Raw genomic sequence first — 230,686 nt, forward strand, 5'->3', positions numbered from 1 at the left:
GGTACTGCTTTAGAGTAACCAAAAAACGAGGTTCCCGTGTCCCGTACAATTATGTTAATTCCTACAGGCACCAGCGTTGGTTTAACCAGCGTCAGCTTGGGTGTCGTCCGCTCGATGGAACAAAAAGGTGTCCAACTGAGCGTGTTTAAACCAATCGCACAACCACGCGTTTCTGGTAATAAAGATCAAACTACTGAAGTTTTACGCTCTCATTCAAGCATTACGACCATTGTTGAGCCATTAACAATGGAGTATGTAGAATCCCTGCTAACCTCTTCTAAAAAAGACGTTCTGATGGAAGAGATTGTGGCTCGTTACCATGAGCACACTAAAAATGCAGAAGTTATTCTAATTGAAGGCTTAGTTCCAACTCGCAAACACTCTTTTGCTCAATCACTCAACTATGAAATTGCCAAGACTCTTGGCGCTGAAATTGTCTTTGTTACCGCACCAGGTAATAGTTCAATTCAGCAAATGCAAGAGCGTTTGGAATTGGTTCGTAATGAGTTCGGTGGACAGCGCAACGAAAGCATCATTGGGGTTATCGTTAATAAAGTTAACGCGCCTGTTGATGATCAAGGCCGTACTCGCCCTGACCTATCTGAAATCTTTGATGATTCAACCAAAGCGTCTATCGCGAATATCGATACGAATGCGCTCAATGGATTAAATCTGCCTGTATTAGCAGCCATCCCTTGGAACTTTGACCTGATTGCTACTCGAGCAATCGATATGGCAAAACACTTAAATGCAGAAGTGATTAACGAAGGTGAAATCAATACTCGCCGCGTTAAATCCGTCACTTTCTGTGCGCGCAGTATTCCACATATGCTGGAACATTTCCGTCCAGGTTCATTGTTAGTGACTTCAGCTGACCGCCCGGATGTCTTAGTTTCTGCATCACTTGCAGCCATGAATGGCGTAGAAATTGGTGCCATCTTATTAACTGGCGGCTACCACATTGATGCTCCGATTCATAAACTGTGTGAACAAGCATTCGAAACTGGCTTGCCAGTATTTATGGTTAAAAGCAACACATGGCAGACTTCCCTGAATCTGCAAAGTTTCAGCCTTGAAGTGCCAGCTGATGACCATGAGCGTATTGAAAAAATTCAAAACTATGTGGCTCGCCATATTAGCAGCGATTGGATTGAATCTCTGGTTGCGGATTCTGAGCGTCCAAACCGTCTGTCACCACCAGCATTCCGTTATCAGTTAACAGAACTGGCACGTAAAGCAGGCAAGCGTATTGTTCTGCCAGAAGGTGATGAGCCACGTACTGTTAAAGCAGCATCAATCTGTGCTGAACGTGGTATCGCGACTTGTGTTCTTTTAGGTAATCCTGAAGATATCCGTCGTGTTGCTGAGTCTCAAGGTGTCGAATTGGGTGCTGGTATTGAAATTGTTGACCCAATTAAAGTTCGTGAAGAGTATGTTGCTCGTTTAGTTGAACTGCGTAAAAGCAAAGGTATGACCGAAGTGGTTGCTCGCGAACAACTAGAAGATAACGTGGTTCTCGGCACGCTGATGCTAGAGAAAGGTGAAGTTGACGGCTTGGTTTCTGGGGCGGTTCACACCACAGCAAATACTATTCGTCCACCGCTACAGTTAATTAAAACTGCACCGGGTAGCTCATTAGTATCTTCTGTGTTCTTTATGCTGCTACCAGAACAAGTATTTGTTTATGGTGACTGCGCAATCAACCCAGACCCGACAGCAGAGCAACTATCTGAAATCGCTATTCAATCTGCAGATTCAGCAAAAGCTTTCGGTATTGAGCCTCGCGTTGCAATGATCTCTTACTCTACAGGTAACTCCGGTGCGGGTAGTGATGTTGAAAAAGTGCGTGAAGCGACTCGCTTAGCACAAGAAAAACGCCCAGACTTGATGATCGACGGTCCATTACAGTACGATGCTGCAGTAATGGCTGATGTGGCTAAATCTAAAGCACCAAATTCACCTGTTGCAGGTAAAGCTACGGTATTCATCTTCCCAGACTTGAATACCGGTAACACCACTTATAAAGCGGTACAACGTTCTGCGGACTTGGTCTCTATCGGTCCAATGCTACAAGGTATGCGTAAACCCGTTAACGACTTATCCCGTGGCGCACTGGTAGACGATATTGTTTATACTGTTGCGTTAACTGCTATCCAAGCGGCACAAAACGAAAACGCTTAATTTTTGTTATTAAGCATTACGCTAAAAGGTCAATCAGGAAACTGGTTGACCTTTATTTTTCATCGCTATATGAAAGCGTATTTTCTATCATTGAATATCATTACCCTCATATAATTATCTATTAATATAAGAGCCTGTATGTTTAATTCGATAAAAGTGAATGAAAAATTCGATCAATATAAAATTATTAAACACTATAAAAATACAATAAAAAATGAATTTTCAAGAAAAGTAATTGGTATTGATAATATGAAAAAACTTGAGGGTGGGCTTTGCTATGGACTAACTCATCTATTCTTGCGTTATGCTCACGCTAATTATGAAAGAACCTTCGTCACCGAATTTTATCGTGAAGTCAAACTAGCTAAAAATAAAAAAAACCTTACAAACAAAAATAATTCATTTATAAACAAATTATTTCATTCCGCATCAAAAATACAATTACTCAGTGATAAAATTATCAATATCCATAACACAAGATGTGACTTTAGCTATCCGCTACAAACTCATAATGAAACTATTGAAAATTATTTAATACGTATACTTAAAATAAATATAATTCAATCTTCATCTCATAAACTGTCTAACACAGATTCATTAAGGTTTTGCGAATTAACAATGCAACTCTACTTTTACACTTATTTTCCAAACCTTAGAAAAAATTTATTGAAAGATAAAATGCCGTTTGAAATTGAGTGTATTAAGGAACACTCAAAACAAGTTAAACAAAAGTGTTCTAATCACTATCAAAATAATTTATCAGCTAATAGCATTGAATCCTTTTTTAAATTATCCGAATGTTTTCAAACTAGTTTACTAAAAAAAAATTTAGAGAATAAAAATAAAAAATATGGAATTTTTTATGAACCATACCGATCCGCAAAAAAAACATCAGAATATAGTTACAATGAAAAAATGACACTAACGCAATTCAAACAAAAAATTGACTTACGTTTAAAAAGGAAACAGGACACCATCAGTGATTTTTCGTCACAATTCCATGCGATGGGAATTGCTATCAAACATCTAGATGGTATTCCCATATTTGAATTTTTTGAACCCAATAAAGGGTTAGTCATTACAACTGAAAAAGAAAAATTTTTCCGAGTATTAGATAAAGTGTCTAATACTTATACTTTTTTAAAAAATAAATCTGGAGAAAAGGTTATTGATGCCAATATATCTTACGCCGACAAGCTCCATCAATACCCTCTATCCGATAAGATCAAAGAACCCAAGCTCACTAATCACAAAAACACAAAAGGACTACTTTAGTAGCCCTTCTTGGGTATTAATAGTTATAACTTACTCTGGGCTTGAGCAACTGATCGTTTTATTTGACTCATTATTGCGTGTTAACCAAAGAGATAGCGCTTTTAATGAGTCCGGCGTGAACTCATCACAACGTGCAGTGATCTCTTTGGGAGTCAACCAACTCACTTCAACCACTTCACTTTCTTGTAAGGCAAAAGGGCCATGGCTAACACAGCTAAATAGCCCACCCCATACTCGACAATTTTCATTCTCAAAATAGAATGTGCCATGTTCTGCAAAAGGAACACCCGCAACACCAAGTTCTTCTTCTGCTTCACGCTTAGCTGATTCTAGGATATTCTCATCTCGCATAACCACTCCACCGGCAGTGGCATCTAATAACCCCGGGTAGAAATCTTTAATGTCCGTTCTTCGCTGCACTAAAATTTTCCCCATACCATCATGCACGACGATGTAAGTAGCACGATGTCGCAAGTTTTCAGCGCGCATTTGACTACGTGTAGATTGTGCTATCACATTATTGTCTTCATCAACAATATCTACCCACTCCACGAATTCGGTCTGTTGTTCCATCCTGAAAACCTTATTTAGCCTATTCACCAGAAATACTTCGCTACAAAGTATTCTTTTCATCAATATGATGCAAGGGATCCTAACCAAATTTGCCGCTGGACTCCATTACAAAAATCAACACATCCCTTTAAGATATAATACAAAATTCTTTTTTTCGAACCGTTAACTGAAACCCAACAATTCCTAATTCCTAATGCTATAGTTATCTATAATAGAACGATAAATATTAGATTATTTAGGTATCGTGAGTAACCTAAAAATCGAATGAGGGTGGAATATGAGAATTTTAATTACCGGCGGTACTGGGCTAATTGGCACACAACTCGTTCAAGAGCTAGTTATGCATTCCCACCAAGTCACCGTATTAAGTCGTTCCCCACAAAAAGTATATAGCTTATTTTGTAAAGCGGTAGAATGTTGGACGACCTTAAATGATAAAACCAACCTCAATGATTTTGATGTAGTCATTAACCTTGCTGGCGAACCTATCGCAGAAAAACGCTGGACAGCGGATCAGAAAAAAATCCTATGTGATAGCCGCTGGAAAATCACACAAAAAATCACAGACTTGATTAAAGCCAGCTCAAATCCACCCAGTGTATTTTTATCTGGCTCTGCTGTCGGCTATTACGGGGATCAAGGTCAATCCGTGATCACCGAAGTGGATCAACCTCATGACGAATTTACTCATGACCTAGCTGCCCGCTGGGAAGCTATCGCCCAAGAAGCAGAATCACCAAAAACTCGCGTATGTCTACTGCGAACAGGGTTAGTATTGTCCCCAAATGGTGGATTATTGGCAAAAATTCTGCCGATATTCAAAATGGGTGCAGGCGGGCCTATCGGCCATGGCAAACAATATATGCCATGGATTCATATTAAGGATATGGTAAAAGCGATTTGCTTTTTAATGGAAACTCCAGGGTTATCAGGTCCCTTTAATATGACCTCTCCTTACCCTGTTCATAATGACCAATTTGCAGCCATGATGGGGGATGTCACTAACCGCCCTTCTTTTATACGTACGCCAGCATTTGCGGTCAGAGCCGTATTGGGTGAATCAGCAACATTATTGTTAGGGGGGCAACAAGCCATTCCTAAACGGCTAGAAGAAGCAGGATTCGAATTCGAATTTATTGAGTTAAGAATTGCTTTAGAGGATTTATTAACGCCTGAGCAATAATTATTTTGCACCTTGCCAACGAGTGAATAGATCTTGCTCTAGTTGAATATCAAACTGATCGAGTACTCTATTCACCGTTTGGTCAACGATATCTTGAATTGCTTGAGGTCGATGATAAAACGCTGGCATAGGTGGCATAATCACGGCGCCCATTTCTGCGGCTTGGACAAGTAAGCGCAAGTGACCTAAATGTAATGGTGTTTCACGAACTCCCAGTACCAATTTTTTCCCTTCTTTCAATACCACATCTGCGGCACGGGTGACTAAGGTATCAGTATAGCTATGTACGATGCCAGATAGGGTTTTCATGGTGCACGGCATAATTACCATACCTGCGGTACGAAAAGAGCCTGAAGAGATTGCAGCCGCGATATCTCGGCTATCATAAACATGGTCAGCGAATTGTTGAACATCTTTGACACTGTAGTCGGTTTCCAACGCCAATGTCTGACGCGCTGCCGCACTCATCACTAGATGGGTTTCTACATCTTGTACCGGTTTGAGTACCTCTAGCAATCGAATACCGTAGATTGCCCCACTCGCCCCAGTTAACCCAATGATAAGTTTTTTCATGTCAGCCCCAATTTCACGCAATTTCTTGCATTATATACCAAATGTCATGAAGTTGTAGGGCGCGAATTTAATGATAGAAAGGATATCAGGGGGGATTGGAACGTTGATTACATATAGTGTGATATTCAAACAAATTTTCTAAATAATTAGTTTCATAACTAGGCAGCAAACGAATGAGCGCTAGGAGCATACAAAAGTATGTGACTAGCGCTCACGAGTGCAGTTAACAACGTTGTGGAACTAATTATGAAGAAAATTTAGCCTTCGTTATAAATCTCAAGATCCTCAACATCACTCTGATCTTTCAATTTCAACTCATCATCTTTACGTAAATTTTCCAGATAATCTAAATAGGTTTGGTCAATATCTTTCGTCACATAGATGCCGTCAAATACTGAGCACTCAAATTCGTTGATTTCAGGATTTTCTTCACGAACCGCATCCACTAAGTCGGAAAGGTCTTGGAAGATCAAACCATCTGCACCAATCAATTTACGAATTTCATCCACTTCACGACCATGAGCAATTAACTCATTAGCGTTTGGCATATCAATACCGTAAACGTTAGGGAAGCGAACTTCAGGAGCGGCTGAGGCAAAATAGACATTTTTAGCTCCTGCTTCACGAGCTAATTCAACGATTTGTTCAGACGTCGTTCCACGCACAATCGAGTCATCAACCAGTAAAACATTTTTATCACGGAACTCTGCTCGGTTAGCATTTAATTTACGACGTACAGACTTGCGGCGTTCTTGCTGCCCCGGCATGATAAAAGTACGACCTACGTAGCGGTTTTTTACAAAACCTTGACGGTAAGGTTTATCGAGGATATGAGCAATTTCTAACGCAATATCGCAAGAAGTTTCAGGGATTGGTATGACAACATCGATATCCAAATCTTCCCACTCGCGCGCAATTTTAGCCCCCAGTTTTTGCCCCATACGTAATCTTGCGTTATATACCGAGATTTTATCGATGAATGAATCTTGGCGTGCAAAATAGACATATTCAAAAATGCAGGGGGTCAGTTGCGGATTTTCAGAACATTGACGAGTAAAAAGTTTACCGTCTTCAGTCACATAAACTGCTTCACCCGGTGCAACATCGCGTAAAAACTCAAAACCAAGGGTATCAAGCGCGACACTTTCTGATGCCACCATATACTCATGTTCACCCGTTTCCAGTACCCGGCGTCCTAGTACTAATGGACGAATACCGTGGGGATCGCGGAATGCCAACATACCGTGTCCAATAATTAGGGCAACACACGCATATGCACCACGAAGTTTTTTGTGCATAGAAGCAACTGCACTAAAAACGTTGTCTGGTTCAAGAGGAAAATGGTCAAATTTATCTAATTCGTAAGCTAATACGTTGAGTAAGATTTCAGAATCTGACGTGGTATTAACATGGCGACGCGCTGTTTCAAATAGGCTACGAGCCAATTCGTGCGCGTTTGTCAGGTTACCATTATGAGCGAGCGTAATACCAAAAGGGGAGTTCACGTAAAAAGGCTGAGCTTCAGATGCACTTGAACTACCCGCTGTTGGGTAACGCACGTGTCCTATGCCCATAGAACCTTGAAGCCGCAACATATGGCGAGTTTCAAAGACATCTTTCACTAAACCATTAGCTTTACGCAAACGGATATTATTTGTGCTATCAATCGTAGCAATACCCGCTGCATCTTGCCCACGGTGCTGAAGCACCGTTAGCGCATCATAAATTGATTGGTTTACCGGTGAAACACCGGCGATACCGACAATACCGCACATTTAGTCTTTCCTCATCAGCCAGACGGAGAAATATTCTCCGGTAGGAAACTTGACGCATTTTGCAGGTAGTCAAAAAACCACCTAATAATATGACTGAACTGCGGAATAAGCTCTGAACGCTGCCAATCCTCACTTTGAGGAAGTGGTGTGAAGGTATCGAGAAAGAATAATAGCGCCGATACAATCAATACCCCACGTAACGCACCGAAGCAGATCCCCAGTACACGATCTGTACCTGATAGTCCGGTTTTTTGGACTAATGAGCTAATCACATAGTTCACTACTGCGCCGACAATTAAGGTCGCAATAAAGAGAGCTGCAATCGCAATTCCGTTACGGATAAGTACATCCTCAAAGTTCGTAAAATAACTGGCTAAATAAGGATAAAAGGTACTCGCAACAAAAAATGCACAACCCCAAGTGATCAAGGATAATGCTTCACGAACAAATCCACGGATCAGGCTTACCAGTGCCGAGAAGCCAATAATGGCGATAATTGTATAATCAATCCAGACCATATCTCATTCCAAAATTTGCATTCACGACAACGGCGAATGCATTCTAACAGAAAACGAAAACGTTTGCGTAACCATTTTTTACTGAATTTAAAAAAACCAGCGGCGAAAAGAAAAAATCATAATCGCCGCAGTAAGTTACTAAATACCTTTATCTTTTAAGGATAATCACAGTGGAATTTAAGGTTTAAATGACTGTATTATTCCTTTAGTGCCGGTAATCGCATTTAATTCCGGTAGTGCAGACTCAAGCTTCTGCCTTGAAGCATCCGGTCCAACATAAATACGCGTTAACTTATTATTCACGGGTTGTGCCGGTACAGTATAAACCTGATACCCAGATAACCTCAGTTTAGCTACGATCTCTTCAACCTTGTTGGCATTATTCAGTGCAATCACCTGCACCACATAGGCTTTACCTTGTGGCTCTGATTTTTGCTCTACTTTCGGTTCAGGTTTAGGCTCTGGCTTAGGTTCTGGTTTTGGTACGGGCTTAGGCTCCGGTTTAGGTTCCGGTTTTGGCTCAACACGTGGTTTCTCTGGTGCGACATTTACAGGAATAGTCGCACCATTTTGGTTTGTGCTATTTGCTGCTACCGGCGGTTTTTCACTCTGTTGCTGTTCAGTGATAGCTTCCGATAACATTGCCTCGGAGGTTCCTTCTGAAGAAGCGGTTGATGCACTATGGGTAATCGGTGCAATTGCTTCAATATCTTCTTCATCACCCGGTTTAGGAATAATAGGAATGGCTGCAAATTCGTTCTCATTGTATTTCTTATCGCCATCCAGTAATGCAGGAAGCACAATAACCCCCACAGCTACTAAGACAATGGCGCCAGCAAGACGATTTTGAAATTGACTAGCCACTGGCTCTATCCTTTTATTTTCTCTAATAACATCATGACATGCGCGACAGTATGGAATGAACCACACACCACAATCACATCTTGCGGCTGAGCATCATTACACGCCTGTTGCCATGCAGCTTCCACAGAATCAAATTCATTTGCATCATCAAGGTGTTGACTCAGTTGGGTCACATCCGCGCCTCGAAATTCTTTGAGAGGTGCTAAATACCAGTCAGTCACTTGCTTGGATAAACACTGCAATGTGCCTTGAATATCTTTATCTCCCAACATACCGACAACCGCGCGAATACGTCGACCATCAACAATGGGCAATTGCGCCAATTTTGTCACCAAGTACCCTGCGGCATGTGGATTATGAGCGACATCCAAAATCTTTAGCGGATTTTCGCCAATAACCTGGAAACGCCCCGGCAGTTGAGCCGTTTGTAAACCATGATAGATTGCTTGATCCGTTATTTTTGGTGTTAATTCAGGCGCTATCTCCATTAAGCAGCTAATCACACCCATGGCTGTTGCCGCATTCGCTAATGGAACATTGGGTAATGGCAAATCTTGCCATGATCGTTGCTCACTTTCCCACGACCAATGATTACCATGCTCTTGGTAATTCCAATCTTTTCCACGACGAAATAAGCGTGTTCCAATCTTATCGGCATATTCTCCGATTGAGGCTGGCATATCCGGCTCACCTACGACACCATAATGGTCTTGACGGAAAATACCGGCTTTTTCATAACCGATATGTTCACGGTCAGAACCCAGCCAATCAGTATGATCAAGGGCAATACTGGTGATTGCTGCAATATCAGCGTCCACAACATTGGTCGCATCCAAACGGCCCCCTAGCCCAACTTCAAGGATCACAATATCTAATGCTGCCTGCTTAAATAATTGTAGTGCAGCTAAGGTGCCATATTCAAAGTAGGTTAAAGAAATATTTCCACGTTGAGCTTCTATTGCCGCAAATGCCTGACAAAACTCACTTTCAGCAAGTTCTTGTCCTTGAATACGTACGCGCTCAGTATAGCGGATCAGATGTGGCGAACTGTATACCCCAACTTTCAATCCCGCAGCCATCAATATGCTTTCAAGGGTATGACAGGTTGTCCCTTTACCATTCGTGCCAGTCACCGTAATTACACGAGGTGCGGGTTGGGTTAAATTCATTTGGCGGGCGGCCTGCCCTACACGCTCCAACCCCATATCAATATTTTGGCTATGCAGGTCAGTAAGGTAAGAGAGCCAAGCCTCCAATGGAGACTTGGCAGTAGGAATGATTTGCTTACTCATCATCTTTTTTATGCTTAGCAGAACCTTTCACTTTTTCTGTATTATCAATAGCATCTGCCAGATCAATTTCGACATCTACCACTTCAACAACCAGTGTTGGCTCAGGATTTAAGCTTGGCTTGTTAGTTAACATGGCCAAAATATCTGCTAGACGATCACGCATTTCAGGACGACGAATAATCATGTCAATCGCACCTTTTTCCAGCAGGAATTCACTGCGTTGGAAACCTGGTGGTAACTTTTCACGTACGGTTTGTTCGATAACACGAGGGCCGGCGAAACCGATCAGCGCTTTTGGCTCAGCGACGTTGATATCACCAAGCATTGCAAGGCTCGCAGATACCCCCCCCATGGTTGGGTCAGTTAACACAGAAATATAAGGCAGACCGCGCTCTTGCATTTTGGCTAGTGCCGCACTAGTTTTCGCCATTTGCATTAATGATAACAAGGCTTCTTGCATACGCGCACCGCCACTTGCTGAGAAGCAGACTAATGGGCAATTATCTTCAAGTGCTTGCTCAACTGCACGAACAAAACGCGCACCAACCACAGATGCCATTGAACCGCCCATAAAGGCAAATTCAAATGCAGCAGCAACGACAGGCATACCTTTTAAGGTCCCTTTCATTACAACCATTGCATCTTTCTCACCGGTTTCTTTTTGAGCGGCGCTAATTCTATCTTTATACTTTTTAGAGTCGCGGAATTTGAGGATATCTTTTGGCTCTAATTCGCTACCTAATTCCGTTGTTGAGTTTTCATCAAGGAAGGATTCAAGGCGTTGACGGGCGTGAATACGCATGTGATGGTCACATTTCGGACACACATGAAGATTACGCTCAAGCTCAGCGCCATATAGGACTTGTCCACAACTATCACATTTGCGCCAAACACCTTCTGGGATATTGGCTTTATGGGATGGGGTCGAAGTACCTTTTTTTAAAATTTTCTCAATCCAGCTCATTAATGGACCTTTTTGTCTGATTGCACTCTGATCATACCCAAAATTATGTTAGTGGCTGCATATCGTCAGTACTTCATATAATGGGTATAAATCAGTATGTTATTTTTTGCCATTAAACCACAATGATATCTCACTGTAGATAAAAACTTTTTAAACCTGTTATTGGTTATCGATTTTCTGCGTCGCCGCACTTTTGGCTCTCGCTGCTGCACGGCGATGTCGAATAATTTCAATAACACCCGGCAGAATTGAGATAAAGATAATCGCGACTATCAGTAATTTCAAATTCTTTTGTACTATCGGCAAGTCACCGAATAGGTAGCCTGCATAAGTAAACAATAGCACCCATAATAACGCACCCGCCACATTATAAAAGGCAAAATGACGATAAGACATTTTACCCATCCCTGCGACGAAAGGCGCAAAGGTTCTCACGATAGGAACAAAACGCGCTAAGATAATCGCTTTTCCACCATGCTTTTCATAAAATTCATGGGTTTTGTCTAAATATGAGCGACGGAAAATCTTTGAGTCTGGATTCTTAAATAATCGCTCACCAAAAATACGACCAATGGTATAGTTCACGGCATCACCAATAATTGCTGCAATAATCATCAGTAACACCATCAGATGAACATTCAAATCATTGCTTGGTAATGCAGCAAGTGCCCCTGCAACAAATAATAACGAATCCCCAGGCAGGAACGGCGTAACCACTAAACCCGTTTCACAGAATAGGATTAAAAATAAAATACCGTATACCCAAGTACCATATTGGGCGACTAATTCTGCAAGATGCACATCAATATGCAAAATAAAATCAATAATGAAACTGATAAACTCCATGGGGTTCCTCATGTGGAGATTTATATTAAGGTCATTTAGATCAGATTATCTGCTAAAAATAGAGGCCCCATCACGTTTTGTGGTAGGTCAAATTTATCAGGGTAATCTACACTCACTAAATACAGCCCTTCAGCTTTCGCTGTTGCAGCGGCTTTAGTACGGTCTTTTAATTCTAATAACTGATGCATCCAATCAATATCTTGGTTACCACAGCCAATTTCCAACAGACTGCCTACAATATTCCTCACCATATGATGTACAAAGGCATTCGCCTTAATATCGACCACCACATAGTTTCCGTGACGGGTCACATTCACATGCATCACATTGCGCCAAGGCGTTCTTGACTGACATTGAACGGCTCGGAATGAAGTAAAATCATTTTCACCTAATAGCGCCTGAGCCGCTTGATGCATTCTCTTTTCATCCAGAGGATAGTGAAAGTGCGTCACGCCATTTGATAAAATTGCAGGCCGATAGCGATGATTAAAAATCACATAACGATATCGACGTGCTGTTGCACTAAATCGAGCATGAAACTCTTCATCAACAGGCTTACACCAACGTACCGCGATGTCGGGGGGCAGATGTGTATTTGCCCCCATGGTCCACGCAGCTTCTTTACGAATGGCAGTAGTTTCAAAGTGCACCACTTGCCCTGTCGCATGGACTCCCGCATCAGTACGCCCTGCACAGTTTACACTGATGGGTTCTGCCGCAATTTTGGACAGCGCTTCTTCAAGACAGCCCTGAACACTTTTAACTTCTTGCTGACGCTGCCAACCATAATAACGACTGCCGTTGTATTCAATTCCAAGCGCGATTCGATACAACTTAGTTGATTCTGACATTAGTAAAACTGCTCCTGAACCAGTTTTTCTGCGGTTTCAACAGCCATTAATGCACCACCAAAGCGGACATTATCGGCAACTGACCAAAACTGGAGTACTTCAGGGATACCATAGTCATTACGAATACAACCGATACTTAAAGCGTCATTACCCGATGCCTCAGTCACCTGAGTTGGATAATCCCCCTCTTCTGAGACTTGAATATCAGAAAAACGTTCAAATTCTTCGCTTGCTTCTTCTGCACTCACAGGACGTAAGGTTTCTAAATGAACAACTTGCGCATTACCATAGAATACTGGCGCTTGAATAAAGCTGACAGCAACTGGCAACCCGTCATCCTGTAAGACTTTACGCACCTGTTCAACTAAACGGCGTTCGTGTACTACGCTACCTTCTCTATCCGCCATTAATGGCAGCATATTGAAGGCTAATTGTTTACTAAAATAACCTTCTTCCGCCGGAATACCATTTAATAAACGTGCACTCTGTCCCGCCAAATCATCTACCGCAGCTTTGCCGTGAGCAGAAACCGATAACATGTTCGTCAGCGTAATTCGACCTAATCCAGCAGCATCGATCAATGGTTTGATCGCAGTTAATAGCTGACTAACATAACTATCCGCAACTGAAACAATATTGCGGTTACGATAATCGGCTAAGACTTGAGGGTTAACACCGGGAACCACTAGCGGCACGTCTGGATCTAAAGCAAATACCCCACTGCTATCAATCACAATACAGCCTTCTTGTGCTGCTAAATCAGCATATTGAGCGCTCGCTTCTTCACCTGCGGTGAAAAAAGCAATTTGTGCCTGTGACCAATCAAAATCTTCTACATTTTTGACTTGGTAACTTTTCCCGTTAAAACGAATGCTCTCCCCTGCACTGCGTTCACTCGCGAGTAAATAAAGCTCACCAACAGGAAACTCTCGCTCTTGGAGTAGTGATATGATAGCGTCGCCGACCGCACCGGTTGCCCCGAGCAATGCAATATTCCAACCTTCAGTCATGGTTTTTCCTCTAAAAATCAAAATGAAATGAGTCGTTATTCACACCCTCATTTCATTGAAAAATAATTTGCTATTAAATTTTAACGCTGAAACCTAACTCATTGAGTAATTTGGCGGTTTGCTCATCGTCACATTGAACCGTCAACGATGACCACTCCCGACGTTCTTGGTAGTTTTTACGTAACTTATCAAACTCACCGGAAATCCCCGCAACCGCTCGTAACGCAGCATCATCACGGCGAACATCATACACTAGATGAATTAATCTTTTGAGTTGGCTTTGCGTTAATTTACCGTTAAATGTAATTTCACTGATATCAGGTTTAGGTAATAAAGAAGCCAGTGAGACATGCGCCGTTTTGCCTAAAAATTGACAATACGCTTCATACACTTGAGTTGTTCCCCGAGCCTTACCCTCTAAGGTGTAACCCGCGATATGTGGCGTTCCAATATCTACGTATGCGAGTAATTCTGTATCTAAGTTTGGCTCTGGTTCCCAAACATCTAGCACCACACTCAAATACTTACCTTGTTGCAGTATGCTCAACAACGCTTGGTTATCAACCACTTCACCACGGCTTGCATTCACTAAAATCGTACCATCTCGTAAATTAGCAAGGCGCTGAGCGTCCATTAAATGGAATGTTGAATAGATGCCATCCATATTTAATGGAGTATGGAAAGTTAAAATATCCGCTTGCTCTAATACGGTATCTAAAGAGACAAATGTGTCTTGATCTCCACGGTCAGCACGCGGAGGGTCACATAATAAAGTTTTCACTCCCCATGCCTGTAAGCGCTTGAGAAGGCGACCGCCCACATTACCCACGCCCACAATACCGACAGTTTTATCTCGTAGATCAAAATTATCACGTTCAGCAAGCAGCAATAAAGAAGAGAAAACATACTCTACGACCGCAATAGCATTACAACCGGGTGCAGAAGAGAAGCCAATATTAGCCTCAGATAACCATTGGATATCCACATGGTCAAAGCCTGCTGTTGCAGTACCGACGAATTTTACTGGCGTATTATCCAGTAGAGATTTATTCACTTTGGTAATCGAGCGCACCATTAATGCATCTGCATCAATAAGTTCTTGTTCTGGTACTGGGCGCCCTGGCACAGCTTTCACTTCACCTAGCTGACTAAAAAGTGTTTCAGCATACGGCATGTTTTCATCGACCAAAATTTTCACTTAATTCGTCCCAATAGAATTGTTAATAATACCCATTGATGCCCTATTCGGCTGCCACACTATACTCCAAATCGTAGGTATGCAGAATCTTTTACCCTCGTAATAATGACTCATCTTGGGTAATAAATTCTTTGAAACGAAACCTATCTGGCGTTACACCAGAAATTTGCTGGAACATGGCAATAAATGCAGAAGCAGAGCTATAACCTACATCCAACGCCACCTCATGAACACTTTTGCCTTTTTCGAGTCCAGAGACTGCATGTAAATAACGCAAACGTTGCCGCCATTCGCTGAATGACATTCCCAATTCCTGTTGGCAGCGGCGAGATAACGTTCGTTCTGAGGTGTAAAAGCGCTTAGCCCATTGAGCTAACGTTGTATTATCCGCAGGTTCTTTCTGTAATTCTTGTAAAATCGGTGCCAAAAATTTGTCTTTACTGGTGGGCAAATAGGTATCTTGGCAGGGGGAAATCGCAAATTGATCAATCAGTACGTCCCCGAGTCGCTTATCTTGCTCAGTTTCTGGCTGGACAATACCTCGCTGATACATATCAGCCATAATGGTTTGGAAAATAGTGCTTAGCCTTACCACACAGGCTCTATCGGCAAGTCTATGGCTATATTTCTGAGAAAAATCGATAATCCGAAATTTTACACTCTGCTTGTTAAAGCTCGCATGTTGTGTGTTTGCAGGGATCCAAATACAAAATTCAGGAGGTGCCATATAGTGCTTACCTTCAACCTCCATCTCCATAATTCCACACACCACATACAGCAGTTGACCAAAAGGATGAGAGTGAGATTTATATTCTGTTTGTTGGTTAATCTGTTCATGGCGTAGTGCAATAAAATCTGGTTCGATAATGTTGCATTCATTTATTTGCCACACATCATTTTGTGAATTATTCATCAGCCTGTCTGAAAAACGTTATCGATTGTCTGAATATCAGTATATATAATTTTTCAGACAGATGTATACTCCTGTGACTGATTAGGGAGAACCTTGTTAATGAAATATTTCCTGTTTCCGCTGATTGCGGTTTTACTGTGGTCGATGAATGCCATCGTCAATAAAGCAGCTGCGACTGCTATTGACCCTGCGGCAATCTCGTTCTATCGCTGGGCTCTAGCATTTTTGGTTATGACCCCATTTGTTTTACGCTCTGTATTACGTCATGCCAAAATCATCAAACAACATTGGTGGCAACTCGCTATTTTAGGCGCTTTGGGCATGATGCTATACCAAAGCCTAGCTTATTATGCGGCTCATACGGTTAGTGCCACATTTATGGGCGTCATGAATTCATTTATTCCACTGTTGACGGTGGTGATCAGCATTTTCGTCCTACGCGTTATTCCAACTGTTGGGATTGTTATCGGTTCACTACTCTCACTATTTGGTCTGGCTTGGTTAGTCAGCCAAGGGAATCCAAGTGCGTTACTCGATAATGGTCTTGGTCAAGGTGAATTGCTGATGATTGTCGCCTCTGCAGCCTATGCGCTGTATGGTGTTCTCACCAAGCGCTGGGCGATTCAATTATCAAGTTGGGATTCTTTATATGTGCAAATTTTCTTTGGGGTTTTATTATTAATTCCTAATTTCTTACTCGCTGATGACGTTTCACTGAATCGAGATAATGTGGGGTTAGTTTTCTTTGCCGGGATTGCCGCGTCAATCATTGCCCCTGCATTATGGATCAAAGGCGTTATTCATTTAGGTGCAAACACCGCTTCAATCTTTATGAATCTCGCCCCCGTATTCACAGCCATTATTGCTGTTTTCACTCTGGGAGAAGAGCTGAAAAGTTACCATTTAATTGGTGGTGGTGTCGTGTTACTTGGTGTGATGCTCGCTCAGCAATTACGCACTCCACTCACTCAAGTGTTTGCACGTAAAAGTAAAAGTGCACAAGAAGATATTTGTCCATAATTGACCTACTGTTATTTATCACTAAAAAAATCAATGCAATGTCGTGAACTCATATGCCCCACTTTGTGGGGCTTTCCTTTATCCACATTAATTCCTATCACTAACCTCTCATATCTAAACTATAAATCGGTATTGGCGCTCTTAAACTGAATAATCAGGCAAAATCTGATTGTATCTTATTTATATCCCCCTAGACTTAAGCCAAATAGCCCTCTATTAATTAAGGGTATTCATATTGCCATGAAATATTGATTCGATATGCCTATAAGGATTATGGAATATCGAAAAATACATGCCCATTGAGATAAAATAACGATGACTAGACAACTTAAAATAGGTCTTTTTATATTTATAATAATTGCCATTTCAGCTGGTCTTTATCTTATAAATGCCTCCAGCCAGTCCAATTCAGCACAAGCAGGTTACGATTTATATCAACAAGGCGAAACTGAAGCCGCTTTTGCTCTATTTCAAAAGAATGCAGAGAGCGACTCTCAATCCGCTTACGCATTAGCCATGATGTATAAAGAAGGAATTGGGACACCGCCAGACGAGAGTAAAGCCCAATATTGGTTGGAGAAATCCGCATCACAAAACAATAAAAGTGCACTCTATAACCTTGGTTTTTACCGCTACAATCAAGAAATAGAGGGAACACCAGACGACTTGTATGGCTTAGTATCGTTAACAAAGTCTGCGGATTTTGGCGTACAAGAAGCTCAAATTATGGTCGGCAGTATTTATATTGCAGACAAAACTGAAAAAATCCCACAAGACATTGAACTAGCCCGCCAATATTTTACACTTGCGGCAAAACAAGATTCTCAATTTGCTAAATTTGCCCTTGGCTATATTGCTCATGATTTTGATAAAGACAATAAAAAAGCAGTAGAAATCTTAACCCCACTGGTTAGTAAAAACTTTCCATTACCTGCCATGTTACTTGCAACAATCTATACGGAAGGTGGAAATGGAGTCACACCTAATAAATTTTTTGCCGAAAAATATGAGCGAATATCGATGGCGTCTGCCTTAGAGTTTGTTTCAGATACAAATGAATTTGAACCAGCCCCACTCTCTATTTATGGTTCTCAGACACCAGAAGAAAAACAAAAAATTATTGAAAATTTAGAAGAAAGAGCTCGCCAAGGGGATGAACTAGCCATTTATATTTTATATCAGAAATACATGTTCGGTGATGGAGTTAAAAAGGATAAAAATATTGCATTAGCGTATTTACGTCCTTTAATACAACAACGTTCACCAAAAGCTTTGTACTTAAATTACCTTACGGATAAAAATAATCTCGATGATTTAATCGAAGCAGCTGATCTCCAATATCCTGATGCGATGTATCAAGCATACCAAGTTTATTCAGGTAATACGTTTAATTTCAATATCGAACGCAATGACACACTCGCCAATAAATACCTCATGGGCGCAGCAGATTTAGGTCATCATGATGCTCTCGTTGAGATCGTTGAAAAATCAATTACCAGCTACCAATTTCCAAATCGTCAGTTAATTGATTTGATAACAAAATATACACCCATATTAATGGAGAGATACCCTAATTCACCGGAGGCTTTAGTCGTTACAAGCCAAGTATACGGTAAAGAAGATAGCCCACTATATTCTCCAGAAAAATCTTTTTCTGCTCTAGAAAAAGCCAATAAAATTGCCCCTGACTATAATTCTCAAGTACAACTAGCTCGTTATTATATTCGTGGTTTTGGTACAAAAACAGATTTAGAAAAAGCGGTTAATATACTCAAATCTAATTTAGATGACCGAGGTATCCCCTCCACTGCCGATCGATTGTTAGTTCAACTTTATTATCATAGTGACATTCAGGCTTACATAGATGAAAGAACGATCATTGATATTTTAAAGAATGATGTTATAGAAAGAGAGAATTATGAATTAGCACATTTCTATGCCAATTATTTATTACAAGAGAACCCTGAAAAAAATAGCAAACTTGCTTTTGATTTATTTGAAAAATCGAGTGAATATAGCCAAAGTGCTCATATTCACTATGCCGCAGCATTATTAAAATACAAACCGGAGCAAACCGATTTTGCCTCTAAACTTATTGTCAATCTGCTATCTTCGGAAAGTAATAAGGCAGAAATCACACCAGATGAAAAAGATGCAGCCACCGATATTCTCTTAAAAATAGGCTTCCAAGCACCAGAGACTAAAAGTTTACTGATAAATTTAGCGCTATATGACAAAAATTCAAAAGCTATCGCACTTGTAGAGCCACAAGTTGGTATTGACGCGGATATCACCTATTTATATGGCATTACAAAACTGACCCAATTAACCGAGGTCGACAGTTTAAGCAACGATGAACTAAAACCCTATTATGATACTATTCTCAACGCAGCTGAATTAGGTAGCTCATCCGCTTATTTGTATATAGCTCAAAACCTTGATAGTGTTAATTATTATAATAGAACACCCTATTATAAAGCCCGATTCCAACAGATCACCGGACTCACGCCAAATGATCTAATCCCCAAATATAAAAAATGTGCAGAATTAGGCAATAATCGCTGCCTATATGAATTGGGTGAGATTTATCAAGAGGGAAAATATGGGGAAGATCCTAACTATGACATTGCATTGGAATATTATGAAAAAATATCAGATCCCGACTTTAGCTTTTTAAAATCACGTAAAAGTGAAATTGCAAAATCAAAAGCTAATTTCATTCAGATTCAAAATGATGCTAAGAACAACAATCCTGAAGCATTACGAACATTAGCTAATGCCTATAAATTTGGAAATTATGGACAAAAAATTGATGAAAAAAAATGGCTTGAATATTTAACTATTAGTGCAAAGTTCAATAACCAGCAAGCCTTAAATGATTTAGTCGATTATTACAGCCAAGACCAATTTATTGATGCTAATAAGGCTAAAATATTAGCTTATTATGACCAATTAGCTGAATTAGGTGACCAACATTATACCCGAGAGTTGGCTCATCAGTATTTAAATGGTAGCCGCCTTGTTGAGCCTGACCGCCAAAAAGCTCGCGAGTACTATATTAAATCTGGGAGTTGGGGAGATCAGTATATTCAATATATGAACAAGTATGATCTTGGCATGAAAATGTTGAATGAAAGTCCATCTGCAAAATTCAATGTCGGGGATGCTTATTTATATGGTAATGGCGTAAAACAAGACACCAATGAAGCTATTAAATATTTAAAACAAGCCAGTGATGAAGGAAATAATTTAGCCATACGGCGTTACACCGAACTACTCTACATGGGTATTTACGATAAAGAGAAACACCAATGGCTCGCTGAACCAGATTGGGATAATGCCATATTTTATTTAAGAAAACACACGGAGCCTGAGCGTGTAAAAACCTATATTGATGTATATGAGACCCTCGTAGAGCCTGCACAAAAAGGGGATGCTGCTGCTTATGCTAAATTAGGTGACTGGTATTATTCTTGGGGAAATAACGCGGCAGCACAACTGTACTATATAAAAAGCATTGACGCAGGTAACATTGCAGCTTATCGACCCTTAGACAGTGTTACTGAAGATCCTTTAGTAAAACGCCAAAATTATTTGGATGGAACAGCAAAAAATGACCTGTACTCCAAAGTTCAGCTTGCTCAAGTTTATCTGCATGACGCCAATATAGATAATAACTCTCCAGACTATAATCTTGCTCTGCAATACCTGGATGTCGGGATGAAATCTACTGATGCCTTTATTTCAGATAGTGCATTTGAATCATTAGCAAATTTATATAAAAACGGCATCTTGCTGGAAAATGATCAGATTCTACGTCCTATCAATAGTGAAAATTACCTTGAATTAATTCAAAATCAAGCTGAAAAACGCCCTGATGCATTAATTCGTTTATATAACTATTACGCTAGCATCGATAAGCCAAAGGCTCTCGATTATTTATATCGTGCTCATCAGCAAGGGGACTTAAATGCCACCTTCAATCTATATGAAATCAATAATCCAGGGGAATACTGTACCAACAGTCGTAATGCAGATATCGATAAATCTAGTATTTACTTAAAAGAATGGCTCGACAAAAAACAATTTGGAAAAAATACAGATAGAAGCTATATCCAAGAACCTGAAAATTTAAGTAAAAAAATGGGAGATGTGTACTTAGATGGAAGCTGTGATATGCCCAAAAATATCGATAAAGCTATTGAATGGTATCAAATTTCTTTAAATTATCATGATACTCATGCACTAAATAACCTGTATCAAGCCTATATAGAAAAGAAGGATGCTAAACAGGCTTACTACATTGCATTACGTTTAGAGAAAGACCCTGAAAATATTGAGTTATTGGATACGTTATTACCGCAAGAACGACAAGAAATAGATCAACGAGTTGCCGATGAGCAAGCATTCCAAAAATATGGACGTTTTGCTCAGCAAATTGAAGAAAAGCGCCTTAAAGCTGAAGCCGGAGATCGTATCGAAGCATTTTCATTAGGTATTAGTTATGCTCGCGGAGAAATGGTGCCAGAAGATACGCAAAAGATGATCTACTATTATGAATTAGCTGGAAAAAATGGTTACTCACGCGCCTACAATATATTAGGAAACCTTTATCGTAAGGATAATGAACGCGACATTGAAAAAGACTTTCCTAAAGCCCTTTATTACTTTGATTTAGGTGCACAACAGAATGACAGTAATACCGCACATTTAGCCGGAGATATGCACTATTTCGGTCAAGGAATACCGAAGGATTATATCCAGGCTGCAAAATACTATGAGATTACCGACTTAGAACAAGGTACCCATCATGCAATGGCAAAATATAAACTTGCCTACATGTATTACAACGGTTTAGTTGGCACTAAGAGTAAAGATGATATTCAAAAAGCCCATGATTATCTTGAGATGGGTGCAAAATATTTAGATAAAGACTCGATGGTGGCATTAAAGGAATGGGACTTTAGTATTTTAAATCAATAGGTTATTAACTCACACCAATAAAAGTATCTCATTCGCCCTCGCCTACTTGGTGAGGGCTTTAATTTTGAGTCTTCGGCGGTCGACTTGTTTTCAGTGTAATCCGCACCAGTAATCCACCCAACTGTTCACTTTTGAGTAGCTGCAATTCAGAACCATGGTAATTGGCAATATCTTTCACTAAGGCTAAGCCCAGCCCTGAACCCTCCAAGCCTTTAGCATTATTTAATCGCATAAATGCTTTGACTGATCGGTGAATATGTTTATTTGCAATACCCGGCCCAGAGTCTTCAATTTCCAATTTCACCATCGATTTATGCAATTCATCAGCGACCACACGCACAGTCACAATGCCATTTTCAGGGGTATATTTGATTGCATTATCAATCAGATTGGCGCACATTTCAGCCAGCAAAATAGACTCGCCTTTGACCCAACAGATATCCAGCCCCTCATACCCTAAATCAATCTGTTTACTTTCAGATTGCCCCAAACGGGTAAAACAAACTTGCTGAACAATCTCGACTAGATTCACTGCGCGATAGAGTTTAATCGCCGATTTTTCATGCTCTTTTAACCGAGCGAGTTGCAATAATCTGTCGGTGAGAATAATCGTATCATCTAAGGTTTTATTGATGGCGTGTAAACTTTGCTGTTTTTGCTGTTCGTCATCACTGTTTAGCGCAACAGAAACTTGCGTTTTCAACACGGTAAGCGGGGTTTTTAATTGATGGGAAGCATCTGCACTAAAACGCTCTTGACGCTTTACCATGCGCTTAAGCCGTTCAACATAGCGATTCAATGCCTCAACTAATGGTGTTAATTCAGACCACGGTAACACATCAGGTATCGGCGTTAAGTCATTTGCAGCACGTCCGAGCATTAAATTAGACAATTTTTTCAGTGGCTTGAGCAATTTTCGCAGCAATAAATACGCTAACACTAGCGTCATAACCACCACGGTTCCTTGGCTCATAAGCGCAGAAATTAATAATTGATTCGCAAAATCTTGGCGAGAATAGACTGTTTCAGCGACTCGAATCTCCACCATTCCTTGAATTCCGCCTTCATTGATAGGCTGAAAAAAGGTTGCGACTCGGATAGGTAAGCCTCGATACTCCGCATCATAGAAATAAACTAATGCCGTGTAATGTTGAGAACGTAGCCAATAAGGGGGAATACCGGGCAGATCATCGTAGCCGGAGATAGTTTCCCCTTGTGGCGAAATGACTTGGTAAAATAATCGGTCATTATTATTCAATTCGAAACTATCTAGCACGACATAAGGCACATCCACCGATAAATGCCCTTCGACCACTTGGAGACGCTCAGCCACTGTTCTCGCTGATGCCAGTAACGTACGATCATACGCTAAGTTAGCTGCATTTTTAGCGCTGTAATAGTGGGTATAGACAGAGAAACTGCCTAATAAAATGAGGGGGATACCGAAAAAAAGCAGTAACTGATGAAAGAGAGAGCGTGGATGAGAGACAAATTTCATACACTACACTGCTCTAATCGGTATCCTAATCCGCGTAACGTATTGATATTCACATCCGAGCCTGCCAATTTTTTTCTCACTCGGTGAACATACAGTTCAATACTTTGTAAGTTAGCCTCATCCGACAATGAAAAAACCTGCTCAAACAGCTGAGTTTTGGAAACTGGCCTTCCCCTTCGATGAAAAAGTGTATTTAATACAGCGTATTCTCTAGGTGTTAATCCAAGCGGTTCCGCGCGCAATAAAAAATAACCATCATCATGAAAACACAAGTCTCCATAACACTGAGATTCATTGATATTGCCATGACTGCGTCTTAGTAAAGCACGAATTCTGGCTTCTAATTCTGCAATATCAAAAGGTTTAGTGAGATAGTCATCCGCGCCTGCATTCAGCCCTTTCACTCTGTCTGATACATCCGAATTTGCCGTCAGCAGCAAGACTGGAGTTTCTTGCTGGCGCTTTCTCATCGAAGCCAAAACCTCCAAGCCATTCATGCGTGGCAACGAAACATCCAACACCACCAATGAATAATCTTCTGTTTGTAATAGCTGGTCAGCAATATAACCATCATCGGCAATGTCGACTGCAAATCCCGATGCGGTTAATGCTTTCTGTAACCACAATGACAACTCTTCATGATCCTCAACCAATAGCATTCTCATTAGTCGCACACTCATTATGATTATTTATGCGTACACGTTGGCATCCAATTGATTGGAATAAAAGTGTTAAACGTCATTTTTACCGCGCCTATCACAACTATCCTGTCTTATTCCTCATCTTTAGATTGGATTTAACATTAAATCAACATATCAGAGTAGTAGAAAGATAAAACAATCTGATATGTATCACATAAAAATAATTTTATTTGTTAATGAAAGGTAAATGAAAGGTTCCAAGACCAATGATGGATGGCGAACACAAAATATCCATAACGATTCGCAGACCACAACATAGCAACAACAACTAAATCATTTAATTATTGTCTAGTGAGGAATGAAGCATGAAGAAGTTCACAATCAATACCTTAGCTGCAGCAATTTTTTTAGTTGGCGTTAACCAAGCCGTGGCATTACCAGAAAGAACAGAATGTATCGCCCCTGCAAAACCCGGTGGTGGTTTTGATTTAACCTGTAAACTTGTTCAAGTTTCCTTGCTGGAAACTAAAGAAATTGAAAAACCAATGCGCGTCTCCTATATGCCAGGTGGTATCGGTGCCGTTGCTTACAATGCAATTGTTGCACAGCGCCCAGCAGAACCGGGCACTATTGTTGCCTTCTCTGGCGGTTCTTTACTCAACCTCGCACAAGGCAAATTTGGGCGTTATAACGAAAATGACGTGCGCTGGCTGGCTAGCGTGGGCAGCGATTATGGCATGATTGCCGTACGAGCTGACTCCCCCTACAAAACCCTTGCTGAGTTAATGGATACCTTCAAAAAAGATCCAAATAGCATCGTCTTCGGTGCTGGTGGCTCCATCGGTAGTCAAGATTGGATGAAAACGGCATTGTTAGCCAAAGCCATCAATCTTGACCCTCGCAAAATGCGCTATGTCGCATTTGAAGGGGGTGGTGAAACCTTAACGGCGCTGCTCGGTAACCATGTCCAAGTACTTTCAGGGGATATTAGTGAAATGACCCCATACATCAATGATGGGAAAATTCGTATTCTTGCGGTCTATGCTGACAAACGTCTACCCGATGGACTCGCCAATATTCCAACCGCTAAAGAACAAGGCTACGACATTGTTTGGCCAATTATTCGTGGTTTTTATATGGGACCAAAAGTCTCTGACGCAGACTATAACCAATGGGTTGAAGCCTTCCAAAAACTACAACAAACCGATGAATTTAAAAAGCAACGCGAGTTACGTGGGCTCTTTGAATATAACTTAACCGGCGCTGAATTAGATTCTTACGTTAAGAAAGAAGTTGAAAACTATCGTGAGCAAGCTCGTTCCTTTGGATTAGCAAAATAACGGAGTCATACCATGAGCCAACGCATATTCGCCATAGTCTGGCTAATATTGTGTGGCATCGGGCTTTATATCGGCTGGGGCATACAAAGTGAGTTTTCATACGAACCTTTGGGCCCCCGCCCCTTCCCGATAGCCATACTTTCTTTAATGACTTTATGTGCTTTAGCACTACTTTTTGGCAAGCAAGAAGCTATTGAATGGCCAAAATCCTACGTTCTACGCCGTTTAGTGATCCTAATTATCTCGTTAGTGGTCTACGCATGGGCGTTTGAATGGTTAGGTTTCCCGTTAGCTACTGCACTACTGACGGTCAGCGTTGCATTGCTATTCGGAGCAACGCCATTAGCCGCAATCATTTCGGGGCCAGTTCTTGGGATCTTTTTATTCTATGCCTTCGACAAATTACTCGACGTGACGTTGCCAATCGGCGAACTTTTTAGCTAAGGGGATCAGTATGGAAACTTGGATGTATCTATCTCAAGGCTTTGAGGTTGCGCTGGTACCTCAAAATATTATGATTGGGTTAATCGGCTGCTTTATCGGTACGATTGTCGGTATGCTACCCGGCTTAGGTCCAATCAATGGCGTCGCAATTTTATTGCCCCTCGCCTTTGCACTAAAATTACCGGCAGAATCTGCACTGATTTTACTCGCCACCGTCTATTTAGGCTGTGAGTATGGCGGTCGAATTTCGTCTATTCTCCTGAATGTCCCGGGAGATGCGGCAGCCATCATGACCACGTTAGATGGTTACCCAATGGCAAAACAAGGAAAGGCGGGTGTTGCACTTTCCATTTCAGCTGTTAGCTCATTTATTGGTTCAACGATTGCAATCGTTGGTATCATTTTGTTCGCACCGTTATTAGCAGAATGGTCACTCGCCTTCGGTCCCGCCGAATACTTTGCACTGATGGTCTTCGCGATCGCCTGTTTAGGCAGCATGATGAGCCAAAATCCGGTGAAGTCATTACTTGCTGCCTTGATAGGGCTGGCCTTTGCAACCGTCGGGGTCGATGCCAACTCTGGGGAATACCGCTTTACGTTTGATAGTGTGAATTTATCTGATGGCGTGCAGTTTATTGTCGTAGTTATCGGGCTGTTCTCTGTCAGTGAAATTCTCTTGATGCTGGAAAGCACCGCCGCTGGGCAAGGCTTGATCCGCAAAACAGGTAGAATGTTGTTCAATCGTAATGAAGCCAAAGAGTGTGTTGGCCCTACATTACGCTCCTCTTTTATCGGCTTTTTTGTTGGTGTTTTACCGGGTGCCGGCGCAACAATCGCCAGCGCCATTACCTACATGACTGAGAAAAAAATTGCGGGAGAAAAAGGTACCTTTGGTGATGGTGATGTGCGTGGTGTTGCTGCACCTGAAGCCGCAAATAATGCCTCCGCGTGTGGATCGTTTATCCCCATGTTAACCCTTGGTATTCCGGGTTCGGGCACCACGGCGGTAATGATGGGCGCCTTAACACTGTACAATATTACTCCAGGTCCGGGCATGTTTACTGAGCAGCCGGATATAGTCTGGGGACTCATTGCCGCACTATTAATTGCAAACGTCGTTTTGCTGGTAATGAACATTCCCATGATTGGTGTATTTACCCGCATGTTAACTGTTCCATTGTGGTTCTTAGTTCCAGCAATAGCCAGTGTCTCCGCTGTCGGAGTTTACGCAGTTCATAGCACCACATTTGACTTACTGCTTATGATGGGGCTTGGGGTCTTCGGTTTTATATTACGAAAAATGAATTTCCCCCTTTCCCCATTGATTCTTGGCTTTGTATTAGGTGAGATGCTGGAGCAAAATTTACGTCGCTCTCTTTCAATCAGCAATGGGGATTTCAATATTCTGTGGAGCAGCCCAATTTCGAAGAGCTTATTGATTTTGGCGATATTCGTGCTGGTGTTACCACCTATCGTAAAAATTATCCGCAAGCGTAAACACAAAACAGCGCAAGCTTAATTCCTTACTGCACTTTATCTCAATGAGAGTTCGCCCCAATTAACCATTGGGGCTTTTTTTCGCCAAACTAATTTTCTTGCTTCGGATAGCCCTGCTCGCGCAGCCATTCACGCCCGAGATCAATAGTGGGTGTTTGCACAATAAACACAAACATCAACCCGATCAGACCACCGATGATCGCGCCGCCGAGAAAACCGCCAGAAAAGAAATTTAATTGATACAGCACAAATGCAAGTACGCAAGAAAGTAATAGTACCAATCCATTCAATTTCCAGTATTTTGCGCCCATACGTTTCTTGCCTTCTTTCAGGCATTGTCTAAAAAGTTGTCCTTGCGTCTTTCTATCTAGACCCTTTAATTCAGGAACGCTACCCGCAGTCCAATATGCCATCTTTCTTTCCTTATTTTATTCATATTATAGTGCGGGATATTTATACAGATTTATATCGAAATAAGCTCACAGATAAGTCCGATAAGTCACGGTAGGAAAGCACTTGGCCCACGATCTGAAGCATATAACTCGATTCACTTTTCAAACTAAAATCGATTATTTTCGTGAGAACTGTACACATAAAACACCTAAAATGACCAAACCAATGCCCACGATTTTTTCAATGGGAATGGAATTTCGATTCATACCAAACCAGCCAAATTGCTCGATAAGCGCAGAAATAATTAATTGGCCTGCAATCACTAAAACAAAGAATGTTGTACTGCCAATTTTAGGAACCAAAATTAGAGCCGACGTGAGATACAGCATTCCAGCAATACCACCAAACCAAATCCAGATGGGTTGATTAAACAACTCAGTACTAAAATGGGGTTTTGGCACTTTAAAAATAATTAAAAGTGGAATCAACACAATTAGGCTGATCACTAAGGATGTGGCGCTCGCCCATAATGGATGACCTAGCTGCCGTGCTAATATGGCATTACTCGCCGCTTGGATAGGAACAACCGCGCCGGCAAATAGTGCAACAAAAGCCAGTAAAATTCCTGTAATTGACATTGCTGACATCGAAACCTCGACATTAATATTGACTAAAATTGAATAGTTGCCATGTTAAAGAGAGATAACGAGATTGGGAAATGAACAGTTTTATAAGGTACTATTCATAAGATGAATAACTTAAGAAAGTTAGATTTGAATCAATTGGTGACGTTATCGGTATTATTGCGAGAGCGTCATGTAAGTCGAGCGGCTGAAGCTTTGTATAAGAGCCAGCCTGCGGTCAGCCATGCTTTAAATCAATTGAGAGAATTATTTCAGGACCCCTTGCTGGTTCGTCGCGATGGCCAGTATCAATTGACCAGCAAAGCAGAATCTCTTTGCATCCCATTAAATGAAGCATTAAATCAGCTAGATGATTTGATTGCCCAAAAAAAATTCAATCCACTGAGTTGCCAAAGACACTTTAATATTGCGATGTCAGACTATGGGGCGGCTTTAATCGCTGTAAAACTCGTTCCCTATTTACGCAAGTATGCACCGGATATTGACCTTAAAATATGGCATTGCAGTCGGGAGGAAATGCAAAATAAATTGCATGAAGGCAGTTTAGATTTAGCCTTTGGGGTATTCAATACGCTGGATTACTCACTACGGAATCAAATTGTTTTTACGGATAAGTTGGTCAGCATCGTTGACCCTCAGGTTTGTTCGCAGGGGAAGATGGATTTAGTTGATTGGATATCATACCCCCATATTTTAGTGAGTATGAAACCTTTCGATGCTAATGAAATTGATCATCAATTACAATTAATAAATCAACAACGCCGTATTGCAGTAACAGTGCCTTATTGGCAAATTGCGCCCCAATTATTAATGGGAACTAATTTGATTTTAACCGTAGCCCAAAAAGCCATTCCGCTGTCCATGTCAGACAAATTTACGCTATTTACGCCCCCATTATCTCTCCCTGATTTGGATTTCCAAATGATATGGCACCAACGCAGTGATGCAGATAAGGCCGTATATTGGCTGAGAGAAACAATCGTTGAACTCTTAAAAGAGGAAGGTGAGTTTTATTATGAATAGACTATTTAGTGAGATATTTGACGTTTTCATCCGTTATCGGGAAAGCATCAAAGTAAAAAGCGAGAGCATCAGCCCTCGCTTTCTTTAGTCCTAACCAGAAACCTAACAAGGTTCGATTAAGCTTTCAGTTTGCTCATTACCAGCGTTGCGTTTGTCCCGCCAAAACCAAAGCTGTTGGACATTACGGTATTCAGCGCTTGCTCTGTTGGCTGAGTCACGATATTTAAGCCAGTCGCTTTTTCATCAAGGTTTTCAATATTAATGCTTGGTGCAATAAAACCGTGCTCTAACATTAACAAGCTATAAATCGCTTCCTGAACCCCTGCGGCACCTAAAGAGTGACCCGTCATAGCTTTAGTTGCAGAAATTGCTGGGGAGTTATTACCAAACACTTCTTGAATCGCTTCCAGTTCTTTCGTATCACCAACCGGAGTAGATGTACCATGCGTATTGATATAGTCGATTTTATCAACACCGTGCATCGCCATTTGCATACAACGAACAGCACCTTCACCTGATGGTGAAACCATGTCAGCACCATCCGATGTTGCACCGTAACCGACAACTTCAGCATAGATATGTGCGCCACGCGCTAATGCATGTTCTAATTCTTCAACAACCACAATACCGCCGCCGCCAGCAATAACGAAACCGTCACGGTCTTGGTCATAGGTTCTAGATGCTTTTGATGGAGTCTCGTTATATTTCGTTGATAACGCACCCATTGCATCGAATTCACAGGTCATTTCCCAGCTCAGTTCTTCGCCACCACCAGCAAATACCACATCTTGTTTACCCAGTTGGATCAGCTCAACAGCATGACCGATACAGTGTGCAGATGTTGAACATGCAGAACTGATTGAGTAGTTTACGCCTTTAATTTTAAATGGCGTTGCTAAGCATGCAGAGATACCGGAAGCCATTGCACGAGTCACCATATAAGGACCCACACCGCGTAAACCTTTAGCACGCATGCCATCTGAACCCGCAACTTGGTTACGTGGAGAACCGCCACCAGAACCAACAACAACACCTGTACGTAGGTTAGAAACTTGGTCTTCTGCCAAACCCGAATCTTTAATTGCCTGTTCCATTGACAGGTATGCATAGACAGAGCAGTCACTCATGAAACGGCGGATCTTACGGTCAATCAAACCTTCGGTATCCAGTTTAACATTACCCCAGACATGGCTACGCAGCCCTGCCTCTTTGAATTCTTCTGAGAAAGTGATCCCGGAACGACCTTCCTTCAGAGAAGCCAGTACCTCTTCCTGGTTATTACCAATGCTGGAAACAATACCTAGGCCAGTTATGACTGCACGCTTCATTCGTTACCTCATGTCTATAATTTTATGATGACGGGATTACTGTACTGGTTGTCACTTTAGCTTACACTTGTACGCTGAACAAGTCCGATCAGGGTAAATATTTGTATTTTTTTTCATATAGCACAAATAAGGCTTTTATGTGACGGTAGCCTTACACCAATATCAGCGTTAGAATTTGAATATGAATTTGCAATTACAGGTTTTAACGTGAAAAAGATAGCTGTACAAACCGCCCACCTCAGTTGGAATGAAGAAGGAACACCGATTTCAGAACAATTTGAGGATATCTACTTTTCTAACCAAAACGGGTTAGAAGAGAGTCGCCATGTGTTTTTACAAGGAAATCAATTCCCACAGCGATTTTTAACACACCAATATGAAACTTGTGTGATTGCAGAGACAGGATTTGGTACAGGATTGAATTTCCTAGCATTATGGCAGTTATTCAATCAGTTTAAAGCCGAAAATCCTCACGGAACTCTTCAGCGTCTACACTTCATCAGCTTCGAGAAATATCCGTTATCTCAGCAAGACTTAATCGCAGCTCATCGCTGTTGGCCAGAGCTTGCCGACCTTTCACAACAATTATGCCAACAATGGCCGCCCGCACTGCCCGGTAATCATCGTATTATTTTAGAAAATGGCAGTATTGTCTTAGATTTATGGATTGGTGATGTTAATACGCAAATATCCGTACTTAATGATAATTTAAACAATAAGATAGATGCTTGGTTTTTAGATGGTTTCGCACCTTCGAAAAACCCTCAAATGTGGAGCGAACACTTGTTCACTACAATGGCAAAATTAGCCCGTTCTGGGGGAACTTTTGCCACCTTTACTGTTGCAGGTTTTGTGAAACGAGGATTGCAACAAGCTGGCTTTACGATCAAAAAAATCAAAGGATTTGGTCAAAAGCGAGAAATGTTAACGGGGATATTAGAGAATAATTTGTCGAGTATTACTGCACCATGGTTTGCCCGACAACCCGCAAGTCGAACCGATGATATTGCCATTGTCGGGGGTGGATTAGCCAGCCTAGCACTTGCTAATTCACTGATTACACGTGGCGCCAACGTCACTCTATATTGTCAAGATCAGCACGTTGCCCAGAACGCTTCCGGAAATCGCCAAGGTGCGGTCTATCCATTGTTAACGGGAACCGATTCACCATTAGAACGTTTTTTTGTCAGCGGATTTCCTTTCGCGACTCGTTTTTATCATCAGCTCTCAGCGAAAGGGTTAAAATTTAATGGGGAATGGTGCGGCGTCAGTCAAATCGCATATAACGCAAAAGCGACAAAAAAAATTAATAATATGCTGCAAACAGAATGGCCAGAAGAATTCGCAGTAGGCAAGGACAGGCAGCAGCTCAGTGAATTAAGTGGCGTGGATGTGAACTATGGCGGGATCCATTACGCTATGGGAGGATGGCTATGCCCTGCTCAACTCTGTGAAAGCTTTGCTCAGTACCTCCGTCAACAAGGGGTTACATTCTGTTTTGACCATCAATTGACCGAGTTGACCCATACCGAACAAGGCTGGGAATTAACTCTAAATGGCGAGCAGAAAGCGTTTCATCAAACCGTTGTACTGGCAAATGGCCATCAGCTAAATCAGTTTGAACAGACAAAACGGCTCCCCATCACGCCTGTGCGGGGACAAGTTAGCCACATACCGACTAACCCAACCTTGCAGCGGCTAAAAAATGTCTTGTGTTTTGAAGGCTATCTAACACCAGAAGATACAACTAATGGTCACCATTGCTTAGGCGCGAGTTATCAACGGGACCATCTTGACATGGATTATCAAGAAGAAGAACAGCAAGAGAATTTGCAAAAATTACGCAATAGCTTACCGGAGGTGGATTGGGTTCAGCAGGTTGATATTTCAGACAAGCAATCTCGCCAAGGTATTCGCTGCGTGATCCGTGACCATCTTCCCCTACTAGGTAATGTCCCTGATTTTGATGCATTGATGACGGTTTATGAAAACCTACCTAATAAACTGGGGCAGCAGCAAACTATCCCTGACGCCCCTGTTTATCCAGATCTGTTCATTTTTGGTGCTCTAGGTGCCCGAGGGCTATCTACCGCTCCACTGTGTGCTGAAATTTTAGCCTCCCAAATCTTTAGTGAACCGTTACCCGCAGATGATGAGGTATTAGCTGCGCTACATCCTAATCGTTTTTGGGTGCGAAAATTACTGGCTGGACGCCCGATAACGGCTAAAGATGCGTAAAAATAATTAAGGCTGTCATCGGACAGCCTTAATTTTGATTGAGAGTTTAATTAGTATTGCGCCATTCATTACTGAATCATTAACTGCATCGCACAACGGTCAATGGCTTGGAAACCTGCATCAACTTCATGCTGAAGGATTTCCTGTAATGGCTCAGTGAGTTGAACGGGTTCTATAATCGAAAACCCGAGGCGTTGGTAATACGGTGCATTCCAAGCGACTTCACGAAATGTAGTCAACGTTACTTGGCTAATCTGTTGTATTTTTGCGAAACTAATAATTTGATTAATGAGTTTCTTACCTAGCCCCTGCCCGTGTGCTGATTGGCACACCGACAGTTCCACAATATGTAAACTATCAGCCAATCTCTGCGCCATAATAAACCCCACCGGTTTATCATGCTGATCGACTGCCAGCCATTCCATACCTTGTGTAATACACTCAATATGGTTGTCGACGGGCTGCACATCACTGTGGGCAATCCAATCAAATTTAGGATGTCCGGCAAAGGTTTGCCCCGCAGATTCTTCGACTGCGGGAAGACATTGGGCATCGGTTTGATTGGCTAATCGAATGGTATACACGGGAATTTAACGTACCGTATCCAGCAGGGTTTTCCACATCCCAAGCACTAAAATTTGGTCTGGTGGTGTTAATTCTCCCGCTTTAATCGCATTTTGGATACTTTGCTCTACACGTTGATACAGTGCGTCTACGCTACTTTCGTTTTCGTCTTCAAGCTCTGCCACTGCAAGGGTTAAGTGACCACGCAGATAACCACCAGCAAATAGTTCATCATCGCTGGCATGTTCAACCATATCATCAATTTTAGTCAGTATGCGTGTTTCAAAATCCGCAAGCATGCTTATTCCTTACTGTAGTGAGTGATTCAATTAAGCGAAAATATCTTCCGGATAAGGAAAAAGCTCCGCACAAAGTGGAGGCGTATTGTAAAACGATTGTAACGCATTAATAAAGCGTAGCGGTCTTTCTGGGATACCTTTTTCAAGATATTCCATTACTTGCCCATGAACTTTACGTTTAAACGCAATACGGTCAGGTTCAAAATTTCCATCAAGATTGTCACAACTGACATTAAATGGGATCCCCGCCGCCACACAAAAAAACCAATCGAAAGCTTGGGGCTTAATTTCGACCACTTCAAACTCACATTGTGTATTTGCATCGCGACCATCAGGGCAATACCAATAACCGTAATCTACTTGCTGGCGTCGTGCTTCTCCCGCAATGCACCAGTGGGAAATTTCATGCAGCGCACTGGTAAAAAAACCGTGAGCAAACACAATTTGGTTGTATGGAGTGGTTTCATCGGCGGGTAAATAAATCGGCTCATCGTCCCCTTTGACTAACTTGGTGTTGTACTCTTCACCAAAACACTCTTCAAAAATATCAATTAGTTGCTGATAATGATGTTGACTCATTGAATACTTAAATTATTTTAAAATAATGAGAGAAACCAAGCTTTAATGACATCACCATGGCTGTCATTTAACAGCTTGATGCTCATAAGTAGTGAAATAACCACTATCATTGGCCTGATAAGTTTTTGCCCTTTGGTTAAGACTAAACGCGCACCTAATCTTGCACCTAGCATTTGACCCGCTAGCATAACAAAACCTAGTGACCAAAGAACATGACCTCCGATAATAAAAAAGATCAACGACCCAAAATTGGAGGCAAAATTTAATAATTTAGCATGCGCCGTTGCTTTGGCTAGGTTATACCCAAGTAGCAATACATAGGCTAGTGCTAAAAATGATCCCGTTCCTGGACCGAAAGCACCATCATAAAAACCCATGGTCATCCCTGCGGCGACACCAAAAATTGGCATACTGACACGCTGAGGTCGATCCTTTACACCAATAGATGGGGTGAGTAAAAAATAAACCCCCACACAGATCACCATGACTGGTAACAATTGCTTCAAAAACGCCGTATCAATGGATTGAATTAAAATAGCCCCTAGCATTGCACCAATCATAGTCATCGCAAAAGGGAATATTTGTTCTCGCAGGTTGATCGCTTTACGTCGAATAAAATAGAGTGAGGCAGAAAAAGAACCACCTACCGCTTGTAACTTATTGGTTGCCAACGTTTCTACCGGAGTAATACCGACTGAAAGTAATGCAGGAATAGTGAGTAAACCACCACCACCAGCGATCGAGTCAATAAAACCAGCCAGCAAAGCGACGAAGAAAAGAAGTACATAAACTTCAGGAGCAACGGCGGTTAGCCAATCCATTTTATATTCCAGATAATTGAAATATTACGATGCAGATTTGTTATCTATCCATTAATCACTCGCGTAATCATGAATATCACAGCCCGGATGCATGATTCAATAAGGTCTCATCCCAACCTTTATAACGCACAGTGGATATCCGCAGATATCCACTGAAAAACCTATCGTACAACTTATTCGAACGGTGCCATGGTCGGAATCACATCCGCACACTGACCACGATGGCGTAAAAAATGGTCCATTAAAACAATGGCCATCATCGCTTCAGCGATAGGAACAGCACGAATACCAACACAAGGGTCATGGCGACCTTTGGTGATCATCTCAACTTCTTCACCATCACGGTTAAGGGTTTTGCCCGAAACAGTAATGCTTGATGTTGGTTTCATCGCAATATGGGCAACAATCGGTTGGCTGCTACTGATACCCCCCAAAATTCCACCTGCATGGTTAGACGTAAAACCATGACGGTTGATTTCATCACGGTTTTCACTACCTTTTAAGCTAACAACGCCAAAACCATCACCAATTTCCACACCTTTTACTGCATTAATGCTCATCAGCGCGTGAGCAATATCGGCATCAAGGCGGTCAAAAACGGGTTCACCTAAGCCAGCAGGAACATTTTCGGCGATCACAGTCACTTTTGCACCGATGGAATCCCCTTCTTTTTTCAAGCCACGTAACAGCTCATCAAGGGCATCCAGCTTACTTGGGTCTGGGCAAAAGAATGGGTTCTCTTCAACAATCGACCAATCTTTGATTTCACACTCAACATGGCCCATTTGCGTTAAACAAGCCCGAATTTGAATGCCAAATTTCTCTTGCAGATATTTTTTCGCAATAGCGCCCGCCGCGACACGCATTGCAGTTTCGCGCGCAGAAGAACGCCCACCACCACGGTAATCTCGCATGCCATATTTTTGCTCATACGTATAATCAGCATGACCGGGGCGGAATACATCTTTGATTGCGCCATAATCTTGAGAGCGTTGGTCTGTATTTTCAATCAATAAACCAATGCTGGTTCCTGTCGTCACGCCATTAAATACGCCAGAGAGAATTTTAACTTGATCAGGTTCACGACGCGCAGTGGTATAGCGCGAGGTACCCGGACGACGGCGATCTAAGTCGATTTGCAAATCAGCTTCTGTCAGCGCTAATCCAGGAGGAACGCCATCAACAATACAGCCTAGTGCAATTCCGTGTGACTCCCCAAAGGTGGTTACACGGAACAGTTGTCCAATTGAATTTCCAGCCATCCCCGTTCCCTATTGTCTACTGTTAGTATGCTTGTAAACAAATATGATGTGATAAGTAATTATTATGTTGTATTTGATTATGCTGAGTAACGCAACCCTTGATTAATCAATATATAAAGCAAAATGTGCATGGTGCTCGACTAACTGTTCGCGAGTCAGCATAAATACACCATCACCACCAAATTCGAAATCTAACCAAATAAACGGAATATCCGGATATTGTTCAATTAAGTGAACCATGCTGTTACCCACTTCGCACACTAAAATCCCTTCTTCAGTGAGGAAACGTGGTGCGTTTGCCAGAATACGGCGCACTAATTTTAAGCCATCGCTCCCAGCAGCTAACGCCAGTTCTGGCTCAACACGGAACTCTTCTGGCAGATCGTCCATATCTTCCGCATCCACATAAGGTGGATTGGTCACGATCAGGTCATATTTAACTTCCGGCATATCTCTGAATAAATCAGAACGAATTGGGATCACACGGTGCTCTAAACCGTGGTTGGCAATATTTTGCTCGGCAACAGCCAGTACATCCGCTGAAATATCGGCTGCATCCACTTCAGCTTCAGGGAATTCATGAGCGCAAGCAATGGCGATACAGCCACTTCCCGTACACAAGTCGAGAATGGTTTGTGGCTCGTCTGATAATAAACCGACAAAATGGTTATTAATCAGCTCACCAATCGGTGAACGTGGGATTAGGACGCGTTCGTCCACATAAAATTCGTGTCCACAGAACCAAGAGCTGTTTGTCAGGTAGGCAACTGGAATACGGTCATTGATACGACGTAAAACACGTTCAATGATGCGGTGACGCTCCGTTGTTGTCAGGCGTGAAGTTAGTAGCTCATCCGGTAAGTCGAGTGGCAAATACAGGCTTGGCAATATTAACTGTAAAGCTTCATCCCATGGGTTGTCGGTACCGTGACCATAATAAATGTTTGCAGCGTTAAAGCGGCTCATTGTCCAACGTAAAATGTCTTGAATGGTATGAAGTTCTGCGACGGCTTCATCAACGAAGATCTTTTCCAAGAAGGGTTTCTCCTACCTGTCGATTAAAAGGGAAAATGGAATCGCTAAAGTTTGCCACGAAGTGAGAGACAAATCAGCAGATTAATGCAATAAAATGTACAGGAAGGCAGATCTTTAGTGATGTGTTGATGAAAACAAACAAGCCCTTAGCTCTTACTAAGGGCCGTTAATACAAATTCATTTAAAATCTATTAAGCCAACTCTTCCGCATCTTGAGCCTGTTTTTCAGGTTTTTTTACCCAAACTGCATAAGCAATCGTCAATAAAATTAACCAGCCCAGCCCCACATACAACGCAATGCGTGTACTTTCAAAGTAACCAAGAACGCCGAAAATAAACAACATAAATGCAATGGCGAGGATTGGTGCGACAGGCCACATTGGTACTGGGAATTTCAATTGTTTCACTTGCTCTGGCGTCATTTGACGGCGCATTGCAAATTGCGACAATAAAATCATTAACCAGACCCAGATCGTGGCAAACGTTGCAATAGACGCAATCACCAAGAAAACATCTTCTGGAATTAAGTAATTTAAAACGACACCAATAAAGAGAACCAATACCATGACTAGTACCGTCATCCACGGTACGCCATTTTTGGTTAATTTAGTGAATGACTTAGGTGCCTGTCCTTCATGAGCCATACCGTACATCATGCGGCCTGCACCAAAAATATCACTGTTAATCGCCGAAATCGCTGCGGTGATCACCACCACATTCAAGATATTGGCCGCAGCTGATATGCCTAAGCTATCAAAAATTTGAACAAATGGGCTGCCATTTTGGCCAATTTGATTCCACGGATAGATACACATCAGCACAAATAACGTTAATACATAAAAAAGTAAGATTCTGACGGGAACCGCATTGATAGCTCGGGGAATAGTCACTTCCGGATTTTTAGCTTCACTCGCGGTGATCCCTATCACCTCTATCCCCCCAAAGGCGAACATGACAACGGCAAAAGAGGCAATGACACCGGCTACCCCATTTGGCATAAAGCCATTATGATCAAAGAGGTTAGAAACACCGACAGCATGGTCAGCCGATTGACCAAAGCCAAACATCATAATTGCCGCACCGCCTACAATCATCGCAACAATTGCCGCCACTTTGACGATAGATAACCAAAACTCCATCTCACCGAAGGTTTTAACATGGCATAAATTAATCGCGCCTATAAAACAAATAATACTCAGGACCCAAATCCATTGAGCGACATCAGGGAACCAGAGTTTCATGTATACCCCAAATGCTGTGACATCCGCTAAACAGACAATGAGCATTTCAAAGACATACGTCCAACCGGTAAAGAATCCCGCTCGCGCGCCCAGATAATGACTCGCATATTGTGAGAATGAACCGGCTAATGGGCTACGAACCGCCATTTCACCCAACGCACGCATCACCATAAAAACAGCTGCGCCGCCAATGATATAAGCAAGCAGAACCGCAGGCCCTGCGGTTTCGATTGCTTTTGCTGACCCATAAAATAAACCTGTACCAATTGCAGAACCTAAAGCCATAAATCGGATGTGACGCGCAGAAAGACCACGCGTAAGTTGTGATGTGCTTTGCATGTTTTTTCCTTCGTATTTTTTATCAGTCGTTTCGAAGAGAGATAGCAGCCGGTACATTGCCGGCTACTTTTATAACACTTATTTTGGGAAAACAGCGTTGACAGCAAACAGCATTGAAAGTTTATGTTGGTCGATCAGGTCGATAGCCGCATTAATATCCGGGGCAAAGTAGCGGTCTTTATCATAGTAAGCTACCTTATCACGCAACGTTTTACGGGCTTTCTCCAGTTTTTCACTTGATTTCAATCCTTCTCGGAAATCAATACCCTGACAAGCAGATAACCATTCAATGGCTAAAACGCCCGTGACGTTTTTTGCCATTTCCCATAAACGACGCCCTGCGGCAGGAGCCATAGAAACGTGGTCTTCTTGGTTTGCAGACGTTGGCAAGCTATCCACGCTGGATGGATGTGCTAGCGCTTTGTTTTCACTGGCTAATGCCGCAGCCGTTACTTGAGCAATCATAAATCCAGAGTTCACACCGCCATTATTGACCAAGAACGGCGGTAACTGGGACATATGCGTGTCCATCAACATGGCAATACGACGTTCAGAAAGTGCACCAATTTCAGCTAAAGCCAGCGCAATATTATCTGCCGCCATCGCCACTGGTTCCGCATGGAAGTTACCACCAGAAATAATGTCTCCGTTATCCGTGAAGACCAGTGGATTATCCGAAACAGCATTCGATTCAATGAGGATCACTTCCGCAGCGTAACGAATTTGTGTCAGGCAGGCTCCCATCACTTGAGGCTGGCAGCGTAGCGAGTAAGGATCTTGAACTTTCTTACAATTTTCATGGGATTGAGCCAACTCACTGGTTGACGAGAGCACTTCACGGAATAGAGCCGCCACGTCGATTTGCCCTTTCTGTCCACGCACTTCTTGCACACGAGCATCGAACGGTTTACGGGAACCGAGTGTTGCTTCCACGCTCAATGCCCCACAAATAATTCCTGACAGCAGTAAGTTTTCTGCGGCAAATAATCCTTTCAGAGCGAAAGCCGTAGATACTTGCGTACCATTAAGTAAAGCCAAGCCTTCTTTAGCTTCCAGAGTTAGCGGCTTCAGACCTGCTTTCTTAAGCGCTTCTTTCGCAGGAAGCCATTTCCCTTCAAAACGAGCTTCCCCTTCTCCCAGTAAAATTAAGCTCATGTGAGCGAGTGGAGCTAAATCTCCCGATGCCCCGACAGAACCTTTTGCTGGAATAAATGGATAAACTTGCGCATTCACTAAATCGACTAACGCATTGATAACTTCCAGTCGAATACCTGAGAAACCACGCGCTAGGCTGTTAATTTTGAGCACCATGATTAGGCGAACTAAGTCATCGTCCAAAGGTTCACCGATACCCGCCGCATGAGACATCACAATTGAACGTTGTAGAGATTGTAAATCTTGGCTAGCAATTCGCGTGTTGGCGAGAAGTCCAAATCCAGTATTAATGCCATAGGCTGTTTTATCTTCGGCTATAATTTGATTTACTGTTGCTACACTTTTTGCAATCGCACTATGGGCTTGTTTATCTAGTGAGACTGTTACGGGCTTTTGGTAGACAGTACGGATCTCATCGAGTGTCATTTTTCCCGGATGGATAGTTAATTTAGTCATCAATGTCACTCCTTAACGTGTTTTTATCATTGGTAAATTTAAGTTTTTTTCTTTAGCGCACTCGATGGCTATTTCATAACCTGCATCCGCATGGCGCATTACGCCAGTCGCAGGGTCGTTATGAAGTACACGCGCAATGCGCTCAGCAGCTGCATCGGTTCCATCACAGACAATGACAACACCAGAATGTTGAGAGAAGCCCATTCCAACGCCACCGCCATGGTGCAATGACACCCATGTTGCACCGCTGGCCGTATTCAGCAGAGCATTCAATAATGGCCAATCCGAAACCGCATCAGAGCCATCTTTCATGGCTTCAGTTTCGCGATTTGGACTCGCTACTGATCCGGAATCAAGATGGTCACGACCAATAACAATCGGGGCAGAAACTTCGCCACTTCGTACCATTTCATTAAAGGCTAAGCCTAACTTGGCACGGTCCCCCAATCCTACCCAGCAGATACGAGCGGGTAATCCTTGGAAGCTGATGCGCTCACGCGCCATATCCAACCAGTGATGAAGATGTTTATCATCAGGTAATAATTCTTTGACTTTCGCGTCAGTTTTATAGATGTCTTCAGGGTCGCCAGACAATGCAACCCAGCGGAATGGACCGACTCCACGACAAAACAGTGGACGAATATAGGCAGGAACAAATCCAGGAAAATCAAACGCGTTTTCCACACCCATTTCTAATGCCATTTGGCGGATATTATTGCCGTAATCAAACGTCGGGATCCCCTGAGCTTTAAATGCCAGCATAGCTTTGACATGTTCAGCCATGGATTTTTTCGCGGCTAACGTAGTGCCTTGAGGGTCATTAACGCTACGCTCACGATATTCATCCCAGCTCATTCCGATAGGCAGATAGCCATTTAATGGGTCATGAGCGCTAGTTTGATCCGTCACCATGTCAGGTTTAACGCCACGTCGAACTAATTCTGGCAATACTTCAGCCGCATTCGCACACAAGGCGATAGAGACCGCTTTGCCTTCCGATGTATATTTTTTAATGCGCGCTAACGCATCATCCAGATCCGTGGCTTGTTCATCCACATACTGGGTTCTTAAACGGAAATCGATGCGGCTTTGTTGACATTCAATGTTTAAAGAACATGCGCCAGCTAATGTTGCTGCAAGAGGCTGAGCACCGCCCATTCCGCCTAAGCCCGCAGTAATCACCCAGCGTCCAGTTAAGTCGCCGTTAAAATGCTGACGCCCTGCTTCTACAAATGTTTCGTAAGTTCCTTGGACAATCCCTTGGCTGCCGATATAAATCCAGCTACCTGCCGTCATTTGCCCGTACATGGCCAAGCCTTTGGCATCGAGTTCATTAAAATGCTCCCAATTAGCCCAATGAGGGACTAAGTTGGAGTTAGCGATTAATACGCGAGGGGCATTTTCATGTGTTTTAAATACACCGACAGGTTTTCCAGATTGCACTAACAGGGTTTCATCGCTGTCGAGTTTTTTTAGAGATTCGATGATTTGGTCATAGCATTGCCAATTACGCGCTGCGCGACCAATTCCACCATAGACGACCAATTCATGGGGATTTTCGGCTACGTCAGGATCAAGATTATTCATCAACATGTGCAATGGCGCTTCTGTTAACCAACTTTTAGCTGTCAATGCGTTTCCGCGGGGAGCTCTGATCTCAATATTACGATATTTATTATTTAGATTTGTCACGTATATACCTCACTAAGATGCGTGTTTTACCGATAGCGTCTATCTATAGATATAGTTGTATATACATGTACAATCAATTTATTTTTTAACAATTACAGTTCAATTTATATCACTTGATGGATTTTATTTTTTATAAAAAACAAATAGATAAAAAAATAACCATTGATTTTATTGTTGTTTTTTTATTCTAATTATGCCTACCGGATCACATTTAATTTACAGACTGGTTACATTGAATCAGGGGGAAAACGGTAGGATAGCGGTCATAAAAAATGACCGCTAAGAGACTTGAGCCTATGAGGAGAAACTACCTTTCAGTTTATATCGATGACCGGGAAACAATAATTTTGTACTGGTCACAATGTAACTTTGTGACCATGTTCGACGGGTAATTTGCAAACAAGATGCCCCAGCATGTACTTGCAATAATCGGGCACTGCGGTCGTCAGCATCAACGGCCTCAACAATATGTTCACCCTGTGTCAATGGGGCAACTCGAGATAAATAATCATGGGGCGTAATAGAGAGAAAATCTTGCTGTAGATAGTCGGGAGCTGCGAGTGCATTCACATAGCGATCTTCAATTTGTACTGGAATATCGTTTTCTAAATGGACGATAACCGAATGAAATACAGGAGCTTCTGGTAGTAAATCTAGCTCTTTTGCTAATGTCAAAGAGGCTGGAACTTGCTCTAGCTTAATAATTTTACAACTATATTGATGATTTCTTGCAAGAATTTCATTTTCAATACTGTGAATTTCAAATAACGCCGATTGCCCTTTTGACTCGGCGACAAAAGTACCCACACCTTGAAGACGCACCAGCAATCCTTCCGCCGTAAGTTCGCGTAAAGCTCGATTCGCTGTCATACGGCTGCAATTAAATTGCGCCACTAATTCAGATTCAGATGGCACACGATCATTTGCTTGCCATTCACCTGACTGTATTTTTTCAATAATTGACTGCTTTACCTGTAAATACAATGGAATCGGAGTTTTCAGCTTCGTTTTATTTTCGGCTGCCACGTTTATTTCCCGTTAAGTAATAACATCATTGAAGGAGCCACAAAATTGGAAAAAATATTAAAATAGTTACTGTCTATAGTGACGAAACTCACCATAGACAGCAATCGGAAATTTATTAATTAGTTTTGATGGGTTATTTTGCCCTGATAGACTCTCATATTCAGTGGATTACTACCCTGCTCATAAATCATTTCAACCGGATCTTTGGCATTCCATACCACAAAATCGGCTTGGAAGCCTGCCCGCAATTGCCCATGACTCTGCTCACGACCCAAAGCTTGAGCTGCATACCGAGTCACTCCAGCCCAAATTTCTTCTGGTGTTAATCTAAACAAAACCGCCGCCATATTCATCACCATTCGTAATGAAGCAAATGGGCTAGTTCCCGGGTTAAAATCAGTCGATATCGCCATTGGAACCTGATGTTCTCGCAGCAACTCAATCGGTGGTAATTTAGTTTCTCTTAGGAAATAAAATGCGCCCGGTAACAATACCGCCACTGTGCCACTACGTTTTAAAGCCTGAATACCCTTAAGATCCAAATATTCAATATGGTCAACAGACAATCCCTTATAGCTCGCCACCAGCTCACTTCCCCCTAAATTGGAAAGTTGTTCTACATGTCCTTTAACTGGAATTCCTAGTTTTTTAGCCGCAGAGAATAATTTTTCACTCTGCTCCAACGAAAAGCCAACACTTTCGCAGAAGACATCGACAGCTTCAAATAAGCCTTTGCTCCACAATTCAGGCATGATTTTCGTGCAAATTAATTCAATATACTCATCGGGCTTATCTTTATATTCTGGAGGAACCGTATGAGCAGAAAGCAGTGTCGAGCTGACATCAATAGGATAAGCTGCAGATAATTGCTTGGCGACCAACAACTGTTTTTCTTCACTGTCAAAATCGAGTCCATAACCCGATTTCATTTCAATCGTCGTCACACCCTCACGTATTAACGCCTCTAAACGGGGTTTAGAAACAGCGAATAGCTCAGCTTCACTCATTGTTCGTGTAGAACGTACCGTGGAATTAATCCCACCGCCTTGAGCACTGATGGTTTCATAGGAAACACCATTCATTCGTTGTTCCCATTCTCCAGCGCGATTCCCACCAAAAACCAAGTGAGTATGGCAATCAATTAATCCCGGAGTGATCAAGCGCCCTGCCACATCAATAATTTCGCAGCCATTAGCATCAACATCCTCGCTGGGGTGAACTGCCACAATCAGATTATTGCGAACGATTAAGTCATAATTTTCAACTAAGCCGTACGCAGCGCCTATCTCTGGATCCATCGAAGCAATGCGTCCATTACGCCAAATCACGTCATTTTCTTGTGCTTTAAATAACATAAATCATCCTATGGCAACAGAAGCATTTAATGGCTTCTCATATGGTGGTATAGATATGTATATACAATTAGACTAATTAACCATCTGTTGTCAATCTATACAGAGGAAGAAAGTTATAAATTTGTTATCCGTCGCTAAAATTATTCAGGTGTAACCGTTGATGCTAAAAATAGGTTACACTAATCCCTGTTTTACCTATCTGAAAAAGAATGATTTATCGACAATGAAAAAAAATAAATTCGGTCTAGAAGAAGACGATCTTAATCTATTCAAAGAGGCTATCCGTGGCGCAAAAAAAATTCGCCAAGATAAGATAGTCCATTCACCTGTTCGTACAAAAGTAACACAGCCATCCAGCAAAAAAGTCATGCAAGAACAAGTGGATGCGTCTTTTTATTTTTCAGATGAATTTCAACCTCAATTAGACGATGACGGTCCAACGCGTTATTTAAGACCTGATTCCAATCCTTATGAGTTGAAGAAGCTACGCCGTGGAGATTATGTTCCTGAGTTATTTCTTGATTTACATGGGTTAACTCAAATGGAAGCCAAACAAGAAATTGGCGCGTTAATTGCTGCGTGTAAACGGGAAAATGTCTTTTGCGCCTGCATTATGCATGGGCACGGTAAGCATATTTTAAAGCAACAAACACCACTATGGTTGGCTCAACATCCAGATATTGTCGCCTTTCATCAAGCCCCTAAAGAATGGGGAGGCAATGCTTCATTATTGCTAATCATTGAGACAGCAGAGAGTGCTCGTCGCTAAACACTCTCATTATCGACATACCGTTATTCAGGATTTCATTAATGAAATTTGTGAAGGGCTAAGCATCCATTCTAAATGGCTACTCACCTGTTTTTCATCCATCTCAATACATGCAATGGTTGAGGTAGTGAACATCGGGGGGGCTTCATGGGGGCATAACTCTGAAACTAAATATCCGACTAATGGTAAGTGAGAAACCACTAAAATTGCTTTTGCACCTAATGAGACATAATCACGAATTTGATCGGCAACCCAAGCCGCATTTCCACCTGGCGTTAACCCTTCCATCGTCTGAGCTTGTTCTGGCAATAGCAAGCTATGACGTATTTCTTGCAAAGTCTGCTCTGCACGTAGATAAGGGCTAACCAATACCGTATCAATATTGGGACGACGCTCATTTAGCCATTGTGCCATTAATAGCGATTCGTCTTTTCCTTTTTGCGTTAATGGCCTAGCCGCATCGCTCGCCGCCTGTATTGCCGCATCACCGTGACGCATAATATAAACTTGCATAATCCACCATCTGTGTAGCCGCTTCATAATGAAGCTCTATTCTTTTTGTTAAGATAATTATTGTTAAAGATAACCATCAGTTGGGGTGAAGTGAGATTCTGCAACAAACCGCCTGTAAATAAAATGATTTACATTGTTTTTTGTTGATGTTTTTTACTCAATTGCCATAAAAAAACCTGATATCGCAGCCTTTAACTACGCTATCAGGTTGATTACCAATCACTTACTATGGCTAATTTGTAGTCACATTTTCAGTGGAATAGAAACGTGTATTCGAGGCTGCCATTCGTGCCAGCAATTCACACGGGGTGAATTTTTCACCGTACTTATCCGCCAGAGTTTGTAACGTTTCTACCGTTTTGGCGATACCAAGGTTATCCATATAGTGAAATGGCCCCCCAAAAAATGGCGGAAATCCAATACCAAATACAGCACCAATATCCCCATCACGAGCGCTACGAATAATTTTTTCATCCAAACAACGTGCCGCTTCATTAAGCATTAACATCACACAACGTTGAGCAATATCTGTTTGGCTAGACTTAGCTTCTGGATGGATGCTGAGCAATGAATAGATACTTGCATCAACTTGGCGTTTTGACGCTTTTTTCCAAAATGCTAATTTACTGCCTGTATGTCTATATGAATAAAAACCACGACCATTTTTTTTCCCTTTACGGTCATCATTAACCACTTTATCAAGCGCATCGGGTGCTTTGAAACGAGCACCAAATCTCTCAACTAAAATAGGCAGGATTTTGGTTCCAACATCAATACCGACTTCATCCAACAAGTGGAAAGGCCCGACAGGAAAACCAAACTTGACCAATGCATTATCAATATGGTCAATGGCATTACCTTCAACCAAGCACTGTGCTGCTTCACATAAGTAAGGTGCTAAAATGCGGTTTACATAGAACCCCGCATCATCCCCAACCACAATCGCTGTTTTTCCTTGGCGCTTAGCGAATGCAATGGTGGTTGCAATCGTTATTGCATCTGTCTGTTTATGAGGGATAACCTCGACCAACGGCATTTTATCCACGGGGCTAAAATAATGTAATCCAATGACTTTTTCAGGGTGTTCCGCACCCTCCGCTATTTTATGAATAGGGAGTGATGATGTATTCGATGCAAAAATCGCTTTTCCTTGGGACATCTCTGCAATTTCTGTGACCATTTTTCTTTTTAACGCTAAATCTTCAAATACGGCTTCTACAACGATATCGGCGGTTTCTAGGCCTTGATAATTCACCGTGCCAGAGAGTCGAGCCATAATTGCTGCGCGCTCCCGAGCTAATAACCGACGCTTAATCACGCGCTGAGTCAGTAAATCCCAGCTATAACGAAGTGCTTGGGAAATCCCCTTATCCGAAATATCTTTAATACGCACTGAATATTTGCCTAGGGATGCACTCACATAAGCAATTCCGCCGCCCATTAACCCGCCTCCCAGAATACCAACCAATTTGATATTCAATGGCTTAGCATCGGCTCCAGTTTCATTTTTCAATGAGGTAGAGGCAAAAAATAGACTACGCAATGCTGCCGATTCTGGTGTCATAGCTAATTCACCAAAGGCTTTCGCTTCCTCAGCGAATCCGGCTTTTAACCCACTATTCATGCCAACTTTCACAACCTGAATAATTTTTTCAGGTGCCGGATAGTGCCCTTGTGTTTTACTCAAGGTTTTTTCTTTCGCGCTGTTAAATACGGTATTACGCAACAATCGACTACTCAGTAACCGCTGTTGCCAATGCAGTGGCTTACGGCGTACACCGCCTTTTTGCGCTAATTCAACGGCAGTGGCCAATAAAATAGACGCAGGAACCACATCATCGACCAAGCGCATTTTTAGCGCCTGCTTGCCTCTGATTTGTCGCCCCGTCAACATCATGTCGAGCGCATTGGGAACACCAATTAAACGCGGTAAACGTTGAGTTCCTCCGGAACCGGGGAGTAATCCTAATTGAACTTCTGGTAACCCGAGTTTGGTTTTATCATCTGAGGTACAAATGCGAGCATGACATGCGAGCGCCAACTCCAAGCCACCACCAAGGCACGCTCCATGGATCGCAGCAATAATGGGCAATGGATAATTTTCAATTTTATCGAACAGCGTGTGACCTTGTTTGGATAACTCACTAGCTTGCTCTTTGCTGGTGCAACTAGCAATCATGCTAATATCTGCCCCAGCAATAAAACTGTCTTTTTTACCCGAGGTGATCACCAGCCCTTTTAAACCGGAGGTCGATTGTGCTTTCTGTAAGATGGCATAAAACTGTTCAGCAAACTCCGCCTTCAGGGTATTCACTTTTTCATTAGGGACATCGATATAGATCACTCCCACATTTTGGTTGACGATCTCCAACCTAAAAGCTTGATTTCCTGTTCCTGCGTTCTGCGTAGAATGTTGTCCCATTATTCCACCTCCAAAATCATTGCCACGCCTAAGCCACCAGCGGCACAAGCCGTAGTTAAACCAAAACCACCACCCCGGCGGCGTAACTCATTTAATGTTTGGGTCACCATCCGTGCGCCAGTCGCCGCAAATGGATGCCCATAAGCTATGGAGCCACCAAGAACATTAAATTTATCCATGTCGATTTCACCAATAGCTTTATCTAGCCCCAATTTTTCTTGGGCGAATTTCTGACTCGCAAACATTTGGATGTTACTTAATGTTTGCGCGGCAAAAGCTTCGTGCATATCAATCAATGTCAAATCTTGTAGGGTTAATCCTGCTTTTCGTAACGCTATTGGTGTCGCGTAAGAGGGTCCTAATAACATATCTTCCCACACATCGATGGCTGAGAATGCGTAGCTCTTGATATAACCCATTGGGGTATAGCCTAATGCTTTAGCCCGTGATTCTGTCATCATCAAAATTGCCGCTGCACCATCCGTTAATGGGGTACTGTTAGCCGCAGTGACGCTACCGTGTTTACGATCAAAAGCAGGTTTTAGCTTCGCATAGGAGGATAAAACAGAATTTTCGCGTACATTATTGTCTCGGGAAAAAGCCTGTTTAAAGGGGGGCATATAGGCGGTCATCACTTCTTTTGCTAAAGCGCCACTTTCCCATGCCTTCGCTGCCAGTAAATGTGAGCGATGGGCTAGCTCGTCTTGTTGCTCACGCGATATGTGGTAGCTTTTCGCCATTTGCTCAGCTGTATCCCCCATGCGTAACCCCGTAGAATACTCAGCAACACCAGGTGCAACAGGAATAAGATCTTTGGGTCTTAGCTTGGCAAATAACGCTAATTTTTGCCCCAATGATTTGGCCTTACTTAATGCAAGTAAAGTTTCAGCCAATTTTTTAGAGACGCCAATAGGCAAAACAGAGGATGAATCCGCCCCTCCCGCTACACCGACTGAAATATCCCCCACCATCATACTTTGGGCAACATTGACGATGGCTTGAAAGCTCGTCGCACACGCTCTAGATACGCTGTAGGCATCGGTTGAGACGCTCATTCCTGTACCCAACACAATTTCCCGCGCAATATTTGGCGCTTCAGGCATTTGAACTACTTGCCCAAAGACCAATTGTTCAATGATAGAGAGATCGATATCACTACGGTGTAGTAACTCGGCAACGACAGCTTTGCCTAAATCTACAGCAGCAATGCCTTGATATGCTGTAGATTGCTTAGCAAAAGGTAAACGTAAGCCGTTAACAATGGCAATTCGTTCCTTTGCGACATGCATGCCTTCGCCATGGTGGGATACTGAGTTCATGGTCGCTCCTGCAAAAAAAGAAGAAAGAAAATTAGTGTTGTTTTGGATACTTAGATAGAGAGGTCAGACCTGTATTGATTGTTAACATAATCTTCACATTTATCAATTGGTGTAGATGAAAAATGCGAGCTCACACACAAGTTACAGTGAAATAGAATTTAAGATAAAAATCTGAGGGAGGAGGATATGAAAAAACCCATTAATTGTTAAAGATGACAATAAGTCAAATAACAGGATTAATGGGCTTTAAAAACAAATTCAAACGTTTGATTAACGCAGGCCTAATTGAAAAATTAGACTCTCTGCTTCACAGCTAAATGCGAACTCTGCAGTTAATTCTACACCACCAGCAACACTGTTAATGGAATGTTTAATTTCACAAGGCTCTGATTCTACTGATCGGGCTTTTTCTGTCAGTGTTTTCAGCATCGCTTCCGCTTCTTGCTGCGTCGCGAAAACATTCTGATACGCAGCGGTGCAGTCTTTATTTTCCAGCACTGTACCTACATCTACACAACAGCACGCAGCGGTTTCGTCTGCGCTACAACGTTTAATCGCATCAGTCATTTTGCTCTCCCAATAAACAAACTGTTAAGCCAGTATCATAACGCTGAAAAAGTCCCAAACACTAGTGATATCAAAATTTATCTCTAATAATTCAACAGAAGTTTGATCTAGTTCCTTATATGAGTATTTCTTTTGCTTTTAACCAAAATGGATGTTGCCATTTTGTTAAATGCATCGCATTTTTGAAAATAAACACCGAACAAATAGCAAACACTCTTGCAACAAACCCAGTGGTCAGACCTATACTCTTCTAACTGGTCTGATTTGTCATTCAGGCAAGCGACCCTACAATTCAGCGCTTCTTGCGATAGAAGTCGCTTATTTAAATAAAACTACTAGAGGGTTTTGGTCATGAGCCAGAAAAACCTATTTACCCGATCAGCTTTGGCAATAGCAGTGGCTGTCATGTCTTCCAATGCAGTTGCAGCTGGTTTTTTGCTGAATGAATATTCAACATCCGCACTAGGACGTGCTTTTTCAGGCGCAGGAGCCGTCGGCGACAACGCAAGTGAAGGTAACCGTAACCCTGCCGCAATGATGTTATTTGATCGACCAACAATGTCAATTGGTGCGGTATATATTGACCCAACCGTTGATATTAAGGGTCGTGATAGCGATGCATTTACTGCCAATAACATCGCTCCGAATGCTTTAGTTCCTAATGCTCACTTTATTTTCCCAATTAATGATAAGTGGGCGGTGGGAACATCCATGACCACTAACTTTGGTCTGGCAACTGACTTCAAAAAAGATTATGCAGCAGGTCCCGTTGGTGGGAAAACTGATTTAAAAACCGTCAACTTGAATTTAAGTGGTGCCTACCGCATCAATGATAATTTTAGCTTTGGTGTGGGTGCTAATGCTGTTTATGCTGATGCAGAAATTACCCGTCATATGGGCGTTGGTGCTGGTAAAGTTCCACCCATGTTTGGTGTTACACCAAGTACCACCGCAGCTAAGTTGAAAGGTGATGATTGGGGCTATGGCTGGAATGCTGGCTTATTATATGAAATCAACCCAGATAACCGTTTAAGCTTTACTTACCGCTCAAAAGTCAAAGTGAAATTTGAAGAAGGTAAGTATTCTAATGATCTTCCTACGGCAATTGGTGGCTTAGGGGGGAATACGGTCAAAGGCACTTTAGACCTAAATTTACCTGATATTTGGGAATTCTCGGGTTACCATAAAGTCGATCCGAAATGGGCGTTGCATTATAGCGTTTCCTATACAGGCTGGAGCACCTTTAAAGACCTCACTGCCTACGAAAAAAGTAATGGTAAAGAGCTATTCCATAAACCAGAAAACTTTGATGATGCATGGCGTTTAGCGCTAGGTACCACTTACTTCTATGATGATAACTGGACATTCCGTACTGGTATCGCGTACGACGAAAGCCCAGTACCCGCAAAATCACGTTCAATTTCGATTCCTGACCAAGACCGTTACTGGCTGACCGCAGGTACCACTTACGCATTCAATAAAGATGCGTCTGTCGACTTGGGTATCGCTTATATGCACGGTAAAAAAGTCAATATCAATGAAAGACTAAGAGAAGAAGACCCTAACTCAGTGGTGCCCTTCAAATCCGAAGGCTCGGCTTGGTTATATGGCGTGAACTTCAACTATACGTTCTAATCTATTGCATCTCCAATCAGGGGAGTTCGCTCCCCTGATTTATCGTCAACATCCCCTTCCTAACCCTTCATCAAATAAAAATCATCGAATATATCCCTTTTTCCTTGACTTTTTTTGTACAGATTTATATATTAAATATAGCCCGATGTTATTTTATTGTTAATGTCATTTCTGTGGCTTATTGATCTTCCCTTCAATCATTTTTATTTATCAAGTAATGAAAATCACCTAACTACCTTCATTGTTTTGAAATGAAGCGGTATTAGAGTCATTCACAAAAGAGGCAAACATGAGAAAAACTTAGGAGGGTAGTATGGGAACGTTATTCACCATCAGTTTTGTGTGCGTGTTAGTGGTCAGTGCCATCATTGACACAGTGGTAGAACGAGGAAAACAGGAAAATGATTAGCAGTTTATTTATCACTCTCTGATGCTTGCAAACATAGAGAGTGATAAACCCACCAATCTTTCTTCGACCTTTTACTCTTTAATCCTAATCAATTGAATCCAGCTCACCTTCAATCACCGCAGCATTAGGGTTTTCAGCCGGTTGCAAAGTGCCACCTTTCGATAAAAAGTCATTACGCTGGAAATACGCTTCGCGGAACATTAAATATGGGTCAGATGAACTATGCAATAAACCATCTGAATCCAGCAATCTAGCCCGTGTTTCAATCCCTTCTAGCGCCCATTTGCCGGCCGACATCCAGAACGTTAAATAGCTCAGCATTGGGTAAAGGTCATCCACCAAATCCCCACCCTGCTCACGTAATGTTGCGCTACCATAGCCAGGCAGAACAACGTAAGGACCATAACCAACATCGTAATAACCTAACGTATTACCAAATCGTTTAGGCTCTTCTTTCACTAATTGAGGGTTTGCCATGCCAGCAACATCAATTAAGCCCCCCATACCGAAAACGGTATTGAGGAAAAAGCGATTAAAATGTTTAAAACCTTGAGCGGGTTCACCGCGAATAAAGCTATTCAGCATGCTTGCCGGTTCTTCAAGGTTACCTAAAAAGTTGCTGAGTCCATTTCTAGCAGGCATTGGTACATAGTCATTCCAAGCAACGGCTACAGGCCTTAAAACATAAGGATCTAAGACGTTGTAGTTAAAATTGAACATTGCTCGGTTAAAACCTTCAAGAGGGTCTGAACGCTGCTGTGTGACAGGGTCTACACTTGCGCATCCCACAATCAAAACCCCTGCCAGAAGAACGCTACTCATGCGAAACTTCATCATACTCTCCATCCCTTATTCCACCCAACCATGGTGTTTTTTATTGATGATCTTTTATCTGCTTATCATAGAAGCAAATAAAAAAATTTGTTAATCGTTTTGAGTGGTTTAATAACCTGATGGGTATAATTATAACCTATTTAATTATCAACTTATCATAGGAAATATAATTAATTAGCCTGAAAATAGCGCATAAATGACGTTTAATTACGATTATTGTCGTGAATTCAAAGAGGTTACTTATCTAAAATAAATTTTTACTTAAGAATTAATAGGTCAAAAATAAAGCAGATAATTATCTCTCAGCAATAAAAATGTGGAATTTGTCTGTAACAGCTTGATTCAACGGGTAGTGAACAGTAAAATGCCAAGCGCTAATTTGTATTACTTCGATGTCCCCTTAGTTAAACGGATATAACAAGCCCCTCCTAAGGGCTAGTTGCAGGTTCGATTCCTGCAGGGGACACCAGCACAAGCCACTCTAAAGAATCTCTCACCCAAAAGACGTAATTTAGCCTTGATAGAAAACTGCCATAGCAACGCTCCTAACCTTATTCATATAAACAAGAAGAGAAGCGTGTTTTATTGATGTTTAGAAGTCTACTTTTATCGCTATTTAGGTCGTTGCTCTAGTTCTTTCGCTAAGAAGTAATTTAAGAAGGTTCGTATCACTGCAATGATCCCAAGTTTAATCAAGCTATCTAAATCAGGGTCTATTGTTGTCGCTAAAATATCGGCAGCTAATTGAAATTCTAATGCCATCGCAAGCCAGTTTCCAAAACAATAGCGAGCAACTCTTTCTCCCTTTAACTGACATAAAACTACCAGCGTTTTACCTAGCCCAATAACAACACAAATAACCGAGATCGTTTCCAACAGTAGCTGTAAAAAATGAACACACCCAACCAATAATTCACGTAAAAAATTTAAATCGAACATAGAAAACCTCAATCACATATTTTATATTGAATCAGTTTAGGCAATTGACTCAAAAAAACATATATGGATTTCATAAAAAACTAAACCAGACTATTTCCTCTGATGCTAATAAAATTTAACTGACATGCATATTTCGGGGAGTCGTCTTAGTGGTATCGTAAACTTCACTTACTTTTAAGCCCCCTATTTCGTTTTATCTTTTGCCCTGATATTATTTTTGCCAGTATTCCTATTTCACGGATTAGTCTTTATGCGAACAATCTTTATTTTATTTCTTTGTAGCCTAATGATGGGGTGTGCAAAGGAAAAATCGCCTTCAATTTTCATGGTGGGCATGACACCAAACGAAGTCATTCAGATAGCAGGCGTACCGGACGAGCAATCAAAACAGGAAGAATATACCTTGTTTGTTTATCATGATAGGCAACAACCAGAAGCCTCACAGCAAATAACAGACAGCTGGTTTATTTTTAAAAATATTCAATTACTGGAGTATTCTACTCAATATTTGAATCCACCCAGCACTAAAAATACTCAATTAAGATTAACTGCAAGTAAAATACTATCTCAATGGATCGATAGCCAAAAATTGACGACTAACCCATCTGCGTCAAAAAATTAACCTTTGAACCATGTAAGATACTCACGAATTTGCCCAACAACAATTGATAGCCCTAAAGAGGAAGCACCGGATATACCATAAGGTAATAGCGGTGCAATAATACCACTCCAATTGCTCACTATTTTTAGTGCATGTAGAATAAATTCTTGTAATTTATAAAGGTAAGCGAGTAGCATATTTACCTCTGTTAACTTATTTTTTGTATTCGCCAAATTTTTCTTCAGTGAAGCTAATAATTCGTCTAGTCCTAAAATAGTTCCGTTCGATGCGACACTTTTATTTTCTGTGAAGCGAAATATAGTTCTAGTTAGTAAATCTATCTTACCTTGATAGTAATTAATTAAATTCTCTATTGATGTCTTTAATTCCTCTACTGCCATAATTTCCGTATCAATATTTAAACTATCATTTAAGCTATCTAATTCATCATTTAAATTTACTATTTTAGATTCTATTTCAATAATTAATTGAGCCGTGCTTTCACTCACTAACTCTGTCGCCTGCTGTTCTAACTCAGTAATGCCATCATCTAAAATATTAATATTCAAATCCAGCGCATCTAATACACGCTTCGATGAATTAGTAAAAACGTCAGATAATGGAATCACATTTTCTGTTTGATACACCAACAGGTCATTATGTAAGGTGACTAACGAACTTCTTGTTTCGCTTAACGCTAAAGCTGATGAATAATAATTTTTCATCTTATTTTCCCTCTGTATTTTGGTTTCAGTTTCCACCAAGATACTAGCGCTCACCGGCGACCTATCAACATTAAATAAAGATAGATAACACCGAATAATATGCATTCAATATGACTTTTCAAAAGGCTATATTTCCTTTTATTTATTCTTAATCAGATGGTCATAGGAGGATAAATAACTGATGAAAAATCAAAATATTAATTAATCATTGCCTACTGCGTGGAACCTCGTAAAATCCCCCCTAAATCTTCAGAAAAATGTGAATTCTATGACCTTAACCATTGTTGTTTTTGTACTGGTTTATGTTGCCATGGCATTTGGCAAACTACCGGGCTTTAAAGTAGATAGAACCGGCGCAGCCGTTATTGGCGCATTAGCTATGATGGCGATCGGCAGCATTACACCACCCAATGCATGGAATGCCATCGATTACCGTACTATTGGAATGTTATTTGGTTTAATGGTGGTATCTGCTTCTTTCGTAGTCTCTGGCTTCTACAGTTGGACTGCAAATCGTGTCGCAATGCTAAAGGTCAGTGCGCCTACATTATTAGCCGTGCTGATTGCGGTGGGCGGGTTGTTATCTGCATTGCTAACAAATGATGTCGTCGTTGTCGCTATGACTCCACTTCTGGTATCAATTACATTATCTCGGGGATTGAATCCAATACCATTCCTACTAGGCTTCTGTTTTGCTGCCAATAATGGGGCGACAGGTTCACTGATCGGTAGTCCTCAAAATATGATTGCCGCCCAAGGGTTAGATATTTCATTTGTTGGTCTACTCCAAGCTTCTGCAATCCCGGCACTACTCTCTTTGCCTATCACTTGGGCTATTTTAGTGTGGCTATACCGTAATCGCTGGTATTTAGAAAAACAATCAAGTGGAGCGCCCATTTCAACCTCTCCAGCCGCCACATTAGATACATGGGAAACCGCTAAAGCAGGCGTTATTACACTGGCAGTCATTGTGGCTTTTGTCGTCAGTGATATCCCTAAAGAATTGATCGCCTTGACCGCAGCTGGGTTTTTACTGCTTAACCGGTCGATTGCCTCCAGTGATATGCTGAAATTAGTCGATGGTAATTTATTACTATTAATCATGGGATTATTTGTCGTCAATGCGGCATTTTCAGGCACCGGATTACCCCAACAAATGCTCAATGATTTACGGGCTCATGGGGTTGAATTGAATAACCCGCTAGTGCTCTTTTTAGTCACAGGCGTGCTTAGCACTATTGTGGGAAATAACCCATCCGTAATGCTATTAGTCCCTTTCTTAACACCAGATGGTAATGCTGACTCCCTCGGAGCAGCACTTGTTTTAGGTTCCGGTTTTTCCAGTAACTTATTTATTTTTGGTAGTCTGGCGGGAATCATTGTTGTTGAACAAGCTGCGGCTTATGGTGTGAAAATTTCATTTTCTGAATTTGCTAAATCAGGAGGAATTGTTGCTGCATTCTGTATGCTGCTGGCGACCGCTTGGATTTGGTTAGTACTTTAATCTCATTTAAGGAGGCTTTTATAACTCAAAAGCCTCCTTGTTATGAAGTGGCCCCATAAAGTTGGACGATTATTGATTCCACGCTGCCGGTTCAATAAATCCATCATAAATACGTTGTGAACGAATATAATCTGCGTATTCTTTAGATTCAAAGGCCTCTTTTAAATCTTTAGCCCACTGAGAATCGAGATCTTTTTGTAATACACTCACGACCACACGATGCTCTAATGGGGAATTTTCCACCACTAATCCATCCGCTATACGCTGCCCTGCACTCGCTACATAGTTACCATTCACCACGACAAAATCAACATCTTCCAGTAAACGTAAACCCTGAGCTGCATCAGTTTCACGAATATCGAGCTTATATTTAGCAGGCTCAATATCATTCACGCTAAAGCTTAATGTACTTACATTGGGCTTAATTTTAATCCAACCCAAATCCTCTAAGATACGCGCTCCACGTTCTGCATTTACGGGGTCATTCGACAACGCCACAATCATGCCATCTTTAACTTCATTCAATGATTTATGTTTATTAGAACGTAAACTTTGAGGCGCACTCGGTGAGTCCGCCAGTGCTACCATATTAATATTATTTTTCTCATTATAGGCTTCCATATAAGCGCGACTTTGATTTACAGATGCATCAATCGCGCCCTCTTCAAAAGCTGGGTTAATTTGTCTATTTTGTGAAAACTGGCGTAAATTAACCTGATAACCTTTTTTCTCTAAAATAGGCACAATTCCCTTCTCAACCTGGTCAATATAATTTCCCACACCAAAACCAATGGTAATTTGCTTTTTATCCGGGTTGGTTTGTTCATTATTATCACCACATCCAGCTAAAAAAATTACTGTTGTGGCAATTAAAGAAATATTTATTAATTTTTGTTTTAACATTTTAAAGGATCCTGTTGTGTCATTTTTCTGGAGTATAAACAGGATTTTTTTATCCACTTAGACCATCTCGTTATAACTTAAACCTGAATGTATATATTAAAAATCCCTAATTAAAATGGTTATAACCATATAACTAATAGATAGTTCGAATAGTGATGTAATTGATATGTAATAAAGGAGATAACAATATTTAAATAAAGTGAGTACTTTTATGACTATTATAAAAAATGATTTAATTAATTCTCTCTTGAACCTAACGCCAGAATCAGAATTAGTGCAAATCCGCTTAGAGCGCCCTGCTGCAACGGAAAATACCCAAGCTGCTTTTGAGGCCATCTTCTCAACGCCTTCCGTAGAATTGCCAACGAATGTTAAATATTATTTTGCTTATGAAACGGCTAAGCAAACAGGGAGCCAAATACTCGCTAATCATTATTTAGCACAATTAAATGCTCAGCCAGAGGTTGTTTTTTCTCCTGCGTTGGAGTTGGCAAAAAAATATTTACTGATCTTGGTGAATACACCTAAAGCTACCGATTTTACATTAATTCAGCAGTTTATTGATTTAGGCTGGTCAGAATCCGATATTATTTTATTGGCGCAATTAATTACCTTCGTCACCTACCAAGCACGGTTAATCGATGGATTTAGCTTATTAGAAAATCACAATTCTCATCAGATAAAGACAAATAAAGTCGTTGCAGGGAAATGGAATAATCGCCCAACCACCCAAAAAGGACAGCCGTCACCCTCTGTATTTACTCAAGATGAGTTAGGCTGGGAATCTTGGTTAACTGCCCGAGAAGCTAGCAACCTTGATACAGAAGAAACCCAAACCATGAAAAATTTGGGCAATTAAATTCAGAGTATTTTTTACTTCTTGCCCATCAAAGCAAAATTTTAGAGATCCGCACACTGATTGACCGTGGCATTTTTTATACTTCCGGAGGACTAGCTCGGTGGGAACGTGAACTGGCGGCAGCTGTCGTCAGTAAAGTTAATGGATGTATTTATTGCGCTTCAGTTCATGCCCGTAAAGCAAGCCAATACACTAAAGAACATCGAACTGATGTAGATAATTTACTAGCAACGCCTTCTGGCGCGATATTAGCTGATGGTTATGATGATAGATTACAGGCCATTATTGATTTTGTTGCTTCACTTTCAGCAACACCAATTCAAAGTTCATCAGAACAAATCACTGCATTGCGTTCATTGGGATTATCCGAATTAGAGTTACTTGACCTTATTCAATCCACCGCATTTTTTGCATGGGCAAACCGCTTAATGCTCTCACTGGGTGAGCCTTTCGAAATAACAAAAAATAAGGAATGATGCCATGGAACAGGTTATCGGCTTGGCCGTGTTAGAAAAACAGATTGAGCAAGACTTACAATATCTTAATTTACCAATAACCTCTTGGTCATTATCAGAAAATGACTTATCCAATCAGAAAATTGATGTGGCCATTATTGGCGCAGGAATGTCCGGGATTACAGCCGCTTTCGCTCTAAAATTACGAGGCGTTAATGCAGTAGTATTTGACCAAGCACCATCAGGAAAGGAGGGGCCATGGCAAACACCTGCGTTGATGGAAACACTGCGCTCCCCAAAACAAGTCGTTGGTCCTGCATTAGCTTCACCATCACTGACCTTCCAAGCGTGGTTCAAAGCTCAGTTTGGTGAGCAAGCATGGCTAAAACTAGATAAAATTCCTCGCCTGCAATGGGGTGAATACCTTCAATGGTTTAAGTCTATGACTCAACCCATCGTCTTCAATCAGTATCAATTAATTGATATACAGTTAACCCCCCAAGGACGAGAGTTACTATTTAATACGCCAAAAGGCTTAACCTATTTTGTTGCTCAACATGTGATCCTTGCTACAGGTATGGAGTCCTTCAGTGAGCCAAATATTCCTGAGTTTATGAATAATATTCCAAATACATTTTGGGAACATTCATATGCGGGTAGTGATTACCAACGATTTAAAGGATTAGATATTGGGGTTGTGGGTTATAGCGCAGGAGCCATGGACAGCACAGCAACAGCTTTAGAGCATGGCGCAAACTCCGTGGAAATTTTAATTCGTGCCAATGATATGCCACGTGTAAATCGAGGAAAAGTCGCGGGGAGTGCTGGGTTTACCAATGCATATCACTATTTTACAGATGCTCAAAAATGGCATTATGCTGACTATGTTCTGAAAGCAAAAACGCCCTCGCCACAAGGTAGTACTTTACGCGTTTCCCGCCATGAAAATGCCTATTTTAATTTCAACACTCAAGTGAACCATGTGCAGTTGGATGGCAATAAACTGCATATTTCCACAACGAATGGAAATTTTGTTCTCGACTATTTGATCTTAGCGACTGGTTATCGCATCAATTGGAATAAACATAGTGCATTCCAACGTTTAGCTCCATTTATTAAAACTTGGGGAGATGTATACACGCCGCCTGCTGATGAAGAAAATAGCGAACTCGCTGCTCACCCTTACCTCGGTGAACATTTTGAATTACAAGCAAAATCAGGCTATGCATTCCCTTATATCGACCACTTTTATTGCTTTAATTTAAGTGCGTCATTAAGTATGGGCCCCGTCATCGGCCTCATTCCAGGCACAAATACAGGCGCTGAACGTTTAGCCGACCATATCGCTGCAAAATTGTATCTTGCTCATCAGGAACAACACCTTGAACTTGTGAAACATAGTTCTGAGTACGAATTACTTGGACATGAGTGGCAACCTGCATTACCACCTAAAAACCGTGTGCAACTTACTGAGAATGAGGGGTGAATATGATCACATTTCAAAATGTCCAAAAAGTGTATGAGAAAGATGGGCAATCTTTAGTTGCACTTCAAGATATTAATTTGCATATCAATAAAGGGGATATTTTTGGTTTTATTGGTTATAGCGGCGCGGGAAAAAGCTCACTAATCCGCTTAGTTAATCAACTGGAAAAACCCTCAAATGGTGCCGTTGTCATTGATCAGCAAAATATTGCGGAACATAGTCCAGCACAAATCCGAGCACATAAAAAAAGTATTGGCATGATCTTTCAACATTTTAATTTGCTGGAAACCAAGACCGTTGCTCAAAACATCGCTATGCCACTAAAACTATTAGGTATTAATAAGCAAGAAATTGAGCGCCGAGTTGATAATATCCTTGAGTATGTGGAGCTAAGCGATAAAAAAAATCAGTATCCAAATCAGCTATCTGGAGGGCAGAAACAGCGTGTTGGTATCGCGCGGGCGTTGATCAATAACCCTCAGATTTTGCTGTGTGATGAAGCAACCTCTGCGTTAGATCCCCAAACTACAGGGGCAATTCTCGCGTTACTACAGAAAATTAATCGTGAACAAAATATCACCATTTTGCTAGTGACCCATGAAATGGAAGTCATCGAGCAAATTTGTAATCGTGTTGCGGTTATGGAATCCGGAAAAATAGTAGAAGAAGGCACTGTACTAGATATTTTTGCTCAACCACAACATTCGACGACACAAAAATTTGTCCGCACGGTTTTAAATGAAGAGATTCCTGAACGCGTTCTTCATCAACTCGAACATCAAGAAGATGTTTATCGATTAGAGTTTTTAGGTAAATCAGCACAGGAGCCAGTTGTTAATGAGCTGATTATCAAAAATATTGTCAAAGTAAATATCCTTTTTGCCAATATGAAGGAAATTAACGGCGTAGTGCTGGGAAGTATGTTTGTCCAAATACTCGGCAATAAGCAACAAATTGATAAAGCGGTAGATTACTTGCGCCAACGCGGTGTTGCAGTGAATAAGGGAACGTTATGAGCCAATTTTTTGAAACCGCATTAACCAGTAAGCAATTCTTACTTGCCATGTCTGAAACGTTTACCATGGTCAGTATTGCTCTTGTACTTGGCTCTATATTAGGTGTTTCATTAGGCATTTTATTAGTGATCACCAGACCAGATGGGATCTGGGAAAATAAAACCCTCTATCGCATTATTAACCCGATTATTAATATCTTCCGCTCCTTACCTTTTATTATTCTATTAGTGGCTATCATTCCGTTAACTCGATTTGTCGTTGGAACTTCAATTGGAACAACCGCAGCAATTGTTCCTTTGGTCATTTATATTGCGCCCTATACCGCTCGATTAGTAGAGAATTCACTACTCAGTGTACATTCTGGCATTATCGAAGCCGCTGATGCTATGGGTGCAACTAATTGGCAAATTGTTTGGCACTTTATTTTACCTGAAGCAAAATCGTCACTGATTTTGAGTTTGACTGCAGCAAGTATCACACTGGTTGGCGCAACCGCCATGGCTGGTGCCGTAGGCGGGGGTGGCGTTGGCGACTTAGCGCTTAATTATGGTTATCAGCGTTTTGACAATGTTGCAATGGCGATTACTGTCGTTACGTTAGTGATCATTGTTCAAGGAATACAGTTTATTGGTGATTATCTGGCTAAAAAGGCTCGTTTTCATTAGTTGTGAATTTGTCGGCAGTAATTCTCTGCCGACTTTTATTGATGTCTCCCTATCAGAATCTGGCTTTTCCATCTCGAGTCTTTCATCAACATTCGTCTTACTCGTCAAAAATAAGATAATTTCGACTAATTTCACAAAAAATCGTGCTATATCTGCAAATTAACTTTTTAAAAATACAATAAAATATCAATATATTTAAAATGATTCATATATAATCATAATATTCTGTAGAAAAATGTTTATTTATGCATTTGAAGTGGAAATGTCACCCAACTGCATATTTTCGTCACTTTAATAAAATCTAGAGCTAATTCGTACGCTTTGCGATGCATCGTCAGCGTTTTATCAACCACTTAACTGACAACTGATTATGCCGACTATTGAACAACTGATTTTACTTTCATCTATATTGATTTTACTGGGTATTTTTTCTAGTAAACTCTCTGCAAGACTAGGCTTACCCATGCTGGTTATGTTCCTATTTGTCGGCATGTTGGCGGGAGAAGATGGTCTTGGAAAAATAACCTTTGATAATGTTAACGTTTCTTATGCTGTCGGGTCCCTTGCGCTCGCTATAATTTTATTTGATGGTGGTTTACAGACTTCCGTTAAATCCATCAAATTAGTTTGGAAACCTGCATTTACCCTCGCTACCTTTGGGGTTTTAGTGACAGCAGGGATCACAGGACTCGCCGCTGCATATATCCTTGGTATACCTCTTCTTGAAGGATTGTTGCTTGGAGCAATAGTCGGTTCAACTGATGCTGCCGCAGTATTTTCATTATTACGTAATGCAGGGATCTACCTTAATGAACGTTTACAAGCCACATTAGAGATAGAAAGTGCAACCAACGATCCAATGGCTATTTTTTTAACGGTTGGTCTATTGCAGCTACTTATGAATCCTCAAGCAACAGGAAGTGAACTTGCTTTACTGTTTGTCAGCCAGATGGGGGTTGGTGCAGCGGTGGGTATTAGTGTCGGCTGGATTTCGATTAAAATCATCAATAAAATTAAATTGTTAACCGCTGGACTCTATCCTGTGCTTGTTGCTGCCTGTGGTTTATTTTCCTTCGGTGTTGCCAGTAATTTAGGCGGTAGCGGGTTCTTGTCTATATTTATTACCGGAGTGGTCATCGGGAATCATTCATTTGTATTTCAGCGTAATACCTTTTTATTTCATGATGGACTCGCGTGGTTAAGCCAAATCATCATGTTCGTCATGTTAGGCCTATTGGTGAATCCAAGCTCATTAATCGAAGTATGGCAAGAGGGGTTAATGATCGCATTAGTATTAACATTCATCGCACGCCCATTAGCAGTGATACCCGTACTTAAAATATTTGGTTTTACTCGAAATGAAAACACCCTGATATCTTGGGTTGGCCTAAGAGGATCAGTCCCAATTATTCTGGCTATATTCCCATTCATTTATGGTTTACCTGGCGCAAACCTTATTTTTGATGTGGTATTCTTCGTCGTATTGATTTCAGCGACTCTACAAGGCTCTACATTGCCTTATTTTGCACGACGATTGAATCTGATGCAGCCACCGCCGTTGATACCAGCTGCAACCTTAGATATCACCGCTGTTGATCAAATTGATGCCGATTTAGTGGAATATACACTTGGTGATGACTGTTCAGCGGTAGGTCGCCGTTTGTCAGAATTAGCCTTACCCGATCAAACAGTCATCGCCATGATAACCCGAGGAAAAAGTGTCCTTCCTCCTAGAGGCTCAACCACGTTATTAGCTAGAGACCACTTATTTATTGTTTTAAAACCTCAAAATAGAGCATTTCTAGAGCGTTTATTCTCTGGAAAAACGGCTTTAGCATTAGAACCTATTGAGTTGCCAGAAACAGGATTAAGCTTAAAAGGGACGACTCGAATCAATGAAATATTCGAATCTTATGGTATTCAATTAGAAGTAGATTCAAACAAAACATTGGATCACTTTATTCACGTAAATACGGATAATCAGCCAGTTCAAGGTAATATTATTAGATTGGATAATATACAGATAAAAATTGAGGAAATGATTGGCCCGCGAATTGTTACGGTGATATTGGAACCAGTAAAATTAGAGCTAAGTTAGTCTATTGAGAAAAATTTCAATTCTGTAAGAATTCACATTTCGTTTTTAGGAATTAGATTATATATAAAAATAAAAGCCCCTAAGGGCTTTTATTTTTAGTACGTGTATTAGAAAAGAAAGTAAATATATTCAGATACTCACGTTTAATTAATTAAATTCCATATTTTTGTTCTAAATTGAATCAATCTAATTACGAATTTCCATTTTCGTTTCATAATGAAACATGAGTAGATAGGAAAATACTATACTAGAGAATAAATCGAGTCATTAAATCCTTTAGATTCTTTTCCTTCAGTGGCATTCATATCATCCTGAAGTACTTCGCCAAAGAATTCTCCCATATTTACGCCTAATACTTTTAATACACGAACTAAGCAATCAATATCGATACGGTTCACACCGCGTTCATAACGAAATAATTGCTGCTCGCTGATGTCCGGTAAGTGTCAAGGTAGTTGTCACCCTTTGTTAATTTAGGCAGCCTGTTTTTCCCGCTCAGGATTCAGGGTGACGGTCTCTTTTCTTTGCCAGTTCCGGGTATCTCCGGACCACCGTTCGGGATGGGTAGCTTTTGCTGTTTTGTACACTGCATCACGTTGTTTCAGCAGGGTAATATCCTCACCGGTATGCCGCTGCGACGGCGTGACATAGCCGATGCCGCTGTGCAGATGCCTGTCGTTGTACCACCGGGTAATTTTTCCCACCCATTTCCTTGCTTCCGTCAGGGTTTTAAAGCCCTGTGATGGCCACTGCGGCACGTATTTCAGGGTCCGGAACACGGATTCCGCATAGGCATTGTCATTGCTCACACGCGGTCTGCTGTGGGATGGCGTGATGTTCAGCTCATGCAGTTTCATCTGTAAGGTCTGTGATTTCATCGCCGCCCCGTTATCCGCGTGCAGTACCAATGGCTGACGCCAGCACCCCTCACGCAGGACTGTGCGCTGCATCAGCGCCGCCGCCTGTTCGCCGCTTTCGGTCTCATACACTTCGTAGCCGGTGATTTTCCGGCTGTAGATATCGAGTATCATGTAGAGATAAAACCAGCGTCCGCGCACCACCGACGGCAGCCAGGTGATATCCCATACCCAGACCTGACATGGCCCGGATGCGGTAAAGGTGGTCGGTACCGGTACTTTTTTCGGGCGCTGCTGACGCCCCCGGTGATGAAGTTCTCCGTGGCGGCGCAACACCCGGTAAAAGGTGGATTCACCCGCCAGATATATCCCTTTATCCGCCAGTTTCGGGACAATTTGGGACGGCGGCAGACTCGCGTATTCAGGTTGATGGCAGACAGTCAGTATCTGTTTTTCTTCTTCCGGACTCAGCTTGTTCACCGGCACCGGACGCACTGCGCCCGGTCTGCCGTCCGACGGGGATATCTGCCAGCGCCGCCAGGTCCGCAGACTCAGCTGAACTTCCCGGCAGGCAACAGCCAGCCGTGCGCCGGAGCTCACCGCCTCATTAATCCACCGGATAAACAGGGTGCGTTCGGATGCCGGAGTCAGTCGTCCCCGCCGGTTTCCCCGTAATAATCGCTGAGCTTTTTTCGCAGCACCAGGATTGCCGCCGCCTCCGCCAGGGCTTTTTCCTTGCGGACCAGCTCACGCTTTAACTGTTTGTTTTCCTTCTGGCTTTGCTTCAGTGCGGCTTTATCTCCGGGAGAGGATACCTGAAGAAAACCCTGTTTCCACTGCACCAGCTGCTCCGGATAGAGTCCTTTTTTGCGGCAGTATTCCGCCACTTCCGCTTCGCTGAGTGTGGCGGTTTCCACGATGGCGGCAAAGCGGGCTTCCGCCGGCCACTGTTCACTGTTTTTGTCTGCACCGGGCACGGGTTTTCCTTCTGATTTAGCCTGATTACGCCAGTTATACAGCGTAGCTTCGGATATTCCTTCCGTTTGTGCAACTGCGGAAACGGTCATGTTGTACGGCGGTAATAATTTAGCCAGTATGGCGGCTTTTCGTTCAGGTGAAATACGTTTCATGTGTCACTCCGCGCCCTCAGGTTTATTTTTCAGAGGGGGTGACAACTATCCTGACACTGAGGGTGTCAATCTCTTTAGCTAATTGAAACACTGTATAGCCTTGAGCTTTTCTTAACGATTTAATTTTTTGTCCAACTGCACAAGCGACAGGATATTTTGTATTCATAAACATTCTCGCTTCAATATATTAATTGAATAAAAATCAGCAGATATTTTTCCGCAGTTTTTTATTGTTATTTTATATAACTATAATAACTATAGCTCATTGATATAAACATGGTGATACATCCTACATCACTAAGCAAATAATATACTAGCCATCTAATTAGTTTCAACTAGTCCAAAAATGACATTGCAACTATGTAACAAAATATTACTTTCTATACAAATAAGATGATAAGGATAATTACCCTAATACTTTCATATGGTTACATTATTTAACGGACAGTGAATACCACCTAGTTAATTTAGGTGCAACGCACCTCAACAATATTATTCACTAAAAAAAGACCACCTTCCCGCCAATTAATCCAAAAATAAAAGAAATAAACAGAATAATTTAACACTGTAACAAAGTTAATGGTTTCAGAATAACGATGATGTATTTTTAAGCTATAAGATACATCAAATACCAATATTCTGTAAAAGAAAGTAAAAAAATATACATTTTACATATATAACTATTTTGCAACACCAAGCATCAACAACATACATCTATGAACAGCATGTTACAATTAAATTAAATCACTATATTTTTAAAGTAGCCAGCGAATTTAATGCATCACCTTATTCAACATAACAAAACATTAACGTTAAGGAAGTTCAATGTTCACTTTACTTGATGAATATCACAAAAATATATACTTTAATGATTATCGATAATCTTATTTAAATATTATTTCACCGAATACAAGTGGAGTTTATTGTTTTTTTTGACTATCGAAACAGGAATAGCCAGAATTTTCTTTCAATCTACCACTAGAATGATATCATTTCATTAACTAAATGATGTGAATTTCCATTAGAAATTCACAAAAATTTATTAAATTCTGTAACCGAACGAAATCCACAATAATCCTTATGCGAGTATTTCTAGTCCGAAAAAATATCTATTTAATCACTTATATAGTTACTATTAACCCATTATATAGACATAAAGTACTTTATTCATGTTACATAATAAACTCAGCACTATTCAGTTCAGCGTAGTAGGTAAATCTACTTATTTAATTTTAATTCATTATTTTAATTGAATATAGCAGCCTTAACATAAAACTTACCGTGTATTGGAAAGCTTAAATAACCTGCCATTCACTATGAATGAATCCCACTTGAACAGAGTAAACCCCTAAATTTATATTCTTAATATATTTATTGATATAACGCTTAATAACACCGTAATGTGAATACCCTTTTCGGGGTATATATAAATAATCACATAACAGGCATAAAAACGCTTAATATATTGATTAGTCTGGATATATAGAAAATATTTGATAGATAGTAGGTCGTGCAGGATTTCAGCTCTTCGGACTTACACTTCGCGTCGAACCTGCAACCATCTTGTCGATGTATGGTTCAATTATTGAAGCTTTACTTGAGATGGTGGGTCGTGCAGGATTACTCGGGCTTTGCCCTCGCTCTTCGGGTCGTTGCGGCAAGCGCAACGCTGTCTCGCTTCGCTCGGCTCGAACCTGAGCGCAGCTTCTCACCTACACTCAACGTACAATGTGTAAATAGTAGAGTTGTTTATTCTTGGAGAGTTTCTTTGAGATGGTGGGTCGTGCAGGATTTAAGTCCTTCGGACTTACACTTCGTGTCGAACCTGCAACCATCTTGTCGAGGTATGGTTCAATTATTGAAGCTTTACTTGAGATGGTGGGTCGTGCAGGATTCGAACCTGCGACCAATTGATTAAAAGTCAACTGCTCTACCAACTGAGCTAACGACCCATCTATTTTTGATTTTTTGTACTAATATAATGTCGAGAACGTACAGGATTCTTCGACCTTCGGTCTCACCCTTCGGGTTGAACCTGCAACCATCTTATTAACAGTTAACGATCCTACCAACTGAGTTAACGACCCATCTGTATGGCTTGAATTATTTACTACTTTAGATGGTGGGTCGTGCAGGATTCGAACCTGCGACCAATTGATTAAAAGTCAACTGCTCTACCAACTGAGCTAACGACCCATCTGAAAGTTTTTTAATGCGAATAACTAATGAAGTGGTGGGCGATAGCGGGCTCGAACCACTGACCCCCTCCTTGTAAGGGAGGTGCTCTACCAACTGAGCTAATCGCCCACTTCATGATAACCACATTGTAATAAATAATTGGTGGGCGATAGCGGGCTCGAACCACTGACCCCCTCCTTGTAAGGGAGGTGCTCTACCAACTGAGCTAATCGCCCAATTATTTATTTTCATCGTCAACGGTGGTGGGCGATAGCGGGCTCGAACCACTGACCCCCTCCTTGTAAGGGAGGTGCTCTACCAACTGAGCTAATCGCCCCGTCGTCGATGGAGTGGCATTATAGGGATACTGAGTTCTGAGTCAACGGTTTTTGAAGAGATTTTTTCTGTTCGTTGCAAAAATAATCAAGATGTTTTAAATATCACCAGGAAAGCCCCCTTTTTAATCAGACAGCTACAATCTTTTTCCAAAAAAGTCCTTTAAGAAAGTGAAAATGATTTGTCTCCTGAAAAATTTCTGCCCATTTTCCATAATTTGCTGATTTTCTTTATCTGTATAGAGATAAGCTGATTGAGGATTCGTTGCAGGATGATAGAATAGGGATACATTTTATCAATGCTTAGCAACTTCTGGATGTAAGGTTGGCGCAAAAAGTGGTCTTTTTAGATCCGCGCATCTCCTTTTATACCAATCACTATCTATTATATAGCAATGTGATTTTGCAAATATCCGATGCATATAAGCGTATAAGAAACCATGTTTCGTAATTAAGGCAATCTCGATGAGTAAAATCAAAACCCGTTTTGCACCAAGTCCAACAGGCTACCTGCACGTTGGTGGTGCTCGTACCGCTCTCTACTCCTGGTTATTCAGCCGTCACAATCAAGGTGAATTTGTCCTGCGTATCGAAGATACCGACTTAGAACGTTCAACTCAGGAAGCTATCGATGCCATTATGGACGGGATGAACTGGTTGAATTTAAATTGGGATGAGGGTCCTTACTACCAAACTAAACGTTTTGACCGTTATAACGCGGTTATTGACGACATGCTAACTGCAGGTACTGCTTATCGTTGCTACTGCTCGAAAGAGCGTTTAGAAGCATTACGCGAAGACCAAATGGCAAAAGGCGAAAAACCTCGCTACGATGGTTGTTGCCGTGACCATGCGCACAGCCACACTCCAGATGAGCCACACGTTGTACGCTTCCGTAACCCACAAGACGGCTCTGTGATTTTCAATGACACTATTCGTGGGCCTATTGAATTTAGTAACCAAGAGCTAGACGATTTGATTATTCGTCGTACCGATGGTTCTCCAACTTATAATTTCTGTGTAGTTATTGATGACTGGGATATGGAGATCACTCACGTTATCCGTGGTGAAGATCATATCAACAACACCCCTCGTCAAATTAACATTCTGAAAGCATTAGGGGCACCAGTGCCTGAGTATGCTCACGTTTCTATGATCTTAGGCGATGACGGTAAGAAATTGTCTAAACGCCATGGCGCTGTTAGTGTCATGCAATATCGTGATGATGGCTATTTACCTCAAGCATTACTTAACTATTTAGTCCGTTTAGGTTGGTCACATGGGGATCAAGAAATTTTCTCTATTGAAGAAATGAAAGAATATTTCTCTCTTGATGCTATCAGTAAATCAGCCAGTGCGTTCAATACTGAAAAGTTGCAGTGGCTGAACCATCACTATATCAATACCATGCCAGCTGAAGAAGTCGCAACATACCTTGCATGGCATATTGAACAGCAAAATATCGACACCAGCAATGGCCCGCAATTAGTCGAACTGATTAAATTACTGGGTGAACGTTGTAAAACATTAAAAGAGATGGCGGAGTCTTGTCATTACTTCTACCAAGATTTTGACGCTTTTGATGCCGATGCCGCGAAAAAACATCTACGTCCCGTTGCTCGTCAGCCATTAGAAGTTGTTAAAGATAAGCTGATCGCGATTTCTGATTGGACGGCAGAAAATGTTCATCAAGCAATTGAAGCCACCGCTGCTGAACTAGAAGTCGGTATGGGCAAGGTTGGTATGCCACTTCGTGTCGCTGTAACAGGTGCTGGTCAATCTCCAGGACTGGACGTGACTGTCCATGCTATTGGTCAAGCTCGTTCGGTTGCTCGCATTGATAAAGCACTGGCTTATATCGCAGAGCGAGAAGCTTCCGCACAATAAGTTATCTTGCAGCCTCTGTCACTCAGAGGCTGTTTCTTTGTTTCGTTCCCTCTAAATGGGAATTGATTGCAAAATGCTCTATATTTCAGCAATTAAACCCAAAACTCATATTAATATATTGACACTCAAACCTAGCTTGAATATGATGCCACCCGTCCAAAAGATTTTGTTTGGGGCTATAGCTCAGCTGGGAGAGCGCTTGCATGGCATGCAAGAGGTCAGCGGTTCGATCCCGCTTAGCTCCACCATCTAAAAATCCAGTTTAGGTGGCAAATACCCAACAAGGTATAACAAAATATTCGATTGGGGCTATAGCTCAGCTGGGAGAGCGCTTGCATGGCATGCAAGAGGTCAGCGGTTCGATCCCGCTTAGCTCCACCAAACTTTCCATCGAATCTTTTTTGTTTATGATCATCCCCCCTGTAGTTACCCCCAATCTGTATATAACTCATTAAATTAACAGTTATTTTATCGCCATGTTCTATCTACAATTAATGACCTCATATATAATCATCTAATAATTTCATTTAAATAAAATCATTAGATGCACATTGGTGTATCTGTTACTTTCCATTTCAACTGGGTGAGTTATGCCACAACTAGATGCCGATATCATTGTGATAGGAGCAGGTATTTCAGGTTTATCCGCAACAAATCAATTACAGTCCCAAGGTAAGAAAGTCATTATTTTAGAAGCAAGAGACCGTCTAGGAGGGCGAATTCATACCCATGAAATTGCCGGACAGTTCTATGACTTGGGTGCGTCGTGGATCCACGGAATTAATGGCAATCCCATTAGTGCAATTGCTCAGCAACATCAAATCCAAACAGTTGTATTCAATTATCAAGATGCTATTTTCTATAAGAAAAATGGTTTAATCCTTTGCGAAAAGGAAAAGGCAGCTTTTGAAGCAGGTCTTGATTATTTGATGAATCAATTTGAAACTATTTCCTCTCCATGCAAATTTAACAGTGCTGCAGATGCATTAAATAGCTGGTTACAGAGTCTAGAATTCCGTCAGTTACTAACCAAACAGCATCATGCTGATCAACCTCTTTTTGAGCAGTTACGGGATGGTTTACATGAATTTTTTGAAGCTATCGCCGAAGACCCTTGTGCTTGTACGCTAGAAACGCTATCACCTCACTTTCTTCAGCTGGAAGGCTTTTGTGACGGCGATGAGGTCATTTTCCCTCACGGATATCATCAAATAATAAAAACATTATCAAACAAGTTGGATATACGTACGAATCACCCCGTTCACCATATCGATTATCAATATGACTATGTGGTAGTGACGACCTTTTCTGGACAAAAGCTGACCGCGAGTCAAGTTCTGATAACGGTTCCATTAGGGGTTCTCAAAAAGAATGTAATCCAGTTTTTACCGCCATTACCCACTGTAAAGCAAGAAGCAATATCTCAACTAGGATTTGGCATTTTCAATAAATTATTCGTGACTTTTGAACACGCCTTCTGGCGCGAAGAGACGTTAAGTAACGTCAATAGTATGTATATCCATGAATCAGACTATTGGCTTAATTTTATGGATGTAAGCGCTATCTACCAAAAACCGACGCTACTGTTTTTATTTGGTGGGCTTTCAGCAAAATGGCTCGAAGAATGTGATGAGCAGACAGCTTGGCAAGAGTTATATGATTCCTTAACTAAAGTTTTTGAGCATGTTCCGAAGCCAATTCAGCTATTAAAAACCGACTGGGAAAAAGATATTTATTCCTATGGCTCATTTAGCTACCCAGCCAATAACTATTCAACAAACCAAATTGAGCAATTAAAACAACCTATTAATGAAAAATTATTCTTCGCTGGGGAACATTTAGCACTATTAGGAGCAGGAACTGTTCATGGTGCATATCAATCAGGTATCGAGGCAGCAAGACAGCTACTAGGCGCTTCCTAGTTCCTAGTTGAACCTCTATGGCTTATTTACGCTTTAGGGGTTTAACAATGCTATCCAGCCCTTCGATTTTCAGCCCTAACGTCATTTCCATCAATTGTCCTAAACGACCTTGTGGAAACTCGCCTTTTTTGTAAAACCACAATAGATACTCTTCAGGTAAATCGATTAGGACACAACCTTTATATTTTCCAAACGGCATATAGGTGTTAGCAATATCTAATAAATCTTGTTTTTCCATATGAAGTTTTCACTTTGTCAGTATCAAAAAAAACGGCATTCGATGAATGCCGTTTATCACTGTAACACTTTTTAGAAAATTACAGAATTAATCCTACCACCGCAGCTGACAGGAAGCTGACTAATGTTGAGCCGAACAATAATTTCAGACCAAAACGCGCTACGGTATTACCTTGTTTCTCATCTAATCCTTTGATCGCACCAGCAATAATACCGATAGATGAGAAGTTCGCGAATGAAACTAAGAATACTGACAGAATACCGACAGAACGGTCAGATAATCCGGCTGCAACTGCTTTTAATCCATCCATTGCAACAAACTCGTTGGTAACCATCTTCACGGCCATGATACCACCGACTTGTAGTGCTTCATTAGCAGGAATACCCAGCATCCAAGCAAATGGATAGAATACATAGCCCAGCATGGTTTGGAAGCTAATACCAAAGATAGCGGAACAGATACCGTTGATCATGGCAATCAGAGCGATAAACCCAATCAACATTGCCGATACGATGATCGCAACTTTAAACCCAGCAAGGATATACTCACCCAGCATTTCAAAGAAGCTTTGACCTTCATGCAAACTGCGCATTTGAATGTCTTCTTCACCTTCTGGAGAATAAGGGTTGATTAACGATAACACGACGAATGTACCAAACATGTTCAGAACTAATGCTGCAACCACATATTTTGGATCCAGCATGGTCATGTACGCACCAACAATTGACATTGAAACCGTCGACATCGCGGTGGCTGCCATGGTGTACATTCTTCTTTCAGACATTTTGCTTAACTGGTCTTTATAAGCAATAAAGTTTTCTGACTGACCCAATAACAAAGAACTGACTGCGTTAAATGATTCTAATTTACCCATGCCATTCACTTTCGATAGCACTGTACCGATGATACGAATTACAAAAGGTAAAATTTTAACGTGCTGTAAAATACCGATGAGTGCTGAAATGAAGATAATTGGGCAAAGGACTTGAAGGAAGAAGAACGCTAAATTACCTTCGATCATCCCACCGAAAATAAATTTAGTCCCTTCTGCGGCATAGCCTAATAAGTGAGTAAATACCCCAGCAATTCCTAGAACAAAAGATTCACCGATATTTGATTTTAAGAACAAATAAGCCAATGCGATTTGGATGACAAGAAGCTGAATAACATAACGAGGACGGATCCCCTTACGGTTACTACTCGCCAAAATCGCAAGAGCAGCGATAACAACAATGGATAAGATAAAGTGCAGGATCGAGGTCATTTACGACTCCAACAAAGTTAAAAATCAGTCTATGTGCATATTCTATGTAATAGACAACATTTAAACGAGACTGGAGTCACATTAATATGAAAACTGAGAGCATCTATTTTCTAAAAACGAAGCCTAGGTCACGTTTAACAAGTAATGAACTAACCGCCCCTAAAATTGTAAATGCCATTATCACAATTATTGATAATGGCACGGCGAATTAAATATAGGTCACGATCAGATATTCAGCAAACGAACTAACTCATCTTCATCAATAACTTTTACACCCAGTTCAATCGCTTTAGCCAGCTTTGAACCAGCCGCTTCCCCAGCAATCACCATATCGGTCTTCTTCGAGACACTACCTGCTACTTTTGCACCTAAAGCCACCAATTGATCCTTCGCTTCGTCACGAGTAAGTCGGCTCATTGAGCCCGTTAACACCACCGTTTTTCCTGCAAATGGGCTATCGATTTCGTCACTATTCACCACTTTCACTTCAGGCCAGTGGATATTGGCGATGGTCAGCAAGTCATGAATAACTTGACGGTTATGCTCTTCATGGAAAAAATTCACCACATGTTTAGCCACAACTTCGCCAATATCTTGTACCGCTTTGAGGGATTCTTCATCTGCGGCCATCAGCGCATCTAAAGAAGCATAATGAGAGGCTAAGTTGGCTGCTGTAGCCTCCCCTACTTCACGGATCCCCAACGCATAGATAAAGCGCGCTAACGTGGTTTGTTTCGATTTTTCCAACGCATCAATCAGTTTCTGTGCAGATTTTGGCCCCATTCTTTCCAGGCCGGTTAATTTACCTGCCGATAATTGATACAACTGAGCCGCGTTCTTCACGTATTCAGCATCTACCAGTTGCTCAATAATTTTATCTCCCATACCATCGACATCCATTGCGCGACGGGAAACAAAATGCTTTAACGACTCTTTCAATTGGGCACCACAGGTTAAACCACCGGTACAACGAGCAACAGCTTCTCCCTCTACTCGTTCAATATCAGAATGACAAACTGGGCACTGAGTTGGGAAAGTAATTTCACGGCTATCCGCAGGGCGTTTATCCATCACCACACTCACAATTTGTGGAATAACATCCCCCGCACGGCGGATCACCACCGTATCACCAATACGTACCCCAAGACGGTCTATTTCGTCCGCATTATGCAAAGTCGCATTACTGACGACCACTCCTGCAACTTGGACAGGCTCTAAACGAGCCACAGGGGTAATTGCACCTGTACGCCCAACTTGAAACTCAACATCTTTTAATAAAGTTAACTGCTCTTGCGCTGGGAATTTAAACGCAGTTGCCCAACGAGGTGCTCTGGAAACAAAGCCTAATTTTTCTTGCGTCGCAATATCATTGACTTTAATCACCACACCGTCGATATCGAAACCTAAAGTTGGGCGAATTTTTTCAACATGGTGATAGAAGTCGAGAACTTGTTGGCAACCGACTCGTAATTGAACATGTTCGCTTACAGGTAACCCCCACGCTTTAAACTGCATTAGGCGTTCATAATGCGTATCTGGTAGGGTATTTCCCTCTACCAGACCAACACCATAACAGTAAAAGGTTAAAGGTCGCTTTGCCGTGATGCGAGGATCTAACTGACGCAATGAACCCGCTGCTGCATTACGTGGGTTAGCAAATATTTTTCCATCCGTTCTGCGAGCCTCTTCATTCATGGCTTCAAAACCTTTTTGTGGCATGAAAACTTCACCACGAATTTCGACGCGTGCAGGAATATTATCTCCACGTAAACGTAATGGAATCGCCTTAATGGTTCTGACGTTTACCGTAATATTCTCACCAACTGAGCCATCACCACGGGTCGCAGCTTGGACTAACTCGCCATTTTCATACAATAAACTGACAGCCAAACCATCCAGTTTCAATTCACAGCAAAATGTTAATTCTGTGTGATTATTGAGCCTATCTTTTACACGTTTATCAAACGCCAGATAGCTCTCTTCATCAAAAACGTTATCTAAAGATAACATAGGGACTTCATGGCGCACGGTGCCAAAAGCGGCTAATGGCGCGGCGCCAACCCGTTGTGTCGGAGAGTCTGTCGTAATTAATTCAGGGTTTTCTGCTTCTAGACCTTTTAGCTCTTGCATCAGCTTGTCATATTCCACATCGGGAATTTCAGGCGCATCGAGCACATGATATAAATATTCGTGATGGCGCAGTTGCTGTTTTAAAGAGTCAATTTTTTGTTTTAGCGCATCTTGGGGCTGTTTCGTCGTCATGTTTCACCAGAGTAGATATAAAAAACCCCCAGTTACGGGGGTTTTAATTAACTTAATGTATTTCGAATTCTTGCATGATACACCTCTATTTTTTGAGGTGTCAGTATTTTACGTTCATCATCCAACACAACCCCTCCGGCATCGGAGGCAATCCGTTGTGCAGCCTGTAGCATCAATTTAAAGTTTTGACTGGCTTCACCGTAAGATGGCACCATCATAAAGATAGAGACCCCCGGTGTGGTAAATTCTGACATCGTATCCGGATCAAACGACCCCGGCTTAACCATATTGGCCAGACTAAAGAGCACTGGACCTGTACCTGATGGATTCACATGGCGATGGAAAATATTCATTTCACCAAATTGGAATCCTGCTTGGAGAATACTTTGCAGTAACGCATCGCCCTCCAGCACATGCCCTTGATGAGCTGCAACATGGAGAACCAGAACAGTTTCTTTACCATTTGATGCAGATGCTTGTTCTGTGGACTGAGAATGCTGTTCAATATGCTCATGATGAACTGGCTGAGCCGCTTCATGGGTATCAACACCCATCATAGGCTCTTTGTAAATTCTCACCGGTTCAGACACATGCTCCACATCATCGACGACTTCATCAGCCATACTGATCGTGAGCTGTTCTGGAGCGTGGCGAGTTTCAGCATGAGGTGCAAATACCGGTTCTGACGCTGCCGGTTTTTCATGCCGCCCTGAATTATGATGAGCATCATCCATCGCCAAATTAAATTCTGGCTCAGCATCATGTTTAACCACAGTCTGTGACTGCACAGCAGGTTCAACACGAGGCTCATCTTTCACCATATAGATAGGTTCAGGCTCAACAACGGCTTTTTGTGCGGGTTGATTTTCTGTAAACAAGGCTGAATCATCATACGCCGATGAATTTTCCTGTGTTTCATTTTTTCTACGTTTTACAGGTCGATCGCGAAATAACTTAGAGCGCTCTTTACGGCTGGTCCATAAACCATGCAGTAATAAAGCGACAATGGCTATCGCACCTACGACCACTAATATTAGACGCAAATCCTGCATCGCTGCTATCTCTAGTTGATGAATAATGATGCCATCACGGCGGGAACTACCTTAAGATTATTTCTCAATTGCTCTAAGTGCAACCCTCAGAACGATTTTCTTACAAGAAAGAGAATAATCTGCCTTTATTTGCTGCTTTTTTATACAAAATTATCACTAGTCAGTGTAAATTCATATCTATATGATACATCTTCACCCGCAAAGGAGATAATAAGAAGTATGACCCAATCGACATTTTCGCCACAAAAAAATCATTCTGGTTTTTATTATTTTACACAAGGATGGCGATTAATCACACGTCCAGGTATTAAACGCTTTGTTATTTTACCTCTTTTGGCAAATATTCTGTTGCTAGGAGGCGCTTTTTGGTGGCTTTACAGCAAGCTAGGTGACTGGATTAATCAGGTAATGAGTTATATTCCAAGTTGGTTACAATGGCTTGATTATCTTATTTGGCCAATGGCTGTCATTTCTATCTTATTGGTTTTCAGTTATTTTTTCAGTACCGTCGCAAATATTATCGCTGCACCGTTCAATGGCTGGCTTTCTGAACATTTAGAAGCGGAACTCACCGGAAAACCGGCACCAGATACAGGTATTGCAGAATTAATGAAAGATATTCCTCGTATGGTAAAACGCGAGCTAGTCCGTATTGCCTACTACCTGCCACGTGCGCTTATTTTACTGGTTTTATTCTTTATTCCGGGTATCGGTCAAACTATTGCCCCAATTTTATGGTTTTTATTCGGGGCATGGATGATGTCCATTCAATATTGTGATTATCCTTTTGATAACCATCGTGTTGGATTTGCTGAGATGAAACAAGCTCTAGCTAAAGACCGCATGAATAACATTCAGTTTGGTGGCGTGGTTAGCTTTTTAATGATGATCCCATTTATCAACTTAGTTCTTATGCCAGTTGCAGTCTGCGGCGCGACCCTTATGTGGGTTGATCGCTATCGTGCTCGCTACGCACGTTACTAATCTATTTTTGAGATATGCAGGCAATTTCCCTGCATATCTTTCTATCTTATTTCGCCTTTCGAATAAAACACCCATCAAGTTATAAGTGTCTATAAATTAATAACCATTAGTTATATCCTATAGGGAAATCATATTTGCATTAATTCCATGTTCACGTATGTTCAATTTCGATGAACCCCTAATTTCTCGACAAAACGTTTATTTTAAGGATGTCCCATGAGCAAAATTTATGAAGATAACTCGTTGACCATTGGTAATACACCTTTAGTGCGTTTAAAGCATTTCGGCAACGGTAATATTTTGGCTAAAGTGGAATCTCGTAACCCAAGTTTTAGTGTAAAGTGCCGAGTAGGTGCCAGCATGATTTGGGATGCAGAGAAAAAAGGCATCCTAACTAAAGATAAAGAGCTTGTTGAACCGACCAGCGGGAACACTGGAATTGCACTGGCTTATGTTGCTGCAGCTCGCGGCTATAAACTGACACTCACCATGCCAGAGACCATGAGTGTTGAACGTCGTAAATTACTGAAAGCTTTAGGCGCAAATTTAGTGCTAACCGAAGGTGCTAAAGGAATGAAAGGTGCAATTGCTAAAGCCGAAGAGATTATCAGCAGCAACCCAGATAAATACTTACTATTACAACAATTTAATAATCCAGCTAACCCAGAAATCCATGAAAAAACAACCGGCCCAGAAATCTGGCAAGATACTGACGGTAAAGTCGACGTGGTTGTGTCGGGTGTTGGTACTGGTGGCACAATTACCGGTATTGCGCGCTATTTGAAAAATACCCAAGGAAAAAAAGACGTTGTAATGGTCGCTGTAGAGCCAATCACGTCTCCAGTCATTAGCCAAGCGCTTGCTGGCGACGAAATCAAACCTGGTCCACATAAAATTCAAGGTATTGGTGCTGGGTTTATCCCTGGTAATTTAGATCTTTCTTTAGTGGATAAAGTGGTACAAATTAGCGATGACGAAGCCATTCAAACGGCTCGCGAACTCATGGAGAAAGAAGGTATTTTAGCCGGAATATCTTCAGGTGCAGCGATTGCAGCAGCTGCTAAACTGGCAGCCCAACCAGAGTATCAAGGGAAAAATATTGTCGTGATTTTGCCCTCATCAGGAGAACGTTATCTATCAACCGCCCTATTTGCTGATATTAATGCTGAATAATTTTTCACACGTTAATATTTCGTTAAAAAAGCACCTGTTGGGTGCTTTTTTTGTGGGAGAGATCATAATTTAGCACGGATTGAGATGATTTCTTACTCAGTGTTTAGTATTAAACATACTAATTATTTCACACCTCGAAATTAATCATTTTTTAGTCAGCTCTAATTTTGGCTTATCAAATGAGTGATGTGAAAATTAAACCAGGTAAACTGTAAAAGGGTTGATACTGCACAAAGTTGGAAACCTTTTTATTAGTTAATAATCTAATTATACGCATGCTCAGCATATTTCATCTACAATACGCTGGGTAATGATAAAAACTAAAGTTATTGAGGAAATACTATGTTCCAGCAAGAAGTCACCATTACAGCACCAAACGGTTTACACACTCGCCCTGCTGCTCAATTCGTGAAAGAAGCAAAAGCATTCACATCTGACATTACTTTGAGTTCTGGCGGCAAATCAGCAAGTGCAAAAAGCTTGTTCAAATTACAAACTTTAGGTTTAACCCAAGGCACTGTAGTGACAATTTCCGCTGAAGGTGAAGACGAGCAACAAGCAGTTGAATTTTTAGTTAAACTGATGGGCGAATTAGAATAATTTCCCCCTCAAGAGATCGATTTTAACGAAATGATTCTCTGTCCCTGAATATTTTATTCAGGGACACCTGCTTAATCACGTATATCTACTGTTGTCTCTGCAACATCAAAACTCCTACCAGTAGTAAGGTAATATTATGATTTCAGGAATTTTAGTATCCCCAGGTTTTGCTTTTGGTCAGGCTCTCATCCTCAAAGAAGATCCTATCGTCGTTAGCACTCGCAAAATTAGCGATGAACAAATCGATAAAGAGATCCAAAACTTCATTGATGGACGTAACAAATCAGCCGAACAGCTCTGCCTCATCAAAGAGAAAGCAGAAAAAAATCTTGGTGCGGAAAAAGCTGAGATTTTTGAAGGCCATATTATGTTGCTGGAAGATGAAGAACTTGAGCAAGAAATTATCACCTTAATCAAAGGTGACAAAAAAACGGCTGATGCCGCAGTTTACTCTGTCATCGAAGATCAAGCTCAAGCCCTTGAAGCTTTAGATGACGAATATTTAAAAGAACGTGCTGCTGACGTACGTGATATTGGTAAGCGCTTGCTAAGAAATATCCTCAACATGCCAATTGTTGATTTAAGCGCTATCACTGAAGAAGTTATCCTCGTGGCACCTGATTTAACACCATCAGAGACAGCCCAGCTGAATCTCGATAAAGTTTTAGGCTTTATCACCGACTTAGGTGGACGGACTTCCCACACATCCATCATGGCTCGTTCATTAGAAATCCCAGCTATCGTCGGAACCTCCGACGCAACAAGCAAAGTAAAAAATGGCGATTTTATCGTGCTTGACGGTGTTAATAACGTCATTTATCTGAATCCATCAGAAAGCGAAATCGACAAGCTCAAAGCCTCTAATGCTGAATATTTGAAAGAGAAAGAAGAGCTGGCGAAATTGAAAGATTTACCCGCAATTACTCTCGATGGTCATCAAGTTGAGGTCTGTGCCAATATCGGTACTGTGCGTGATGTCGCCGGCGCTGAGCGCAACGGTGCAGAAGGTGTTGGTTTATACCGTACTGAATTTTTATTCATGGACCGAGACGCTTTACCTAGCGAGGAAGAACAGTTCCAAGCATATAAAGCGGTTGCAGAAGCGATGGGCAGCCAAGCAGTGATTGTCCGCACCATGGATATCGGTGGAGATAAAGACTTACCGTATATGAATTTACCAAAAGAGGAAAACCCATTCCTTGGCTGGCGTGCAATTCGTATTTGTCTTGATCGCAAAGAAATTCTACACTCTCAATTAAGAGCTATTTTAAGGGCATCTAAATTTGGTAAACTGCGTATTATGTTCCCGATGGTGATTTCCGTTGAGGAAGTTAGGGAATTGAAAGCAGAGCTTGAGATGCTTAAAGAGCAGCTACGAGAAGAAGGTAAAGCCTTTGATGAATCGATTGAAGTCGGTATTATGGTGGAAACGCCAGCGGCTGCAGTTATCGCCCATCATTTGGCAAAAGAAGTTGATTTCTTTAGTATTGGGACGAATGATCTCACTCAATACACTTTAGCGGTTGACCGTGGTAATGAGCTGATTTCTCACCTTTATAATCCAATGTCTCCAGCCGTCTTAAACTTGATTAAGCAAGTTATTGACGCTTCTCATGCTGAGGGGAAATGGACGGGAATGTGTGGCGAATTAGCAGGTGATGAACGTGCGACCTTATTGCTGTTAGGCATGGGGCTGGACGAATTTAGCATGAGCGCAATCTCAATTCCTCGCATCAAGAAACTCATTCGTAATGCGAATTTTTCTGATGCTAAGGCTCTCGCCGAGCAAGCACTTGCTCAACCGACTGCCGAAGAATTGATTAAACTTGTAGATACCTTTATCCAAGAAAAAACGTTATGCTAGCAGCAGCACATTAGTTCGGTCCCATATAAAACGATTAGGAGAAGGTCCATGGGTCTGTTTGACAAACTGAAATCACTAGTTTCGGAAGACAAAAGTAGCAGTGGCAGTATTGAAATTATCGCCCCTCTATCAGGTGAAATCGTCAATATTGAAGATGTTCCAGACGTTGTGTTTGCTGAGAAAATTGTTGGTGATGGTATTGCTATCAAGCCTACCGGAAACAAAATTGTCTCTCCAGTTGATGGTACTATTGGTAAGATTTTTGAAACTAACCATGCGTTCTCCATTGAATCAGATGATGGCATAGAACTATTTGTTCACTTTGGTATTGATACCGTTGAACTTAAAGGTGAAGGTTTTAAACGTATTGCTGAAGAAGGCCAAACGGTGAAGAAAGGGGATTTAGTCATTGAGTTTGACTTAGCTCTTTTAGAAGAAAAAGCCAAATCAACCTTAACACCGGTTGTGATTTCAAACATGGATGAGATTAAAGAACTGAATAAGTTAAGCGGTTCTGTGACAGTCGGTGAAACTGTCATTATGCGCATTAAAAAATAGTTGCAATTAATCGAGCCTAATAAAAAACCACCAGCAGCGCCAGCGTTATTGGCTCACTTCTGGTGGTTTTACTGTATCTATTGATATTATCTGTCAAAAACACCCGTTGATAGATAGCGGTCACCTCTATCACAGATAATAGCCACAATCACCGCTCCGGGATTCTGTTTTGCAACCCGTAAAGCCCCTGCAACCGCACCACCCGAACTCACTCCACAAAAGATACCTTCACACTTAGCTAACGCTCTCATCGTCTCTTCTGCGTCTTTCTGGTTGATATCTAACACGCTATCAACAAGCTTACTATCAAAAATCCCCGGTAAATATCCCGGAGACCAACGACGAATGCCCGGAATTTGGCTTTTCTCTTCTGGCTGTAATCCAATAATCTGAACATCACTTGATTGAGATTTTAAGTAGCGGCTAACGCCAGTTATAGTACCGGTCGTTCCCATACTGGAAACAAAATGGGTGATACGCCCTTCTGTTTGTTGCCAAATTTCAGGCCCTGTTGTTTTAAAATGCGCTAATGGATTATCAGAATTATTAAACTGGTCGAGAACTTTGCCTTCACCCTGATTGGCCATTTCTTGGGCTAAATCACGCGCCCCTTCCATTCCAACCGTTGTACTAACTAAAATCAGTTCTGCACCATAGGCTTGCATCGAAGCTTTGCGTTCTTGGCTCATATTATCGGGCATCAACAACTTTAATTTGTACCCTTTTACCGCGGCAATCATCGCCAGTGCAATGCCAGTATTACCGCTAGTTGCTTCTATCAGGGTATCTCCGGGTTTAATTTCCCCACGCTTTTCAGCCTCACTGATCATGGAAAATGCAGCGCGATCCTTCACTGAACCAGCTGGATTATTGCCCTCTAGTTTTACCCATATTTCTGCATCTATCCCTTCCACCAGACGTTGTAAACGTACTAACGGTGTATGACCAATAAACTGTTCCAAAGTCGACACTGAGTTTTCCTTATAATAATTTTTATTCATCGATCCCGCAGGTAAGATCAATCGCAATATTTTAATCTACGCGCTTTTAGCTAAAGTGGGAAAAAATAATTGCTCGTTTCCCTGATATATTTTGGTGTGTTTACTACCGAGGTAATATTGTTCACCTCTGACGGGTACCGCACCCAGCTCTTGCCATACCACTGATAAACTGTGATCTCCCCAACCAAGTGGTTGAACGGTTAATTGCCAGAAATGCCCCCGAGGACCCGACTCGACAACTCTAACAGGAAGCTGATGAAGTGAATCAGGTTGCACTTGTAGACTAATATCCCAAGGCCTGACAAATACATCGACATTACCCTGTTGTGCACTCACTTGCTCAAGAGGGAAAGTATAATTAGCAATTTGCAGCTGTGAACCACGAATTTGCCCTGCGATTTGATTCACTTCCCCCATAAACTCAAGAACAAAACGCGTTTGTGGATCTTGCCAAATTTCATTCGGTGTTCCCACTTGTTCAATCTGTCCTTGGCTCATCACCACAATCCGGTCAGCAACTTCCATTGCTTCCTCTTGGTCGTGAGTCACAAATACACTGGTAAATTTTAGTTCCTCATGAAGTTGACGTAACCAACGCCGTAATTCAATTCGGACTTGTGCATCTAACGCACCAAATGGCTCATCCAATAACAGAATTTGGGGTTCAACCGCAAGGGCACGCGCTAAGGCAACTCGCTGTTTTTGTCCACCTGAAAGTTGTGATGGATAACGAGAAGCCAAATGAGCTAATTGCACCATATCGAGCAATTCCATCGCTTTTCGTTTAATATCAGCTTTTGATGGGCGCTGTTTTCTTGGTAATACCGTCAAGCCAAATGCCACATTTTCAAAGACAGTCATATGGCGAAATAGCGCGTAATGTTGAAAAACAAAACCTACATGACGGTCTTTAGCATGAATATGGCTCACATCCTGCCCATGGAAACGTAAGTGCCCATAACTATGCTGCTCCAATCCTGCAATAATACGCAGCAATGTCGTTTTACCTGAGCCAGAAGGCCCCAGTAATGCCACCATTTCCCCTGAAGCGATATCCAACGAGATATTATTTAGCACTGGCGTTTTGCCAAAAAGTTTGCCTACGTTAGCGATTTCAATACTCATAATTAATGGACTCCCGACTCAGTTTGCTGGCGACTTAAATGCCATTGCAATGCACTTTTCACGATCAAGGTAATGATGGCTAATAACGCTAAAATTCCCGCGGCGGTAAATGCGCCTACCGTATTATAATCTTGATGAAGCAATTCAACTTGCAGCGGCAATGTATAGGTTTCCCCTCTAATGGCCCCCGACACCACGGACACAGCACCAAATTCACCAATGGCACGGGCGTTAGTTAAAACTACTCCATACAACAGCGCCCAGCGAATATTGGGTAAAGTCACTCGCCAAAACATTTTCCAACCTGATGCCCCGAGTAAAATTGCAGCCTCGTCTTCTTGGCTACCTTGACTCAGCATTAATGGGACTAATTCTCTAACGACAAAAGGGCACGTCACAAATATGGTGACTAATGCCATACCCGGCCATGAAAACATGACTTGAATATCAAATCCTTCCAACCATCCACCAAACCAACTGTTAGAGCCGTAAAATAATAGATATAGCAAGCCCGCTACCACCGGAGAGACCGCGAACGGGATATCGACTAAAGTGAGTAATAACTGACGACCGGGGAAACGGAAGCGAGTCACAAGCCACGCGAGCATGACGCCAAAAACTAAATTGACAGGCACGGTGATCAAGGCAATTAATACTGTTAGCCCGATAGCGTGTAACATATCGGGATCGCCCAAATTCATCAGAACCTCACCCAGACCTTTTTGAAATGCAGTAATAAAAATCCAAGCGATGGGAACCACTAATAGCAGAAAAGAAATGCTGATCCCGATTGTAATCAGAGCCCATTTTCCCCAATTAATTGCAGGGCGGCGTGCGATAGGAAATGGCGTAATCTGTCCCATTAATGTCCCCCTAACCTTTTACCAAATCGGCTTTGGATCATATTGACAGTAAACAGTAACAGTAATGAAACAGCCAAAATAACCGAGGCGATAGCACTTGCAGCCGGGTAATCAAATTGCTGTAGCTGGCTAAAAATCATTAATGAAACCACCTCCGTTTGCCATGCGATATTCCCCGCGATAAAAATAATTGCACCAAACTCGCCAAGGCTGCGAGTAAAGGATAAAACGGTGCCTGCAATTAAGGCTGGGGAAACTTCAGGTAAAATAACACGGCGAAAAGTTTGCCACCGCGTGGCACCAAGGGTTTGTGCGGCTTCTTCATATTCAGGGCCGAGTTCCTCAAGTACTGGCTGTACTGTTCTCACGACAAATGGAATGCTAGTAAATGCCATTGCAACTGCGATACCTAACCATGTATTGACGACTTTAATATCAAACTGATGTAGATATTGCCCATACCAGCCTGAAGTGGCAAATAAGGTAGCAAGCGTCAAGCCTGCCACCGCGGTTGGTAATGCAAAAGGTAAATCGACCAGCCCATCGAGAAATAGACGTCCCGGAAAACGGTAACGGGTTAAAATCCAAGCCAGTAACATGCCAAATATTGCATTAAATAAGCTTGCGACTAGAGCCGCTAGCAACGTTACTTTGTATGCGGCAACCACTTGGGGATAACTGATAACCGCCCAATATTGTTGCCATGTCATATCGGACAGTTGCACCACAAGGGCACTTAAAGGAAGCAGCAATATTAAACAGACATAGAATAAGCTACTGCCTAACGTCAATCCGAAACCCGGTAAAAACCGTTTTCCTGTTTTGAGCATTATCGGCGCCCTTGTTCCATAAGTTGATCGAACTCACCACCCGTTGAAAAATGGACATCCATCACTTTCGGCCAACTCTCAAACTGGGATTCAACCGTAAACAATTTGGTGTCTGGGAATTTGCTTTTATTCGCATCCATGACGCTTTTATCATTTACACGATAATTAAAGCTGGTAATTGTATTTTGAGCTTGTGGGCTATAGAGATAATTTAGGTACGCTTTTGCTACTTTTTCCGTACCATTTTTTTGTACATTTTTATCTATCCACGCAACAGGGAACTCCGCCAAGATATCCACTGGTGGCACAATCACTTCGTAATCGGACTCACCGTATTGGCTACGGATATTATTCACCTCAGATTCAAAACTGATCAGAACATCCCCTAACCCTCTCTCAATAAATGAGGTCGTAGCACCACGTCCCCCCGTATCAAACACTTCAACATTCTTCAGAAATTGCTGCATTTTTTCACGAGTTTGTGGCGTATTTTTCCCATTCTCTTGGTTAAATGCCCCCCAAGCGGCAAGATAGGTATAGCGTCCATTACCAGATGTTTTCGGATTCGGAAAAACTAACTTCACATCTTCACGAACAAGATCATCCCACGTTTTAATCCCTTTAGGATTACCTTTACGTACTAAAAATGCCATGGTGGAATAATATGGCGAGCTGTTATTAGGTAAACGCGCCTGCCAATCAGCAGGGATCAAATTTCCTTTATCGTGCAAGATCTGTACATCAGTAACTTGGTTAAAAGTCACTACGTCGGCTTTTAACCCCTGCAAAATAGCTAATGCTTGCTTGGATGAGCCTGCATGGGACTGTTTTATAGTCAGTGGGTCTTGAGGATTCTCTTTCGCCCATTGTTTTTCAAATTCAGGATTTAACGCGACAAATAGCTCCCGAGAAATGTCGTAAGAACTATTCAACAATTCAGCCGCCGTTAGGGATGCACTGCTCATTAACGAGAACATCGCCAAGCTTGCCAAACCGGTATTTTTTAATATTGATTTTTTCATGTGATCCCCAGTCAATACTCAACCCAAACTAATATCTAAAAATAATGTATACGTTTTAGTTATAACTTTATAGTTATCAATCACTGTTTGATATATCAAGTTGGTATATTAAAGAGGTTATAGCGATAAGCATAAAAATCTATTTTGTATTGAATGGGTTAGCGTTATGAGGAAAGTTCAGGATGTTTAGACGGTAAATGAATACACATCAAACACACTTTTTAATTGCCCTCATTAAATTAGTGTGTAAGATGTGTATATCAGTTAACGAAATGGAGGGAACTTGAAAAGTTCGGAACTGATAAAGTTATTAGAAAAAAATGGTTGGAGGCTAGAGAGGATTAAAGGAAGCCATCATCAGTTCTCCCATCCCAATTTTTCAATTGTAATTACAGTCCCGCATCCACGTAAGGATTTAAAAATTGGAACGCTAAACCAAATTCTTACGGTTGCAAAACTGAAACATTAATCAAAGATGCGCTCATTAATAGTAAACAAGAGCGCCATCTTTATGGAGACAATACCATGTTATACCCAGCCTTTATTGAAATTGACAGTGATGGCAGCGCAAGCGGCTGGTTCCCTGATATAGAAGGATGCACCTTTGCAGGCGATAATATTGAAGATGCCTATGCAGACGCAAAATCTGCCATTGATGTTCATTTCGAGCTACTAAGTGAAAAAGGTTTTAAAATTCCATCACCAAAATCCCAGCATGCCCACCTTCAAGATACACCTGATATATATCAAAAAGGGATTTGGTTATTAGTGGATATTGATATGGATAAATATGATGGAAGAGCAGAAAGAGTCAATATCACACTGCCTCATCGCCTATTACACCGAATTGATACTCTCGTAAAAGAGCACCCAGAATATGGCAGTCGCAGTGGTTTTATTGCCGCAGCGGCACGAAAAGAACTACAAAAAAATAGTTAATATATTCCAAGAGACAAGCTGTAGCCGATACGCTACAGCTTGATTGCGGACGATGACTTATAAGGAAAGTAAACGTTCGATCGATGGGGCATAATAGTAGCTACCTGATACCGCTTTTGTCATGCGCAGTAGATCATCGTACTTACCATCAGTTTCACCAAACATACTCAACAATTGCTGTTCAATATTATGGATAGTGGCACAATACGCGACAAAGAATAAACCATGTTTACCACTCGCAGTACCATATGGCAGGCTATGACGCATCACTGATAATTCTTCCCCATCTTCCTCAACAACAACACGGGAAACATGAGAAGTTTTATTACGCACACTTTCATCTAATTCGACGCTATCGTGTTTCGTGCGACCAATCATTTTCTCTTGCTCATGCTCAGAGAAACGAGACCATTTATTCAGGTCATGCTCATAACGCTGCACCATGATATAGCTACCACCGATATCTTCACCGTCTTTAATGAGCGTTACTTCGGCAATCTCTTCGCCTTGTGGGTTTTCTGTGCCATCAATAAAGCCGCTCAAATCTCTGTCATCAACCCAGCGGAAACCATGAATTTCTTCAACAACTTCAATCGATTTTCCAAATGCTTTCAACGCGGCTTGCGCTAAAGAAAAATTAATATCATGGCGTAATGATTGGATATGAATAAAGATATCGCGCTGAGTTGCTGGAGCAAGCCCTTTGCCTAAAGTACGAAATGGTTTTAATTCAGGGGAGACTTCTGCGTGCCCTAATTGTTGCCAAACATCTGAACCAAAAGCGATCACAGCCCCTAAGCGGTCATCGGGGTACTTAGCTTGCAATTTAGTTAATTCATCAACAAAAATCTTGCACCCTGATTTCACATCGTCGAGAGGTCCCTTTACCATCCCTTCGATAAAAATACCGAAACGACTATGTTCTTTCAAAATACCACTTTGTGAATGAGACATGCATAAACCCCTTAGAATGAATAAATTACACAAACTTATAGTTTATAAACATATTATCTTATTGAGGGTGATTTTCACCTTGTTTTAACGCAAGTGTTAAGCACTATTAGGGAGTTAATGCAGAAAAAGGAAATGCGGAAGAAAAAAACCATTGTATATCAATAGAATAATGCCACAAATAATAATCTTATTTGTGGCTGTCATGAAAATAAACTTACTTATGCCAAATGATTTGTGACACTTTCCACTCTTTGAGTACTTCATCAGCCGGCATTAAATTTTCAGGCCCTTGCCATTTACCGCTAAAGCGATACACCACTTTGCTACTTTGCGGCGCGACACACAATACCGTTGGCACAGAATCAATAACTTCGCCCAATGAACATGAGCCATAGGCTTTTTGATAGATATCGTTAAATTCACTACCGATTTGAATTCCCCATTCGGTGATCATATCAGCATCATTGACGACCACACGAGAAACCGTGCCTTTTTCAGGGCCAAATACCTCGACTGCCACATCAAGATCTTTCATAGCTTGAAAGACTGATACCATGTCGCCATTTTCCATCTGCATGCCACCCCGAATGGTATATCGATCATCTAATTGGTTATTAATGACATTCAGATTCATTGGTGTTGCACTGGTGATTGCCCCGACGCCAGCATCAGAAATGACTAATGGGCTATGAAACCATGTGGAGGGAGAAAAAAAACTTTTTCCTGCACAGCCAGACAGCGCAATGACACCGCCAAGTAGGGTCATTCTGAATACGGTTACTAATGCACGTTGGGACATACCATCCTCTTTATTAGGTAATATAATGCATACTATGACAGCTCATTTCTAAAAACATTCAAGGAAACCACAAAGAATGCATTAAAAATCGACTTCGTGGGTCAATCTCTTTGAATAAATAAGACGCTCAGCCGGCTCTTCTTCATACAACATTTTCTCAAACATACAAATGGCTGCGTCTGACTCTTCATTCACCAAAAATTCAATTCTACCGCAGCCACGAGCAATCAATTTTTTCTCTAAGCGACTCACCAATGCATTAGCAATTCCACGCCCACGAAATTCAGGGTGAACCGCGAGATAAACAGCGGTCCCTCGAATACCATCATAGCCTCCCATGATAGTTCCGACGACTTCACCAGAAACTTCTGCAACCAGAAAGAGATCTGCGCCACATTGCAACTTACGTTCAATGTCTAATTCAGGATCCCCTGAAATTGCATTCAATTGACAACGTTCCCACAATGTTAGCACTTCTTCATAATCACTCTGGCGAAATATGCGTATTTCCATAACCTTGTCCGTTTACACTAAGCTTTCTGCCATTATCACTGCTTTTCATTCACAATCAATATTCAATATGCCTTTTTTACCTCAACGGGGTATACTTTAGGCACTTTTTTCTGCCGATGGTTCTATTAAAAAACAATGAATTACCCAGATATCGATCGTGTAAAAGCCTTTTTGCAAAGCTTGCAAGATACTATTTGTCAAAAAATCACTGAACTTGATGGCAAAGAAACTTTTCTTGAACAAACATGGGAGCGCGCAGAAGGCGGAGGTGGACGCAGCCGAGTTTTAACTCAAGGCGCTCTATTTGAGCAAGCTGGTGTTAATTTTTCCCATATTAAAGGAGACAAACTTCCTGCTTCCGCTTCTGCTCATCGTCCAGAATTAGCTGGTCGTAGCTATCAAGCCATGGGAGTCTCTTTAGTTATCCACCCATTAAACCCTTATATTCCAACGACCCATGCTAATGTACGATTTTTTATCGCTGAAAAAGAAGGTACAGAGCCCGTTTGGTGGTTTGGTGGTGGCTTCGATTTAACACCTTATTATGGTTTTGAAGAAGATGCTATCCATTGGCATACCGTTGCTCGAGACCTATGCATGCCTTATGGGGATGATGTTTATCCTAAATACAAGAAATGGTGTGACGAATATTTTTATCTCAAGCATCGTAATGAGCCACGCGGCATTGGCGGTTTATTTTATGACGACCTCAACCAAGGCGGTTTTGAATCTTGTTTCAATTTTACACAAGATGTTGGTCATGGTTTTCTACAAGCCTATGCCCCTATCGTAGAACGACGTCGTTACCTCTCATGGGGGGAGCGAGAACGCCAATTCCAATTATATCGCCGCGGACGCTATGTGGAATTTAACCTTGTCTGGGATAGAGGAACTTTATTTGGCCTACAAAGTGGTGGTCGTACTGAGTCGATTTTAATGTCCATGCCACCATTAGTGCGTTGGGAGTACGATTATCATCCAGAACCAAATAGCCCGGAAGATAAACTCTATACGGATTTTCTTATCTCAGGTAAAACGTGGCTAACCCCTTAATTAGCGGTATACACTTTTGGAATTAATCAGTCAATTTTAAGCCGTTTATTACTGATAAAAATTAGCAATATTTAATTAAATACCTTAATTATCATGTAGATACAAATCAAATTTAAACATTTATGATTCTATTTCCTCAAACGAAATGGAGTCATAAATGAGTCAAATACTTGGTCGTTCACTACTCTCACCTAGCCTAATTTCTTACTTCTTTCAAGAAACTCAAAGCGGTGATTTAAAATCTACTCTATACCATATTAACGAAATAATGAGCCGCACTTACACTGATGAAGATGTCACCTATCAGCGGAAATTGTGGTGTAGCGTTCGGAACGCAGGCAAAGGGTATAATCGCTTGATCCGTGATGCCCAGCAGCGCGTTGAAAACCTCAATCATAATCACTCTGACCTCCCCATTTGTCGCCGCGAAGAAATTCCTGCGGATGAACATATGGCTCATAATGATTTCTCAATCATCATGCGTGAAGATGATACCGTTGCGCCAAGCATGCCCGCACATCATGTTTTTAGTTCAATCGGTGTGATCCGTTCATTCTTAGAGGAGAAATTTAATATTGATAAAATGTTTGGCTGCGATGCTGATATCAATGCGGTTATTCATTATGGTAAAAATTATTCCAATGCCTTTTGGAATTCCCAAGCTATATTTTTTGGGGATGGTGATGGAACCGTTTTTGGTCCCTTCTACAACGATATTGATATAATTGCTCATGAACTTGCTCATGGATTTATCAGTTCTCAAGCTGACTTTGATTATATCTACCAATCTGGCGCGCTGAATGAATCCGTTGCCGATGTATTAGGCATTATGGTGAAACAATTTGTCCAGAAGGAAACCGTAAGTCAGTCAAACTGGTTACTGGGTGAAAATTTATTCATTGATAAAAAAAGAGCACCAGCACTTCGTTCTATGAAAGAACCGGGAACAGCCTACAATTTCACGCAAAGTAATCGCGACCCACAAGTTGGCCACATGAACCAATACCGTAATTTACCTCGCCATATTGATAATGGTGGCGTACATATCAACTCCGGTATACCAAACAAAGCATTCTACTTGTTAGCCATGGAATTAGGTGGCTATTCATGGGATGTGGCAGGGAAAATTTGGGTTGCCGCTGTTTCTGATCCTCTGGTAATCAGTTCTGCGACTTTCATCCAATTCGCCACAGCCACAGTGCGTGCAGCAAAACGTTTATTTGGTGATGATATTGCAATGAAAACACGCCAGAGCTGGCTAGATGTGGGGTTAAAACTGGATAATATTTAAGCGGTAGAAAGTGAAGTATTTTACTGAATAGTTTTTGTCGGCCTACAGAAAGGCTGACTTTTATCGCTAAAATGATCAAAGGCCAAGCTCATAAAGTTACTATCCACTTTTTCACTCAGCCTTTTCTCTATTTATTCAATGCCTATTAGCGTTTTTTCTTTTTACGTCCCGGCTGGGTAAATTTCTTTTTAGGTGGCTCCGCATTTGCTTTTGGCTTACTGCTTGTACCTTGCTTACCTGCCGTTTTACTCCCCGTATTACGCGCTTGTGGTTTTGCAGCTTTCTTCGGTTTCACATCTGACTCTGATTTTTCAATCAAATTAAATAATTCAATCAGTTCATCATCGGTCAGATCACGCCATTCACCCACAGGAATTCCGGTCAGTTTGACGTTCATGATTCGTACGCGTTCCAGCTTAGTCACTTCATAGCCAAAGTGCTCAGTCATTCGACGTATTTGACGATTTAACCCTTGGACTAACGTGATGCGGAAGATGAAAGGAGCTTCTTTTTTGACCTTACATTTTTTGGTCATCGTACCCAAAATTGGCACTCCAGAAGCCATACCTTGGATAAATTCGTCCGTGACAGGTTTATTGACGGTGACGACATATTCTTTTTCGTGGTCATTACCTGCACGTAAAATTTTATTCACTAAATCCCCATGGTTCGTTAGAAATATTAATCCTTGGGAATCTTTATCTAAACGACCAATAGGAAAAATGCGTTTACTGTGATTAACGTAATCAACAATATTGCCTTTCTCACCACTTTCGGTCGTGCTTACAATGCCAACCGGTTTATTCAGTGCGATTAGCACTAAATCATCTTCATCACGAGGTTCAATCAACTGTCCATTTACTTTAACGATATCGCCAGCAGAAACTTGATCGCCAATACCAGCGCGCTTGCCATTAATGAACACGTTGCCTTGTTCAATATAACGATCAGCCTCACGTCTTGAGCAGATACCGCTCTCGCTAATATATTTATTCAGGCGTGTGGATGAATTGATTTCCATGGTTTTCCTCAGTCAATAAAACAACTTAAAATTTTCAGGGCTGTAGGGATACAATTAAACATAGTAAAAAGCCGTAACAACAATAAGTTACGGCTTCTTGTACGCTAGTCAAAATAATATTGCTATTTTGACATGACGTTGGTCAATTAACGTTTTTTCAGATGTTGCATTAAGCGCTTACGCTTACGTAACTGGGTCGCTGTTAATTTATTTTTCTTATCCGCATACGGGTTTTCACCCTCTTTAAATTGAATACGAATTGGCGTTCCCATGACTTTTAACGAACGGCGGAAGTAGTTCATTAAATAACGTTTATAGCTATCTGGTAAGTCACTCACTTGGTTACCGTGGATCACCACGATAGGTGGGTTATGACCCCCCGCATGAGCATATTTCATTTTCACACGACGACCACGGATCAATGGTGGTTGATGTTCATCTTCCGCCATTTTCATGATACGTGTTAACAGAGCCGTTCCAACACGACGAGTGGCTGATTCATAAGCTTCTTGTACTGATTCAAATAAGTTACCTACGCCACTGCCATGTAACGCAGAAATAAAATGAATACGAGCAAAGTCGACGAAACCTAGACGCAATTCCAGCATATCTTTGACGTGATCACGATCTTCTGGCTTCATGCCATCCCATTTATTCACTGCAATAACCAAAGAGCGCCCAGCATTCAGGATGAAACCTAGCAGGGATAAATCTTGGTCTGAGATCCCTTCACGGGCATCAATCACCAGCAGTACAACGTTCGCATCTTCAATCGCTTGCAATGTTTTGATAACTGAGAATTTTTCAACAGTTTCGGTCACTTTTCCACGCTTACGTACACCCGCAGTATCAATGAGAATATATTCACGCTCATCGCGTTCCATTGGGATATAGATACTGTCACGGGTCGTGCCTGGCATATCGAATACTACGACGCGGTCTTCACCTAAAATACGGTTTGTCAGTGTGGATTTACCCACATTTGGACGGCCAACAATCGCTAATTTTATCGGCAATGTACTAGGATCAAAATCATCTTCTTCATCAGATAATTCGCTTTCAGCTTCTAATTCAGCCCAATAAGCCGCATTTGCCTCTTCATCGGTTAATTCAACTTCTTCTTCTTCAACTTCGATAAATGGCTTTAATGAGTGCTCAATTAGCTGGGTAACTCCACGGCCATGGGAGGCCGCGATTGGGTAGATTTCCCCAAGTCCCAGTGAATAGAAATCACCAACAACGATATTGGCATCAATACCATCCGTTTTGTTGGCGACTAAATACGTTTTTTTCTTGCGGCTGCGTAAGTGTTTGGCGATACCTTCATCCGCAGGCATTAGCCCAGCTCTTGCATCGACCATAAATAGTACAACGTCAGCTTCTTCAATCGCTTGGAGCGATTGTGCCGCCATATGGGTTTCTACACCCTCTTCTGTACCATCGATACCCCCTGTGTCGATAATAATAAATTCATGCCCTTCAACTTCAGCACGACCATATTTACGATCACGAGTCAGACCAGGGAAGTCTGCCACAAGTGCATCACGGGTACGGGTTAATCGGTTAAATAACGTGGATTTTCCTACGTTTGGACGCCCAACCAGCGCTACGACGGGTATCATTCTTAAGTGCCTCACAACTTTAATTAACTAATAGAATTCTGAGGCTTAAACTCAGAAAACAAAAACGAAACGGTTCCTGTATCCAGGAACCGTTTATTTTATCGATAAATTGTCTACTTGTCAGGAAATTAACGTGTTAACAGGTAAACTGTTCCGTTTCTCGCCTGAACCATTAATTTATCTCCTGCAATTGCAGGGCGGCTATGGATACCGGAGCTATTCAGTTTGTTTTGTGCTACAAACCCACCCGTACTGGTATCTAACCAATGCAGATAACCTTCTTTATCACCCGCAACCAAGTAGCCGTTATAAACTTCAGGAGCAGATAATCCACGGTTTAGCAGTTGGTCTTGAGTCCATAAGGTTACGCCATCGCTCTTACGAACGGATAGCACGCGGTCAGTTTGATCGACCAGATACAAGTTGTCACCTGACAAGACCATGTCATTAATAGAGCCTAACTCACGCTTCCATAACATCTGACCTGAACGCATATCTAATGCTGCTAATGTACCGTTATACGCAATAGCATACACTTTGCCATCATCAATAACTGGGGTCATATCCACATCATTCAAGCGACCAATTTCTGTCGAGCTAGTCACTTGAGAAATACGTTGTTGCCAAATTAATTGGCCTTGGGAAAGCAGAACCGCACTGACACGTCCATTATCACCACCAACAATAGCCGCACCAAAAGCAACGGCAGGCGCTGACTCACCACGGAGTGATAAAGATGGGGTATCCATGTTAACAGTCCACTTAATTGCGCCTGTTGCAGTATCTAAAGCTTGTAATTGACCATTACTGGTATGGATGATAACTAAATCACCACTAACAACCGGCTTAGACAGCGCTTCGCCTGCAACTTCAACATCCCACAGGACTTCACCATTTTCTTTATTTAATGCGATAACCGTGCCACGTTCGGTGCCAATGAAAATTTTGTCATCAAATACGGTTAAACCACCAGACAGTAGCGCAGATAAATTGGCAGAAAGAAAACCATTATTCTTTGATAAATCAACAGACCACAGTTCTTTACCGCTATCTAATTCAAATGCTTTTACTAAGCCTTTGCGATCCGCAGCGTATACGGTAGTTCCATCCCATACAGGGGACAGCTCTGAATAAAACTGATCAACACCGTTGCCGACGGATTTATCCCAAACAATAGTAGGTGTAAATTGATTCTCAACCTGTGGTAATGGCGCCATCACAATAGAATCAGTTTCGCTGGAACAACCGGCAAGTAAAGCTGAAGCGACTAGGCCTACCAAAAGAGTTTTGCGCAACTGCATAGTGTGTCGTTTCCTTTCTTTTTATGAATTAGATACGTTGTTCAATTTCAGAGTTAGGAGACCTCTGAGTGATTGAGAACCTTCACTTTCTAACCCCTGAGTGTATGCAGCTTTAGCGCCGGATTTATCACCCTTATGGAGTAATGCATCACCACGGACATCCTGTGCCGCAGCTTGCCATGACTTACCTTGAATCTTTGCAATAGAAGCCAGTGCCGCATCCGCATTGCCTTGAGCAAGCTGAACACGCGCTAAACGCAGGTTGATCACATCTTGCATATCAACCGTTTTGGCTTTTGCTAATGCATCTGTCAGTGCTTTATCTGCACTTGCTAAATCGCCTTTATCAACAGAAACCTGGGCTAATTCTAGCCCCATCATTGCACTGTAAACATCATCGGTTTCTGCTGCAAATTTTTTCGCGGCCTCAATACCTTGAGCTGAGCCTGTATGTAATTGCGTACTCACACTTTCGTATTTAGCCGCACTTTCTTGCAACACATTCGACTTATGAGATTGCCAATAGTTCCAACCAAATACACCACCGACCCCAATTACCAGTCCAATCACTAATGCAACGCCATTATTAGCAAAAAAGCGCTTGACCGCATCAACCTGGTCATTTTCGTTTGTATAGACTTCCACTTGTCTCTCCTTAACCTAACAGCTCGGCAATACGCGATGCCATTAGTTGCTGTGAAATAGTTTCTTGTGTTCCGGTACGTAAATCTTTCAGGGTCACTTGGCTATTTTGAATTTCATCTTCACCTAAGATCAGTGCCAATTTAGCACCTTGTTTATCTGCACGAGCCAGCTGTTTCTTAAAGTTTCCACCACCATGGTTGGTCATTAAGCGCAGAGTCGGCAGTGCATCACGCACTTTTTCTGCCACCAATAAAGCTGCTTGTTGGCTGTTATCACCAAATGAAGCCAGATAAACGTCAGCAACAGAATTATCGGCAGTAAATTCAGGGTTCACTTCTTGAACCAACAGAACCATACGCTCCATACCCATGGCAAAACCTACCGCAGGGGTTGCACGGCCACCGAGTTGCTCAACCAGACCATCATAGCGGCCACCCGCACAGACTGTTCCTTGAGAACCTAATGCCGTTGTTACCCACTCGAATACGGTACGGTTATAGTAATCTAAACCACGAACTAAGCGCTGATTAACGCGGTATTGAATACCTGCGTTATCGAGTAACTTACATAATCCGTCAAAATGCTCACGGGATTCATCATCGAGATAATCAAACAGTGCTGGTGCATCATTTAATAAAGCTTGGACATCTTTATTTTTTGAGTCCAATACACGCAGAGGATTGCTATACATACGACGTTTGCAATCTTCATCAAGTTTATCTTTGTGTTGTTCAAGGAAAGCAACTAAAGCATCACGATAATTAGCTCGCGCTTCCAAAGAACCAATAGAGTTCAGTTCTAATGTTACATGCTCACTGATACCTAAAGCACGCCACCAACGAGCCGTCATTAGAATCACTTCGGCATCGATATCCGGACCAGCAAGACCGAACACTTCCGCACCTAACTGATGAAACTGACGATAACGACCTTTTTGTGGGCGCTCGTAACGGAACATCGGCCCTAAATACCATAAACGTTGTTCCTGATTGTACAGCAAACCATGCTCAATACCGGCACGTACACAACCTGCGGTATTTTCAGGGCGCAGAGTCAAACTTTCTTCGTTACGGTCATTGAAGGTATACATCTCTTTTTCAACAACATCGGTAACTTCACCAATTGCTCTACGGAATAACGGGGTCTGCTCTACAATCGGGGTACGAATTTCACTAAAGCCATAACCCTGTAAAATATTTTTCAATGTTGCTTCGATTTTTTGCCATACTCTGGTATCTGCCGGCAAGTAATCATTCATGCCTCGGATGGCTTGGATATTTTTTCCCACTTTATTTCTCTATTTTCAGAATTACATTAGGTCGATTATAAGAGCGAAATGTCATCAGGTTCAATCAACAAACTGCAAATCACCCCCTCAATCGGGAATTATCTGTCGATTTTGGTCTCTAATCGTTAATTTTAAGAAAAAACAGCCATAATTAATACCGTTAATCATGGCAATAGATATAAAAACTGACTCTAATGAGCCAGTTTCTAATCATTATTTTTCTAATTGATTAATTTCTATCCGCATACTTTCATCCATCATCGCCGCTTTAGCACGAATCTTCGCTTCTAACTGATCGATAATTTTATCATTATCAAAGCGTTCTTTTTGGCGAATGCCATCTTCGTAGAACCCACTTTTAGTTTTTGCACCCGCCACACCTAAAGTAGACACTTCCGCTTCTCCGGGACCATTCACTACACAGCCAATAATAGAGACATCCATTGGCGTAATGATATCTTCCAGTCGTTGTTCTAGCGCATTGACAGTGCCGATAACATCGAACTCTTGGCGTGAGCACGTTGGGCAAGCGATAAAATTGATTCCACGCGAACGAATACGTAATGATTTTAGAATATCAAAACCGACTTTGACTTCTTCAACAGGGTCTGCTGCCAATGAAATACGTAACGTATCACCGATACCTTCGGATAACAGCATACCTAAGCCAATTGCAGATTTCACGGAGCCCGCACGTGCGCCCCCCGCTTCAGTGATACCTAAATGCAACGGTTGGTCAATTTTTTGAGCCAATAAACGGTAAGAACCTACCGCAAGGAAAACATCAGATGCTTTTACACTGACTTTAAATTGATCAAAGTTCAATCTATCGAGAATATCAACATGGCGCATAGCAGATTCAACTAATGCTTCAGGCGTAGGTTCACCATATTTTTCTTGGATATCTTTTTCCAATGAGCCGCCATTAACCCCAATACGAATAGGAATGTTGTAATGACGAGCGCAATCAACCACTTGGCGGATACGCTCTTCACTACCGATATTACCTGGGTTAATACGCAGGCAATCCACACCATATTCCGCAACTTTCAGGGCTATTCGATAGTCAAAATGGATATCGGCCACTAAGGGAACATCGACTTTTTGTTTGATTAATTTAAAGGCTTCTGCCGCATCCATTGTGGGCACTGATACACGCACAATATCCACGCCTACTCGCTCCAATGCTTTTATTTGGCGAACAGTCGCATCGACATCAGTGGTGCGTGTATTAGTCATTGATTGGACAGCAATTGGTGCGCCATCTCCAACGGGGACATTACCTACATAGATACGAGTGGATTTACGTCTTTTGATTGGTGATTCGTTATGCATTTTAGTTTAATTCTCCGGACATCCATGTGCTCTTTAATACCATGGCATAGTGTATGGTTATTGCTTCTTACGCATCCCACTATACACAAGAAAACAAACTACAAACTATCACAAAGAGTGTTTTAGGATATAGTTTGCTTCTTCTAATTTGCAGTGTCTTTTACGCTTCTGGCAATGTGAATTTTGCTGATCTTTTCGCTTTGATAAAACGACTTAAATCAACATCCTTGCCTTGGAATTGTACTGCCACATTTGCTGGCGCGCCGATATTCAAGCGGTAAGGCTGAGAGCCATCAAGTTCTAATTTGTCGCCGCCATTTTTCATGCCGCTGAATAACACTTTATTATTTGCATCACGAATTTCCAACCAACATTGGCCAGAGAAATTCAAGACCAAACCAGTTGTATTCGCCGCTGGCATATCTGTGGATTCAGTGCTTGCATTTGCTTGCGCTCTATCCACTGATGATGCAGTCTGTGGTGCATTTGGCAGTGGAATTGTTCTCACGGCTTGAGCATCTGCATTACCAGCAATTGGGGTCTCTTGATTGTCAGATAAAACAGGCAACTCGCCAGTTACTGAGGATGTTTGTACCGCACCATTCTCAGTTGCAAGTGGTGCAATCGTCGCGGGATTAGTCGGAGCTACAGGCTGACTACTATTATCTTGCTGCGATAAAATTAAATCGTTTTCCGTTGCCATGGTGATAAAATCTTTTTTCTGAGCATTATGATCTTGCCACCACCAAATACCCACCATAGCAATCAAAATAATCACGATCAGCCAAGTGATTTTCATCAACCAGCCTTCACGTTTTTTGCGTTTTTTACCTAGAGAATAGCTTTGCATCGGGGAAACATTGGAAACTTGAGCAGGCGCATCGGTTTTCAAAAATACGCTAATTTCACTTTCTGGGAGACCAACCATTCGAGCATAAAGACGTATATAGCCACGTAAGAATGTTGGCTCAACACCAGCTGGATGAATATCTTGCTCTATTTCCTTTACCGTACTCACTTTAAGGCACAGTCGCTCAGCAACCATTTCCTGCGTCAACCCCTTACGTTCACGGGCTTGCGATAATACTTGTCCTACAGTGATAGAGGTTTGTTCGGTATTATTTTCGATAGTCATTAGCTAGCAACACTATTTCCAAGTTAAAAAAATATAAAGCTGACTTCGCGCCACTTTATCCGTCAGAGTAACTCATAGTTTCTAAACAACAATATAGATTCCTTGTCACTTTAAACATTGTAGGCGAACCAGGGCATTTTGCCTAACATAAAACACCCTGAATCATAACCTAACTCACTGCTTAAATATTATCTATATATCAGACTGCTTTAACTTGGATTGGTTCCCCTGCTAAGCGTTTTTTCAAGGTCCGTTTCGTCCTATCAATAACATCGCCAGCAAGCTGTCCACAAGCCGCATCAATATCATCACCACGCGTTTTACGAACTATCGTAGTAAAGCCATACTCCATCAACACTTTAGAGAAGCGGTCAATACGACTATTTGAGCTGCGGCCATAAGGTGCTCCCGGGAACGGGTTCCATGGGATCAAATTAATTTTACTTGGCGTATTTTTCAAGCATTCAGCTAACTGGTGCGCTTGCTCGACACTATCATTAATATGATCAAGCATCACATACTCGACGGTTACACGCCCAGCATTTGCATTGGATTTAGTTAAATATCGATTCACACTATTTAAAAATGTTTCGATATTATATTTTTTATTGATAGGTACGATTTCATCACGCACATCGTCCGTTGGTGCATGCAGTGAAATAGCTAATGCCACATCAATCATATCGCCCAGTTTATCCAGTGCCGGAACTACGCCGGATGTGGAGATCGTCACGCGGCGTTTTGACAAACCGAAACCAAAATCATCCAACATGATTTCCATCGCGGGAACCACATTGTTCAGGTTGAGTAACGGCTCTCCCATTCCCATCATCACCACGTTGGTAATTGGGCGGCGGCCTGTCGATTTTAATGATCCAATAATTTTAGCGGCACGCCATACTTGCCCAATAATTTCCGATACGCGTAAGTTACGGTTAAAACCTTGTTGAGCCGTTGAGCAGAATTTACACTCAAGTGCACAGCCGACTTGGGAAGAAACACATAATGTTGCGCGATCAGCTTCAGGGATATATACCGTTTCAACCAGTTGGTCACCGACTTTGATGGCCCACTTGATCGTGCCATCGGATGAACGTTGTTCATCAGCCACTTCAGGAGCGCGGATTTCAGCCACTTCTTTCAATTTAGTACGTAATACTTTGTTGATATCGGTCATTTGATCGAAATCATCGTAGCAATAGTGGTAAATCCACTTCATCACTTGGTCTGCTCGAAACGGTTTTTCACCTAATTCAGCAAAAAATTCGCGCATTTGCTTACGATTTAAATCCAGCAAGTTGATTTTCTGTGTATTTTTTTCTGGGGTAATCGATACAGCAGAAGATGTTGCACACTGTGCATTGGTAGTCATATCAGACATTGAGTTTGCCTCGTTGTTACACTTTCGGCAGTGCAAAAAGCACGACGTAAATATTCGGTTGCTATAAAAACAAATAACCCTGTTAACCATAATTATTAACAGGGCGACATATTGTACAAACTTTATATCAATAATGCTAACGCATTATTGAGCACGCCTTAGCGTGGGCAAATTTCGTCAGCAGTGAAGAAATAAGCAATTTCACGTGCAGCAGATTCTTCTGAGTCAGAACCATGCGTTGCGTTTTCAGTGAAGCTGTCAGCATAGTCAGCACGTAACGTACCCGCCAATGCGTTGTCCGGGTTAGTTGCACCCATCAGATCACGGTGACGTTGAATTGCGTTTTCGCCTTCTAATACTTGTAACATGATTGGACCAGAAGTCATGAACTCAACCAGACCATCAAAGAAAGGACGACCTTTATGTTCAGCGTAGAAGCCTTCCGCTTGTTCACGAGTCAGATGCATCATTTTAGCTGCAACGATTGAGAAGCCTGCGTTTTCAAAACGGTTGTAAATTGCACCAATTACGTTTTTCTTAACTGCGTTTGGTTTGATGATAGAAAATGTACGTTGAACAGCCATAAATAACCTCTTAGCGATTGACTTGACTTTGACTCTTTATTCTCTGCTTTTTTACTCTCATTTCGCAAACTGTTTATAGCTTGTCAGGTAAAAGGTGCATATTAAGAACCAAGAATATGTGTCTGTTGTAGTTTTTTATATTGTTTCTATTCCTGATACTAAGGAAGCAGAAAAACAAGGCGTTGATTATAGGGGCTCAGATTACAATTTCCTACAGCCATATCAACATTTTGTTAATCTTTTTATAGCAAAAAATGTCATTTTTTTAATTAAGTCACGGTTTTGTTCTATTACTTCACCCTAAAGCTGATGGCCGTTACCTGTCCACTCAGATCTAAGACAGATATTTGGTAGTTTCCACTTTTTTCCAAGGTCAACAAAATTGAACCATTTTGTTCAGTATTGTTCACTTGCTCACCATTTAAAAACCACCATTTTTGCCCTTGTCCCCCTTGAGTCATCAAGCGTAGGTCTAAACTAATTTTCCCTGGCAAGCGTTGTAATACTTCGCCGTCTCGGATCCCTGAAATTAATAATGGGGGCATTTCAAGGTTTAGTGGTGGGCACGCTTTATCCGGTTTAGGTAACCGACTGGCACGTTTTTCACTTGCTGGTAACCAAGATTCCACCGTAATTGGCCATAAATAAATCTCTTTTTCTTGCGCATTTGGGCAATCTGCCGCAACTTGTAAGCCTTGCTCGTTCACCCATACTTTATGCCGTAATCCTAATGATGACTCTTGATCTCTGGCCATTAAGGTTGGGGGGATTGTGCTGTCTAAAATCCAGCTTAGACGGCGCTGGCGACAGTTACTATCATCCTTCAGTAACGCCGTACCTCCCGGCCAACAAATGACGGCTTGGCTAACACTGGCAGGTTTTGCATCTTTTGGTAATGGTTCATGGGACTGATAAATCCGCGTCAATAGCATATTATTAACTTGGTTCATAATTGGGATTGCTGTTGCGAATCCGAGTTGCCCCGCCACTGGTGTCGCATCTGGGCGTCCAACCCACACACCGATGGTGTAGCGTGGATTTACCCCTATAGCCCACGCATCACGGTAGCCATAGCTGGTTCCTGTTTTCCACGCCAAATTCAATTGCCCTGATAAGTTCGCATCAGGAACCGGGCGTGCTTCCCCTGCCATGATCCTCCGTACGATCCATGCAGCTCCCGGTGACATTAACGTTCTGTTTCTTACCTGATCTGTCGTGTGAAAGCGTAATGGTGAAACCTGCCCTTGTCGTGCAAATGCACTGTAAGCAGAAACAAGGTCTTCCATTCGGGCTGCCGTACCGCCAAGGATCAGCGATAAATTAGGTTCCCCCCCAACCGGGAATCGTAATTCAGTACCGACATTACGCAGCTGTGCAGTAAAGCGCTTACTGCCATACACATCCAGTAATTGTACTACGGGTAAATTTAATGAGCGAACTAAGGCATCACTGACACTGACTGGTCCATTAAAACCGCTGTCGAAGTTACCAGGGCGATAATCATTAAATCGTCGAGGAACATCCTGTAATAATGACTCTGCATGAATCAGTCCATCATCCATCGCTAAGGCATACAAAAAAGGTTTTAATGTGGAACCGGGCGAACGCCATGCATTGATCATATCGACGTGCCCAAACCGGCTATCATCTTGAAAATCAATGGAGCCAATATAGGCTTTGACGCTCATATCCGTATGATCCACCACTAGCAAACCAAGGGAAGTCTGTTTGGGTAGCTGGTTTTTCCAGTTCATTGCCATCTCTTCAAGCTGCCTTTGCATACTCGCATCAATGGTTGTTTCCACAATAGACTCTTGAGAACCTTTAATTACACGGCGAGCAAGCAACGGTGCTAAATGAGGATTTTTCCGTGGTGCTAACCAAATTTGCTCTTGTTTAACTTCCACCACTTTTTCTGGCGTCCAGACCTTAAACTCTGCCAATCTATCTAAAACTTTATCTCGTGCCGCTTGAGCACGCTCTGGGTATCTGTCCGGTCTCAAACGACTTGGTGCTTGGGGTAATACGGCAAATAATGCCGCTTCACTCGCCGTTAATTTGTCTGGTGCTTTATTAAGATATACCCAACTTGCCGCACCAATTCCCTCAATCGTTCCACCATAAGGCGCTCGGTTAAGGTACATTTCAAGGATTTCATCCTTTGAGTAATGGTATTCCAACTGAGCTGTACGCCACAGCTGCTTGAGTTTTCCCCCAAAAGTACGCTCGTGAGGATCGATCAACCTTGCTACCTGCATGGAAATGGTACTGCCACCAGAGACAATACGCCCAGAGCTGGCTAATTGCCCTGCCGCACGCATTAATGAAAAAGGATTAACTCCCGGATGCTGATAGAAATGGCGATCTTCATAGGTTAATAAAGCATCAATAAAATCAGGTGAAACCTCATCCAATTTGACAGGAAAGCGCCAAATCCCTTCTTTATCTGCAAATCGCCACAATGGGGTGCCATCTGCTGCCACAACAGTGCGCGCCATCTCAATTTGCTTAATCGGCAATGGCCAAATTTTATCCGCAGCTATAAAGGCGACAGGCAAGACTACGACTAGGAAAACCAGTATCCACCCTGTGCGACGTAACCATTTCTTCATTTGTAAACATACCGCTAGTTATTATTGATTTTATAATGCTAAAAAAAGAGGGAAAACAAACTGCTTCCCTCTTTTTATTCACTCATTAAGCCATTATTTCCATGGCTTAATTTCTTGATTAGCGAACAATTTCCAATTGACCATCCGCATAACCCGTTGCACGCCACTCAGGGACATACATGGATTCCACTTGAGGTACAGGGTTGTTATAAACCCCCGGCGTCACTGCTCGAGCCAAATAAACCAGCGTTGTTGGACGATATTGCTGAACTTCTACTGCTGCCACGAAGCGGTCATCACGGTATTCCATATGACGAACTTGCGACTGCTGCATGTCATTAATCATCTCTTGTAGATTTGGCGCAGACTCACTGAGATTCGCACTACTATTCGCTAAGTTCTGATTTTCCAACTCTAGACCAGCAGGCAGTAAATCAACCACCAGCGCATCTGGCACTGTTTGTGATGCATTAACTTCCAGTTTGACCACCACCATTTCACCCGTTCTTAATCTATCTAATGAAACACGGTTACCTTTCATATCATAGTAACTGCGCTTAATATCTAAGACGTTCGAAGAAGGTTTTGGTGAACGTAATGGGTAACCCACAACGTTCAAGCGTGTGTACAACGTATTGGTTCCGCTGTTTTCAACGCTATATCCATTTTGCAATTGGTCTTTTGATAAAAACTCACTCACAGGTTTATCCGAAACAACTGGCGGCTGTTGGCCATTGACTAACGCTTTCCACGGTGTTTCTGTTTCATTCACGTAGTAACGACCCGCCAAGTATAGAGAGTTACTCTCCTGAGTAGAGAAGTAATTTTGCGATGTCAGATTGTTAGACAGCGTTTGTAACTTCTGATCACGGGATTTTGGCATCAGCTTATATTCATTAAGTAATGCAACAATCATTGCATCATCACGGATGGCTGAACCGTAATCACCAATATAATTATAGCGAGTACGTTGTTTTTTCAATCCATCGATAATTGCGCTTTCACCTCGGGCTTTATCTCCCATCAAGTTTAAAGCGATACCCAATTGAACTAACGCTAAGCCACTCGTCGCTCTATCTGCATGACCATAAATTTGGCGCAAAGCTCCCAGAGGCGCTTTTTGTTGGCTAGCCAACACTAATCCTGCGTAAGATTGAGTTGCAAAACGAGAAGCTTCCTGATTATCGGTGTATGGATAGTTCACTAAATTGCCATCTTGTAGGTAACTTAATAAACGCGCATTGGCATTATTCAGTGCATCTTGCGGTACTGTGAAGCCACGCTGGTTAGCTTTATTCAAGAAATCTGCTGCATAGGCTGTTAGCCAGTATTCTTCACTGCCATTTTTATCCCATAGTGAGAAACTACCATCATCACGCTGCATACCCAGTAAATGCGGGATCCCTACCTCAATAGCTTTATGGCGCTCGGCATCGGTTTGTGTTTTGATACCTAGCTGATTCAGCTCTGCTTGAGTCGAGAATAACGATGGATATAACCCACTCACCGTTTGCTCAAGACAACCATATGGATAGGCAAATAGTTCACGGATATAACGGGCAATTTGCAGAGGAGGACGGCTCGTTAATAGTACTTGCCCTTCTAGTGTATCTGCCTGTAGGTAAGCAAAATCATTGGTTGGCAGTGACCATACTTCACCCGGTTCAATCGCTGTCGCAAATGAGACAGTTTCCGCAGGCTGTGCAGGTCTAACCCCCACTTTCCAACTATTTTTATACTCTTTTTCCGCTTCTCCGGCGATTTTCACGCCATTGACCGTCATTGAGACTTCACCTTCACCAAAACCATAGTCCGCGCTAACAGGTAAGGTCAGTGTGGTACGTTTGCCTTTCGTCAGTTCAACTTCACGGCTAGAAACACCGTCCAGTTTCACCATTCCTGACGCTTTGAATGATACCGTCACATTTTGGGTGCTATCAGTCATGTTAGTGAGGTCAAGCGCAAAATAGGACTTATCGCCACCCGCCATAAAACGTGGCATCGACATTTGGGTTACTAATGGTGCAGCGACAGTCACTTTACTGTCTGCATGTCCAAAGTCTTTTTGGTTCCATGCTTGCGCCATTAAACGTAGCTCTCCGTTAAAATCAGGGATAGCCAGTGTAATTTCACCTTCACCATTTTCATCAAGAGTGACTGGAGCGGCTTGTTCAGCGATAATTTTCACTTCAGTTAATGGCTTCTTACCACCGCGTTCAAGAGCAGCATCTTCACCATCACCACCAAAACGTAAGTTCGCCAGTTTACCTTGACCTTCAATAAGGTGACCATAAACATCGTATTGATCAACGCTATAGCGCTTACGACCAAAGAAAGCATCATATGGATCTGGGGTTTTGAAATCCGTGATATTCAGAACGCCAGTATCCACTGCGGATAGCAATACATTCACTTTTTCAGGTAATGGCTTACCATCTTGTGCAGTTGCTTTGATCTTCACTTTGAGATCTTGATTTGGACGGATTTTCGTCGGTGAATTTAGCGCTAATGAAATCTTACGATTCTCGTCTGCTAGCGGTAAATGCAGTACACCAACCGCACGTTTAACGGTAGCTTCTTTCGAATCATCACCCGGACGCACCACCACCGCGGAGATATACAAGTCATGGCGAGCCCACTCTTTATTGACTGGGACTTCAACGTCTAAGCCGCTAGCGGGTACATCAATTTCCTCCCACCACAGCGGTCCATTGCTGGATTCAAGCAAGATATAACCCTTACCTGCTTTTGGTGATTCGATACGTACCTTGGCTTTTTCACCTGGTAAATAAGCGGGTTTATTTAAGCTTAATTTCACTTGGTCAGGACGAACAGAACCACTGCCTCCAGTATTGTCTTGCCATGAATAGCCAGCCCAGAACTGAAGGCTACTCACCAACTGATTTTCTGGATTAACCACTTCTAAACGGAAAGAACCCCAATCAACAGGGAATGATAACTTCGCCGTGCCATCTTTTTCGATAGTGATATTTTCGTTTGCCATCACCAGATCTTTCTGATCATAGTTAGAACCCCAACCACCACTTTCTGACCAGCTCCAGTAATAATCTCTACGTTCATACACTAAACGTACCGTCAAATTTTGCGCTGCCAGTTTATTACCTGCGGCATCAGCCATGACGATTTCAAATTCAGCAAGTGAATTTTCATCAACGTTATATCGTTGGGCATAACGGTCTGTTCGGTAATCGTAAATTTCTTTCTTCGCAAACAGAGGGCGAATTCCCACTAACTCATTTGCTGGCCAAATAGCTTGTTCAGCGCGACGAGTTACAGGGCGACCACCCGCCTCTAGCAAGCTGGCTTGTAACACAGCAGTAATTGGTGAACGGGTCGACTCCCAGTTACTTTGTGGCAATGAAATTACGGTTTCGCCGCCATCATCCAGCGTTAAGTCAAATTCATCCAGTTTACGCGGTAGCCCTTCTTCATTCATGGCTCCAAACTCAAAGCCCGGCAGTTTTGCAACGGCTTCACGGTTAGCCTTCAGTAGCACCTGACCTTGTAATTCATTGTTTGCTGCAGGCGCGCCATACAAATAGCGACCTTTAATATCAAATTCAACTGATTCAGAATTCAATACTGGTTTATCATTGCCGGTAATATCTAATGCCATACGTTCTGGCATAAAATCTTCAACATTAAATTTGTAATAACGCTGTGGAGAACCATCCCCTAAATCGAAACGTAATGACCAACCACCTGTTTCTGCATTTTTAGGAATTTCAAATTGATACTGATACAGACCATCTTGTTTATCATCACCTTGCCATACAAAGCTTCTGAAGACCTGACCATCTGTTTTTAAAATATCCACTTTCACTGGCTGAGATTTTACTGGGTTACCATTGCCATCACGTAGCAAACCATTTACCAACAGTAATTCCCCTGGGCGATACAGGTCACGAGGTCCGAATACAAATAATTGTTTCGCAAAGCCCGAAGGTCCTGAAATATCAAATTCAGAGAGGTCCAGTGCAGGCTGAGTCAGGTCGATCATGCTGGTTTGCCCTTCATGGGTTGCCAACAATAATTTACCTCCGGCCAATTTTTCTAATTGTGCATGACCATCACCATCGGTCGTACCCTTGGTCACTAATTGACCTTTTTCATCCAGAATACGTAGTTCAACGCCTTTGATTGCTGAACCTTTCGCTAAAGATTGCGTAAACACATCAACGCGATCTTGATAGCTGTGCAGGGATACCCCAATATCACTCAGCGTGAATACTGTCGCAGGGAATTGATAACTGTAGCTACCCGCTTTTTGCATAATGGCTAAATAGACACCATCTTGCTGTAATTCTTTGATATCTTTTAATGGTAGCAGGATAGATTGACGGGTATTTTTATCAGGATTAAGGTCGAAACGTCCTGTATACGCTAACTCAACTTTGTCGAGAAACTCTTCTGAATACCAATATTCGTAATTACTGCGGTATTGCCACATCGCTAAAAATTGCGGTAGCTGCTTTTCATCAACTCGGAAGAAGTTAACATCAACTTTATCGACGTTTAACGCAATAACAGGCAAGCCTTGAGCCACCTTGCTTGGCAATAAAGAACCTTTACTTGCAAAGCCTACAGTAGGAATAATTTGTGCGGTTTGGAGCTTTTTCTCAAAATTGCTCAACAGGGTACGTTCGTTAACTGCTTTAACCCCTGGTGTAACAGAAAGGTTTAACTCTTTTGATGGCGGCAGATGACGGAAACGTAATTCCATTTGGTTATCAGACAGCTCCCAGTCCCCATCTAATTTACCCGCTTTAACATCTACAAGATTTAGATATTGACCGAAGTTTTGGTTAGGTTCCAATGGTACAGAAAAAGTGACAACCATTGCACTGGCACCGTCTAATTGCAGCTCGGATGCATCAAGGATCTCAAGATCTTTGCCTGCATACTTTTTAACCATCTCTTCATTTGATAGTTTTGGTGCGGATTTTTTTTGCTCTGCAACAGGCGCGGTTTTAGTCGTATTTTCTGTTGTCACAGGCGCCGAAACTGCACTCTCTTTTTTGGCTGTATCTTCGCTATTATCACAGCCTGCTAGTGCAACAACGGATGCTAATGCTAATGCGAGATAACGTTTTTTGGTTTTTAGACCCGCCAATGAACTCCAACTTGATTGTTGTTTCATTACCGCCCCATCCTCTATTGAGTTAAATTTATTATGTTTGTTAGGCTCAAATACATTTTTTGAACCCTAAAAATTAGATATGACTGAAATGTGTGTAATCAACAGTCATTAATTCAAGCGTGATTGTTCATATAATTTAACAGAATGTAACGGGAAGACATATCAGACAAAACGTAAAAATAAAGGCTGAACAGAGTCAGCCTTTATTTTTGTGAAGAAAGAGGTTTACGTATTAACAATAGGAATAGTATCACGTAAAAAACTACCTAATCGGCGCTGATAGAAAGGCGCTACATGTTTAGTGATGAAATGACTAATACCCGTTTCTTCATCATTCACAATACAAAAATCAATGGATTCATCATCATCAATATACTCACAAGCAATGCTACCAGCTTGATGAATGATCTCATCAATATTTTCAGTACCCGACACAAATTCCAATGCAATCATTAAAATGTCGTCATACTGTTTTTTTTCAATTTCCTGAACGGACACAATAAACCCACGGCGAATCACTTTATGCTGCTTAAAAAACTCACTCAAAGCAGCTGTTAATTCTTTAGGTTCTTGCTCTAGAACGCTTAACTTTAGCGAGGAGCCTTCCGGAATAGTCAGTTCCGTAAATTGAATATCGGATTGTGTATTTGTTGCTTGGTTATTTGATTGTTGCGACATTGAGCATCCTCTGCAACGTGAAAATATGCACTCTATTTTCAATAAGCCTAAAAACAAAAAATCAATTTATACGCATAAATTAGTTGAGTGCAGGAAGCGAATAAATGCTTCACTGCAACTCATTATATCGCGAATTATTTTGCTTTTTTGAGAAGTAGGTTCGCTAATGTTCTCACGCCAATTCCAGTTGCGCCTTCGGCCCATAAACTTACAGGTGATTTACGGTAAGTTGCGGAGCAGTCAATATGCACCCAATTTTGACGATAGTTTTCAACAAAATGAGATAAAAATGCAGCGGCAGTACTTGCTCCCGCTGTATGCGATGGCGCAGCAATATTATTCAGATCTGCAAAACCTGATGGTAATTGTTGGCGATGGAATTCTGCTAACGGTAAACGCCAAAATAATTCAAACTCTTCATCAGAAGAGGACATAAGCTCAGAAACCAGCTTATCGTCAAAACTCAACACTGAGTGGTAATCGTTGCCTACTGCCGTTTTAGCTGCACCCGTTAATGTTGCAGCATCGATAATCAAGGTCGGTTTTTCTTTACTTGCATCAATCAGACCGTCAGCCAGAACTAAGCGCCCCTCCGCATCCGTATTCATGATTTCAACAGATTTACCATTACGGTAACGAATAATATCCCCTAATTTAAAGGCATTACCGCTCACCATATTATCTGCGATACACAGGATTAATTTCACACGCTTATTTAAACCACGCGTGATCGCTAAAGCTAAAGAGCCAACCAGTGTTGCTGCTCCGCCCATATCGGCTTTCATTGAGTTCATTGATGCAGATGGCTTAATACTATAGCCCCCTGAATCAAAAGTGATGCCTTTACCTACTAAACAAGCAAATACTGGCGTTTTATCATTACTACCGGGGTTGTAATCCAATGCTAACAAAACTGGTGGGCGACTAGAACCACGACCAACTGCATGGATACCTGTGTAGCCTTGTTCTAATAAGTCATCGCCTTTCACAATACGGTAGCTAATATCGTGTGCGCCAACTTTGCACAGTAAATCGATAGAACGTTGAGCTAGCTGCTCTGGGCCTAACTCTTCAGCAGGGGCATTAATAATATCGCGAACCCAATCGATCGTATTGATTCGTTGTTCTAATTCTTTACGGTCGGCTTCAGCTAATACTGGCCATTCAATAGTTCTTGCACCTTTAGGTGCACGAAAACCTTGCCAAAATGCCCAACTTTTTTCTAGATCCCAGCCTTCGCCAATTAATGCAACATTACGAATGCCTTGACCATCCAGTTTACGACCTGCACTTTGCACCGCACAAAGTTTGCCGGGGTGCTTAAGATGGATAGTCATGCCTTTATCACTTGAACTTAACAAGGCGCCTTCACCCCAGCATGGTGCTGCAGGTTCGCAAGTAATCATTACTGGCATAATTTGTTTTGTCATCGTATCTCTCGCTTTATCCACTGTGCTTATTGTCGCGAAACGTTAAATTTAACGCATCATTTTTCGCCACAAAATAATGTTTCTTCGTCAACTATACCCTAAAAATAGCAACAATATTGGGTTAACTTTCTATCAGATTGATAGGCGTACTTTAGAATATTTTACTCCGTGATAATAAAAATCACAGGTAGACAGACATAAAAAAACCGGATGCTATCTGTTATAGCTATCCGGTTATTTATCAGTGATTGCTTACTCGAACTCATCCAACCACACTAACAAAATTGCTTCTAAGATTTTTTCGTTTGATTTTTGTGGATCATCTTCAAAATCTTCTAAGTCACAAATCCATTGGTGCATATCGGTGAAACGCACTGTTTTTGGATCAATATCCGGGTAAGCATCATACAACGCTTCACCAATTTCACGGCTGTTTGTCCATTTTAAGCTCATATTTTTTCCAAATTCTACAAAGTCAGTTTTTTGGATTATACCGCTCTAAATAGTTCATGTTGTAGCTAGGCGGCAAAAGAGTTAATCCCTAGGAGCATACAAAAGTATGTGATTAGGGTTAACGAATGCAGCCAACAACGCTACGGCGAGAACTATGACGAGCAAGCCGATAACGCTACGGCGCAAAATATAACGAGCATCAGTGTTCGCGAGCGTGGTTAATCGTATACTTCGGAATATCGACAACGAGGTCTTCATCCGCAACCAGTGCCTGGCAGCTTAAGCGGCTTTCTGGTTCTAAGCCCCATGCTTTATCTAGCATGTCGTCTTCAAGTTCGCTGCTCTCTTCCAATGAATCGAATCCTTCACGGACGATACAATGACATGTGGTACATGCACAGGATTTTTCACAGGCATGGTCAATTTCGATTCCATTGCGCAATGCTACGTCTAAAATTGATTCGCCCTCTTGTGCGTCAACAACCGCACCTTCCGGACATAAAGAACTATGAGGTAAAAAAACTATTTTAGGCATAATTATATCTCATCCACAGAATGGCCTGACAACGCTTGGCGAATGGAAGCATCCATTCGACGAGCAGCAAACTCCTGTGATTTTTTATCCAGTTGTTTAATTGCATTTTCAATTACGGTAGGGTCAGTTCCCTCTACCGCTTGGATTAACTCATTGACCGCATTATCAATTTCTGACTCTTCTTTCGGTGTCAGTAAATGTGCATCTTGCTCTAATGCGCTCGTTAAACTTTCAAGCACTCTTGCTGCTTCAACTTTTTGCTCCGCTAAGCGGCGCGCATTTAGATCATCCTGCGCGTTAGCCATTGAATCTTTAATCATGGTTGAAATTTCAGTGTCAGTTAAACCATAAGATGGCTTAACTTGAATCGAAGCCGCGACACCAGTGGATTTTTCCATCGCACTTACACTAAGCAAGCCGTCAGCATCCACTTGGAATGTGACTCGAATATGTGCGCCGCCAGCAGCCATTGGTGGAATATCACGTAACGTAAATCGAGCTAATGAGCGGCAATCTGCGACCATTTCACGCTCACCTTGGACAACATGAACACTCATCGCCGTTTGCCCATCTTTAAACGTGGTAAATTCTTGAGCTCGAGCGACAGGGATTGTCGTGTTACGTGGAATAACTTTTTCCACTAAACCGCCCATGGTTTCTAACCCTAATGACAAAGGAATCACATCTAATAGCAACATATCGCTATCAGGTTTATTTCCCACTAAAATATCGGCTTGAATAGCTGCACCGATCGCAACGACTTTATCAGGATCAATGGAGGTTAATGGTGTACGCCCAAAAAACTCACCCACTTTTTTTCTGACTAATGGTACTCGTGTTGAACCACCGACCATGACTACATTAAGAACTTCACTCGCCTCAACGCCAGCATCTTTTAACGCTCGGCGACACGCCATTAAAGTACGCTTAATATGAGTTTCAATCAGAGATTCAAATGTTTCACGGCTTATTTCGCCCTGCCAATTTGGCAAGGTGATAGTGACAGATTCAGCATCACTTAACGCCACTTTAGTTTCTGTCGCAATGTTCAACAGCTGGCGAGTTAAACGGTGATTACCTTGAACGGAAAGACCGGCCTGTGCCGCAATCCATTCAGCGAGAACTTGGTCGAAATCATCACCACCCAGTGCAGTATCACCACCGGTGGCTAAAACTTCAAACACACCACGAGTTAGACGTAAAATAGATACGTCAAAAGTTCCGCCGCCAAGATCATAAACCGCGATAACCCCTTCTTGCCCAGAATCTAAACCATAGGCAATTGCAGCAGCGGTAGGTTCGTTTAATAAACGTAGTACGTGCAATCCTGCCAAACGAGCAGCATCTTTAGTACCTTGACGCTGTGCATCATCGAAATAAGCTGGCACAGTGATCACGACACCGTCCATTTCACCACCCAGCGTTTGTTCTGCCCTTTTGGCTAAGGTTTTCAAAATGTCAGAAGAAACTTGAATAGGATCTACTTGCCCAGCTGCAGTTTGGATAAACGGCAAACCATTTTCGCTGGCTGTAAGTTGGTAAGGTAATTCAGGGTAACGTTTCTGGATATCAGCTAATGAGCGTCCCATCATACGTTTCACTGAAATAATGGTATTAACAGGATCTTGCTCTGAAAGTTGTTTTGCTTCCCATCCAACGATTCGGCTATCCGCTTGGTAATTAACAATTGACGGTAACAAGTCACGACCTTGATCATCAGGTAACGTCGCCGCCTCACCACTGCGTACTGTCGCAATCAAAGAGTGAGTTGTACCCAGATCGATCCCCGCTGCTAATTTGCGCTGGTGTGGCGCCGCAGTCATGCCAGGTTCACTAATTTGTAATAAAGACATAGTGGTTTTCTCTTAAAAGTCGTCTAGTAACCGTTCTTCGAGTTGCTCAGCCTGTTGCTGTAACTTATCGAGAAAACGCAATTTGCGTACGGTATCTGCGGCTTGTTCCCACTGCATACCATCAAGCTGAGTGACCATTAAAGCGCTACGTGTATGTTGCATTTTTTTGACTTTTTTCATGAACTCAGACAGTAGTTCAAGCGCTTGCGAGCTATTTTCAATACCATCTAATTCTTCACGCAGCTCTAATTGCTCCATCAAAAATGCAGTATCGTGCATGGTATGCTGTTCGTTATTAATGTCAAAACCATGCAGTAACAGCATATACTCCGCACGTTTTAGCGGATGACGAAGAGATTGATATGCCGCATTGATAGTTGCAGCATGTTGGAGGGCTTGCATTTTTTCCTGTTCGGAACAGGTTGCAAAGCGATCTGGATGATACTGTCGCTGTAGTTCTTGAAAGCGATGCGTGAGTTGCTCACTGTCAATCGCATAGTTTGGGGTTAGCCCAAAAAGAGTAAAATAATCCATAAGTGCTCAGTTTCTCGAACCGGGTACCAATGTAGCTAACTTAACTAAATATCATGTTGCCATTAGTATCATGTTAGTTACATTGGTCAAAGTCATGTTCATTTGAAGACATTATACGTGAAAACTTTCACCGCATCCGCATTCACTGTTAACATTAGGGTTATTAAATTTAAACCCTTCGTTTAAGCCTTCTTTAACAAAATCCAGCTCAGTGCCGTCTAAATAAACCATACTTTTGCCATCAATGATGACCTTAACACCCTTATCTTCGAAAACTGTGTCTTCTTCATTGATAACATCAGCGAATTCAAGCACGTATGCCATTCCTGAGCAACCTGAAGTTCTTACACCTAAACGCAAACCTTCGCCTTTACCACGATTTTTCAAGAAAGCTTGAATTCGTTGCGCTGCACTTTCTGTAAGAGAAATAGACATTGCAAACCTCACTTTAGAAACAAACAAGGCAGATGCTATCAAAATATTAGCATCCGCCTTCAAATCATCGGTACAACTCATCATACTTAAAGTTGCATAATAAATACATCTTTAATTAATTTTGAGTTTATTTATCAGTCACAGGGCTGTGGATTTTTATTGTTGATATATAACGAGTGCAGCCCAAATTTACTGATAATTATGTTTTATTTGCTTTGGCGTTTGCTTTTGTAATCAGCAATTGCAGCTTTAATCGCATCTTCAGCCAGAATTGAACAGTGAATTTTCACTGGTGGCAATTCAAGTTCTTCAGCAATGGCTGTATTTTTGATTGCTTCTGCTTCGTCTAAGCTTTTACCTTTCATCCACTCAGTTACCAGTGAACTTGAAGCAATAGCAGAGCCACAACCGTATGTTTTAAAGCGCGCATCTTCGATAATGCCGTCATCATTGACTTTGATCTGCAATTTCATGACGTCACCACAAGCAGGCGCTCCTACCATACCACTACCCACACTTGGATCATTGTTATCAAATGAACCGACATTGCGTGGATTTTCATAATGATCGATAACTTTTTCGCTGTAAGCCATTCTTAAACTCCTTAAACTGTCTGATTAATGGTGAGACCATTCGATGCTATTAATATCTACGCCTGCTTTAAACATATCCCATAAAGGAGACAGCTCGCGTAAATGGCCGATCGCGCCATGAATCTGTTTAATTGCATAGTCAATTTCTTCTTCTGTGGTAAAACGACCCAAAGAGAAACGAATTGAACTGTGAGCCAGTTCATCACTCATTCCTAAAGCACGTAGCACATAAGAAGGTTCTAAGCTTGCAGAAGTACAAGCTGAGCCTGAAGAGACCGCTAAATCTTTTAAGGACATCATTAAGGATTCACCTTCAACATAGTTGAAGCTGACGTTAAGAATGTGCGGCGCACCATTTTCTAAATCACCGTTAAGGTAAACTTCTTCGATATCTTTAATACCATTCCATAAACGCAGGCGTAACCCACGCAGACGTTCAGATTCTTGCGCCATCTCTTCTTTTGCAATGCGGTAAGCTTCACCCATACCTACAATTTGGTGTACAGGTAAAGTGCCTGAACGCATACCACGCTCATGACCACCACCATGTTGCTGAGCTTCCAAACGAATACGAGGTTTACGACGAACATACAATGCGCCGATACCCATAGGTCCGTAAAGTTTGTGAGCAGAGAAAGACATCAGGTCAACTTTTAACGTTGACAGGTCAATCGGTAATTTACCGACGCTTTGAGTTGCATCTACATGGAATACGATGCCACGGCTACGGCATAATTCGCCAATCGTCGCGATATCTTGAACGATACCAATTTCGTTATTCACATGCATGATAGAGACTAAAATTGTATCTTCGCGCATTGCCGCTTCTAACACTTCCAGATCAATTAAGCCATTGCTTTGAGGCGCTAAGTACGTTACTTCAAAGCCTTCACGCTCTAATTGACGACAAGTATCCAGAACTGCTTTATGTTCTGTTTTACACGTAATGATATGCTTACCTTTTTTCTGATAGAACTGGGCAGCACCTTTGATAGCTAAGTTATCAGATTCTGTTGCACCTGATGTAAATACGATTTCACGAGGATCCGCATTAACTAATTCAGCGATTTGATTACGAGCAATATCAACCGCCTCTTCAGCTTGCCAGCCAAAACGGTGTGAACGGGATGCTGGGTTACCAAAATTCCCATCCATTGTTAGACATTGCATCATTTTTTCAGCAACGCGAGGGTCAACTGGCGTAGTCGCTGAATAATCTAGATAAATCGGTAATTTCATTGCTCACATACTCCAAAGGACAAGACAGCTTTGCCTTTAATTTTTTAAAGATACCCAAGGCAGGATTAGCTATTTTTGCCACGCCCTTACCATTTGAGTATCGACTGCAATTTATAATCTATTTTATATTAGGCACGTACATTGATAATGGATTCTGGAGCAATACCGTTTGGCATTGTCTTACGCTTTTCATTATCTTGCCTATCCGCAACATCAAGCACTTCTTGATTTTTAACTAATTCATCAAGACTGATACTGCTCAGGAAACTGGTAATTCTATCACTTAAATCGCGCCATAATGCGTGTGTTAAGCAACGATCGCCATTTTGGCAACCTTCTTTATTACCCTGACAACGGGTAGCATCTACGGATTCATCAACCGCAGCAATTACTTCAGCAACAAAGATTTGATCAGAGCCTCGACCCAACAAATAACCACCACCAGGGCCGCGGACACTGGAAACTAATTCGTTTTTCCGTAAACGAGAAAAGAGTTGCTCAAGATAAGAGAGGGAGATTCCCTGACGTTCAGAAATGTCAGCTAAAGGTACAGGACCTGTCTGAGAGTGTAACGCGACATCTAACATCGCAGTTACTGCGTAACGCCCTTTGGAAGTGAGTCTCATAACATAAATACTCCATGGTAAAATATGCAATAATTGTGACATACCTGAGTAATTTGGTCAACTATTTACCTGACTAATTTACTCAAGTATTATTTTACCTTACCACGGATTCAACCTCACTTTTTCGCCCATTTTTCCATTGATGTCAAAATGCCACGAAGAATGTGCAACTCTTGGGTTTCAACGTGTGCGCGAGTGAATAAACGTCTCAATTTATTCATAATTAACCCCGGATGCGCTTTTCGGATGAAACCTGACTCATTTAATACAGTTTCGAGATGAACATAAAAACGTTCTAAATCTTCAGCCGGTGGGTATTCTACCTCATCAACCGCGGATTTTTGCGTATTTTTTTCATTGATCGCTAAATAGGCCATACGAATTTCGTAACTAACTAATTGTACTGCCATTGCTAGATTTAATGAGCCATATTCAGGGTTAGTGGGGATATAAAGATGATAGTTACATTTTTGTAACTCTTCATTGGTTAATCCTACCCGCTCACGACCAAAAATAATCGCTACAGGTGACTCATTGGATTGCTGAACGGATTTGACACCACATTCACGGGGTTCAACCATCGGCCAAGGTAATGTACGCGAACGCGCGCTGGTACCAATCACGAGCTTACAGCCTTCAAGCGCTTCATCCAAGGATGTCACGATTTTTGCATTGCCAATCACATCACTGGCACCCGCAGATAATGCGATAGCATGGGAGTCTGGCTCTACCAGTGGGTTGACTAAATAGAGATTTGAAAGCCCCATGGTTTTCATAGCGCGAGCGGTGGAGCCCATATTACCAGTGTGGGAAGTTTCAACGAGAACGATACGGATATTATCTAACATGATTTATACGATGTAATGAAAAATTTATCGCAGTAGCTTAACACAAAATTGCTTATTGTGACGATCATCTATATAATTCGGCTCTCTTGTTTTTCGTTCTTTAAAAATTCCAGTGGAAAAAACCCATGCATCCGATGCTTAACATCGCCATACGTGCCGCACGTAAGGCTGGTAATCACATAGCTAAAAACTATGAAACTCCTCAAAATGTTGTCGTGACCCAAAAAGGTTCTAACGATTTTGTCACCAATGTTGACCGTGAAGCTGAACAACTCATTATTGAGATTATCCGTAAATCGTATCCTGACCATACCATCATCACTGAAGAAGGTGGTGAACTGTTAGGTAAAGATGATGATATTCAATGGGTAATCGATCCACTGGATGGCACCACTAACTTCACAAAACGTCTCCCTCATTTCGCTGTTTCTATTGCTGTACGCATCAAAGGCCGTACAGAAGTTGCTGCTGTCTACGATCCTATGCGTAATGAATTGTTTACTGCTGTACGTGGTCAAGGCTCACAGCTTAACGGTTACCGTTTACGGATTGCTGAAAAACGTGATCTTGAAGGCGCAATTGTTGCCACTGGTTTCCCATTCAAACATAAACAACATGCGACTCCATACATGAATGTCATGAGCAAAATGTTTGAACAGTGCGCAGATTTCCGTCGTTCAGGTTCTGCAGCTTTAGATTTATGCTATGTCGCAGCAGGCCGTGTTGATGCTTACTTTGAAATTGGCTTAAAACCATGGGATTTCTTAGGTGGCGAACTGATCCTGCGTGAAGCTGGCGGTATCATGACTGACTTTATCGGTGGTCATAACTACTTAGCATCAGGTAATCTAGTTGCAGGCAGCCCGCGAGTTGTTAGAGACATTCTGACTGTCATGAAAGATGAGTTATCTGAAGCGTTAAAACGCTAATTGATAATGACGAACAAGGGCGCAGAGTGAGAACTTTGCGCCCTTGTTGTTTTTCACGCACTAACCTTTAGCTTCTACTTTAGGTCTAATAAATAACGCAGGCACGGCCAATATAGCCATCAAGAAAAATACCACACCATGCTGCTGTGGGACCCGCTCATAAATATAGCCAACCATAATGGTAATGATTGCCAACCCGCCTCCCATAGCCAATGCAGAATAAGCACCTTGTAATGGAATAATTTCATTCTCTTTACGGGCACTAATAAAGCGCATTGCAGCCAAATGGCAGACCGTAAACGTACCACTATGAAGAATTTGCACCATCACCAACACGGGCAATGAAGTAAATGCTCCCATCATACTCCAGCGAATAATTCCACAGGCTGCGGATAGTAATAGTAAGTTACGCGCACTCCAGCGGCGGAATAAACGGTGACTTAACATAAAAACGATGACTTCGGCGACGACACCAAGAGACCATAAATTACCTATGACTAAATCTGAATATCCCGCTTCTTTCCAGTACAGCGAAGCAAAACCATAGTAAGCCGCATGAGCTCCTTGCAGTAAGCTGACACAAACTAAAAATTTAACGACGTTTTTATCGGCAATCAGCTGTTTAAAAGAAACTTTGCTGACACCATCAGTTTTTGCTGCCCCAGCAGGCATAATGGCAGGTTTTAGTAGCGTTCCTAATAACATTGCAGCGCAACTGATAATCAGTGCGACCATGATAGATTTATGCCCCCAGACTCCTGACAAATATCCCATCAACGAAGATCCAATAATAAAAGCGATGGAACCCCAAACACGAATTTTGCCATAGTCAAAGGTAAATTGCTTTTGCCATGCTCCCGCAAGAGAGTCCCCTAAAGGAACCATTGGAGCAAAGAAAAGATTAAATCCAATCATTACAAATAGTAACCAAGCCCAATGAGAGCCAAAGGCAAAACCAATAGAAAAAATAAGAGACAGTGTGGCCAGCAGCCGTAACGCAAGAATTAATTTTGATGGCTCTTTGACTAAAGGGGTAATGAACATCGCACCAAGAAAACGAGCTGCTAACCCGATACCCAACAATACCCCAATCATTTCAGCATCAATACCCTCACCTTGTAGCCATACCGACCAAAAAGGTAAGAAAATACTGTAAGCAAAAAAGTAGGTAAAATAATCAATCGCTAACCAGCGCGTTGATGGGATAACCATCACTCCTCCCTTATTTTCAAATCGCCACCATCTTCGGTGGTGGTTTAGGACCGACAACAAAAAACCCGCTTTACGAAAGTAGAAGCGGGTTTAGATAACTAATTTAGATTAAGTTATAAGTAAATTGCCATTATGCGTAAACTGGGTATTTTTTACAGATAGCTAATACTTTCTGTTTAACCGCTTCAATGGTCGCTTCATCATTGATGTTGTCCAGAATATCACACATCCAGCCTGCTAGCTCGCGCGCATCAGCTTCAGTGAAACCACGACGAGTAATCGCAGGGGAACCGATACGAACACCGGAAGTCACGAATGGGCTCTTAGGATCGTTAGGCACGCTGTTTTTGTTCACTGTGATATTAGCACGACCTAATGCAGCATCCGCATCTTTACCTGTAATATCTTTGTCAACTAAGTCAACTAAGAACAGGTGATTTTCAGTACCGCCAGAAACAACTTTGAAGCCGCGATTTTGGAACACTTCCACCATTGCTTTCGCATTTTTAGCAACTTGTTGTTGGTAAATTTTGAACTCTGGTTCCATTGCTTCTTTCAAAGCCACCGCTTTACCTGCAATAACGTGCATCAGAGGACCACCCTGAGAACCAGGGAATACAGCTGAATTCAGTTTTTTATACAGATCTTCATCACCGCCTTTAGCTAAAATCAGACCACCGCGTGGACCTGCTAAAGTTTTGTGTGTTGTTGTCGTAACAACGTGAGCATGTGGCACTGGGTTAGGATAAACACCCGCAGCAACCAAACCTGCAACGTGCGCCATATCGACGAATAAATAAGCGCCAATACTGTCTGCAATTTCACGCATTTTTGCCCAATCAACGACACCAGAATAAGCGGAGAAACCGCCGATGATCATTTTTGGTTGGTGTTTTTTAGCTTGGGCAGCGATATCGTCATAGTCGATTTTACCGCTTTCATCGATGCCATAAGGAACGATGTTGTAGAGTTTGCCGGAGAAGTTGACTGGGGAACCGTGAGTTAAGTGGCCACCGTGAGCAAGATTCATCCCTAATACAGTGTCACCCGGTTGCAGCAGAGCCATATAAACAGCAGCGTTAGCTTGTGAACCTGAGTGTGGTTGTACGTTTGCGTAGTCAGCACCGAACAACTCTTTTGCACGGTCAATCGCTAATTGCTCAACCACGTCAACGAATTCACAACCACCGTAATAACGTTTAGTTGGGTAACCTTCCGCATACTTATTGGTTAGCTGAGAGCCTTGAGCCTGCATGACTCGTGGACTTGTGTAGTTTTCAGAAGCAATTAATTCAATATGTTCTTCTTGACGTTCTACTTCTTTTTCCATTGCTTCCCACAGTTGTGGGTCGTAATCTGCAATATTCATTTCACGCTTTAACATTCGCTTCTCCTGCCTCAGCAATTCAATAAGGTAACAATCAAATCAACTTAATGACCCACAGTGTAAACTCTTTTTCGTCGTTGAGATAGCCCCTAAGGAAAAATACGCGCAAACGATTGCATAAATTTTTTTGCGTTCAGATCCCTTTAATCAACACACTATATAATAGTGCTTATTTCAATAATTCCGAGATGAATATCTAGTTTTGTTAACCACCTCTAATTATGTGGCTATTTCTGTAACTTTTTATGCATTTGATTATTTACATTTATCCTCAAATATTATAAGTTGCATATAAAATACATGTTTATAAATTCATTAAATCATGAAAATAATTCAGGAGTACCTGCATGCTTGATCAACAAACCATCGCCACGATTAAATCTACCATCCCCGCTATTGCTGCTACTGGGCCAAAACTTACTGCACATTTCTATGAAAGAATGTTTAAGCAGCATCCTGAGTTAAAAGATATTTTTAATATGACTCATCAAATCAATGGGGAACAGCGAGAAGCTCTGTTTAATGCGATTTGCGCTTATGCTATTCATATTGAAACCCCTGAAGCATTAATTGGTGCGGTGGAAAAAATTGCGCAAAAACACGTCAGCTTAAATATTAAGCCTGAGCACTATCCTATCGTGGGGGAAAATTTACTCGCAGCAATTGATGAACTACTCAGCCCTGGACAAGAAGTCCTCGATGCTTGGGGCAGAGCTTATGGCGTACTCGCGGATATTTTTATTAATCGTGAGGCTGCTATCTATCATGAAAATGCTGAAAAATCTGGAGGCTGGGATGGTTTACGAGAATTTAAAGTTACCCGTAAACAAGCTGAAAGCTCGGTGATCACCAGTTTTGAATTTACGCCTGTCGATGGAAAAGCTGTTGCAGATTATCGTCCGGGGCAATATATCACTATTTATCTCAATGAAAATAGCTTTGAAAATCAAGAAATACGTCAATATTCACTCACCACAGCCCCAAACGGTAAAACCTACCGAATTGCCGTAAAACGTGAAGAGCAAGGTATTGTTTCTGGTTTCTTACACCAAGAATTAAATGTCGGCGATATTGTTCGATTAGCCCCACCATGCGGGGATTTTTTCATTGATGTCGATAGCCAAACACCGGTCACTTTAATCTCAGCTGGCGTAGGTTTAACCCCTATGTTGAGCATGCTTAATCACTTAACTGAGCAGCAACATCAAGCTCCGGTGAATTGGTTACATGCAGCAGAAAATGGCACGGTTCAAGCCTTTAGCGATGAAATAAAACAGCTCATGGAACAACACCCTCAAGGACATTATGCCGTGTGGTTTAATCAACCTCTCCCTCAAGATCTCGAAGGGAAAGATTATCATTTCCGTGGGTTGCTAAACTTAGCGCATGTAAAAGACAACGTATTACAGCCTAATATGCAGTTCTATTTCTGCGGGCCTGTGGGCTTTATGCAGTATGTAGGAAAACAATTAGTTGAGATGGGTGTTGCTGAAGAGAATATCCATTATGAATGCTTTGGGCCACATAAGGCTCTACCACTAAATTAATGATAGTTTCATTGTTAATTTGTTGTTTTAATACGTTATTTATAATTTAAATTTAAATTTTTGCGGTAACGGACTCGCATGTAAATATATGAGCATCCCATGTAAGATATATTTATTCCGTTACCGCATTTTTAGCGATGGTTAAATCGCTTCTTCGTCTTGCTCGCCAGTTCGAATTCTAATAACACGAGCCACATCATAAACGAAGATCTTACCGTCACCGATTTTACCTGTTTGCGCCGTTTGCATGATAGTTTCCACACAACTTTCGACGATATCATCAGGAACAACGATTTCAATTTTTACCTTGGGTAAAAAATCCACCATATATTCAGCACCACGGTATAACTCTGTATGTCCTTTTTGACGACCAAAGCCTTTGACTTCCGTTACGGTCATCCCTGTAATACCCACTTCCGCTAAAGCCTCACGAACATCATCAAGTTTAAATGGCTTTATAATTGCATCAATTTTTTTCATATTCAGTTCCTGTTATGACCAATTTTTACGGCCAAAACCTGAAGTAATCGGATAACGACGATCCTTGCCAAAATTACGCATTGTGATCCGCGGCCCTACTGGAGCCTGACGGCGTTTATATTCGTTAATATCGACAAGACGCACCACTTTGCGAACTGTTTCTTTATCAAACCCAAGTTTGATTAGGTCAGTCACAGATAAATCTTTTTCTACATAACCTTCTAAGATGGCATCCAGAACATCATAAGGTGGCAAGCTATCTTGATCCAATTGGCCTGGAGCAAGTTCCGCTGAAGGTGGTCTATCAATCACGCGTTGTGGAATAGCTGGCGATATTGTATTACGATATTTAGCCAGTTCAAAGACCAGTGTTTTTGGCACGTCTTTTAATACATCGAATCCACCCGCCATATCCCCATACAACGTTGAGTAGCCAACTGCGGACTCACTCTTATTGCTGGTCGTTAACACCAAACGTCGACGTTTATTCGACATAGCCATCAAGATCACTGCTCGACAACGTGCTTGTAGATTTTCTTCTGTTGTATCCGCTTGAGCTTCTGCAAACATCGGCTGCAATTCGGCCATAAAAGCATCAAACATTGGTTCGATCGAGACAATATCAAATTCAACACCTAATAATTCGGCCTGTTCTTTTGCATCATGGATGCTCATTTCTGAAGTATAGCGAAACGGCATCATAACGGCCTGAACCTGTTCTTTACCAATCGCATCAACCGCAATAGCGACTGTTAGACCAGAGTCAATACCACCAGACAAACCTAAAATGGCGCCATTAAATCCATTCTTATTAATGTAATCACGAGTTGCTAGAACTAAAGCTTGATAAACTTGTGCGGTGGTTGATACTTCGGGTAGTTTTGGCTGTTCGGTGACTAATTTTAACTCTTCAAAAGTCACGGTAGCTACTTGCTCATCAAACTCAGCCATTTGATAAACTTGCTTACCTTTGTTTGCAAGAACCTTAGATGCACCATCAAAGACTAATTCATCCTGACCGCCGACTTGATTAAGATAAATAATCGGTAAGCCCGTACGCTGGCAATGCTCTTCCAGCAGGTCACTTCGAATATGCTCTTTATGCAAGTCATATGGCGATGCATTAATGGTTAATACTAACTCAGCACCCGCACCTTTAACGTTATCGATGGGCTCGTCGTACCAAATATCTTCACAGATTAATAAGCCTAAACGGTAACCTTTGAAGTCCACCACACAGGTGTCTTCGGCTGCGGTAAAGTAGCGAGGCTCATCAAATACGCCATAGTTAGGCAATTCCTGCTTGAAGTAACGCGCGAGTAATTTTCCTTGATAGAAAAAGGATAATGCGTTGTAAATTTCGCTATCTTCATACCAAGGATGACCAACGATAATGGCACATTCACTGCTTGCTTGTTGTAAGCGTTTTAATTGAGCTACGCAGCGCTCTTCAAAATCGTGGCGGAACAGTAAATCCTCAGGGGAATACCCGGTCAGAGCCAGCTCAGAAAACATGACGATATCGGTATTTTGTGACTGTTGCTCGACAACTTGCAACATACGGTCACAGTTACCTTCAATATCACCAACTAACCAGTTGAGTTGCGCTAATGAGATATTAAGCTTACGGCTCATAAAATGTTTTTTCTCCCTTAAACCTTTAGGCTATAAAGGTTTTATTCTTTAAAATCGTTCGCTTCTAAATCATGGCGCCCGAGTAACTTATAGAATTCAGTTCGGTTTCGCCCAGCCATGCGAGCGGCTTGAGTCACATTACCTTTCGTCATCTGTAATAATTTACGCAAGTAATTCAATTCAAATTGATTACGCGCTTCTACAAATGTCGGTAATGCTGTGTTTTCCCCTTCTAAAGCTTGGCTGACCAATGCCTCACTGATCACGGGAGATGTGGTGAGTGCCACACATTGCTCAATCACGTTGACCAACTGACGCACATTACCGGGCCAGCTTGCCGTCATTAAACACTTCATTGCATCACTGGAAAAACTGCGTACAAATGGCTTATGACGATTTGCGGCTTCACGTAGTAAATGATTAGCTAATAATGGAATATCTTCCGAACGCTCATTCAATGCAGGAATACGTAAATTCACGACATTTAAGCGATAGTAAAGGTCTTCACGAAACTCATTTTTTTCCATCGCTTTAGGTAAATTACGGTGTGTTGCCGAGATAATCCGTACATCGATATCTAAATCACGGTTACTACCTAGAGGGCGAACTTTTCGCTCCTGCAAAACACGCAGTAATTTAACCTGAAGAGCCATTGGCATATCGCCAATTTCATCTAAAAATAGGGTTCCGCCGTTGGCAGCAAAAAATAAGCCTTCTCGGCTGCTAACTGCCCCTGTAAAGGCCCCTTTTGCATGACCAAATAATTCAGATTCAAGAAGTTGTTCTGGCAACGCACCGCAGTTAATAGCAATAAACGGTTTATGAGCTCGAGGACTCACGCGATGGATTGCCTGAGCCAAAACCTCTTTCCCCGTACCGCTTTGCCCGTTAATTAGCACGCTGACATCTGACTGTGCCACCATGTGAGCTTGTTCAAGTAAGCGGATCATGAGTGGGCTACGAGTCACAATTCCAGAGCTCCACTCTTCATCGCTTATCGGCGTGGATGACAGAGCTAACGCTTCATCAATAGCTTTATACAATGCATCTTTATCAACAGGCTTAGTTAAGAAGCTAAAAACGCCACGCTGAGTGGCCGCAACTGCATCTGGAATAGATCCATGCGCCGTTAGAATAATGACGGGAAGATTTGGATGGGCTTTTTGCACCTCATCAAACAGCGCCATGCCATCCATTTCATCCATACGTAAATCACTAATCACTAAATCGATTTTTTCTTTTTGTAGGCGTTTTAGTGCTTCTGGACCACTCTCTGCTGTCGATACTTTAAAACCTTCACTACTTAAGCGCATGCCTAACAGTTTTAGCAGGCTAGGGTCATCATCAACCAGTAGTAAGTTCGCTGACTTACGGCTTGTCATTGTACTTTATTCTCCGCTGGATTTTGTTCTGTTTCGGCTGGCTTAGCTGCATCAGGAGAAGCAGCGACGGCATCAGTTACCGCCTTTTCATCTTCTTTTTCAGCTTCATTCGCATTTTTTTTGCGTGAAGAGAGCTGACGCTCAATATCGGTTAAGTTTTCTAATTTGCGTGATGTTGAATCTAACTCAAAACGCAGCTTTGCATTATCTTCTTTTAAACGATCAAATTTGGTATCCATTTCCTGCTGTAAGCGTTTATAACGAGAATTAGCTTCAGCAAGGTTGATAACTTGCACTTGCTGTTCGCGCCAAATCTGTAATAACGGGCGAACAGGTGTAGGAAAACTTAAGCTATATGTGTTGATGCTATCTAGCATTTGACGTCGTTCAGTAATCGACGGCTCGGCAGAATTTAATAGGATATTTTTCGTGAATGAACTAGACCAATCAGTCACGTCGATCTGCTTGGCTTTGTTACGTGCTTGTTCTGCATCCATTCGATCAACACACCCCATCATACGCAACCAATACAGCGCATTCTCTTGTGAGGCAAGCTGCTGATTTTCCCAAATGGACTCACAGGATGCATAGCGATAATCTGTCGTTTTGACTTCTGGGATCACCACTTGAGCTAAGGTTTCTAACGGAGATTGTCCATTTTTCACCACACAACCAGAAAGAAAGAGAGAAAAGAAAAATATTCCTAACGGCGTAGCGATGCGGAATGATTTATTCGTCACTCTACGGCTATTGAATGTTGTTTTTGGCAATATCGTCTTACACAATACAGCCCAAAAATCTGTAGACCTATTTACCATTGTTATTCGTTCTCTGCAGTTAAAGGCAGTTCAATTCGAAAGCAGACATCCGCTGATTTGTGGGAAACCAATGATAGCTCACCGCCCATCTGTTTAATGCAATCTTGCGCGATGCTAAGCCCCAGTCCACTTCCTTTTACGGCGCCTTTTCTTTGGAGGCTTCCTTGATAGAAAGGTTCAAAAATCATATTTTGCTCAGACTCAGGGATTGGAGTACCGGTATTGGCAATCTCAATCACTAATTTATTACCTGTTCGTCGACTAGAGATCCAAATATTACCTGATTCGCCACCATAGTGCACCGCATTGGAGTAGATATTATCAATAACTCTTCCGAGCAAAGTAGGTTCTGCGAGGCAACTTTCCACTTTTAAACGAATCTCCGTTTTTATCTCTTTCGCTCTTGCTGGCAAATTATGTGCATTTACAATGTCGTCAATCAACTTATTCAGATCGACTAATTGTGCAACAGGCGGCTCATCCACTAATTTTCGATTATAGTCGAGCAACTGTTCAATAAGTTGCTGAAGGTGCTTACTACTATGATCTAGTATCTCAACAACCTCTTTTTGTGAGCTGGTCAACGGTCCGGCAACTTCATCTGCCAATAACTCCGTCCCCTCACGCATACTGGCTAACGGTGTTTTTAGTTCATGGGAAATATGGCGTAAAAATTCATGGCGCTGAGATTCGAGCCAAGCAAGCCTTTCACTCAACCAAATAATTCGTTGGGCAATGGTTCTTAACTCTCGAGGGCCTTTAAATCCGTCAATATCATTTTCTAGTGTAAGACCTGTTCCTAAGCGATTAATCATCCGCTCGATCACTTTTACCGGACCAATAATCATTCGAGTAAATAGCGTAACCAATAATGCACTGAGTAAAAATAGAATTAATGTTTGCCAACCAAATAGCTGCCCTTTATTTGCGATAGCTTTTTGCAGCTGATCCCCACGACTAAAAATAACATCGCGGGTTTGTTGCACAAGTTGTGTATTTTGCGCAGAAAACTGTTCTAACGCTTTAGTCGTAAGCTGGGTTGGTTCATTGCTCTCGCAACTGATCGCTTTTAGCTGCTTTAATGCATTGACCAATGCAGAGCTATCCGCATTATCTGGCAGGATGGTTTTCTGGCGTTCTAACATCTGCTCGTAATCGGCAAACTGTTTGTGATATTGAGTTTGTAATGCAGGATCTTGTAGAACGCAATATTGCCGATAGCTACGCTCCATTTCCAACGCGAGACTACTCATTGCTTCGCTACGACGGGTATCTAGCAGTGTTGTTTTATTAATATTTGCCGCTTGATTACTCAATTGCTCAAGGCTTTGGTATGCCTGATAAGCCAGCACCAATAAAGGTAGTAAAACTAGCCAAAAAGCCATGACTACCAGTTGCCTCAATGAGCGCGGGAAAAGACGCCATTTGCTCAAACCGTTCATCTCTTACCTATTTATATGTCTTTCAATGGTAGCAGAAGTCGCCCCTAAGCGGAAAATTCTGTTTGCATTGGGATATTGGCGAGTGTGCCATATCGATTAAATAGCAATGAACGTGCCAGTTTATGGGGTAAAATGTGAGAATTTTCAAGAAAATAGACTAAAAGAAATTTTATTGATTATGGCTAATCTAGCTGGAGGGGATGCAGATGTAGGAAGGCGGATAAATGAGAATTCCCATTTATCCGCCAGCGATACTTTACAGCTTATATATGACTATGTCTTTTACTAAAGATAATCATATAGGTGGTGCCTCACTCAACGTGTCGCCCTGTGTCTGATAAGGCTCGAAAGCGAATATCTATGGTGTTGGACGGTAGGCACCTTACTTTGGCATCATTCGGGTTTTATGTGGTATGTTCCCAACAAATTTGGACCTACATAAGCAATTGAATGAGCAACTGAATATTATTATGCACACATCGTGCCAACTTTTCAAACAATTTTATATCACATTGAATTTACTTGATTTTTAATTTTATACTTTTTTACATCTAATCTGACATATTGTGAACAAGTTCTAATTCCAAATTATATTCCCTTATCTGTCTCCAATTTAAGACACAGACCAACCTGTTTTTTAATGTTCTTATTTATCATCAAGATAAATGTCACCTTTTGGCGACACCGCACCCCATGGTTTGTCGCTAATTTTAGACACTATCAAATTTTAAGGCTTGAAAAACGAGATGGCGATTAATCTAATCCCTATTAATTTTTGGCATAAATCTCTTGATGATAAAATAAAATATTGCCATCCGATTTATTAGCGCTATGATGCCGCGCGTTTCATTTCTGATGGACGTCAGAATTTCAAACTATGTTCCTAGCTAATCTTTCCCTATATTGATATAAGACTGGCAAATGGTCACTTACTTACTATCGAAATTACAATGATAAAAATAGCCTTGATTGACGACCATATTGTCGTGCGCTCCGGTTTCGCCCAACTGCTAACATTAGAGCCTGATATTAGCATCGTGGGTCAATATGCAAGTGCTCAAGAAGCCTGGCCTCACTTAATTAGCCTTGATATCGATGTTGCTATCATGGATATCTCAATGCCAGATGAAAGCGGTTTACAGTTACTCACCCGCTTACGTAAGAAAAAACCCGATTTTCGTACCATTATTTTAAGTATTTATGATACACCCGCATTTGTGCAGAGCGCACTGGATGCAGGGGCTAGCGCCTATTTGACAAAATGTTGTGGGCCAGAAGAGTTAGTTCAGGCGGTCCGTTCTGTTCATCAAGGCGGTTGCTACTTATGTGCCGATGCAATGCGAGCATTACGTCAAACACCACAGCAGCAACATGGCATTCAAGAACTCACTAACCGTGAGCGCGAAGTTTTTGACTTATTAGTGTCTGGATTAAGCGTCAAAGTCATTGCTGAGCAACTCAATCTGAGTCATAAAACAGTGCATGTTCATCGAGCAAATGTTTTAGGTAAATTACAGTGTGATAGCACCATTGAGCTGGTTCACTACGCGTTAGAGCATAATATTATCTCAAGGTAGATATTGATGAATAAAGCGCTGCGCTTAGGATTGCAGTCCCTATTTTTATTATTTACTTATTCATTAATTTGGATTGGGTTGTGGATTATTGGTTTTTATCTCAGCCAAAATAGTTTCCAAGCTACGCTATTTCTACCCCAAGCCTTACGCCTCACCTTGATGATATTGCTCTGGCGACGATATTGGCCGACCATTTTATTATCTGAAGGGCTACTCAATTATTGGCTTGCTGAAGAGCAACTATTATCACAGCCTATTTTGCTACTTTCCCCGCTCCTAAGTTTAGCGGTCGCTGTCGTAATCCAAAATATTTGGTGGCGCTATACGCTGTATTGGCAACGATTGATTTTGCTCCTTGCTGGCGTTACTGCCAACAGTATCCTCAACGCCCTACTGTTTGGTTTACTGTCTCAATACTCAATTAGCCAACTATTTTTAACCACGTTTACTGGCGGAATACTGCTATCCCCCTTTGTTTATCTCATTTATGAATATCTGCATGAGCAGCATTATCATATGCTACTCGACTATGGTACACCTGATAAACAATTACGCACATCACTGATTATTTGGGGATTTTTATTTTGCTTGGTCGGTTTAAGTGCGCAAATTTTCTTTGCTCCAGAGATTGAACAGCTGATCGTTTTGTTAGTTTTTATTCCCAATATTTTTATGGCTTACCGATATGGATGGCAAGGCGGGGTTCTATCCGCATTATTGGGGAGCTTAATCATCACTTTTGCAAGGCAGTTCCAAGGCGCATTTGATGACTTACAAGAATTACAATTATTCTTAAGTTCTCAAGCCTTAATTGGTATTGGACTGGGAATTGCGGTAAGTCGCCAAAAACAACTTGCCGGTAACTTACAGCGCTATCGCCAACGATTGGAGCAAGAACTGCAAACTCGCCGAGATCTGATGCGCAAATTGGTGCATACCGAAGAAGATATCAAGAAAGATATTGCGCGAGAGTTACATGATGAAATTGGACAAAACATTACCGCTATTCAAATTCAGTCGATGCTAGTGAAGAAAGCAGCACCCAATGAATTAAGTCGCCAAGCTGCCAGTCAAATCAATGAATTAGCACAACAAATCCATCAAGCAACTCGCCAATTACTGCGTCAATTACGACCTCCCGTTCTCGATGAAATGTCACTAGAAAACGCCCTCACACATCTCATCGCCGAATTTGCTTTTGAAGAAAATAATATCCAGTGCACGTTTTATTATGGGCTAAAAGAAACCCCAGCCAATGAAACCGTTTTATTCACCCTCTACCGACTTGTTCAAGAGCTTCTCAATAACATCAGCAAACATGCTAAAGCGACACGTATTCATATTTCACTCGACCAAATAGGTGACTCGATCCAGCTTATTGCTGAGGATAATGGCGTCGGTATTCCCTTTAGCAAACGAACTTCTGGCTTTGGTTTACGGGGAATTGAAGAGCGAGTGACCGCTTTAGGTGGCGATTGGACACTGACAACGCAAAATGGCACCAAAATAATTGTTAACTTGCCCACATTTTGAAATGAAAGATTGTAAAAATAGGAATAATTCCTAGTCTCCTAATACCTTATCTCATCCTTTTATTTAAAAACTTGATTACATTTTGCCAAACGGGAGAAACACAACCATGACGGGTGAAAGTAAATTTAATTTGGATGGCAGTTACCGTTTCTGGCGCCGCCAATTAATGTTCTCCATGATTATTGGATATGCTGCTTTTTACCTGACACGAAAAAGCTTTAATTTCGTTATGCCCGTCATGCAAACGGAGCTGTTGTTAGACAAAAGCGATATTGGCTGGATCGCCTCTGCCTTTTACCTAACCTACGGACTGTCCAAGTTTATATCGGGAATTTTCCACGATATCACTGGCTACCGCTGGTTTATGGGTGTAGGTCTTATCATGACCGGCGTTCTAAATATCATTTTTGCTTATTGTTTATCGTTTCCTGCTTTACTGATTGTGTGGACGTTAAACGGTTTCTTTCAAGGATGGGGTTGGCCCCCCTGCGCAAGAATCCTGACTCACTGGTATTCACGTAATGAGCGTGGGTTTTGGTGGGGTTTATGGAATATCTCCATCAACCTTGGTGGAATGGCGTTACCGCTATTAGCTGCCTTATTAGCCACTTATTACAACTGGCAAATGGCATTAATTGTACCGGGAATTATTGGTGTTGTTTTGGGGTTATGGCTCTGCCGGCAACTAAGAGGAACCCCAAAAGAAGAACACTTACCCACAGTGGGACAATGGCGACATGATGCCTTAGAACTGCGCCAGGAGCATTTATCTCCACCACAATCTATGTGGGTGATATTGAAGCAAACCATTGTGTTTAACCCGATGATTTGGCTATTAGGTTGTACCTATATCTTGGTTTATCTCATCCGCATAGGGATAAACGATTGGGGAAATTTATGGCTTACAGAAACACATGGAACGAATCTATTAAGTGCTAATGCAACATTAGCACTGTTTGAATTAGGCGGTTTATTAGGCGCGTTGTGTGCGGGTTGGGGGTCTGACCTTCTGTTTCGTGGACAGCGAGCACCGATGATTTTGTTATTTTCTTTAGGGCTTTTTGTGTCTGTGAATGCCTTATGGTTAATACCGATTCATCACTACGGGCTACTTGCCGTGTGTTTTTTAGCTAATGGCTTTTTTGTATTTGGTCCACAGATGTTAGTTGGTCTAGCTGCTACAGAATATTGTCATAAAAAGGCAGCTGGAACGGTAACGGGTTATCTTGGATTGTATGCCTATTTAGGGGCTGCAATTGCAGGATGGCCGCTCTCTCAAGTTATCGCAAATTATGGTTGGTCGGGAATGTTTACCTTACTCGCTAGTGCTGCGGCCTTGATGGGGCTACTACTGATGCCTCTTTTGATTGCGAATGTCAGCAAGCGAGAGCATTTAGCCGGTGCAGTTTCACCGCAAAATAATAATAGTTAATCCGAAAACGTGAATAAAGGACTGACAATGAAACTTAAGACTCTTTCTACACTCGTTGCAGCAGGTTTATCTCTTGCCGCTATTACGACCACAGCAAATGCCGCTGGCCGTTTAGTGGTTTACTGTAGTGCCACCAATGCAATGTGCGAAGCTGAAACTCAAGCTTTCGCCAAAAAATATGATGTAAAAACGACTTTCGTTCGTAATGGCTCAGGCAGTACTCTGGCCAAAATCGAAGCAGAGAAACGTAACCCACAAGCTGACGTTTGGTACGGCGGTACATTAGACCCACATTCACAAGCCGGTGAAATGGATCTCTTAGAGCCATACAAATCACCAAACCTGTCACAAATCATGACTCAATTCCAAGATCCAGCAAAACGCAAAGGTAACTACTCTTCTGCGGTTTATATCGGGATCTTAGGGTTTGGCGTGAATAAAGATCGCCTGAAAGAGAAAGGTTTACCGATCCCAACTTGTTGGAAAGATCTCACCAAACCTGAGTATAAAGGTGAAATTCAAATCGCTGATCCACAAAGCTCAGGAACCGCATATACCGCTCTCGCTACTTTCGACCAACTGTGGGGCAACGAGCAAGCGTTTGATTATCTGAAAAAATTAAACTCAAATATTTCTCAATACACTAAATCTGGTATTGCCCCTGCACGTAACGCAGCCCGTGGTGAATCTGCCATCGGTATCGGTTTCCTGCACGACTACTCTTTAGAAGTTGAAAATGGTGCGCCATTAGAACTCATCGCCCCTTGTGAAGGTACCGGTTATGAGATCGGCGGTATTAGTATTCTGAAAAATGCCCGTAATATGGACAATGCGAAGCTGTTCGTTGATTTCGTTCTGTCTAAAGAAGCCCAAGAGCTGAGCTGGAAACAAGGTCAGTCTTACCAGATCTTAACCAACACCACAGCGGAATCTTCCCCTATTTCTCTGAAACTTAAAGACTTAAACTTAATCAATTACGATATGGATAAATACGGCGATGCTGAAGTCCGTAAAAATCTGATCAACAAATGGGTTACCGAAGTCAAAATGAGCAAATAATGCTCCCAGTGCGGTGCTCGTCACCGCACTAAGCTACTTACTTACAATAAAAATGAAGTCTAAAACTTAAGTGTCTGTTTTTTGCAGACGGCTTCAGATTAGCTCATTCATTAGAATTATAATATTAATTAAGTTCTTTATTATTCGAATAAAAATGATGCTGTTTTCATTCGAAAGTAATGAACTTAGGGGAAAAACAATGCCTCAAACGTTAACTCTCACCGCCTCGAAGAAAAAGGACAGTATTTTCCTTTGGATTCTGATCGCTTGGCTGGGCTTTGCTCTACTCCCATCGTGGAGCTTAGACTATGGCTTATTCGACTCCACACAAGATGAGATTTTAGCTTCGTATGGCTGGAGCAGCGTCAATATTAGTTGGCTCTGGTATTTATTACCGTCTATCTTGTTATTCAGACCACTAACACCTGCCGATCGTAACCACAAAAATCGCCACTATTTTGATGTCGCCGTTGCTGCAATTACCGCCATTGTTGTCATTATCAGTGCCTACTTAGATGGTAGAGGATTGGGTTACTCCGCAATCACGCTATTTATTGCACTCGGAATGATTATGACCCACGCCTTAACTCGCTTAGAGTGGCTGGGTGGCGACCAATTTGTGATTGGCTCCCTGATTACTGTTGTCGCGCTGATTGCGTTATTTATCGTCTTTCCCAGTGTGGCAATTTTTATTCCAATGTTTACTGATGGGAACGGAGATTTTGCACCATTTGCATTTGTGGCAATCCTAACTCAATCACACATTGTCCAAGTTATTATTAACTCAATATTTTTATCACTGGCTGTTGGTGTAGGCTGTACTTTCTTCGGATTAATTCTCGCTATTTACACAACTCGAATTGCTAAACGCTCCGCGATTATTGGACGTGTTTTCTCTATTCTTCCTATCGTAACACCACCTTTTGTTGTGGGCTTAGGCGTTACTTTGATGATGGGTCGTTCAGGCTATATCACCGAATTTCTAGCCACTTATATGGGCTTAGAAAATACTAACTGGCTCTATGGCTTTACTGGGATTTGGTTAGCACAAGTTCTGGCATTTACGCCGATGTCATTTATGATCCTCGACGGTGCAATTAAAACTATTCATCCCTCTTTAGAAGAAGCATCGTATACATTAAGAGCCAATCGCTACCAAACGTTCTTCAATGTGTTTATGCCGCTACTAAAACCTGCGCTCGCAAACGCATTCTTAATTGTGATCGTTCAGTCCTTAGCTGACTTTAGTAACCCGTTAGTATTAGGCGGAAACTTTGACGTTCTCGCTACCCAAATTTACTTCTATATCACCGGGTCACAACTCGATTATCAAGCAGCAAGTACATTAGGTGCCTCCTTGCTAGTCTTCTCGTTACTGGTATTCTGCGTGCAATACATGTGGATTGGTAAACGTTCTTACGTCACCGTTTCCGGTAAATCCTACCGAGGTGATGTACAACCGCTGCCTGTATCATTAGTAACTACCGTGACCGTGTTACTGGGGATCTGGGTTGCCTTTAACGTGTTACTCTACGGCAGCATTTTCTATGGCAGCTTCACGGTTAACTGGGGTGTGGATTACACATTAACCCTCGATAACTTTACCAAATTATTTGGTCAAGGCTTTGATGATGGTGCATGGCCGTCACTGCTAGATACGCTGTTATATGCGGGTATCGCGGCACCAATTACCGCCATTCTCGGTCTTCTCATTGCGTATATTGTGGTTCGCCAAGATTTCCGTGGTAAGAAAACCATCGAATTTACCACTATGCTGTGCTTCGCCGTACCAGGCACCGTGGCTGGGGTATCTTATATCTTAGCCTTCAACGATACCCCGTTCTATTTAACGGGAACAGCAGCCATCGTGATCATTTCTATGACGATGCGTAACGTGCCAGTGGGGATCCGTGCAGGTATCGCGGGTCTTGGTCAGATTGATAAATCATTGGATGAAGCCTCACTCAGCCTACGTGCTGGCTCGATGCGCACTATTTTCCATATCCTTTTGCCATTATTGCGTCCTGCAATTCTCTCCGCGCTGATTTATAGCTTTGTTCGCGCTATTACCACCGTCAGCGCCATTGTGTTCTTGGTGACACCGGATACTCGCGTAGCCACAGCTTATATACTGAACCGAGTTGAGGATGGTGAATATGGAGTGGCAATTGCTTACGGTTCGATTCTGATAGTGGTCATGCTCGCCATTATTTTCTTATTTGACTATTTAATTGGCGAAGCCCGTGTTTCACGCTCCAAAGCCAAAAATGCACAATAACCATGGAGTCACTGACATGACACAGAAAAGTTTTGTTGAATTAAAAAATATCACCAAGCGCTTTGGCGACAATACGGTTATTGACGATTTAAGTCTTTCCATCCCACAGGGTAGCATGGTGACGCTGTTAGGCCCTTCTGGTTGTGGTAAAACCACTGTGCTACGTTTAGTCGCGGGCTTAGAAAAACCAACTGAAGGCCGCATGTTTATCGATGGTGAGGACGTGACTGACCGTTCAATTCAACAGCGTGATATTTGTATGGTATTCCAGTCTTATGCCCTTTTCCCACATATGTCGTTAGGGGAAAACGTAGGCTATGGTTTGAAAATGTTAGGATTACCCAAAGCTGAAGTTAAAAAACGTGTAGAAGAAGCGCTAGAATTAGTTGATTTGGCTGGCTTTGCTGATCGGTTTGTCGACCAGATTTCTGGTGGTCAACAACAGCGTGTAGCGCTGGCTCGTGCATTAATTTTAAAACCTAAAGTGCTGTTATTTGATGAACCTCTAAGTAACTTAGATGCTAATTTACGCCGTAGTATGCGTGAAAAAATCCGTGAACTTCAGCAGCAATTCAATATTACCTCTTTATATGTGACCCATGACCAAAGCGAAGCATTTGCCGTTTCTGACATGGTTCTGGTCATGAACAAAGGTAAAATTATGCAGCTTGGTTCACCACAAGAGCTATACCGCCAGCCAGCCTCTAAATTTATGGCTAGCTTTATGGGAGATGCAAACATTTTTCCAGCCACACTCACTAATGATGCGGTGGATATTTTCAGCTATCGCTTGCCACGCCCAGCGCAATTAACCACTAGCCAAACTCAAGTCACGGTCGGTGTGCGCCCTGAAGCTATCACGTTAAGCTTGCAAGGGGATGATAGTCAGCGCTGCACAATCACCCATGTGGCTTATATGGGGCCTCAATATGAAGTAACGGTCGATTGGCATGGTCAATCCATGCTACTGCAAATCAATGCCACACAGTTACAACCAAGCGTCGGCGAGGAACTGTATTTACAAATCCACCCTTATGGCATGTTTATTCTCGAATAAACTGCCTGTTGATTGCAGAGATCATCCTCTAAACCGCTCAATATGGGCGGTTTTTTATATTTATGATTTATTCTCACTAAAATATTATTTCACGCTAAAAATCTGGCGATAACTTTTGGGATTTAAACGCAAAAATAATAATAATGTGATGACCACTAAAACTAAATGCATTGCCCATACCGGCGTATAACTGTGGTTAATTTGCTGTAGTGCAGCGGCAATCAATGGTCCAAATGCCGCAATAATAAAGCCCCCCGCTTGCATCAACGAAGTTAACGCGCCAGCACTTACCGGATGAGAGATATGATCCAATGATGTAATAATAGTTAGTGCAAAGCATCCCCCTAATCCACACCCTAGCAACCCTACCCATAGCAACGGTATAAAGTGAGGGAATAACATTAACCCTGCAAAACCCAAAGCTTGGCTTGCTAAGGTTACTGTTAGCCAAAAACGGCGGTCAATATTATGAGATGCAAGAACGGGGATCATCAATGCCGCAGCCGCTTGGAAAACCGTTAAGATTGCCACTAATGAACCACTTTCAGCTGCGCTCATACCTTGCTGTTGAAAGAAAGGCGCTAACCAAGTCACCACGGTCGCGTACCCCGCATTCACCAAGCCAAATCCCGCCATCAATAACCATGTTCGAGGTTTCTTCAAGTAGATAAAAATCGAACTTTGTCCCGCTATTCCTTTGGTTGTTGACGTTCGAATATTCGCGATAACAGCGATGAGCGCTAAAAAAGCAGGAGCAGCCAGCCATGCAAGTCCACTTTGCCAATGTCCCGTGATGTGAGTAATCAACGGCGTTAGCTGAGCGCCAAGCGCTCCACCTACCATTAATGTTGCTGAATAAAGCCCTGTCATCGCCGCCATTTTTTGAGGAAATTTAGCTTTAATCAGCCCTGGGAAAACAGCTTGAATATACGCCGCTCCGACGCCACATAAAAATGCAGTCAGTAATAATGCGATGCCATCAGACACAAATAAACGGCAAAAAGAACCGAGTAATAACAATAACATCGCAAAACTAATACCAAGCCTATCGCCCAATCGCTGATTGAGAGACGGTACCACCAGCGCACCAAATCCCATCAATAACATGGGTAATAATGTGAGCAAAGAAACACCTTGGTAGCTCATTCCGGTGGTTTGGATAATGTCATCGATGACAGGACCCGGTCCCGTCATAAATGGGCGTAGGTTGATCCCCACTAAAACAATGGTCAAGATCAACCCAAAAGAAGGAGAAAGTGGCTTATGCATTTTCATCAATGGTGTAATGCCCACCACTGACTGTATAATGCTGACTGAGGTTCATTCTCAGGTTTTAGTTGTACAAATTGCAGCCCAGTTTGCTGTTCAGGCTCGACGCTTAATGCTTGTGCAATACTCGCCGTTGATAGCCCAAAAGGTTCAGCATCTTGATTCGAATACGCATAAACAATACGGGAAATACCCGCCATACGCATCGCGGCCAAACACATAGGGCAAGGTTGCCCACTTGCATACACCACACAATCATCTAGCCTAACTTTACCCAGCACTTGACCCGCTTGACGTAGTGCCAGTAACTCAGCATGCGCCGTCGGATCATTGCGTTCTAGCATCTGGTTTACCCCAGTAGCAACCACACTACCGTCGTACACCACTACCGCACCAAAGGGTCTTCCTCCAGCATTGACATTTTCCGTCGCCAATAAAATGGCTTGCTGCAAAAATTGGTTATCTGTCATTATTTCGCTCCTGCCTTTTCAAGAATATCGATAATATTTTGATATCCTTTACTCTTTGCTAGTGTTAATGGTGACTGCCCTGATGCATCCGCTAAATTAACATCAGCGCCGCCCTCGACTAATAAAGTGACTATCTGAGCATATTTATCACTGCCATCCCCAAGAATGATGGCTTCAATAAGCGCAGTCCACCCCAGATTGTTCACATGATTGACACTCACACCCGCCTCAATCAATGTTTTCACCATATTGATATGACCACGTTCAGCTGCTGGGATCAAAGCCGTCCCACCGTAACGGTTAATACTGTTTACGTCAGCACCATGGCTTAACGTCATTTCTAATATTTCTTGCAAGCCACGAGCCCCTGCATATAAGAAAGGCGTATCTTGAATACCATCTTTTGCATTCACATCCGCGCCTTTTTCAATCAAGTAGCGTGCAACAGTAATTTGGTTCGCATTTGTTGCAGCCATAAGAGGTGTGCGTAGACGACGATCCCGTTGCTCGATATTTACGCCCTGCTCAACAAGCCGTTGTACAGAGGCTAAATCACCGCTTTCCGCTGCAGTAACTAATTGAGGAATATCTGTTTTCGCCACAGGCTTCACCATAAAGATCAGCATAATCACAAAAGCACTGATTAAATAGAGTCCCCATTTTTGCTTCAAGGATCCCGCTTTCATCATCAATCTCCTTATGCTCTATTTAGCCTATCGAAATAAAAATCATTTAGAAAAAATAATTGAGCCATAAACATTAACAGAGGAAAACTATTGTTCAATCTTATCTTGTAGAATAGATTTTTCGTTGTGAACAAATATTCGTCTATCAACTGAAATACAGACAAAAAAACGCCCTATAAATCAGACTCAGCGAGCCAGTTTATAGGGCGTATGATTTTTTATGCTTTAACTTAAAACTACCGTTTTAGTCTTAGCCTAATTGTTTACGTGCATTACGGAAGATACGCATCCATGGGCTATCTTCACCCCAATTTTCTGGATGCCATGAGTTACTCACAGTACGGAATACACGCTCTGGGTGCGGCATCATTATGGTTGCTCGACCATCGATTGTGGTGACTGCGGTAATCCCATTAACCGAACCGTTAGGGTTCGCTGGATACTGCTCAGTGACTTGACCGTAGTTATTCACAAAACGCATTGCCACTAAGCCATTATTTTCCAATTGTGTTAAGTGGGATGGAACACGTACTTCGACCTGACCTTCACCATGAGACACTGCAATTGCCATACGAGAGCCAGCCATATCTTGCAGTAGCAGCGATGGGCTGTTAGCAATTTCGACTAAACTAAAGCGCGCTTCAAAACGCTCTGAACGGTTACGGACGAAACGCGGCCAATAGTCAGCGCCTGGGATCAAGTCATGCAAGTTAGACATCATCTGGCAACCGTTACATACACCTAAAGAGAGTGTATCTGGTCGATTAAAGAATGCAGCAAACTCATCACGAACTTTATTGTTGAACAAGATAGATTTCGCCCAACCTTCCCCTGCACCTAAGACATCACCGTACGAGAAACCACCACAAGCCACTAATGCTTGGAATTGTTCAAGGGATAGATTACCTGCAAGTAAATCACTCATATGAACATCGATAGCATCAAAACCTGCACGATCCCATGCAGCTGCCATTTCAACATGAGAGTTGACACCTTGCTCACGCAGTACTGCGACTTTAGGTCGAATACCGGTTGCTATATAAGGTGCAGCGATATCATCCGCGATATCAAATGTCAGTTTCGCGTGTAAGCCGGGGTCTTGGCTATCTTTCTTCGCCTGATGTTCTTGATCTGCACACTCTTCATTATCTCGTAAACGCTGCATCTGCCATGTGGTTTCTGCCCACCATTCACGAAGCAAGCTACGAGATTCGTTATAAACAACAGTGTCTCGGCTATTGATGATCACCGCATCGTCGTTAGTTGCTGTCCCTAAATAATGTAAGCAACTCGATAAACCAGCATCAGCAAAACACTGCTCTACATATTGACGGTCAGCCCCTTGAACTTGGATCACGGCGCCTAATTCTTCATTGAATAGCGCCGCTAATGTATCTTCATCGAATGAACTAATATCAACGTTAATACCACAATGGCCCGCAAATGCCATCTCAACCAGTGTAACGAACAAACCACCATCTGAACGGTCATGGTAAGCCAACAATTTTTGCTCAGACAGCAATTTCTGGATGGTATTAAAGAAGCCTAACAACAGTGCTGGGTCACGCACATCTGGCGCTTTATTGCCTAATTGGCGATAAACTTGCGCTAAAGCAGAGCCACCAAGCGCATGATGACCTTGTCCGAGATCAATCAGTAATAGTGCGTTATCCGCCGTTGTTTTCAGTTCTGGCGTTACCGTTAAACGAACATCTTCTACGCGCCCAAATGCCGTGATGATCAGTGAAAGAGGCGAGGTCATTTCACGCTCTTCACCATTTTGCTGCCAGCGGGTTTTCATCGACATAGAGTCTTTACCCACTGGGATAGTTAACCCTAATGTAGGACATAACTCTTCACCCACGGCTTTTACTGCCGCATACAGACCTGCATCCTCTCCCGGATGGCCTGCCGCAGACATCCAGTTTGCCGACAGCTTCACACGCTTCAAATCGTGAACATAAGAACACGCAAGGTTAGTCAACGCTTCACCGACAGCCATACGCGCTGAAGCTGCAAAATCTAACAGAGCAATAGGTGTTCTTTCGCCGATAGACATCGACTCACCGTAATAGCTATCCAAGCTCGCCGTCGTGACCGCACAATCAGCCACTGGAATTTGCCATGGACCTACCATTTGGTCGCGGGCAACCATACCCGTTACAGTCCGGTCACCAATGGTGATCAAGAATGTTTTCTCTGCAACTGCTGGTAAATGAAGAACGCGTTTAACGGCTTCAGTTAAATCAATGGTGGTTCTATCAAGAGATTCCGGTTCAGCTTTCAGAGATTTGACATCTCTCAGCATTTTTGGGGTTTTACCCAATAAAACATCTAATGGCATATCGATAGGTTGATTGCCGAAATGTTCATCATTCAGCGTTAAGTGACGCTCTTCTGTCGCTTCACCAATTACCGCAAATGGTGCGCGCTCACGCTCACAAATTGCCGTAAATAATTCTAGCTGGTCTGGAGCGACCGCCATAACATAGCGTTCTTGAGATTCGTTACACCAAACCTCTAGTGGGCTCATACCCGGTTCATCGTTAAGAATCTTACGTAACTCAAAACGCCCGCCACGTCCACCATCACTAACTAACTCAGGCATCGCGTTAGATAATCCACCCGCCCCGACGTCATGGATAAACAGAATTGGGTTGTCATCGCCTAACTGCCAGCATTTATCGATCACTTCTTGGCAGCGGCGTTCCATTTCAGCGTTATCTCGTTGAACTGATGCAAAATCAAGATCAGCCGCAGATTGACCCGATGTCATTGAAGAAGCCGCACCACCACCTAAGCCGATATTCATCGACGGCCCACCCAGTACAATCAGTTTTGCACCGACGGTGATTTCACCTTTTTGAACATGGTCAGCACGGATATTACCCATACCGCCTGCTAGCATAATTGGCTTGTGGTAACCACGTAACTCTTCACCATTATGGCTGTTAACTTTCTCTTCATAAGTACGGAAATAACCTAATAGGGCTGGACGACCAAACTCATTGTTGAATGCAGCGCCGCCTAATGGACCTTCGGTCATAATATCCAGCGCGGTTACAATACGCTCTGGTTTACCAAAATCTTCTTCCCATGGCTGTTCAAAGCCAGGAATACGCAAGTTAGAAACGGAAAAACCGACTAATCCTGCTTTTGGTTTCGCACCACGTCCCGTTGCACCTTCATCACGGATTTCACCACCAGAGCCTGTCGCTGCGCCTGGCCACGGCGAAATCGCGGTTGGGTGGTTATGGGTTTCAACCTTCATCAAGATATGCGCATCTTCTTGATGATAACGGTATGTGCGACCATCAGGTTCAGGGAAAAAACGCCCTACAGAAGAACCTTCCATTACTGCTGCATTATCTTTATAAGCGGACAAAACATAGTCAGGCGTCTTTTCGAAGGTATTTTTGATCATTTTGAAGAGAGATTTGGGCTGAGTTTCCCCATCAATGATCCAATCGGCGTTGAAAATTTTATGGCGGCAATGTTCAGAGTTAGCCTGTGCAAACATGTACAGTTCAATATCAGTTGGATTACGTTTTAATCCCTTAAAGGCATCAAATAAATAATCGATTTCATCTTCCGCCAGCGCTAAGCCCATTTCTTTATTTGCAATTTCTAAGGCTTGACGTCCACCAGCAATAATATCGATAACTTTTAATGGTGCAGGTTGCTGCTGAACAAACAGCGCTTGTGCTTGTTCAAAAGAGGAAAATACGGTTTCCATCATACGGTCATGTAGCATGCCGATGACTTCATTCCACTGGGCAGTGCTCATTGCATCTGCCTGGATGTAATACGCAATACCACGTTCAATACGTTTAACCTGCGATAAACCACAGTTATGTGCGATGTCTGTCGCTTTTGATGACCAAGGAGAGATAGTGCCTGGACGAGGAGTGACTAAAACCAATTTGCCAAAAGGTTCATGCTCCGCCAGAGAAGGACCATATTTTAACAAGCTACTCAGCTTACCTTGCTCAGTACTGTTTAATGGGGCTGATAGCTCAGCAAAGTGCATATATTCAGCATAGATATCCGTAACAGGGAGCTGTTTTTCAGTAAACAGTGCCAAAAGACGGGTAATACGAAATGCTGATAAAGCAGGTGAGCCACGCAAAATTTCCATAGTCTTAAATTCTCTCTTGTAAACGCCAGCCCTGAACTGAAAGCAGGGAAACCGAGAACCATTATAGAGCAATGTTCATCAATACGAAACCGTTTGCGTGACTAAAAAGAGAGCGAATAGTTAAATATTATGATGGGCTAAATACGATAATATTAGTTGCACCGATCATCATTGTTGAGCAGAATACAAACTACTGGATTTATAACCATTACTCAACAGTCGATTTTCTAAATACAACACCAGCTCTTATACGAGAAATAACTATTTGAATAACTTAAAAGTTAACTATTTTATTGTCGTGGTTATCGCATTGCTGGCGACTATGATTATTGGCTTTAATATCCGATGGTCAAATACGCACAGCACCCAAATCGACAAAATTCTCTCTAAGGGAGAGCTACGCATCAGTGCGGTCAGTTCACCACTTATTTATATTGATGAGCAAAATCAGCTACGTGGTTTCGACTATGAGCTTGCTCAAGACTTTGCCACTTACCTTGGCGTAAAGCTTAAAATTATTATTAGACCCACCTTTGAACAAATTTTTGCAGATCTTGAAAATGATGATGCCGATATTGCTGTTGCAGGCTTACTCTACAATAAAGATCGTTTAGAAACCCTGAAAGCGGGCCCGAGTTATCTTAATGTCACTCAGCAATTGGTTTACCGCAAAGGTTCACCTCGCCCTAAATCTTTTAACGACTTAAAAGGTAAATTAGTGGTGATTGCTGGGAGTACTCACGCCAGCACATTACAAAAATTGTCTAAAGAGTATCCAAACCTAAAGTGGGAAGAAAGTAGCGAGTATTCCCCAAATCAGCTACTTGAAATGGTCGCTGAAGGCGAAATAGATTATACATTAGAAGACTCTATCGCTATTGCATTACAACAACGTAGCCATCCCAAAATAGCCGTTGCGATTGATTTACTCGATGACCATGCTATTACGTGGTATATGCGCCGCAGTAACGACGATAGCCTTGATGCTGCCCTTCTCGACTTTTTCAATCTCAGCAATCAAAATGAAACTCTTGCGCGCTTGACTGAACGTTATTTTAGTCATGTGGAATCTTTTGATTACTTTGATACCATCACTTTTATTAGTGCAATAAATAATAAACTTCCTGACTATCAACCTTTATTTGAAAAATATGCCGACAGCATTGATTGGCAGCTTCTTGCTGCCATCGCATGGCAAGAATCTCATTGGGATCCTTTAGCAACTTCTCCGACGGGAGTTCGCGGGTTGATGATGTTAACTAAACCCACTGCAGCTACGATGGGTATTTCTGATCGATTAGATCCCGAAGAGAGCATTAAGGGAGGCGCTGCTTATTTAGCTTATTTGATGGAGCGCCTGCCAAAAACTATCGCTGAAGATGATAGGATGTGGTTTGCGTTAGCGGCATACAATATGGGCTATGGCCATATGATGGATGCACGTAAGCTCACTGAAAAATTAGGTGGCGACCCTGACCGCTGGTTAGATGTTAAAGCTAGACTTCCATTGCTAGCTCAACCTAAATATCACTCTCAACTGACTTATGGCTATGCCCGCGGTCATGAGGCCTATCGTTATGTCGAAAATATCCGTCGTTACCACCAAAGCTTGGTGGGTTATTTACAAAGTCAGGAAAAGAAACAGCGGACATTAGATATTGCTAAAAAATCACAAGTTTATGTCGTGGTTCCAAAAAATGATCCACAGCTTTCATCTTACATACTACCAAATAAGTTAAATAGCTCACAAAAATCCCCGATTGATCTTGGCGTATTTAATAAAAAAGAGAATTCAACCTCGACATCTTCCTCTAAGCCCGGCTCAGAAAGCTCATTAGGTGAGTATTTACTATCTAAGCCGCCGTTACCTCAATATCCTGTCATCAAAAATCCAGAGAGTAATAATGTTCAATCCGTGAATAACACACAATCAGTAAAAGAATGATTTATCCTTGAGCCCATACACACAACAATCACAATGGATCTTGCTTTTGCTGATGTCGTTGGGCTTTGATTTGTTCACGGCGCATTTTAAAAAATGCACTCAACATCGATGAACAAACGTCTTCCAAGATACCTCCGGTGACATCAACATAATGGTTCAATCCTGCTTGCCCCATAATGTTAATAAACGAACCACAAGCACCTGTCTTAAAATCTTTGGCGCCATACACGACACGACCAATACGGCTATGTATCATCGCTCCCGCGCACATAATGCAAGGCTCTAAAGTGACATATAACGTGGTATCCAATAAGCGGTAATTTTTCAGTATTTTTCCCGCTTGTTGTAGGGTAATGATCTCCGCATGTGCAGTCGGGTCATGCTGTTTAATCGAGTGATTCCAGCCCGTTGCAATCAGTTGGTTATCTTTGACAAGTAACGCGCCCACAGGGATCTCCCCTATATCTTGCGCTTGTTTTGCTAGCTCAATAGCTTGAGCCATCCAATACTCATCAATTTCTAATTGCGTCACACTAACCTCTCCCCTATTCAGACCCAAGCCATGATTATTACGAAATGTTAAAGTGACTGCAAATTGAATCTAATATAAATCAATAGCTAATTACTAAAAATGGCAAGTTTTGCAGCGAATCCCATAAAAAAAGCGCCTACCGTGCAATTTCCTAATTTCGCAAGAATTTGTTTCTCTCGTAAAAAACGTGCAATTAGGTAGCCACTAAAAATTAATAGACTGAGATATAAAAAACTGACTGCTTCTAAAATAGCTGCCAATACCAGATAAGGAACCCATGCGTGAGCATAATTAAAGTCAATAAATTGAATAAAGAAAGAAATATAAAATAAAATTGCTTTGGGGTTTGTCAAACTCAGAATTAACGCACGGGTAAAATGTTTTTCCGCTTTGATTTCAATGGTTTCTTTACCAACCGGTAATGATTTTTTTTGCCAAAAAGTGGAATATAAAATTTTACAACCTAAGTAGAGTAAATATGCCGCACCAAGATAGCGCACAACCATGAACAGGGTTGGTGATGCCTTAATCACCGATGCAACACCAATGAAAGAAAGAAAAATTAACATTGCATCTCCAGTAAATACCCCCAATGCAGCCCGATAGCCTGATTTAGTGCCATGTGAGGTACTTGATTTCAGTACATACAGGGAATTAGGTCCCGGTACAATGATAATCAAGATTAACCCTGCCAAGTACGTCCAAAAATTTAATACCCCGAGATTTTCAAACATCGCTACATCCTAATCGTTTTTTCTTATTACTATCACAACTTGATTTATTTGTGAACAACTTGCATTTATTAATTTTTAAATCATTCGAATATATAAAACAAGCTAACAATTAACATTATTTTTAAATTCAAATCATTCAAATATGATTAATGGGAACTTGAGTTTTCTTAAATTAAATACGAGGAATAATAATGGCATTTATTAGAAGAACCGTTCAATCGAACATGTTCGATGAGTTCTATCCAACTACACTGGCATTTATTGCCGGTAAAAAATCATTTTTCTTAGGCCATTCAAGAGATAAATCTTATATGATCTATAACATGTCCGATGCAGGTAAAATTGATGCATCTGCTGTTGTTCAAAAAGGAAAATTAAAAACCTACCTACAAAATATCCAAGCTTTCTACGATTCAACTCAAAATAAACAATATCTTTATGGTTACAACTTGGATGAAAAAGTTATCGATGTTTATCAAATTGCTGATAATGCGAGTATCCAATTAATGTATTCTGAAGAGTTTTCCATTGAAGACTCAATCAAATCTGCAACCTTCTTTATTGTAAATGGTGTTCTGCATTTCTATACTCAATCAGACAAAACTAAATATTGGTATATCTACAATTTAATTACTTACTAATATTATTCAATAAATGATTTCATAAAAATAAGGATTGTAATTTAAGTCCTTATTTTTAATTTTTAATTAAAATAAATTCATGTGTTTTCTTTTCTTACTTTTTGTTTTAAACAAAAAATCACAGTTTATTAACAATGAAATCCCTTTAGTTTCAATTATCATAATTCAGTGTTTAATTGATTCGGTTCAGTGTAGAATAGTCAACAATTATAAAAGTTAAATTATCAAATAGACATAATCGATTAAAATGGCACTATTAATTACTAAAAAATGCATCAATTGCGATATGTGTGAACCTGAATGCCCTAATGATGCTATTTTCATGGGACAGGAAATTTATGAAATAGATTCTGACCTATGCACTGAATGTGTTGGCCACTATGACAAGCCAACCTGTCAGTCTGTCTGCCCTATCACAAATACCATCATCACCGACCCTGAACGAACTGAATCCCAAGAACAGCTATGGGATAAGTTTGTCATGATCCACCACGCAGATAAAATCTAACATCAAAAGTTTGTCATACTTAAAAATTGCCGACGTAACGGCGTAACCTTGTCGGCAATTTTATTTAACCTATCAGACTCTCTATAATCACTGTTGCTGCCGCATAATGGCGCTCATCGGTAATAGAAACATGAAAATGGGTTGCATTCAGACAAGCTGCCAGCTTCAAAGCTTCTCCACTGAGCGTTAATAACGGTTTACCTAACTTATCATTAGTGACCTCAAACTGATTAAAAGCCAATCCGTTACGGATCCCAGTCCCTAATGCTTTAGCAGCAGCCTCTTTAACGGCAAATCGTTTAGCTAAAAAACGGGCAGGCTTAGTTTGTTGCTGATATTGTGCATACTCGTATTCCGTCAAAATTCTTTTAGCTAAGCTATCCGCTGAGCGTTCAATGACTGACTCTATACGACTAATTTCAACGATATCAGTACCTAAACCTACAATAGCCATTATTTACGTGCTTCCGTGAGTAATTGCTTCATATCGGATACCGCTTGCGCTAAACCACTAAATAACGCTCTTCCAATAATCGCGTGGCCAATATTCAATTCATAAATTTCAGGAAGTGCAGCAATACGCTGAACATTATGGTACGTCAAGCCGTGACCTGCATTCACTTTAATGCCTTTACCTGCGGCATATTTGACACCATCACGAATTCGACGAAACTCAATCTCTTGAGCTTGCTCTGTTTTTGCATCCGCATATGCTCCAGTATGGATCTCAATAAATGGAGCACCGCACTCTTGAGCAGCATCAATTTGCTCATGATCTGCATCGATAAACAAGGAGACTAAAATGCCCGACTCTGTTAGACGTTTTACCGCAGCAGCAACTTTTTGTTTTTGCCCTGCAACATCTAATCCCCCTTCCGTTGTCACTTCTTCGCGTTTTTCTGGTACTAAACAACAATAAGTTGGCTTAATGCGACAAGCGATGTCGATCATCTCATCGGTGACCGCCATTTCAAGATTCATGCGAGTTTGAATAGTTTGGTTAAGTAACTCAACATCTCTGTCCGTAATATGGCGACGGTCTTCACGTAGGTGAATGGTGATACCATCTGCTCCAGCTTGTTCAGCAACAAATGCTGCTTGGACAGGATCTGGATATTGTGTTCCTCTTGCATTTCTAACGGTTGCAATGTGGTCAATGTTAACGCCCAATAACAGCTCAGCCATGTTTAACTCCCTATGAATAAACGGTCACTTATTTTTTATAAGTCGTATCGTACTGCACTTTAGCGCTTTGTGGGAATAAATCTCTCACTCTTTCCCACATATTACAAACAGATATCTGTATTGCACCTATTACATTCAACTTTTGGGAAGCGCTTCGAAGAAAATGGATAAGGATAAAAAATTAGCTGGATAGCAGATGAATTTGCACGTAGAAATATCTGCAAATAGCTTCAAAAAAATAAAATTTAGCTTTTATTATTAGTTAATATTGAAGGCATTGTCGTGAATTGCCTAAAAAGCTCTCGACTTTTTAACGGCTTACCTCCCAGATAGGGCTTTAAAGCCATCCGAGTAAAACGTTTAGCTGCCTTTAGGGTATCAGCATCAGGGAAATCACGGCTTGCCAGCGCTTTAAGTTGTTTTCCTGTGAAGCTAAATTGGTCTATTACTAAGCTACCAATAAATCCTTTTTCTTCGCGGTAACGATAAGTCATAGTATCCGATACAGGCTCTCCGCTACCTGCACAGTGCAGAAAGTCAACGCCGTAACCTAAGTAAGATAGCAGTGCAAGCTCAAATTGGCGTAGAGCAGATTCAGGCGTTCGCTCACTGCCTGCCAACACTTGTAAGCAAGATAGGTAATCAAAAAACAAGGCTGAATATGGGGTTCCAAACTCAAGGACACGGGCGGTTAATTCATTGAGATATAAGCCGCTATATAAAACAGTGCCGCTTAGAGGAAGAGCAAGAGAAACAGGATCTGCGTTAATGAGGGTCTTGATTTCACCTTTACCACCCCAACGGATTAATAAAGGTGTAAAAGGCTGCAAGCAGCCTCTTAAAGGTGAGCGGTTGCGCCTAGCGCCTTTCGCCAACAAACGTATTTTACCTTCCCCTTCAGTGAAAAAATCGAGTAATAAACTCGTTTCACTGTAAGGACGGGAATGGAGCACAAACGCACGTTGCCAACCACTCACGTTGTCACCGATTATTTTAAATCGTCAACATAACCCAGGCTACGCAGCGCTCTTTCATCGTCTGCCCAACCTGATTTAACTTTAACCCAAAGTTCAAGGTGAACTTTAGTTTCAAACAGACGTTCCATATCAATACGGGCTTCGGTACCGATAGTTTTCAGCTTGCTGCCTTTATTACCGATAACCATTTTTTTCTGACCCTCGCGTTCAACAAGAATCAAGCCGTTGATGTGGTAGCCACCTCTATCCATTTCTTTAAACTGCTCAATTTCTACAGTCACGGAATAAGGTAATTCTTCACCTAGAAAACGCATTAATTTTTCACGGATAATTTCAGACGCCATAAAGCGCTGAGAACGGTCAGTAATGTAGTCTTCAGGGAAATGGTGGATAGCTTCAGGAATATGTTGTTTAACAATTTTCGCAATTGTGTCAACGCCCTGACCTTTTTCAGCACTAATTGGTACTACATCCAAGAAATTCATTTTCTGGCTGATCATACCAATGTGAGGCAATAGGCTCGTCTTATCGACCACATTATCAATTTTGTTGATTGCCAGAATAACAGGGCAACGTAAGCTGGATAATTTATTGACCACCATTTCATCATCTGGTGTCCAATGGGTTCCTTCAACCACAAAAATAACCAATTCAACATCACCAATAGAACTGGATGCTGCGCGGTTCATCAAGCGGTTGATCGCTCTTTTTTCTTCAATGTGTAGACCTGGGGTATCAACATAGATAATTTGGTAATTATCTTCTGTATTGATCCCCATAATGCGGTGACGAGTTGTTTGTGGCTTTCTCGACGTAATCGAGACTTTTTGCCCTAACAACTGGTTTAATAACGTTGATTTACCAACGTTCGGACGTCCAACTATGGCAACAAAACCACAGTGGGATTGTAATTCACTCATTCAATCTCCAAGATTTTCAATGCTTGTTCTGCTGCGGCTTGCTCCGCTTTACGACGACTTGAACCAACACCATTAATAGATTGCTCAATACCACTGACTTCGCAGTGGATCGTAAATTCTTGATCATGAGCCTCACCTTTTACCTGAACAACTAAGTAGTTAGGTAATGGAAGGTGACGCCCTTGCAGATATTCTTGTAGCCGCGTTTTAGGGTCTTTTTGTTTATCACCCGGACTAATTTCATCTAGTCTACCTTTGTACCAAGCAAGGATGATTCGCTCAATAGTTTGGATATCACTATCAAGAAAAATGCCACCAATCAAGGCTTCAACGGTATCCGCAAGAATTGATTCACGACGAAAACCGCCGCTTTTTAATTCTCCAGGACCTAAACGTAAACATTCGCCGAGCTCAAATTCACGGGCTATTTCAGCCAATGTATTTCCACGCACTAACGTTGCGCGCATGCGGCTCATATCTCCTTCATCCACTTTAGGAAAACGGTGATATAAGTCATTTGCAATCACAAAACTAAGAATTGAATCACCTAAAAATTCTAATCGTTCATTATGTTTGCTGCTAGCACTTCTGTGTGTCAATGCTTGGATTAATAAATCGTGTTGCGTAAAGGTATAACCCAGCTTACGCTGTAATTTCTCTAATAAAAGAGGGTTCATGTGCGCCCAACCATTTCTTATTTGATAACAAAGCACACGCAACAGACCTGTAAAATTGGGTATTTTACAAAACTGTTGCGTTTGCACTGACATCCAACAAACACCACTCATAATTCATTGAAACTAATAAAAATAACTTTAATTAGCCATGATGATTTAACAGGAATAGTTGATTATTAGGAAGCCAATAATATTTAATACAAGATTATTGTACACTGGGTAAAACAATAATGCTTATGATAATGCGAGTTTTCATCTGAAAACCCGCATTGTCTGAATTGAATTATAGAGGACCAATACGACTAAAGCGAATACCCGTCGGCCATTCATTTTCTTGTTTATCTAAACTTAGCCAGATAAACACGGCTCGACCCACTAAGTTTTGTTCAGGAACAAAGCCCCACATACGGCTATCAGAGCTATTATCCCTATTGTCACCCATCATAAAATAGTGTTTATCAGGAACAATCCACTCATTACGAGGCATATTGGGTTGAACATATTTAGCTTCAGTCATCGCTTCACGAATAATTAAAATCTGATGTTCAACAGTGCCCAACGTTTCACTTCTCTCGTACTGACGCAATGCATTTCTTGGCAATGCTTGGTCAAGAGGGATTTGATAGTTGCCCTTTTGGTTATCAACCACCGAGCCAATATCTAAAAACATCGTCCATTCGCTTGGCTTTAATGGGCCATAAGTAATTGGTAAACGTTCGGTACAATTATTTGCTGTGCAGTTCGGATAAATAGTGAGTTCTTTGGAATCCGGATTATAAATAATTTTATCTCCCGGTAAACCAACGACACGCTTTACGAAATCAACATTAGGTTCTAGCGGGTATTTGAATACCGCGATATCTCCACGATTCGGTTTTCCTGTTTCGATTAATGTGGTTTGAGTAATAGGATCTTTCAACCCATAAGAGAATTTCTCAACCAACATAAAATCACCGACTAATAACGTCGGCATCATCGAGCCAGATGGAATCTGAAACGGTTCGTAAATAAATGAGCGTACAATCAGAACAATAGCTAACACAGGAAAAATTGAGGTTCCCGTTTCAAGCCATGAAGGACGACGAACTGCTTTCGCTAATTCATCTTCGTTCATTGAGCCGTTAGTTACTTCCCGCAATTTTTTAAGCTTGGCTTTACGAGCAGGCGCAAACTTAAATTTATCTAAGCACCAAATAATCCCAGTCACTAGCGTGGCTAATGTTAGGATCAGGGCAAATGTGTTAGCCATTGAGACTCCTTGTAAACTTAGCTGTCTTTACCAACATGCAATATAGCAAGGAACGCTTCTTGTGGGAGTTCAACGTTACCCACTTGTTTCATACGTTTCTTACCATCCTTTTGCTTCTGCAACAGTTTTTTCTTACGGCTAACGTCACCGCCATAACACTTCGCAAGAACGTTTTTACGTAATTGCTTAACTGTAGAACGAGCAATAATATGGTTACCAATCGCCGCCTGAATTGCGATATCAAACTGTTGACGAGGAATTAGCTCTTTCATCTTCTCAACCAGCTCACGTCCACGGTACTGTGAATTTCCACGGTGAGTGATCAGTGCTAATGCATCAACACGTTCGTTGTTAATTAATACATCTACACGAACCATATCGGATGCTTGGAAACGTTTGAATGCATAATCTAAGGACGCATAGCCACGAGATGTCGATTTCAAACGGTCAAAGAAATCTAGTACGACTTCTGCCATCGGAATTTCATAGGTCAGAGATACCTGATTTCCGTGATAAACCATATTGGTTTGCACACCACGTTTCTCAATACACAGAGTAATCACGTTACCTAAATACTCTTTAGGCATCAGCATATGACACTCAGCGATTGGTTCTCTTAACTCTTCAATATTATTAAGTGCTGGTAATTTGGATGGGCTATCCACATGTACCACTTCACCGTTGGTTTGAACCACCTCATAGACAACCGTTGGTGCCGTTGTGATCAAATCAAGATCGTATTCACGCTCTAAACGTTCTTGAATGATTTCCATGTGCAGTAAACCAAGGAAACCACAACGGAAACCAAAACCTAATGCTGTTGACGTTTCTGGCTCATAAAATAGTGAAGCATCGTTCAGGCTTAATTTGCCTAGCGCATCACGGAATGCTTCATAATCATCGGAACTCACAGGGAACAGACCGGCATAAACCTGAGGCTTCACTTTTTTAAAGCCAGGTAATGCTTTATCCGCTGGATTTCGAGCTCCCGTTAAAGTATCACCAACAGGTGCTCCCGTGATGTCTTTAATCGCACACACCAACCAGCCTACTTCACCACAACTTAAGGTGTCTCGGTCAACTTGTTTTGGTGTGAAAATTCCCAGACGCTCAGCGTTATAAACCTGTCCTGTACTCATCACCTTGATTTTATCGCCTTTTTTCAAGGAACCATTTTTGATACGGATCAGAGAAACAACGCCTAAATAGTTATCAAACCAAGAGTCAATAATCAGTGCTTGTAAAGGTCCTTCCGGATCGCCTTCCGGTGGTGGAATTTCTTTAACTAAACGTTCAATGACATCTTGAACACCGATTCCTGTTTTCGCTGAGCAGCGAACTGCATCATGAGCATCAAGCCCCACAATGTCTTCAATCTCATCCGCAACACGATCGGGATCCGCTGCAGGTAAATCAATTTTGTTCAGGATTGGAACAACTTCCAAATCCATCTCAATTGCGGTGTAACAGTTAGCCAGCGTCTGAGCCTCAACGCCCTGCCCTGCATCCACAACTAACAGAGCACCTTCACACGCAGCCAAAGAACGTGAAACCTCGTAAGAGAAGTCAACGTGTCCTGGGGTGTCGATAAAGTTCAGTTGGTATGTTTCACCATCTGATGCCTTATAATCGAGGGTAACGCTTTGTGCCTTGATAGTAATTCCACGTTCACGCTCTAAATCCATAGAGTCTAGAACCTGCGCCGCCATTTCGCGGTCAGTTAAGCCACCACAAATTTGAATAATACGGTCTGATAATGTGGACTTACCATGGTCGATATGTGCAATGATCGAAAAGTTTCTGATGTTTTTGATTTTCAAGGTAATATCTTCTTTTAAATTGCCTTACAAAATCAGTTTTGTGCAAAATTTGCTACAAAACTAAAATGCTATGTTTATCACAAGATTGCTAATTAGCAGCATTTTACATACAAGAACCCTCTAACACAAAGATTCAATGTAAAACAACTGTAAAACTGCAGAAGTTTAATAAGTTACTGATGACATTTTTGAGTAACTAAAAGCAAAATCGCCAATAACTATTAATAATGGCTACGGGCGATTTCGGCTCAAGAATGGGTTTGAACACAAACCTCTCCGGGGGGAAGACCTATTTGCAAAACAATTGGTTGAAAATCTATTTTATGGCGCCAATATGATGCCATTGTACGCGCAATAAAAAATCCAGCAAACCCGCCAAATACACCCGAAACAGCGACCCATAGCTGTTCAAAATCAGCAGACTGCGCTAATGCAGCAAATAAGAATAGGCCAATCAGTGGCGTTAAATAGACCAACATCGCCGAACGTAATAGGCTACCTTCAGGGATGCCAACCTCTATTTTTTGCCCTACAACGAGAGGTTGCTCAATTTCAATTTCTAATTCATGCTCTGTATTCGGTCCGATTTTATTCAATGCATAAGAGCCGCAAGCAGCTCGTGCACTGCAACTGCCACACCCTGCTGAAGAGCCATAACGCAATAATGCGCGCCCTTTTTGCCATCGAACAACTGTTGCCCACTCTTTTACCATGATTTACTCCCGAAATTGGATGCTACTCGCAATTAACTGTGAGGTTGCAAGCGGTAGCTCGCCTATTATCGTAATCACATTTTGCTTCTGAGTCATGGTATAAATTGTGCGGCGACCATTTTGCAACGGTTGATCGAGCAGAGGACCTTTGGATGCTTTAGTCACATTCACCGAAAAAGTGAACAGACCATCACTAAACATAGCGGTTTCTATTACATCATCATCCGCTAATTTCCTTACTGAGCGTGAGGTTTCCTCAAAACCAGGAGGGAGCATCCCAACTTGCCATTTAAATGAAGGATTTTCATTTCTTGGGGACACAAGTAATGGCGGTAAATTAACATTGCGTAATGTAGCTAATGAATCTTGTACCGTTTTGCTATCTAGCACCGTAGAAATCACGCGAAATTGTTCTAGTGTCTGACTGTTGTTATCTAATAAATCCACGCGTAGTGGCAATTTAGTTTCTTCATCGATGAGAACAACATAATTAAAGCGAGAATTGTCTTTTGAAATAATGCGGATAACTAATGCAGGTCTGTCACCAATATGGGTACGACCAGCATCGATAAAATTATAATAAGGTTGAATTTTTTGATAATCTGCAAATAACACCATTGGTAAATTATCAATGATATGGTCGCCGTTTAGGCTAAAGGCATCAAATCCCGGCTCAAAATAACTGATTCGATCCCCTTTTTGCACAATCTCTCGGCGAGATGAGTCCATTTGAATCATCTGAGAGATATTCTCACCGTCAATGATGGCGTGGCGGTAACGAACGGGAACAATATTTTGTGGGTTGAATGTCATGAATGACATTTCATAAGATAGATTCTGGGCAGCAGATCCCATTTCTTTAAAAAGAACATCGGCATCTTGTGTAGATGCCGAAGCTTGATTAGAAACAATCAGGCTGCCCGTCAGGCAGATGACGGATAACCATTTTTTCATTATTGCAGTTTAACTCCGGCAGACGCTGCATTTTTATCATTTTCATTATGCTGTTGATTTAGCATAGAACGTCTTTCAATCTCATACTGTTGCAGCATTGCATTAATTCGTTGGTTCTGTTGTTCAATTTGCTGAGTTTGCTGGTCTGTACCAAATAATTGGCTATCTGACAGATTCAAACTTACAGGCGCTCCACGACCGACTGGCACTGTGTTAAACACTGGTTCATCGACCATTGAATCTACAGAATTGCTTTGGTTATATTGTTGAACACCAACAATGACCGCCAACGATACACAAGCTGCCACACCAATTTGAGTGATTTGGCTGGCCCATGGACGAATCTTGTTCCAGAACGGAAGTCGATTCCACGTGGAAGGTTCAGGTTGCGACTCGACAACTACCTGAGGATTAATTCGCACAGCTTCATTCTCTAATGCTGCCGCAACTTTACTTGCAATATCAAGATGGATGACATCGCCAATATCATTACGCAGAGTATCACGAACAAGATGATAGCTCTCCCAGCGCTGTTTCAACGCTGAATCACATGAAATGGTATTAATGAGTTCTAAATCTAGAGCTTCACCATCCATCATTGCGGAAAGTTTCTCTCTTTGCATGCCCAATTACCTTCAGTTAATTGCTCACAGTTAAATTTTGACCCACAACTCCAACAATATTAATAATGTTGGATCAAGGGTTGAACTTTCTCATCTATTGCTTCCCTTGCTCTAAAGATCCGCGAACGCACAGTACCTACAGGGCAATCCATCACTTCGGCAATTTCTTCGTAGCTTAAACCTTCTAATTCTCGTAACGTAATTGCCGTTCGAAGATCTTCGGGTAATGACTCAATGGTACGGAAAACAACTTTCTTCAGTTCTTCAGACAACATTAAGTTCTCTGGGTTCGAAATTTCTTTTAAAGCACCAGCTGTTTCAAAGTTCTCAGCATCGCTCGCTTCCAGATCAGACGCGGGTGGGCGCCGATCTTGGGCAACTAAATAATTTTTAGCTGTGTTGACCGCGATTCGATAAAGCCAAGTATAAAAAGCACTATCACCACGAAATGATCCAATTGCACGATAAGCCTTAATAAAGGACTCTTGCGCGACATCTGGAACATCGGATTGCGGCACATAACGAGAAACTAAACTTGCAACTTTATGCTGGTATTTAATTACCAGTAAGTTGAAGGCTTGTTGGTCGCCTTTTTGTACTTTTTCAACCAGTACTTGGTCTGTCAATTGCTCGCTCATTCCAGGAACAAACTCCCGAACGTAGACTGATAAATGCTTAACTTGACCATTTTCTCCCTTCCTTAAGCAAGCCTTACTTCGAGTAGTAAAAACAGACGAAGTTCAATTTAATACCCAAAAAATCGAAAAAAAATTAAAAAAATGAGATTCTGGTCTTCTTTCGATCCTAGAGATCCTTGTGAGTTATAACTAATAGTATACACAACCGTGTTATCAATGGGACATTCTGCGCGTAAAATCCTCGATGTGATAATACATGCCATCAATACAATTAACAGCGGATGTTAATGTGACCATCGATTAATACGTAGTCACAGGGGATTCGATAGGCTAACATAAAATCCTCAATAGATACTACATAACACGCAAACACTTATGAACGCATCCACACAGCATTATACTGATATTCTCATCATTGGGAGTGGTGTTGCCGGGTTATCCGCCGCTTTACGGCTCGCCCCTTTTCATCAAGTTACCATTCTCAGTAAAAGCAACCTCACAGAAGGTGCATCTTATTATGCTCAAGGCGGAATAGCCGCAGTTTTCGATGATACCGACAGCATCGAGTCTCATGTTGATGACACGCTAATTGCTGGTGCCGGTATTTGTGAAAAACAGTCCGTCGAATTTATTGCCTCGAATGCCAAACATTGTGTCCAATGGCTGATTGATCAAGGTGTCCTGTTCGACACCGAAGTGACTGAGACAGGGGAAACTCAGTATCACCTAACTCGAGAAGGTGGGCATAGCCACCGTCGTATTTTGCATCATGCTGATGCAACGGGTAAAGAAGTTGAAACCACTCTCGTTGACCTTGCTTTTTCCCATCCTAATATCCACATCAAAGAACGTTATAATGCCGTTGACTTGATCCTTGAAGATAAAAATCAATCCTCAGGTCATTCCCGAATTGTTGGCGCATATGTCTGGAATCGACAAAAAGAGCAAGTTGAAACGATCCAAGCCAAAACGATTGTCTTAGCCACAGGTGGTGCAGCAAAAGTTTACCAATATACTACTAACCCAGATATTTCATCTGGTGATGGCATTGCGATGGCATGGCGAGCAGGTTGCCGAGTTGCAAATTTAGAATTTAACCAATTCCATCCCACCTGTTTATTTCATCCTCAAGCTCGCAATTTTTTACTGACTGAGGCCTTACGTGGTGAAGGCGCCTATCTTAAGCGCCCTGATGGTAGCCGATTTATGCCGGACTATGATGAACGTGGTGAATTAGCACCACGGGATATAGTCGCTAGGGCGATTGACCACGAAATGAAGCGCCTTGGCGCTGACTGTATGTATTTAGATATTAGCCATAAATCGCCAGAATTTATTAAACATCATTTTCCAACCATATATGCCAAATTAATCACCCTTGGTTTAGACCTCACCAAAGATTCCATTCCAATCGTCCCTGCTGCCCACTATACCTGCGGTGGCGTTATGGTTGATCAAACTGGTATGACCGATATTCCTAACTTATACGCTATTGGCGAAGTCAGTTATACCGGATTACATGGGGCAAACCGCATGGCGTCGAACTCTCTACTCGAATGCTTAGTTTATGGTTGGGCCGCTGCGGAAAATATCATTCAAACGATCGATAAGATCCCTGATGTTCCACAACTTGATGATTGGGATGAAAGCCGAGTCCATAACTCCGATGAACAAGTTGTCATTCAGCATAACTGGCATGAATTAAGATTATTTATGTGGGATTACATGGGGATAGTTAGAAGCACTAAACGATTGGAACGTGCTTTGCGCCGCATTCATTTATTACAGCAGGAAATACATGATTATTATGCTAATTTTCGTATCTCCAACAATTTATTAGAACTAAGGAATCTAGTGCAAGTTGCCGAGTTAATGGTACGTTGCGCCCTAGAGCGTAAAGAGAGTCGTGGCTTACATTACACTTTAGATTACCCTGAACAACTGGAAAAATCAGGGCCCACAATTCTAACTCGATGAAATGAAAATAATAATTAATTTACCTATCTGTAAATATTTATATTGCAGGTAGGTAATTAATATTTCAAATAAAACGGTTGAATCAACGCTTTAAATTCATCGGTATATTGCCCATCTTGCTGTTTCAACGTCAAGGATGAAACCTCTGCCGTGCACGGCTCCAACCGTAATCCTAATAGCATGCGATGATATGGGGTATTTTGTTTATCACGCACATTCATGCGCAACGCACTAAACCATCCGTTCTCAACCGCCATTCCTTCTACTTTTTCACCAACGTCATAGGGTAAAACTAAACAAAAAATACCTTGTGGCAGTAAACAACGGCGAGCACATTCCAACAAAATTGGGTGGTTTAATGTACTGGTATAACGGGCTTGATCACGCTTTTCATCACGACAGGATATTGCTGGCTCGAAATAAGGCGGATTACTGACGATAACATCGTATTGCTTCGTGGTTTGCTCACTAAAACTAATAATATCTTGATTAACAATTTGTAAGCGTTCAGCCCATGGGGATTCATCAAAATTTTGTTGTGCTTGTGCCGCTGCATCACTATCAAGTTCCACTGCATCGATGTTGAGATGAGCATTTCGCTGCGCCAACATTAACGCAATCAAACCGCTGCCACTGCCAATATCTAACGCTCTTTGTACCCCATTAATTGGAGCCCATGCACCTAGTAAGACACCATCAGTACCCACTTTCATTGCACAACGGTCATGACCCACAAAGAATTGTTTAAAGGTAAACCCCCCTTTACGGTACTTCGGCTTTTGATTGCTCATGCTGTCACTCTGATTTGATTGTTATTTGTACTCAAATTCTCAATTTAGGCTCACAAATCGATAAATTTAATCTATTTGCAACAATTAGATTCTCATATTATGAGAATATCATTTGTTAGCTAAAAATTTTACTGCTAAGTTCGAAAAAAAGGAGATGCCATGAACAGCATAAATAGAACCCTAGATATCTTATCTTTCATCACTACCAGTGTATCTCCAGTCACACCCCAAGCAATCTCTAATGGGCTCAATATTCCTTTATCAACCGTTTATCGCTTATTAACAATTCTCATCAATTGGGAATTTGTCTCTTACTCTAAACAATATGGAACTTACACGGTTGGTGCGCAGAGTATCAAAACTCAAGAAAAATACTATCACCATAGTTTGCTGATGACGTCATCAAAGTCCGAGCTACAAGCTCTCGCGAAAAAGACCCAAGAAACCGCCGCCATCATTACCGCTAATCTTCGTGAGACTATCTGTGTGGATAAGATTGATAGTGAACAAGCGGTTCGTTGCTCGTTCATTGTTGGACACGGTAACACAGTGATCCGTGGTGCAAGCGCTAAAACGTTATTAGCTTTTCGTGATGAGCAATATCAAGAATTAGTGTTTGAAACTCATGGGAAGCAGTTACAGCAAGATAATTATTTGCAGACATTAAAGAAGGATTTAGTCCAGATCCGCCAGCAAGGTTATGGCATCTCAGTAAGCGAAATAGATGCTGGTGTTTTCGGCGCCTCCGCTCCTATTTTCAAAGGTAACGATATTTTAGCTGTGGTTTCCGTCATGGCTCCTGAATTTCGTTCAATTCATCGCGTCGATGAGCTTATCAAAGCAACGTGTCAAACCGCTCAAAACATAACAAAACTAATTAATTTGGAGTAATTATGTCGCAACCTTTTGTATGGCAAGGTCGTACTGATGGCGAAACCGCAGAGCATCTTAGAATCCATCAGGTTATCAATCAATTCTCACCTGCAAAGTTCGCACTGCTCGGTTTTGCTTCAGATGAAGGAGTAAGACGTAACAAGGGGCGTGAAGGTGCGAAAGCAGGCCCTGATGAAATTCGCCGCCAGTTGGCTGGGTTACCGATTCATCAACCTCTAGCTATCCGTGATGCCGGCACTGTGAGCTGCGATGATGGGGATTTAGAAAGTGCTCAGCGCAGATTATCTGATGAAATTATTAAGATCTTAGAACAGAAACAACAGCCAATTATTCTTGGTGGAGGGCATGAAGTCGGTTATGCCAGTTTTCAAGGAGTTTTTGATTTCGTTCAGAAATATTCTCCAGAAAAAACGATCGGAATTATCAACTTTGATGCTCACTTCGATTTACGAGAAGCATCCGAAGCGACCTCGGGCACACCATTTTTACAAGCTTCACAACTGTGTAAACGGTATCAACGCCCGTTTAATTATCTCTGTTTGGGTATTGCTGATCACGGAAACACTAAAGTGTTATTCAACACGGCAGATCGTCTTGGTTGCCAATATATTCGCGATAAAGCGCTAACACCAAGTCAGTTGCCCAAAGCCATTGAGCAGCTCCAGCTGTTTATTGATTCGGTCGATTATCTCTATATCACCGTGGATTTAGATGTATTTTCTGCCGGTATTGCTCCGGGAGTCAGTGCCCCAGCAGCACGAGGAATTTCTACTGAAACGTTTGATGAATTATTTAACGTTATCAAGGCGAGTGGCAAGATTGCGCTGTTTGACATCGCTGAATGTAATCCTGCATTTGATATTGATAACCACACATCAAAACTTGCAGCCTATTTGATTTACCAATATTTATTCTAAAAACAACAAGCACAATAAAACGACTGATAAACAACTTTACCTTGTCTTTCAATATATAAATAAAAGCTTAGTCAACTAAGCAACTATATAAAAATAAAAGTATTTAAATTTTAAATGCTTGGATTTTTGGGTTACAGATTGATGGAATTTCGAGTGGCAGCTAAGCGGTAAACGAAGGTATCCCTAGGAGAATACATAAGTATGTGACTAGGGGACCGGAGAGAAACCAACAACGCTGTAATTTGAAGAACAACCGTATATATCTCTAAAAAGATATTTATACCCTTGGATTTCGAGTTACAGCTAGGCGGTAAACGAAGGTATCCCTAGGAGCATACATAAGTATGTGACTAGGGTACCTGAGAGAAACCAACAACGCTGTAGCTTGAAAGACAAAGTATAAAACAAGGGGATACCAATGACGTTCCAAATCGACACACTCACCACACTCTTCCTGACAGTGCTCTGCCTGCTCATGGGTGTACACCTCAAAAAACGGATTGAATGGCTACAACGTTTTTGTATTCCTTCACCTGTCATTGGCGGTTTTTTAGTTAGTTTACTTATCTGGGGATTAAAATCTTTCGATCTGGCTGAAATCACTTTTGATACCAGCCTGCAAACATTTCTGATGGTCGCATTCTTTACCACTGTCGGTATCGATGGCAGTTTCCGCATTTTAAAAAGCGGTGGTCGTTTGTTAATCACTTACTTACTGATTTGTTGGACTCTCGTTATTTTCCAAGATACTTTCGGCGCAGGTCTGGCTCATCTACTGGGCATTGATCCGGTTATTGGGATCATGGCTGGCGGTGTTTCTCTCACAGGTGGACACGGTGGCGCGGCAGCATTTGGCAGTATGGCTGAAGGCCTTGGTGTACAATCTGCAACTGTTGCGGCTATCGCTGCTGCAACATTTGGTTTAATTTCAGGTAGCTTATTAGGTGGTCCCATCGCGAGCTACCTAATTAAAAAACACAAAGTAACGATTCAAAGCGAAGAAAATATTGAAAGTGTAAAAGTTGAAGAGAAGCTAGCAGGCAAAATCGACTCAATCGACGCACATGCTTTCTTAAAAATGTTAGCACTAATTTTAGGTGTGATGGTCATTGGTCAATTTGCTTCAGCGCAATTCACGAAAGCAACAGGATTCTCTTTGCCAAGCTATGTGGGTGCGATGATTATCGCGATCATTGTACGAAACATTAATGACCAAGTTGAAATTGTTCGAATTAACCAGAAATCCATCAATTTAATTTCCGACGTTTCATTAGGCCTATTTTTAACTATGGCGATGATGTCCTTAAAAATTTGGGAATTGAAAGTTATCGCACTACCATTATTTATCATCTTACTGGCACAAACTGTTGCTATCATCCTGTTTATTGTCTTCGTGGTCTTCCGACTATTAGGTAAAAACTACGATGCGGCGGTAATGTGTTCAGGCATGATGGGACATGGGCTAGGCGCGACACCAAACGCCATGGCAAACATGTCATCGGTTTGCGAGCGTTACAAACACGTCTCCATGAAAGCCTTCATGATTGTTCCATTAAGTGGTGCAGTGCTTATCGACCTCGTGGGGATCCCTTACCACACTTGGTTAATTAACATGCTCAGCTAATCAAGCAATAAACTTGCCTATTACGGGGCCAAACTCGTCGTAGGCAAGTCCTTCCCCATATACCCTCCGCCATTAAAAACAGGTAAACTCTACGAAAACTGATTTTTGTGGTGAACAATTTTGCTAACCTGTTTATAATCAGCGCCCCAAACAGAGGTATATCATGACTGCATCCACATTTTCTGAACTTGAACTTGATGAAAGCCTAATCACAGCGCTAACCAATAAAGGTTACGAGCGCCCAACGGCTATCCAAGAAGCCGCGATCCCTCCAGCAATGGATGGGCGCGACGTGTTAGGTTCAGCCCCTACCGGAACAGGTAAAACAGCGGCATTCTTATTGCCAGCAATTCAACATTTACTTGATTTTCCGAGAAAAAAATCAGGACCACCTCGTGTTCTGATCGTGACGCCAACTCGCGAATTAGCCATGCAAGTTGCTGATCAAGCAAAAGAGTTTTGCGCACATAATCATTTAGACGTCGCCACAATTACAGGCGGAGTCGCGTATATGAACCACGCAGAAGTGTTCAGCGAAAACCAAGATATTGTCGTCGCAACCACCGGTCGCCTACTGCAATATATTAAAGAAGAAAACTTTGACTGCCGCGCTGTAGAAATTTTGATCCTTGATGAAGCTGACCGCATGTTAGACATGGGTTTTGCTCACGATATCGAAACTATTGCGGCAGAAACCCGCTGGCGCAAACAAACCATGTTGTTCTCTGCAACCCTTGAAGGGGATGCTATCCGTGATTTCGCCGAGCGCTTATTGGAAGATCCTGTTGAGATTAGTGCAGACCCATCACGTCGTGAACGCAAAAAAATCCAACAGTTTTATTACCGTGCGGACAACCTAGAACACAAAACAGCCTTACTGTGCCATTTACTCAAACAAAAAGATGTCACTAAATCTATCGTATTTGTTCGTAAACGTGAGCGTGTACGTGAGGTCGTTCAGTGGCTACGAACTGCTGGGATTGAGCCTTGCTACATCGAAGGGGAAATGGTACAGGCTAAACGTAATGAAGCGGTGCGCCGTATGGTTACCGGGCAAGTTAACGTCCTAGTTGCTACCGATGTAGCTTCTCGCGGCTTAGACATTGAAAACGTAAGCCACGTATTTAACTTTGACCTACCACGTACGGCAGATGTTTATTTACACCGTATTGGTCGTACAGGACGTGCGGGACGTAAAGGTACTGCACTTTCACTTGTGGAAGCTCACGATTTCCCACTGTTTGGCAAAATCACCCGATACATTGAAGATCCTATCAAGATTCGAGTGGTGGATTCTTTACGGCCAACAACAAAAGCACCTTCAGATGCGATGCTGACGAAACCAAAACCGTCGAAGAAAGTGCTGGCTAAACGTAAAGAAAAGAAAAAAGAAGAACAAAGTAAAAAGAAAATTAAAGTACGTGAGCGCGATAAGAAAAATATCGGTAAGCGCCGTACATCTGCTACCCCGCCGACTCCAGATAATAGCGGAAAAACAGAGTAATTTAAGAAAAAACGGGCTTCGGTCCGTTTTTTTAATTCATCATTTGATAGATTTTTTTCCTCGAGGCTCTCCCCTCATCCGTTAATGATGTCTCTTTAATCATGTGATGACTTAAAATATCTCGGCAATTGTCACCTTGATTATTTTCCATCCGCCAATCAGCCCCTTTTGATAATAATAATTCAGCGACCTCAAGCGCATGGCTATTTAACGCATCATGTAACGGTGTATTACCTAAGCTATCTTTTACATTTACCATTATCCCGCTATGCAGCAAAATTTCTGACTGTGCAACTTGTCCACTCTGCGCAGCAATATGTAAAATACTTTTCTGCTGTGCTAATTTCATATTTTGAATTCCCTTCCCATATGAAGATTTAAGTAATACCTTAATAAACTGGCTATTCACCGAGCGAGCTGATTGCATTGCCAAACTATCAATATTACATTGCTTATTATTCATCGACAGCAGTGTAGAAAATTCATTTATATTTCCCTGCTTAATTGCGTTTTTACAACTTTCCTGCCAGTTTATAATTTTCTGCTCTTCAACAGTTGGAAACTCTGTAAGCATAATATCTACCTGCTTATCGAATTCCCCCGTAATAGCATTCCAGTTATTCCATGGTTTATATTTGCACATCATCCTAGTTATTTTCACCATCGTATGTGCAATAAAACTTCGGGTTAAGAGACGATGAGGAAGCCAGTCTTTCCAAGAGCTTTGTTCGCTATAGGCCATTTTAATACGATTTCCCAACGCAGGAGGGATTGGTAACGCGTTTTGAAGAGCATCAAGCCAATCATATTGGACAGTATAAAAGCGCATTAATCCATTATCTGCCATCTTCTTAGCTAAGTGATAATCCATGCCAATTTTTTGTACCGTACTTTGCGCTAGCCCTGCAGGACTAAATGAGATACAAGGGGACTGGCTAGCTAACCCAGCAATGGATGCGAGCCCACCACCAAGAGAATGTCCAGTACAAATAATATTACCCTGAACAGCTTTATATAGAATATTTGTTAATCCAACAGCTTGAAAATATTGGGGTTCATAGTATCCCAATCCTTGTCTGACATTGGCATAAAAATCGACTATATCGTTAGTCCCAGCAAAACATAGAATATATAAATTATTAAAACGGCAAATATTTGCTTGAAATCCAGTAAAATTATCACTTAGTAGTTCAGCCGTTATTCCCAACTGATTAATTTGTTCTGTATTTAGTTTTTTTATTCCATGAATTTCTTGCCAACGACTGTAATATGCGCCTCGTGACAATAGCGCTAAAAGATAATCCTTATTTTGTGCATCGCTTCCTAAAAAATCCTCCTTAGTGATATTTGATGACCATTTATCACCAACACTACAAAATGTTTCGGTAAATGGGTTTTGTATGTACAGATTTAAACCTTCTTGAATTAAAGAAAGTTCATCTTTTTTAATTATCGTCTGTAAGGTTGTACTCAAAGGCATAGACTCTCCCTAACAAATACGTTATTCAGGAAGAGTATTGAAATATAAATCGCGAACAGGGGAAATAATCGACTTTATTAGAAGGGAATAAAAAAGCCATTGATAACAATGGCTTTTAGAATTTGTTAAGCTCAGAGATCTATTGACCCCTTAATGTTTATTACAAACTTTCTGTGAAAGTACGAGTAATAACATCACGTTGTTGTTCTGGCGTTAATGAGTTAAAACGCACTGCGTAACCAGAAACACGGATAGTTAACTGTGGATATTTCTCTGGATTTTTTACTGCATCTTCCAATGTTTCACGGCTTAATACGTTAACATTTAAGTGCTGGCCACCTTCTACACGAACGGTTGGTTTCATTTCCAGAGGAACTTCACGGAACTCAAAAGCACCTAATTCATCTTTAGCAACTACTTGACCTTCGTTATAATCTGCTTTTGCACACACACAACGCGCTTCGTTTGTCTCATCATCCAGTAACCAGAATGAGTTCAGCAGTGCTGCATTATCAGTTTTAGTAATTTGAATACCAGTAATCATGTCGACCTCCACGTTCGAATCAGATTTTGATCAATCTTCGCTAACCATCTTTAATAGCTTTTGATTGGATAATTGGTCTAACCAACCTATTTATCTAATATATACCAGCTAGACACCCTGCTTTCTTTGATATTTATCAAATATTTTGTGTGGCAATCAATTTGGGGTGCGCATGTTTCTGATTTAAATCAAAAATCATATTTGCATTCTTTTAATTATTTTTTGTAAATTTTCAAAATAATTTGAAGGCATTAGCAATGAACAATACTTTATCTCTGACCAAGGAAACAGTAAGCTACCTTTATACATAGATAGCAATGGAATATTTCATGTCAAATACGGTAACTTGGCACGATGTGATTGGCTCAGAAAAGTCACAAACCTATTTTCAAGATACGCTGGCTTTCGTTGCCTCAGAACGCCAAAATGGAAAAATTATTTATCCACCACAAGAAGACGTCTTTAACGCTTTTCGTTATACAGAGCTGGCCGATGTCAAAGTCGTGATCCTAGGACAAGACCCTTACCATGGTCCGGGACAAGCCCACGGCTTATCCTTTTCCGTGCTTCCTGGCATCAAGGCACCACCATCTTTAGTCAATATGTATAAAGAGCTAGAACAAGATATCCCCGGCTTTGTGCGGCCTAATCATGGGTATTTACTGAGTTGGGCGCGGCAAGGGGTGTTACTTCTCAATACGGTATTAACCGTTGAGCAGGGAAATGCGCATTCGCATGCCCACTTGGGTTGGGAAACGTTTACAGATAAAGTAATCGAAGCAATCAATGAGCATACTGAAGGCGTTGTTTTTCTTTTATGGGGAGCGCATGCCCAAAAGAAAGGACGAATTATTGATACTAAACGCCATCATGTATTGAAAGCGCCTCATCCATCGCCACTTTCAGCTCATCGAGGTTTTCTTGGATGCGGACATTTTTCAAAAACTAATCAATTGTTAGAACAACAAGGTCTTACACCTATCAATTGGAATCCTGTCATTGACGAATAACATGAATTGATAGAAACAAAAATGGGATGCTAAGCATCCCATTTTATTTTAAATATCCTAAACTTACTTAGAAACAATAACCATCGCTGGTCGCAGTAAGCGGTTATTCAATGTATAACCTTTTTGCATCACATTGATCACTTGCCCAGCTTGGTGATCAGGGGATTCGATCATGGTCATTGCTTGGTGGACTTCAGGATTAAATGGTACGTTAGCAGCATCAACGACTTCTATACCGAATTTTCCGACAGCATCCAAGAACATTTTGAGAGTCAGATTCAAGCCTTCTAGCATCGCTTTTGATTCTTCGTTTTCGTGGTCAGCAGCATCAATAGCACGCTCTAAGTTATCTATAATAGGCAATAACTCATTTGAGAATTTCTCAAGAGCAAATTTGTGTGCTTTTTCGATGTCTTGCTCAGTACGACGACGAACATTTTCAATTTCTGCGTGAGCGCGCAACATTGCTTCTCGCTCAGTTTTTTGGGAAGCTTCAAGTTGCTGTTCAAGCTCAGCAATGCGCGCGGCTAACGCTTGTTCTTCAGCTTGTTGAGTATCGACTTCTTGTTCTGCTTCAACTTTTTGAGTTTCAGTTTGCTCAGAAGTTTGCTCATCATGCACATTTTGTTCTTTACTACTCATGAATATCTCCGCGTATTTAGCAATAATTCGATATATGAGAGTATTATGGGGATCTAATACAGGGATTCAAGGGAAGTCATACAATGAGAGGCCAAAAAAGTATGCAAACGGATAAGACAACACCACAATCACCATTTAAAACTATCGGTATTGTTGGGCACCCTAGGCATCCTGAAGCACTGGCAACCCATGAACTTATCTATCATTGGCTAATTTCGAAAAATTACCATGCGATTATTGATAAACAAGTTGCCAAAGATTTGAAATTGGCCAATGCCAATGCCGGTACATTGACTGAAATTGGTCAACAAGCCGATCTGGTCATTGTTGTCGGTGGTGACGGCAATATGCTTGGAGCGGCACGCATTTTATCTCGTTATAACAATAAAGTCATCGGTGTTAACCGTGGTAATTTAGGATTCTTAACTGACCTCGATCCCGATAATGCCCTGCAACAACTCTCCCGAGTTTTGGATGGTGAGTATCATGAAGAACAGCGTTTTTTATTAGAAGCGCAAGTGATCAAACCAAATCAAAAATCACGTAAAAGTAGTGCTATCAACGAGGTAGTACTTCACCCAGGCAAAGTTGCACATATGATTGAGTTTGAAGTCTATATTGATGATAAATTTGCTTTTTCTCAGCGTTCTGATGGATTAATTATTGCCACCCCAACGGGTTCTACAGCCTATTCATTATCTGCCGGCGGGCCTATTTTGACACCCAATCTCGACGCCATTGTATTGGTGCCAATGTTTCCTCATACATTGTCATCTCGTCCCCTCGTGATCAGCAGTGACAGCAGCATTCGCTTGAAATTTTTGCGTACCAACATTGACTATGAAGTGAGCTGTGATAGCCAAATTATGCTACCTATACAGGATGGCGAAGAAGTCATCATCAAACGTAGTTCAAAAAGCTTAAACTTAATACACCCAAAAGATTACAATTATTTCAATACGTTAAGCTCAAAGTTAGGTTGGTCCAAAAAAACTTTTTAATTTTTTCACTCTGCCTCTTTACTGTATAAAAAAACAGGCTAAACTGTATGAAAACACAGTTGTGTATTTTCACAGGAGAGCGCAGATGCTAACCCAATTAACCATCAATAATTTTGCTATCGTTCGTGAGTTAGAAATTGATTTTCGTAGCGGTATGACCACAATTACAGGTGAGACTGGTGCCGGTAAATCCATCGCTATCGACGCTCTTGGGCTATGTTTAGGAAACCGAGGTGAAGCCAATATGGTGCGGCCTGGTTCCCAACGAGCCGATCTGTGTGCCCGCTTTTCTCTTGCTGATGCACAAATGGCAGCAAATTGGCTGGTAGAGCATCAGTTAGATAATCACAATGAATGTCTATTACGCCGAACTATCGCGGTAGATGGCCGTTCCCGAGGCTTTATTAATGGTGTTTCTGTTCCCTTATCTCAATTAAGGGAACTTGGCGCCCTGCTTATCCAAATTCATGGCCAACATGCACACCAATTACTGCTAGATAATGGTCATCAACAATCGTTGCTTGATGCCTATGCTAATCAGCAAGAATTATTGTCACAAATGAAGCATACATGGCAAAAATGGCACGAGTCGTGCCAACAACTTGCTGTATTTCAAAAACAGATGCAAACGCGAGAATCTCGCAAACAATTACTTGATTATCATCTGAAAGAACTAACTGAATTTTTGCCCGTACAAGGTGAATTTGAAGAGATTGATCAAGAATACAAGCAACTCGCTAATCATGGTCAATTTTTGACTATCGGACAAACTACCGCCCAAATTTTAACTGAAAGCGACGACGCTAATGTAATCAGCTTATTAAATATGGCAAAAAGTGAGCTAGCAGACTTAGTCTCTCTTAATCCTAAATTCTCTGGTTTGCTCGATATGTTGGAAGAAGCCACAATTCAAGTCAGTGAAGTCAGCGATGAAATCAAACATTATTGTGACCAATATGAACTCGACCCAAATCGTCTATTTGAGCTTGAGCAACGTATTTCTAAACAAATTAGTCTTGCGCGTAAACATCATGTAACTCCCGAAGCCTTACCTGAGCTTTTTCAACAGCTAGTGGAAGAGCAAGAACAAATTGCCAATCAAGATGAAGATTGTGAAGTCTTAAATGCTCAAGTCGTTGCTGCCCACCAAGAAGCTTTAGCTTGTGCTGAGCGCTTACATCATGTGCGCTTACACTACGCACAAGAATTAAGCCAATTAATCACGGATAGCATGCATCAATTATCGATGCCGCATGGCCTATTTACTATTGATGTAAAATTCGTGCCGGAACATTTGCAAATTGATGGGGCTTGCAAAGTGGAATTCAATGTCACAACGAACCCTGGACAACCTCATCAAGCCCTGGCTAAAGTTGCTTCTGGTGGTGAGTTATCCCGTATTGCTTTAGCAATTCAAGTAATTACAGCGAAAAAAATGGATACTCCTGCCCTAATTTTTGATGAAGTAGATGTTGGTATCAGTGGTCCAACAGCCGCGATTGTCGGCAAAATGTTACGCGAACTGGGGGAATCAACCCAAGTAATGTGTGTTACTCACTTACCGCAAGTTGCTGGCTGTGGTCATCATCATTTTTATGTCAGCAAAGAAACGAACGGTGTAGAAACGGAAACGCATATGCAACTGCTAGATAAAAAATCAAGATTACAAGAACTTGCGAGATTATTGGCTGGTTCATCTGTAACAAAAAATACACTAGCGAATGCAAAAGAGTTGCTTGCAGCATAAATTTTGACAACTTTTTTTCTCTCCTGTTGTCTTAGAGTCGATATGGAAGGTTTTAAATTGTATCAATGTCGATTATCATTGATGTTCTGACTCCAAAAGGAATGAGATATCCATGCGTTATAAATTGTTAACTGCTGCTGCACTATCATTTGCATTAATGTCTACGGGCTGTTCAATGATGGAACGTCTTGTTTACCATCCGGACATTAATCAAGGTAACTACTTGACTGCAAAAGATGTTGCTAAGATCAAAAAAGGAATGACACAGCAACAGGTCGCTTATACTTTGGGCACCCCAATGATGACTGACCCGTTTGGTTCTCAGACTTGGTTTTATGTTTTCCGCCAAGAGCTTGGTCATGACCCTGTAAAACAAGAAACTTTAACGCTAACTTTTGATCGCACAGGTATTCTGACTGATATCAAAAATGAAAAGAATCTTGAAGCGCAGCAAGCAATGGAAGCTAATGAAATAAAAGCATCCGAAGCTAAAACTTCAGAAACTAAAGCAGCGGAATAACGCACTAATAAAGCTCAATGCTTTTGCTAGCGCGCGGTAACTACCTGTGAAACCACGATTAATTTATGGCTTTCAAATTTTAATTTATGGCTTTCAAACTACAGGTAGTTGCTAAATCCGCAAATTAGTATTTAGAAAACGCTTCAAACTCATTTTAAAATATATAAAAAAACCGAGTTTCCACTCGGCTTCATTATCAATAATGATTACACCAATCTATTATTTATTATTCTCTTTAGATTTCTCAGCACGCTTACGACGTAACTCTTTCGGATCAGCAATCAGTGGTCGATAAATTTCAATACGATCCCCTTCCTGAACTTTATCCCCTAATTTAGCTGGTCGGCTATAAATACCAACTTTATTCTTTTTTAAATCAATATCAGATCGTAATGCCAAAATACCTGACGCAATAATTGCATCTTCAATAGTTGTATCTTCAGGCACAGTCACTGATAGCAAGAACTGCTTTTCAGGCAATGCATAAGTGACTTCAATGTTGATATCAGACACGGTAAACAACCTTAGCTCTTGATGTGAATGCTTGAACCATATTGTTCGCAAGATCTTTAAAAATCTTACCAAATGCAAGCTCAATTAATTTATTGGAAAACTCAAAATCAAGATGAAATTCAATTTTACAGGCGTCATCACTAAGAGGAATAAACTGCCATCCCCCTGTTAGCTTACTAAAAGGCCCTTCAACCAATTGCATATGGATTCGTTTATTATCTTCCAATGCATTTTTAGTAATAAAGGTTTTGCTGATCCCTGCTTTGGAAACTTCAACCGACGCTGTCATCTCATCTGGGCTATGGCTAATAATTCGACTTCCAACACACCCTGGTAAAAAACTTGGGTATGAAATAACATCATTAACCAATTTATACATTTGTTCCGCGCTAAAAGGGACTAACGCAGAGCGACTAATCTGTGGCATATCAATTCCTATCCCCAAAAACTGCGCATATAATAGCACCATTGACGGGTTACACAAAAAACAAAACCTGTGCAGGGCAAGAAATGCACAATTAGAAAAATATCGGCGTTGAAAGATTTATTTCAACTCATCTTAACGTATAATGATTGAACTATGACAAAGAAAAAACCATATAAACCCGGTTCAGCAACAATTGCTATGAACAAACGTGCTCGCCACGAATATTCTATCGAAGAGGAGTTCGAGGCGGGTTTATCCCTACAAGGTTGGGAAGTTAAATCATTACGTGCAGGCAAAGCCAATATTGGTGATAGTTATGTTTTACTGCGTGATGGTGAGGCCTATCTGTTTGGTGCAAACTTTACACCACTAACTGTCGCATCATCCCATGTTGTCTGCGACCCAACCCGTAGCCGTAAACTACTTCTAAATCAACGTGAATTAGATACTCTTTATGGCAAAGTTAACCGTGAAGGGTACACAGTTATCGCGCTTTCTTTATATTGGAAAAATGCGTGGTGCAAAGTCAAAATTGGCGTTGCCAAAGGTAAAAAAGCCCACGATAAGCGCTCTGATATCAAAGATAGAGAGTGGCAGTTAGATAAAGCGCGTATAATGAAACATTCTAATCGCTAAGTTCTAGCTTTATAGAGTTATTTTCTGTTATACTGCGTTCAACAACTTGGGGCTGATTCTGGATTCGACGGGATTTGCGAAACCCAAGGTGCATGCCGAGGGGCGGTTGGCCTCGTAAAAAGCCGCAAAAAAATAGTCGCAAACGACGAAAACTACGCACTAGCAGCTTAATAACCTGCTTAGAGCCCTCTCTCCCTAGCCTCCGCTCTTAGGACGGGGATCAAGAGAGGTCAAACCCAAAAGAGATCGCGTGAATACCTTGCCTGGGGTTGAAGCGTTAAACTTAATCAGGATAGTTTGTTGATGGCGTGTCTGTCCGCAGTTGGCAAATGAATTTAAAGACTAGACTAAGCATGTAGTACCGAGGATGTAGAAATTTCGGACGCGGGTTCAACTCCCGCCAGCTCCACCAAATTATCTTCTAAGGACGTCCAAAGAAGACTGAAAAGCCCGCTAACTCAATGAGTTGCGGGCTTTTTTATGTCCTACGCTGTCCTATTTTATCCCACCCAAGCTAATTCCTTTAGGCCCATTGATAGGCCCAACGAAAAGAACTAACATCTTTGTTGGGCCTAAACGCATGGAGATTTTTCATGGCAAGAAAAACTAAGCCATTAACCGATACCGAAATCAAAGCAGCTAAACCGCAGGACAAGGACTATCAGCTGTATGATGGTGATGGACTCACACTGCTAATCAAATCTAGCGGAAGCAAGTTATGGCAATTCCGTTACTACCGCCCTTATACAAAACAAAGGACCAAACAAAGTTTTGGGGCCTACCCTGCTGTCACACTTTCCGATGCTAGAAAACTTAGAGCAGAATCTCGCTCATTACTGGCGAAAGATATTGACCCTCAAGAATATCAGAAAGATCAAATAAGGAACTCTCAAGAGGCTAAAACTAATACCTTCCAACTAGTCGCTGAACGTTGGTGGGAAGTGAAGAAATCCACCGTCACAGAAGACTACGGTAATGATATCTGGCGTTCACTTGAACGAGATGTTTTTCCCGCCATAGGTGATATCAGCGTTACCGACATCAAAGCAAATATATTGGTCCAAGCAATACAACCAGTTCAAGCCAGAGGTGCATTAGAAACCGTTCGCCGCCTTTGTCAGCGTATTAACGAAGTCATGATCTACGCTCAAAATACTGGGTTAATTGATGCCGTTCCAAGTATCAATATTGGCAAAGCTTTTGAAAAACCCAAGAAAAAGAATATGCCAAGTATTCCCCCTGATCAGCTACCAAAGCTCATGCAGACAATGCGTACAGCTAGTATTAGCCTATCTACTCGATGCTTGTTTATGTGGCAGCTACTCACCATCTCGCGCCCTGCCGAAGCCGCTGAAGCTCGCTGGGACGAAATCAACTTTGAAACCAAGGAATGGAAGATCCCCGCTGCTAGAATGAAAATGAACCGTGAGCACACTGTTCCATTATCTGACGCTGCTTTAGCTATTTTAGAGCTAATGAAACCATTAAGTGGTAATCGTGAGTTTATCTTTCCTAGCCGAATCAAGCCTACCCAACCGATGAATAGCCAAACCGTCAATGCAGCATTAAAGCGCGCTGGATTCGGTGGTGTACTTGTTTCACACGGTCTACGCTCAATTGCTAGTACGGCACTCAATGAGCAAGGATTTCCACCTGACGTTATCGAAGCCGCCCTAGCCCACGTTGATAAAAACGAAGTTAGACGCGCCTATAATCGCAGTGACTACCTAGAGCAAAGACGCCCCATGATGCAATGGTGGGCTGATTTTATTGAGGAAGCAGATAGGGGGAGTATTATTGAAGGTGGGATAAGAGGAATATCGCTAGTTGGATAACTTATTATGGTACCAGCTAAATTTAGCTGGTACCATAATAGTGCAAATCTATACATCATCCAGACGTCAGATATGTGCTGTGAGTTCAACCGGTGGATGCAACACGCTGGTTAAATCGTTCTGCTGGTGATTCATAACCTAGTGTTTTTCTTGGCCTCTCGTTGAGTTGTCTAGCGATGCTATTTAATCTTTGCTGGCTATGAACGGATAAATCAGTACCTTTTGGAAAATATTGTCTGAGCAATCTGTTCGTATTTTCGTTTGAACCACGTTGCCACGGAGACTGAGGATCGCAGAAGTAGACTTGAATATCAGTCGCTACAGTAAATACTGCATGATTGGTCATTTCAACACCTCTGTCCCAAGTTAATGTTTTATATAGTTCAGAGGGTAATTGCTGAGCCTGTTTAACGAGAGCGGCTATCACCGTTGCTGTTTTATTATCACTGATTTTAGTTAGCATAACATAACGTGAATGGCGTTCTACTAAAGTGACAATATAAGAATTTTTAGAGCCTTGAATCAGATCCCCTTCCCAGTGGCCTGGAATTGCTCTATCCGCAACAGTCGATGGTCTTTCGCTTATAGGAACGGCATTAGGGATTGAGCCTAATCCTTTTCCTTTAAGTGATGTGGTTCTAGATTTTCGTACCGTTCTTCTGCTTCTAAGATATTGCTGTAGCTCTTTTTTTAAAGCTCCCCCGAGTTTGTATAAAAAGTGTTTTATAAATCGTTTCGTGAGACACATTCATCTCCTGAGCATATGGATAATTACGTTTTAGCCAGCCAGCAATTTGCTCAGGTGACCAGCCTTGATGCATTTTTTCTGCGATTATTTTACACAATGTAGGGTTTTGACTTAACTTACAAGCTTTAGGTCTCAAGGCATTATCCCATGCTTTTTTATCCGCTTTTGCTGCACGGTAGTTGGTTAATCCACCATGCCTGCGGATCTCTCGGCTAACAGTTGAAGGGGCTCTTGATATCTTTTTAGCTATCTCCCTGATACTACACTTTTCTGCTAATCCTCTCGATATTTCTTCTCGTTCATCAAGTGAAAGCGATAATCTGTGGCGTTTACGGACAGGAGGACGGAAGCCACCCGTTTGATAAATAGTGGGCATAATAGAAGAATGGTATCTATCAAACATTCTGGCGATCTCATGTAAAGAATCACCTTGCTTATATCTATCCCAAATAATCGCTTTCTGTTCAGGTGTATAGTAAATACGTTTTCTTGGTTTCATAACAATGCCCTCCTTATTTAAGGATAGCGTTGCATCGATTAATTGAACTCACAGCCAGAAGAGGAAGTTATCATAGGAAGTCAGCAAGGCTTCATAATGACAAAAAAAAATACTATAATTCATAAAATTTCGTTTATTAATTTATAGAGAAAAAAATGATAGAAGATAGCGGAAGAAAAAAGCTGTCAGACAAAAGATTAGTCTCTAATGTAACCGACATGAGATTTGTTAATAAATTATTTGAACGGTTAGTCGCATTAGATATTACAATCACTAAAGTGAACTTTCGTTACTGTATTTTCGATGCAGCCTACATCAGAAACTGTAGGTTTAAAAATTGTGACTTTACCGGTTGCAGATTTTTAAATTGTAACTTAATGGGGTCGAGCTTTAGTGGCTGTATATTTGACTACGCCACTTTTGATAAATCATACATTGATAATGATATTCTTGATAATGGATGCCCTGGACTGGAAAACCTGAAACTCAAGTTTGCGCGTACGTTACGCTTGAATTATCAGCAAATAGGTGATTCAAAGTCAGCAAACAAAGCTATAGCAATCGAACTCCAAGCTACAGGAACTCATCTTTATAAAGCATGGAAATCCGAAGAATCATATTACCGGCATAAATATAAGGGATTAGATCGTCTAAAAATGTTTGGCGAATGGTTTGAATTCAAGGCACTAGACCTAATTTGGGGAAATGGAGAGTCTGCTTTTAAATTATGTAGAGCTGTCTCTATTATCCTGTGTATCATAGCGTTACATTACGTCTTTAATTATGAAAATACAAAGCTAGTTAGCTCGTATTTTAAGTCGCTGTTTATAATTTCCCCGCAAATATTCCTAGGGACATCATTACCTAAGGATTACCCTTCATTGTTTCTGACACTAATCGTTTTGGTAAGGTTAATTATGTTTGGTTTTTTTATGTCCATAATAATCAAACGGTTCAATAGGCGATAACTATGCATATCTACGCTTTTGGTTCGATATGTCGTGGGGAAGTTGATTCATTTTCAGACGTTGACATGCTAGCGATTGTCAGTGGTCGGGATAAAAGGTTTAATCCGAAAGATTACTCAATTTACTCGTATGAACGGATAAAAGAACTCTGGAAAGAAGGTAACCCTTTCGCTTGGCATCTATTTTTGGAATCCATGCTTATTTATTCTTCTGATGGCATTGATTATTTACGTAATTTAGGTAAACCAAGTAACTATAGTTCAGGTTTAGTTGATTGTGAAAAGTTCCTAGAGATATTTATTAGCGCTAAAAATTCAATTGAGTCATCTGTTCTAACTGAGATTTTTGATCTTTCTTCAGTATTTTTATCGATACGAAATTTTGCGACATGTTTTTCTTTAGATTACGAGATAGAACCTAATTTCTCACGAAATTCGGCACATAATCTGGGTGTTCATAGCATACCAATTTGTGATTTGACTTATCAATTACTAGAAAGAGCCAGAGTGCTTTGTACCAGAGGTACAGGTGAAATTCTGAATGCTGATGAAATTAAAAAAGTCAAATCACAATTACACTTAATTGAATCTTGGATGCGAGAGAAAATAGGAATTATGGGATACAAAAATGAGTGAGTTTAATAATAGAATTAAAGCACAAAGAGATGTATTAAAAGTAGTCAATGGCTCTGGGTTATTCCATGAACCATTACTAAGTCTGACAGAGAAAGCCATAGACAGGTGGTCTAATAACAATAATCTTAGTAATACAGATCATACTACTCTCTTGCTTAAAGCGATGTCAGATACATTATTTTTCCTTGCAAATAAAAGCCAAGAGCAGGTTACTGAAGACTATAAGATTCTTTCTAAAAAAGTGAATGATCAGTTATTGGAATTAGAAATTGAATTGAAGAATAGGGTTATTTCAAAGACAATTCGTTGAAAACTGAATAGCCATTGCTTCTGTAGTCAGTCAGTATAGTGATATTAAGAGTGTCAACTTCCGCATTTCGCTCAGACCAGCCGGTCAGGCTTAGTTATGTTCTACCCAACAAAACCTGTTAGTTCAAGTCTGAGCTAATGCCTCTCAATTAAACCTGACTGGTTCCAAAGTTTCTAAAGTCAGTAATGAACTCCTTGGTATTCATTTTAGCCAAATACGTCATGCGTAATAGGAAATCAAAATAATTAGAATTACGAGTCAGAGCATCTCGTCTATCAAATCGAAATACGGGGTTCTCTGGAAAGTTAACTAATGGTGCATAGTCTGGGTACGCTAAGCCAATGGCGCTACACCATGCCCGTTGTATTCTAGTCGCCATATTATTGGCATCATCTTGTAAATAGTTGCCTAAATAGCCGTATATATCTCGATTAAATAACAAAACTAAATGGTAGTGAGGATATTCACTTTCATTACGTTCTCTTACCCAAGCATAATAAGGGAGTGCTGGTGTACCTGAACGCCCCGTACGATGATGTGCGGCTCTCAGTTGGCTTTTTAGTGACTCGATAAAACGGGTAATGGCTCGCTCATCCGTGCGTTGAAAACATACCGGCATATCCGGGGCATCAGGACTACTATCCTGAGCGAATCGTAAATCAACTCGGATTGCAAATACTCGGTTATGGTGTTCTAGTGTATTCTCAACCACTGCCAGTAATCGACGAAGGATATAATACGATATCGAGGAATCATAGCGATCACTCGCGATAGTTATCAGTTGATCCAATTCTGTTTTAGTTAATGCATAATCTGACATTTTTATTACCTTACTATCATAGAAATAGCGATATCTGTATTCGTGTTTAAGTACCTATCGCATCCATAACACAGTGAGTTATAGACACAATAGGTACGGTGATTAAATAAACATTGCTTTGTTGATTGATAGGTGTTACTGTTATAAATTAGTATTGTATTTAGTAAGATGGTATATATTACCTATACCGACATCATTCCATTTAATAAAAGACAGACTCATCCTCCCCAAGACCGCAATAAACCTCGCTTGGTGATATAATTCTACTCACTGATATTATTAAAAATAACTCTGAAGTTATCCTTATCTTGGTGAGTTATTGAGTATGAATACTCCTCTGCTACTCAACGGAATATTCAATCGTTCGGCTAGCTCTTCAGGTGTCATTCTTGCCCCTGTAAACTTGGCATAGTTAATCCCATTTTTTTCGAATAATTGAACTTTAGCTTCCTGCTGCAATTTTTCTAATGCAGGTCGTAAGCGGTCAGATCGCCTCAGTGAATAAGGGCCATTTTTAATAATGTCATTTCGCCGAAAATCATACGATTTATTGCTGACAAGATGTTCTTCCAACCATAAAAGGAGCTTTTCAGCATCACTCACTTCCTTAAAATCATCTATTTTTTTGATAAAATGATTAAGGTGCCACTGAGTGATGTAGACTGCTGATTCAAGCGTTTCCTTGGTGACAATGACTGAGTCTGGTGTCATAAATACCTGCATAACCCCAGCAATTCGGGAAGCATGCTCCATAAAACGTGATGCATAATCATCATAGGCATGTAATTCTCCTCCGGGCTCCATCATCTTTATAATCGCCTGACAATAGCCATTCCATGCCACTTGAGCGTCGTGCGCTAATGTAATACTCCTACGCGCCTCATCCTCCTCCCGACGTTTCATTCCTTTCTGTAAATGGCTTACCAATGTTGAGGATAAATCTGCTAGACTTAATTCAGCGGGATAAGACACACGTTTTATCTCACATAAATGCGTTATATGATTTAAATCCACTAATAAGCTCCGCGCTAAAAAACCCGAACTTTTTGCTTTCTTTCCTTTTTTACCCATAAAGCTGTCAAATAACGCTGGCTGCACCATGAGTAACAAACTAAAACGGCAATCTTTGATGACATAGTTATCTCTGGATGCTCGACTCACCGATTTTCCCTCAGCACACCAAAGCGAATTTAGTAATGGTGTTTTTCGCAATAAACTACTTTCAAACAACTCACCCGCCTCATCTGACATCAGCGACAATACTGGATATCCATCCCCCAACTCCTTAGCCAATCCTTCACTTGTTGAATCATTGATTATTAGCCGCTTCTTAACTGGCTCTACCGGTTTTTGGCTGAGGCACTTCTCTAAATCAAAAAGCGCTTTATCCGCATTTATTCCCTGATTCAACGCTTTTTTATAACCTTTATTCAATGCGCTAAATTTTACATTCCATAGCACCAGACTTCGCTCATAAGCGTCTCTTTCAATATAAAAATCCTGTTCTAGCTGTTGCTCAAATTCTGAAATTGCTTTTGTGAGCAGTTTATAAACAGTAGATTTTCGACACCCCGACCTCGCCATAACGAGATGATAAAGTGACAGCGGATATTTTCGCCCATTTATCGGTTCAATATCAAAGCGATCCTGACACGACATGGACATCACACTCAGTAGGGTAGGCAAAATAATTTCAGCCGCCGCCCCCGTTTTTATATGAACTTGCTCAATCATACGTTGAAAATAATTCGGTAAGTTCTCGATGTTTAAACATAGTTCTTCATTTTTTTGTGACATTTCATCCACCTTATTGATTAAACCATTCGTGAAGCTAACCATTTTTCAACTGAGGCATATTGCCACCCGACTGATGATGCACCGAGCTTGATGGGTTTAGGAAAATCCTCATCGTAATACTTCGAACGAGGATTCAGTTTTTCATAAATACTGGATCTGGATATACCCAGAATGGCGGTTAACTCAGTCATACGCAAAATACGTATAGACAGCTCCCGATGTTGACTTGATGTTGGCATCTTATGCCCTCCTATTGCGTTTTCTTTAGGCTCGGTAAGTGTCAAGGTAGTTGTCACCCTTTGTTAATTTAGGCAGCCTGTTTTTCCCGCTCAGGATTCAGGGTGACGGTCTCTTTTCTTTGCCAGTTCCGGGTATCTCCGGACCACCGTTCGGGATGGGTAGCTTTTGCTGTTTTGTACACTGCATCACGTTGTTTCAGCAGGGTAATATCCTCACCGGTATGCCGCTGCGACGGCGTGACATAGCCGATGCCGCTGTGCAGATGCCTGTCGTTGTACCACCGGGTAATTTTTCCCACCCATTTCCTTGCTTCCGTCAGGGTTTTAAAGCCCTGTGATGGCCACTGCGGCACGTATTTCAGGGTCCGGAACACGGATTCCGCATAGGCATTGTCATTGCTCACACGCGGTCTGCTGTGGGATGGCGTGATGTTCAGCTCATGCAGTTTCATCTGTAAGGTCTGTGATTTCATCGCCGCCCCGTTATCCGCGTGCAGTACCAATGGCTGACGCCAGCACCCCTCACGCAGGACTGTGCGCTGCATCAGCGCCGCCGCCTGTTCGCCGCTTTCGGTCTCATACACTTCGTAGCCGGTGATTTTCCGGCTGTAGATATCGAGTATCATGTAGAGATAAAACCAGCGTCCGCGCACCACCGACGGCAGCCAGGTGATATCCCATACCCAGACCTGACATGGCCCGGATGCGGTAAAGGTGGTCGGTACCGGTACTTTTTTCGGGCGCTGCTGACGCCCCCGGTGATGAAGTTCTCCGTGGCGGCGCAACACCCGGTAAAAGGTGGATTCACCCGCCAGATATATCCCTTTATCCGCCAGTTTCGGGACAATTTGGGACGGCGGCAGACTCGCGTATTCAGGTTGATGGCAGACAGTCAGTATCTGTTTTTCTTCTTCCGGACTCAGCTTGTTCACCGGCACCGGACGCACTGCGCCCGGTCTGCCGTCCGACGGGGATATCTGCCAGCGCCGCCAGGTCCGCAGACTCAGCTGAACTTCCCGGCAGGCAACAGCCAGCCGTGCGCCGGAGCTCACCGCCTCATTAATCCACCGGATAAACAGGGTGCGTTCGGATGCCGGAGTCAGTCGTCCCCGCCGGTTTCCCCGTAATAATCGCTGAGCTTTTTTCGCAGCACCAGGATTGCCGCCGCCTCCGCCAGGGCTTTTTCCTTGCGGACCAGCTCACGCTTTAACTGTTTGTTTTCCTTCTGGCTTTGCTTCAGTGCGGCTTTATCTCCGGGAGAGGATACCTGAAGAAAACCCTGTTTCCACTGCACCAGCTGCTCCGGATAGAGTCCTTTTTTGCGGCAGTATTCCGCCACTTCCGCTTCGCTGAGTGTGGCGGTTTCCACGATGGCGGCAAAGCGGGCTTCCGCCGGCCACTGTTCACTGTTTTTGTCTGCACCGGGCACGGGTTTTCCTTCTGATTTAGCCTGATTACGCCAGTTATACAGCGTAGCTTCGGATATTCCTTCCGTTTGTGCAACTGCGGAAACGGTCATGTTGTACGGCGGTAATAATTTAGCCAGTATGGCGGCTTTTCGTTCAGGTGAAATACGTTTCATGTGTCACTCCGCGCCCTCAGGTTTATTTTTCAGAGGGGGTGACAACTATCCTGACACTGAGGGTATATGCGAGTACGCTATTATACATAAAGATTAATTTAGCTTACATCTTGAATAGAGATCGCCGCGAACAATAACTATTCATCAAATGATTTAGGTTGATTAAAATATCGAGGTAGCCGCGTATTTAGTACACCAAAACAGACTTAAATCTAAACAGTGCAATTATGATTCATTAACTTTGGCTTAGAACGACTAGCTCAAACAAAAAACCGCACTAGACAGGGTATTTTCAACGTATTACCTCGCACTCCTACTGATACAACATGCGCATATTTTAATAAGGCTATATCCTGAAGCTTTAGCCGCAGCTATTGCATGTATAGCATTAAATAGGTTACCTAGGTAGAAACGATTTGAAGTCATCGGCATTTGTTTACAGCCAACTTTGTGTATTTTGTAATTACCTTTTGGTCCCATCGTCGTCTGAATGTAATAGTTCATACATCTCCGTATTTACATTGTACAAAAGATTTATAACTTATGGGCCGCCATCGAGGTATCGAACCCCGACTCTTAGTTTTGCTAATACTAAATACTCTTCCAGTTGAGTTAATGGCGGAATGATTTTACATCCAGTAGACCAATGCAAACGAGGCTAAAAGCAATCCTAAAATAGTTAGAGCATTTTGCGTTAGTGATAAAATTCGTTGATAAAAGGTAGGTAAGTTCATAGGTGATCCCTTAGGAAATAAATCCTTTGGATACCGCATCTATTTTTAAAATAAAAACTCGCAACTGCAAGATTTGCTTTTATAGCAATGAGGTATGATTACATAGCTATTGTAACACAGAACTCTCTCACTGAGGGGATTGTAATGATATATAAAACAAAAAAACCCACTTTTGCGGGGGTTTTATAATCTATATGTTATTTAAGCTGGCTTCATATTAGATTTACAAAAAATACATTTAGCGCCATATGGATTGCTTTTTGATACATCAAAGTGATAGCGTCTATATTGAGATCCCTTACAACAAGGGCATCTCATATTAATGTTGTCTTAAAGTGCCACCACATTAGCAGCCGCTGGACCTTTTGCGCCATTTTCTACCGAAAAGCTGACTTTTTGTCCATCATATAATGTTTTGAAATCATCGCTTTGAATCGCGGAGAAGTGAACAAATACATCTTTGCTCCCATCTTCAGGAGAGATGAAACCAAAACCTTTAGATTCGTTAAACCACTTTACTAAACCTGTCATTGTATTAGACATAGAATTTCCTTTAATTTTTTGATTGCCATAAGGCATAGATGAGGTTTGATTTTTATTTTTACTTATGGGAATTAATTATAAGGAATTCGCAATGAAGGGATATCTTAGATAACGCTAAATGGTGAACAACTTTAAACTGACTAGCATAAATAGGCCTGTACTTCCAAACCGATGACTTAATTAAGCCATACAAACACTGGGATAGCAAATTTAATTTTCACTCTCACCATAAAAGCGTTGATTTTGCTTAAGACACCACATATTCATCATCAATAACTTTTCCAAACAAATCATATTGATAGCCAACTTATTATCAATCCAATTATTTTTGCAATAGTATTGATTTGATTAACTGAGGTTACATATGAAAAATCCTCGCTAGGTGACTTATGTAAATATGAATGATTTCGTTCATCCCGACAGTTATACGCTAACATAGCTTTTATGTTCAATATTCATATGACTGGAAGAACCAATCATATGAATAACTTTGAAATTCTGAGAGTTATTTTTAATATCATAACCCATATCGCAGTCTTAATGACTGAGGATAAGGATGGAAATATTTTTGATTATTCAAATAGTTATCAGAATACTCAGATAAATAGTGCGTAATTAATGTTAATGGAGCCAATAAAGGCTGTGTTCCTTGGCGGTATTCGAGGATTAACTTACTCAATGCTTGCCTTTGGTTTGATGTCAGATAGCGTTTAAAGTAACCTTGGATATGCATAAGCACATTAGTGTGATTGCGCCTAGTCGCTTGGTGTTGTAATAAATTCATAAACTTATTTCGATACTCATCAAAATAAGAGTCGATTGAATCCCATTCATTGTTACTAGCAACAAAACGACCAAGTTCTCGATAAAGAGGTTGTGAATGAGCCAATAAAAGGAGCTTATATCGAGTATGAAAGTCGATTAATGAGTGCCGATTGAAGGAGTTTTTCTTTAGTTCATTTAGCTCATGAAGAGCAAATACCCGTATAATAAAATTTTCTCGAATATGAGGATCGCTTAACCTGCCATCTTCCTCAACAGGCAACCAAGGCATTGCTTTGAGTAATTGCTCAGTAAAAAGCCCCATTCCAGACTTTTTATTACCATTGCCAACAGAATCATACACTCGAACCCTTTCCAAGCCACAGCTAGGTGAGTTTTTACATACAATATAACCACTTAAATCTGAAAGCCTACTCAAATAGTCAGTCGAAAACTGAACCATTTCTTCAGTTAAATCGCCTTCCCGACCATCACTGAATTTGAGTCTAACGTTATTTTCTTCAAATTTAACTAGCCTCAATGCGGGTCTAGGTGTTGGTAAGCCAATTGCCATCTCTGGGCATGCTTGTTGGTATTCGAAATAATCTGATAACTCATCTACAGCAAAATGAAAGCGCTTATGACCACCATCAAATCTAACGCTATCACCCAATAAGCATGAGCTAATACCTACAGTGATTTTTTTACCTAATGTATTGGTCATATCACTAGAGGTAAGAAGATTAACCATCATTGCCACCTTATATGAAATCACTTATATACGAAATTGATTTATAATAATAACTGAATTCATATTAGTAACATTGCACTTTATTTACTAGCTTTATAAATCACTACTTCACACTTTAATAAAACAAACAAAAAAGCCCCACTGAAGTGAGGCTCATAAGCTGCTGACGTTGTAGTCATTCTTAGGCTATTCTAGTGAAGTGGTCAACAATAATTGGTCACAGTTTTAGAGCTTTCCCAATATAATCGTTCTGACTCATTGGGTGTTAAGTCACCGTTATATTGATGTGGCCTAATCTGACTATAATACCCAATGATATATCGTGTTATTTCTTTATGTGCTTCTATAAAATTACGGTAACCTAAAATGGGTACCCATTCTATCTTTAAACTTCTAAAAAATCGCTCCATCGGCGCATTATCCCAGCAATTACCTCGTCGAGATAAACTTTGCTTTATCTGATAACGCCATAATAATTGGCGATATTGCCGGCTTGTATAATGACTGCCTTGACCTGAATGAAACAACATATTTCTTGGCTTACCTCTTGATTCAAATGCCATTGATAATGCTTTTCCCGTTAGTTAGCTATCAGGTGAAAATGACATCGCCCAACCAACGGGCTTTCGAGCAAATAAATCCATCACGACAGCAAGATACATCCAGCGGTTACCTGACCAAATATTCGTTACATCACCCACCCAAACTTGGTTTGGTTCCGTGACCGCAAATTGGCGCCCGAGATGATTCGGTATTTCAACGTGCTCCTGAGTTGCTTTTTTATATCGATGTATTGGTGTTTGACTACTCACTAAGCCAAGTAATTTCATCAGCTTAGTTGCACGATAGCGCGGTAAAGGGACCTGTTTGGTATTCGATACCATGTCAGCAATAGTCCGAGCACCAGCAAAACCGTGACTGTTTTCATGAGCTTCTCGAACAAGCACCCGGAGCCGAGTTTGCTCCGCGGATGGCATTTTTGTACGATGATGCCAGTATTGATAGCTACTGCGATAAACCCCGAACACGTTACACAGTTATTTAATACTAAAGCGCCGGCTGAGTTTCTCGATTAACGAGAATTGTTCAGAGAGTCGAACATCACCAGCGCTGTAGCCTTTTTTAAGATCTCATTATGCTCTTCAAGTCGCGCGATTTTCTTTTTCAATTCACGGATTTCAACTTGCTCTGGCGTCATGGGTGACGCTTTCGGTGAAATCCCTTTGCGTTCTAGCTTGAGCTGCCGAACCCATTTGTCCATGGTTGATTTACCGACGCCCATAGCGTTGGCAGCCTCGACCACAGAATAGTTTTGGTCAAGCACCAGTTGAGCCGCTTCAAGTTTGAATTCAGCACTGAAAAGTCGTCTTATACGTTTTGCCATCATTGTCACCTATCTGTTTATGAGGTGATGATATCACTTCTGAGTTGGTGACCAAATTAACTATGCCACTACAAAGAAGCCGTACTGGCCAACTTTATTGATTACTTTGCACTTCACGCTTAATCTTTGATAGTATCAAGAATAGCCCTTTAAAAACAGGATAGACAGTATGTATAAAAACAAAGCTATATTAGTATGTTTTGTTATCGCTTTAGTAACAGCTTGTTCATCAAACACTAAACCCCAAACTAAGTCAGATACTTGCGAGATAAAAATGGATACTCCCGAAGGTAACTTGCCTGGGAAAATAGAGCAGTCCAGTGGAAATAACCCCGAATGTAAAGCGATTGAAAGAGCTATAGATAAAGCTATCTAACATATGGATTAGACAGAAGATAATAAGCGAGTTTTCATTGCAGAAAAGCCCCAATCATGGGGCTCATTAAAAATTTACAGCTATTTATTGATAATGGTTACTTGCTTTACATCAACTTCTAATAAAGCCCACTCTTTATCAATTTCACCATCTAAACGAACTTTTGTTTCAGATGTCACAACCTGTCCACGCCAGAGCCTATCATCAATATCTACAACAATTGAGCCAGTACTATCTTTAAATTCGTAAAGCTCTTTACCGATCTATTTAACAATATGACCTTCAAGTGAAACCCATGCATCATCAGGAAGCTCTTTCGCTTGAACGACAGTTGTACTGCTTAAGCTGTTGCAACAAACCCACCTTTTGGACCAACAGAACCATCATTCGAAACAAATCCACCCAGCATGGTTATTAGCTAATACGCCAAATGAAGCTGCTGATAATACGAGAGCAATAACTGTCTTATTCATAAGAATTCCTATTGTCTATAAATTTTTTATAGTTTATCAATTAAATCTTAACAGAATCTTAAGGCAAATAATTAACACTTTAGAGCAGTTATTGCACATAGCAGCACATGTAACTCTGACCAATCGTGACAGAAAATCTTATGTTTATTTTAACTATAAAAAAGACCGCCTAGGCGATCTTTTATGAATAACTGATATAGCTCAGATGAAAAGTTTAACCTGACCATAAGTTTATTAAAGATTAAGAGTGAACATCACTCTCTACTCAGCGTCTTTTTCTTTAGTTAAACAATAACGCAAGTTTTGCCTAATAGCTTCAATAGACCAAATCCAAAAAGCAGTTCCAACAAACTCAGATATTAGTGCTTGATAACCAGCAGTCCAAAGCCAGCCAGACAATCCTAATAATGGTACAACTAAGCCATGAGCAAAAACAGAAACACCGATACCAAAACATATACCGTGTAATAATTTCACCTTAGATAAGTATTCAGCGATAACACAATATATAACTGCAATAACTATCGAAAATAATATATGAACACCATTCCCGCCCCAATTAATACTATACCCATCCAATGATAAGTCATAGTATCTATATTTAGCCCAAGCTTTTCTAACAAGACAATGGGAGGTGGAGTTGTTTCTAGCGTTCTCGGTGGAATCAAACCTTCAAAGCCAGATTTAACTAAAGCGGAAAATACACCCGCAATAATACCAACATATATTGCTATACAAATATGCCTAGAGCTTTTCTTTGTCAATTTAAATAGATCAATCATTATACATACACGCCTTATGAATAGATATTATGAATATAGTAGAGAAAAGGGCAATTGTTTATTATTAGTATAATTATTATTTTTAATATGTTGGGATGCTTTAAGCATAGTAACAAAAGATGGCTCATTAAATATAAATAACAAATCAACAACAATAAAAAATTCAATCGATATCCCTCTGAGTAATTGTCATAGGGTTTAGCCAGTCAGCCTTGACATGCACCAGAATGAAAAAGTAACTCCTAGCTTTGCGTGTGGATTTCAAGAACGGCAGACCTACCACTTGAAATTACTTTATCGTTATAGAGAAAAATTGAAGATATATTTTTATTATTTCAATAATCCGACACATAATATTCATCAAAAAACAATATTCAAATATTGATTATTTTGTTTTTTAAAATAATAAGTTATATTAAAATAAGCATTAGGCAAGTCTCACTAAAAACAATGAGGGTATTTTATGAAAAAAATATTATTTGCTAGCATCATTGCAACATCGTTAATGACCACTTCAACTTTCGCCGCAACAGATGCAAAACCTGTATCTCAATGGACATGCGAAGATTTCTTAGCGATCGATGATGCATTTTATCCAACAGCAATTGGTGCTGCTGAGATTATTACCCAGAAAGGTAAGGTAGAAGATCCTACTTTAGATATTAGTGGTATTGAAACATCCACTCCGTTAATTGTTGAATCTTGCAAAAAAGCCCCCAAAGAATCATTTATTCAAAAAGTCGAAGCTCATTTGAAAAAAATGTAATCTAAAGACCCCACCCCTCTGGTGGGGTTTTCTTTTATTGTGCATAACTACACATGTAACTATGAACAATCTTAACAGCAAGTCTTATGTTTGTTTTAGGTATAAAGCCTGACATTACTGACGTGTCTATAACACGTGTAATATGATATGCTTATACTTCGGGATGCTATTCCTTTCAAGACTCACCGATCTGCATTAGTTCTATTTGTATCCATCCTCTTCACATTGTTCAATAACACTGCGATACTCACCACCTGCGGCTGCAATCAATGCATCAACAGTTCCTTCACCACCATCAGCAATCAGTAAACAAAGGTATTGGGCATCAGGGAATACACTTTTAAATCCTTTAGTTATAGCATTTGCGGTACATTCTGCATTCATGCTTTCCTTGAAATAATCAGGGGATATGATAATTTTCGGTCGTGTATTCAATATAGAGATCATCACAATAGGTAATGCTCCCGTTCTATGAATGTGCCGATGATTTTGTCATGCATTTCAGGCGACTTCGAATAACCTAACGTCTTACGGTTAAGACGCTTTAAGCGATTTCTTAAATTCAAATTCTCTCTTTCTATTCGTTGAGTATAAAACTTACTTGCTACGTGTTTTTGTTTAGGCAATATATCATAAGCACTGAACTTATCCGTGCACCAAAAGCCACATTAAACCGAGATAGTAAAGCCAGTAACTGGCGAAGGGTTCTCTTGTTTCGACGACCAAATGTATGAGTAATAATCCGTTTTAGGCGAGGTTCCCAGGCATACCAAAGCCAGCGTTGTTGTTTCTTATTAGCCACAAAAGACCACTGTTCATCAACTTCGCAAAGGAGTTCAATCTGCAAATTATCAAGGGGTAAAGAAGTTACCTGCTTCGGCGAGAGTTTTTTAAAGTACGAATAACCGCATTAATTCTGATATGAAGGGCCCTAGCAGTATCACGAATACCGGCATTATTCATCGTGAGGTCGATAATTTTATCTTTAGTTCCGGGTTGGTAAGCACGATATTTATAATCGAGTTGGAAGCTTCGGCAGCAGTCTTGACAGCGATAACGTTGATGACCTGTACTCCCTAAGCCATGTTTTTGCACTGAGGGAGCTTGTTGGACAAAATGGGCTCCTTACATTGATTTTAGCTATGAATATTCTCCGGTAAATTACCCTATATTACAGGTTAATCACCAGATTGAATACATGACCATTTAAATAGCTTCCTCTAAGATGCCTTCTGGAACACAGACATTACCTTCAAATAATTTACGAGCAGTTCTGATCACGGCAGCCTGAGTATTTTCTATTCGATCCCCATCCTTTAATAAAGAAACAGTAATTTTCCCACTTGGATGTTCAATATTTACTATACTGTTTAGTCTATCTTGAGACTGACCACCTATGATTTTTTGAGCAATGGAGCCTTCAATTATTGTTGCTGTTGAAATACCTATAGAACCTGTAATTGCCAATGACTTATGGCAATTGTGTGGCATGAAATAGCGAACTTTAATCGTCCCCCCCGCTGTTGGTTTGCTCAGAAGAACAGGCTTTGGAATGACTTTATCAGTTACATCGCCAAACCCCATTGCTACGCCAGCTTCTAGGCGGATCTTCTCAAGACGTTTCATAAACATCAAATCAGAATCCAGTTCAGTTGGAGATTCACTACCGGTCTTCCCCATTTGATGTGCATCGATTAAAATCATTGGCATTGCCATATCAATACATGTGACCTCAATATCATCAAATACATCTATTGCATTACCTGTGGGAAGTAATTTACCCGTTTTACAACCTGCGGAATTTAGGAACGTCAAACCAATTGGAGCAGCTGCCCCCGGCACACCATCAATTTGTGTATCCCCTTCATAAGTCACTTTGAAATCAGGGGTCTGAACTTCAACATTAACTAATGTTCCAGTATTGAGATTCCGAATACACACTGTCGTAACTGGATTTTTCGGAGCAATTAGCCCCTTTTCAATAGCGAATGGACCAACTGCACATAACATATTTCCACAATTTGGAGTTGTATCGACCCTTCGTTCTTTCACCATAACCTGAGCAAAAAGATAATCAATATCAGCATCAGGGCTATCTGAAAGACTCACAATGGCTACTTTACTGGATTGCGGGCTACCTCCACCGATACCATCAATTTCAAGATCATGGCCTGAGCCCATCAAAGCTAGCAAAACGGCATCTCGTTCCTGAATATCATCTGGTAAATCAGTCGATAGAATAACTGGCCCTTTAGAAGTGCCACCGCGCATCAGAACACAGGGTATGCTGAACATACTTTTTCTCTTCCTACAGATTAAATGATACGCCAAGCGTCCCATATGCGGATAAATAACTCTAATGCAAAGAAACAAGAGATTAATGCATTTTACACATTAATAAGACTTCAGTTATTATGGTTTAATTTCTCTATAAGCCTGAGGGTTGAAAAATGCAGCAAGAATTACAGGGTATCCAATCTTTCGTAAAAGTTGCGGAAATGGGATGTTTTACAAAAGCATCTCATTTTTTACACATCTCTCAACCCGCATTGACGAGACGAATAAAAAAACTTGAGGATAGTTTAGGTACAGCACTATTTGAACGCTCAACAAGACGAGTAAAATTGACTGCTGTAGGGAGAGATTTTCTACCTCATGCAAAAAATCTCATCGATTTTTATGAAAGCTCGATACTCAGTATTAAAGAAATGGCAACACATCAAACAGGGACAGTGACTTTATCTTGTTTACCTACAGCAGCCTTCTATTTTTTACCTTCCGTTATTCGTGATTATAACGAACATTACCCGAATATACGTATCCGAATACTTGAACATAGTGCTAGCGACTGCCTTGAGTCGGTACTTAATGGGGATGCAGATTTTGGAATAAATATGATTAACATCACACATTCTAATATAGAGTTCACACCTCTGGTTAATGAGCCTTTCGTTCTTGCCTGTAAACGCGACCATGAGCTTGCAAAAAAAAATCTCGTGATGTGGGAAGATCTTGCCGGACTCAAACTTATTGGAGTCCGAAAATCGAGTGGTAATCGATATCTAATTGATCAGGCTTTAGAAGGATTTAACTGGAAACCAAACTGGTTTTACGAAGTAAGACACCTATCCACATCACTCGGGATGGTTGAAGCAGGGCTTGGTGTTGCTGTTGTACCAAGTCTGGCAATGCCTACGGATGAGCACCATATACTGGTTAGTCGACCACTTATAGAGCCTGTGATCAGGAGAACACTTGGATTAGTGTTTAGAAAGGATGATACCTTAAGCCCTGCAGCCGATAAATTTCGTGAAGTATTGATGAAGCTTTGGTCTCAGGACAATACCAGCCCTTGGGTCAGTAGATTCAGCCGCTAGTTACACCATCTATATGTCAGCTCTGTGCCCAGACTGTGTAAAAACCATGATTTCACCCAACAAACACCAATTTGAGTTGCATTTAAGCATCCGAATAGCTCTCATTACATTCATAATATTCTGATTAAGATTGGTGACTTGTAATATGAAGTCTTTTAAAAGCAGCGTGCCTTGAACGTTGGGGGACAGATTTTGGTTAAACTAAGCGACTTTATCACTTAGTTTAGATTGATAGCTGTCATCAAACCGACAGTTCCCAGTATGGTCATCATACGTTTCAGGTTGTAAGCAAGAACGCTAAGGCTGATTTCAGTGCTCACATTTTTGAGGCGTTTAGTCAAAAAGTGAGTCGCTCCCATCCACATTTTTATCGTACCAAACGGATGCTCAACACTCTGTTTCCTTGTCACTGGGAATTCCGGATTTTCGTCCAACCGTTTTTGCATATCATCAATAATCGATTCATGTACCCATCGTCTTATGCGGCGCGGTTCTTTTTTTGATGTCGTGCATTGAGATCGGATTGAACATTCATTGCACGCTAAATTGTTGAAGTAAACATCCAGTTCAACGCCTTTCTCCATTACCTTCATTCGCTTTTGTAAACTTTTATCCGCAGGACAAATGTATACATCACTGTCGTTGTCGTACTTGAAGAGAGATTTGTTAAAAATGCCTTTGCTCTTTGAACCTGAAGTATCCGTTTGTGGTACATTCACCGTGATACCTTGATCATATGCATTTTTGATATCATTTCGGCTGAAGTAGCCTTTGTCGGCTAACACTGTAATAGATTTCTTTCCCAAAACCTTTTGGACTTGCTCGGCAACTAATGTCAGTTGACCTCTGTCTGTTGTCATGACGATATCGTGGCAAACGATGAGATGGTGCTTTGTATCGACTGCGGTTTGCACGTTATAGCAGACTTGTCTTTCCATGTGGTGTGTTTTCATCAAGCGGGCATCAGGATCTGTCTGTGATATCTGTTTGTCCGGATGCTCATTAACTCGTTTTTCGAGTGATCTTAGTTCAACTAAGCGCTGCTTTAACCAAGCTAATTTCGATGCAGCGACGGTCGGATCAGACTCTTTTTCGTTCTCATCCTTGGCATCCATCAGGCTTAAATATTTTTCGATGTTTTTTTCAACCCGCTCGATATGAAACTGCACTTTACTGGGGGTATAATTTTTGGATTTATTATTGACGGCTTTGAATTTACTACCATCGATAGCGAACACTGCATCTTCAAACATGTTGAGTTGTTTGCATAACTCGACGAATTTGCGGCAAACATTTTTAATTCCCTTGCCATTATCTTTTCTGAAGTTTGCAATCGTTTTGAAGTCGGGAGATAAACGTTCAAGCAGCCACATTAACTCGACATTGCGGTTGCATTCCTTCTCCAACCGCCGCGATGATTGAATTCGATTTAAATAACCGTAAATATAAAGCTTGAGCATCATGGCAGGGTGATAACTAGGACGGCCAGTTGACTTGGGGTTCACGTTTTCAAAACCTAAGTCGAGTAAATCGAGATGTTCAACAAAGACATCTATAACTCGCACTGGATTATCTTCGCGAACAAAGTCGTCCATGATTTCTGGAAAGAGCGTGGATTGATGCCTTGATTGACCTGTAATATGGTGAGACATGTGAGAATCTCCATGATTATGCTTACCAATCAGATAATACTGGATTTTGCTTTGAAATTGGATCGGTAGCTAAGACCAATTGTTCATAAGTACATCGCACTTAGGCCAAAAGGTGATCAAGAGTTTTTACACAGTCTGTGCCAATAGCGGACGTTATTAAGCTCAGTCAGTATGGATTCACGAAAAACATAAGTTATATTTTGTCCTGATTTACACGGGATGAAAGCTCCTGATGGCTCTCCTTTCGCTCGCTGTAACGATCTGCAAGATAATCGGTTTGTCCCTTAAGCAGCAGCGTGACTTTAAACAGCTCCTCGGCTACATCGGCGATGCGGTCATACCATGAAGAAGGTTTCATTCGTCCGTTATCGTCGAACTCTTGCCATGCCTTGGCTACAGAGGACTGGTTGGGGATCGTAAACATCCGCATCCAGCGATCCAGAATACGCATCTGGTTCACAGCATTGAAGGACTGTGAACCGCCGCAGACCTGCATTACCGCAAGTGTTTTGCCCTGCGAAGGACGAACCGCGCCTTCACTTAAGGGTATCCAGTCAATCTGCGCCTTCATAACTGCGCTCATAGCACCGTGCCGTTCCGGAGAACTCCATACCATCCCGTCACACCATCTGACCAGACCGCGCAGCTCGGTGACTTTAGGATGCGTATCTGGCGCATCATCCGGCAGGGGTAAACCTGAGGGGTTAAAGAGTTTTACCTTTGCGCCCATCGCTGTCAGCAGACGACCAGCTTCTTCCGCAGCAAAGCGGCTGTAGGAGCGCTCTCTAACTGAGCCATATAGGATCAGAATCCGCGGCGGCTCGTGCATGTGCAGGCGCTCGGCGATGTGTTGATCAATGTATTCACTATTTAGAGCTGGAAAATGTTCCATTTTTCTACTCCGGAGATATCAGATGATTTCAAATTTAACACATATGTTTTACCATATGTATATTCTAAAGGAAACGGAGTGAAAAATGCTACAACCTGTTCAGCTTTTCAAAATCCTGTCGGATGAAACCCGGCTCGCCATCGTCATGATTCTCCAGGAGTCGGGAGAACTATGCGTCTGTGATATCTGCGCAGCCATTTCCGAATCGCAGCCCAAAGTCTCGCGACATATGGCTATTCTTCGGGAGGCCGGGTTGGTTCTAGATCGTCGTGAAGGCAAATGGATCCACTATCGTCTGTCACCCCACATACCGGCATGGGCAGCTGAGACAATCACAACGTCCTGGCAGTGTATGCGAGAGGATGTGCGTGAATGGCTGGATAAATCAGCCTGCACCTCCTGTTAAGAAAAGAAAACACATGTACATAATCATATATAAAGGAGTCTGAGATGCTTTTGGCAGGAAGTATATTTTTACTGACGCTGATACTAGTGATCTGGCAACCCAGAGGCTTGAGCATTGGCTGGAGTGCGAGTATCGGGGCTATGCTGGCGCTGGTAACTGGTGTCATCCATATCACTGATATTCCCGTTGTCTGGAATATCGTCTGGAACGCGACAGCGGCATTTATTGCGGTCATTATCATCAGCCTGCTGCTCGATGAGGCCGGCTTCTTTGAGTGGACCGCACTGCACGTCTCCCGCTTGGGTAACGGGCGTGGTCGCCTGCTGTTTACCTGGATAGTGTTGCTCGGTGCCGCTGTCGCTGCTTTGTTCGCCAATGACGGCGCCGCGCTGATCCTGACACCAATTGTGATTGCAATACTGCTTGCAATGGGATTCAGCAAGAGCACAACACTAGCCTTTGTGATGGCCGCAGGATTTATAGCAGATACGGCCAGCCTACCGCTCATTGTTTCTAACCTGGTGAATATCGTCTCGGCGGACTTTTTCGATCTGGGCTTTACTCAGTATGCCTCCGTTATGATCCCCGTAGATGTGGCAGCGATTGCGGCCACGCTGGTCATGCTGCATCTCTTTTTCCGCAGGGACATTCCGGCGACGTATGACGTTTCGCTACTGAAGACTCCTGCCAGTGTGATAAAAGATCCGGCAACGTTCAGGGTGGGCTGGATTATCCTGTTATTGCTGCTTGTAGGTTTCTTTGTTTTGGAGCCTATGGGGATCCCGGTCAGCGCGATAGCGACTACTGGCGCAGCAGTACTGTTTATAGTGGCGAAAAGAGGTCATGCCATCAACACCGGAAAAGTCCTGCGCGGTGCGCCATGGCAGATCGTTATTTTTTCGCTGGGCATGTACCTGGTAGTTTATGGGCTCCGCAATGCAGGGTTAACGGAGTATCTGTCTGGTGTATTAAACCTGCTGGCAGAAAAGGGATTATGGGCAGCAACGTTTGGCACCGGTTTCCTGACCGCGCTCCTGTCGTCGATGATGAACAATATGCCGACAGTGCTGATTGGCGCGCTGTCGATTGATGGTAGTACGGCGACTAGCGTCGTCAAAGAGGCGATGATTTATGCCAACGTGATCGGCTGCGACTTAGGCCCGAAAATCACCCCGATTGGCAGTTTGGCAACCCTGCTTTGGCTGCATGTGCTTGCCCAGAAAAATATAACGATTACCTGGGGATATTACTTCCGCACCGGCATTATCATGACTCTTCCGGTGCTGTTGGTCACTTTGGCCGCGCTGGCGTTGCGGCTCTCCATCACTTTGTAATGAGATACAGATATGAGCAACATTACCATCTATCACAACCCTGCCTGCGGTACTTCTCGCAACACGCTAGAGATGATCCGTAACAGCGGCAACGAACCAACGATAATTTATTATCTCGATACGCCACCGACCCGTGATGAGCTGATTAAACTTATTTCAGATATGGGAATTACGGTGCGTGAATTACTGCGTAAGAATATTGACCCTTATGAACATCTGGGTCTTGATGAAGAGAAATTTAGTGATGAGCAGTTGATTGATTTTATGCTTCAACATCCGATCCTGATTAATCGGCCGGTAGTCGTTACGCCGCTTGGCACTCGTCTTTGCCGCCCTTCAGAAATAGTGTTGGATATTCTACCGGAAGGTCAGAAAGGAGCGTTTACCAAAGAGGATGGCGAGAAGGTCATTGACGAAACGGGGAAGCGGGTTAAGTAATCTACCCACTTCAAAATATCGGACGCCTGTTCCGCTATGCGGGCGTCCGCTTTTCGCTCAAAGCAGCCCACCAAATCTTATTGCTCACTTCACTAATCAACCATGTTAGAATAGCAAACAACTTTTTAGCTCACATCTCAAAAATATCAAAATAAACTTTAGGCCCAACAATAGGCCCAAATTAAAATTTGAATTGAACTTTGTTACTTAAAAATCAATAAAATAAAAGCCTAGTTCAGACTCCGCCAGCCCATTAAGAAACTTGAAAAATAGCTTAAAGGAACGCTGTTAAATATATCAGAGCCAATCATCATTAGACTTCAAATTATATAGAACTACTGTTCACAGTTACTAATCGAATAATATTTATCAAAAATAACAATATATTTTCGACTTCTCTTACTCAGTTGAGGGTGCCGATACTCTTGTTGTGGCAGCAAATAGAACATTAAAGGAACTTCATCGTCATCATCAACTTGGCAGTTATTATGAATAACGACTCTAAAATAAGTGTTACCCGTATTTTTTAGCACACCTTCACTAGCTCTTACATCATATTTAAAATCAATATTCTTCGGCCTAACCACAAAGTAGGTTTCTAAACTCATGGTTGGATAAAACAACGTCTGTTGTTTCTTAGAATCATCACTTTTCATTTCCAGTGGTGTTTCGCTAATAATAATTTTGTAATAGCGCTCTTGATTATCACTTTTTCCACGATAAAAAATTTTGAAGAACTCCCTCTCTCCCGGTAATAAAATTTTTTTTAATGGCGTAAAAATGATCTCACCTTCCGTGATAGGCTCACCGTTTTCTTTGCTGCCTGGCCTATCAATTTTATAAGCACTAAAGTTATATAGGTTTGTTTTTTTAGTATCGTTAATATAAGACTTTGAAAAAAATGTTTTATCCGCCTCCATTGAAGATATATCGGCATCAACATAGAGCGCATAAGCCTTACCATAAAAGAAAAATATCACTAAAAACAGTGAGATTTTAAGCAAAAAATATAATTTTCCATCTTTCATTTCATTATGCACTCTTATAAAAACATATATATCTATTGTATATCCGGACCAGTCCAAATTGCTTTTACAACAACAGATCCACTAGCAGATACCGTACCTAACCAATCAATACCATCAAGAGTAAACAACGAAGTTGAATCATTCATTGGGAAACGTAAATCGAGATTTGTTCGGTAAAACCGCCCTGAATCCTGATTAGGCCTATCCCAAGGAGTCTCTTCCCATAATGCGTTTTTTAGCGATATTTCATTACTATCACAACTTGCTCGATAGGTGGCTTCTGTACCATTTCCATTTTTAAAAACCAGATAAGCAGAAAAAGGGACTTTAAGTTTGTCATCATCAGAAGAGAATAAACAATAGCTTTGCCCTTTTATATTCACATTAGATCCTTCTACCTTGGCAGTAATCGAATCCGCTTGTCGAGGCCCACTAGTTGTCACAATATAATTAAATTCAATTGGCTGTTCACTGCTTCCCACTTTCCCAGTTTTAGATTGAATTGGATTAAAATCCGCAGGAATTATACTAATTCCATAATCTCTCGGTTTTATTACCAGATAATTTGATGGCGTAAACTCATAAAATCCCGATTGAGGGAGTGGTGATTGAAATGCAAAGGTATACACACTATCTGCAAGAGTCACAGTTGAGTTTGGAGAAGCATCTACAATCGATTTCAAATAGGTACTTGATAGAAAAACCTCAATATCCGGTGATCCATTATTAAATATTTCTGACATATTTGTGGTTGATGACCAGTTAGTCCAGCGAGTACTATTACTTCCTTTGTATTGAATTAATGCGGCTCTAGGAGATGCTGTCAAACCTAATTTTTGATAGTCAATATACATTCTAACCGTGAACGAGCCACTAATAGATGCCCCTTTCGTTTCTAGCTCTACTAATTTGCATATGACACCAGATACATTCCCTACAATGCCTATTGAGCAAAAATTAGAACCTAAACCAACCGTAGGATTACCATTACTATCAACAAAAACCTCCTGAAGCGCCCCTGTCCCTTTTAAGATAATATTTCCTTTCTTATTCGTTGGAATATAATGTTGCTGAGTAGAAGTTCGACCTCCGCTTGTCATACATGTTGAAGAACTAAGGTCGTAATCATCTCGGCTAGTGCAGGTTCTTAAGTCAAATGTGTACTCTGTCCCTGGCGGTAACTCTGCAAGCCAACGATAAAATGATTCAGAAAAAATAGGTCTTGAGTAACCAGACTCACCCGGAGTTCCCGTTTGCTGAATTTTATAAGCCCCATTATCACGTAATTGTTGTGCGGGCCAATAAGAAGTTGCTGGGCAATTTCGATTATTTGTCATACAGCGGTTACCAAGGAAAGGCTGATTGACAGGTGAATTCTCTAGCCAAATATCACCAATATTATAAGTTGAGCTAAAAGGCGATCCTGTATACCCCATATAACCCAAACTTAACTGACTATTTCTCTGATATTTTGTAAAAATATTTGAGCCAGAAAAACGAGGGTCAACCCTATTAGCAACGATAAAAAATTCATTATCAATTTGATTTTCGACAATAACATATTCCTGCAATGCAGATGTCGCCGAAAATGAATTAGGTGTTAAAGTAGCAAATGAAAAAAATAATGCTAATACCAATAGTAATCGCATATTATATTAACCTTAAAATATTTATTTAGCGTTTCGCGAATGCTTCTTGAGGATCACAGGTAACATCACCTAACCATAACGCTCCACGAGCACCTTCTAAATTTAAATCAGCTTCACAGATCGTTTTTTCATCTTCCTGTAAAAGCGAAATAACGGGATAACGCACATCTACATCCATTGAAAACTCACCATTATGATCCGTTTTAGTTCTACCAATATGGTTACGTATTGAAGCATATTTAATAAACTCACCTGCTGGTGATTTAAGGCGACCAAATACAGTCACCAACTGTCTCACTTCAGGTTGATAAATAGCTATATTCCCGGGGTATAACGTCACTGACTTACTTCGCCCAGATACAATGTCAAAACTATCTTTTGATTTACCATCATTCATTAATTGAATGTCATAATCAGCGTATGGCGACAATGGAATAAACGTATTTTTTCCACTGATTGGATAATTTTGTCCATTAACTTGGGCCACCATACTGCCATCCCCTTGAATACTAGAATTGATAATAACCCCCGCTTTACCTTGTTGACCACTTGGCGTTATTCTCCCTCCACCATAAGCAACAGAACCTCGTGACGTCAAATTCCCATTGATTCGATCGCTGTCTGGTCGGTTTATCGTGACAGTACCTGAATTATATTTCATGTCATAGGATGCATAAGCTAATGTAGAAATATCAGACTCTCCGTTATTTTTATCACGAACTAATTTAGAAACAGATACTCCTGCATTCGTTATTACTGAATCTTCAAAACTCTTATTTGCATAAATATTAGCTTTTATATTCCCATTTGTTGATGAAATGCCGGTGCTTATCCATGTAGTTAATGGCAATGAGAAATCAAGATTAATATATTTTTCATTAGTACTATTTTGATTATCGTAATGATAGCGTTGAACCCCAGTTCTTAACCCTATGGTTCCATAACTACCTGAAAATAAAGTATTTGAATATTCATAATTTATCGAGTCACTCCCTACACGGCTATCCCTTGTGTTACTGATAGTAAAGCTACCTGTTCTATCAATAATTTTATCGAAATTAAATGTGCCCCCATAAGAGTAACTATCAGCATCATAAAGTGGTAAATCACCTTTTATTATCGTTTTTTCTTTTGATGCCCAAATTGAACCATAGCCTTCTGGTATATTGACTGAAATAGTGCCAATATTTCGATGACTTCCATGATTTTCAATCATTCCTTGCCAAGATACAGAAACATATTCATTTACGGATAAATTAACACTTGTTTCATTCACCAAATACTTATCAAAACCATAGTTAGACATGGTTAAATTAAGTCCAGATAATACTGGAAATCCTTTCGCCAAAGAGCCACCTAATAAATAGCTTTTACTCGGTGTTTGGCTATGTGAATCCTCACCTCTAACATAATTTTTTTTATCAAAATCAACATACCCCCCGTAAATTTCCCAATTTATTTTATCGGGACCAGCTGTCATAGCGCCAAAAGATTTATTAATTGTTTGATTTTGTGTTGTAACAATTTTTCCATCAACAACAGTTTCAATCGTGACATCATAAATACCAAAAGGCAGTACGCTAGTATCAACTTCAAAATTTCCCATAGGAAAATTTTGAATGTTTAATAACTTACCTTGGCGATAAATACGAACCTCTCCGGGACTATTTAAAAATGCATAAATAGGCGTCAGCGAATATTGTTTATTAACGACAACACTAGATGAGTTATTGCCAATAGAGGCTGCATAAATTTTACTGCTACTAAGGGTAGTTAAACTGGCGATTGACTGTAAATTCCACGTGCTCATTAACCCTATCGCAAAACGAAAACCATTAAAATCACGTTCATACATTGCACGGTAAAGATCGACACTGGAATTTGATTTCCCAATACTGTATGCCGATGCATTAATATTTAAATGATGCTCAGCAATAGCGAAAAGTGTATCCAAGTTGAAATAGCTACTGGATGAATTATTACTATTCTTAACTTGGCTTTGAAACACACCTAAATCATAATTTGTAACAGCAGAAATAGCATTAACCGAAGAGTCACCTAAGGCAAATTACCTCATGCGTTTTTTCGGTGAAAAGGCTTGTTTATCAACATCTAAAGATAAATTAAATGATGATATATTCAATTTTAACGTGGCGTTATTATCGATCACGATACCATTATTTTCGTTAAAAAATGTATCCTGCTGCTGTTCTATTTTTTCAATTAATACCTTATTTAATTGAGGGCCTTTATTACCATCAACAAGATGTATATTTGCAAGCTTAATTTTTCCTTGTTCGATAATAATAATGGCATCAGCAATTTTATTTTCACTTTGACTCTGTTGTGATTCATTTTCTAATCGTAAGAATACAGGTATAGACATACCCTCTTCTAATGCCACTACAAAAGCAGGAGGGATAACATATCCTCCAATTTTAATACTTTTTAATTCGTTAGCATTAATGGCATTCGAAAAAATAACACTCATTATTGATAGTGCAATAACATTCTTACGCATATTTAAAGTCCAGTCTTAATTATTTGACAACAATGAACTCCCCTTGATGCCATATACCAACGCTTGATTTTTTATTATTAAGGTCGACGAGCCTTAGTGTTACAGCTAAATTAGGCATAAGGTAATAACGCTCACGACAAATACCATCAATACCCTCTTTTTGTTTTTCGATTAAACAAGGTCCTGACGCTACTACACGAAAAGAGCTATTCCCTAAATTTGAAACAATAGAATCACTGTATTTATACTTGAACTTTTCTATTCTAGGTGCCACGACTAAAATAGTGCTAATCGTCGCAGATGTTGTAGCGGATGCAGATTTAGAACTTTGAGTAATTCCACTCTCACCAATAGGATCATCTTTCCAATTTAGTCGATAATATCGTTCATTATCATCCTTTGGACCTTGATAGATAATTTTAAAAACATCCTTAGCATTGCCTGGCAAAATTAAATTTGCTGGAGTAGATAATATTTCATTAGGATTATTAACTGAAATAATCTTTCCCCCCTCTAAAGGGGAATCAATTTTCTCAATACTAAGATTTACCAACCTTGCAGTATTAACCGTATTTTCAATTTCTTTTGCTAATGTCTCTTCATTTGACGATATAATCTCAGTAATATTACCAACATTGACTGCCAAGCTAGTTTTAATTGGTAATAAAAAAAATGAAATGGCAATAAATATTATTTTTTTCATAGTCATATAGTTCATAAATAGAATGACGATAAAGATATCATGTCCTTATATTATCTTTATCGTGAGATAAATATGTTACTTAGAAATCACAAAGAACTTATGGAACAACAGGAGCAAAAGTACCATCCCAAGTTGCAGTAAATTGTACTTTCACATCGCCGTCCCAAACACCATCTGTTAAGGAGTTAAAGTCAGTAGGAGAGCCTGCAGACTCGGCACTTGCAATATTAAAGGTAAACTCACCACGATCTGTTGCGCGCTCTGCGCCGTTATATACACCATCAGCGGCTAAATTATCTAAACCTGAAGTTAGACCTTTTGAAGTATCAATTAATACAGTATCAGTCGTATTGTTTAAATTTTCGCCATTCCATTTAACACCAACGGTTAATTTAGAATCATCTGTTGTTCTTGCTAATGTATTTGCAACAATTTTAGATGCTAATTTAAAATCAGTTGCACCAGCTAACCCTTGAATAGCAATATCAAATGCCCCATTTTGTTGGTTAAAACTTTTTTGGCCTTCTGCATAATTAAAAGTAAGGCTTTTTAATGGCGTAACAACTAGCATGCTCGTAGTATCTTTAATTGCTGTCGCTTGCCATGTCGCAGTAGCTTGCGCTGTACGTGTCTCTGCATTGGCAATTGAAGTAAAAGAAGCAGCAATGATCGTAGACAACAACACCGAAGTCATTTTTTTATTTAACATATTATTCTCTCTATTAACATTCACTATACAAAAATAATTACATAATATAAAAAACACTTTTAGTTGTGTTTTTTATAAAAAATAATCACCATTAATAACTCTTAAAGCATAAGTTATTTGGCTTTTGTCTCTTTATTAAAATGATATTTGAATATAAATTAGATTATTTCTTAGTAAGGCTTTCTATCAAATACTTACTTAACGAGTAGTTTTTTATCAAGTCGTCCTTGTTTATTGATTTTTTTTCACTTTCAATTTCAGTTTCAATGACCTGAATTAGCTCTCCCCATGATTTATCTAAAAAAAACAATAATTGGCTTAACTGTTCTAAAGTTAAAGATGTTCTTCCAGTTTCATATCGAGATATTTGTTGCTGGCTGACATGCATTAATTTAGCTAATTGCTTACCAGTCATGTTTTTTTCTTTTCTTGCTTTCCGTAAAAATTTACCTGCATAAAAACTGATTGAGTTATATCCCATAAGCATATTTCCAATAATGGCTTAAATTTTCATTTCTTATTTACATGTCGTGATGTGTAGTAATGATATAGGGAGATAATAATAAGATTAAAATGTTTTTACCATTCAAAATGAGCACTTTGATAGATTTAAACTATTGATGATGAATTTTTAGTCGCAGGAATTTATTTTAGTCCGTAGAAATACGCAAGAGGAATAACTCATCTATTTGCAAGCAGATGATAAATAAGTGCATTTAAAAAATAACACCTTATTTTGTATATTTTAAATATTCTTTAAATAAAATTTACTTTTTTCATGTTTATATTAAAAAACACACTTAACATCATTTATATTTTCAATTTGTTACACTTTCAAATATTTTGAATTATTTAAAATAAATTTTACTCACAATGTGTGTAATTTGTTTTTCATCTAACAAAACACAACTGAGTAGTATTTAGTTTTATATCTTTAAGTTTAATCAGAATATTCAAAACACTAAGGCTTTTATTGAAGATGTTTAATTTTATTACCAAGGAGATTATAGAAAATATTATTACGTTGTGTAACTATTTCGTTATTCTATTAATAGATTGTTTAAGTAAATTGGCGAATACACAATAAAAATTAGCTAATTCGACTGATTGGTATTAAAGCTGGTGTCAAAATATCCAATTGAGCCTTGTTAAAGTGAGTGAATTTTAAACAATTAGGTCATACTAAAAATTGAAAGATGCTTTTGGAGGACTAGGTTGTGCAAGAAAGAATACGAATCGGGGTATGTTTAAGCATGTGGATTAGCTAGATACTGTCATTGTTTTAGATCAATATAAATTAAACAGCACCCCAGAATAAGTTCTAAATTCCGAGGTGCTAATAAAAATTTAATCGCTATGCTGATACTTTATTAATGATAAAGCATCTCGTGTACGATATCTTTTTCGTTCATCGAATATGGATAATATGTCGGCCAGTTATCCAGTTGGACCAATAAAGCTTCATGTGATTCATTTCCCATATAAAGATGGAAGTGTGCAGCTTTTTCAGGGGAAATAATATGGTCACTGAACTGAATAAACTTGGGAGCATGGCTATTTTTATCTTTACACTCAAATAAATAACGCACCCCTTTTTTACCTGATGTATAAGTTAGAATCCGATAGCCTGAATAGGTATATTCACATTGTTCGACCTTATCTCCTCGGTGGAATTCAATGATATTATTTTCAATACCAATCATATCCACATCCGTTCTATATCCCTTAGCATAATAAGTACGATACTCTTCTACTGTCTTATCCTTATTTTTTTCAGCTTTCGCCTGCATTACTGGATCCAAAGTACCATTGGTGAGATAAGGTTCAACAGATTGCCAAACCCCATCCCAATCACTTAGTTTTCGGTCCTTAACATCCTTATCCTCAAAAATTCCGCTCGCAGCTTTACGTTGTGCTTCCGTCTGCTGCTTATCGTGATGATGTCCATGTGCAATTGCAGTGCCACTAAATAAACTAGTTAGTAACAGCAGTCGGAGAATATTTTTTGTAGTCATATATTCCCCTGTAATGATTTAATACACGGATTTGCTTTGCAAATCATGTCAGTGCCAACATGATAGTGACAAATTTTACAACTCTGATCGCTCCATTGCATATATAGCTGCGAACTTAATACCAGCATTAGTTTTCCTCTCTTTTTTGCACAAAATGACCGAAGCGCTTATTAAAACGGGAAACATTGCCTTCCTGGATATTGATCCTCTGCTTTCCGGTATAGAACGGATGAGAGTGTGAAGACACATCAAGAGTGACATACGGGTAAGTTTGTCCTTCAAATTCAATAACTCTTTCTGTTTTTATTGTTGATCCAACTTTGAAATAAGCATCAACAGTGGTGTCATGGAAAATTACTGTCCGGTAATGTGGGTGAATATCAGATTTCATGATTATCTCCTGCTTAGATTATTGTTACGTTATAACATAACGATAATCTTTTTTAGCATGATTGACCACTTTTTTTTAATCTTGTTTTATATTGGGGAATAAGTCGAAAGGCTTACGATAATAACTATATCTACGAACCTAGATATCAAATTCCATACTCATTAATCAATTCTGTCATTATCAACCAACGTTAAGATGTCTCTCTATTTTAAATATTATGCATCAGAATTCACCTTACCATTATAGAAAAGCCCCACCGAAGCGAGGCTCATAAGGCAAATTTATGTCATTAGTAGATGAACTCATGGATTAAATACTGCTTGAGTATAGAGATGCCGCTAATCCATTTATGAATAAGGTTGACTACTTTATCGTTAACCTATAACTATCTTCTATCAATGCTTTAAGCTCATTATCAGGGAAACCTTTCCCCAACTTTATAGTTACCCAATGCTCTTTATTCATATGGTATGCAGGATAAACATGTTCTTTTAATCGCAATGATCCTACTAACTCAGGCGGAACCTTGAGATCAATAATATCAACGATATCATCACCATCGCTCCCATTTAATTTTTTAGAAGGGATATCCATGATAATAGCAAACCACTTTGAATTATTTTTATGCCTGAAAACAATGTAGTTCGGATATTTAGCCCACGGATATTCAGCACTGGAGCCATAGTTACTCTGAATATAGTCTACAAGCTCATTTCTCTTCATTTCACTAATCTCATCAATTATTGTCAGTAATATTAGATTAAATGTAACATTAAGATTAGACAAGTGAACGCACATTGCGGAATAACCATAATTCACCGATAAACCCGACCGTAAGCGACAAAAATATCTCCGATAGTGAGATTCTTTGTGTTTAGCGTTAACTCAAGGGTGGCTAATAGCTCTTATGTAAATAAAATCGATATCTTTTGGATTCTTTAGTCGCTAGAAACGAAAAAACCCCGCCGATTGGCAGGGTTTTGAAATTTTGAGCATTATATTAAGCAGCTTGCATCGCCGACTTACAAAAAATACATTTAGCACCTGAAGGGTTACTTTTTGTTGCTTCAAAATGGTAGCGTCTATATTGTGACCCTTTACAACAAGGGCACCTCATAAAGATATCGCCCTTAAAGTGCCACCACGTTTGCGGCTGCTGGACCTTTTGCACCACTTTCTACCGAAAAGCTGACTTTTTGCCCTTCATGGAGCGTCTTGAAATCATCACTTTGGATTGCAGAAAAGTGAACAAACACATCTTTGCTTCCATCCGCAGGGGTGATAAAGCCGAAGCCTTTATCATCGTTAAACCATTTTACTAAACCAGTCATTGTATTAGACATATTGAATTCCTTTAAATTTTAATTGTTGCCACACGGCATATAGGTTTGATGTTTCTTGATACTTATGGAACTAATTAGGAGGAATTCACTACGAATGGATATCTATGGGATAACGCTAAACGGGGAACTTTTCAAAACTTGCTTTCATAAATAGGTCTGTACTTCCAAACCGATGAGCATATTTACTCATATATCCTTACGCATAGCAATGTTTTTTTCATAAATATGATAATTATTTTAAAACTGAGATTCTAATCCTATGCCACAATTTCATGTTGTTTGCCCTGAAACCGCATACAAATCTTTGTGATAGCCACTCCATAAAATGATGTTATTTATTGAATGTTAAGTATTTTCAACAATATACTTTTTTGTTCCAAAAATGACGAATTATCAAATAACTGGAAGGAAATAATCATGAAATTATCTCTGCTAGGGTGTTTGTTTGCCGCTTCATTTTCTTTACAAGCCTATGCTGCAACTGAGTTACCAATCCGCCTAGTGATCCACGGGGGTGCAGGAACCATCACAAAAGATACAATTACGCCTCAGCAAGAAAAAGAGTATCAAGAAAAGCTCACCGAAGCTTTAGAGGCAGGTTATGCAGTATTAAATAAAGGTGGAACCAGCCTTGATGCAGTCCAAGCATCAATCAATGTTATGGAGGACTCCCCTTTATTTAATGCAGGTAAAGGTGCGGTATTTACCCATGATGGACGCAATGAAATGGATGCTTCCATCATGGATGGTAGCAACCGTAAGGCTGGTGCTGTTGCAGGTGTCACGAATATCAAAAATCCAATTAATGCAGCATATGCCGTCATGACAAAAAGCCCTCATGTGATGATGGTATCCAAGGGTGCCGAACAATTTGCGGCGGAACAAGGTATTGAAATTGTTGACCCATCCTATTTTCGAACTGATTTTCGTTGGGAACAACTCCAAAAAGCAAAAGCTAAAGAACAAGTTGTACTCGACCATGATGGAAAAAATGCCGCCCTTTTTGTTGACCCGATGATGTATGACTACAAATATGGCACAGTAGGCGCGGTAGCCCTCGATAAAAATGGCAACATCGCAGCAGGAACATCAACGGGTGGTATGACCAATAAACGCTTTGGTCGAGTGGGCGACTCTCCAATTATTGGGGCGGGTAACTATGCTGATAATAATAGCGTAGCAGTCTCTGCGACAGGATCTGGGGAAATGTTTATTCGTACAGCAACAGCTCACAATATCGCTGCTCAAGTAAAATATAATAAAACCCCCATTTCTGAAGCGGCACGTAACGCACTTGATGAAGTTAAGGAATTGAATGGTAGTGGTGGTGTCATTGTGCTTGATAAATCAGGGAATTATGCCATGGAGTTTAACTCTGAAGGTATGTACCGAGGCACTATTGGCAATGATGGAGTTCCCCATGTCTCTATTTACAAAGACTAATTAATCAGCCAACATTATTTATGATGGGTGGAAATATTCTGCCCATTTAATCTCATCCCAAAGCATATATATCTATCATACGTTGGTATTCGAGTTTCATTCCTTCTATCTTTAATGTAGTTCTCTTGTTGATTGATTGTGAAAATTACTTGATATTGACAACATTTTTAAAGATAATAATTATCAATATCATTTTCATTATCAGTACAATTGCCGTGGTGAATAATATGACCAAGCCACTTTCTGAGACAATCACAGAAACAATACAACCGACAAAAGTCATCGATGTGATGATTAAAACAGACCTAATAGAAAGCCAGCAATTATTAGGGGCTTCAGGTAAAGTTGCCATTCAACATCGTGGTGAAATTTATCAATTACGTCAAACACGTACAGGCAAACTGATCCTAACAAAATAGTATTTAGTACCAATAAAAATCTATCTCGCAAGCCACCTAAGACTTATCAATCTAGGCAGCCAGCTTAACTTCATATATCAGGACACAGTTTTTATGGTGTTTTCAATGGATTTTGCTGCTGCAACTCTGGGTAACTTTCGGGCTAAAATTCAAGCCTTATCCGCAATTAAAGGGATTGAAACTCTTTCATTCCCTACCTGCAATCCACGACTTTTCTCGCCGCAACATTCCGACAAATACGCCATAACGGCCTGCTCATGAACTTAATTTCACCAATGCATTCCACAAAGCTTTAGGAGTATCACCTTTATGTCACAAGTGTTACGCATGTCTGTGCTGGCGAGCGCAATGTTACCGATTATGGCTGGGGCGCAAACTGAAAAAACTGAACCTAGCAATCGCCATGATGTGATGACCGTTTATGCAACAGGAACAGAACGCGATAGCTTCAATGCACCAATGATGGTTACCGTCATTAAAAATGACTCTCCAGAAACAAAAACCGCCAGTACTGCAAATGATATTTTGCGCAAAGTACCCGGTATTGCTATCACGGGAACTAGCCGTACCAATGGTCAAGACATCAATATGCGTGGTTTTGACCGCCGCGGAATTTTAACGCTAGTGGACGGAGTTCGCCAAGGTACGGATACAGGACATATCAACGGAACATTCCTTGATCCGGCTCTAATTAAACAAGTTGAAATTATTCGCGGACCATCAGCCTTACTCTACGGCAGCGGTGCTATGGGAGGGGTTATCGCATGGGAAACCGTTGATGCTAAAGACTTGTTAGCCGAAGGAAAAAACAGTGGATTCAGAGTATTTAGCCAAGCGGCTACAGGGGATCACAGCTTTGGCTTTGGAGGCTCGGCTTTCGGGAAAAGCGATGACCTTGATGGTGTATTCAGTTTTGTAACCAAAGAAGTTGGTGATATTCGTCAAGGCAATGGCGATAAAATGGATAACAAAGAAACTATCGCTAACATGCTGGGTAAAGGAACATGGCAACTGGATGATTCACAAAAACTTTCAGGGCAGATCCGTTACTACAATAATGACGCCTATGAGCCAAAAGATCCTCAACAAGCTAACGTCAGTAATAGCAATTTAAAAGTAAATAGAACCACCCGCCAGCGGGATATTCAAGCCACTTACCAGCTCAATCCAAGTGATAACAATTGGTTGAATTTTAAAGCAACACCTTATTACTCTGATGTCAATATTACGTCAAAAGGAAAAGATTCAAACTACGAAGGTCGTACTCAAAAAACTTATGGGCTAAAATTGGATAACCGTTCTGAAATCTATGAACTTCCTCTCGCCGCACACAATTTTACCTATGGTACTGAAGCTTATCGTCAGAAACAAAATCCGTATGCAACAACCACACAATTCCCAGATGCCGATATCACATTTGCTTCAGGGTTTATTCAAGATGAAATTACCTTAAAAGATTTACCTGTTTCCTTTATTTTGGGAACACGCTACGACAATTACAAATCTTCAGCAAAAGGTAATAAAGACGTTAAAGAAGACCAATGGTCATCAAAAGCAGCTGTCAGTATTACACCAACAGATTGGTCAATGCTATTTGCGTCTTATTCAGAAGCATTTCGAGCACCAACTATGATGGAAATGTATAACGATTCCGTGCATTTCCAAGCTGGCCCTATTGTCAATCGCTGGCGTCCCAACCCTAATCTGAAACCCGAATCAACTAAAACCGCTGAATACGGTTTTGGCTTACGCTTTGATGATTTATTAATGGCTCGTGATAATTTACGTTTTAAAGCCAGTTATTTCGATACTAAAGCTAAAGACTATATCAATACTTACGTTCATCCAGACCGCGTAAATTGGAATAATAACTACACTACCTCGATCAATACCAAACGTGCCAAAATTTGGGGATGGGATGCCTCAATGGATTACACCACGGATTACTTCGTTTGGAACCTCGCATACAACCACACCGAGGGCAAAAATGAGTATAACGGAGAATCCATTACCTCAATAAAACCTGCTTCTGTCACCAGTAATCTATCTGTTCCTGTTGCAGATAGCGGTTTTTCCGTTGGTTGGTTAGGCGAATTCACCAATCATACTGACTTCAATAAAGCGACCAAAATTGAACAACAAGCCGGCTACGCCGTTCATGACTTTTATGTCAGTTATCAAGGTAATGGACAGCTTAAAGGCTTAGATACCAGCGTCGTTTTAGGTAACGCATTTGACAAAGAGTATTACTCCTCTCAGGGGATACCCCAAGATGGGCGTAATGCTAAGCTACTTGTCAGCTTCCAATGGTAATTCACACACACAAAGGAGATACTTGTGAATTCAACAATTTTTGAACATTATCAACAAGCTAAGAAAGATAATAAAGCCAAATATGCGAGGGATCTTGCCGCTTACCTGAATATATCTGAAGGTGAGCTTCTACACGCTCGAGTTGGACATGATAAAGCTCAGCGCTTAAATGTCGATGCACCAACCTTACTTACCGCATTGGAAGCTGTTGGTCCAGTCAAAGCCATTACTCGTAATGAATATGTGGTTCACGAACAAGTAGGACGCTATGAAAATGCAAGATTTAGTCCTCATGGTGGTTTAATTCTTAATCCACGCGCGCTAGATTTACGCATGTTTTTTTCTCATTGGGATAGCATTTTTACACTCACCGAAGATGCTAAAAATGGTGAACGCCATAGCATTCAATTCTTTGATAAACACGGTGATGCGCTACATAAAGTATATACCACCGATGAAACTGATCTCGCTGCATGGAATGCGCTTATTCAGCAATATATAACGGCTGAAAATCCAACCCTGTCTATTGAAAAAGCACAGCCTTATAACGCACAGCCAATCAGCGATGAGCTAAAGCAGCAACTAGAGCAAGAATGGCGCAATATGACGGATGTGCATCAGTTCTTTATTCTATTGAAAAAGAACAATTTAAGCCGTCAGCAAGTTTTTAGCGCCGTCAGTGATGATCTGGCTTGGAAAGTTCCCAATGATTCATTTAATCAGCTCGTAAATACTGCATTCGCAGATCAAAACGAAATCATGATTTTCGTGGGTAATCGTGGATGTGTGCAGATTTTTACTGGAAAAATTAAACGCTTAATGCCTTATCAATCTGAAGGTTCCGATATCAAATGGTTGAATATTTTCAATCCGGATTTCACCTTACATATGATTGAAAATGGTGTTGCTGAATGCTGGGTCACGCGTAAACCAACAGAAGATGGCTTTGTGACTAGCCTTGAAGTGTTTGATGAGCAAGGTAATCAAATTGCACAAATGTACGGACAACGTACTGAAGGTACCCCAGAGCAAGAACACTGGCGTCAACAAGTAATGTCGCTACCAAGAATCTAATCATCAGGTAATTGATCATGAAACAATGGCTTCTAATTTTGGGGGCGCTTATGGCGTCACTGACCGCTCAGGCCGCAGAACGTATTATCACCCTCGGCGGTGATGTTACTGAGATTGTATATAAACTTGGCGCACAGGATTCGCTTGTGGGTCGTGATAGTACCAGTTTACATCCTGTTCAGGCAACGCAACTTCCCGATGTTGGGTATATGCGTACCTTGAATGCTGAAGGGGTACTTTCTCTACGTCCAACATTGCTGTTGGCGAGTGAACTTTCTCAGCCATCAATTGCACTATCTCAGATTGAAAAAAGTGGTGTGAAAGTGGTGAAGATCACGGGAAAACCAGCATTAGAAGCCATTCCAGTGAAAATTATGACAATTGCAGATGCAGTAGGGAAATCAGGGCAAGGTCAACAACTGGTGGAGCAATTTAATCGCTCAGTTGCTGAAATTTCGACGACACCGATTAACAAAAAAGTCGTCTTTATTATGAGTCATGGTGGTGTACAACCAATGGCTGCAGGACAAAATACCGCTGCTGATAGCATGATAAAAGAGGTTGGCGCCCAAAATGCGATGGACAACTTCACTAGCTACCGCCCGCTTTCTCAAGAAGGGTTGATTTCCTCTCAACCAGATTTGATTGTGCTCACTGAAGAAGGTGTTAAATCATTAAACGGTATTGAAAATGTTTGGAAATTACCGGGCCTAGCCTTAACACCAGCAGGTAAAAATAAAGCGTTATTAGTAGTCGACGATGTAGGCATGCTTAGCTTTAGTTTAGGAACGCCACAGGTCATGCTACAACTTCGAGAGGCGCTGGAAAAAAGCCAATGAGTCGTTTTAAGCATCCTCTATCTGCCATTTTGATGCTATTAGTTCTGCTTGGGGGAGTCACTTTGATTGCCTCCAATGCAGGCGCTATCAATCTGTCATTAAAAACACTCTGGTTTAGCCCAATGAGTGACCCAGACTGGCAAATTTGGATTACTATTCGCCTACCCCGCATTTTATTAGCAATATTGGTAGGTTTAGCACTAGCGGTTGCAGGAGCCATTATGCAAGGGTTATTTCGTAACCCTCTTGCCGACCCGAGCTTATTGGGGATCAGCAGTGGCGCAGCATTATGTGTAGCAGCATTTATTGTTTTGTCGTTTTCCTTACCGACGATCCTTCAAAGCTATGGTCATTTAGCTGCCGCTTTTATCGGCAGTTTAACGGTTTCCCTGATTATTTTTAGTCTGAATCGTATTTCAAATGGAAATTTAGCACGATTATTATTAGCTGGAATTGCCATCAATGCGCTATGCATGTCATTAATTGGCGTTTTAAGTTACGTCAGTAACGATCAACAATTACGTACGTTTAGCCTGTGGATGATGGGCTCATTGGGTAATGTCGATTGGACTTCATTAACGATTGCAGCCAGCATTATTTTGCCTACCTGCTTTGTGTGTTTATGGCAAGGTAATGCTTTAAATATTCTCCAGCTAGGCGATGAAGATGCCCATTATCTTGGATTGAATGTCGAGCGTAGCAAATTTATTCTTCTGTTTCTTAGCGCTTTATTAATCGGCTGTGCAGTAGCGATGAGCGGCGTGATCGGCTTTGTTGGCTTGGTCGTTCCTCACTTAATTCGAATGACCTTAGGACCCGACCATCGTTGGTTAATTCCAGGCTCAGCCATTGTTGGAGCCACGTTACTGCTAATCGCTGATACCCTAGCTCGCACCCTCGTTGTGCCAGCCGAAATTCCCGTTGGATTATTGACGGGGTTAATTGGCGGTCCCTATTTTCTATGGTTGATACTGCGCCAGCCCGCTGGGAGATTCTAACTTAATGATACCCTTACTTGACGCTCGTAACCTCAGTTATCATATTAATAATAAGGTCTTGATTGATGACATTAGCTTGTCCATTCAACAACATCAGATGGTCGTTATTATTGGGCCAAATGGGGCTGGTAAATCGAGTCTATTAAAATTGCTAACTGGCTATGCTTTACCGACTAATGGAGAATGCCAGATTGAAGGTCTCTCATTGTCTCAATGGGGGCACCAGCAATTAGCAAAAAAACGTGCAGTAATGAAGCAACACACCCATCTACAATTTGCGTTCAGTGTTGAAGATATTGTCGCTATGGGACGCACACCTTATGGTTCAGAACATAAACAACAAGCCATTGAAATCGCCCTAGAACAAACTAGCTGCACTCAATTACGTCATCAAGACTACCGGCAATTGTCTGGGGGGGAACAACAGCGTGTTCAGCTTGCTCGTGTATTAGCTCAACTCTGGCAACCAGAGCCTACCCCCGCATGTTTATTTCTAGATGAACCCACCTCAGCTCTCGACCTCTACCATCAACAACACAGTTTACGTCTTTTACATCAACTAACCCGAGAACGCCCATTGGGTGTCTGCTGCGTATTGCACGACCTCAATCTAACAGCGTTATATGCCGATAAAGTATATTTGATTCATCAAGGTAAATTGGTTGTATCGGGAACACCGCAGGAAGTGCTAACTAATGACAATTTAACTCGCTGGTATCAAGCCGATTTAGGCGTTCAGCAACATCCAGAAACCGCCGTGCCTTATGTTTACTTACGCCATTAAACAAAATAAGCCATCGTATTCTACTGATGGCTCAATTATTACATCAAACAAGAAACATTTAACTTAAGGTTGAATGTTTTGTAAAAGTTTTATCGATTAAATTAAATACATTCTGTATATGTTTTATTTACATTCCAAATTTTTCATAAATAATCACTAACTAAATTATCTATTTAATAGGTAAATTGCGCCTTTAAATATAATCAATTGATTAAATCATAGTGACTTGAGCTTATTTAAATTGAATTTATTAAGGTTTTCTTAATTTTCACCTGATTATTAACGTCGTTTCTATCAGCTATTTAATTACCATTTAAATAACGAAAAATATAATTCAAAAACAATAATACAAATAATCTTATTTTATTAAGCATGGTTTCCCGTTTATGAAAAAAACAGAATATTTTCTAAAAAAACTACGCACATTGATCATCAGTGACAAAAGCTATTTAGCCAATAAGTTCATGAAAAAATTAGGATATCACCCGAACTTTGATGCACCAAAAAGCTTTAATGAAAAAATTAATTTTCGCATGATCCATGATAAAAATCCGTTATATAGCCAGTTGGCTGATAAACTAGCGGTACGTGAATATGTTAGCCAAAAGATAGGGAGTGAGCATATCGTTCCTATTTTGGCATCATATAATCATGTGAATGAAATCAAAATTGAACAGTTGCCGTCACGCTTTGTTCTTAAATGTACCCATGATAGTGGTAGCAGTATTATCTGTACGGATAAATCGCAATTTAATTTACAAGAAGCTAAGCAAAAATTGTCGTTCCATTTAATGAAGAATCTCTATTACATTACTCGTGAACGTCATTATAAAAATATTCCAGCACGTATTATTTGCGAAGAATATATCGATATCTTTGAGCAAAAAAACAGAAAACTGATTCCAGAAACGTGTCGAATACATTGTTTTTCAGGGAAGCCTATGTATGCCGAAATAGATTATACCGACGAATCTGGTACTGAGTTTATTAATATCTATGATACTGACTGGCAACTTCAGCCAGTAAACTTCGGGTACCCTAACATGCTAGAGCCAGTAGCTGAACCATCTCAGTTTAAAGAAATGCTCCGGTTAGCTCAAATTTTGGTCACCCCTTTTGATTATTGTAGAGCAGATTTTTTACTTGCTGAAAATAAAATTTATTTCAGTGAATTAACCTTCGCTCCAAATGCGGGACGCACAGTCATAAGCCCACTATCTTGGGACTTCAAACTTGGTGAACTATGGGAACAAAAAGTTAGCATGCAACGTATTCAACAGTTAGCTAAAGCTGAATTGGCTATTGCAACTATCAACAAGAAAAAGTAATAAAAAACGCGCTACTTATGAAAAAGTGGCGCGTTTTTTAACTTAATATTATCTAGTTTACCAGCACACTCGCTTTACGGCGTAAGCTCGCAATTAACATATAAATTGCGGTCACCAGCAAAACGATAAAGAAGAAGTTTACTAAACCACCATGTTGGGATAGCAAACTTCCTGCAACAACAGGTCCCATTGCAGAGCCTATGCTATAACTAAATAACATCACTTGAGTCGCCGCAACAATAAAAGAAGAATCTAACTTATCGCAGGCTAAAGTAATCGCTATTGGGTACAAGGCAAATGACGACATCCCCAACAAAGCTAACCCAACAATCATTACTATGTAATCGCTAGAGATATAAATTAACCCCATCGCAAAGACACCCAATAATGACACCATGGCTAGCAACAATGTTTTACTCATCATCACTGATAATTTGCTAATTATTGGCTGAATTAACATTCCACCTAAAATAATTGATGCCATTAAAACGCCAACTTGGTCAGTCGAAAAATTATCTTTTTTAAGTGATAAAGGCATCAATCCATAGATGGTTCCCATCACGATCCCTGACACCATACAACCAATAATCGCAGGCTTACTTAAGCGGGTAATTTGCTTCAATGAGAGTTTTTGATGCAATCCACTAGCGGGTTGTCCCTGACGAAACAGCAGCGGCGGTAGAACAGCAAGAAGTAACATACTCAAGACAACAATAAATGGATATACCCCTTGAGTCCCGATAAAGCCAATGGCAAGCTGACCGAGTGTAGTTCCACCATATAATGACGTCATATAAAAACTAAGACGCTTTGCTCGCGCTTTCGGGTTATCACCGATCAGCAACCAAGATTCCACAACCACAAAAATCCCTGCGACAGCGACACCAGCGATTAAGCGGTTTGGTAGCCATGCTTCAATAGTTGGCATCCATGGTAATAAAACAACCGTCGCTGCCAACATTAGCAAAAAGCCAATAAAAGCGATACGGTGCCCCACTCTCGCAATCACAGGCTCAATCAGCATCGAACCAATTAATAATCCTATATAGTAGGCACTCGCTAACCAGCCCGCATATTGAGTATCAATATTAAAGCTCCCCATCGATAATGGGATCAAACTCATCAAGTAACCTGAGGCTACCGCGAATAAGGTTAAACCCGCGACAGGTACGAATGTGTTGTCGCCTTTGCGCATCATAGCTGTGGACTCTTTCACGTCCCACTCTCCAACGAATGAAATAAATAGTATGCGCTGCAGCTATATCGTAGATGACGGCAAAAATGCATCCTTGTTCAAGAATACATTTTGGCGACTAGTGCAGTGATAATAATAAATAAGTAAGGTCAATTTGAGCGCAATATAGAACTTTCATTTAGGGAATGACAATGAGAAAAACTAATGCTTACTAGCAAATTTATTTATGTGAGAAAAATCACGTTTTTTCATGCAGTAAAAATCACTAAAAAATCAAAACAAAAATAATTAATCAGATATAAATCAACTAGTTGTAATTTAATTGAAAAATTTTCACATTAACTTTTTAAATATATTTAATCACTTCAAACTTGTTATTCAAAATATATTTATCTATTTTTTTAAAAAATTTATTTGAAATTATTTTTGTTAATTAGCCTTTGGTTTATGACCATAACTAATTTCAACATTGATTATTCTCAATGCCAATTTTACGCCTATATAGTGATAATGTATTTTTCTAACTGAGAAAATAGACAGCAACCTTACAGCCTTACTTATCGCTAGCTCAAGTTATAGCAAGGCCGTAACTCAGATTAATGAGTGCCACCAACACTGCTAGAACATGAATTAGGACGAAGACAGCCGTCGCCACAATGTAGTCCGGCTAATCCCCAAATACTCAGCTACAGCCTTGCGGTCACCATTAAATTTTTTCATAACCTCTTCCAGAGATTCCTTCGACTGTTCTAGTTGCTGCATATTTTCCATTTTTAGTGTTTCTTTAACTTCCCTCTCCGGTGACAAACTTATCAGCATTTCTGTGTTAATGCTTTTGTCTGCATAAGCACTGCAATAGAGAGCTACTCGCTCCATCAAATTACGCAGTTCACGAACATTGCCTGGCCATGGATATGATAAGAAAAAGTCGCGACAATTCAGGAGCTGCTGAACTCGGAATGACGGGAGAGGTAACTGCAATCCCGAAAAAGCCAGCTTGAGTAATCGTTCTGCTAAAATGAAAATATCATCTCCTCGTTCATTTAATGCAGGCACTTTCATACGGAGCACACCTAGTCGATAAAATAAATCTCGACGAAAACGCCCTTCAGAGACCCAGGTATCTAAGTCGCAATGAGTGGCACAAATCACACGTACATTCACTTGTAGAGGCCGATAACCACCAACTCGCACCACAGAACGTTCTTCTAGAACTCTTAATAATCGAGTTTGTAAAACCATTGGCATTTCACCAATTTCATCCAAAAATAACGTTCCACCATTAGCAATTTCAAATAGCCCAGCACGACCGCCACGCAGTGATCCCGTAAATGCCCCTTCTTCATAACCAAATAACTCTGCTTCCAGCAATGTTTCTGGAATTGCCCCGCAGTTAACGGCCACAAAAGGTATTTGTTGCTTGCTACGTTTATGTTGGTTAAACAAGCTATATTCATGATGAATAGCTTGAGCAATCATCTCTTTTCCCGTGCCACTTTCACCTTGGATCAACACAGTTGCATCCGAGCGAGCATATAGCATAATCGTTTGTCTAACTCGCTCCATGGGGGTAGACAAACCGATCAGATCATTAATGGTATGGCGAACTTTGTTAGGATTAACTGGCTGATAACGGTCCTGAATAACCGTATGGTGGTGAGACATTCTACTGAGTTCAATAGCGTCAGAAAACGCTTGTCTAATGGTTTCCGTGGAATAAATAAAAATCCCCGTCATTCCCATCTCTTCAGCTAAATCCGTAATTAACCCAGCGCCAACCACAACCGTTATTCCCATAGCCTTTAGAGTGGTTAATTGTGCCCTAGCATCCTCTGCTGTGACATAGCTACGCTGCTCAATATGTAAGCCAAAGTTGGTTTGAAATTCATTGAGGGCTGGGATGATTTTTTGATAGTTAACAATACCAACTTTATCGCTAATTTCTCGAGCTTTGGCTAATGCTTGCATCACATCAAAGCCACTAATTTTGACAATAATTACAGGCACAGAAACGTGGCTTTTTAAGTAAGCACCGTTAGATCCCGCGCTAATGATGGCATCACAGTGCCCATCCTTTAAACGACGACGCACCTCCTCTGCTGCATGCTCAAAACCAATATTTAAGGGGGTAATTTCTGCTTGAGCACTAAATTCAGGGCTTATATCTCGAAATAAAGTATAGAGACGGGAAACAGACACAGTCCAAATAATCGGTTTTTCCATAATAACTCCCTATCCTATTTCATGGTGCACAAACGTTTCAAACTTTATTAAGTGAAACATTATTTCGTTTCAATGAAACATTCCAATATGTTAATTAAAAAATCGCTTGTACATCACAAAAACATATTTTAGCCATCTTATTGATATTCATTAATTATCATTAAATTCTCCTATTTATGACAGTCTGGCACGTCAATTGCTATCTAACTATAGTTATAAAAACTTAATTACAAATGATTAACAAATTAAGGGGTTTTATGTCTATCATTTCAGCAGGCCAACAATTTCGAGATGCAGTAAAGAATGAATCACCACTTCAATTAGTCGGTGCTATTAATGCAAACCATGCCTTACTCGCCAAACAAGCTGGCTATAAAGCCATTTACCTTTCTGGTGGAGGCGTTGCAGCAGGCTCACTTGGTATACCTGATTTGGGGATCTCCACCCTTGACGATGTATTAATCGATATTCGCCGAATCACTGATGTTTGTGATTTGCCGTTGATGGTAGATGCAGATATAGGCTTTGGTCCTTCTGCGTTTAATGTTTCCCGTACCGTTAAATCAATGCTAAAGGCGGGTGCTGCTGGCCTACACCTAGAAGATCAGGTAGGTGCTAAACGCTGCGGTCATCGACCTAACAAAGAAATTGTTTCTACCCAAGAAATGGTCGACCGAATTAAAGCAGCAGTGGATGCAAGAACAGATGAAAACTTTGTCATTATGGCGCGCACTGATGCCCTCGCCGTAGAAGGACTCGATGCAGCTCTCGAACGTGCCAATGCCTATGTTGAGGCAGGAGCCGATATGTTATTTCCTGAAGCCATTACCGAACTAGGAATATATCAGCAATTTACTCGCCATACTCCAGTCCCTGTTCTCGCTAACCTCACCGAATTTGGCCAAACGCCATTATTTACTCTCGATGAGTTGCGTGAGGTTGGGATAGCTATTGCCTTATATCCGCTATCAGCATTCCGTGCGATGAACAAAGCCGCTGAGCAGGTGTACTCCACTTTACGCAAAGAAGGCACTCAAAAAAGTATGGTGCCATTAATGCAAACCCGTGAAGAGCTGTATAAAAGCATCAATTATTATCACTATGAACAAAAACTTGATGCCTTATTTTCACAAAAAAAGGAACGTTAATTCATTTAAAAACAGCCTATAGAGCAAGTTGTAATCTCTTCTATCCCCTACAAGGAATTCGTGATGAATGAACAACTTAAGAATACTGAATCCGCCACGTTTAAACCGAAAAAATCAGTGGCGCTGTCTGGTGTTACAGCAGGAAATACAGCGCTGTGTACTGTAGGAAAAAATGGCAATGACTTGCATTATCGTGGCTATGATATACACGATTTAGCTACTCAATGTGAATATGAAGAAATTGCCTATCTACTTATCCACGATAAGCTTCCTAATCGTACTGAATTAATTGCTTATAAAAATAAATTAAAACCACTAAGAAGCTTACCAACTAATGTTAAGCAAACTTTAGAATCTATTCCTGCCAATACTCATCCCATGGATGTTATCCGCACAGGTGTATCCATGATGGGATGTGTATTACCAGAAAAAGATGTCCATACATTAATGGGTGCAAAGGATATCGCAGATAGATTACTTGCATCTCTCGGTTCTATTCTTCTGTATTGGTACCATTTTAGTCATCATGGCCGTCGTATCGAAACCATGACAGATGATGATTCCATTGGCGCACACTTTCTACATCTACTACACGGTAAAAAGCCTCCCGCTCAATGGGAAAAATTTATGCATATTGCATCGATTTTATACGCAGAGCATGAATTTAATGCATCAACGTTTGCTGCAAGAGTCATTGCCGGAACAGGTACCGATTTTTATTCTGCGATCACAGGGGCAATCGCGGCACTTCGGGGACCTAAGCATGGTGGCGCAAATGAAGTATCATTAGAAATCCAGCAACGTTATTCATCTATTGAGGATGCAGAGCAGGATATTGTGGCTAGAGTCAAAAACTCTGAAGTCATCATTGGATTTGGGCACCCTGTTTACACATTAGCAGATCCACGTCATCCCATTATTAAATCAGTCGCTCTACAGCTATCAGAACAGTGTATGAATCGCCATTTATACACGATTGCTGACCATATTGAATCAGTCATGAAGCGGGAGAAAAACATGTTCCCGAATCTCGATTGGTTTTCTGCTGTTGCCTATCATTTGATGGGAGTACCAACCGCTATGTATACCCCACTATTTGCAATTGCCCGTATTGCAGGTTGGTCTGCCCATATTATCGAGCAACGCCAAGACAATAAAATTATTCGTCCATCCGCCAACTATACCGGCCCAGAAAATAAACTTTTTGTTCCTATTGAGCAGCGCCAATAAAGGTAAAAATAATGACAACACAAACCCAACGTTCGCTACATCTTCAATTTGATAAGGTTATGACGGATATTGTCGACTATGTTATCGATTTCCCTATTACCTCCAATTTAGCCTACGATACAGCCTACTATTGCTTGCTAGATACCCTCGGCTGTGGAATGGAGTCTCTGGAATACCCTGCATGTAAAAAATTACTTGGACCTTTAATTCCAGGTACGATTGTACCTAATGGAACTAAAGTGCCGGGAACTCAATTTCAATTAGATCCCGTACAAGGGGCATTCAACATTGGTACGATGTGCCGCTGGTTAGATTTCAACGATACATGGCTTGCCGCAGAATGGGGGCATCCATCTGATAACCTTGGCGGAATTCTAGCAACTGCGGATTGGTTATCTCGCGAAAATATTAGTAAGGGTAAAAAACCACTGGTGATCCGCGATGTACTCACCGCCATGATTAAAGCCCATGAAATACAAGGTTGTATTGCGTTAGAAAATGCCTTTAATAAAGTCGGATTGGACCATGTTATTCTTGTTAAAGTCGCATCCACAGCGGTTGTTGCTCAAATGCTTGGATTAAACAGAGAGCAGATATTAAATGCCATTTCGTTGGCATGGGTTGATGGTCATAGTTTGCGAACCTATCGCCACACACCAAATACAGGTTCCCGTAAATCTTGGGCTGCGGGTGATGCCACTTCTCGTGCAGTAAGATTAGCGCTCATGGCTCAGAAAGGGGAAATGGGATATCCCACTGCCCTAACCGCCAATACATGGGGTTTCTATGACTCCCTATTTCGAGGGCAAGCCTTTAAGTTCCAGAGACCATACGGTTCTTATGTCATGGAAAATGTACTATTTAAGATTTCATTCCCAGCAGAGTTCCATGCACAAACTGCGGTCGAAGCCGCTCTACAACTGTATAACCAGTTACAACAAATGGGTAAAACAGCTGACGATATTGAATCAATTAATATCCGAACTCACGAAGCTTGTATACGGATCATTGACAAACAAGGCACTCTACATAACCCAGCAGATCGTGACCATTGCATTCAATATATGGTGGCAATTCCGCTTATTTTTGGGCGTCTTACTGCTTCTGACTATGAAGATAATATCGCTCAAGATAGCCGAGTTGATACTTTACGAGCCAAAATGTATTGCCATGAAGACCCTCGTTTCACACAGGATTACCATGATCCCGATAAGCGCTCTATTGCCAATGGATTAACGGTGAAATTAAAAGACGGTCAAGTCCTAGACGAAATTGTTATTGAATATCCTGTAGGGCATCAACGCCGTCGTCAGGAAGGCATGCCCTTATTACTGAAAAAATTTAGAACTAATTTAGCGAGACAATTTCCTGAAACCCAGCAGTTACGTATTCTGAGCGCTTCATTAGACAAACCTCTGCTTGAAGACATGGCAGTTAATGAATATTTAGACTTATTTGTTATCTGATTGATAAGTAAAAAGCCAAGGGAGGTAAACCTTGTTTACCCCCCTGCCAAAACTATAAACTCACTGTAGCCCCTGAAGTTGGTTCATCTTCTGGCGGGACAATTAACTTTCCACTTAGCACTTTTGATGACTCAATATCACGGCGCAACTCGATAACTTCCTCATCAATTTCTTGACGCATTTTTGGTGAGCAGTTGGCTAATAATTTCTCTAACGTTCCCATTATTCCTCCGGTTTCACAAGATGAGATGCATATTCAGCATCCGCTCGTTTAATCAAACTGTTATAAAACAACTTTTCATCCCACCCTTTTTTACTATCCGCACACAATACAATTCCACAATGCTTAGAATCAAATGCAAAACATGCTCTAATGGGCTCCCTACCTACAGGAATCCTTAATTCTTTCATATGCATAAACTTAGAGCGCTTTAGCCTATCAACGTAAGGACGGCCTAAGTAAGGTCCAAACTCAGCAAGAATAATTAATCTCGCTAAGATTTTCTTTCGCACACTATAGTTTTGAATTTCTAACCAATCGTCGAATAAAATCCTTGTTTTTATCGTCCATGTCAACAAAATATATCTCCTAATATTTGAATAAACCCGTAACCTATTGGTTATAAAAAAAACAATTATTTATATGATATGAAAATCAAACAAACCTTTTAAATTCAGATACAGCAAGCGTTATAACGGAAATATTAAATGGATTAAATAAAAAATGAGTTTGATTGCTTTTTATGGGAAGCGCTTCGCAGGAAAATGATGAGCATAAGAATTGGAAGGTAGTCAGCCATGATAATAATTAAATATTATTTATGATTTTTCATGTTTAATATATAAAAAAACCCTAGCTCAATCGAGCTAGGGCTAAGATAGAATAGGCCATTATAACTATTTTAATAATCTAGCGCGTACCGATTTACCTTTGATTTTACCCTGTTGTAGATGTTTCCACGCTTGATTAGCAGCAGATTTTTTAATTGCAACATAAGCATGTATTGGGTGAATAGTAATCTTGCCAATATCGTCACCTTGTAAACCAACATCCCCTGTTAATGCGCCAAGGATATCACCAGGTCGAATTTTTGCTTTTTTACCACCATCTAGACATAGAGTGACCATATCCGCTTCTAAAGGCGTAATACGTAATCCCGTTGGCTCTGGTAACCAATTCAGCTTCATGTTGAGCATTTCTTCCAGTGCATTTGCTCTCTGAGCTTCTTCCGGAGAACATAAACTAATAGCTAAACCACTTTGACCCGCGCGAGCCGTTCGCCCAATACGATGTACGTGAACTTCAGGATCCCAAGATAGTTCAAAGTTAATCACCATTTCTAACGCTTTGATATCTAGGCCACGAGAGGCAACATCCGTAGCAACCAAGACCCGACTACTCCCATTCGCAAAACGAACTAGAGTTTGGTCTCGGTCACGTTGCTCCATATCACCATGCAGTACTAATACACTTTGCTTGCTGTCGTTCAGCGCATCAAAGACGGCTTGGCAATCTTTCTTGGTATTACAGAATATAACGCAAGATGCAGGTTGGTCACGGCTCAATAATTTTTGCAGTAATTCAATTTTGTCATGGCGAGCAACTTCATAAAATTGCTGTTCAACATCCGGTAATTCATTAACTGAGTTAATTTCGATAGTCTGAGGATTGTTCTGAATACGCTGACTAATATCAGCAATACTTTCAGGCCATGTTGCTGAAAATAATAATGTTTGACGTTGATAAGGAGCAAAAGAAATAATGGCATCGATCTCATCAGAAAACCCCATATCCAACATACGGTCAGCCTCATCTAAAACTAACGTTTGCAGATGATCTAAATTTACTGTTTCTTTATGTAAATGGTCGAGTAAACGTCCAGGTGTTGCCACAATGACATGAGCAGCATGGGCTAATGAATCTCGCTGGACACTAAATGGTACGCCACCACATAAGGTTAATATTTTCAAATTGGGAATATAACGCGCTAAACGACGTAATTCATTAGCAACTTGATCCGCAAGTTCTCTTGTTGGGCATAATACTAGTGATTGAGTATTAAAATTTTTCGCATCAATATGTTGCAGTAAACCTAAACCAAACGCTGCCGTTTTACCGCTTCCCGTTTTAGCTTGTGCGCGGACATCCTGACCGGCAAGGATCGCGGGTAAAGCCGCTTCTTGAATTGGTGTCATCGTTAAGAATCCCAATTCATTAAGATTAGAGAGTTGCTCCAAAGGAAGCGCATTCAGTTCAGCAAATGAAGTCACAGTTAACATTCCGAATAAATTAAAAATAGGCAAATGGAGGGAGATGTTTTCTAACACCCCCACATATGATACTAGAAAATAAATTGATAGCGAGTTTGGTTAGTATAAATTTGATTGGCGTGTGCAATACCGCTATTTGTCTGTTCCATATTATCAAACGGATATTGGGTCGTTAATACAACACCTGAATATGGTGTATGCGTTTTAT

General features: G+C 41.1%; 199 protein-coding genes, 8 tRNA genes, 2 other RNA genes and 10 pseudogenes (1 of these 219 running past the window's edge). 77 read left to right on the forward strand and 142 right to left on the reverse strand.

The features are described from left to right. Window positions 1-51 precede the first annotated feature (51 nt). Entirely contained in the window at window positions 52-2,181 is a 2,130-nt protein-coding gene (gene pta / locus EL244_RS11160) for a phosphate acetyltransferase (RefSeq protein WP_154600492.1), read from the forward strand. A gap of 138 nt (window positions 2,182-2,319) precedes the next feature. After that, on the forward strand, window positions 2,320-3,456 hold the full coding sequence (locus tag EL244_RS11165) for a hypothetical protein (protein ID WP_126460949.1): 1,137 nt from the start codon (window positions 2,320-2,322) through the stop codon (window positions 3,454-3,456). Between the two features lie 30 nt (window positions 3,457-3,486). Here EL244_RS11165 and yfcD read toward each other — a convergent pair whose 3' ends face one another. Further along, window positions 3,487-4,029 (reverse strand): NUDIX hydrolase YfcD, encoded by a 543-nt coding sequence (gene yfcD / locus EL244_RS11170; protein ID WP_126460952.1) that lies wholly within the window; start codon window positions 4,027-4,029, stop codon window positions 3,487-3,489. A gap of 277 nt (window positions 4,030-4,306) precedes the next feature. On the opposite strand from yfcD, the gene EL244_RS11175 reads away from it, so the two are divergent. Beyond that, window positions 4,307-5,212 (forward strand): TIGR01777 family oxidoreductase, encoded by a 906-nt coding sequence (locus EL244_RS11175; protein ID WP_126460954.1) that lies wholly within the window; start codon window positions 4,307-4,309, stop codon window positions 5,210-5,212. Here the strand turns inward: EL244_RS11175 and EL244_RS11180 are convergent, their stop codons facing one another. The 11 genes from EL244_RS11180 to EL244_RS11230 form a co-directional block, all read right to left on the reverse strand. Then, window positions 5,213-5,785 carry a UbiX family flavin prenyltransferase gene (locus EL244_RS11180; protein WP_112837000.1) on the reverse strand — a complete coding sequence of 191 codons (573 nt, stop codon included), beginning with the start codon at window positions 5,783-5,785 and terminating at the stop codon, window positions 5,213-5,215. Between the two features lie 257 nt (window positions 5,786-6,042). Continuing rightward, complete coding sequence (purF, locus tag EL244_RS11185; RefSeq protein WP_006815555.1) at window positions 6,043-7,560, reverse strand: amidophosphoribosyltransferase; 1,518 nt, start codon at window positions 7,558-7,560, stop codon at window positions 6,043-6,045. Window positions 7,561-7,574: 14 nt separating this feature from the next. Beyond that, window positions 7,575-8,078, reverse strand: coding sequence for a colicin V production protein (cvpA, locus tag EL244_RS11190; protein WP_006815556.1), 504 nt, complete (start codon window positions 8,076-8,078; stop codon window positions 7,575-7,577). A 177-nt stretch (window positions 8,079-8,255) separates the two neighbouring features. Next, complete coding sequence (dedD, locus tag EL244_RS11195) at window positions 8,256-8,942, reverse strand: cell division protein DedD (RefSeq protein WP_006815558.1); 687 nt, start codon at window positions 8,940-8,942, stop codon at window positions 8,256-8,258. 5 nt (window positions 8,943-8,947) lie between these two features. Next, the gene (gene folC, locus EL244_RS11200; protein ID WP_126460957.1) at window positions 8,948-10,237 is read right to left on the reverse strand and encodes a bifunctional tetrahydrofolate synthase/dihydrofolate synthase; all 1,290 of its coding nucleotides are present in this window, start codon (window positions 10,235-10,237) and stop codon (window positions 8,948-8,950) included. Beyond that, window positions 10,227-11,198 carry an acetyl-CoA carboxylase, carboxyltransferase subunit beta gene (gene accD / locus EL244_RS11205; RefSeq protein ID WP_126460960.1) on the reverse strand — a complete coding sequence of 324 codons (972 nt, stop codon included), beginning with the start codon at window positions 11,196-11,198 and terminating at the stop codon, window positions 10,227-10,229. The genes folC and accD overlap by 11 nt, the downstream gene beginning before the upstream one ends. 159 nt (window positions 11,199-11,357) lie before the next feature. Then, complete coding sequence (locus EL244_RS11210) at window positions 11,358-12,044, reverse strand: DedA family protein (protein ID WP_039855372.1); 687 nt, start codon at window positions 12,042-12,044, stop codon at window positions 11,358-11,360. Between the two features lie 35 nt (window positions 12,045-12,079). After that, window positions 12,080-12,895, reverse strand: coding sequence for a tRNA pseudouridine(38-40) synthase TruA (gene truA, locus EL244_RS11215; protein ID WP_006815562.1), 816 nt, complete (start codon window positions 12,893-12,895; stop codon window positions 12,080-12,082). Then, window positions 12,895-13,905, reverse strand: a complete 1,011-nt coding sequence (locus tag EL244_RS11220) for an aspartate-semialdehyde dehydrogenase (protein WP_126460963.1) — start codon at window positions 13,903-13,905, stop codon at window positions 12,895-12,897. The genes truA and EL244_RS11220 overlap by 1 nt, the downstream gene beginning before the upstream one ends. Before the next feature lie 73 nt (window positions 13,906-13,978). After that, a complete protein-coding gene (pdxB, locus tag EL244_RS11225; protein ID WP_006815564.1) occupies window positions 13,979-15,103 on the reverse strand; it encodes a 4-phosphoerythronate dehydrogenase PdxB in 1,125 nt (374 codons plus the stop codon). 91 nt (window positions 15,104-15,194) lie between these two features. Next, on the reverse strand, window positions 15,195-16,016 hold the full coding sequence (locus EL244_RS11230) for an AraC family transcriptional regulator (protein ID WP_126437002.1): 822 nt from the start codon (window positions 16,014-16,016) through the stop codon (window positions 15,195-15,197). Window positions 16,017-16,115: 99 nt separating this feature from the next. Between EL244_RS11230 and EL244_RS11235 the strand changes: the two genes are divergently transcribed. Both EL244_RS11235 and EL244_RS11240 read left to right on the forward strand, forming a co-directional pair. After that, a complete protein-coding gene (locus EL244_RS11235; RefSeq protein WP_126460966.1) occupies window positions 16,116-17,036 on the forward strand; it encodes a DMT family transporter in 921 nt (306 codons plus the stop codon). 315 nt (window positions 17,037-17,351) lie between these two features. Beyond that, window positions 17,352-22,019 (forward strand): tetratricopeptide repeat protein, encoded by a 4,668-nt coding sequence (locus EL244_RS11240; protein WP_126460969.1) that lies wholly within the window; start codon window positions 17,352-17,354, stop codon window positions 22,017-22,019. 58 nt (window positions 22,020-22,077) lie between these two features. Here the strand turns inward: EL244_RS11240 and EL244_RS11245 are convergent, their stop codons facing one another. Both EL244_RS11245 and tctD read right to left on the reverse strand, forming a co-directional pair. Beyond that, window positions 22,078-23,517, reverse strand: coding sequence for a sensor histidine kinase (locus EL244_RS11245; RefSeq protein WP_126460972.1), 1,440 nt, complete (start codon window positions 23,515-23,517; stop codon window positions 22,078-22,080). Continuing rightward, window positions 23,514-24,182: a transcriptional regulator TctD gene (gene tctD / locus EL244_RS11250; protein WP_006815569.1), complete on the reverse strand. Its 669-nt coding sequence runs from the start codon at window positions 24,180-24,182 to the stop codon at window positions 23,514-23,516. The genes EL244_RS11245 and tctD overlap by 4 nt, the downstream gene beginning before the upstream one ends. Window positions 24,183-24,523: 341 nt before the next feature. On the opposite strand from tctD, the gene EL244_RS11255 reads away from it, so the two are divergent. The 3 genes from EL244_RS11255 to EL244_RS11265 are packed head-to-tail and all read left to right on the forward strand — an operon-like array spanning window position 24,524 to window position 27,461. After that, complete coding sequence (locus EL244_RS11255; RefSeq protein ID WP_006815570.1) at window positions 24,524-25,498, forward strand: Bug family tripartite tricarboxylate transporter substrate binding protein; 975 nt, start codon at window positions 24,524-24,526, stop codon at window positions 25,496-25,498. Between the two features lie 12 nt (window positions 25,499-25,510). Next, a complete protein-coding gene (locus EL244_RS11260) occupies window positions 25,511-25,942 on the forward strand; it encodes a tripartite tricarboxylate transporter TctB family protein (RefSeq protein ID WP_006815571.1) in 432 nt (143 codons plus the stop codon). A gap of 10 nt (window positions 25,943-25,952) precedes the next feature. Beyond that, window positions 25,953-27,461, forward strand: coding sequence for a tripartite tricarboxylate transporter permease (locus tag EL244_RS11265; RefSeq protein WP_006815572.1), 1,509 nt, complete (start codon window positions 25,953-25,955; stop codon window positions 27,459-27,461). A gap of 67 nt (window positions 27,462-27,528) precedes the next feature. Here EL244_RS11265 and EL244_RS11270 read toward each other — a convergent pair whose 3' ends face one another. Beyond that, the gene (locus EL244_RS11270) at window positions 27,529-27,852 is read right to left on the reverse strand and encodes a hypothetical protein (RefSeq protein WP_006815573.1); all 324 of its coding nucleotides are present in this window, start codon (window positions 27,850-27,852) and stop codon (window positions 27,529-27,531) included. A 156-nt stretch (window positions 27,853-28,008) separates the two neighbouring features. After that, on the reverse strand, window positions 28,009-28,479 hold the full coding sequence (locus EL244_RS11275) for a DMT family transporter (RefSeq protein ID WP_006815574.1): 471 nt from the start codon (window positions 28,477-28,479) through the stop codon (window positions 28,009-28,011). Between the two features lie 102 nt (window positions 28,480-28,581). On the opposite strand from EL244_RS11275, the gene EL244_RS11280 reads away from it, so the two are divergent. Then, a complete protein-coding gene (locus EL244_RS11280) occupies window positions 28,582-29,499 on the forward strand; it encodes a LysR family transcriptional regulator (RefSeq protein ID WP_126460975.1) in 918 nt (305 codons plus the stop codon). 116 nt (window positions 29,500-29,615) lie between these two features. Here the strand turns inward: EL244_RS11280 and fabB are convergent, their stop codons facing one another. Beyond that, a complete protein-coding gene (gene fabB, locus EL244_RS11285; protein WP_126437008.1) occupies window positions 29,616-30,827 on the reverse strand; it encodes a beta-ketoacyl-ACP synthase I in 1,212 nt (403 codons plus the stop codon). Between the two features lie 207 nt (window positions 30,828-31,034). Between fabB and mnmC the strand changes: the two genes are divergently transcribed. Continuing rightward, window positions 31,035-33,065: a bifunctional tRNA (5-methylaminomethyl-2-thiouridine)(34)-methyltransferase MnmC2/FAD-dependent 5-carboxymethylaminomethyl-2-thiouridine(34) oxidoreductase MnmC1 gene (mnmC, locus tag EL244_RS11290; protein ID WP_172597523.1), complete on the forward strand. Its 2,031-nt coding sequence runs from the start codon at window positions 31,035-31,037 to the stop codon at window positions 33,063-33,065. Between the two features lie 68 nt (window positions 33,066-33,133). Here mnmC and EL244_RS11295 read toward each other — a convergent pair whose 3' ends face one another. The 11 genes from EL244_RS11295 to hutI form a co-directional block, all read right to left on the reverse strand. Then, entirely contained in the window at window positions 33,134-33,649 is a 516-nt protein-coding gene (locus tag EL244_RS11295) for a GNAT family N-acetyltransferase (protein WP_126460981.1), read from the reverse strand. Between the two features lie 6 nt (window positions 33,650-33,655). After that, on the reverse strand, window positions 33,656-33,928 hold the full coding sequence (locus tag EL244_RS11300) for a YfcL family protein (RefSeq protein WP_006815579.1): 273 nt from the start codon (window positions 33,926-33,928) through the stop codon (window positions 33,656-33,658). 30 nt (window positions 33,929-33,958) lie between these two features. After that, window positions 33,959-34,507 (reverse strand): elongation factor P hydroxylase, encoded by a 549-nt coding sequence (locus tag EL244_RS11305; protein WP_126460983.1) that lies wholly within the window; start codon window positions 34,505-34,507, stop codon window positions 33,959-33,961. A gap of 17 nt (window positions 34,508-34,524) precedes the next feature. After that, complete coding sequence (locus EL244_RS11310) at window positions 34,525-35,328, reverse strand: TSUP family transporter (protein WP_126460986.1); 804 nt, start codon at window positions 35,326-35,328, stop codon at window positions 34,525-34,527. 173 nt (window positions 35,329-35,501) lie between these two features. Then, window positions 35,502-36,590, reverse strand: coding sequence for a chorismate synthase (aroC, locus tag EL244_RS11315; RefSeq protein ID WP_006815582.1), 1,089 nt, complete (start codon window positions 36,588-36,590; stop codon window positions 35,502-35,504). 102 nt (window positions 36,591-36,692) lie between these two features. Further along, the gene (prmB, locus tag EL244_RS11320) at window positions 36,693-37,625 is read right to left on the reverse strand and encodes a 50S ribosomal protein L3 N(5)-glutamine methyltransferase (RefSeq protein WP_126460989.1); all 933 of its coding nucleotides are present in this window, start codon (window positions 37,623-37,625) and stop codon (window positions 36,693-36,695) included. Between the two features lie 191 nt (window positions 37,626-37,816). Continuing rightward, window positions 37,817-39,205, reverse strand: a complete 1,389-nt coding sequence (locus EL244_RS11325; protein ID WP_039855375.1) for an amino acid permease — start codon at window positions 39,203-39,205, stop codon at window positions 37,817-37,819. A 78-nt stretch (window positions 39,206-39,283) separates the two neighbouring features. Further along, window positions 39,284-40,816, reverse strand: coding sequence for a histidine ammonia-lyase (gene hutH / locus EL244_RS11330; RefSeq protein ID WP_126460992.1), 1,533 nt, complete (start codon window positions 40,814-40,816; stop codon window positions 39,284-39,286). Window positions 40,817-40,828: 12 nt separating this feature from the next. Then, window positions 40,829-42,508 carry a urocanate hydratase gene (gene hutU, locus EL244_RS11335; protein WP_126460995.1) on the reverse strand — a complete coding sequence of 560 codons (1,680 nt, stop codon included), beginning with the start codon at window positions 42,506-42,508 and terminating at the stop codon, window positions 40,829-40,831. 294 nt (window positions 42,509-42,802) lie between these two features. Beyond that, window positions 42,803-43,534: a histidine utilization repressor gene (gene hutC / locus EL244_RS11340; RefSeq protein ID WP_126460998.1), complete on the reverse strand. Its 732-nt coding sequence runs from the start codon at window positions 43,532-43,534 to the stop codon at window positions 42,803-42,805. A 119-nt stretch (window positions 43,535-43,653) separates the two neighbouring features. Next, window positions 43,654-44,889, reverse strand: coding sequence for an imidazolonepropionase (hutI, locus tag EL244_RS11345; protein ID WP_126461001.1), 1,236 nt, complete (start codon window positions 44,887-44,889; stop codon window positions 43,654-43,656). A 223-nt stretch (window positions 44,890-45,112) separates the two neighbouring features. Between hutI and smrB the strand changes: the two genes are divergently transcribed. Beyond that, the gene (gene smrB, locus EL244_RS11350; protein WP_039855025.1) at window positions 45,113-45,658 is read left to right on the forward strand and encodes an endonuclease SmrB; all 546 of its coding nucleotides are present in this window, start codon (window positions 45,113-45,115) and stop codon (window positions 45,656-45,658) included. A 27-nt stretch (window positions 45,659-45,685) separates the two neighbouring features. Here the strand turns inward: smrB and sixA are convergent, their stop codons facing one another. The 4 genes from sixA to EL244_RS11370 form a co-directional block, all read right to left on the reverse strand. Continuing rightward, window positions 45,686-46,171 (reverse strand): phosphohistidine phosphatase SixA, encoded by a 486-nt coding sequence (gene sixA, locus EL244_RS11355; protein ID WP_126461004.1) that lies wholly within the window; start codon window positions 46,169-46,171, stop codon window positions 45,686-45,688. 232 nt (window positions 46,172-46,403) lie between these two features. Next, entirely contained in the window at window positions 46,404-48,593 is a 2,190-nt protein-coding gene (gene fadJ, locus EL244_RS11360) for a fatty acid oxidation complex subunit alpha FadJ (RefSeq protein WP_126461007.1), read from the reverse strand. Further along, complete coding sequence (gene fadI, locus EL244_RS11365; RefSeq protein ID WP_115164483.1) at window positions 48,593-49,912, reverse strand: acetyl-CoA C-acyltransferase FadI; 1,320 nt, start codon at window positions 49,910-49,912, stop codon at window positions 48,593-48,595. Before fadI ends, fadJ begins: the two co-directional genes overlap by 1 nt. A 270-nt stretch (window positions 49,913-50,182) precedes the next feature. Next, a complete protein-coding gene (locus EL244_RS11370) occupies window positions 50,183-50,479 on the reverse strand; it encodes a YfcZ/YiiS family protein (RefSeq protein ID WP_006814641.1) in 297 nt (98 codons plus the stop codon). 351 nt (window positions 50,480-50,830) lie between these two features. On the opposite strand from EL244_RS11370, the gene fadL reads away from it, so the two are divergent. Next, window positions 50,831-52,114, forward strand: coding sequence for a long-chain fatty acid transporter FadL (gene fadL, locus EL244_RS11375; protein WP_126461010.1), 1,284 nt, complete (start codon window positions 50,831-50,833; stop codon window positions 52,112-52,114). Window positions 52,115-52,607: 493 nt separating this feature from the next. Here the strand turns inward: fadL and mlaA are convergent, their stop codons facing one another. Further along, on the reverse strand, window positions 52,608-53,357 hold the full coding sequence (gene mlaA / locus EL244_RS11380; RefSeq protein WP_126462828.1) for a phospholipid-binding lipoprotein MlaA: 750 nt from the start codon (window positions 53,355-53,357) through the stop codon (window positions 52,608-52,610). A gap of 394 nt (window positions 53,358-53,751) precedes the next feature. Here mlaA and EL244_RS11385 point away from each other — a divergent pair. Continuing rightward, a tRNA-Arg gene (locus EL244_RS11385) sits at window positions 53,752-53,826 on the forward strand. Window positions 53,827-53,969: 143 nt separating this feature from the next. Here EL244_RS11385 and EL244_RS11390 read toward each other — a convergent pair. Next, entirely contained in the window at window positions 53,970-54,296 is a 327-nt protein-coding gene (locus EL244_RS11390; RefSeq protein ID WP_006814644.1) for a DUF1622 domain-containing protein, read from the reverse strand. Window positions 54,297-54,546: 250 nt separating this feature from the next. On the opposite strand from EL244_RS11390, the gene EL244_RS11395 reads away from it, so the two are divergent. Beyond that, complete coding sequence (locus tag EL244_RS11395) at window positions 54,547-54,918, forward strand: hypothetical protein (protein ID WP_126461013.1); 372 nt, start codon at window positions 54,547-54,549, stop codon at window positions 54,916-54,918. On the opposite strand, the gene EL244_RS11400 is transcribed toward EL244_RS11395, so the two are convergent. Continuing rightward, window positions 54,915-55,622: a hypothetical protein gene (locus tag EL244_RS11400; protein ID WP_126461016.1), complete on the reverse strand. Its 708-nt coding sequence runs from the start codon at window positions 55,620-55,622 to the stop codon at window positions 54,915-54,917. The two genes, EL244_RS11395 and EL244_RS11400, sit on opposite strands and share 4 nt — an antisense overlap. Before the next feature lie 268 nt (window positions 55,623-55,890). Between EL244_RS11400 and EL244_RS11405 the strand changes: the two genes are divergently transcribed. Next, window positions 55,891-57,126 carry an ArsB/NhaD family transporter gene (locus EL244_RS11405; protein ID WP_126461019.1) on the forward strand — a complete coding sequence of 412 codons (1,236 nt, stop codon included), beginning with the start codon at window positions 55,891-55,893 and terminating at the stop codon, window positions 57,124-57,126. 69 nt (window positions 57,127-57,195) lie between these two features. Here EL244_RS11405 and EL244_RS11410 read toward each other — a convergent pair whose 3' ends face one another. Then, window positions 57,196-58,029, reverse strand: a complete 834-nt coding sequence (locus EL244_RS11410; protein WP_126461022.1) for a MetQ/NlpA family ABC transporter substrate-binding protein — start codon at window positions 58,027-58,029, stop codon at window positions 57,196-57,198. Window positions 58,030-58,240: 211 nt separating this feature from the next. Here EL244_RS11410 and EL244_RS18040 point away from each other — a divergent pair, with 211 nt between their 5' ends. From EL244_RS18040 to EL244_RS11440, 6 genes are all read left to right on the forward strand, one after another. After that, window positions 58,241-58,888: a CMD domain-containing protein gene (locus EL244_RS18040; protein WP_232004546.1), complete on the forward strand. Its 648-nt coding sequence runs from the start codon at window positions 58,241-58,243 to the stop codon at window positions 58,886-58,888. 47 nt (window positions 58,889-58,935) lie between these two features. After that, window positions 58,936-59,364: a peroxidase-related enzyme gene (locus EL244_RS18045; protein WP_232004575.1), complete on the forward strand. Its 429-nt coding sequence runs from the start codon at window positions 58,936-58,938 to the stop codon at window positions 59,362-59,364. Window positions 59,365-59,368: 4 nt separating this feature from the next. After that, window positions 59,369-60,829 (forward strand): FAD/NAD(P)-binding protein, encoded by a 1,461-nt coding sequence (locus EL244_RS11420; protein ID WP_126461025.1) that lies wholly within the window; start codon window positions 59,369-59,371, stop codon window positions 60,827-60,829. Window positions 60,830-60,831: 2 nt separating this feature from the next. Further along, complete coding sequence (locus tag EL244_RS11425) at window positions 60,832-61,845, forward strand: methionine ABC transporter ATP-binding protein (RefSeq protein WP_126461028.1); 1,014 nt, start codon at window positions 60,832-60,834, stop codon at window positions 61,843-61,845. Continuing rightward, window positions 61,842-62,510 (forward strand): methionine ABC transporter permease, encoded by a 669-nt coding sequence (locus EL244_RS11430; RefSeq protein WP_112837034.1) that lies wholly within the window; start codon window positions 61,842-61,844, stop codon window positions 62,508-62,510. Before EL244_RS11425 ends, EL244_RS11430 begins: the two co-directional genes overlap by 4 nt. Before the next feature lie 370 nt (window positions 62,511-62,880). Beyond that, on the forward strand, window positions 62,881-64,608 hold the full coding sequence (locus EL244_RS11440; RefSeq protein ID WP_126461031.1) for a potassium/proton antiporter: 1,728 nt from the start codon (window positions 62,881-62,883) through the stop codon (window positions 64,606-64,608). 242 nt (window positions 64,609-64,850) lie between these two features. Here EL244_RS11440 and EL244_RS11445 read toward each other — a convergent pair. From EL244_RS11445 to EL244_RS11485, 9 genes and pseudogenes are all read right to left on the reverse strand, one after another. After that, window positions 64,851-65,045: pseudogene (locus EL244_RS11445) on the reverse strand (helix-turn-helix domain-containing protein); the annotation flags it as partial. A gap of 36 nt (window positions 65,046-65,081) precedes the next feature. Then, window positions 65,082-66,595, reverse strand: a protein-coding gene (locus EL244_RS11450) for an IS3 family transposase (RefSeq protein ID WP_457810181.1) whose coding sequence is annotated in 2 segments (ribosomal slippage) — window positions 65,082-66,160 and window positions 66,160-66,595 — 1,515 coding nt in all. Because the reading frame shifts where the segments join, the coding sequence is not laid out codon by codon here. Between the two features lie 64 nt (window positions 66,596-66,659). Next, a pseudogene (locus EL244_RS11455) lies at window positions 66,660-66,761 on the reverse strand (helix-turn-helix domain-containing protein); the annotation flags it as partial. A 1,437-nt stretch (window positions 66,762-68,198) separates the two neighbouring features. Then, window positions 68,199-68,327: non-coding RNA, RtT sRNA (locus EL244_RS11460), on the reverse strand. A gap of 144 nt (window positions 68,328-68,471) precedes the next feature. After that, a tRNA-Lys gene (locus EL244_RS11465) sits at window positions 68,472-68,547 on the reverse strand. Window positions 68,548-68,715: 168 nt separating this feature from the next. Then, window positions 68,716-68,791 (reverse strand) — tRNA-Lys (locus tag EL244_RS11470). A gap of 35 nt (window positions 68,792-68,826) precedes the next feature. After that, a tRNA-Val gene (locus EL244_RS11475) sits at window positions 68,827-68,902 on the reverse strand. 31 nt (window positions 68,903-68,933) lie between these two features. Next, a tRNA-Val gene (locus EL244_RS11480) sits at window positions 68,934-69,009 on the reverse strand. A 25-nt stretch (window positions 69,010-69,034) separates the two neighbouring features. Next, a tRNA-Val gene (locus EL244_RS11485) sits at window positions 69,035-69,110 on the reverse strand. Window positions 69,111-69,573: 463 nt separating this feature from the next. Between EL244_RS11485 and gltX the strand changes: the two genes are divergently transcribed. The 4 genes from gltX to EL244_RS11505 all read left to right on the forward strand — a co-directional run bounded on the left by gltX (window position 69,574) and on the right by EL244_RS11505 (window position 72,917). Beyond that, on the forward strand, window positions 69,574-70,995 hold the full coding sequence (gltX, locus tag EL244_RS11490; protein ID WP_112837038.1) for a glutamate--tRNA ligase: 1,422 nt from the start codon (window positions 69,574-69,576) through the stop codon (window positions 70,993-70,995). Between the two features lie 172 nt (window positions 70,996-71,167). Next, a tRNA-Ala gene (locus EL244_RS11495) sits at window positions 71,168-71,243 on the forward strand. A gap of 57 nt (window positions 71,244-71,300) precedes the next feature. Continuing rightward, window positions 71,301-71,376 (forward strand) — tRNA-Ala (locus EL244_RS11500). A gap of 209 nt (window positions 71,377-71,585) precedes the next feature. Next, entirely contained in the window at window positions 71,586-72,917 is a 1,332-nt protein-coding gene (locus EL244_RS11505; protein WP_126461034.1) for a flavin monoamine oxidase family protein, read from the forward strand. 22 nt (window positions 72,918-72,939) lie between these two features. Here EL244_RS11505 and EL244_RS11510 read toward each other — a convergent pair whose 3' ends face one another. The 4 genes from EL244_RS11510 to zipA form a co-directional block, all read right to left on the reverse strand. After that, a complete protein-coding gene (locus EL244_RS11510) occupies window positions 72,940-73,155 on the reverse strand; it encodes a DUF3820 family protein (protein WP_006814661.1) in 216 nt (71 codons plus the stop codon). A 79-nt stretch (window positions 73,156-73,234) separates the two neighbouring features. Continuing rightward, window positions 73,235-74,419 (reverse strand): NupC/NupG family nucleoside CNT transporter, encoded by a 1,185-nt coding sequence (locus tag EL244_RS11515; protein ID WP_006814662.1) that lies wholly within the window; start codon window positions 74,417-74,419, stop codon window positions 73,235-73,237. A 225-nt stretch (window positions 74,420-74,644) separates the two neighbouring features. Beyond that, entirely contained in the window at window positions 74,645-76,681 is a 2,037-nt protein-coding gene (ligA, locus tag EL244_RS11520; protein ID WP_126461037.1) for an NAD-dependent DNA ligase LigA, read from the reverse strand. A 47-nt stretch (window positions 76,682-76,728) separates the two neighbouring features. Beyond that, the gene (zipA, locus tag EL244_RS11525; RefSeq protein WP_006814665.1) at window positions 76,729-77,733 is read right to left on the reverse strand and encodes a cell division protein ZipA; all 1,005 of its coding nucleotides are present in this window, start codon (window positions 77,731-77,733) and stop codon (window positions 76,729-76,731) included. 219 nt (window positions 77,734-77,952) lie between these two features. On the opposite strand from zipA, the gene cysZ reads away from it, so the two are divergent. The 5 genes from cysZ (at window position 77,953) to crr (ending at window position 82,912) form a co-directional block, all read left to right on the forward strand. Beyond that, complete coding sequence (cysZ, locus tag EL244_RS11530; RefSeq protein ID WP_126461040.1) at window positions 77,953-78,717, forward strand: sulfate transporter CysZ; 765 nt, start codon at window positions 77,953-77,955, stop codon at window positions 78,715-78,717. Between the two features lie 216 nt (window positions 78,718-78,933). After that, a complete protein-coding gene (gene cysK / locus EL244_RS11535) occupies window positions 78,934-79,890 on the forward strand; it encodes a cysteine synthase A (RefSeq protein WP_006814667.1) in 957 nt (318 codons plus the stop codon). A 342-nt stretch (window positions 79,891-80,232) separates the two neighbouring features. Then, entirely contained in the window at window positions 80,233-80,490 is a 258-nt protein-coding gene (ptsH, locus tag EL244_RS11540; RefSeq protein ID WP_006658608.1) for a phosphocarrier protein Hpr, read from the forward strand. A 136-nt stretch (window positions 80,491-80,626) separates the two neighbouring features. Next, window positions 80,627-82,354, forward strand: coding sequence for a phosphoenolpyruvate-protein phosphotransferase PtsI (gene ptsI / locus EL244_RS11545; protein WP_112837042.1), 1,728 nt, complete (start codon window positions 80,627-80,629; stop codon window positions 82,352-82,354). 48 nt (window positions 82,355-82,402) lie between these two features. Continuing rightward, the gene (crr, locus tag EL244_RS11550) at window positions 82,403-82,912 is read left to right on the forward strand and encodes a PTS glucose transporter subunit IIA (RefSeq protein ID WP_006814669.1); all 510 of its coding nucleotides are present in this window, start codon (window positions 82,403-82,405) and stop codon (window positions 82,910-82,912) included. A gap of 86 nt (window positions 82,913-82,998) precedes the next feature. Here the strand turns inward: crr and cysM are convergent, their stop codons facing one another. The 5 genes from cysM to EL244_RS11575 form a co-directional block, all read right to left on the reverse strand. Beyond that, window positions 82,999-83,883, reverse strand: a complete 885-nt coding sequence (gene cysM, locus EL244_RS11555; RefSeq protein ID WP_126461043.1) for a cysteine synthase CysM — start codon at window positions 83,881-83,883, stop codon at window positions 82,999-83,001. Between the two features lie 66 nt (window positions 83,884-83,949). Beyond that, window positions 83,950-85,038, reverse strand: a complete 1,089-nt coding sequence (cysA, locus tag EL244_RS11560) for a sulfate/thiosulfate ABC transporter ATP-binding protein CysA (protein ID WP_126461046.1) — start codon at window positions 85,036-85,038, stop codon at window positions 83,950-83,952. A gap of 2 nt (window positions 85,039-85,040) precedes the next feature. After that, the gene (gene cysW / locus EL244_RS11565; protein WP_126461049.1) at window positions 85,041-85,901 is read right to left on the reverse strand and encodes a sulfate/thiosulfate ABC transporter permease CysW; all 861 of its coding nucleotides are present in this window, start codon (window positions 85,899-85,901) and stop codon (window positions 85,041-85,043) included. Beyond that, window positions 85,901-86,731 (reverse strand): sulfate/thiosulfate ABC transporter permease CysT, encoded by an 831-nt coding sequence (gene cysT, locus EL244_RS11570; RefSeq protein WP_006814673.1) that lies wholly within the window; start codon window positions 86,729-86,731, stop codon window positions 85,901-85,903. The genes cysW and cysT overlap by 1 nt, the downstream gene beginning before the upstream one ends. Then, a complete protein-coding gene (locus EL244_RS11575) occupies window positions 86,731-87,753 on the reverse strand; it encodes a sulfate ABC transporter substrate-binding protein (protein ID WP_115164490.1) in 1,023 nt (340 codons plus the stop codon). The genes cysT and EL244_RS11575 overlap by 1 nt, the downstream gene beginning before the upstream one ends. A gap of 283 nt (window positions 87,754-88,036) precedes the next feature. Between EL244_RS11575 and EL244_RS11580 the strand changes: the two genes are divergently transcribed. Next, window positions 88,037-88,222 (forward strand): type II toxin-antitoxin system HicA family toxin, encoded by a 186-nt coding sequence (locus tag EL244_RS11580; protein ID WP_071599550.1) that lies wholly within the window; start codon window positions 88,037-88,039, stop codon window positions 88,220-88,222. A 56-nt stretch (window positions 88,223-88,278) separates the two neighbouring features. Further along, window positions 88,279-88,692: a type II toxin-antitoxin system HicB family antitoxin gene (locus EL244_RS11585; RefSeq protein WP_006814675.1), complete on the forward strand. Its 414-nt coding sequence runs from the start codon at window positions 88,279-88,281 to the stop codon at window positions 88,690-88,692. Between the two features lie 57 nt (window positions 88,693-88,749). On the opposite strand, the gene EL244_RS11590 is transcribed toward EL244_RS11585, so the two are convergent. The 3 genes from EL244_RS11590 to EL244_RS11600 all read right to left on the reverse strand — a co-directional run bounded on the left by EL244_RS11590 (window position 88,750) and on the right by EL244_RS11600 (window position 90,958). Next, complete coding sequence (locus EL244_RS11590; protein ID WP_006814676.1) at window positions 88,750-89,646, reverse strand: Dyp-type peroxidase; 897 nt, start codon at window positions 89,644-89,646, stop codon at window positions 88,750-88,752. 214 nt (window positions 89,647-89,860) lie between these two features. After that, a complete protein-coding gene (locus tag EL244_RS11595) occupies window positions 89,861-90,445 on the reverse strand; it encodes an RpoE-regulated lipoprotein (protein WP_039855044.1) in 585 nt (194 codons plus the stop codon). A gap of 81 nt (window positions 90,446-90,526) precedes the next feature. After that, window positions 90,527-90,958 carry a GNAT family acetyltransferase gene (locus tag EL244_RS11600; RefSeq protein ID WP_006814678.1) on the reverse strand — a complete coding sequence of 144 codons (432 nt, stop codon included), beginning with the start codon at window positions 90,956-90,958 and terminating at the stop codon, window positions 90,527-90,529. Between the two features lie 135 nt (window positions 90,959-91,093). Here EL244_RS11600 and hemF point away from each other — a divergent pair, with 135 nt between their 5' ends. Together hemF and EL244_RS11610 are read left to right on the forward strand one after the other, a co-directional pair. After that, window positions 91,094-92,011, forward strand: coding sequence for an oxygen-dependent coproporphyrinogen oxidase (gene hemF / locus EL244_RS11605; protein WP_006814679.1), 918 nt, complete (start codon window positions 91,094-91,096; stop codon window positions 92,009-92,011). 157 nt (window positions 92,012-92,168) lie between these two features. Beyond that, window positions 92,169-93,302 (forward strand): M4 family metallopeptidase, encoded by a 1,134-nt coding sequence (locus tag EL244_RS11610; RefSeq protein ID WP_126461052.1) that lies wholly within the window; start codon window positions 92,169-92,171, stop codon window positions 93,300-93,302. A 145-nt stretch (window positions 93,303-93,447) separates the two neighbouring features. Here the strand turns inward: EL244_RS11610 and rluF are convergent, their stop codons facing one another. From rluF to trmJ, 22 genes are all read right to left on the reverse strand, one after another. Continuing rightward, window positions 93,448-94,323 (reverse strand): 23S rRNA pseudouridine(2604) synthase RluF, encoded by an 876-nt coding sequence (gene rluF, locus EL244_RS11615; RefSeq protein WP_126461055.1) that lies wholly within the window; start codon window positions 94,321-94,323, stop codon window positions 93,448-93,450. A gap of 146 nt (window positions 94,324-94,469) precedes the next feature. Next, complete coding sequence (gene der, locus EL244_RS11620; RefSeq protein ID WP_006814682.1) at window positions 94,470-95,945, reverse strand: ribosome biogenesis GTPase Der; 1,476 nt, start codon at window positions 95,943-95,945, stop codon at window positions 94,470-94,472. 128 nt (window positions 95,946-96,073) lie between these two features. Then, complete coding sequence (gene bamB, locus EL244_RS11625) at window positions 96,074-97,246, reverse strand: outer membrane protein assembly factor BamB (protein ID WP_112837050.1); 1,173 nt, start codon at window positions 97,244-97,246, stop codon at window positions 96,074-96,076. Window positions 97,247-97,267: 21 nt separating this feature from the next. Then, window positions 97,268-97,891: a YfgM family protein gene (locus EL244_RS11630; RefSeq protein WP_006814684.1), complete on the reverse strand. Its 624-nt coding sequence runs from the start codon at window positions 97,889-97,891 to the stop codon at window positions 97,268-97,270. Between the two features lie 10 nt (window positions 97,892-97,901). Then, complete coding sequence (gene hisS, locus EL244_RS11635; RefSeq protein ID WP_115164491.1) at window positions 97,902-99,179, reverse strand: histidine--tRNA ligase; 1,278 nt, start codon at window positions 99,177-99,179, stop codon at window positions 97,902-97,904. 213 nt (window positions 99,180-99,392) lie between these two features. Continuing rightward, window positions 99,393-100,514: a flavodoxin-dependent (E)-4-hydroxy-3-methylbut-2-enyl-diphosphate synthase gene (ispG, locus tag EL244_RS11640; protein WP_006814686.1), complete on the reverse strand. Its 1,122-nt coding sequence runs from the start codon at window positions 100,512-100,514 to the stop codon at window positions 99,393-99,395. Between the two features lie 160 nt (window positions 100,515-100,674). Further along, on the reverse strand, window positions 100,675-101,649 hold the full coding sequence (gene rodZ, locus EL244_RS11645; protein ID WP_126461058.1) for a cytoskeleton protein RodZ: 975 nt from the start codon (window positions 101,647-101,649) through the stop codon (window positions 100,675-100,677). A 199-nt stretch (window positions 101,650-101,848) separates the two neighbouring features. Then, window positions 101,849-103,021, reverse strand: a complete 1,173-nt coding sequence (rlmN, locus tag EL244_RS11650) for a dual-specificity RNA methyltransferase RlmN (protein WP_473086654.1) — start codon at window positions 103,019-103,021, stop codon at window positions 101,849-101,851. Window positions 103,022-103,188: 167 nt separating this feature from the next. Beyond that, the gene (gene ndk, locus EL244_RS11655) at window positions 103,189-103,614 is read right to left on the reverse strand and encodes a nucleoside-diphosphate kinase (RefSeq protein ID WP_006814689.1); all 426 of its coding nucleotides are present in this window, start codon (window positions 103,612-103,614) and stop codon (window positions 103,189-103,191) included. A gap of 290 nt (window positions 103,615-103,904) precedes the next feature. Beyond that, window positions 103,905-106,226: a peptidoglycan glycosyltransferase PbpC gene (pbpC, locus tag EL244_RS11660; protein ID WP_126461061.1), complete on the reverse strand. Its 2,322-nt coding sequence runs from the start codon at window positions 106,224-106,226 to the stop codon at window positions 103,905-103,907. Window positions 106,227-106,344: 118 nt separating this feature from the next. Beyond that, window positions 106,345-111,387: an alpha-2-macroglobulin family protein gene (locus EL244_RS11665; RefSeq protein ID WP_126461064.1), complete on the reverse strand. Its 5,043-nt coding sequence runs from the start codon at window positions 111,385-111,387 to the stop codon at window positions 106,345-106,347. 225 nt (window positions 111,388-111,612) lie between these two features. Continuing rightward, on the reverse strand, window positions 111,613-112,065 hold the full coding sequence (locus EL244_RS11670) for an enhanced serine sensitivity protein SseB C-terminal domain-containing protein (protein ID WP_006814693.1): 453 nt from the start codon (window positions 112,063-112,065) through the stop codon (window positions 111,613-111,615). Between the two features lie 134 nt (window positions 112,066-112,199). Continuing rightward, on the reverse strand, window positions 112,200-113,495 hold the full coding sequence (gene pepB / locus EL244_RS11675) for an aminopeptidase PepB (protein ID WP_115164495.1): 1,296 nt from the start codon (window positions 113,493-113,495) through the stop codon (window positions 112,200-112,202). Between the two features lie 252 nt (window positions 113,496-113,747). Next, window positions 113,748-113,948 (reverse strand): Fe-S cluster assembly protein IscX, encoded by a 201-nt coding sequence (gene iscX / locus EL244_RS11680; RefSeq protein WP_006814696.1) that lies wholly within the window; start codon window positions 113,946-113,948, stop codon window positions 113,748-113,750. A 199-nt stretch (window positions 113,949-114,147) separates the two neighbouring features. Then, entirely contained in the window at window positions 114,148-114,483 is a 336-nt protein-coding gene (fdx, locus tag EL244_RS11685) for an ISC system 2Fe-2S type ferredoxin (protein ID WP_006814697.1), read from the reverse strand. A gap of 2 nt (window positions 114,484-114,485) precedes the next feature. Then, window positions 114,486-116,336, reverse strand: a complete 1,851-nt coding sequence (gene hscA, locus EL244_RS11690) for a Fe-S protein assembly chaperone HscA (RefSeq protein WP_126461067.1) — start codon at window positions 116,334-116,336, stop codon at window positions 114,486-114,488. Window positions 116,337-116,348: 12 nt separating this feature from the next. Beyond that, window positions 116,349-116,870, reverse strand: a complete 522-nt coding sequence (gene hscB / locus EL244_RS11695) for a co-chaperone HscB (RefSeq protein ID WP_126461070.1) — start codon at window positions 116,868-116,870, stop codon at window positions 116,349-116,351. Between the two features lie 111 nt (window positions 116,871-116,981). Beyond that, window positions 116,982-117,305, reverse strand: a complete 324-nt coding sequence (gene iscA / locus EL244_RS11700) for an iron-sulfur cluster assembly protein IscA (RefSeq protein ID WP_039855390.1) — start codon at window positions 117,303-117,305, stop codon at window positions 116,982-116,984. A 206-nt stretch (window positions 117,306-117,511) separates the two neighbouring features. Continuing rightward, window positions 117,512-117,898, reverse strand: a complete 387-nt coding sequence (gene iscU, locus EL244_RS11705; protein WP_006814701.1) for a Fe-S cluster assembly scaffold IscU — start codon at window positions 117,896-117,898, stop codon at window positions 117,512-117,514. 24 nt (window positions 117,899-117,922) lie between these two features. Beyond that, window positions 117,923-119,137, reverse strand: coding sequence for an IscS subfamily cysteine desulfurase (locus EL244_RS11710; RefSeq protein WP_126461073.1), 1,215 nt, complete (start codon window positions 119,135-119,137; stop codon window positions 117,923-117,925). Between the two features lie 128 nt (window positions 119,138-119,265). Then, the gene (gene iscR, locus EL244_RS11715) at window positions 119,266-119,763 is read right to left on the reverse strand and encodes a Fe-S cluster assembly transcriptional regulator IscR (RefSeq protein WP_006814703.1); all 498 of its coding nucleotides are present in this window, start codon (window positions 119,761-119,763) and stop codon (window positions 119,266-119,268) included. A gap of 116 nt (window positions 119,764-119,879) precedes the next feature. Beyond that, window positions 119,880-120,611, reverse strand: a complete 732-nt coding sequence (trmJ, locus tag EL244_RS11720) for a tRNA (cytosine(32)/uridine(32)-2'-O)-methyltransferase TrmJ (RefSeq protein WP_006814704.1) — start codon at window positions 120,609-120,611, stop codon at window positions 119,880-119,882. A 125-nt stretch (window positions 120,612-120,736) separates the two neighbouring features. On the opposite strand from trmJ, the gene suhB reads away from it, so the two are divergent. Further along, window positions 120,737-121,540: an inositol-1-monophosphatase gene (gene suhB, locus EL244_RS11725; protein ID WP_126461075.1), complete on the forward strand. Its 804-nt coding sequence runs from the start codon at window positions 120,737-120,739 to the stop codon at window positions 121,538-121,540. Window positions 121,541-121,600: 60 nt separating this feature from the next. Here the strand turns inward: suhB and EL244_RS11730 are convergent, their stop codons facing one another. Together EL244_RS11730 and glyA are read right to left on the reverse strand one after the other, a co-directional pair. Next, window positions 121,601-122,752, reverse strand: a complete 1,152-nt coding sequence (locus EL244_RS11730) for a 3-phenylpropionate MFS transporter (protein ID WP_112837067.1) — start codon at window positions 122,750-122,752, stop codon at window positions 121,601-121,603. Between the two features lie 130 nt (window positions 122,753-122,882). Continuing rightward, window positions 122,883-124,136, reverse strand: coding sequence for a serine hydroxymethyltransferase (gene glyA / locus EL244_RS11735; protein WP_006814707.1), 1,254 nt, complete (start codon window positions 124,134-124,136; stop codon window positions 122,883-122,885). A 350-nt stretch (window positions 124,137-124,486) separates the two neighbouring features. Here glyA and hmpA point away from each other — a divergent pair, with 350 nt between their 5' ends. Continuing rightward, window positions 124,487-125,686: an NO-inducible flavohemoprotein gene (gene hmpA / locus EL244_RS11740; protein WP_112837069.1), complete on the forward strand. Its 1,200-nt coding sequence runs from the start codon at window positions 124,487-124,489 to the stop codon at window positions 125,684-125,686. A gap of 141 nt (window positions 125,687-125,827) precedes the next feature. On the opposite strand, the gene glnB is transcribed toward hmpA, so the two are convergent. From glnB to EL244_RS11765, 5 genes are read right to left on the reverse strand one after another with little or no spacing between them, the layout of a single operon-like run. Continuing rightward, window positions 125,828-126,166 (reverse strand): nitrogen regulatory protein P-II, encoded by a 339-nt coding sequence (gene glnB, locus EL244_RS11745; protein ID WP_004921424.1) that lies wholly within the window; start codon window positions 126,164-126,166, stop codon window positions 125,828-125,830. Window positions 126,167-126,178: 12 nt separating this feature from the next. Then, entirely contained in the window at window positions 126,179-127,801 is a 1,623-nt protein-coding gene (locus tag EL244_RS11750) for an NAD+ synthase (RefSeq protein ID WP_126461078.1), read from the reverse strand. Between the two features lie 41 nt (window positions 127,802-127,842). Beyond that, the gene (glrR, locus tag EL244_RS11755; protein ID WP_126461081.1) at window positions 127,843-129,183 is read right to left on the reverse strand and encodes a two-component system response regulator GlrR; all 1,341 of its coding nucleotides are present in this window, start codon (window positions 129,181-129,183) and stop codon (window positions 127,843-127,845) included. Then, window positions 129,180-130,001, reverse strand: coding sequence for a two-component system QseEF-associated lipoprotein QseG (qseG, locus tag EL244_RS11760; protein ID WP_112837073.1), 822 nt, complete (start codon window positions 129,999-130,001; stop codon window positions 129,180-129,182). Before qseG ends, glrR begins: the two co-directional genes overlap by 4 nt. A 2-nt stretch (window positions 130,002-130,003) precedes the next feature. Further along, window positions 130,004-131,443 (reverse strand): sensor histidine kinase, encoded by a 1,440-nt coding sequence (locus tag EL244_RS11765; RefSeq protein WP_126461084.1) that lies wholly within the window; start codon window positions 131,441-131,443, stop codon window positions 130,004-130,006. A 950-nt stretch (window positions 131,444-132,393) separates the two neighbouring features. Here EL244_RS11765 and EL244_RS11770 point away from each other — a divergent pair. From EL244_RS11770 to fbpC, 6 genes are all read left to right on the forward strand, one after another. After that, complete coding sequence (locus EL244_RS11770) at window positions 132,394-133,020, forward strand: response regulator transcription factor (protein ID WP_006814715.1); 627 nt, start codon at window positions 132,394-132,396, stop codon at window positions 133,018-133,020. Window positions 133,021-133,026: 6 nt separating this feature from the next. Then, on the forward strand, window positions 133,027-134,553 hold the full coding sequence (locus EL244_RS11775; RefSeq protein WP_126461086.1) for an MASE1 domain-containing sensor histidine kinase: 1,527 nt from the start codon (window positions 133,027-133,029) through the stop codon (window positions 134,551-134,553). A gap of 106 nt (window positions 134,554-134,659) precedes the next feature. After that, window positions 134,660-135,985 (forward strand): MFS transporter family glucose-6-phosphate receptor UhpC, encoded by a 1,326-nt coding sequence (uhpC, locus tag EL244_RS11780; protein ID WP_126461089.1) that lies wholly within the window; start codon window positions 134,660-134,662, stop codon window positions 135,983-135,985. A gap of 27 nt (window positions 135,986-136,012) precedes the next feature. Next, the gene (locus EL244_RS11785; RefSeq protein WP_006814718.1) at window positions 136,013-137,044 is read left to right on the forward strand and encodes an ABC transporter substrate-binding protein; all 1,032 of its coding nucleotides are present in this window, start codon (window positions 136,013-136,015) and stop codon (window positions 137,042-137,044) included. Window positions 137,045-137,243: 199 nt separating this feature from the next. Continuing rightward, window positions 137,244-139,322, forward strand: coding sequence for an ABC transporter permease (locus EL244_RS11790; protein ID WP_126461092.1), 2,079 nt, complete (start codon window positions 137,244-137,246; stop codon window positions 139,320-139,322). Between the two features lie 16 nt (window positions 139,323-139,338). After that, window positions 139,339-140,379 (forward strand): ferric ABC transporter ATP-binding protein, encoded by a 1,041-nt coding sequence (fbpC, locus tag EL244_RS11795; RefSeq protein WP_126461095.1) that lies wholly within the window; start codon window positions 139,339-139,341, stop codon window positions 140,377-140,379. A gap of 84 nt (window positions 140,380-140,463) precedes the next feature. On the opposite strand, the gene EL244_RS11800 is transcribed toward fbpC, so the two are convergent. The 4 genes from EL244_RS11800 to purL form a co-directional block, all read right to left on the reverse strand. After that, the gene (locus EL244_RS11800; RefSeq protein ID WP_115164500.1) at window positions 140,464-141,654 is read right to left on the reverse strand and encodes a cyanate transporter; all 1,191 of its coding nucleotides are present in this window, start codon (window positions 141,652-141,654) and stop codon (window positions 140,464-140,466) included. Further along, window positions 141,654-142,118: a nucleoside deaminase gene (locus tag EL244_RS11805; protein WP_126461098.1), complete on the reverse strand. Its 465-nt coding sequence runs from the start codon at window positions 142,116-142,118 to the stop codon at window positions 141,654-141,656. Before EL244_RS11805 ends, EL244_RS11800 begins: the two co-directional genes overlap by 1 nt. After that, on the reverse strand, window positions 142,118-142,804 hold the full coding sequence (locus EL244_RS11810) for an ankyrin repeat domain-containing protein (RefSeq protein ID WP_126462831.1): 687 nt from the start codon (window positions 142,802-142,804) through the stop codon (window positions 142,118-142,120). The genes EL244_RS11805 and EL244_RS11810 overlap by 1 nt, the downstream gene beginning before the upstream one ends. A gap of 250 nt (window positions 142,805-143,054) precedes the next feature. Further along, window positions 143,055-146,942 carry a phosphoribosylformylglycinamidine synthase gene (purL, locus tag EL244_RS11815; protein ID WP_126461101.1) on the reverse strand — a complete coding sequence of 1,296 codons (3,888 nt, stop codon included), beginning with the start codon at window positions 146,940-146,942 and terminating at the stop codon, window positions 143,055-143,057. 322 nt (window positions 146,943-147,264) lie between these two features. On the opposite strand from purL, the gene mltF reads away from it, so the two are divergent. Beyond that, window positions 147,265-148,887 (forward strand): membrane-bound lytic murein transglycosylase MltF, encoded by a 1,623-nt coding sequence (gene mltF, locus EL244_RS11820; protein WP_230084875.1) that lies wholly within the window; start codon window positions 147,265-147,267, stop codon window positions 148,885-148,887. 28 nt (window positions 148,888-148,915) lie between these two features. On the opposite strand, the gene tadA is transcribed toward mltF, so the two are convergent. Then, window positions 148,916-149,419, reverse strand: coding sequence for a tRNA adenosine(34) deaminase TadA (gene tadA, locus EL244_RS11825; protein ID WP_126461107.1), 504 nt, complete (start codon window positions 149,417-149,419; stop codon window positions 148,916-148,918). Between the two features lie 86 nt (window positions 149,420-149,505). Then, complete coding sequence (gene leuE, locus EL244_RS11830) at window positions 149,506-150,153, reverse strand: leucine efflux protein LeuE (RefSeq protein WP_126461109.1); 648 nt, start codon at window positions 150,151-150,153, stop codon at window positions 149,506-149,508. Between the two features lie 191 nt (window positions 150,154-150,344). Between leuE and EL244_RS11835 the strand changes: the two genes are divergently transcribed. Together EL244_RS11835 and EL244_RS11840 are read left to right on the forward strand one after the other, a co-directional pair. Next, the gene (locus tag EL244_RS11835) at window positions 150,345-150,794 is read left to right on the forward strand and encodes a hypothetical protein (RefSeq protein ID WP_006814728.1); all 450 of its coding nucleotides are present in this window, start codon (window positions 150,345-150,347) and stop codon (window positions 150,792-150,794) included. A gap of 247 nt (window positions 150,795-151,041) precedes the next feature. Further along, window positions 151,042-151,302 carry a YfhL family 4Fe-4S dicluster ferredoxin gene (locus EL244_RS11840; protein ID WP_112837089.1) on the forward strand — a complete coding sequence of 87 codons (261 nt, stop codon included), beginning with the start codon at window positions 151,042-151,044 and terminating at the stop codon, window positions 151,300-151,302. 64 nt (window positions 151,303-151,366) lie between these two features. Here the strand turns inward: EL244_RS11840 and acpS are convergent, their stop codons facing one another. The 11 genes from acpS to rpoE form a co-directional block, all read right to left on the reverse strand. Further along, a complete protein-coding gene (gene acpS / locus EL244_RS11845) occupies window positions 151,367-151,756 on the reverse strand; it encodes a holo-ACP synthase (RefSeq protein ID WP_126461111.1) in 390 nt (129 codons plus the stop codon). Further along, window positions 151,756-152,487: a pyridoxine 5'-phosphate synthase gene (gene pdxJ, locus EL244_RS11850; RefSeq protein WP_006814792.1), complete on the reverse strand. Its 732-nt coding sequence runs from the start codon at window positions 152,485-152,487 to the stop codon at window positions 151,756-151,758. Before pdxJ ends, acpS begins: the two co-directional genes overlap by 1 nt. A 245-nt stretch (window positions 152,488-152,732) precedes the next feature. After that, window positions 152,733-153,464 (reverse strand): DNA repair protein RecO, encoded by a 732-nt coding sequence (gene recO / locus EL244_RS11855; protein ID WP_006814793.1) that lies wholly within the window; start codon window positions 153,462-153,464, stop codon window positions 152,733-152,735. An 11-nt stretch (window positions 153,465-153,475) separates the two neighbouring features. Next, window positions 153,476-154,384, reverse strand: coding sequence for a GTPase Era (gene era, locus EL244_RS11860; protein ID WP_126461114.1), 909 nt, complete (start codon window positions 154,382-154,384; stop codon window positions 153,476-153,478). Further along, window positions 154,381-155,061 (reverse strand): ribonuclease III, encoded by a 681-nt coding sequence (rnc, locus tag EL244_RS11865; protein WP_039855073.1) that lies wholly within the window; start codon window positions 155,059-155,061, stop codon window positions 154,381-154,383. The genes era and rnc overlap by 4 nt, the downstream gene beginning before the upstream one ends. A gap of 283 nt (window positions 155,062-155,344) precedes the next feature. Then, a complete protein-coding gene (gene lepB, locus EL244_RS11870) occupies window positions 155,345-156,310 on the reverse strand; it encodes a signal peptidase I (RefSeq protein WP_006814796.1) in 966 nt (321 codons plus the stop codon). A gap of 17 nt (window positions 156,311-156,327) precedes the next feature. Further along, the gene (gene lepA / locus EL244_RS11875; protein WP_126462834.1) at window positions 156,328-158,124 is read right to left on the reverse strand and encodes a translation elongation factor 4; all 1,797 of its coding nucleotides are present in this window, start codon (window positions 158,122-158,124) and stop codon (window positions 156,328-156,330) included. A gap of 254 nt (window positions 158,125-158,378) precedes the next feature. Continuing rightward, on the reverse strand, window positions 158,379-158,843 hold the full coding sequence (gene rseC / locus EL244_RS11880; RefSeq protein WP_126461117.1) for a SoxR-reducing system protein RseC: 465 nt from the start codon (window positions 158,841-158,843) through the stop codon (window positions 158,379-158,381). Between the two features lie 3 nt (window positions 158,844-158,846). After that, window positions 158,847-159,797, reverse strand: coding sequence for a sigma-E factor regulatory protein RseB (rseB, locus tag EL244_RS11885; RefSeq protein WP_006814799.1), 951 nt, complete (start codon window positions 159,795-159,797; stop codon window positions 158,847-158,849). Further along, entirely contained in the window at window positions 159,797-160,420 is a 624-nt protein-coding gene (gene rseA / locus EL244_RS11890; RefSeq protein ID WP_006814800.1) for an anti-sigma-E factor RseA, read from the reverse strand. Before rseA ends, rseB begins: the two co-directional genes overlap by 1 nt. Before the next feature lie 59 nt (window positions 160,421-160,479). Then, window positions 160,480-161,058 carry an RNA polymerase sigma factor RpoE gene (gene rpoE / locus EL244_RS11895; protein WP_006814801.1) on the reverse strand — a complete coding sequence of 193 codons (579 nt, stop codon included), beginning with the start codon at window positions 161,056-161,058 and terminating at the stop codon, window positions 160,480-160,482. 375 nt (window positions 161,059-161,433) lie between these two features. On the opposite strand from rpoE, the gene nadB reads away from it, so the two are divergent. Further along, window positions 161,434-163,035 carry an L-aspartate oxidase gene (nadB, locus tag EL244_RS11900; protein ID WP_126461120.1) on the forward strand — a complete coding sequence of 534 codons (1,602 nt, stop codon included), beginning with the start codon at window positions 161,434-161,436 and terminating at the stop codon, window positions 163,033-163,035. Window positions 163,036-163,091: 56 nt separating this feature from the next. Here the strand turns inward: nadB and trmN are convergent, their stop codons facing one another. Then, window positions 163,092-163,826, reverse strand: coding sequence for a tRNA(1)(Val) (adenine(37)-N(6))-methyltransferase TrmN (gene trmN, locus EL244_RS11905; protein WP_126461123.1), 735 nt, complete (start codon window positions 163,824-163,826; stop codon window positions 163,092-163,094). Between the two features lie 159 nt (window positions 163,827-163,985). On the opposite strand from trmN, the gene EL244_RS11910 reads away from it, so the two are divergent. From EL244_RS11910 to srmB, 4 genes are all read left to right on the forward strand, one after another. Continuing rightward, the gene (locus EL244_RS11910; protein WP_126461126.1) at window positions 163,986-164,717 is read left to right on the forward strand and encodes an IclR family transcriptional regulator; all 732 of its coding nucleotides are present in this window, start codon (window positions 163,986-163,988) and stop codon (window positions 164,715-164,717) included. 2 nt (window positions 164,718-164,719) lie between these two features. Further along, entirely contained in the window at window positions 164,720-165,637 is a 918-nt protein-coding gene (hutG, locus tag EL244_RS11915; protein WP_126461128.1) for a formimidoylglutamase, read from the forward strand. 418 nt (window positions 165,638-166,055) lie between these two features. After that, a complete protein-coding gene (gltS, locus tag EL244_RS11920; RefSeq protein ID WP_006814806.1) occupies window positions 166,056-167,261 on the forward strand; it encodes a sodium/glutamate symporter in 1,206 nt (401 codons plus the stop codon). A 163-nt stretch (window positions 167,262-167,424) separates the two neighbouring features. Next, window positions 167,425-168,765, forward strand: a complete 1,341-nt coding sequence (gene srmB / locus EL244_RS11925) for an ATP-dependent RNA helicase SrmB (protein ID WP_126461131.1) — start codon at window positions 167,425-167,427, stop codon at window positions 168,763-168,765. Window positions 168,766-168,796: 31 nt separating this feature from the next. Here the strand turns inward: srmB and EL244_RS11930 are convergent, their stop codons facing one another. Together EL244_RS11930 and grcA are read right to left on the reverse strand one after the other, a co-directional pair. Further along, window positions 168,797-170,245, reverse strand: a complete 1,449-nt coding sequence (locus EL244_RS11930) for a Tle-like phospholipase domain-containing protein (protein ID WP_126461134.1) — start codon at window positions 170,243-170,245, stop codon at window positions 168,797-168,799. A gap of 160 nt (window positions 170,246-170,405) precedes the next feature. Continuing rightward, window positions 170,406-170,789, reverse strand: a complete 384-nt coding sequence (grcA, locus tag EL244_RS11935; protein ID WP_006814809.1) for an autonomous glycyl radical cofactor GrcA — start codon at window positions 170,787-170,789, stop codon at window positions 170,406-170,408. A gap of 329 nt (window positions 170,790-171,118) precedes the next feature. Here grcA and ung point away from each other — a divergent pair, with 329 nt between their 5' ends. After that, the gene (ung, locus tag EL244_RS11940; RefSeq protein ID WP_039855076.1) at window positions 171,119-171,799 is read left to right on the forward strand and encodes a uracil-DNA glycosylase; all 681 of its coding nucleotides are present in this window, start codon (window positions 171,119-171,121) and stop codon (window positions 171,797-171,799) included. A 63-nt stretch (window positions 171,800-171,862) separates the two neighbouring features. On the opposite strand, the gene grpE is transcribed toward ung, so the two are convergent. Further along, window positions 171,863-172,441 (reverse strand): nucleotide exchange factor GrpE, encoded by a 579-nt coding sequence (grpE, locus tag EL244_RS11945; protein WP_006814811.1) that lies wholly within the window; start codon window positions 172,439-172,441, stop codon window positions 171,863-171,865. A gap of 101 nt (window positions 172,442-172,542) precedes the next feature. On the opposite strand from grpE, the gene nadK reads away from it, so the two are divergent. From nadK to bamE, 3 genes are all read left to right on the forward strand, one after another. After that, window positions 172,543-173,442 carry an NAD(+) kinase gene (gene nadK / locus EL244_RS11950; RefSeq protein ID WP_039855403.1) on the forward strand — a complete coding sequence of 300 codons (900 nt, stop codon included), beginning with the start codon at window positions 172,543-172,545 and terminating at the stop codon, window positions 173,440-173,442. Between the two features lie 85 nt (window positions 173,443-173,527). Continuing rightward, on the forward strand, window positions 173,528-175,189 hold the full coding sequence (gene recN / locus EL244_RS11955) for a DNA repair protein RecN (protein ID WP_115164506.1): 1,662 nt from the start codon (window positions 173,528-173,530) through the stop codon (window positions 175,187-175,189). A 112-nt stretch (window positions 175,190-175,301) separates the two neighbouring features. Further along, entirely contained in the window at window positions 175,302-175,709 is a 408-nt protein-coding gene (bamE, locus tag EL244_RS11960; RefSeq protein WP_006814814.1) for an outer membrane protein assembly factor BamE, read from the forward strand. Window positions 175,710-175,928: 219 nt separating this feature from the next. On the opposite strand, the gene EL244_RS11965 is transcribed toward bamE, so the two are convergent. Together EL244_RS11965 and EL244_RS11970 are read right to left on the reverse strand one after the other, a co-directional pair. Continuing rightward, the gene (locus EL244_RS11965) at window positions 175,929-176,222 is read right to left on the reverse strand and encodes an RnfH family protein (RefSeq protein ID WP_126461137.1); all 294 of its coding nucleotides are present in this window, start codon (window positions 176,220-176,222) and stop codon (window positions 175,929-175,931) included. Beyond that, complete coding sequence (locus tag EL244_RS11970; RefSeq protein WP_039855078.1) at window positions 176,215-176,649, reverse strand: type II toxin-antitoxin system RatA family toxin; 435 nt, start codon at window positions 176,647-176,649, stop codon at window positions 176,215-176,217. The genes EL244_RS11965 and EL244_RS11970 overlap by 8 nt, the downstream gene beginning before the upstream one ends. A gap of 153 nt (window positions 176,650-176,802) precedes the next feature. Here EL244_RS11970 and smpB point away from each other — a divergent pair, with 153 nt between their 5' ends. The 3 genes from smpB to EL244_RS11985 all read left to right on the forward strand — a co-directional run bounded on the left by smpB (window position 176,803) and on the right by EL244_RS11985 (window position 179,120). Next, on the forward strand, window positions 176,803-177,285 hold the full coding sequence (smpB, locus tag EL244_RS11975) for an SsrA-binding protein SmpB (RefSeq protein ID WP_006814817.1): 483 nt from the start codon (window positions 176,803-176,805) through the stop codon (window positions 177,283-177,285). A 48-nt stretch (window positions 177,286-177,333) separates the two neighbouring features. Next, window positions 177,334-177,697, forward strand: a transfer-messenger RNA (tmRNA) gene (ssrA, locus tag EL244_RS11980). Window positions 177,698-177,878: 181 nt separating this feature from the next. Continuing rightward, on the forward strand, window positions 177,879-179,120 hold the full coding sequence (locus EL244_RS11985) for an integrase (protein ID WP_126461140.1): 1,242 nt from the start codon (window positions 177,879-177,881) through the stop codon (window positions 179,118-179,120). Window positions 179,121-179,205: 85 nt separating this feature from the next. Here EL244_RS11985 and EL244_RS11990 read toward each other — a convergent pair. Further along, window positions 179,206-180,367, reverse strand: a pseudogene (locus EL244_RS11990) (IS30 family transposase). Between the two features lie 155 nt (window positions 180,368-180,522). Here EL244_RS11990 and EL244_RS11995 point away from each other — a divergent pair. The 3 genes from EL244_RS11995 to EL244_RS12005 are packed head-to-tail and all read left to right on the forward strand — an operon-like array spanning window position 180,523 to window position 182,280. Next, window positions 180,523-181,335 (forward strand): pentapeptide repeat-containing protein, encoded by an 813-nt coding sequence (locus tag EL244_RS11995; protein ID WP_126461143.1) that lies wholly within the window; start codon window positions 180,523-180,525, stop codon window positions 181,333-181,335. Window positions 181,336-181,337: 2 nt separating this feature from the next. Then, window positions 181,338-181,970, forward strand: a complete 633-nt coding sequence (locus tag EL244_RS12000; RefSeq protein WP_126461146.1) for a nucleotidyltransferase — start codon at window positions 181,338-181,340, stop codon at window positions 181,968-181,970. Further along, window positions 181,963-182,280, forward strand: a complete 318-nt coding sequence (locus EL244_RS12005) for a hypothetical protein (RefSeq protein WP_126461149.1) — start codon at window positions 181,963-181,965, stop codon at window positions 182,278-182,280. Before EL244_RS12000 ends, EL244_RS12005 begins: the two co-directional genes overlap by 8 nt. Window positions 182,281-182,428: 148 nt before the next feature. Here the strand turns inward: EL244_RS12005 and EL244_RS12010 are convergent, their stop codons facing one another. The 8 genes and pseudogenes from EL244_RS12010 to EL244_RS12045 form a co-directional block, all read right to left on the reverse strand. Further along, entirely contained in the window at window positions 182,429-183,100 is a 672-nt protein-coding gene (locus EL244_RS12010) for an inovirus Gp2 family protein (RefSeq protein WP_126461152.1), read from the reverse strand. A 303-nt stretch (window positions 183,101-183,403) separates the two neighbouring features. Then, window positions 183,404-184,897 carry a YfjI family protein gene (locus EL244_RS12015; protein WP_126461155.1) on the reverse strand — a complete coding sequence of 498 codons (1,494 nt, stop codon included), beginning with the start codon at window positions 184,895-184,897 and terminating at the stop codon, window positions 183,404-183,406. Window positions 184,898-184,914: 17 nt separating this feature from the next. Then, window positions 184,915-185,136, reverse strand: a complete 222-nt coding sequence (locus EL244_RS12020) for a helix-turn-helix transcriptional regulator (RefSeq protein WP_126461158.1) — start codon at window positions 185,134-185,136, stop codon at window positions 184,915-184,917. 68 nt (window positions 185,137-185,204) lie between these two features. Then, a protein-coding gene (locus EL244_RS12025) for an IS3 family transposase (protein ID WP_457810181.1) occupies window positions 185,205-186,718 on the reverse strand; the annotation gives its coding sequence in 2 pieces (ribosomal slippage) (window positions 185,205-186,283 and window positions 186,283-186,718; 1,515 coding nt in all). 947 nt (window positions 186,719-187,665) lie between these two features. Continuing rightward, window positions 187,666-187,770: pseudogene (ymcF, locus tag EL244_RS18050) on the reverse strand (cold shock small protein YmcF); the annotation flags it as partial. A 12-nt stretch (window positions 187,771-187,782) separates the two neighbouring features. Then, window positions 187,783-187,995 carry a transcription antiterminator/RNA stability regulator CspE gene (gene cspE / locus EL244_RS12035; RefSeq protein WP_036952486.1) on the reverse strand — a complete coding sequence of 71 codons (213 nt, stop codon included), beginning with the start codon at window positions 187,993-187,995 and terminating at the stop codon, window positions 187,783-187,785. Between the two features lie 517 nt (window positions 187,996-188,512). Continuing rightward, window positions 188,513-189,508 carry a YbgA family protein gene (locus tag EL244_RS12040; protein WP_126461164.1) on the reverse strand — a complete coding sequence of 332 codons (996 nt, stop codon included), beginning with the start codon at window positions 189,506-189,508 and terminating at the stop codon, window positions 188,513-188,515. A gap of 203 nt (window positions 189,509-189,711) precedes the next feature. Further along, window positions 189,712-190,929: pseudogene (locus tag EL244_RS12045) on the reverse strand (IS3 family transposase). Between the two features lie 132 nt (window positions 190,930-191,061). On the opposite strand from EL244_RS12045, the gene EL244_RS12050 reads away from it, so the two are divergent. After that, window positions 191,062-191,268, forward strand: coding sequence for a thiamine biosynthesis protein ApbE (locus EL244_RS12050; RefSeq protein ID WP_126461167.1), 207 nt, complete (start codon window positions 191,062-191,064; stop codon window positions 191,266-191,268). Window positions 191,269-191,348: 80 nt separating this feature from the next. Here EL244_RS12050 and EL244_RS12055 read toward each other — a convergent pair whose 3' ends face one another. Both EL244_RS12055 and EL244_RS18400 read right to left on the reverse strand, forming a co-directional pair. Next, window positions 191,349-191,531, reverse strand: coding sequence for a YgiW/YdeI family stress tolerance OB fold protein (locus tag EL244_RS12055; RefSeq protein WP_336426575.1), 183 nt, complete (start codon window positions 191,529-191,531; stop codon window positions 191,349-191,351). Between the two features lie 471 nt (window positions 191,532-192,002). Continuing rightward, a pseudogene (locus tag EL244_RS18400) lies at window positions 192,003-192,523 on the reverse strand (YagU family protein). A gap of 463 nt (window positions 192,524-192,986) precedes the next feature. On the opposite strand from EL244_RS18400, the gene hdeA reads away from it, so the two are divergent. Further along, complete coding sequence (gene hdeA, locus EL244_RS12065) at window positions 192,987-193,289, forward strand: acid-activated periplasmic chaperone HdeA (protein ID WP_126461170.1); 303 nt, start codon at window positions 192,987-192,989, stop codon at window positions 193,287-193,289. A 234-nt stretch (window positions 193,290-193,523) separates the two neighbouring features. Here the strand turns inward: hdeA and EL244_RS12070 are convergent. From EL244_RS12070 to EL244_RS12080, 3 genes and pseudogenes are all read right to left on the reverse strand, one after another. Next, window positions 193,524-193,736, reverse strand: a pseudogene (locus tag EL244_RS12070) (glycerate kinase); the annotation flags it as partial. Then, window positions 193,736-194,433 (reverse strand): annotated as a pseudogene (locus EL244_RS12075) (IS1 family transposase). The pseudogenes EL244_RS12070 and EL244_RS12075, both read right to left, overlap by 1 nt. A 62-nt stretch (window positions 194,434-194,495) precedes the next feature. Next, entirely contained in the window at window positions 194,496-195,584 is a 1,089-nt protein-coding gene (locus EL244_RS12080) for a 4-oxalomesaconate tautomerase (RefSeq protein WP_126461173.1), read from the reverse strand. Between the two features lie 155 nt (window positions 195,585-195,739). Between EL244_RS12080 and EL244_RS12085 the strand changes: the two genes are divergently transcribed. Then, complete coding sequence (locus EL244_RS12085) at window positions 195,740-196,666, forward strand: LysR family transcriptional regulator (RefSeq protein WP_126461176.1); 927 nt, start codon at window positions 195,740-195,742, stop codon at window positions 196,664-196,666. 218 nt (window positions 196,667-196,884) lie between these two features. Here the strand turns inward: EL244_RS12085 and EL244_RS12090 are convergent, their stop codons facing one another. Further along, a complete protein-coding gene (locus tag EL244_RS12090; protein WP_126461179.1) occupies window positions 196,885-198,318 on the reverse strand; it encodes an IS1182 family transposase in 1,434 nt (477 codons plus the stop codon). Window positions 198,319-198,511: 193 nt separating this feature from the next. Then, window positions 198,512-199,210, reverse strand: coding sequence for an arsenical resistance protein ArsH (arsH, locus tag EL244_RS12095; protein WP_126461182.1), 699 nt, complete (start codon window positions 199,208-199,210; stop codon window positions 198,512-198,514). Window positions 199,211-199,295: 85 nt separating this feature from the next. On the opposite strand from arsH, the gene EL244_RS12100 reads away from it, so the two are divergent. The 3 genes from EL244_RS12100 to arsC are packed head-to-tail and all read left to right on the forward strand — an operon-like array spanning window position 199,296 to window position 201,388. Then, a complete protein-coding gene (locus tag EL244_RS12100; protein ID WP_126461184.1) occupies window positions 199,296-199,616 on the forward strand; it encodes a transcriptional regulator in 321 nt (106 codons plus the stop codon). 44 nt (window positions 199,617-199,660) lie between these two features. Continuing rightward, complete coding sequence (locus EL244_RS12105) at window positions 199,661-200,950, forward strand: arsenic transporter (RefSeq protein WP_126461187.1); 1,290 nt, start codon at window positions 199,661-199,663, stop codon at window positions 200,948-200,950. A 12-nt stretch (window positions 200,951-200,962) separates the two neighbouring features. Next, a complete protein-coding gene (gene arsC / locus EL244_RS12110) occupies window positions 200,963-201,388 on the forward strand; it encodes a glutaredoxin-dependent arsenate reductase (RefSeq protein ID WP_004911718.1) in 426 nt (141 codons plus the stop codon). Between the two features lie 335 nt (window positions 201,389-201,723). On the opposite strand, the gene EL244_RS12115 is transcribed toward arsC, so the two are convergent. The 11 genes and pseudogenes from EL244_RS12115 to cspE (EL244_RS12160) all read right to left on the reverse strand — a co-directional run bounded on the left by EL244_RS12115 (window position 201,724) and on the right by cspE (EL244_RS12160) (window position 211,747). Next, window positions 201,724-202,416, reverse strand: a complete 693-nt coding sequence (locus EL244_RS12115) for a fimbrial protein (protein WP_126461190.1) — start codon at window positions 202,414-202,416, stop codon at window positions 201,724-201,726. Between the two features lie 32 nt (window positions 202,417-202,448). Continuing rightward, window positions 202,449-204,065, reverse strand: a complete 1,617-nt coding sequence (locus EL244_RS12120; RefSeq protein WP_126461193.1) for a fimbrial protein — start codon at window positions 204,063-204,065, stop codon at window positions 202,449-202,451. Window positions 204,066-204,090: 25 nt separating this feature from the next. After that, a pseudogene (locus tag EL244_RS12125) lies at window positions 204,091-206,586 on the reverse strand (TcfC E-set like domain-containing protein). Window positions 206,587-206,605: 19 nt separating this feature from the next. Further along, a complete protein-coding gene (locus tag EL244_RS12130) occupies window positions 206,606-207,289 on the reverse strand; it encodes an EcpB family pilus assembly chaperone (protein ID WP_126462839.1) in 684 nt (227 codons plus the stop codon). Between the two features lie 97 nt (window positions 207,290-207,386). Next, window positions 207,387-207,998 carry a common pilus major fimbrillin subunit EcpA gene (ecpA, locus tag EL244_RS12135; RefSeq protein WP_126461196.1) on the reverse strand — a complete coding sequence of 204 codons (612 nt, stop codon included), beginning with the start codon at window positions 207,996-207,998 and terminating at the stop codon, window positions 207,387-207,389. Window positions 207,999-208,161: 163 nt separating this feature from the next. Further along, complete coding sequence (locus tag EL244_RS12140; protein ID WP_126461199.1) at window positions 208,162-208,479, reverse strand: helix-turn-helix domain-containing protein; 318 nt, start codon at window positions 208,477-208,479, stop codon at window positions 208,162-208,164. Between the two features lie 889 nt (window positions 208,480-209,368). After that, window positions 209,369-210,013 carry a metal-binding protein ZinT gene (zinT, locus tag EL244_RS12145; RefSeq protein ID WP_126461202.1) on the reverse strand — a complete coding sequence of 215 codons (645 nt, stop codon included), beginning with the start codon at window positions 210,011-210,013 and terminating at the stop codon, window positions 209,369-209,371. Between the two features lie 127 nt (window positions 210,014-210,140). Further along, the gene (locus EL244_RS12150) at window positions 210,141-210,404 is read right to left on the reverse strand and encodes a type B 50S ribosomal protein L31 (RefSeq protein ID WP_006814917.1); all 264 of its coding nucleotides are present in this window, start codon (window positions 210,402-210,404) and stop codon (window positions 210,141-210,143) included. 363 nt (window positions 210,405-210,767) lie between these two features. After that, complete coding sequence (locus EL244_RS12155) at window positions 210,768-211,127, reverse strand: MmcQ/YjbR family DNA-binding protein (RefSeq protein ID WP_172597524.1); 360 nt, start codon at window positions 211,125-211,127, stop codon at window positions 210,768-210,770. A 289-nt stretch (window positions 211,128-211,416) separates the two neighbouring features. Next, window positions 211,417-211,521 (reverse strand): annotated as a pseudogene (ymcF, locus tag EL244_RS18070) (cold shock small protein YmcF); the annotation flags it as partial. A 13-nt stretch (window positions 211,522-211,534) separates the two neighbouring features. Beyond that, the gene (cspE, locus tag EL244_RS12160) at window positions 211,535-211,747 is read right to left on the reverse strand and encodes a transcription antiterminator/RNA stability regulator CspE (RefSeq protein WP_006814919.1); all 213 of its coding nucleotides are present in this window, start codon (window positions 211,745-211,747) and stop codon (window positions 211,535-211,537) included. 417 nt (window positions 211,748-212,164) lie between these two features. Between cspE (EL244_RS12160) and EL244_RS12165 the strand changes: the two genes are divergently transcribed. The 8 genes from EL244_RS12165 to EL244_RS12200 all read left to right on the forward strand — a co-directional run bounded on the left by EL244_RS12165 (window position 212,165) and on the right by EL244_RS12200 (window position 220,945). Next, the gene (locus tag EL244_RS12165) at window positions 212,165-213,190 is read left to right on the forward strand and encodes an isoaspartyl peptidase/L-asparaginase family protein (protein ID WP_126461204.1); all 1,026 of its coding nucleotides are present in this window, start codon (window positions 212,165-212,167) and stop codon (window positions 213,188-213,190) included. A 227-nt stretch (window positions 213,191-213,417) separates the two neighbouring features. Next, the gene (gene hemP, locus EL244_RS12170) at window positions 213,418-213,609 is read left to right on the forward strand and encodes a hemin uptake protein HemP (RefSeq protein ID WP_084789705.1); all 192 of its coding nucleotides are present in this window, start codon (window positions 213,418-213,420) and stop codon (window positions 213,607-213,609) included. Between the two features lie 309 nt (window positions 213,610-213,918). Further along, window positions 213,919-215,922, forward strand: coding sequence for a TonB-dependent hemoglobin/transferrin/lactoferrin family receptor (locus EL244_RS12175; protein WP_126461207.1), 2,004 nt, complete (start codon window positions 213,919-213,921; stop codon window positions 215,920-215,922). A 24-nt stretch (window positions 215,923-215,946) separates the two neighbouring features. Beyond that, on the forward strand, window positions 215,947-216,996 hold the full coding sequence (locus EL244_RS12180; protein ID WP_126461210.1) for a hemin-degrading factor: 1,050 nt from the start codon (window positions 215,947-215,949) through the stop codon (window positions 216,994-216,996). Between the two features lie 17 nt (window positions 216,997-217,013). Continuing rightward, window positions 217,014-217,835 carry a heme/hemin ABC transporter substrate-binding protein gene (locus tag EL244_RS12185; protein WP_126461212.1) on the forward strand — a complete coding sequence of 274 codons (822 nt, stop codon included), beginning with the start codon at window positions 217,014-217,016 and terminating at the stop codon, window positions 217,833-217,835. Then, window positions 217,832-218,833, forward strand: coding sequence for a FecCD family ABC transporter permease (locus EL244_RS12190; protein ID WP_112837196.1), 1,002 nt, complete (start codon window positions 217,832-217,834; stop codon window positions 218,831-218,833). Before EL244_RS12185 ends, EL244_RS12190 begins: the two co-directional genes overlap by 4 nt. A 4-nt stretch (window positions 218,834-218,837) precedes the next feature. Beyond that, window positions 218,838-219,617, forward strand: coding sequence for a heme ABC transporter ATP-binding protein (locus EL244_RS12195; protein WP_006814927.1), 780 nt, complete (start codon window positions 218,838-218,840; stop codon window positions 219,615-219,617). A 386-nt stretch (window positions 219,618-220,003) separates the two neighbouring features. After that, on the forward strand, window positions 220,004-220,945 hold the full coding sequence (locus tag EL244_RS12200) for an ATP-grasp fold amidoligase family protein (RefSeq protein WP_126461215.1): 942 nt from the start codon (window positions 220,004-220,006) through the stop codon (window positions 220,943-220,945). A gap of 52 nt (window positions 220,946-220,997) precedes the next feature. On the opposite strand, the gene EL244_RS12205 is transcribed toward EL244_RS12200, so the two are convergent. Together EL244_RS12205 and prpR are read right to left on the reverse strand one after the other, a co-directional pair. Then, a complete protein-coding gene (locus EL244_RS12205; protein ID WP_126462845.1) occupies window positions 220,998-222,140 on the reverse strand; it encodes an MFS transporter in 1,143 nt (380 codons plus the stop codon). Window positions 222,141-222,770: 630 nt separating this feature from the next. Next, the gene (gene prpR / locus EL244_RS12210) at window positions 222,771-224,363 is read right to left on the reverse strand and encodes a propionate catabolism operon regulatory protein PrpR (RefSeq protein ID WP_126461218.1); all 1,593 of its coding nucleotides are present in this window, start codon (window positions 224,361-224,363) and stop codon (window positions 222,771-222,773) included. A 257-nt stretch (window positions 224,364-224,620) separates the two neighbouring features. Here prpR and prpB point away from each other — a divergent pair, with 257 nt between their 5' ends. From prpB to EL244_RS12225, 3 genes are all read left to right on the forward strand, one after another. Beyond that, the gene (gene prpB, locus EL244_RS12215; RefSeq protein WP_126461221.1) at window positions 224,621-225,511 is read left to right on the forward strand and encodes a methylisocitrate lyase; all 891 of its coding nucleotides are present in this window, start codon (window positions 224,621-224,623) and stop codon (window positions 225,509-225,511) included. 63 nt (window positions 225,512-225,574) lie between these two features. Beyond that, complete coding sequence (gene prpC, locus EL244_RS12220; RefSeq protein WP_126461224.1) at window positions 225,575-226,741, forward strand: bifunctional 2-methylcitrate synthase/citrate synthase; 1,167 nt, start codon at window positions 225,575-225,577, stop codon at window positions 226,739-226,741. An 11-nt stretch (window positions 226,742-226,752) separates the two neighbouring features. After that, window positions 226,753-228,207, forward strand: a complete 1,455-nt coding sequence (locus tag EL244_RS12225) for a bifunctional 2-methylcitrate dehydratase/aconitate hydratase (protein WP_126461227.1) — start codon at window positions 226,753-226,755, stop codon at window positions 228,205-228,207. A 52-nt stretch (window positions 228,208-228,259) separates the two neighbouring features. Here EL244_RS12225 and EL244_RS17915 read toward each other — a convergent pair whose 3' ends face one another. The 4 genes from EL244_RS17915 to EL244_RS12240 form a co-directional block, all read right to left on the reverse strand. Beyond that, entirely contained in the window at window positions 228,260-228,430 is a 171-nt protein-coding gene (locus tag EL244_RS17915) for a hypothetical protein (protein WP_006814934.1), read from the reverse strand. Beyond that, entirely contained in the window at window positions 228,430-228,786 is a 357-nt protein-coding gene (locus tag EL244_RS12230; RefSeq protein ID WP_409268290.1) for a type II toxin-antitoxin system RelE/ParE family toxin, read from the reverse strand. The genes EL244_RS17915 and EL244_RS12230 overlap by 1 nt, the downstream gene beginning before the upstream one ends. Before the next feature lie 318 nt (window positions 228,787-229,104). Next, complete coding sequence (dbpA, locus tag EL244_RS12235) at window positions 229,105-230,478, reverse strand: ATP-dependent RNA helicase DbpA (RefSeq protein ID WP_126461230.1); 1,374 nt, start codon at window positions 230,476-230,478, stop codon at window positions 229,105-229,107. Between the two features lie 71 nt (window positions 230,479-230,549). Then, window positions 230,550-230,686 carry the final stretch of a galactose-1-epimerase gene (locus EL244_RS12240; RefSeq protein ID WP_126461233.1) on the reverse strand. Its footprint extends 886 nt past the window's final position, so only the last 137 of its 1,023 coding nucleotides appear in the window; the start codon falls outside the window, past its right edge; its stop codon occupies window positions 230,550-230,552.

Origin of the sequence: Providencia rustigianii, from assembly GCF_900637755.1 — a bacterium.
GTDB lineage: Bacteria > Pseudomonadota > Gammaproteobacteria > Enterobacterales > Enterobacteriaceae > Providencia > Providencia rustigianii.

Excerpts from the sequence above, each read along its gene's own strand:
- EL244_RS12120 (WP_126461193.1), bottom strand. The coding sequence starts at position 204,065 with ATGCGATTACTATTGGTATTAGCATTATTTTTTTCATTTGCTACTTTA.
- fabB (WP_126437008.1), bottom strand. The coding sequence starts at position 30,827 with ATGAAGCGTGCAGTCATAACTGGCCTAGGTATTGTTTCCAGCATTGGT.
- iscR (WP_006814703.1), bottom strand. The coding sequence starts at position 119,763 with ATGAGACTCACTTCCAAAGGGCGTTACGCAGTAACTGCGATGTTAGAT.
- EL244_RS11985 (WP_126461140.1), top strand. The coding sequence starts at position 177,879 with ATGGCAAGAAAAACTAAGCCATTAACCGATACCGAAATCAAAGCAGCT.
- prpC (WP_126461224.1), top strand. The coding sequence starts at position 225,575 with ATGAATGAACAACTTAAGAATACTGAATCCGCCACGTTTAAACCGAAA.
- EL244_RS11430 (WP_112837034.1), top strand. The coding sequence starts at position 61,842 with ATGAGCCAATTTTTTGAAACCGCATTAACCAGTAAGCAATTCTTACTT.
- EL244_RS11610 (WP_126461052.1), top strand. The coding sequence starts at position 92,169 with ATGAGTCAAATACTTGGTCGTTCACTACTCTCACCTAGCCTAATTTCT.
- EL244_RS11515 (WP_006814662.1), bottom strand. The coding sequence starts at position 74,419 with ATGACCTCGATCCTGCACTTTATCTTATCCATTGTTGTTATCGCTGCT.
- acpS (WP_126461111.1), bottom strand. The coding sequence starts at position 151,756 with ATGGCTATTGTAGGTTTAGGTACTGATATCGTTGAAATTAGTCGTATA.
- trmN (WP_126461123.1), bottom strand. The coding sequence starts at position 163,826 with ATGAGCAATCAAAAGCCGAAGTACCGTAAAGGGGGGTTTACCTTTAAA.
- EL244_RS12090 (WP_126461179.1), bottom strand. The coding sequence starts at position 198,318 with ATGTCTCACCATATTACAGGTCAATCAAGGCATCAATCCACGCTCTTT.
- smrB (WP_039855025.1), top strand. The coding sequence starts at position 45,113 with ATGAAAAAAAATAAATTCGGTCTAGAAGAAGACGATCTTAATCTATTC.
- EL244_RS11800 (WP_115164500.1), bottom strand. The coding sequence starts at position 141,654 with ATGAAAATGCATAAGCCACTTTCTCCTTCTTTTGGGTTGATCTTGACC.
- EL244_RS12100 (WP_126461184.1), top strand. The coding sequence starts at position 199,296 with ATGCTACAACCTGTTCAGCTTTTCAAAATCCTGTCGGATGAAACCCGG.
- EL244_RS17915 (WP_006814934.1), bottom strand. The coding sequence starts at position 228,430 with ATGGGAACGTTAGAGAAATTATTAGCCAACTGCTCACCAAAAATGCGT.
- EL244_RS11730 (WP_112837067.1), bottom strand. The coding sequence starts at position 122,752 with ATGGTTATCCCATCAACGCGCTGGTTAGCGATTGATTATTTTACCTAC.
- glrR (WP_126461081.1), bottom strand. The coding sequence starts at position 129,183 with ATGACAAGCCGTAAGTCAGCGAACTTACTACTGGTTGATGATGACCCT.
- EL244_RS11665 (WP_126461064.1), bottom strand. The coding sequence starts at position 111,387 with ATGAAACAACAATCAAGTTGGAGTTCATTGGCGGGTCTAAAAACCAAA.
- EL244_RS12200 (WP_126461215.1), top strand. The coding sequence starts at position 220,004 with ATGAAAAAAACAGAATATTTTCTAAAAAAACTACGCACATTGATCATC.
- EL244_RS11255 (WP_006815570.1), top strand. The coding sequence starts at position 24,524 with ATGAAGAAGTTCACAATCAATACCTTAGCTGCAGCAATTTTTTTAGTT.
- EL244_RS11775 (WP_126461086.1), top strand. The coding sequence starts at position 133,027 with ATGAATAAAGCGCTGCGCTTAGGATTGCAGTCCCTATTTTTATTATTT.
- folC (WP_126460957.1), bottom strand. The coding sequence starts at position 10,237 with ATGATGAGTAAGCAAATCATTCCTACTGCCAAGTCTCCATTGGAGGCT.
- EL244_RS12015 (WP_126461155.1), bottom strand. The coding sequence starts at position 184,897 with ATGTCACAAAAAAATGAAGAACTATGTTTAAACATCGAGAACTTACCG.
- mltF (WP_230084875.1), top strand. The coding sequence starts at position 147,265 with ATGATTATTGGCTTTAATATCCGATGGTCAAATACGCACAGCACCCAA.
- EL244_RS12005 (WP_126461149.1), top strand. The coding sequence starts at position 181,963 with ATGAGTGAGTTTAATAATAGAATTAAAGCACAAAGAGATGTATTAAAA.
- hscA (WP_126461067.1), bottom strand. The coding sequence starts at position 116,336 with ATGTCTTTATTACAAATTAGTGAACCTGGCATGACTGCGGCGCCACAC.
- zinT (WP_126461202.1), bottom strand. The coding sequence starts at position 210,013 with ATGACTACAAAAAATATTCTCCGACTGCTGTTACTAACTAGTTTATTT.
- fadL (WP_126461010.1), top strand. The coding sequence starts at position 50,831 with ATGAGCCAGAAAAACCTATTTACCCGATCAGCTTTGGCAATAGCAGTG.
- EL244_RS12165 (WP_126461204.1), top strand. The coding sequence starts at position 212,165 with ATGAAATTATCTCTGCTAGGGTGTTTGTTTGCCGCTTCATTTTCTTTA.
- EL244_RS12085 (WP_126461176.1), top strand. The coding sequence starts at position 195,740 with ATGCAGCAAGAATTACAGGGTATCCAATCTTTCGTAAAAGTTGCGGAA.
- EL244_RS11245 (WP_126460972.1), bottom strand. The coding sequence starts at position 23,517 with ATGAAATTTGTCTCTCATCCACGCTCTCTCTTTCATCAGTTACTGCTT.
- EL244_RS11180 (WP_112837000.1), bottom strand. The coding sequence starts at position 5,785 with ATGAAAAAACTTATCATTGGGTTAACTGGGGCGAGTGGGGCAATCTAC.
- EL244_RS11400 (WP_126461016.1), bottom strand. The coding sequence starts at position 55,622 with ATGAAAAATTATTATTCATCAGCTTTAGCGTTAAGCGAAACAAGAAGT.
- EL244_RS12105 (WP_126461187.1), top strand. The coding sequence starts at position 199,661 with ATGCTTTTGGCAGGAAGTATATTTTTACTGACGCTGATACTAGTGATC.
- pdxJ (WP_006814792.1), bottom strand. The coding sequence starts at position 152,487 with ATGGCTGAGCTGTTATTGGGCGTTAACATTGACCACATTGCAACCGTT.
- cysA (WP_126461046.1), bottom strand. The coding sequence starts at position 85,038 with ATGAGTATTGAAATCGCTAACGTAGGCAAACTTTTTGGCAAAACGCCA.
- EL244_RS11505 (WP_126461034.1), top strand. The coding sequence starts at position 71,586 with ATGCCACAACTAGATGCCGATATCATTGTGATAGGAGCAGGTATTTCA.
- EL244_RS11585 (WP_006814675.1), top strand. The coding sequence starts at position 88,279 with ATGTTATACCCAGCCTTTATTGAAATTGACAGTGATGGCAGCGCAAGC.
- grpE (WP_006814811.1), bottom strand. The coding sequence starts at position 172,441 with ATGAGTAGTAAAGAACAAAATGTGCATGATGAGCAAACTTCTGAGCAA.
- purF (WP_006815555.1), bottom strand. The coding sequence starts at position 7,560 with ATGTGCGGTATTGTCGGTATCGCCGGTGTTTCACCGGTAAACCAATCA.
- EL244_RS11270 (WP_006815573.1), bottom strand. The coding sequence starts at position 27,852 with ATGGCATATTGGACTGCGGGTAGCGTTCCTGAATTAAAGGGTCTAGAT.
- cspE (WP_006814919.1), bottom strand. The coding sequence starts at position 211,747 with ATGTCTAATACAATGACTGGTTTAGTAAAATGGTTTAACGATGATAAA.
- EL244_RS11405 (WP_126461019.1), top strand. The coding sequence starts at position 55,891 with ATGACCTTAACCATTGTTGTTTTTGTACTGGTTTATGTTGCCATGGCA.
- EL244_RS11765 (WP_126461084.1), bottom strand. The coding sequence starts at position 131,443 with ATGAACGGTTTGAGCAAATGGCGTCTTTTCCCGCGCTCATTGAGGCAA.
- glyA (WP_006814707.1), bottom strand. The coding sequence starts at position 124,136 with ATGTTAAAGCGTGAAATGAATATTGCAGATTACGACCCACAACTGTGG.
- rpoE (WP_006814801.1), bottom strand. The coding sequence starts at position 161,058 with ATGAGCGAGCAATTGACAGACCAAGTACTGGTTGAAAAAGTACAAAAA.
- EL244_RS12190 (WP_112837196.1), top strand. The coding sequence starts at position 217,832 with ATGAGTCGTTTTAAGCATCCTCTATCTGCCATTTTGATGCTATTAGTT.
- EL244_RS11310 (WP_126460986.1), bottom strand. The coding sequence starts at position 35,328 with ATGGATTGGCTAACCGCCGTTGCTCCTGAAGTTTATGTACTTCTTTTC.
- glnB (WP_004921424.1), bottom strand. The coding sequence starts at position 126,166 with ATGAAAAAAATTGATGCAATTATAAAGCCATTTAAACTTGATGATGTT.
- EL244_RS12140 (WP_126461199.1), bottom strand. The coding sequence starts at position 208,479 with ATGGGATATAACTCAATCAGTTTTTATGCAGGTAAATTTTTACGGAAA.
- smpB (WP_006814817.1), top strand. The coding sequence starts at position 176,803 with ATGACAAAGAAAAAACCATATAAACCCGGTTCAGCAACAATTGCTATG.
- hutI (WP_126461001.1), bottom strand. The coding sequence starts at position 44,889 with ATGTTATTTAAAGCACAAGAAAATGACGTGATTTGGCGTAATGGACGC.
- EL244_RS12010 (WP_126461152.1), bottom strand. The coding sequence starts at position 183,100 with ATGTCAGATTATGCATTAACTAAAACAGAATTGGATCAACTGATAACT.
- crr (WP_006814669.1), top strand. The coding sequence starts at position 82,403 with ATGGGTCTGTTTGACAAACTGAAATCACTAGTTTCGGAAGACAAAAGT.
- trmJ (WP_006814704.1), bottom strand. The coding sequence starts at position 120,611 with ATGTTAGATAATATCCGTATCGTTCTCGTTGAAACTTCCCACACTGGT.
- ung (WP_039855076.1), top strand. The coding sequence starts at position 171,119 with ATGTCAAATACGGTAACTTGGCACGATGTGATTGGCTCAGAAAAGTCA.
- mlaA (WP_126462828.1), bottom strand. The coding sequence starts at position 53,357 with ATGAAGTTTCGCATGAGTAGCGTTCTTCTGGCAGGGGTTTTGATTGTG.
- sixA (WP_126461004.1), bottom strand. The coding sequence starts at position 46,171 with ATGCAAGTTTATATTATGCGTCACGGTGATGCGGCAATACAGGCGGCG.
- gltX (WP_112837038.1), top strand. The coding sequence starts at position 69,574 with ATGAGTAAAATCAAAACCCGTTTTGCACCAAGTCCAACAGGCTACCTG.
- hemF (WP_006814679.1), top strand. The coding sequence starts at position 91,094 with ATGAATTACCCAGATATCGATCGTGTAAAAGCCTTTTTGCAAAGCTTG.
- fdx (WP_006814697.1), bottom strand. The coding sequence starts at position 114,483 with ATGCCTAAAATAGTTTTTTTACCTCATAGTTCTTTATGTCCGGAAGGT.
- pepB (WP_115164495.1), bottom strand. The coding sequence starts at position 113,495 with ATGACAAAACAAATTATGCCAGTAATGATTACTTGCGAACCTGCAGCA.
- rlmN (WP_473086654.1), bottom strand. The coding sequence starts at position 103,021 with ATGACTACCAATGCACAGTGTGCAACATCTTCTGCTGTATCGATTACC.
- era (WP_126461114.1), bottom strand. The coding sequence starts at position 154,384 with ATGAGTGAATTACAATCCCACTGTGGTTTTGTTGCCATAGTTGGACGT.
- EL244_RS11275 (WP_006815574.1), bottom strand. The coding sequence starts at position 28,479 with ATGTCAGCAATGTCAATTACAGGAATTTTACTGGCTTTTGTTGCACTA.
- fadI (WP_115164483.1), bottom strand. The coding sequence starts at position 49,912 with ATGAACTCAGTATCCCACCATGGCGAAGGCATGCATGTCGCAAAGGAA.
- EL244_RS12225 (WP_126461227.1), top strand. The coding sequence starts at position 226,753 with ATGACAACACAAACCCAACGTTCGCTACATCTTCAATTTGATAAGGTT.
- suhB (WP_126461075.1), top strand. The coding sequence starts at position 120,737 with ATGCATCCGATGCTTAACATCGCCATACGTGCCGCACGTAAGGCTGGT.
- iscU (WP_006814701.1), bottom strand. The coding sequence starts at position 117,898 with ATGGCTTACAGCGAAAAAGTTATCGATCATTATGAAAATCCACGCAAT.
- EL244_RS11165 (WP_126460949.1), top strand. The coding sequence starts at position 2,320 with ATGTTTAATTCGATAAAAGTGAATGAAAAATTCGATCAATATAAAATT.
- accD (WP_126460960.1), bottom strand. The coding sequence starts at position 11,198 with ATGAGCTGGATTGAGAAAATTTTAAAAAAAGGTACTTCGACCCCATCC.
- pbpC (WP_126461061.1), bottom strand. The coding sequence starts at position 106,226 with ATGAAGAAATGGTTACGTCGCACAGGGTGGATACTGGTTTTCCTAGTC.
- cysW (WP_126461049.1), bottom strand. The coding sequence starts at position 85,901 with ATGGGACAGATTACGCCATTTCCTATCGCACGCCGCCCTGCAATTAAT.
- pta (WP_154600492.1), top strand. The coding sequence starts at position 52 with ATGTTAATTCCTACAGGCACCAGCGTTGGTTTAACCAGCGTCAGCTTG.
- arsC (WP_004911718.1), top strand. The coding sequence starts at position 200,963 with ATGAGCAACATTACCATCTATCACAACCCTGCCTGCGGTACTTCTCGC.
- aroC (WP_006815582.1), bottom strand. The coding sequence starts at position 36,590 with ATGGCTGGAAATTCAATTGGACAACTGTTCCGTGTAACCACCTTTGGG.
- iscX (WP_006814696.1), bottom strand. The coding sequence starts at position 113,948 with ATGAGCTTAAAATGGACAAACAGCCGTGAAATTGGTGAAGCGTTGTAT.
- EL244_RS11790 (WP_126461092.1), top strand. The coding sequence starts at position 137,244 with ATGCCTCAAACGTTAACTCTCACCGCCTCGAAGAAAAAGGACAGTATT.
- hmpA (WP_112837069.1), top strand. The coding sequence starts at position 124,487 with ATGCTTGATCAACAAACCATCGCCACGATTAAATCTACCATCCCCGCT.
- EL244_RS11305 (WP_126460983.1), bottom strand. The coding sequence starts at position 34,507 with ATGAGTCAACATCATTATCAGCAACTAATTGATATTTTTGAAGAGTGT.
- EL244_RS12020 (WP_126461158.1), bottom strand. The coding sequence starts at position 185,136 with ATGCCAACATCAAGTCAACATCGGGAGCTGTCTATACGTATTTTGCGT.
- rnc (WP_039855073.1), bottom strand. The coding sequence starts at position 155,061 with ATGAACCCTCTTTTATTAGAGAAATTACAGCGTAAGCTGGGTTATACC.
- EL244_RS18040 (WP_232004546.1), top strand. The coding sequence starts at position 58,241 with ATGACTATTATAAAAAATGATTTAATTAATTCTCTCTTGAACCTAACG.
- iscA (WP_039855390.1), bottom strand. The coding sequence starts at position 117,305 with ATGTCTATTTCTCTTACAGAAAGTGCAGCGCAACGAATTCAAGCTTTC.
- uhpC (WP_126461089.1), top strand. The coding sequence starts at position 134,660 with ATGACGGGTGAAAGTAAATTTAATTTGGATGGCAGTTACCGTTTCTGG.
- arsH (WP_126461182.1), bottom strand. The coding sequence starts at position 199,210 with ATGGAACATTTTCCAGCTCTAAATAGTGAATACATTGATCAACACATC.
- EL244_RS11390 (WP_006814644.1), bottom strand. The coding sequence starts at position 54,296 with ATGTTCGATTTAAATTTTTTACGTGAATTATTGGTTGGGTGTGTTCAT.
- hemP (WP_084789705.1), top strand. The coding sequence starts at position 213,418 with ATGACCAAGCCACTTTCTGAGACAATCACAGAAACAATACAACCGACA.
- EL244_RS11510 (WP_006814661.1), bottom strand. The coding sequence starts at position 73,155 with ATGGAAAAACAAGATTTATTAGATATTGCTAACACCTATATGCCGTTT.
- cspE (WP_036952486.1), bottom strand. The coding sequence starts at position 187,995 with ATGTCTAATACAATGACAGGTTTAGTAAAGTGGTTTAACGAATCTAAA.
- EL244_RS11750 (WP_126461078.1), bottom strand. The coding sequence starts at position 127,801 with ATGAGCCGTAAGCTTAATATCTCATTAGCGCAACTCAACTGGTTAGTT.
- rluF (WP_126461055.1), bottom strand. The coding sequence starts at position 94,323 with ATGGAAATCAATTCATCCACACGCCTGAATAAATATATTAGCGAGAGC.
- EL244_RS12205 (WP_126462845.1), bottom strand. The coding sequence starts at position 222,140 with ATGCGCAAAGGCGACAACACATTCGTACCTGTCGCGGGTTTAACCTTA.
- truA (WP_006815562.1), bottom strand. The coding sequence starts at position 12,895 with ATGTCAGAATCAACTAAGTTGTATCGAATCGCGCTTGGAATTGAATAC.
- EL244_RS11300 (WP_006815579.1), bottom strand. The coding sequence starts at position 33,928 with ATGCTTGCGGATTTTGAAACACGCATACTGACTAAAATTGATGATATG.
- EL244_RS12115 (WP_126461190.1), bottom strand. The coding sequence starts at position 202,416 with ATGAAAGATGGAAAATTATATTTTTTGCTTAAAATCTCACTGTTTTTA.
- ndk (WP_006814689.1), bottom strand. The coding sequence starts at position 103,614 with ATGGCTGTTCAACGTACATTTTCTATCATCAAACCAAACGCAGTTAAG.
- leuE (WP_126461109.1), bottom strand. The coding sequence starts at position 150,153 with ATGTTTGAAAATCTCGGGGTATTAAATTTTTGGACGTACTTGGCAGGG.
- EL244_RS11410 (WP_126461022.1), bottom strand. The coding sequence starts at position 58,029 with ATGTTAAAACAAAAATTAATAAATATTTCTTTAATTGCCACAACAGTA.
- fbpC (WP_126461095.1), top strand. The coding sequence starts at position 139,339 with ATGACACAGAAAAGTTTTGTTGAATTAAAAAATATCACCAAGCGCTTT.
- EL244_RS11175 (WP_126460954.1), top strand. The coding sequence starts at position 4,307 with ATGAGAATTTTAATTACCGGCGGTACTGGGCTAATTGGCACACAACTC.
- rseB (WP_006814799.1), bottom strand. The coding sequence starts at position 159,797 with ATGAAAAAATGGTTATCCGTCATCTGCCTGACGGGCAGCCTGATTGTT.
- EL244_RS12185 (WP_126461212.1), top strand. The coding sequence starts at position 217,014 with ATGAAACAATGGCTTCTAATTTTGGGGGCGCTTATGGCGTCACTGACC.
- gltS (WP_006814806.1), top strand. The coding sequence starts at position 166,056 with ATGACGTTCCAAATCGACACACTCACCACACTCTTCCTGACAGTGCTC.
- EL244_RS11995 (WP_126461143.1), top strand. The coding sequence starts at position 180,523 with ATGATAGAAGATAGCGGAAGAAAAAAGCTGTCAGACAAAAGATTAGTC.
- qseG (WP_112837073.1), bottom strand. The coding sequence starts at position 130,001 with ATGGTAAATAGGTCTACAGATTTTTGGGCTGTATTGTGTAAGACGATA.
- EL244_RS11575 (WP_115164490.1), bottom strand. The coding sequence starts at position 87,753 with ATGAAAAAATCAATATTAAAAAATACCGGTTTGGCAAGCTTGGCGATG.
- EL244_RS12155 (WP_172597524.1), bottom strand. The coding sequence starts at position 211,127 with ATGAAGAGAAATGAGCTTGTAGACTATATTCAGAGTAACTATGGCTCC.
- hutG (WP_126461128.1), top strand. The coding sequence starts at position 164,720 with ATGTCGCAACCTTTTGTATGGCAAGGTCGTACTGATGGCGAAACCGCA.
- cysZ (WP_126461040.1), top strand. The coding sequence starts at position 77,953 with ATGACCCAATCGACATTTTCGCCACAAAAAAATCATTCTGGTTTTTAT.
- bamB (WP_112837050.1), bottom strand. The coding sequence starts at position 97,246 with ATGCAGTTGCGCAAAACTCTTTTGGTAGGCCTAGTCGCTTCAGCTTTA.
- EL244_RS11210 (WP_039855372.1), bottom strand. The coding sequence starts at position 12,044 with ATGGAGTTTATCAGTTTCATTATTGATTTTATTTTGCATATTGATGTG.
- EL244_RS11260 (WP_006815571.1), top strand. The coding sequence starts at position 25,511 with ATGAGCCAACGCATATTCGCCATAGTCTGGCTAATATTGTGTGGCATC.
- grcA (WP_006814809.1), bottom strand. The coding sequence starts at position 170,789 with ATGATTACTGGTATTCAAATTACTAAAACTGATAATGCAGCACTGCTG.
- EL244_RS11805 (WP_126461098.1), bottom strand. The coding sequence starts at position 142,118 with ATGACAGATAACCAATTTTTGCAGCAAGCCATTTTATTGGCGACGGAA.
- fadJ (WP_126461007.1), bottom strand. The coding sequence starts at position 48,593 with ATGGGACAACATTCTACGCAGAACGCAGGAACAGGAAATCAAGCTTTT.
- EL244_RS11440 (WP_126461031.1), top strand. The coding sequence starts at position 62,881 with ATGCCGACTATTGAACAACTGATTTTACTTTCATCTATATTGATTTTA.
- EL244_RS11595 (WP_039855044.1), bottom strand. The coding sequence starts at position 90,445 with ATGTCCCAACGTGCATTAGTAACCGTATTCAGAATGACCCTACTTGGC.
- EL244_RS12000 (WP_126461146.1), top strand. The coding sequence starts at position 181,338 with ATGCATATCTACGCTTTTGGTTCGATATGTCGTGGGGAAGTTGATTCA.
- EL244_RS11590 (WP_006814676.1), bottom strand. The coding sequence starts at position 89,646 with ATGTCTCATTCACAAAGTGGTATTTTGAAAGAACATAGTCGTTTCGGT.
- cysK (WP_006814667.1), top strand. The coding sequence starts at position 78,934 with ATGAGCAAAATTTATGAAGATAACTCGTTGACCATTGGTAATACACCT.
- hscB (WP_126461070.1), bottom strand. The coding sequence starts at position 116,870 with ATGGATTATTTTACTCTTTTTGGGCTAACCCCAAACTATGCGATTGAC.
- EL244_RS11230 (WP_126437002.1), bottom strand. The coding sequence starts at position 16,016 with ATGAATAATTCACAAAATGATGTGTGGCAAATAAATGAATGCAACATT.
- rodZ (WP_126461058.1), bottom strand. The coding sequence starts at position 101,649 with ATGACTATCGAAAATAATACCGAACAAACCTCTATCACTGTAGGACAA.
- EL244_RS11325 (WP_039855375.1), bottom strand. The coding sequence starts at position 39,205 with ATGCAAAGCACATCACAACTTACGCGTGGTCTTTCTGCGCGTCACATC.
- EL244_RS12195 (WP_006814927.1), top strand. The coding sequence starts at position 218,838 with ATGATACCCTTACTTGACGCTCGTAACCTCAGTTATCATATTAATAAT.
- hutH (WP_126460992.1), bottom strand. The coding sequence starts at position 40,816 with ATGACTAAATTAACTATCCATCCGGGAAAAATGACACTCGATGAGATC.
- nadK (WP_039855403.1), top strand. The coding sequence starts at position 172,543 with ATGCAAACGGATAAGACAACACCACAATCACCATTTAAAACTATCGGT.
- prpB (WP_126461221.1), top strand. The coding sequence starts at position 224,621 with ATGTCTATCATTTCAGCAGGCCAACAATTTCGAGATGCAGTAAAGAAT.
- EL244_RS12050 (WP_126461167.1), top strand. The coding sequence starts at position 191,062 with ATGTATAAAAACAAAGCTATATTAGTATGTTTTGTTATCGCTTTAGTA.
- ligA (WP_126461037.1), bottom strand. The coding sequence starts at position 76,681 with ATGACGACGAAACAGCCCCAAGATGCGCTAAAACAAAAAATTGACTCT.
- ptsI (WP_112837042.1), top strand. The coding sequence starts at position 80,627 with ATGATTTCAGGAATTTTAGTATCCCCAGGTTTTGCTTTTGGTCAGGCT.
- cvpA (WP_006815556.1), bottom strand. The coding sequence starts at position 8,078 with ATGGTCTGGATTGATTATACAATTATCGCCATTATTGGCTTCTCGGCA.
- yfcD (WP_126460952.1), bottom strand. The coding sequence starts at position 4,029 with ATGGAACAACAGACCGAATTCGTGGAGTGGGTAGATATTGTTGATGAA.
- EL244_RS11840 (WP_112837089.1), top strand. The coding sequence starts at position 151,042 with ATGGCACTATTAATTACTAAAAAATGCATCAATTGCGATATGTGTGAA.
- EL244_RS11420 (WP_126461025.1), top strand. The coding sequence starts at position 59,369 with ATGGAACAGGTTATCGGCTTGGCCGTGTTAGAAAAACAGATTGAGCAA.
- EL244_RS12080 (WP_126461173.1), bottom strand. The coding sequence starts at position 195,584 with ATGTTCAGCATACCCTGTGTTCTGATGCGCGGTGGCACTTCTAAAGGG.
- ispG (WP_006814686.1), bottom strand. The coding sequence starts at position 100,514 with ATGCATAACGAATCACCAATCAAAAGACGTAAATCCACTCGTATCTAT.
- EL244_RS12130 (WP_126462839.1), bottom strand. The coding sequence starts at position 207,289 with ATGAAAAAAATAATATTTATTGCCATTTCATTTTTTTTATTACCAATT.
- EL244_RS12040 (WP_126461164.1), bottom strand. The coding sequence starts at position 189,508 with ATGGTTAATCTTCTTACCTCTAGTGATATGACCAATACATTAGGTAAA.
- ptsH (WP_006658608.1), top strand. The coding sequence starts at position 80,233 with ATGTTCCAGCAAGAAGTCACCATTACAGCACCAAACGGTTTACACACT.
- EL244_RS11910 (WP_126461126.1), top strand. The coding sequence starts at position 163,986 with ATGAACAGCATAAATAGAACCCTAGATATCTTATCTTTCATCACTACC.
- rseA (WP_006814800.1), bottom strand. The coding sequence starts at position 160,420 with ATGCAAAGAGAGAAACTTTCCGCAATGATGGATGGTGAAGCTCTAGAT.
- srmB (WP_126461131.1), top strand. The coding sequence starts at position 167,425 with ATGACTGCATCCACATTTTCTGAACTTGAACTTGATGAAAGCCTAATC.
- EL244_RS11710 (WP_126461073.1), bottom strand. The coding sequence starts at position 119,137 with ATGAAATTACCGATTTATCTAGATTATTCAGCGACTACGCCAGTTGAC.
- bamE (WP_006814814.1), top strand. The coding sequence starts at position 175,302 with ATGCGTTATAAATTGTTAACTGCTGCTGCACTATCATTTGCATTAATG.
- EL244_RS11265 (WP_006815572.1), top strand. The coding sequence starts at position 25,953 with ATGGAAACTTGGATGTATCTATCTCAAGGCTTTGAGGTTGCGCTGGTA.
- EL244_RS11395 (WP_126461013.1), top strand. The coding sequence starts at position 54,547 with ATGCGAACAATCTTTATTTTATTTCTTTGTAGCCTAATGATGGGGTGT.
- cysT (WP_006814673.1), bottom strand. The coding sequence starts at position 86,731 with ATGCTCAAAACAGGAAAACGGTTTTTACCGGGTTTCGGATTGACGTTA.
- EL244_RS11835 (WP_006814728.1), top strand. The coding sequence starts at position 150,345 with ATGGCATTTATTAGAAGAACCGTTCAATCGAACATGTTCGATGAGTTC.
- hdeA (WP_126461170.1), top strand. The coding sequence starts at position 192,987 with ATGAAAAAAATATTATTTGCTAGCATCATTGCAACATCGTTAATGACC.
- EL244_RS11370 (WP_006814641.1), bottom strand. The coding sequence starts at position 50,479 with ATGACTGATGCGATTAAACGTTGTAGCGCAGACGAAACCGCTGCGTGC.
- EL244_RS11930 (WP_126461134.1), bottom strand. The coding sequence starts at position 170,245 with ATGCCTTTGAGTACAACCTTACAGACGATAATTAAAAAAGATGAACTT.
- EL244_RS11770 (WP_006814715.1), top strand. The coding sequence starts at position 132,394 with ATGATAAAAATAGCCTTGATTGACGACCATATTGTCGTGCGCTCCGGT.
- prpR (WP_126461218.1), bottom strand. The coding sequence starts at position 224,363 with ATGGAAAAACCGATTATTTGGACTGTGTCTGTTTCCCGTCTCTATACT.
- tctD (WP_006815569.1), bottom strand. The coding sequence starts at position 24,182 with ATGAGAATGCTATTGGTTGAGGATCATGAAGAGTTGTCATTGTGGTTA.
- purL (WP_126461101.1), bottom strand. The coding sequence starts at position 146,942 with ATGGAAATTTTGCGTGGCTCACCTGCTTTATCAGCATTTCGTATTACC.
- lepB (WP_006814796.1), bottom strand. The coding sequence starts at position 156,310 with ATGGCTAACACATTTGCCCTGATCCTAACATTAGCCACGCTAGTGACT.
- EL244_RS11240 (WP_126460969.1), top strand. The coding sequence starts at position 17,352 with ATGACTAGACAACTTAAAATAGGTCTTTTTATATTTATAATAATTGCC.
- EL244_RS11600 (WP_006814678.1), bottom strand. The coding sequence starts at position 90,958 with ATGGAAATACGCATATTTCGCCAGAGTGATTATGAAGAAGTGCTAACA.
- EL244_RS11280 (WP_126460975.1), top strand. The coding sequence starts at position 28,582 with ATGAATAACTTAAGAAAGTTAGATTTGAATCAATTGGTGACGTTATCG.
- EL244_RS11670 (WP_006814693.1), bottom strand. The coding sequence starts at position 112,065 with ATGTCGCAACAATCAAATAACCAAGCAACAAATACACAATCCGATATT.
- EL244_RS12150 (WP_006814917.1), bottom strand. The coding sequence starts at position 210,404 with ATGAAATCTGATATTCACCCACATTACCGGACAGTAATTTTCCATGAC.
- EL244_RS11810 (WP_126462831.1), bottom strand. The coding sequence starts at position 142,804 with ATGAAAGCGGGATCCTTGAAGCAAAAATGGGGACTCTATTTAATCAGT.
- EL244_RS11425 (WP_126461028.1), top strand. The coding sequence starts at position 60,832 with ATGATCACATTTCAAAATGTCCAAAAAGTGTATGAGAAAGATGGGCAA.
- ecpA (WP_126461196.1), bottom strand. The coding sequence starts at position 207,998 with ATGTTAAATAAAAAAATGACTTCGGTGTTGTTGTCTACGATCATTGCT.
- zipA (WP_006814665.1), bottom strand. The coding sequence starts at position 77,733 with ATGCAGGATTTGCGTCTAATATTAGTGGTCGTAGGTGCGATAGCCATT.
- der (WP_006814682.1), bottom strand. The coding sequence starts at position 95,945 with ATGATACCCGTCGTAGCGCTGGTTGGGCGTCCAAACGTAGGAAAATCC.
- EL244_RS11970 (WP_039855078.1), bottom strand. The coding sequence starts at position 176,649 with ATGCCACAGATTAGTCGCTCTGCGTTAGTCCCTTTTAGCGCGGAACAA.
- rseC (WP_126461117.1), bottom strand. The coding sequence starts at position 158,843 with ATGGTAAAAGAGTGGGCAACAGTTGTTCGATGGCAAAAAGGGCGCGCA.
- EL244_RS11785 (WP_006814718.1), top strand. The coding sequence starts at position 136,013 with ATGAAACTTAAGACTCTTTCTACACTCGTTGCAGCAGGTTTATCTCTT.
- nadB (WP_126461120.1), top strand. The coding sequence starts at position 161,434 with ATGAACGCATCCACACAGCATTATACTGATATTCTCATCATTGGGAGT.
- EL244_RS11220 (WP_126460963.1), bottom strand. The coding sequence starts at position 13,905 with ATGACTGAAGGTTGGAATATTGCATTGCTCGGGGCAACCGGTGCGGTC.
- EL244_RS12175 (WP_126461207.1), top strand. The coding sequence starts at position 213,919 with ATGTCACAAGTGTTACGCATGTCTGTGCTGGCGAGCGCAATGTTACCG.
- recN (WP_115164506.1), top strand. The coding sequence starts at position 173,528 with ATGCTAACCCAATTAACCATCAATAATTTTGCTATCGTTCGTGAGTTA.
- EL244_RS11235 (WP_126460966.1), top strand. The coding sequence starts at position 16,116 with ATGAAATATTTCCTGTTTCCGCTGATTGCGGTTTTACTGTGGTCGATG.